The organism is Citrobacter sp. U14242 (assembly GCF_046555775.1).
Taxonomy (GTDB): domain Bacteria; phylum Pseudomonadota; class Gammaproteobacteria; order Enterobacterales; family Enterobacteriaceae; genus Citrobacter.
Genome location: NZ_JBKGLW010000003.1, coordinates 1 through 230,686 on the forward strand (window position 1 = coordinate 1; position 230,686 = coordinate 230,686).

209 protein-coding genes, 3 tRNA genes, 1 other RNA gene, 3 pseudogenes and 1 other annotated feature (1 of these 217 cut by a window edge) are annotated in these 230,686 nt (G+C 51.8%); of the genes and pseudogenes, 126 read left to right on the top strand and 90 right to left on the bottom strand.

From position 1 onward, the window contains the following. Window positions 1-9 precede the first annotated feature (9 nt). Window positions 10-84, top strand: a tRNA-Gln gene (locus ACLJXE_RS05010). 36 nt (window positions 85-120) lie between these two features. Further along, window positions 121-195: transfer RNA gene (locus ACLJXE_RS05015), tRNA-Gln, on the top strand. Window positions 196-314: 119 nt separating this feature from the next. Here ACLJXE_RS05015 and ubiF read toward each other — a convergent pair. Further along, window positions 315-1,490, bottom strand: coding sequence for a 3-demethoxyubiquinol 3-hydroxylase (gene ubiF, locus ACLJXE_RS05020; protein ID WP_410750259.1), 1,176 nt, complete (start codon window positions 1,488-1,490; stop codon window positions 315-317). A 145-nt stretch (window positions 1,491-1,635) separates the two neighbouring features. Between ubiF and miaB the strand changes: the two genes are divergently transcribed. The 18 genes from miaB to ACLJXE_RS05110 all read left to right on the top strand — a co-directional run bounded on the left by miaB (window position 1,636) and on the right by ACLJXE_RS05110 (window position 20,014). Further along, complete coding sequence (gene miaB / locus ACLJXE_RS05025; protein ID WP_410750260.1) at window positions 1,636-3,066, top strand: tRNA (N6-isopentenyl adenosine(37)-C2)-methylthiotransferase MiaB; 1,431 nt, start codon at window positions 1,636-1,638, stop codon at window positions 3,064-3,066. Window positions 3,067-3,239: 173 nt separating this feature from the next. Next, window positions 3,240-4,286: a PhoH family protein gene (locus ACLJXE_RS05030; protein WP_019076268.1), complete on the top strand. Its 1,047-nt coding sequence runs from the start codon at window positions 3,240-3,242 to the stop codon at window positions 4,284-4,286. Further along, the gene (gene ybeY / locus ACLJXE_RS05035) at window positions 4,283-4,750 is read left to right on the top strand and encodes an rRNA maturation RNase YbeY (RefSeq protein WP_137384499.1); all 468 of its coding nucleotides are present in this window, start codon (window positions 4,283-4,285) and stop codon (window positions 4,748-4,750) included. Before ACLJXE_RS05030 ends, ybeY begins: the two co-directional genes overlap by 4 nt. Window positions 4,751-4,848: 98 nt before the next feature. Continuing rightward, window positions 4,849-5,727, top strand: coding sequence for a CNNM family magnesium/cobalt transport protein CorC (gene corC / locus ACLJXE_RS05040; RefSeq protein ID WP_038638785.1), 879 nt, complete (start codon window positions 4,849-4,851; stop codon window positions 5,725-5,727). A gap of 24 nt (window positions 5,728-5,751) precedes the next feature. Beyond that, window positions 5,752-7,290: an apolipoprotein N-acyltransferase gene (gene lnt, locus ACLJXE_RS05045; RefSeq protein WP_410750261.1), complete on the top strand. Its 1,539-nt coding sequence runs from the start codon at window positions 5,752-5,754 to the stop codon at window positions 7,288-7,290. Between the two features lie 369 nt (window positions 7,291-7,659). Continuing rightward, the gene (gene gltI, locus ACLJXE_RS05050) at window positions 7,660-8,568 is read left to right on the top strand and encodes a glutamate/aspartate ABC transporter substrate-binding protein GltI (RefSeq protein ID WP_286628359.1); all 909 of its coding nucleotides are present in this window, start codon (window positions 7,660-7,662) and stop codon (window positions 8,566-8,568) included. Window positions 8,569-8,730: 162 nt separating this feature from the next. Next, the gene (gene gltJ / locus ACLJXE_RS05055; RefSeq protein WP_410750262.1) at window positions 8,731-9,471 is read left to right on the top strand and encodes a glutamate/aspartate ABC transporter permease GltJ; all 741 of its coding nucleotides are present in this window, start codon (window positions 8,731-8,733) and stop codon (window positions 9,469-9,471) included. Next, on the top strand, window positions 9,471-10,145 hold the full coding sequence (gltK, locus tag ACLJXE_RS05060; protein ID WP_213132011.1) for a glutamate/aspartate ABC transporter permease GltK: 675 nt from the start codon (window positions 9,471-9,473) through the stop codon (window positions 10,143-10,145). Before gltJ ends, gltK begins: the two co-directional genes overlap by 1 nt. Further along, window positions 10,145-10,870: a glutamate/aspartate ABC transporter ATP-binding protein GltL gene (gene gltL, locus ACLJXE_RS05065; protein ID WP_286628361.1), complete on the top strand. Its 726-nt coding sequence runs from the start codon at window positions 10,145-10,147 to the stop codon at window positions 10,868-10,870. Before gltK ends, gltL begins: the two co-directional genes overlap by 1 nt. Before the next feature lie 190 nt (window positions 10,871-11,060). Beyond that, on the top strand, window positions 11,061-11,606 hold the full coding sequence (locus ACLJXE_RS05070) for a hypothetical protein (protein ID WP_410750263.1): 546 nt from the start codon (window positions 11,061-11,063) through the stop codon (window positions 11,604-11,606). A gap of 345 nt (window positions 11,607-11,951) precedes the next feature. After that, window positions 11,952-12,506, top strand: coding sequence for a hypothetical protein (locus ACLJXE_RS05075; RefSeq protein ID WP_410750264.1), 555 nt, complete (start codon window positions 11,952-11,954; stop codon window positions 12,504-12,506). Between the two features lie 345 nt (window positions 12,507-12,851). After that, window positions 12,852-13,403 carry a fimbrial protein gene (locus tag ACLJXE_RS05080; RefSeq protein WP_410750265.1) on the top strand — a complete coding sequence of 184 codons (552 nt, stop codon included), beginning with the start codon at window positions 12,852-12,854 and terminating at the stop codon, window positions 13,401-13,403. Window positions 13,404-13,805: 402 nt separating this feature from the next. Continuing rightward, a complete protein-coding gene (locus ACLJXE_RS05085) occupies window positions 13,806-14,348 on the top strand; it encodes a fimbrial protein (protein ID WP_410750266.1) in 543 nt (180 codons plus the stop codon). A gap of 50 nt (window positions 14,349-14,398) precedes the next feature. Further along, window positions 14,399-15,019 (top strand): fimbrial protein, encoded by a 621-nt coding sequence (locus ACLJXE_RS05090; protein ID WP_410750267.1) that lies wholly within the window; start codon window positions 14,399-14,401, stop codon window positions 15,017-15,019. A 31-nt stretch (window positions 15,020-15,050) separates the two neighbouring features. Then, window positions 15,051-15,734, top strand: a complete 684-nt coding sequence (locus ACLJXE_RS05095; protein WP_410750268.1) for a molecular chaperone — start codon at window positions 15,051-15,053, stop codon at window positions 15,732-15,734. Between the two features lie 35 nt (window positions 15,735-15,769). Then, on the top strand, window positions 15,770-18,343 hold the full coding sequence (locus tag ACLJXE_RS05100) for a fimbria/pilus outer membrane usher protein (protein WP_410750269.1): 2,574 nt from the start codon (window positions 15,770-15,772) through the stop codon (window positions 18,341-18,343). Beyond that, window positions 18,343-19,383, top strand: coding sequence for a hypothetical protein (locus ACLJXE_RS05105; RefSeq protein ID WP_410750270.1), 1,041 nt, complete (start codon window positions 18,343-18,345; stop codon window positions 19,381-19,383). The genes ACLJXE_RS05100 and ACLJXE_RS05105 overlap by 1 nt, the downstream gene beginning before the upstream one ends. Window positions 19,384-19,399: 16 nt before the next feature. Further along, window positions 19,400-20,014 carry a fimbrial protein gene (locus ACLJXE_RS05110; protein ID WP_410750271.1) on the top strand — a complete coding sequence of 205 codons (615 nt, stop codon included), beginning with the start codon at window positions 19,400-19,402 and terminating at the stop codon, window positions 20,012-20,014. A gap of 51 nt (window positions 20,015-20,065) precedes the next feature. Here the strand turns inward: ACLJXE_RS05110 and ACLJXE_RS05115 are convergent, their stop codons facing one another. Continuing rightward, window positions 20,066-20,548 (bottom strand): zinc ribbon-containing protein, encoded by a 483-nt coding sequence (locus tag ACLJXE_RS05115; RefSeq protein ID WP_286628370.1) that lies wholly within the window; start codon window positions 20,546-20,548, stop codon window positions 20,066-20,068. 235 nt (window positions 20,549-20,783) lie between these two features. Between ACLJXE_RS05115 and leuS the strand changes: the two genes are divergently transcribed. From leuS to nadD, 4 genes are read left to right on the top strand one after another with little or no spacing between them, the layout of a single operon-like run. Beyond that, window positions 20,784-23,366: a leucine--tRNA ligase gene (leuS, locus tag ACLJXE_RS05120; protein WP_410750272.1), complete on the top strand. Its 2,583-nt coding sequence runs from the start codon at window positions 20,784-20,786 to the stop codon at window positions 23,364-23,366. Window positions 23,367-23,380: 14 nt separating this feature from the next. Further along, window positions 23,381-23,974 carry an LPS assembly lipoprotein LptE gene (gene lptE, locus ACLJXE_RS05125; protein WP_410750273.1) on the top strand — a complete coding sequence of 198 codons (594 nt, stop codon included), beginning with the start codon at window positions 23,381-23,383 and terminating at the stop codon, window positions 23,972-23,974. Continuing rightward, on the top strand, window positions 23,974-25,005 hold the full coding sequence (gene holA / locus ACLJXE_RS05130; RefSeq protein WP_410750274.1) for a DNA polymerase III subunit delta: 1,032 nt from the start codon (window positions 23,974-23,976) through the stop codon (window positions 25,003-25,005). The genes lptE and holA overlap by 1 nt, the downstream gene beginning before the upstream one ends. A gap of 1 nt (window position 25,006) precedes the next feature. Further along, entirely contained in the window at window positions 25,007-25,648 is a 642-nt protein-coding gene (nadD, locus tag ACLJXE_RS05135) for a nicotinate-nucleotide adenylyltransferase (RefSeq protein WP_410750468.1), read from the top strand. On the opposite strand, the gene cobD is transcribed toward nadD, so the two are convergent. Next, complete coding sequence (gene cobD / locus ACLJXE_RS05140; protein WP_410750275.1) at window positions 25,623-26,717, bottom strand: threonine-phosphate decarboxylase CobD; 1,095 nt, start codon at window positions 26,715-26,717, stop codon at window positions 25,623-25,625. The two genes, nadD and cobD, sit on opposite strands and share 26 nt — an antisense overlap. A 96-nt stretch (window positions 26,718-26,813) precedes the next feature. Here cobD and ACLJXE_RS05145 point away from each other — a divergent pair, with 96 nt between their 5' ends. The 10 genes from ACLJXE_RS05145 (at window position 26,814) to lipA (ending at window position 36,457) form a co-directional block, all read left to right on the top strand. Next, the gene (locus ACLJXE_RS05145; RefSeq protein WP_410750276.1) at window positions 26,814-27,425 is read left to right on the top strand and encodes an adenosylcobalamin/alpha-ribazole phosphatase; all 612 of its coding nucleotides are present in this window, start codon (window positions 26,814-26,816) and stop codon (window positions 27,423-27,425) included. Between the two features lie 255 nt (window positions 27,426-27,680). Next, window positions 27,681-27,998, top strand: a complete 318-nt coding sequence (gene rsfS, locus ACLJXE_RS05150) for a ribosome silencing factor (protein ID WP_003022728.1) — start codon at window positions 27,681-27,683, stop codon at window positions 27,996-27,998. Window positions 27,999-28,001: 3 nt separating this feature from the next. Further along, window positions 28,002-28,469, top strand: a complete 468-nt coding sequence (gene rlmH, locus ACLJXE_RS05155) for a 23S rRNA (pseudouridine(1915)-N(3))-methyltransferase RlmH (RefSeq protein ID WP_003022725.1) — start codon at window positions 28,002-28,004, stop codon at window positions 28,467-28,469. A 30-nt stretch (window positions 28,470-28,499) separates the two neighbouring features. Next, a complete protein-coding gene (gene mrdA / locus ACLJXE_RS05160; RefSeq protein ID WP_271449870.1) occupies window positions 28,500-30,401 on the top strand; it encodes a peptidoglycan DD-transpeptidase MrdA in 1,902 nt (633 codons plus the stop codon). Between the two features lie 2 nt (window positions 30,402-30,403). After that, entirely contained in the window at window positions 30,404-31,516 is a 1,113-nt protein-coding gene (gene mrdB, locus ACLJXE_RS05165; protein ID WP_003022718.1) for a peptidoglycan glycosyltransferase MrdB, read from the top strand. A gap of 10 nt (window positions 31,517-31,526) precedes the next feature. Further along, window positions 31,527-32,630 carry an endolytic peptidoglycan transglycosylase RlpA gene (rlpA, locus tag ACLJXE_RS05170; protein ID WP_271449871.1) on the top strand — a complete coding sequence of 368 codons (1,104 nt, stop codon included), beginning with the start codon at window positions 31,527-31,529 and terminating at the stop codon, window positions 32,628-32,630. A 142-nt stretch (window positions 32,631-32,772) separates the two neighbouring features. Beyond that, entirely contained in the window at window positions 32,773-33,984 is a 1,212-nt protein-coding gene (gene dacA, locus ACLJXE_RS05175) for a D-alanyl-D-alanine carboxypeptidase DacA (RefSeq protein ID WP_137384513.1), read from the top strand. A gap of 106 nt (window positions 33,985-34,090) precedes the next feature. After that, complete coding sequence (gene ybeD / locus ACLJXE_RS05180; protein WP_000850547.1) at window positions 34,091-34,354, top strand: DUF493 family protein YbeD; 264 nt, start codon at window positions 34,091-34,093, stop codon at window positions 34,352-34,354. A 289-nt stretch (window positions 34,355-34,643) separates the two neighbouring features. Continuing rightward, a complete protein-coding gene (lipB, locus tag ACLJXE_RS05185; protein WP_286628378.1) occupies window positions 34,644-35,285 on the top strand; it encodes a lipoyl(octanoyl) transferase LipB in 642 nt (213 codons plus the stop codon). Between the two features lie 206 nt (window positions 35,286-35,491). Continuing rightward, complete coding sequence (lipA, locus tag ACLJXE_RS05190; protein WP_003022702.1) at window positions 35,492-36,457, top strand: lipoyl synthase; 966 nt, start codon at window positions 35,492-35,494, stop codon at window positions 36,455-36,457. Window positions 36,458-36,554: 97 nt separating this feature from the next. Here lipA and tatE read toward each other — a convergent pair whose 3' ends face one another. Beyond that, on the bottom strand, window positions 36,555-36,758 hold the full coding sequence (gene tatE, locus ACLJXE_RS05195; RefSeq protein ID WP_048212302.1) for a twin-arginine translocase subunit TatE: 204 nt from the start codon (window positions 36,756-36,758) through the stop codon (window positions 36,555-36,557). Window positions 36,759-36,886: 128 nt separating this feature from the next. Next, the gene (locus ACLJXE_RS05200) at window positions 36,887-37,675 is read right to left on the bottom strand and encodes a deaminated glutathione amidase (RefSeq protein ID WP_410750277.1); all 789 of its coding nucleotides are present in this window, start codon (window positions 37,673-37,675) and stop codon (window positions 36,887-36,889) included. A gap of 90 nt (window positions 37,676-37,765) precedes the next feature. Here ACLJXE_RS05200 and crcB point away from each other — a divergent pair, with 90 nt between their 5' ends. Next, the gene (gene crcB, locus ACLJXE_RS05205; protein WP_043015566.1) at window positions 37,766-38,149 is read left to right on the top strand and encodes a fluoride efflux transporter CrcB; all 384 of its coding nucleotides are present in this window, start codon (window positions 37,766-37,768) and stop codon (window positions 38,147-38,149) included. 51 nt (window positions 38,150-38,200) lie between these two features. Here the strand turns inward: crcB and cspE are convergent, their stop codons facing one another. Both cspE and pagP read right to left on the bottom strand, forming a co-directional pair. Next, the gene (gene cspE, locus ACLJXE_RS05210; protein WP_000034825.1) at window positions 38,201-38,410 is read right to left on the bottom strand and encodes a transcription antiterminator/RNA stability regulator CspE; all 210 of its coding nucleotides are present in this window, start codon (window positions 38,408-38,410) and stop codon (window positions 38,201-38,203) included. Between the two features lie 189 nt (window positions 38,411-38,599). Further along, window positions 38,600-39,163 carry a lipid IV(A) palmitoyltransferase PagP gene (gene pagP / locus ACLJXE_RS05215; protein WP_369124578.1) on the bottom strand — a complete coding sequence of 188 codons (564 nt, stop codon included), beginning with the start codon at window positions 39,161-39,163 and terminating at the stop codon, window positions 38,600-38,602. A 458-nt stretch (window positions 39,164-39,621) separates the two neighbouring features. On the opposite strand from pagP, the gene dcuC reads away from it, so the two are divergent. Next, window positions 39,622-41,004: an anaerobic C4-dicarboxylate transporter DcuC gene (gene dcuC / locus ACLJXE_RS05220; RefSeq protein ID WP_137384517.1), complete on the top strand. Its 1,383-nt coding sequence runs from the start codon at window positions 39,622-39,624 to the stop codon at window positions 41,002-41,004. A 149-nt stretch (window positions 41,005-41,153) separates the two neighbouring features. On the opposite strand, the gene dpiA is transcribed toward dcuC, so the two are convergent. Both dpiA and dpiB read right to left on the bottom strand, forming a co-directional pair. Then, a complete protein-coding gene (gene dpiA / locus ACLJXE_RS05225) occupies window positions 41,154-41,834 on the bottom strand; it encodes a two-component response regulator DpiA (protein ID WP_271442590.1) in 681 nt (226 codons plus the stop codon). After that, window positions 41,803-43,464, bottom strand: a complete 1,662-nt coding sequence (dpiB, locus tag ACLJXE_RS05230) for a sensor histidine kinase DpiB (protein WP_410750278.1) — start codon at window positions 43,462-43,464, stop codon at window positions 41,803-41,805. The genes dpiA and dpiB overlap by 32 nt, the downstream gene beginning before the upstream one ends. A gap of 389 nt (window positions 43,465-43,853) precedes the next feature. Between dpiB and citC the strand changes: the two genes are divergently transcribed. From citC to rna, 8 genes are all read left to right on the top strand, one after another. Beyond that, the gene (citC, locus tag ACLJXE_RS05235) at window positions 43,854-44,930 is read left to right on the top strand and encodes a [citrate (pro-3S)-lyase] ligase (protein WP_410750279.1); all 1,077 of its coding nucleotides are present in this window, start codon (window positions 43,854-43,856) and stop codon (window positions 44,928-44,930) included. Beyond that, complete coding sequence (gene citD / locus ACLJXE_RS05240) at window positions 44,927-45,223, top strand: citrate lyase acyl carrier protein (protein ID WP_005120843.1); 297 nt, start codon at window positions 44,927-44,929, stop codon at window positions 45,221-45,223. Before citC ends, citD begins: the two co-directional genes overlap by 4 nt. Continuing rightward, the gene (locus ACLJXE_RS05245) at window positions 45,220-46,128 is read left to right on the top strand and encodes an aldolase/citrate lyase family protein (RefSeq protein WP_137384520.1); all 909 of its coding nucleotides are present in this window, start codon (window positions 45,220-45,222) and stop codon (window positions 46,126-46,128) included. The genes citD and ACLJXE_RS05245 overlap by 4 nt, the downstream gene beginning before the upstream one ends. A gap of 9 nt (window positions 46,129-46,137) precedes the next feature. Beyond that, window positions 46,138-47,670 (top strand): citrate lyase subunit alpha, encoded by a 1,533-nt coding sequence (citF, locus tag ACLJXE_RS05250; protein ID WP_410750280.1) that lies wholly within the window; start codon window positions 46,138-46,140, stop codon window positions 47,668-47,670. A gap of 3 nt (window positions 47,671-47,673) precedes the next feature. Next, on the top strand, window positions 47,674-48,228 hold the full coding sequence (gene citX / locus ACLJXE_RS05255) for a citrate lyase holo-[acyl-carrier protein] synthase (RefSeq protein ID WP_410750281.1): 555 nt from the start codon (window positions 47,674-47,676) through the stop codon (window positions 48,226-48,228). After that, complete coding sequence (citG, locus tag ACLJXE_RS05260) at window positions 48,197-49,102, top strand: triphosphoribosyl-dephospho-CoA synthase CitG (protein WP_271442587.1); 906 nt, start codon at window positions 48,197-48,199, stop codon at window positions 49,100-49,102. Before citX ends, citG begins: the two co-directional genes overlap by 32 nt. Window positions 49,103-49,127: 25 nt before the next feature. Beyond that, entirely contained in the window at window positions 49,128-50,591 is a 1,464-nt protein-coding gene (citT, locus tag ACLJXE_RS05265; protein WP_003022114.1) for a citrate/succinate antiporter CitT, read from the top strand. 123 nt (window positions 50,592-50,714) lie between these two features. Next, window positions 50,715-51,521 carry a ribonuclease I gene (gene rna / locus ACLJXE_RS05270; RefSeq protein ID WP_410750282.1) on the top strand — a complete coding sequence of 269 codons (807 nt, stop codon included), beginning with the start codon at window positions 50,715-50,717 and terminating at the stop codon, window positions 51,519-51,521. A gap of 41 nt (window positions 51,522-51,562) precedes the next feature. On the opposite strand, the gene ACLJXE_RS05275 is transcribed toward rna, so the two are convergent. Together ACLJXE_RS05275 and ACLJXE_RS05280 are read right to left on the bottom strand one after the other, a co-directional pair. Beyond that, window positions 51,563-52,186 (bottom strand): flavin reductase family protein, encoded by a 624-nt coding sequence (locus ACLJXE_RS05275; RefSeq protein ID WP_410750283.1) that lies wholly within the window; start codon window positions 52,184-52,186, stop codon window positions 51,563-51,565. Between the two features lie 96 nt (window positions 52,187-52,282). Beyond that, entirely contained in the window at window positions 52,283-53,113 is an 831-nt protein-coding gene (locus tag ACLJXE_RS05280; protein WP_286628386.1) for an alpha/beta fold hydrolase, read from the bottom strand. 273 nt (window positions 53,114-53,386) lie between these two features. Here ACLJXE_RS05280 and rnk point away from each other — a divergent pair, with 273 nt between their 5' ends. Together rnk and uspG are read left to right on the top strand one after the other, a co-directional pair. Then, window positions 53,387-53,797, top strand: a complete 411-nt coding sequence (gene rnk / locus ACLJXE_RS05285; RefSeq protein ID WP_005120853.1) for a nucleoside diphosphate kinase regulator — start codon at window positions 53,387-53,389, stop codon at window positions 53,795-53,797. Between the two features lie 195 nt (window positions 53,798-53,992). Continuing rightward, complete coding sequence (gene uspG / locus ACLJXE_RS05290; RefSeq protein WP_005120854.1) at window positions 53,993-54,421, top strand: universal stress protein UspG; 429 nt, start codon at window positions 53,993-53,995, stop codon at window positions 54,419-54,421. A gap of 123 nt (window positions 54,422-54,544) precedes the next feature. Here the strand turns inward: uspG and ahpF are convergent, their stop codons facing one another. Further along, window positions 54,545-56,110, bottom strand: coding sequence for an alkyl hydroperoxide reductase subunit F (gene ahpF / locus ACLJXE_RS05295; protein WP_410750284.1), 1,566 nt, complete (start codon window positions 56,108-56,110; stop codon window positions 54,545-54,547). Between the two features lie 240 nt (window positions 56,111-56,350). Then, window positions 56,351-56,914, bottom strand: coding sequence for an alkyl hydroperoxide reductase subunit C (gene ahpC / locus ACLJXE_RS05300; RefSeq protein WP_002894394.1), 564 nt, complete (start codon window positions 56,912-56,914; stop codon window positions 56,351-56,353). Between the two features lie 374 nt (window positions 56,915-57,288). Here ahpC and dsbG point away from each other — a divergent pair, with 374 nt between their 5' ends. The 4 genes from dsbG (at window position 57,289) to ACLJXE_RS05320 (ending at window position 61,134) form a co-directional block, all read left to right on the top strand. Then, on the top strand, window positions 57,289-58,035 hold the full coding sequence (gene dsbG, locus ACLJXE_RS05305) for a thiol:disulfide interchange protein DsbG (protein ID WP_410750285.1): 747 nt from the start codon (window positions 57,289-57,291) through the stop codon (window positions 58,033-58,035). 203 nt (window positions 58,036-58,238) lie between these two features. Further along, window positions 58,239-59,141 (top strand): DNA-binding transcriptional repressor CitR, encoded by a 903-nt coding sequence (citR, locus tag ACLJXE_RS05310; RefSeq protein WP_410750286.1) that lies wholly within the window; start codon window positions 58,239-58,241, stop codon window positions 59,139-59,141. A gap of 167 nt (window positions 59,142-59,308) precedes the next feature. Beyond that, window positions 59,309-60,532, top strand: coding sequence for a phosphoadenosine phosphosulfate reductase (locus ACLJXE_RS05315; protein WP_410750287.1), 1,224 nt, complete (start codon window positions 59,309-59,311; stop codon window positions 60,530-60,532). After that, a complete protein-coding gene (locus ACLJXE_RS05320; RefSeq protein ID WP_410750288.1) occupies window positions 60,517-61,134 on the top strand; it encodes an IbrB-like domain-containing protein in 618 nt (205 codons plus the stop codon). Before ACLJXE_RS05315 ends, ACLJXE_RS05320 begins: the two co-directional genes overlap by 16 nt. 13 nt (window positions 61,135-61,147) lie before the next feature. Here ACLJXE_RS05320 and ACLJXE_RS05325 read toward each other — a convergent pair whose 3' ends face one another. Beyond that, entirely contained in the window at window positions 61,148-62,308 is a 1,161-nt protein-coding gene (locus tag ACLJXE_RS05325; protein WP_410750289.1) for a pyridoxal phosphate-dependent aminotransferase, read from the bottom strand. 132 nt (window positions 62,309-62,440) lie between these two features. Between ACLJXE_RS05325 and ACLJXE_RS05330 the strand changes: the two genes are divergently transcribed. Then, window positions 62,441-63,529, top strand: a complete 1,089-nt coding sequence (locus tag ACLJXE_RS05330; protein WP_410750290.1) for an oxidoreductase — start codon at window positions 62,441-62,443, stop codon at window positions 63,527-63,529. 191 nt (window positions 63,530-63,720) lie between these two features. Here ACLJXE_RS05330 and ACLJXE_RS05335 read toward each other — a convergent pair whose 3' ends face one another. The 7 genes from ACLJXE_RS05335 to entC form a co-directional block, all read right to left on the bottom strand. Further along, the gene (locus tag ACLJXE_RS05335; protein WP_410750291.1) at window positions 63,721-63,918 is read right to left on the bottom strand and encodes a YbdD/YjiX family protein; all 198 of its coding nucleotides are present in this window, start codon (window positions 63,916-63,918) and stop codon (window positions 63,721-63,723) included. 63 nt (window positions 63,919-63,981) lie between these two features. Next, the gene (cstA, locus tag ACLJXE_RS05340; protein ID WP_286628395.1) at window positions 63,982-66,087 is read right to left on the bottom strand and encodes a pyruvate/proton symporter CstA; all 2,106 of its coding nucleotides are present in this window, start codon (window positions 66,085-66,087) and stop codon (window positions 63,982-63,984) included. Between the two features lie 184 nt (window positions 66,088-66,271). Then, window positions 66,272-66,685, bottom strand: a complete 414-nt coding sequence (gene entH, locus ACLJXE_RS05345; protein ID WP_137384535.1) for a proofreading thioesterase EntH — start codon at window positions 66,683-66,685, stop codon at window positions 66,272-66,274. Between the two features lie 2 nt (window positions 66,686-66,687). Continuing rightward, a complete protein-coding gene (gene entA / locus ACLJXE_RS05350) occupies window positions 66,688-67,443 on the bottom strand; it encodes a 2,3-dihydro-2,3-dihydroxybenzoate dehydrogenase EntA (RefSeq protein ID WP_410750292.1) in 756 nt (251 codons plus the stop codon). Beyond that, on the bottom strand, window positions 67,440-68,300 hold the full coding sequence (locus ACLJXE_RS05355; RefSeq protein ID WP_271455034.1) for an isochorismatase: 861 nt from the start codon (window positions 68,298-68,300) through the stop codon (window positions 67,440-67,442). Before ACLJXE_RS05355 ends, entA begins: the two co-directional genes overlap by 4 nt. A gap of 13 nt (window positions 68,301-68,313) precedes the next feature. Then, the gene (entE, locus tag ACLJXE_RS05360) at window positions 68,314-69,924 is read right to left on the bottom strand and encodes a (2,3-dihydroxybenzoyl)adenylate synthase EntE (RefSeq protein WP_410750293.1); all 1,611 of its coding nucleotides are present in this window, start codon (window positions 69,922-69,924) and stop codon (window positions 68,314-68,316) included. Between the two features lie 54 nt (window positions 69,925-69,978). Beyond that, window positions 69,979-71,154, bottom strand: coding sequence for an isochorismate synthase EntC (entC, locus tag ACLJXE_RS05365; RefSeq protein ID WP_410750294.1), 1,176 nt, complete (start codon window positions 71,152-71,154; stop codon window positions 69,979-69,981). Window positions 71,155-71,342: 188 nt separating this feature from the next. Here entC and fepB point away from each other — a divergent pair, with 188 nt between their 5' ends. Next, window positions 71,343-72,299 carry a Fe2+-enterobactin ABC transporter substrate-binding protein gene (gene fepB / locus ACLJXE_RS05370; protein ID WP_286628400.1) on the top strand — a complete coding sequence of 319 codons (957 nt, stop codon included), beginning with the start codon at window positions 71,343-71,345 and terminating at the stop codon, window positions 72,297-72,299. A gap of 61 nt (window positions 72,300-72,360) precedes the next feature. Here the strand turns inward: fepB and entS are convergent, their stop codons facing one another. Beyond that, the gene (gene entS, locus ACLJXE_RS05375; RefSeq protein WP_410750295.1) at window positions 72,361-73,596 is read right to left on the bottom strand and encodes an enterobactin transporter EntS; all 1,236 of its coding nucleotides are present in this window, start codon (window positions 73,594-73,596) and stop codon (window positions 72,361-72,363) included. A gap of 109 nt (window positions 73,597-73,705) precedes the next feature. On the opposite strand from entS, the gene fepD reads away from it, so the two are divergent. From fepD to fepC, 3 genes are read left to right on the top strand one after another with little or no spacing between them, the layout of a single operon-like run. Further along, entirely contained in the window at window positions 73,706-74,713 is a 1,008-nt protein-coding gene (fepD, locus tag ACLJXE_RS05380) for a Fe(3+)-siderophore ABC transporter permease (RefSeq protein WP_040232594.1), read from the top strand. Next, on the top strand, window positions 74,710-75,702 hold the full coding sequence (gene fepG / locus ACLJXE_RS05385; protein ID WP_410750296.1) for an iron-enterobactin ABC transporter permease: 993 nt from the start codon (window positions 74,710-74,712) through the stop codon (window positions 75,700-75,702). Before fepD ends, fepG begins: the two co-directional genes overlap by 4 nt. Next, window positions 75,699-76,502 (top strand): iron-enterobactin ABC transporter ATP-binding protein, encoded by an 804-nt coding sequence (fepC, locus tag ACLJXE_RS05390; RefSeq protein ID WP_410750297.1) that lies wholly within the window; start codon window positions 75,699-75,701, stop codon window positions 76,500-76,502. Before fepG ends, fepC begins: the two co-directional genes overlap by 4 nt. Window positions 76,503-76,535: 33 nt before the next feature. Here fepC and entF read toward each other — a convergent pair whose 3' ends face one another. The 3 genes from entF to fes are packed head-to-tail and all read right to left on the bottom strand — an operon-like array spanning window position 76,536 to window position 81,889. After that, on the bottom strand, window positions 76,536-80,426 hold the full coding sequence (gene entF / locus ACLJXE_RS05395; protein WP_410750298.1) for an enterobactin non-ribosomal peptide synthetase EntF: 3,891 nt from the start codon (window positions 80,424-80,426) through the stop codon (window positions 76,536-76,538). After that, window positions 80,423-80,641: an MbtH family protein gene (locus ACLJXE_RS05400; protein ID WP_286628406.1), complete on the bottom strand. Its 219-nt coding sequence runs from the start codon at window positions 80,639-80,641 to the stop codon at window positions 80,423-80,425. The genes entF and ACLJXE_RS05400 overlap by 4 nt, the downstream gene beginning before the upstream one ends. Window positions 80,642-80,671: 30 nt before the next feature. Next, entirely contained in the window at window positions 80,672-81,889 is a 1,218-nt protein-coding gene (gene fes / locus ACLJXE_RS05405) for an enterochelin esterase (protein ID WP_410750299.1), read from the bottom strand. A 251-nt stretch (window positions 81,890-82,140) separates the two neighbouring features. Here fes and ACLJXE_RS05410 point away from each other — a divergent pair, with 251 nt between their 5' ends. Together ACLJXE_RS05410 and entD are read left to right on the top strand one after the other, a co-directional pair. Beyond that, window positions 82,141-84,432, top strand: a complete 2,292-nt coding sequence (locus ACLJXE_RS05410) for a TonB-dependent siderophore receptor (protein WP_061067488.1) — start codon at window positions 82,141-82,143, stop codon at window positions 84,430-84,432. Window positions 84,433-84,482: 50 nt separating this feature from the next. Then, a complete protein-coding gene (gene entD / locus ACLJXE_RS05415; protein WP_410750300.1) occupies window positions 84,483-85,106 on the top strand; it encodes an enterobactin synthase subunit EntD in 624 nt (207 codons plus the stop codon). Between the two features lie 3 nt (window positions 85,107-85,109). Here the strand turns inward: entD and ACLJXE_RS05420 are convergent, their stop codons facing one another. Together ACLJXE_RS05420 and ACLJXE_RS05425 are read right to left on the bottom strand one after the other, a co-directional pair. Continuing rightward, on the bottom strand, window positions 85,110-86,045 hold the full coding sequence (locus ACLJXE_RS05420) for a transketolase family protein (protein WP_410750301.1): 936 nt from the start codon (window positions 86,043-86,045) through the stop codon (window positions 85,110-85,112). After that, window positions 86,038-86,868, bottom strand: coding sequence for a transketolase (locus ACLJXE_RS05425; RefSeq protein WP_286628410.1), 831 nt, complete (start codon window positions 86,866-86,868; stop codon window positions 86,038-86,040). The genes ACLJXE_RS05420 and ACLJXE_RS05425 overlap by 8 nt, the downstream gene beginning before the upstream one ends. Before the next feature lie 361 nt (window positions 86,869-87,229). On the opposite strand from ACLJXE_RS05425, the gene ACLJXE_RS05430 reads away from it, so the two are divergent. From ACLJXE_RS05430 to ACLJXE_RS05465, 8 genes are all read left to right on the top strand, one after another. Beyond that, window positions 87,230-88,180: a sugar-binding transcriptional regulator gene (locus ACLJXE_RS05430; protein ID WP_286628411.1), complete on the top strand. Its 951-nt coding sequence runs from the start codon at window positions 87,230-87,232 to the stop codon at window positions 88,178-88,180. A 342-nt stretch (window positions 88,181-88,522) separates the two neighbouring features. Next, window positions 88,523-90,043: an FGGY family carbohydrate kinase gene (locus tag ACLJXE_RS05435; RefSeq protein ID WP_410750302.1), complete on the top strand. Its 1,521-nt coding sequence runs from the start codon at window positions 88,523-88,525 to the stop codon at window positions 90,041-90,043. Between the two features lie 128 nt (window positions 90,044-90,171). Continuing rightward, complete coding sequence (locus tag ACLJXE_RS05440) at window positions 90,172-91,107, top strand: D-ribose ABC transporter substrate-binding protein (protein WP_286628413.1); 936 nt, start codon at window positions 90,172-90,174, stop codon at window positions 91,105-91,107. 43 nt (window positions 91,108-91,150) lie between these two features. After that, complete coding sequence (locus tag ACLJXE_RS05445; protein ID WP_410750303.1) at window positions 91,151-91,771, top strand: DUF2291 family protein; 621 nt, start codon at window positions 91,151-91,153, stop codon at window positions 91,769-91,771. A 1-nt stretch (window position 91,772) separates the two neighbouring features. Further along, window positions 91,773-93,317, top strand: coding sequence for a sugar ABC transporter ATP-binding protein (locus ACLJXE_RS05450; RefSeq protein ID WP_410750304.1), 1,545 nt, complete (start codon window positions 91,773-91,775; stop codon window positions 93,315-93,317). A 17-nt stretch (window positions 93,318-93,334) separates the two neighbouring features. Beyond that, complete coding sequence (locus tag ACLJXE_RS05455; RefSeq protein WP_286628416.1) at window positions 93,335-94,402, top strand: ABC transporter permease; 1,068 nt, start codon at window positions 93,335-93,337, stop codon at window positions 94,400-94,402. 53 nt (window positions 94,403-94,455) lie between these two features. Next, window positions 94,456-95,253, top strand: coding sequence for an SDR family oxidoreductase (locus tag ACLJXE_RS05460; protein ID WP_410750305.1), 798 nt, complete (start codon window positions 94,456-94,458; stop codon window positions 95,251-95,253). Between the two features lie 35 nt (window positions 95,254-95,288). Continuing rightward, entirely contained in the window at window positions 95,289-96,074 is a 786-nt protein-coding gene (locus tag ACLJXE_RS05465; RefSeq protein ID WP_410750306.1) for an SDR family oxidoreductase, read from the top strand. A 41-nt stretch (window positions 96,075-96,115) separates the two neighbouring features. On the opposite strand, the gene ACLJXE_RS05470 is transcribed toward ACLJXE_RS05465, so the two are convergent. Continuing rightward, window positions 96,116-96,820 (bottom strand): GNAT family N-acetyltransferase, encoded by a 705-nt coding sequence (locus ACLJXE_RS05470; protein ID WP_410750307.1) that lies wholly within the window; start codon window positions 96,818-96,820, stop codon window positions 96,116-96,118. A gap of 144 nt (window positions 96,821-96,964) precedes the next feature. Here ACLJXE_RS05470 and ACLJXE_RS05475 point away from each other — a divergent pair, with 144 nt between their 5' ends. Both ACLJXE_RS05475 and ACLJXE_RS05480 read left to right on the top strand, forming a co-directional pair. After that, a complete protein-coding gene (locus ACLJXE_RS05475) occupies window positions 96,965-98,083 on the top strand; it encodes a YbdK family carboxylate-amine ligase (protein WP_410750308.1) in 1,119 nt (372 codons plus the stop codon). Between the two features lie 66 nt (window positions 98,084-98,149). Further along, window positions 98,150-98,398 (top strand): DUF1158 family protein, encoded by a 249-nt coding sequence (locus tag ACLJXE_RS05480; protein ID WP_061067481.1) that lies wholly within the window; start codon window positions 98,150-98,152, stop codon window positions 98,396-98,398. A gap of 22 nt (window positions 98,399-98,420) precedes the next feature. Here the strand turns inward: ACLJXE_RS05480 and ACLJXE_RS05485 are convergent, their stop codons facing one another. Then, complete coding sequence (locus ACLJXE_RS05485) at window positions 98,421-98,762, bottom strand: RamA family antibiotic efflux transcriptional regulator (protein ID WP_286628691.1); 342 nt, start codon at window positions 98,760-98,762, stop codon at window positions 98,421-98,423. A gap of 17 nt (window positions 98,763-98,779) precedes the next feature. Continuing rightward, a complete protein-coding gene (locus ACLJXE_RS05490; RefSeq protein ID WP_410750309.1) occupies window positions 98,780-99,892 on the bottom strand; it encodes an MBL fold metallo-hydrolase in 1,113 nt (370 codons plus the stop codon). Between the two features lie 189 nt (window positions 99,893-100,081). Between ACLJXE_RS05490 and ACLJXE_RS05495 the strand changes: the two genes are divergently transcribed. From ACLJXE_RS05495 to ACLJXE_RS05510, 4 genes are all read left to right on the top strand, one after another. Next, window positions 100,082-100,663, top strand: coding sequence for a TetR/AcrR family transcriptional regulator (locus ACLJXE_RS05495; protein WP_286628423.1), 582 nt, complete (start codon window positions 100,082-100,084; stop codon window positions 100,661-100,663). Then, a complete protein-coding gene (locus ACLJXE_RS05500; RefSeq protein ID WP_410750310.1) occupies window positions 100,663-101,031 on the top strand; it encodes an MmcQ/YjbR family DNA-binding protein in 369 nt (122 codons plus the stop codon). The genes ACLJXE_RS05495 and ACLJXE_RS05500 overlap by 1 nt, the downstream gene beginning before the upstream one ends. A gap of 119 nt (window positions 101,032-101,150) precedes the next feature. Next, entirely contained in the window at window positions 101,151-101,804 is a 654-nt protein-coding gene (nfsB, locus tag ACLJXE_RS05505; protein ID WP_410750311.1) for an oxygen-insensitive NAD(P)H nitroreductase, read from the top strand. Between the two features lie 64 nt (window positions 101,805-101,868). Beyond that, complete coding sequence (locus tag ACLJXE_RS05510; RefSeq protein WP_286628426.1) at window positions 101,869-103,113, top strand: mechanosensitive ion channel family protein; 1,245 nt, start codon at window positions 101,869-101,871, stop codon at window positions 103,111-103,113. A 54-nt stretch (window positions 103,114-103,167) separates the two neighbouring features. Here ACLJXE_RS05510 and pheP read toward each other — a convergent pair whose 3' ends face one another. The 3 genes and pseudogenes from pheP to ACLJXE_RS05525 all read right to left on the bottom strand — a co-directional run bounded on the left by pheP (window position 103,168) and on the right by ACLJXE_RS05525 (window position 105,993). Then, the gene (gene pheP, locus ACLJXE_RS05515) at window positions 103,168-104,562 is read right to left on the bottom strand and encodes a phenylalanine transporter (protein WP_410750312.1); all 1,395 of its coding nucleotides are present in this window, start codon (window positions 104,560-104,562) and stop codon (window positions 103,168-103,170) included. Between the two features lie 125 nt (window positions 104,563-104,687). Further along, window positions 104,688-104,801, bottom strand: a pseudogene (locus ACLJXE_RS05520) (hypothetical protein); the annotation flags it as partial. A gap of 109 nt (window positions 104,802-104,910) precedes the next feature. Continuing rightward, a complete protein-coding gene (locus ACLJXE_RS05525; protein WP_410750313.1) occupies window positions 104,911-105,993 on the bottom strand; it encodes a YncE family protein in 1,083 nt (360 codons plus the stop codon). Between the two features lie 300 nt (window positions 105,994-106,293). On the opposite strand from ACLJXE_RS05525, the gene ACLJXE_RS05530 reads away from it, so the two are divergent. From ACLJXE_RS05530 to ACLJXE_RS05540, 3 genes are all read left to right on the top strand, one after another. Further along, window positions 106,294-107,469 carry a DnaJ family molecular chaperone gene (locus ACLJXE_RS05530; protein ID WP_286628429.1) on the top strand — a complete coding sequence of 392 codons (1,176 nt, stop codon included), beginning with the start codon at window positions 106,294-106,296 and terminating at the stop codon, window positions 107,467-107,469. A 736-nt stretch (window positions 107,470-108,205) separates the two neighbouring features. Next, complete coding sequence (locus tag ACLJXE_RS05535) at window positions 108,206-108,784, top strand: LuxR C-terminal-related transcriptional regulator (RefSeq protein WP_410750314.1); 579 nt, start codon at window positions 108,206-108,208, stop codon at window positions 108,782-108,784. A gap of 195 nt (window positions 108,785-108,979) precedes the next feature. After that, complete coding sequence (locus tag ACLJXE_RS05540) at window positions 108,980-118,318, top strand: autotransporter outer membrane beta-barrel domain-containing protein (RefSeq protein ID WP_410750315.1); 9,339 nt, start codon at window positions 108,980-108,982, stop codon at window positions 118,316-118,318. 195 nt (window positions 118,319-118,513) lie between these two features. Here ACLJXE_RS05540 and ACLJXE_RS05545 read toward each other — a convergent pair whose 3' ends face one another. From ACLJXE_RS05545 to ACLJXE_RS05585, 9 genes and pseudogenes are all read right to left on the bottom strand, one after another. Further along, window positions 118,514-119,281: a putative bifunctional diguanylate cyclase/phosphodiesterase gene (locus ACLJXE_RS05545; protein ID WP_410750316.1), complete on the bottom strand. Its 768-nt coding sequence runs from the start codon at window positions 119,279-119,281 to the stop codon at window positions 118,514-118,516. 101 nt (window positions 119,282-119,382) lie between these two features. After that, window positions 119,383-119,964, bottom strand: a complete 582-nt coding sequence (locus tag ACLJXE_RS05550; protein WP_410750317.1) for a LuxR C-terminal-related transcriptional regulator — start codon at window positions 119,962-119,964, stop codon at window positions 119,383-119,385. A gap of 21 nt (window positions 119,965-119,985) precedes the next feature. Next, window positions 119,986-120,681: a flagellar brake protein gene (locus ACLJXE_RS05555; RefSeq protein ID WP_410750318.1), complete on the bottom strand. Its 696-nt coding sequence runs from the start codon at window positions 120,679-120,681 to the stop codon at window positions 119,986-119,988. A 585-nt stretch (window positions 120,682-121,266) separates the two neighbouring features. Then, window positions 121,267-121,496, bottom strand: a pseudogene (locus ACLJXE_RS05560) (DUF417 family protein); the annotation flags it as partial. Between the two features lie 86 nt (window positions 121,497-121,582). Beyond that, window positions 121,583-121,675: pseudogene (locus ACLJXE_RS05565) on the bottom strand (hypothetical protein); the annotation flags it as partial. Window positions 121,676-121,686: 11 nt separating this feature from the next. Beyond that, the gene (locus ACLJXE_RS05570) at window positions 121,687-124,830 is read right to left on the bottom strand and encodes a CusA/CzcA family heavy metal efflux RND transporter (RefSeq protein ID WP_410750319.1); all 3,144 of its coding nucleotides are present in this window, start codon (window positions 124,828-124,830) and stop codon (window positions 121,687-121,689) included. A gap of 11 nt (window positions 124,831-124,841) precedes the next feature. Next, window positions 124,842-126,134, bottom strand: a complete 1,293-nt coding sequence (locus ACLJXE_RS05575; protein WP_410750320.1) for an efflux RND transporter periplasmic adaptor subunit — start codon at window positions 126,132-126,134, stop codon at window positions 124,842-124,844. Window positions 126,135-126,211: 77 nt separating this feature from the next. Continuing rightward, on the bottom strand, window positions 126,212-126,559 hold the full coding sequence (cusF, locus tag ACLJXE_RS05580) for a cation efflux system protein CusF (protein ID WP_410750321.1): 348 nt from the start codon (window positions 126,557-126,559) through the stop codon (window positions 126,212-126,214). 32 nt (window positions 126,560-126,591) lie between these two features. Then, window positions 126,592-127,974, bottom strand: a complete 1,383-nt coding sequence (locus ACLJXE_RS05585; RefSeq protein WP_410750322.1) for an efflux transporter outer membrane subunit — start codon at window positions 127,972-127,974, stop codon at window positions 126,592-126,594. Window positions 127,975-128,156: 182 nt separating this feature from the next. Here ACLJXE_RS05585 and cusR point away from each other — a divergent pair, with 182 nt between their 5' ends. The 4 genes from cusR (at window position 128,157) to ACLJXE_RS05605 (ending at window position 131,522) form a co-directional block, all read left to right on the top strand. Next, the gene (gene cusR / locus ACLJXE_RS05590) at window positions 128,157-128,840 is read left to right on the top strand and encodes a copper response regulator transcription factor CusR (protein WP_040232623.1); all 684 of its coding nucleotides are present in this window, start codon (window positions 128,157-128,159) and stop codon (window positions 128,838-128,840) included. Beyond that, window positions 128,830-130,281 (top strand): Cu(+)/Ag(+) sensor histidine kinase, encoded by a 1,452-nt coding sequence (locus ACLJXE_RS05595; RefSeq protein WP_286628439.1) that lies wholly within the window; start codon window positions 128,830-128,832, stop codon window positions 130,279-130,281. The genes cusR and ACLJXE_RS05595 overlap by 11 nt, the downstream gene beginning before the upstream one ends. A 144-nt stretch (window positions 130,282-130,425) precedes the next feature. Then, a complete protein-coding gene (locus ACLJXE_RS05600; RefSeq protein ID WP_410750469.1) occupies window positions 130,426-130,635 on the top strand; it encodes a hypothetical protein in 210 nt (69 codons plus the stop codon). Window positions 130,636-130,718: 83 nt separating this feature from the next. Then, window positions 130,719-131,522, top strand: coding sequence for an MBL fold metallo-hydrolase (locus ACLJXE_RS05605; RefSeq protein WP_410750323.1), 804 nt, complete (start codon window positions 130,719-130,721; stop codon window positions 131,520-131,522). Between the two features lie 65 nt (window positions 131,523-131,587). On the opposite strand, the gene ACLJXE_RS05610 is transcribed toward ACLJXE_RS05605, so the two are convergent. Together ACLJXE_RS05610 and ACLJXE_RS05615 are read right to left on the bottom strand one after the other, a co-directional pair. Continuing rightward, window positions 131,588-134,032, bottom strand: a complete 2,445-nt coding sequence (locus tag ACLJXE_RS05610) for a trimethylamine-N-oxide reductase 2 (protein ID WP_286628441.1) — start codon at window positions 134,030-134,032, stop codon at window positions 131,588-131,590. A gap of 20 nt (window positions 134,033-134,052) precedes the next feature. After that, window positions 134,053-135,147: a NapC/NirT family cytochrome c gene (locus ACLJXE_RS05615; RefSeq protein ID WP_410750324.1), complete on the bottom strand. Its 1,095-nt coding sequence runs from the start codon at window positions 135,145-135,147 to the stop codon at window positions 134,053-134,055. Between the two features lie 529 nt (window positions 135,148-135,676). Here ACLJXE_RS05615 and uspF point away from each other — a divergent pair. Next, complete coding sequence (uspF, locus tag ACLJXE_RS05620) at window positions 135,677-136,105, top strand: universal stress protein UspF (RefSeq protein ID WP_061067464.1); 429 nt, start codon at window positions 135,677-135,679, stop codon at window positions 136,103-136,105. 148 nt (window positions 136,106-136,253) lie between these two features. Here uspF and ACLJXE_RS05625 read toward each other — a convergent pair. Then, a tRNA-Arg gene (locus tag ACLJXE_RS05625) sits at window positions 136,254-136,330 on the bottom strand. Between the two features lie 254 nt (window positions 136,331-136,584). On the opposite strand from ACLJXE_RS05625, the gene fimW reads away from it, so the two are divergent. The 4 genes from fimW to fimZ all read left to right on the top strand — a co-directional run bounded on the left by fimW (window position 136,585) and on the right by fimZ (window position 140,042). Beyond that, window positions 136,585-137,178: a fimbria biosynthesis transcriptional regulator FimW gene (gene fimW / locus ACLJXE_RS05630; protein ID WP_410750325.1), complete on the top strand. Its 594-nt coding sequence runs from the start codon at window positions 136,585-136,587 to the stop codon at window positions 137,176-137,178. Window positions 137,179-137,186: 8 nt separating this feature from the next. Continuing rightward, complete coding sequence (locus ACLJXE_RS05635; RefSeq protein WP_410750326.1) at window positions 137,187-138,074, top strand: EAL domain-containing protein; 888 nt, start codon at window positions 137,187-137,189, stop codon at window positions 138,072-138,074. A 23-nt stretch (window positions 138,075-138,097) separates the two neighbouring features. After that, entirely contained in the window at window positions 138,098-138,820 is a 723-nt protein-coding gene (locus ACLJXE_RS05640; RefSeq protein WP_410750470.1) for a fimbriae Y protein, read from the top strand. Window positions 138,821-139,409: 589 nt separating this feature from the next. After that, window positions 139,410-140,042 carry a fimbria biosynthesis transcriptional regulator FimZ gene (gene fimZ / locus ACLJXE_RS05645; RefSeq protein WP_271441957.1) on the top strand — a complete coding sequence of 211 codons (633 nt, stop codon included), beginning with the start codon at window positions 139,410-139,412 and terminating at the stop codon, window positions 140,040-140,042. A gap of 50 nt (window positions 140,043-140,092) precedes the next feature. On the opposite strand, the gene sfmF is transcribed toward fimZ, so the two are convergent. The 6 genes from sfmF to fimA form a co-directional block, all read right to left on the bottom strand. After that, window positions 140,093-140,611: a fimbria assembly protein gene (sfmF, locus tag ACLJXE_RS05650; RefSeq protein WP_286628446.1), complete on the bottom strand. Its 519-nt coding sequence runs from the start codon at window positions 140,609-140,611 to the stop codon at window positions 140,093-140,095. 10 nt (window positions 140,612-140,621) lie between these two features. Beyond that, the gene (gene fimH, locus ACLJXE_RS05655) at window positions 140,622-141,629 is read right to left on the bottom strand and encodes a type 1 fimbria D-mannose specific adhesin FimH (protein ID WP_410750471.1); all 1,008 of its coding nucleotides are present in this window, start codon (window positions 141,627-141,629) and stop codon (window positions 140,622-140,624) included. A 4-nt stretch (window positions 141,630-141,633) separates the two neighbouring features. After that, entirely contained in the window at window positions 141,634-144,255 is a 2,622-nt protein-coding gene (locus tag ACLJXE_RS05660; RefSeq protein ID WP_410750327.1) for a fimbrial biogenesis usher protein, read from the bottom strand. Between the two features lie 7 nt (window positions 144,256-144,262). After that, window positions 144,263-144,955 (bottom strand): type 1 fimbria chaperone FimC, encoded by a 693-nt coding sequence (gene fimC, locus ACLJXE_RS05665; protein WP_286628448.1) that lies wholly within the window; start codon window positions 144,953-144,955, stop codon window positions 144,263-144,265. Between the two features lie 41 nt (window positions 144,956-144,996). Next, complete coding sequence (gene fimI, locus ACLJXE_RS05670; protein WP_410750328.1) at window positions 144,997-145,530, bottom strand: type 1 fimbrial protein subunit FimI; 534 nt, start codon at window positions 145,528-145,530, stop codon at window positions 144,997-144,999. A gap of 77 nt (window positions 145,531-145,607) precedes the next feature. Further along, the gene (gene fimA, locus ACLJXE_RS05675) at window positions 145,608-146,162 is read right to left on the bottom strand and encodes a type 1 fimbrial major subunit FimA (protein WP_286628450.1); all 555 of its coding nucleotides are present in this window, start codon (window positions 146,160-146,162) and stop codon (window positions 145,608-145,610) included. Window positions 146,163-146,735: 573 nt separating this feature from the next. Here fimA and folD point away from each other — a divergent pair. The 3 genes from folD (at window position 146,736) to ACLJXE_RS05690 (ending at window position 148,465) form a co-directional block, all read left to right on the top strand. Next, a complete protein-coding gene (gene folD / locus ACLJXE_RS05680) occupies window positions 146,736-147,602 on the top strand; it encodes a bifunctional methylenetetrahydrofolate dehydrogenase/methenyltetrahydrofolate cyclohydrolase FolD (RefSeq protein WP_003021887.1) in 867 nt (288 codons plus the stop codon). Window position 147,603: 1 nt separating this feature from the next. Next, window positions 147,604-147,816 (top strand): ribosome-associated protein YbcJ, encoded by a 213-nt coding sequence (gene ybcJ, locus ACLJXE_RS05685; RefSeq protein WP_410750329.1) that lies wholly within the window; start codon window positions 147,604-147,606, stop codon window positions 147,814-147,816. 124 nt (window positions 147,817-147,940) lie between these two features. Next, window positions 147,941-148,465 carry a metal-dependent hydrolase gene (locus ACLJXE_RS05690; RefSeq protein ID WP_410750330.1) on the top strand — a complete coding sequence of 175 codons (525 nt, stop codon included), beginning with the start codon at window positions 147,941-147,943 and terminating at the stop codon, window positions 148,463-148,465. Between the two features lie 43 nt (window positions 148,466-148,508). Here the strand turns inward: ACLJXE_RS05690 and cysS are convergent, their stop codons facing one another. After that, entirely contained in the window at window positions 148,509-149,894 is a 1,386-nt protein-coding gene (cysS, locus tag ACLJXE_RS05695; RefSeq protein ID WP_286628452.1) for a cysteine--tRNA ligase, read from the bottom strand. Window positions 149,895-150,067: 173 nt separating this feature from the next. Between cysS and ppiB the strand changes: the two genes are divergently transcribed. From ppiB to mnmH, 5 genes are all read left to right on the top strand, one after another. Continuing rightward, window positions 150,068-150,562, top strand: a complete 495-nt coding sequence (gene ppiB, locus ACLJXE_RS05700; protein WP_003021875.1) for a peptidylprolyl isomerase B — start codon at window positions 150,068-150,070, stop codon at window positions 150,560-150,562. Window positions 150,563-150,564: 2 nt separating this feature from the next. Continuing rightward, complete coding sequence (gene lpxH, locus ACLJXE_RS05705) at window positions 150,565-151,287, top strand: UDP-2,3-diacylglucosamine diphosphatase (RefSeq protein WP_286628453.1); 723 nt, start codon at window positions 150,565-150,567, stop codon at window positions 151,285-151,287. A 239-nt stretch (window positions 151,288-151,526) separates the two neighbouring features. Further along, window positions 151,527-152,036, top strand: coding sequence for a 5-(carboxyamino)imidazole ribonucleotide mutase (gene purE / locus ACLJXE_RS05710; RefSeq protein WP_286628454.1), 510 nt, complete (start codon window positions 151,527-151,529; stop codon window positions 152,034-152,036). Beyond that, window positions 152,033-153,100 (top strand): 5-(carboxyamino)imidazole ribonucleotide synthase, encoded by a 1,068-nt coding sequence (gene purK, locus ACLJXE_RS05715; protein WP_410750331.1) that lies wholly within the window; start codon window positions 152,033-152,035, stop codon window positions 153,098-153,100. The genes purE and purK overlap by 4 nt, the downstream gene beginning before the upstream one ends. A gap of 96 nt (window positions 153,101-153,196) precedes the next feature. Beyond that, window positions 153,197-154,282: a tRNA 2-selenouridine(34) synthase MnmH gene (mnmH, locus tag ACLJXE_RS05720; protein ID WP_410750332.1), complete on the top strand. Its 1,086-nt coding sequence runs from the start codon at window positions 153,197-153,199 to the stop codon at window positions 154,280-154,282. Here mnmH and ACLJXE_RS05725 read toward each other — a convergent pair. From ACLJXE_RS05725 to ybbA, 6 genes are all read right to left on the bottom strand, one after another. Continuing rightward, a complete protein-coding gene (locus tag ACLJXE_RS05725; protein WP_005125237.1) occupies window positions 154,279-154,938 on the bottom strand; it encodes a methionine ABC transporter permease in 660 nt (219 codons plus the stop codon). The genes mnmH and ACLJXE_RS05725 overlap by 4 nt on opposite strands. Next, a complete protein-coding gene (gene sfbB, locus ACLJXE_RS05730) occupies window positions 154,931-155,947 on the bottom strand; it encodes a virulence-associated ABC transporter ATP-binding protein SfbB (protein ID WP_286628457.1) in 1,017 nt (338 codons plus the stop codon). Before sfbB ends, ACLJXE_RS05725 begins: the two co-directional genes overlap by 8 nt. 62 nt (window positions 155,948-156,009) lie before the next feature. Continuing rightward, window positions 156,010-156,840: a MetQ/NlpA family ABC transporter substrate-binding protein gene (locus tag ACLJXE_RS05735; protein ID WP_271454002.1), complete on the bottom strand. Its 831-nt coding sequence runs from the start codon at window positions 156,838-156,840 to the stop codon at window positions 156,010-156,012. A 246-nt stretch (window positions 156,841-157,086) separates the two neighbouring features. Further along, complete coding sequence (locus ACLJXE_RS05740) at window positions 157,087-158,220, bottom strand: porin (protein WP_137384586.1); 1,134 nt, start codon at window positions 158,218-158,220, stop codon at window positions 157,087-157,089. A 187-nt stretch (window positions 158,221-158,407) separates the two neighbouring features. Beyond that, window positions 158,408-160,822: a putative ABC transporter permease subunit YbbP gene (ybbP, locus tag ACLJXE_RS05745; RefSeq protein WP_410750333.1), complete on the bottom strand. Its 2,415-nt coding sequence runs from the start codon at window positions 160,820-160,822 to the stop codon at window positions 158,408-158,410. Next, on the bottom strand, window positions 160,819-161,505 hold the full coding sequence (gene ybbA, locus ACLJXE_RS05750; protein WP_271441944.1) for a putative ABC transporter ATP-binding protein YbbA: 687 nt from the start codon (window positions 161,503-161,505) through the stop codon (window positions 160,819-160,821). The genes ybbP and ybbA overlap by 4 nt, the downstream gene beginning before the upstream one ends. Between ybbA and tesA the strand changes: the two genes are divergently transcribed. The 3 genes from tesA to ACLJXE_RS05765 are packed head-to-tail and all read left to right on the top strand — an operon-like array spanning window position 161,473 to window position 163,812. Further along, on the top strand, window positions 161,473-162,099 hold the full coding sequence (gene tesA / locus ACLJXE_RS05755; RefSeq protein WP_286628460.1) for a multifunctional acyl-CoA thioesterase I/protease I/lysophospholipase L1: 627 nt from the start codon (window positions 161,473-161,475) through the stop codon (window positions 162,097-162,099). The genes ybbA and tesA overlap by 33 nt on opposite strands. 28 nt (window positions 162,100-162,127) lie before the next feature. Next, the gene (locus tag ACLJXE_RS05760; RefSeq protein WP_286628461.1) at window positions 162,128-162,898 is read left to right on the top strand and encodes an SDR family oxidoreductase; all 771 of its coding nucleotides are present in this window, start codon (window positions 162,128-162,130) and stop codon (window positions 162,896-162,898) included. 59 nt (window positions 162,899-162,957) lie between these two features. After that, on the top strand, window positions 162,958-163,812 hold the full coding sequence (locus tag ACLJXE_RS05765) for a co-chaperone YbbN (RefSeq protein WP_286628462.1): 855 nt from the start codon (window positions 162,958-162,960) through the stop codon (window positions 163,810-163,812). Between the two features lie 93 nt (window positions 163,813-163,905). Here the strand turns inward: ACLJXE_RS05765 and fetB are convergent, their stop codons facing one another. Together fetB and fetA are read right to left on the bottom strand one after the other, a co-directional pair. Next, the gene (gene fetB, locus ACLJXE_RS05770; protein WP_271441940.1) at window positions 163,906-164,685 is read right to left on the bottom strand and encodes an iron efflux ABC transporter permease subunit FetB; all 780 of its coding nucleotides are present in this window, start codon (window positions 164,683-164,685) and stop codon (window positions 163,906-163,908) included. Further along, a complete protein-coding gene (gene fetA / locus ACLJXE_RS05775) occupies window positions 164,678-165,349 on the bottom strand; it encodes an iron efflux ABC transporter ATP-binding subunit FetA (RefSeq protein WP_410750334.1) in 672 nt (223 codons plus the stop codon). Before fetA ends, fetB begins: the two co-directional genes overlap by 8 nt. 134 nt (window positions 165,350-165,483) lie before the next feature. On the opposite strand from fetA, the gene ACLJXE_RS05780 reads away from it, so the two are divergent. The 4 genes from ACLJXE_RS05780 to ACLJXE_RS05795 are packed head-to-tail and all read left to right on the top strand — an operon-like array spanning window position 165,484 to window position 169,707. Further along, the gene (locus ACLJXE_RS05780) at window positions 165,484-166,401 is read left to right on the top strand and encodes an SPFH domain-containing protein (RefSeq protein WP_005125227.1); all 918 of its coding nucleotides are present in this window, start codon (window positions 165,484-165,486) and stop codon (window positions 166,399-166,401) included. Continuing rightward, entirely contained in the window at window positions 166,398-166,856 is a 459-nt protein-coding gene (locus tag ACLJXE_RS05785; protein ID WP_286628464.1) for an NfeD family protein, read from the top strand. The genes ACLJXE_RS05780 and ACLJXE_RS05785 overlap by 4 nt, the downstream gene beginning before the upstream one ends. A 20-nt stretch (window positions 166,857-166,876) precedes the next feature. After that, on the top strand, window positions 166,877-169,021 hold the full coding sequence (locus ACLJXE_RS05790) for a hypothetical protein (RefSeq protein WP_410750335.1): 2,145 nt from the start codon (window positions 166,877-166,879) through the stop codon (window positions 169,019-169,021). Further along, window positions 168,991-169,707: a DUF3142 domain-containing protein gene (locus ACLJXE_RS05795; protein WP_410750336.1), complete on the top strand. Its 717-nt coding sequence runs from the start codon at window positions 168,991-168,993 to the stop codon at window positions 169,705-169,707. Before ACLJXE_RS05790 ends, ACLJXE_RS05795 begins: the two co-directional genes overlap by 31 nt. Here the strand turns inward: ACLJXE_RS05795 and cueR are convergent. Then, window positions 169,704-170,114 (bottom strand): Cu(I)-responsive transcriptional regulator, encoded by a 411-nt coding sequence (gene cueR, locus ACLJXE_RS05800; protein WP_003021822.1) that lies wholly within the window; start codon window positions 170,112-170,114, stop codon window positions 169,704-169,706. The genes ACLJXE_RS05795 and cueR overlap by 4 nt on opposite strands. Before the next feature lie 290 nt (window positions 170,115-170,404). Here cueR and ACLJXE_RS05805 point away from each other — a divergent pair, with 290 nt between their 5' ends. The 10 genes from ACLJXE_RS05805 (at window position 170,405) to ybaK (ending at window position 181,899) form a co-directional block, all read left to right on the top strand. Continuing rightward, a complete protein-coding gene (locus tag ACLJXE_RS05805; protein WP_410750337.1) occupies window positions 170,405-172,552 on the top strand; it encodes a TonB-dependent receptor plug domain-containing protein in 2,148 nt (715 codons plus the stop codon). A 2-nt stretch (window positions 172,553-172,554) separates the two neighbouring features. Further along, a complete protein-coding gene (locus ACLJXE_RS05810) occupies window positions 172,555-173,379 on the top strand; it encodes a hemin ABC transporter substrate-binding protein (protein WP_410750338.1) in 825 nt (274 codons plus the stop codon). A gap of 18 nt (window positions 173,380-173,397) precedes the next feature. Beyond that, window positions 173,398-174,735, top strand: a complete 1,338-nt coding sequence (hutW, locus tag ACLJXE_RS05815) for a heme anaerobic degradation radical SAM methyltransferase ChuW/HutW (protein WP_410750339.1) — start codon at window positions 173,398-173,400, stop codon at window positions 174,733-174,735. 12 nt (window positions 174,736-174,747) lie between these two features. Continuing rightward, window positions 174,748-175,242, top strand: coding sequence for a heme utilization cystosolic carrier protein HutX (gene hutX, locus ACLJXE_RS05820; RefSeq protein ID WP_410750340.1), 495 nt, complete (start codon window positions 174,748-174,750; stop codon window positions 175,240-175,242). Then, complete coding sequence (chuY, locus tag ACLJXE_RS05825) at window positions 175,242-175,865, top strand: anaerobilin reductase (protein ID WP_410750341.1); 624 nt, start codon at window positions 175,242-175,244, stop codon at window positions 175,863-175,865. Before hutX ends, chuY begins: the two co-directional genes overlap by 1 nt. 51 nt (window positions 175,866-175,916) lie before the next feature. Beyond that, window positions 175,917-176,909, top strand: coding sequence for a FecCD family ABC transporter permease (locus tag ACLJXE_RS05830; RefSeq protein ID WP_410750342.1), 993 nt, complete (start codon window positions 175,917-175,919; stop codon window positions 176,907-176,909). Next, a complete protein-coding gene (locus ACLJXE_RS05835; RefSeq protein WP_286628473.1) occupies window positions 176,906-177,676 on the top strand; it encodes a heme ABC transporter ATP-binding protein in 771 nt (256 codons plus the stop codon). The genes ACLJXE_RS05830 and ACLJXE_RS05835 overlap by 4 nt, the downstream gene beginning before the upstream one ends. 145 nt (window positions 177,677-177,821) lie before the next feature. Beyond that, a complete protein-coding gene (gene copA, locus ACLJXE_RS05840; RefSeq protein WP_410750343.1) occupies window positions 177,822-180,323 on the top strand; it encodes a copper-exporting P-type ATPase CopA in 2,502 nt (833 codons plus the stop codon). 100 nt (window positions 180,324-180,423) lie between these two features. Next, window positions 180,424-181,218 (top strand): TraB/GumN family protein, encoded by a 795-nt coding sequence (locus ACLJXE_RS05845; protein WP_410750344.1) that lies wholly within the window; start codon window positions 180,424-180,426, stop codon window positions 181,216-181,218. A gap of 201 nt (window positions 181,219-181,419) precedes the next feature. Continuing rightward, window positions 181,420-181,899, top strand: a complete 480-nt coding sequence (gene ybaK / locus ACLJXE_RS05850; protein WP_137384598.1) for a Cys-tRNA(Pro)/Cys-tRNA(Cys) deacylase YbaK — start codon at window positions 181,420-181,422, stop codon at window positions 181,897-181,899. A gap of 52 nt (window positions 181,900-181,951) precedes the next feature. Here the strand turns inward: ybaK and ushA are convergent, their stop codons facing one another. Continuing rightward, entirely contained in the window at window positions 181,952-183,604 is a 1,653-nt protein-coding gene (gene ushA / locus ACLJXE_RS05855; protein WP_410750345.1) for a bifunctional UDP-sugar hydrolase/5'-nucleotidase UshA, read from the bottom strand. A 173-nt stretch (window positions 183,605-183,777) separates the two neighbouring features. Between ushA and fsr the strand changes: the two genes are divergently transcribed. Together fsr and ybaL are read left to right on the top strand one after the other, a co-directional pair. Further along, window positions 183,778-184,998 carry a fosmidomycin MFS transporter gene (gene fsr / locus ACLJXE_RS05860; RefSeq protein WP_121584311.1) on the top strand — a complete coding sequence of 407 codons (1,221 nt, stop codon included), beginning with the start codon at window positions 183,778-183,780 and terminating at the stop codon, window positions 184,996-184,998. A gap of 225 nt (window positions 184,999-185,223) precedes the next feature. After that, complete coding sequence (ybaL, locus tag ACLJXE_RS05865; RefSeq protein WP_286628477.1) at window positions 185,224-186,903, top strand: YbaL family putative K(+) efflux transporter; 1,680 nt, start codon at window positions 185,224-185,226, stop codon at window positions 186,901-186,903. 97 nt (window positions 186,904-187,000) lie between these two features. Here the strand turns inward: ybaL and gsk are convergent, their stop codons facing one another. Continuing rightward, the gene (gene gsk, locus ACLJXE_RS05870) at window positions 187,001-188,305 is read right to left on the bottom strand and encodes an inosine/guanosine kinase (protein WP_286628478.1); all 1,305 of its coding nucleotides are present in this window, start codon (window positions 188,303-188,305) and stop codon (window positions 187,001-187,003) included. 153 nt (window positions 188,306-188,458) lie between these two features. On the opposite strand from gsk, the gene aes reads away from it, so the two are divergent. Further along, entirely contained in the window at window positions 188,459-189,418 is a 960-nt protein-coding gene (gene aes, locus ACLJXE_RS05875) for an acetyl esterase (protein WP_410750346.1), read from the top strand. On the opposite strand, the gene hemH is transcribed toward aes, so the two are convergent. The 8 genes from hemH to ACLJXE_RS05915 all read right to left on the bottom strand — a co-directional run bounded on the left by hemH (window position 189,415) and on the right by ACLJXE_RS05915 (window position 197,748). Next, window positions 189,415-190,377 (bottom strand): ferrochelatase, encoded by a 963-nt coding sequence (gene hemH, locus ACLJXE_RS05880; protein ID WP_286628480.1) that lies wholly within the window; start codon window positions 190,375-190,377, stop codon window positions 189,415-189,417. The genes aes and hemH overlap by 4 nt on opposite strands. Before the next feature lie 179 nt (window positions 190,378-190,556). Then, entirely contained in the window at window positions 190,557-191,201 is a 645-nt protein-coding gene (gene adk, locus ACLJXE_RS05885) for an adenylate kinase (protein WP_003021773.1), read from the bottom strand. Window positions 191,202-191,430: 229 nt separating this feature from the next. Continuing rightward, the gene (gene htpG / locus ACLJXE_RS05890; protein ID WP_410750347.1) at window positions 191,431-193,305 is read right to left on the bottom strand and encodes a molecular chaperone HtpG; all 1,875 of its coding nucleotides are present in this window, start codon (window positions 193,303-193,305) and stop codon (window positions 191,431-191,433) included. 110 nt (window positions 193,306-193,415) lie between these two features. Then, on the bottom strand, window positions 193,416-194,021 hold the full coding sequence (gene recR / locus ACLJXE_RS05895; protein ID WP_079938353.1) for a recombination mediator RecR: 606 nt from the start codon (window positions 194,019-194,021) through the stop codon (window positions 193,416-193,418). Then, the gene (locus tag ACLJXE_RS05900; protein ID WP_410750348.1) at window positions 194,021-194,350 is read right to left on the bottom strand and encodes a YbaB/EbfC family nucleoid-associated protein; all 330 of its coding nucleotides are present in this window, start codon (window positions 194,348-194,350) and stop codon (window positions 194,021-194,023) included. The genes recR and ACLJXE_RS05900 overlap by 1 nt, the downstream gene beginning before the upstream one ends. Window positions 194,351-194,407: 57 nt before the next feature. Then, window positions 194,408-196,333, bottom strand: coding sequence for a DNA polymerase III subunit gamma/tau (dnaX, locus tag ACLJXE_RS05905; protein ID WP_410750349.1), 1,926 nt, complete (start codon window positions 196,331-196,333; stop codon window positions 194,408-194,410). Further along, window positions 195,011-195,075: a sequence feature (DnaX frameshifting element), on the bottom strand. It overlaps the preceding gene by 65 nt. Before the next feature lie 210 nt (window positions 196,334-196,543). Next, entirely contained in the window at window positions 196,544-197,095 is a 552-nt protein-coding gene (apt, locus tag ACLJXE_RS05910; protein WP_006685676.1) for an adenine phosphoribosyltransferase, read from the bottom strand. 284 nt (window positions 197,096-197,379) lie between these two features. Continuing rightward, complete coding sequence (locus tag ACLJXE_RS05915; RefSeq protein WP_410750350.1) at window positions 197,380-197,748, bottom strand: DUF454 family protein; 369 nt, start codon at window positions 197,746-197,748, stop codon at window positions 197,380-197,382. A gap of 69 nt (window positions 197,749-197,817) precedes the next feature. Here ACLJXE_RS05915 and priC point away from each other — a divergent pair, with 69 nt between their 5' ends. Beyond that, window positions 197,818-198,345 carry a primosomal replication protein N'' gene (gene priC, locus ACLJXE_RS05920; protein WP_410750351.1) on the top strand — a complete coding sequence of 176 codons (528 nt, stop codon included), beginning with the start codon at window positions 197,818-197,820 and terminating at the stop codon, window positions 198,343-198,345. A 14-nt stretch (window positions 198,346-198,359) separates the two neighbouring features. After that, window positions 198,360-198,521, top strand: a complete 162-nt coding sequence (gene rsmS, locus ACLJXE_RS05925; RefSeq protein ID WP_286628485.1) for a pleiotropic regulatory protein RsmS — start codon at window positions 198,360-198,362, stop codon at window positions 198,519-198,521. A gap of 82 nt (window positions 198,522-198,603) precedes the next feature. On the opposite strand, the gene mscK is transcribed toward rsmS, so the two are convergent. Beyond that, the gene (gene mscK / locus ACLJXE_RS05930) at window positions 198,604-201,969 is read right to left on the bottom strand and encodes a mechanosensitive channel MscK (protein ID WP_410750352.1); all 3,366 of its coding nucleotides are present in this window, start codon (window positions 201,967-201,969) and stop codon (window positions 198,604-198,606) included. A 127-nt stretch (window positions 201,970-202,096) separates the two neighbouring features. Next, window positions 202,097-202,747 (bottom strand): multidrug efflux transporter transcriptional repressor AcrR, encoded by a 651-nt coding sequence (acrR, locus tag ACLJXE_RS05935; RefSeq protein WP_048212409.1) that lies wholly within the window; start codon window positions 202,745-202,747, stop codon window positions 202,097-202,099. Window positions 202,748-202,888: 141 nt separating this feature from the next. Here acrR and acrA point away from each other — a divergent pair, with 141 nt between their 5' ends. The 6 genes from acrA (at window position 202,889) to ACLJXE_RS05965 (ending at window position 209,689) form a co-directional block, all read left to right on the top strand. Beyond that, on the top strand, window positions 202,889-204,082 hold the full coding sequence (gene acrA, locus ACLJXE_RS05940; protein WP_286628487.1) for a multidrug efflux RND transporter periplasmic adaptor subunit AcrA: 1,194 nt from the start codon (window positions 202,889-202,891) through the stop codon (window positions 204,080-204,082). A gap of 22 nt (window positions 204,083-204,104) precedes the next feature. Further along, window positions 204,105-207,254, top strand: coding sequence for an efflux RND transporter permease AcrB (acrB, locus tag ACLJXE_RS05945; protein ID WP_286628489.1), 3,150 nt, complete (start codon window positions 204,105-204,107; stop codon window positions 207,252-207,254). Window positions 207,255-207,741: 487 nt separating this feature from the next. Then, a complete protein-coding gene (tomB, locus tag ACLJXE_RS05950; RefSeq protein WP_003021733.1) occupies window positions 207,742-208,116 on the top strand; it encodes an Hha toxicity modulator TomB in 375 nt (124 codons plus the stop codon). Between the two features lie 27 nt (window positions 208,117-208,143). Continuing rightward, window positions 208,144-208,362: an HHA domain-containing protein gene (locus ACLJXE_RS05955; protein WP_002892050.1), complete on the top strand. Its 219-nt coding sequence runs from the start codon at window positions 208,144-208,146 to the stop codon at window positions 208,360-208,362. A gap of 188 nt (window positions 208,363-208,550) precedes the next feature. Continuing rightward, window positions 208,551-209,102 (top strand): maltose O-acetyltransferase, encoded by a 552-nt coding sequence (maa, locus tag ACLJXE_RS05960; protein WP_410750353.1) that lies wholly within the window; start codon window positions 208,551-208,553, stop codon window positions 209,100-209,102. 116 nt (window positions 209,103-209,218) lie between these two features. Next, complete coding sequence (locus ACLJXE_RS05965; RefSeq protein ID WP_410750354.1) at window positions 209,219-209,689, top strand: YlaC family protein; 471 nt, start codon at window positions 209,219-209,221, stop codon at window positions 209,687-209,689. Window positions 209,690-209,768: 79 nt separating this feature from the next. On the opposite strand, the gene ykgO is transcribed toward ACLJXE_RS05965, so the two are convergent. Next, entirely contained in the window at window positions 209,769-209,909 is a 141-nt protein-coding gene (ykgO, locus tag ACLJXE_RS05970; protein ID WP_005125190.1) for a type B 50S ribosomal protein L36, read from the bottom strand. 1 nt (window position 209,910) lies between these two features. Beyond that, window positions 209,911-210,171, bottom strand: coding sequence for a type B 50S ribosomal protein L31 (locus tag ACLJXE_RS05975; protein WP_005125189.1), 261 nt, complete (start codon window positions 210,169-210,171; stop codon window positions 209,911-209,913). Window positions 210,172-210,359: 188 nt separating this feature from the next. Between ACLJXE_RS05975 and ACLJXE_RS05980 the strand changes: the two genes are divergently transcribed. Beyond that, window positions 210,360-211,913, top strand: a complete 1,554-nt coding sequence (locus ACLJXE_RS05980) for an EAL domain-containing protein (RefSeq protein WP_410750355.1) — start codon at window positions 210,360-210,362, stop codon at window positions 211,911-211,913. A gap of 54 nt (window positions 211,914-211,967) precedes the next feature. Here ACLJXE_RS05980 and ACLJXE_RS05985 read toward each other — a convergent pair whose 3' ends face one another. Together ACLJXE_RS05985 and ACLJXE_RS05990 are read right to left on the bottom strand one after the other, a co-directional pair. Further along, a complete protein-coding gene (locus ACLJXE_RS05985) occupies window positions 211,968-212,321 on the bottom strand; it encodes a DUF1428 domain-containing protein (protein WP_115259217.1) in 354 nt (117 codons plus the stop codon). A gap of 82 nt (window positions 212,322-212,403) precedes the next feature. Further along, window positions 212,404-213,015, bottom strand: a complete 612-nt coding sequence (locus ACLJXE_RS05990) for a YczE/YyaS/YitT family protein (protein ID WP_410750356.1) — start codon at window positions 213,013-213,015, stop codon at window positions 212,404-212,406. An 86-nt stretch (window positions 213,016-213,101) separates the two neighbouring features. Between ACLJXE_RS05990 and ACLJXE_RS05995 the strand changes: the two genes are divergently transcribed. Continuing rightward, entirely contained in the window at window positions 213,102-214,529 is a 1,428-nt protein-coding gene (locus ACLJXE_RS05995) for a PLP-dependent aminotransferase family protein (protein WP_410750357.1), read from the top strand. Between the two features lie 46 nt (window positions 214,530-214,575). Here ACLJXE_RS05995 and ACLJXE_RS06000 read toward each other — a convergent pair whose 3' ends face one another. From ACLJXE_RS06000 to ffs, 3 genes are all read right to left on the bottom strand, one after another. Beyond that, window positions 214,576-214,794, bottom strand: coding sequence for a hypothetical protein (locus ACLJXE_RS06000; protein ID WP_410750358.1), 219 nt, complete (start codon window positions 214,792-214,794; stop codon window positions 214,576-214,578). Next, window positions 214,791-215,042, bottom strand: a complete 252-nt coding sequence (locus tag ACLJXE_RS06005) for a hypothetical protein (protein ID WP_005125182.1) — start codon at window positions 215,040-215,042, stop codon at window positions 214,791-214,793. The genes ACLJXE_RS06000 and ACLJXE_RS06005 overlap by 4 nt, the downstream gene beginning before the upstream one ends. Before the next feature lie 196 nt (window positions 215,043-215,238). Then, window positions 215,239-215,335: signal recognition particle sRNA small type (ffs, locus tag ACLJXE_RS06010), an RNA gene on the bottom strand. A gap of 162 nt (window positions 215,336-215,497) precedes the next feature. On the opposite strand from ffs, the gene ACLJXE_RS06015 reads away from it, so the two are divergent. Further along, window positions 215,498-215,809 carry an MGMT family protein gene (locus tag ACLJXE_RS06015; protein ID WP_137384616.1) on the top strand — a complete coding sequence of 104 codons (312 nt, stop codon included), beginning with the start codon at window positions 215,498-215,500 and terminating at the stop codon, window positions 215,807-215,809. A 31-nt stretch (window positions 215,810-215,840) separates the two neighbouring features. Here the strand turns inward: ACLJXE_RS06015 and ACLJXE_RS06020 are convergent, their stop codons facing one another. Next, entirely contained in the window at window positions 215,841-216,410 is a 570-nt protein-coding gene (locus ACLJXE_RS06020) for a YbaY family lipoprotein (protein ID WP_137384617.1), read from the bottom strand. Window positions 216,411-216,622: 212 nt separating this feature from the next. Between ACLJXE_RS06020 and tesB the strand changes: the two genes are divergently transcribed. Next, on the top strand, window positions 216,623-217,483 hold the full coding sequence (gene tesB, locus ACLJXE_RS06025) for an acyl-CoA thioesterase II (RefSeq protein ID WP_271441608.1): 861 nt from the start codon (window positions 216,623-216,625) through the stop codon (window positions 217,481-217,483). 73 nt (window positions 217,484-217,556) lie between these two features. Here the strand turns inward: tesB and amtB are convergent, their stop codons facing one another. The 5 genes from amtB to decR form a co-directional block, all read right to left on the bottom strand. Next, the gene (gene amtB / locus ACLJXE_RS06030; protein ID WP_286628495.1) at window positions 217,557-218,843 is read right to left on the bottom strand and encodes an ammonium transporter AmtB; all 1,287 of its coding nucleotides are present in this window, start codon (window positions 218,841-218,843) and stop codon (window positions 217,557-217,559) included. A gap of 31 nt (window positions 218,844-218,874) precedes the next feature. Continuing rightward, entirely contained in the window at window positions 218,875-219,213 is a 339-nt protein-coding gene (gene glnK / locus ACLJXE_RS06035) for a P-II family nitrogen regulator (RefSeq protein WP_003021657.1), read from the bottom strand. A 256-nt stretch (window positions 219,214-219,469) separates the two neighbouring features. Further along, window positions 219,470-221,248 carry a SmdB family multidrug efflux ABC transporter permease/ATP-binding protein gene (locus tag ACLJXE_RS06040; protein ID WP_410750359.1) on the bottom strand — a complete coding sequence of 593 codons (1,779 nt, stop codon included), beginning with the start codon at window positions 221,246-221,248 and terminating at the stop codon, window positions 219,470-219,472. After that, complete coding sequence (locus ACLJXE_RS06045) at window positions 221,241-223,013, bottom strand: SmdA family multidrug ABC transporter permease/ATP-binding protein (protein WP_410750360.1); 1,773 nt, start codon at window positions 223,011-223,013, stop codon at window positions 221,241-221,243. Before ACLJXE_RS06045 ends, ACLJXE_RS06040 begins: the two co-directional genes overlap by 8 nt. Before the next feature lie 44 nt (window positions 223,014-223,057). Continuing rightward, entirely contained in the window at window positions 223,058-223,516 is a 459-nt protein-coding gene (gene decR, locus ACLJXE_RS06050) for a DNA-binding transcriptional regulator DecR (protein ID WP_005125175.1), read from the bottom strand. Window positions 223,517-223,628: 112 nt separating this feature from the next. Between decR and ACLJXE_RS06055 the strand changes: the two genes are divergently transcribed. Next, a complete protein-coding gene (locus ACLJXE_RS06055) occupies window positions 223,629-224,684 on the top strand; it encodes a PLP-dependent cysteine synthase family protein (RefSeq protein ID WP_410750361.1) in 1,056 nt (351 codons plus the stop codon). 50 nt (window positions 224,685-224,734) lie between these two features. Here ACLJXE_RS06055 and cof read toward each other — a convergent pair whose 3' ends face one another. Further along, window positions 224,735-225,553, bottom strand: coding sequence for an HMP-PP phosphatase (cof, locus tag ACLJXE_RS06060; RefSeq protein WP_286628499.1), 819 nt, complete (start codon window positions 225,551-225,553; stop codon window positions 224,735-224,737). 144 nt (window positions 225,554-225,697) lie between these two features. Here cof and ACLJXE_RS06065 point away from each other — a divergent pair, with 144 nt between their 5' ends. After that, window positions 225,698-227,398: an SgrR family transcriptional regulator gene (locus ACLJXE_RS06065; protein WP_410750362.1), complete on the top strand. Its 1,701-nt coding sequence runs from the start codon at window positions 225,698-225,700 to the stop codon at window positions 227,396-227,398. Between the two features lie 64 nt (window positions 227,399-227,462). After that, entirely contained in the window at window positions 227,463-228,158 is a 696-nt protein-coding gene (gene queC, locus ACLJXE_RS06070; protein ID WP_410750363.1) for a 7-cyano-7-deazaguanine synthase QueC, read from the top strand. Between the two features lie 111 nt (window positions 228,159-228,269). Here queC and fadM read toward each other — a convergent pair whose 3' ends face one another. The 3 genes from fadM to ppiD all read right to left on the bottom strand — a co-directional run. Continuing rightward, window positions 228,270-228,668 (bottom strand): long-chain acyl-CoA thioesterase FadM, encoded by a 399-nt coding sequence (gene fadM, locus ACLJXE_RS06075; protein ID WP_271441616.1) that lies wholly within the window; start codon window positions 228,666-228,668, stop codon window positions 228,270-228,272. Between the two features lie 106 nt (window positions 228,669-228,774). Further along, a complete protein-coding gene (locus ACLJXE_RS06080) occupies window positions 228,775-229,149 on the bottom strand; it encodes a helix-hairpin-helix domain-containing protein (RefSeq protein ID WP_410750364.1) in 375 nt (124 codons plus the stop codon). Window positions 229,150-229,296: 147 nt separating this feature from the next. Further along, window positions 229,297-230,686: the 3' portion of a peptidylprolyl isomerase gene (gene ppiD / locus ACLJXE_RS06085; RefSeq protein ID WP_410750365.1), read on the bottom strand. The gene runs 485 nt beyond the window's last position; 1,390 of the gene's 1,875 nt are visible here — the last part of the coding sequence; its start codon lies off the right edge, out of view; it ends in the stop codon at window positions 229,297-229,299.

Genomic DNA, 230,686 nt, shown 5'->3' on the forward strand with positions numbered 1-230,686 from the left:
AAAAATTGTTGGGGTATCGCCAAGCGGTAAGGCTCTGGTTTCTGATACCAGCATTCCGAGGTTCGAATCCTCGTACCCCAGCCATATTAAAGAAGTCATCCACGTTGTGGGTGCACCCGTTGGGGTATCGCCAAGCGGTAAGGCTCTGGTTTCTGATACCAGCATTCCGAGGTTCGAATCCTCGTACCCCAGCCATATTAAAAAAGCTCGCTTCGGCGAGCTTTTTGCTTTTCTAACACGGGTGACGACAAGCCTTACCCGGCCTACAAGTCATGTAGGCCAGATAAACGTGGCGACATCAGGCACCACTCGAGCTACAACCCTAGCGCATACTTCAATGCCTGGCGTTTCAGCACGCCTGCGCGTTCTGCAGCCATGAGTCCCAGATTACGTATGATGCGCAACGGTTGCAGGTTATTACTGAACCCGGCGTAGAACAAATCCATGCCACTCTGCATGATGAAATTATCGGTCATGCGGCGATTCTGATAGCGTTTCAGTACTGGCTGGCTAGCCCAGGACTCACCGTAGCTGCGGGCATTCACCAGCACGTCGATCAGTGCATCGACATCGCGAAATCCCAGATTTACGCCCTGCCCCGCCAATGGATGAATGGTATGTGCGGCATCACCGACCAGCGCCAGCCCCGGCTGGACATACTGCAACGCATGACGACGTGTAAGTGGAAATGCGCCGGCAGCCACAGGCAACACGTTACCCAGTCGCGATGGGAAATGTTTGCCTATCTCTGTCTGGAGTTGCGCCATGCTTAAGCTTTGTAACTGACGGATACGCGCCGGGGTGTCGTACCACACCAGCGAGGCCCAGTCGTCGAACAACGGTAAAAACGCACGCGGACCGTCAGGGGTAAACTGCTGCCAGGTGCTGTCTCCGGGTGCGTTTTCACACTGGACAGTTATCAGCATACAAGATTGCGCGTACTGCCAGGCATGAAGGCCAATCCCGGCCATTTTGCGTACCTGAGAGTTGGCACCATCAGCACCGATCACCAGCTTCGCGTTGATTTTTTCACCCTCTGCCAGCTCAAGTTCATGCCGGTCATTATGTCGATGTAAAGAAATCAGCGATGTGGGCACGCGCAACGTAACTTTAGGGTGAGCTTCCAGCGCCTGCCAGAGCGCTTGTTGCAGGACGGTATTCTCCACCATGTAACCCAGCAACGGCAGCTTAAGCTCTGCAGCATCAAACACCACATGGGCATTTTCCCATTCCCACGTCTCCAGCCGACGATAAGGATGGCTGCGCATCCCCTGCACCGTATCCCAGACGCCCAGCCCTTTAAGCAGCGATACCGAGGCGGAACTGATGGCCGAAATTCTGACATCCGGCTGTCCGTCAGCCACAAACGGCGCGGGCACAGCATGCTCGATAACCGTTACCGTAAATCCGTGCTGCGCCAGTCCCAGCGCCAGCGCGCCGCCGACCATCCCCCCGCCGACAATGGCAATTTCCGTTGGTTGATTTGTCATGGTCAATCATCCTGTTACCTGTATTGTGTAAGTTTACAGGATTTTTTACCCCTTGAGGCTGACATCCGTCATACTGGTCACAACCGCGCCAAAGCAGTACACTATGCGCCCTGCATTTCAGCCACAATTTCGCAAGAGCAAGTCGATGACCAAAAAACTCCATATTAAAACCTGGGGCTGTCAGATGAACGAATACGATTCATCGAAGATGGCCGATCTGCTGGATGCCACTCACGGGTATCAACTGACCGACGTGGCGGAAGAAGCGGATGTGCTGCTGCTGAATACCTGCTCAATCCGCGAGAAGGCTCAGGAAAAAGTCTTCCATCAATTAGGTCGCTGGAAGCTGTTAAAAGAGAAAAATCCCGATCTCATCATTGGTGTTGGTGGCTGCGTGGCTTCTCAGGAAGGCGACCATATTCGCCAACGCGCACACTACGTCGATATTATTTTCGGGCCGCAAACGCTGCATCGTCTGCCGGAAATGATCAACAAAGTGCGTGGTAGCAATACCCGTAGCCCGGTGGTAGATATCAGCTTCCCGGAGATCGAAAAGTTCGATCGTCTGCCGGAACCGCGTGCCGAAGGTCCAAGCGCGTTTGTGTCCATCATGGAAGGCTGCAATAAATATTGTACTTACTGCGTGGTGCCATACACCCGTGGTGAAGAAGTCAGCCGCCCGGCGGATGATATCCTGTTTGAAATCGCCCAGCTTGCGGCGCAAGGCGTACGTGAAGTGAACCTGCTGGGGCAGAACGTAAACGCCTGGCGTGGTGAAAACTACGATGGCACGATCGGTTCGTTCGCCGATCTACTCCGTCTGGTCGCTGCAATCGACGGCATTGACCGTATCCGATTTACCACCAGTCACCCGATCGAGTTCACCGATGATATCGTTGAGGTCTACCGTGATACGCCAGAACTGGTGAGCTTCCTGCACCTGCCGGTACAGAGCGGTTCGGATCGTGTGCTGAACCTGATGGGTCGTACCCATACCGCGCTGGAATACAAAGCGATCATCCGTAAACTGCGCGCAGCACGTCCGGATATCCAGATTAGCTCCGACTTCATCGTCGGCTTCCCCGGTGAAACCACCCAGGACTTCGAGCAGACCATGAAGCTGATCGCTGATGTCAATTTCGACATGAGTTACAGCTTTATCTTCTCTGCGCGCCCAGGCACTCCAGCAGCCGATATGGTTGACGATGTGCCGGAAGAAGAGAAAAAACAGCGTCTGTACATCCTGCAGGAGCGCATCAACCAGCAGGCGATGGCCTGGAGTCGCCGCATGCTTGGCACGACTCAGCGTATTCTGGTAGAAGGTACATCGCGTAAGAGCATCATGGAGCTGTCAGGCCGTACCGAAAATAACCGCGTGGTGAACTTTGAAGGCACCCCGGAAATGATCGGCAAGTTCGTCGACGTTGAAATTACTGACGTCTGGACCAACTCCCTGCGCGGTAACGTCGTGCGTACCGAAGACGAAATGGGATTGCGTATCGCAGAAAGCCCGGAATCCGTTATTGCTCGTACCCGTAAAGAAAACGATCTTGGCGTCGGTATTTACCAGCCTTAATCCTCAAAGCCCCCAGTCACAGAGATAACGATGTGGCTGGGGTGAGCCTTGTATTTCTCCTCAACGCCCCCATCTTTATCGCAATGCTTGCGCCTTTTCCCCGTGGCGTGAATAATTTCCTTATATGCCGGTCAATGTTCAACGTCCGGCGAGACATGCATAAGAGGAACAGTTTGAACATAGACACTCGCGAAATCACCCTTGAACCCGCAGACAATGCCCGCCTGTTGAGCCTTTGCGGGCCATTTGATGACAACATCAAACAACTGGAGCGTCGTCTCGGCATCGAAATTAACCGCCGCGATAACCACTTCAAACTGACCGGTCGTCCAATTTGTGTCACCGCTGCGGCAGATATTTTACGCAGCCTGTATGTCGATACGGCCCCAATGCGCGGCCAGACACAGGACATCGAGCCAGAACAAATTCACCTTGCGATCAAAGAAGCGCGTGTGCTTGAACAGAGCGCAGACAGCGTGCCAGAGTTCGGCAAAGCGGTGAATATCAAAACTAAGCGTGGCGTCATTAAACCGCGTACGCCGAACCAGGCGCAGTATATCGCTAATATTCTTGACCACGACATCACCTTCGGCGTTGGCCCGGCGGGTACCGGTAAAACGTACCTTGCGGTTGCGGCTGCGGTCGATGCGCTAGAGCGTCAGGAGATCCGCCGTATTCTGTTAACCCGCCCAGCGGTTGAAGCCGGTGAAAAACTGGGTTTTCTGCCAGGCGATCTGAGCCAGAAAGTCGATCCGTATTTGCGTCCACTGTATGACGCATTGTTCGAAATGCTGGGTTTTGAAAAGGTCGAGAAGCTGATTGAGCGCAACGTCATCGAGGTCGCACCGTTGGCCTATATGCGCGGCCGTACGTTAAACGATGCGTTCATCATTCTTGATGAGAGTCAGAACACCACCATCGAGCAGATGAAAATGTTCCTGACCCGTATCGGCTTTAACTCCAAAGCAGTCATTACCGGGGACATCACTCAGATTGACCTGCCGCGCAGCACCAAGTCTGGCCTGCGTCATGCCATTGAAGTGCTGGCCGAAGTCGATGAGATTAGCTTTAATTTCTTCCATAGCGAAGACGTGGTACGCCACCCCGTTGTTGCTCGTATCGTGACGGCATATGAAGCCTGGGAAGAAGCAGAACAAAAACGCAAAGCCGAGCTGGCGGCAGAACGCAAGCGCGAAGCTCAGGAGCAGGAACAAAAATGAGTCAGGTTATTCTCGATTTACAGCTGGCATGCGAAAACGAATCCGGCTTACCACCAGAAAGTCAGTTTCAGACATGGCTGGATGCGGTGATCCCGCAGTTTCAGGAAGAATCAGAAGTGACCATTCGTCTGGTCGATGACGCTGAAAGCCACGAACTGAACCTGACCTATCGCGGGAAAGACAAGTCAACCAACGTGCTCTCTTTCCCGTTTGAAGCGCCTCCTGGCATTGAAATGCCGCTGTTGGGCGATCTGGTCATCTGCCGTCAGGTGGTTGAGAAAGAAGCTCAAGAGCAAGGCAAACCGCTTGAAGCCCACTGGGCGCATATGGTGGTACACGGTAGCCTGCATTTATTGGGCTATGACCATATCGAAGATGACGAAGCGGAAGAGATGGAATCCCTGGAAACAGAGATTATGCTTGCTCTGGGCTATGAGGATCCGTACATTGCCGAGAAAGAGTAAGCTGCCGGGCTGACGCCCGGCGGTTGTTGTTGCCGTCTGACGCAGAAACTATGCTCGACGCGCTTTATATTAACTAACATGAGAACCCATACGACGCCATGAGCGACGACAATTCACACAGTAGTGACACGTTAACCAGCAAAAAGGGATTTTTCTCCCTGTTACTGAGCCAACTTTTCCACGGTGAACCGAAAAACCGCGACGAACTGTTGGAGCTGATCCGTGATTCCGGGCAGAACGACCTTATCGATGAAGATACGCGCGATATGCTCGAAGGGGTGATGGACATTGCGGACCAGCGCGTTCGCGACATCATGATCCCCCGCTCTCAGATGATTACCCTGAAACGCAACCAGACTCTGGATGAATGCCTTGATGTCATTATCGAGTCTGCCCACTCGCGTTTTCCGGTGATCAGCGAAGACAAAGATCACATTGAAGGGATTCTGATGGCCAAGGATCTGCTGCCATTTATGCGCAGCGATGCCGAAGCATTCAGCATGGAGAAAGTGTTACGCCAGGCGGTTGTTGTCCCTGAGAGCAAGCGTGTTGATCGCATGCTGAAAGAGTTCCGCTCCCAGCGTTACCATATGGCAATCGTCATCGACGAATTCGGCGGAGTGTCTGGTCTGGTGACCATCGAAGACATTCTTGAGCTGATCGTCGGTGAAATTGAAGATGAGTACGACGAAGAAGACGATATCGATTTCCGTCAGCTCAGCCGTCACACCTGGACTATTCGCGCGCTGGCACCGATTGAAGACTTCAACGAAGCCTTCGGGACCCACTTTAGCGACGAAGAAGTTGATACCATTGGCGGGCTGGTTATGCAGGCCTTTGGTCATTTACCTGCTCGCGGTGAGACCATCGACATTGATGGTTACCAGTTCAAAGTGGCTATGGCTGACAGCCGTCGTATTATTCAGGTTCATGTCAGAATTCCGGACGACTCACCCCAGCCTAAACTGGACGAATAAACCCGAAACTGGATCATAGACTACATGGCATTAGCCCCATTAATTGAACGCCAGCGCATTCGCCTGCTGCTGGCGTTATTATTCGGTGCCTGCGGGACGCTGGCGTTCTCTCCGTATGACATCTGGCCCGCCGCGATTATTTCGCTGATGGGTCTGCAGGCCCTCACCCTCAACCGCCGCCCGCTCCAGTCTGCTGCTATTGGCTATTTCTGGGGAATGGGTCTTTTTGGCTCCGGTATCAACTGGGTCTATGTCAGCATTGCACAGTTTGGCGGTATGCCTGGCCCGGTTAACGTGTTTCTTGTGGTACTGCTTGCCGCCTACCTGTCACTTTACACCGGTCTGTTTGCTGGCATTTTGTCGCGTCTGTGGCCGAAAACCAGCTGGATTCGGGTAGCGATTGCCGCGCCGGTTATCTGGCAGATAACTGAATTCCTGCGCGGCTGGGTCCTGACCGGCTTCCCATGGTTGCAGTTTGGCTACAGCCAGATTGATGGCCCGCTGAAAGGGCTTGCACCGGTCATGGGCGTAGAGGCCATCAACTTCCTGTTGATGATAGTCAGCGGCCTGCTGGTGCTGGCGTTAGTCAGCCGTAACTGGCGTCCGCTGGTCGTAGCCGTGATACTTTTCGCACTGCCCTTCCCGCTGCGCTATATCCAGTGGTATACGCTGGAGCCTGAAAAAACCACGCAGGTATCGATGGTGCAAGGCGACATTCCACAGTCACTGAAGTGGGATGAGGGCCAGCTGCTTAACACGCTGAAGATTTACCTTGATGCTACCGAGCAAGAGATGGGTAAATCGCAGCTGATTATCTGGCCGGAGTCTGCAATTCCGGATCTGGAAATTAATCAGCAGCGTTTCCTGAGCATGATGGATGACCTGCTGAAATCCAAAAACAGCACGCTGATCACCGGCATTGTCGATGCTCGCCTCAACAAGCAGAACCGTTACGATACCTACAACACCATCATTACGCTGGGTAAAGACAGTCCGTACCGTTATGACTCGACCAATCGCTATAACAAAAATCACCTCGTCCCATTTGGTGAGTTTGTTCCGCTGGAATCGATTCTGCGCCCGTTAGCACCATTCTTTGATCTGCCGATGTCATCATTCAGCCGTGGGCCATATGTTCAGCCACAGCTCCATGCGCATGGTTTCAAACTGACAGCGGCAATCTGCTACGAAATTATTCTTGGCGAACAGGTACGTGATAACTTCCGCCCGGATACTGACTATCTGCTGACCATCTCTAACGATGCCTGGTTCGGTAAGTCGATCGGTCCGTGGCAGCATTTCCAGATGGCGCGTATGCGTTCTCTGGAGCTGGCACGCCCGCTGCTGCGTAGCACCAATAACGGTATTACCGCGGTGATTGGCCCGCAGGGTGAAATTCAGGCGATGATCCCGCAGTTTACCCGCCAGGTACTGACCACCAGCGTTACGCCAACCACGGGCTTAACCCCTTATGCGCGAACCGGTAACTGGCCACTGTGGTTGCTTACCGCACTGTTTGGTTTCGCTGCCGTCGTGATGGGCCTGCGCCAGCGTCGTCAATAACCTCTGATCTCATCATATTGCCGGATGTTGGCGCTCATGCGCCTTCTCCGGCCAACACATTGTCCCCATCTCCCATTCTGGCACGTCTATTGCTTTGTTATACAAGGCAAACACTGTTTTGGCTGAATGTGCAACCTGGTCGCACCAAAGTTGAGCGAAGGTAGCACCTGAAAAGTGCAACAAGATATTTTTGCCCCCAAATGGTGCGGCGCACTTCGCAAAAATAAACAATAACACAGCAAATTCTTTACATTCATCCAAACTAAATGTTAACAAACATATACAAGACTGCACGTTTAAGTAGCAAACAATAACAACATCACAATGGGTATCACTGCGTCACCGGCGCAGACGATAAAGGAGTTGGATATGCAATTACGTAAGCTCGCCACAGCCATGCTGGTTATGGGAATGTCCGCTGGTCTGGCGCACGCAGAAGACGCAGCACCAGCGGCAGGCAGCACGCTGGATAAGATCGCTAAAAATGGCGTAATCGTCGTCGGACACCGTGAATCCTCGGTACCGTTTTCTTACTACGATAATCAGCAAAAAGTGGTCGGCTATTCACAGGATTATTCCAACGCAATTGTTGAAGCTGTGAAGAAAAAGCTGAACAAGCCTGACCTGCAGGTGAAACTGATCCCGATTACCTCCCAGAACCGTATCCCGCTGCTGCAAAACGGTACCTTCGACTTTGAGTGTGGTTCCACCACCAACAACGTTGAGCGCCAGAAGCAAGCGGCTTTCTCTGACACTATTTTCGTTGTCGGCACCCGCCTTCTGGCGAAAAAAGGTGGCGATATCAAAGATTTCCCTGATCTGAAAGGGAAAGCGGTCGTCGTCACTTCCGGTACCACCTCAGAAGTGCTGCTGCACAAACTGAATGAAGAACAAAAAATGGATATGCGCATCATCAGCGCGAAAGACCACGGTGACTCTTTCCGTACTCTTGAAAGTGGTCGCGCCGTTGCTTTTATGATGGATGACGCACTGCTGGCCGGCGAGCGCGCGAAAGCGAAGAAACCGGACAACTGGGAGATCGTTGGCAAGCCGCAATCTCAGGAAGCTTACGGTTGTATGCTGCGTAAAGACGATGCTGAATTCAAAAAGCTGATGGATGACACCATTGCCCAGGCTCAGACTTCAGGCGAGGCGGAAAAATGGTTTGATAAATGGTTTAAAAACCCAATTCCACCGAAGAACCTGAACATGAATTTCGAACTGTCAGACGAAATGAAGGCTCTGTTCAAGTCACCGAATGATAAAGCGCTTAACTAACTAAAATAAATGGGGCGAGTTCACCTTGCCCTCTCGATTGTTACTTGGCACGGACAGACTATAAGCCTGATGGTCGTTCCCCATCAGGCCTGAAAACCGCTAAACGCTGAATAACAATCTTCGAGGGTAGCGCTGCTACCCTTTTTTTTCTGGAGTAGATTTATGTCTATAGACTGGAACTGGGGTATTTTTTTACAACAGGCCCCGTTCGGCAACACCACCTATCTTGGCTGGCTCTGGAGCGGTTTCCAGGTCACTGTCGCATTATCCATCACCGCCTGGATTATCGCTTTCCTGGTGGGTTCGTTATTCGGCATCTTACGTACCGTTCCGAACCGTTTCCTTTCCGGAATGGGTACGCTGTATGTCGAGCTTTTTCGTAACGTACCGCTGATCGTTCAATTTTTTACCTGGTACCTGGTCGTACCTGAGCTACTGCCGGAAAACATTGGCATGTGGTTTAAGTCAGAGCTGGACCCTAACATCCAGTTCTTCCTTTCATCCATGATTTGTCTGGGGCTGTTTACCGCCGCCCGCGTCTGTGAGCAGGTGCGTGCCGCAATTCAGTCACTGCCTCGCGGACAGAAAAACGCCGCACTGGCGATGGGGCTAACGCTGCCACAGGCCTACCGCTATGTTTTGCTGCCAAACGCCTACCGCGTGATTGTGCCGCCAATGACCTCAGAGATGATGAACCTGGTCAAAAACTCCGCCATCGCTTCGACTATCGGTCTGGTTGATATGGCGGCGCAGGCAGGCAAACTGCTGGATTACTCTGCCCACGCATGGGAATCGTTTACCGCCATTACCCTGGCCTACGTACTGATTAACGCCTTTATTATGCTGGTGATGAATCTTGTCGAACGTAAAATCCGCCTGCCTGGCAACATAGGAGGCAAATAATGTACGAATTTGACTGGAGTTCAATTGTCCCTTCCCTGCCATATCTGCTGGATGGGCTGCTTATCACGCTGAAAATCACCGTTACGGCTGTCATCATCGGCATCGTCTGGGGAACCCTCCTCGCGGTCATGCGTCTGTCCAGCTTCGCGCCAATTGCCTGGTTTGCGAAAATATACGTTAACGTATTCCGCTCCATTCCGCTGGTGATGGTACTGCTATGGTTTTACCTGATTGTGCCAGGCTTCCTGCAAAACGTATTAGGCCTGTCGCCGAAAACCGATATTCGCCTGATCTCAGCAATGGTCGCGTTTTCGATGTTCGAAGCTGCCTACTACTCGGAGATTATCCGTGCAGGGATCCAGAGTATTTCCCGTGGGCAGTCCAGCGCGGCACTGGCACTGGGGATGACCCACTGGCAATCGATGAAGCTCATCATATTGCCACAGGCATTTCGCGCCATGGTGCCGTTGCTGCTCACCCAGGGCATTGTCCTGTTCCAGGATACCTCGCTGGTTTACGTATTGAGTCTGGCAGACTTCTTCCGCACCGCCTCCACCATTGGCGAGCGTGACGGCACACAGGTCGAGATGATCCTGTTTGCTGGCGCCGTCTATTTTGTATTCAGTCTGAGCGCATCGTTGTTGGTCAGCTATTTGAAGAAAAGGACAGTTTAATGATTACCCTGAAAAATGTTTCGAAATGGTATGGTCACTTTCAGGTGCTGACCGACTGCTCCACAGAAGTGAAAAAAGGTGAAGTGGTGGTGGTCTGCGGCCCGTCAGGTTCCGGTAAATCAACGCTGATTAAAACGGTAAACGGTCTGGAACCTGTACAGCAGGGTGTGATCACCGTGGATGGCACCGTTGTAAATGACAAAAAAACCGATCTGGCAAAACTACGTTCCCGTGTCGGTATGGTGTTCCAGCACTTTGAACTGTTCCCGCATCTGTCGATCATCGAAAACCTGACGCTGGCCCAGGTAAAAGTGCTCAAACGCGATAAAGCACCTGCGCGTGCAAAAGCGCAAAAGCTGCTTGAACGCGTCGGTCTGGCGGCGCATGCCGAGAAGTTTCCGGCACAACTCTCAGGTGGTCAGCAACAACGTGTCGCTATCGCCCGGGCACTGTGTATGGATCCTATCGCCATGCTGTTTGACGAGCCGACGTCCGCACTGGACCCCGAAATGATCAACGAAGTACTGGACGTTATGGTTGAGCTGGCCAATGAAGGGATGACCATGATGGTGGTAACTCACGAAATGGGCTTTGCGCGGAAAGTAGCGAACCGGGTGATCTTTATGGATGAAGGGAAAATTGTTGAAGACTCGGAAAAAGAGGCCTTCTTCGCGAATCCGAAATCGGACCGCGCCAAAGACTTCCTTGCCAAAATACTGCATTAATCTTCCCGGCGCGCGCATCAGAGTGCGCGCCATATTCCTTTCCCCCACACACTCTCTAAATATTTATATTCAATATTTTTTTAAATGCTATTCTGACACGGCTGTGAAAATGAATTATTGGTTATATCAATATACTTTCAGTATTGAATACTTTGCATAAATAATTCGTTTTTATTACATGGAGTATTTTATGAAAAAGGTATTTTTAGCCGCAGCAGTAATGGCCGCTCTGGTATCCGGGAGCGCGCTGGCCAGCGATACATTGACCATTGACGGCGAGATGATTGAAAGCGGTTGTATCGTCGGCAACAATGGCAATGCAGATATTAACCTGGATAAAATCACTGTTGACCAACTGAAGACGGCGGCAATCGGTGATAAACTCGCCGAGGAAGCATCGTCGTTTAATATCCACGACTGTCCGGCATATGATATTTTAATCTCGTTCAGCGCTGACGTACCGCCCGGTTTTCCTCAGGCCATCGTGAACGACCTTCAGCCTTCTGGCGACGTTGTTGCGCATTATATGTTTAATAATGATCGTATGAGCGTTGTTGGCGCTGGTGCCTATCTCGGTGATTATTATGAAGATGCGAGAGCGCAAGCACAAACACCTGAAGGTTATGACTTTCCGGTATGGGTGGGCTACAAAAAAATCGCCGAGGTTCAGCCAGGTGTCTCCCCTGCGGGCCTGACGCATTCCTCAGTAACTGTGGATATCACCTATATGCAATGATGGTTGCTTTGACCTTCGCGTCTTAAGATATCCCCCTGCGGGGGATATTTCTGCCTGTCCATGATTATCGGACCCTCAGCGTTAAATAACACATCGAAACATTTAAAAACCAATAAATTAACTCTGGCTTAAGAATACTCACCGCAATAGAATATTAATTAATATAATATTATCCAACGTATTAACCTTACAGGCGCATCATTAATAAATTTATGATGTCATATCCAATAACGATCGTTCATGTTAGTATATTGCCACACTGGAAGTAGGTTATTAGCTATGTCAATAAATGATCATTATTGAATACTTTGCACAGATAATTCATTTATTAAACATGGAATTTATATGAAAAAGGTATTTTTAGCTGCGGCCGTAATGGCCACTCTGGTATCCGGGCGCGCGCTGGCCAGCGATACATTGACCATTGACGGCGAGATGATTGAAAGCGGTTGTATCGTTGGCAACAATGGCAATGCAGATATTAACCTGGATAAAATCACCGTTGATCAACTGAAGGCGGCGGCAATCGGTGGTAATCTCGCCGAGAAAGCATCGTCGTTTAATATCCACGACTGCCCGGCATATGATATTGCACTCTCGTTCAGCGCTGACGTACCGCCTGGTTTCCCTCAGGCCATCGTGAACGACCTTCAGCCTTCTGGCGACGTTGTCGCGCATTATATGCGGGATGATTACTATGGGGATCATATGACCATTGTTGGCCGTCTTCGCTTTTTCGGTGATTATTATGACGATGCGAGAGCGCAAATGCAAACGCCTGAAGGTTATGACTATCCGGTATCGGTCGGCTACAAAAAAATCGCCGAGGTTCAGCCAGGTGTCTCCCCTGCGGGCCTGACGCATTCCTCAGTAACTGTGAATATAACCTATATGCAATAATGATTGCTTTGGCCTTCGCGTCTTAAAATATCCCCCTTGCGGGGATATTTCTTCCTGACCATGATTATCGGACCATCAGCATTAAATAACACATCAAAACATTTAAAAACCAATAACTTAACCCTGGCCTTAAGAATACTCACCGCATTAAAATTTGATTAATAGAATATCACCTAACGTATTAACCTTACAGGCACATCATTAATAAATTTATGATGTCATATCCAATAACGATCGTTCATGTTAGTATATTACCACACTGGAAATAGGTTATTAGTTATATCAATAAATGATCATTATTGAATACTTTGCACAGATAATTTATTTATTAAACATGGAGTTTATATGAAAAAGGTATTTTTAGCTGCAGCAGTCATGTCTGCTCTGGCATCCACCAGTGTATTCGCCGATACCATTACCATTAACGGTGAAATGATTGAAGAAGGCTGTATTATTGGTGATAACGGTGGTTCCGAGATTACCCTTGACAAAATCACGGCCAAACAGGTGAAAGACGTTGCTGTTGGCGGAGAACTGTTAAACCAGGCGGATAGTTTCAAAATAAGCAACTGCCCGAACTACGATGTACGTATTGAATTCAGCGCCCAAACTCCGACGGGCTATCCGGATGCGATTGTCAACACGGACACTCCATCCGGGGAGTTTGTCGCCCATTACCTGAGAGATGGTCGTACGGTAGATCACAAATCGCTGACTAACTTAGCCAGCAAGCGCGTGTACCTGGCTAACGACGAAGCCATTGCCGCGCAAACCGTTACGGGCTTCCAGTTTCCGGTGTTAACGGGTTATACCAAGATTAAGGAAGTCGGTACCGGAGAATCACCGGTAGGTACCACAACCTCCACGGTTAACCTCAGCATCACTTACGTTCAGTAACGCTCATCCCTATGAGTACCATACCGTCGGGCGACGCTCCTGTTCCAGGAGAGCCGCCGGGCGGTTTATAATGCCTCTGAACACGTATTCCTAAATTTATTCCTAAAAACCTTGAAATACTAAAAAAAATAATCACACCGCCCCAAATATCATAATAATTTATTTATAACCAGGTTATTTACACGCATCAGGATGACTCAAAAGAAGGTTATTTCATCAACAATGAGTATATAATCATTTTTTTTGCTTCAAAAAGCAAATCCATTGATAAATGAAATATATTATTTACCCACCATACAGAGTATTATCTTTCGCGCAAAGTTTCATATATTGATCGTAGATATTATCAATCATATTTTCAGTGCGTTATTTAATTAATATTTTATATAAATGGAGTTTTACATGAAAAAGGTATTTTTAGCCGCTGCAGTTATGGCCGCTCTGGCATCCGGCAGCGTAATGGCCGACACGATCACCATTAACGGTGAAGTGATTGAAAACGGTTGTACTGTTGGTGATAACGGCAATGCGGATATCACGCTGAATAAAATCACCGTACAGCAGGCAAAAGCGGCAACTATTGGCGCACATCTGGGTGATATGGCAAGTAGCTTTAAACTGAGTAGCTGCCCGGCTTACGACATCAATATCCAGTTTGTTGCTGATACCGTCGCCACTGACGCTAATGCCATCGTCAACACCGAAGCGCCGTCTAATACTGTTATTGCCCACCACCTGTATAACGAAGCGAATACCGAATCGCTGAACGGTACCACGCAGACTATCGCTAACGGTACGCCGGAAGCCGATAGCGCGCAGAGTGCTAACGGTTATTACTTCCCGATTAACGTCGGCTATACCAAAATTGCTGAAGTTGACGATCAGTCCTCCCCGGCCGGTATCACCAAATCTGTCGTCACGATGAATATCACCTACGCACAGTAATGCCCATAGTACGTTTATTTCGCGTAGCCAACATCCTCTCTTAGGGGAGGATGTTGTTATGGCAGATGGAGCCGATTGTTGATATGGGGAGAATAAACGAACAGATGAAAACGCGAGACACGATAATTGCGACGCTTATTCCCCTGGTGCTGATATGTGCATCACCACTCCGTGCAGATACCGCAAAAGGAGTGGGAGCTAAACTGACGATCGCTGCGTCATTAGTTGCCCCTTCCTGTAAGGTCACCATTGAAGGCGGAGCTGAGATAAACCTTGCTACCACCACCGTTACGGACGTCAAGAAAGCGGGCATCGGCGCAATTGTGCCCTCTGCTACGAAAACCACTAACGTCACGTTTGATCAGTGCAACGACGCCCAATATACCCTGCGTTTTACTGGCGCCCAGGTCAGCGATTTCCCTAACGCGCTGGCGAATGAACGCCAGGACGGCGCCAAAGGGGTAGGACACTACCTGAAGTATATCGACGCCAGCAACGCTTTTTATCCCAACAACACTTTTCTTGGCAATGACGACTCGTCGGCAGAAAAACATATGGATATGACGTCGACGTTTACCTTTCAGCTTGAGGCGGGCTATATGCGGCTGGCAGACGCGGTCACCACCGGCAAAACCAGCAGCACAGTCACGCTTGACGTCATGCAAAACTAACTCAAGACACACATATTTTATAAGGATGTGAATGATGAATGGAATTCAGAAAAATATTGCCGGTTTATTGCTCAGCTTGTTCACGATCTCCGGCGCATCGGCCAGCGTATCGCTCGCGGGCACGCGGGTGATCTACGACGGCGCAAAAAAAGAGGCATCGGTTCAACTCGAGAACCCCGATAAAACCCCCTATTTGGTGCAGTCCTGGATCAACACAGCAGATAATGATAAAAGCAAAAAATCGCCGTTCGTCATTACCCCGCCTTTATTTCGTCTCGACCCCCAGCAAAAAAACGTGCTGCGTATCATTCTTACCGGTCCACTACCGGAAGATAAAGAATCATTGTTCTGGCTGAATGTGAAAGGGATCCCCGGCGGCCCAACTGGCGATAACAGTATCCAGATTGCCGTCAACACCATCGTAAAACTCATTTACCGCCCAAAGTCACTGGGTAAATCCATTCCAACCGATCATAAAGACCAGCTTAGCTGGCGGCTTTCCGGCAGCCAGATTCAGGTTTCGAATGCCTCCCCTTATTACATCAATTTTGGCCGTATCGCCGTCGCGGGGAAAAAACTGGAAAAAGTGAGCTACGTTGCCCCCGGCGGTGTAGCACATTTCGACCTGCCCAAAGGCGTCACTGGCGGCGACGTCGCTTTCGCCATTATTAATGACCAGGGTGGCGTCAGCCAAGAGTTTCATTCACACATTTGACTGATAACTGGCTAATAGCAATAGGGATAATGCTAATGAACATGACGACAGAAATGACGCCCTTTTGCCCGATCCGTCTGGTATCCAGAATAATGCTAGTCTACGGGTTATCTGCTTCTGTCGCGCTGGCAGTCGAACAGCAAAAGTCAGCAAAATCGTCAACTGCCCCCTATTTTAACCCTGCTTTTTTTAAGCACTCCGGCGCTGGTAACAGCGAGGCGCCTGTCGATTTGTCCTTATTCGAAAAAGGCGGGCAGGCGCCAGGGTCTTACCGAGTTGATGTTATCGTCAACAACCGTCGGGTTGAGACCCAGGACATCAACTTCGTTCTTGATGATAGCAATCAGTTAGTGCCGTGCCTGAGCCTCGCCCAGTTAAAGAAATATGGTGTGAATACCACCGCCTACCCGGCGCTGATGGCAAAAGACAGTAATTGTGCCAATGTTGCGGTCATTGACCAGCTCAGTACAGTCTTTGACTTCAATAAACAGCAGTTGAAAATCAGCATTCCTCAGGCAGCGCTGGCCAACGACGTGCGCGGGTATATTCCGCCAGAAGACTGGGACGAAGGGATCAACGCCGCAATACTCAACTACGATTTTACCGGCGATGAAACCCGTCAGCGTCACGGCGGCGGCACTTCCGACACGCAGTATGCCAACCTGCGTCCAGGCATCAACATCGGCGCCTGGCGCATCCGCAACTACTCCACGTGGAACCGCAGCGACGATGGTGAAAGCAGCTGGGATACGGCCTACACCTATGCTCAGCGCGATATTCCGGCCTGGGGCAGTCAGCTCACGCTGGGAGAAAACACATCCAACGCCGATATTTTCGACGGTGTGCCCTTTACCGGCGTACAGCTGGAAACCGACGACAGCATGCGCCCGGATTCGCTGCGCGGCTATGCGCCTGTCGTTGAAGGCGTTGCGCGCACCAACGCGCAGATTATCATTCGCCAGAATAACTACGTGATTTATCAAAACTATGTCTCTGCGGGTGCCTTTTCGATCAAGGATCTCTACTCAACCGGCAGCTCAGGCGATCTCTATGTCACGGTAAAGGAACAAGATGGCTCAGAGCAGCATTTTATTGTGCCCTACTCTTCACTCACCAACCTGCAACGTCAGGGTACGATCGATTACGCCATCACCGCCGGGCGCTATCGCCCGGATAATTCCAGCGTTGACGAATCGCCATTCACCCAGGCCTCTGCCAGCTACGGTTTACCCTGGAACTTAACCGTCTACGGCGGCGGACAATTCGCCAGTCACTATCAGTCGCTGGCGATTGGTCTGGGGAAAAACATGGGGAACTGGGGGGGCTTGTCTGCCGATGTCACCCAGTCATGGGCCACGCCGGAAGAACGTATTAATGGGTACAAAAAATTACGTGGGCAGTCCTGGCGCCTGCGTTACAGTAAATCCATTCTCGAAACCGGCACCACCTTCTCCATGGCCAGTTATCGCTACAACAGCGATGGCTACTTTGACATGGCCGACATTCTCAATACCTACGGCAATGCCGATAATCTGCCCGACCGCCAGCGTAACCGCTGGGAATTAAGCCTGAGCCAACCGTTAGGCCCGGATTTCGGTTCAATTTCCGGTTCGCTGATACGGGAAGACTACTGGAACACCAACCAGCAGATGGATTCCTGGCGCGTGAGCTGGAACAACCACTGGCGCGCCATCAGCTATAGCCTGAGCTACAGCTACAACAAAAACACCCAGTCTTATGACAACAGTGAACGCTATGACAAGGACGAAGTGTTTTCGTTAAGCGTTTCCGTGCCGCTGGACAAACTGCTGCCACGCGCCTGGCTCTCTTATAACCTCAACGCAACCCAGGGCGGCGACACCGTTCACTCCGCGACGCTAAACGGTTATGCGCTGGAAGGCGATGCGCTTAACTGGAGCGTCCAGCAGAGCTATACCCAGAGCGACGAGAATGACAACAGCTATAACGGCAGCCTGCGCGCCACCTATAACGGCACCTACGGCACGCTGCAGGGTGGCTACAGTTACGATGACGATTCCAAACGCACCGACTATGGTCTGTCCGGCGCGCTGATTGCTCACCGTAATGGCATCACGCTGGCCCAGGAGCTGGGTGAAACCAATGCGCTAATCAAAATACCGAACGCTTCCGGCGTGCGGGTCATTAATCGGGATGGCGTCAGTACCGACTTCCGCGGCTACACCATCGTCAATAACCTGACGCCATACCGCCAAAATGATGTCAATCTGGATACAGAAACCCTGCCCGCCGATGTTGATCTGCAGAACACCAACCGCATGCTGGTGCCCACACGCGGCGCGCTGGTCCGCGCAGAATATGGCGCCAGCGTCGGGGAAAGAGCGCTGATCACCCTGCGCCGCCCCGACGGCAGCGTGGTGCCATTTGGCGCCATGGTGACGCCAGAAGGCGGAACCGACGGGCAGAGCGGTATCGTGGCGAGCGACGGTGAGGTGTACCTCGGTGGCCTGACAGACAACACCACGCTGGTCGCCCTGTGGGGAAATAATCAGACCTGCCGCTTCGTCTATCACAGTGCAGAAACCACACCAGAGACTGGCGTGAATATGGTTCAGGGAGAATGTCAATAATGATAAGGAAGCTTTTTTTGCTGCTGACTGGCGTACTGGCCGTGTCCTGGTCTATGACCGGGCTGGCCAGTTGTACAGTGGATGAGATAATAGGTGGTGATTCGAGTTTTAATGGCAATGTAACACTCAGACAGCGTACAGCAGGCAATCCGTTAGTCACCGACAGTAGTGGCAGCGCAATCATCGTCGGATGTGACAATAAAGGCGGGTGGTTTGAATTAAACGTCACAGGGGTGTTGGATCCAGCACCGATTGGTGATGGCGTGATAAAAACCAGCGTTGACTATGTGGGTGTAGCCATCACTGCCGATGTGCTCAATGAAGACACCAACGGCATGACCAAGACGGTATTGACCAATGGGAGTTTTATCACCCGACGTTGGGTTATTCCGGAAATTGACAGTAACGTTCCGCAGACCCGAAAATTCCAGGTGGTAAGCAACCGTATATATGATTTCTGGGCTATCGGCCCGGAAGATCCCAAATCCGGCTTATTTGGTGCTGCAAAGATGGTGACCTTAACCGTCAGCGGGTATAACGACGTCCCCAGCACATCAGACGTCTACGGTTTTGGCAGCAATGCTGCTGCCATAGCAAGCTGCTCAATAGACAGCTCCGCGCTGTATTTTGCTATGCCGGACACCAAAACCAGCGATTTCAGCCAGATCGGGATCCTCGAAGCGTCAAAACAGAGCGGAACAACTTCAGGCGGTATCGACTGTGATCGCGATCTCAATGTGCAATTCACCCTTAGCGCAACGGATACCGTTCCAGGGCTGCCCAACGTTCTCGCGCCTGAAGCGGGTGGCGCCGAGGGGGTAGGAGCAATCTTCAAATATTCTTTTCGGGCTGCCACTGTCGGGGAAATCAGCGAAACGCGAGATCTCACGCTCGGCGAGCCTTTTAATCTGTTTGATGGCCCGGTAGGGCAAGTCAGGAGAACCTATTTTTATCTTGACGCCTACTACTATCGTTTTGGCGATCAGGTGAGTGCGGGCCATTTTCGCTCGACCGCCGTGTTGAACATTGAAATTCAATAGCGTGTGAGGGAATACCATGTTGATATCTTTAGTGAAGCGCTATGGAATGGTGGGAATGCTCCTGATGGGGGGTTTTGGCCTGTCATGGCCCGAACAGGCCGAAAGCGCTAATGTGTTTCAGGGAAGGAGTACCAACATCAACGTCACCGTTGAGGGCAACATCCTTGCGGACTGTACCCTGTACACTCAATTTCCGGAAGCCACCATCAATATGGGAACCGTGCAAATGGTTCCTGACGGTGCCGATTTTCCGGTAAAGGGAATGACATCGCCCAGTATCATTTTCAGCGGTGACTGCCTCAAGACCAGCGGCGCTTATATCAGCGTTGATGGCGACGCCACCAGCGATGCTGACAGCAGCATCTTCCTGAATAACCTTTCAGGTGAGGGCGCAGCCGTGGGCGTGGGTGCCTATGTATCTATGTACACCACATACAGTAAAGGCACCAACGGCACGTTTGAGCACATTAAATCCGGCGAAAAATACCCGCTACAGTCGGCAGCAGATATCGGTGCAGACGACACGTTATCCCTCGCGTTTAACGCCCAACTGGTGTACCTGCAAAACGCAGCGGCCGCTAAGCCCGGAAACTATCAGTCAGTAATTACACTTAACCTGATATTGCCCTGATTCATTTCTCCGCCAATACGGCCCGGCTCACCGGGCCGCTTTCCGGCTGTATCACGGCTCAAACGGTCGACGCTGGAACTGATCGTGACCGCATTTCGGGCACAGCGGCAGCACATCCGGTGTGTAAACGGCTAAATGGAAGTGACACTTCTCGCACACCAGATTGCCCAGTCCCACCACTTCACCACTGTGGTAAACACCATGGTGACTGAGATCCTGAAACACTTCTCGCCATTCGAGCTGGGTTTTATCAGTAATATCGGCCAGTTCCTGCCAGATACTCTCTTTAATCACCCGCATAAAGACGCTGTCAGTCTCCTCGTCGAGACTCTCTTCATAACTGAGTGCAAACTCTTCGAGGTCGCGTCTGACGGCCCTTGTGAGTTCTTCCACCTCGGTTCGCGTTAACTCCCCGGTCTGCAAAACTCGCTGACGCGCCTGGTCCACCAGCGCATCGATATCGCGCTCACCATTGCGCAGACGTTCGCTAAGTGACGTCACCAGTTCACGGTAATATTGAGCAACCTTGTTCATCGCTTCGCCTCCTGGGTCGTTAACTGTCTATAATAATAGACGTTATTTACGCTACGCTTTGCAAGACTGTCCACAGAGTATGTAAATTCGTGCAATATTTATCCTTGCGGGAATTCAACGCTGAATGCGCGAAAGGCTGTTTTGACGCGGGCGTTTGGGCTATGCTATGCGGATCTGAAACACCACATCTAGAGCTACGTTTGTAGCTGTATTGAAAACAGGACCACTGGCTGCCATGCAAGAGCAATACCGCCCGGAAGAGATAGAATCCAAAGTACAGCTTCACTGGGATGAGAAGCGCACATTTGAAGTGACCGAAGACGAGAGCAAAGAGAAGTATTACTGCCTGTCTATGCTTCCCTATCCTTCTGGTCGACTACACATGGGCCACGTACGTAACTACACCATCGGTGACGTGATCGCCCGTTACCAGCGTATGTTGGGCAAGAACGTACTGCAGCCCATTGGCTGGGATGCGTTCGGTCTGCCGGCGGAAGGCGCTGCGGTTAAAAACAACACCGCTCCAGCACCGTGGACGTACGACAACATCGCTTACATGAAAAACCAGCTCAAAATGCTGGGCTTTGGTTACGACTGGAGTCGCGAGCTGGCAACCTGCACCCCGGAATATTACCGTTGGGAGCAAAAGTTCTTCACCGAACTGTACAAAAAAGGTCTGGTATACAAGAAAACCTCTGCGGTGAACTGGTGCCCTAACGACCAGACCGTACTGGCGAACGAACAGGTTATCGACGGCTGCTGCTGGCGCTGCGACACCAAAGTTGAGCGTAAAGAGATCCCTCAGTGGTTCATCAAAATCACCGCTTACGCTGACGAACTGCTGCGTGATCTGGATAATCTGGATCACTGGCCTGACACCGTGAAAACGATGCAGCGTAACTGGATTGGCCGCTCTGAAGGTGTAGAAATCACCTTCGACGTGAACGGTTACGACAACACGCTGACTGTTTACACCACTCGCCCGGACACCTTTATGGGTGCAACCTATCTGGCCGTTGCCGCAGGTCACCCGCTGGCGCAGAAAGCCGCTGCGAACAACCCAGAATTGGCTGCCTTCATTGACGAATGCCGCAACACCAAGGTTGCTGAAGCTGAAATGGCGACCATGGAGAAGAAAGGTGTCGACACTGGCTTTAAAGCCGTTCACCCGCTGACCGGCGAAGAGATCCCGGTTTGGGCGGCAAACTTCGTCCTGATGGAATATGGCACAGGTGCGGTAATGGCCGTTCCGGGCCACGATCAACGCGACTACGAGTTTGCAACTAAATATGGTCTGAGCATTAAGCCAGTTATTCTGGCCGCTGACGGCTCAGAGCCGGACCTGTCTGAGCAGGCACTGACTGAAAAAGGCGTCCTGTTTAACTCCGGCGAGTTTGACGGTCTGTCTTTCGAAGATGCTTTCAACGCCATTGCCGACAAGCTGGTCGAAAAAGGTGTCGGTGAGCGTAAAGTGAACTACCGTCTGCGCGACTGGGGCGTTTCCCGCCAGCGTTACTGGGGTGCGCCAATCCCGATGGTCACGCTGGAAGATGGCACAGTACTGCCAACACCAGAAGATCAACTGCCGGTGATTCTGCCAGAAGATGTCGTCATGGATGGCATCACCAGCCCAATTAAAGCCGATCCTGAGTGGGCAAAAACCACCGTTAACGGCATGCCGGCACTGCGCGAGACCGACACCTTCGATACCTTCATGGAGTCCTCCTGGTACTACGCGCGCTATACCTGCCCGCAGTACAACGAAGGCATGCTGGATCCGGAAGCGGCAAACTACTGGCTGCCGGTTGATATCTACATTGGCGGTATTGAACACGCTATCATGCACCTGCTCTACTTCCGCTTCTTCCACAAACTGATGCGCGACGCGGGCATGGTGAACTCTGACGAACCGGCTAAACAGCTGCTGTGCCAGGGCATGGTGCTGGCAGATGCCTTCTACTACGTTGGCGCAAACGGCGAGCGTAACTGGGTTTCTCCGGTTGATGCGATCGTTGAACGTGACGAGAAAGGTCGTATCGTGAAGGCGCAGGATGCTGAAGGTCATGAACTGGTGTATACCGGCATGAGCAAAATGTCCAAGTCGAAAAATAACGGTATCGACCCGCAGGTAATGGTTGAACGTTACGGCGCGGACACCGTGCGTCTGTTCATGATGTTCGCTTCTCCAGCTGACATGACGCTCGAATGGCAGGAATCTGGCGTAGAAGGGGCAAACCGCTTCCTGAAACGTGTCTGGAAACTGGTTTACGAGCACACCACTAAAGGTGATGTGGCTGCACTGAACGTTGATGCATTGAGCGAAGACCAAAAAACGCTGCGTCGTGACGTGCACAAAACCATCGCTAAAGTGACTGATGATATCGGGCGCCGTCAGACCTTTAACACCGCGATTGCGGCAATTATGGAACTGATGAACAAGCTGGCAAAAGCACCGCAGGAAGACGAACAGGACAGAGCTCTGATGCAGGAAGCGCTGTTGGCCGTTGTGCGTATGCTTAACCCGTTCACCCCACACGTTTGCTTCACTTTGTGGCAAGCGCTGAAAGGCGAAGGCGATATCGACAATGCACCGTGGCCTGTTGCTGACGAAAGCGCAATGGTCGAAGACTCTACGCTGGTAGTGGTTCAGGTCAACGGCAAAGTCCGTGGTAAAATTACCGTCCCGGTAAACGCCACTGAAGAGCAGGTTCGTGAACGTGCTGGCCAGGAGCATCTGGTGGCAAAATATCTTGATGGCGTTACCGTACGTAAAGTGATTTATGTACCGGGTAAACTCCTCAATCTGGTCGTTGGCTAAGCGCGGGAGGAAGCGTGCGACATCTGACAACATTGTTGTTATCCCTGGTGGTGCTTGTCACCGCCGGGTGTGGCTGGCATCTGCGTAGTACTACGCAGGTTCCCTCCACGATGAAAACCATGATTCTGGTCACGGGTGATCCGAACGGCCCGTTAAGCCGTGCGGTACGTAATCAGCTGCGTTTGAATGGCGTTACACTGCTGGAAGACAGCTCAACGCGCAAAGACGTTCCGTCCTTACGCCTTGGTGCAGTCAGCATTTCGCAGGATACCGCGTCCGTGTTCCAGAACGGTCAAACCGCTGAATACCAGATGGTGATGTCTGTTAATGCCTCAGTCCTGATCCCGGGCCATGATATTTACCCGATCAGCGCTAAAGTCTATCGTTCATTCTTCGACAACCCGCAAGCGGCACTGGCGAAGGATAACGAGCAGGAGATAATCGTTAAAGAGATGTACGACAAGGCGGCCGAGCAGTTGATTCGTAAACTGCCAAGCGTACATATTGCTGATGTTCAGTCATCCAGTGATGACGTTGAGCCTGCAGTGAAAACAGCAGCACCAGCGACCTCCTCTCCGGCACGTGTTTCCACCACGCTGGGTAACTGATGCTCAAGTTGTACCCTGAACAACTCCGCGCACAGCTCAATGAAGGGCTGCGCGCGGCGTATTTATTACTGGGCAATGACCCCCTGTTGTTGCAGGAGAGCCAGGACATTGTCCGTATGGCGGCCGCCGCGCAAGGGTTCGAAGAACACCATACGTTCACCCTCGATACCAGCACCGACTGGGGCGCAATCTTTTCCCTTTGCCAGGCGATGAGCCTGTTTGCCAACCGTCAAACGTTACTCCTGCAGTTGCCAGAAAATGGCCCTAATGCCGCCATTAACGAACAACTTGCCTCGCTCGTCACGCTGCTACATGACGATCTACTGCTTATTGTTCGTGGTAACAAGCTGACCAAAGCACAGGAAAACGCCGCATGGTATTCCGGACTGGCCAATAACGCGGTGCTGGTCAGTTGCCAGACACCTGAACAGGCACAGCTTCCGCGTTGGGTAGCCGCAAGGGCGAAACATCATAATCTGCAACTGGATGACGCCGCCAACCAGCTCTTATGCTATTGCTACGAAGGCAATCTGTTAGCGTTAGCGCAGGCACTGGAGCGGCTGTCACTACTTTGGCCTGACGGTAAATTAACGCTGCCTCGTGTGGAGCAAGCCGTTAACGATGCCGCGCACTTTACGCCCTTCCACTGGGTGGATGCGCTGCTGATGGGCAAAAGCAAGCGCGCGCTGCATATTCTGCAACAGCTTCGTCTTGAAGGCAGTGAACCCGTTATTTTATTACGTACTCTGCAGCGGGAATTATTACTGCTGGTGAATCTGAAACGGCAGTCGGCCCATACCCCATTACGGGCATTGTTTGACAAACATCGGGTATGGCAAAATCGCCGTGGCATGATGGGGGAAGCGTTAAACCGACTAACTCCCACGCAGTTACGTCAGGCAGTCACGCTGTTAACACGTACGGAAATTACGCTTAAACAAGACTATGGTCAGTCAGTGTGGGCGGAGCTTGAGGGACTTTCCCTGTTGCTTTGCCATAAATCACTGGCAGATGTTTTTATTGATGGTTGATATGAAATCATTGCAGGCTCTGTTCGGTGGCACCTTTGATCCGGTGCATTATGGTCATCTGAAACCCGTTGAAATTCTGGCTAATCTGATTGGCCTGTCTCGGGTCATTGTCATGCCCAATAACGTACCACCGCATCGTGCGCAACCGGAAGCCTCCAGCGCACAGCGTAAACATATGCTTGAACTGGCCATTGCCGACAAACCGTTGTTTTCACTGGATGAGCGTGAGCTAAAACGCGATACCGCCTCGTACACCGCACAAACGCTGCAAGAGTGGCGCGTGGAACAAGGCCCGGATGCACCGCTGGCATTCATTATTGGTCAGGATTCACTGCTGACCTTTCCTTCCTGGCATGATTACGACACGATTCTGGATAACACCCATCTTATCGTGTGTCGACGACCGGGCTATCCCCTTGAGATGGAACAGGAACGGCACCAGCAGTGGCTGGAAAATCATCTGACCCATACGGCAGATGATCTGCATAACCTGCCAGCAGGCAAGATTTACCTTGCCGAAACGCCCTGGTTCAATATCTCCGCCACGCTTATCCGCGAACGACTGGAAAAAGGCGAGCCGTGCGACGACTTACTGCCACGCGCCGTGCTCGACTATATCAACCAGCAGGGTTTGTACCGCTAAGCGTGTTGTTTAATGCCGCCAGCAGGCGATCATTTTCCTCCTGACTGCGAACAGCAACCCGGTAATAGCGCACATCCAACCCAGGGTAATTGGCACAACTACGGATCAAAACATGTTGTTCCAGTAATGATTTTTGCAAATCGATACCCGGTCGATCACAGCGTAACAGCCGATAGTTAGCCCGACCGGGATAGACTGTCAGGCCGGGCAGTATTTGCAATTGTTGATCAAATCGCCGTCCCTCCTGCGCTAGCCACTTCCACGTTGCCTGCTGATAGGCGCTATCGCTGAGGATCATCTCTCCCGCCAGCGCGGCAAATGCGTTAATTGACCACGGCATTTGTCGGCTGCGCATTCGCGCTACGGCCTGTTCGTCGCTATTGACCAGATAACCCAGTCGCAATCCCGGTATCGCATAGAACTTGGTTAGCGAGCGAAGAACCCAAATGTGCGGATTCTCTTGTAGCAGCGGAATAAAACCTTCTTCCCCGGCAATAAAATCGATAAAGGCTTCATCGAGAATCAAGGTAATCCCCAATTCAGCGCAGCGCGTTGCTATCGCAGCAAGCAGACGATCATCGGGCAATAGCCCTGTAGGGTTGTTGGGCGTACAGAGAAAAAGGCAGTCCAGTTGTGGCGTTAACACATCAAGGATCGTGGCGCTGAGCTGCCAGCCATCCTCCTCGCGCAGCGCAAATTCATGGATTGCACATTCTCCCCATTCCAGCGCCCGGCGGTATTCAGCAAATCCAGGGACGACAATCATCGCATGACGCGGCTTGAGCCCATTAACCAGGGTGAAAATAGATTCTGTTTCGCCATTCCCCGCGAGGATCCACGAAACAGGTACCTGATGATGCTGTGCCAGCGCCGCATGCAACTGGGTGTAGTCAACATCCGGGTAGCGTTCAGCTCTGTCCAGATTGTCGATAAGCGCGCATTTTAAGTTTTCGGGCATACCCAGAGGGTTAATATTCGCGCTAAAATCCAGCAATTGCTCAGGCGGGATGCCCAACAATGCGGCGGCTTCCTGGGTATTACCGCCGTGCGCGCTCTTCAATAAAGACATCGTGCCGCTCCAGTTAAAAAAAGGTATTTTATTGAAAAATCTCTGCGCAATCAGGGCCAACATCATGTTTTGTGCGAATAGCCTCACGAGGAAAAAATGAGACTCTGGTTAGTACGTCACGGAGAAACCGAAGCCAATGTCGCCGGGTTATACAGCGGGCATGCTCCTACATCGCTAACAGAACGGGGGATTGCTCAGGCGCAATCACTGAGTGGACTGTTACGCAATGTCCCTTTCGACAACGTTCTGTGCAGCGAACTCGAACGAGCCCGCCATACAACCCAACTGATTCTGGCGGAACGCGAGGTTCCTGTGCGTGTTATGCCTGAACTTAATGAGATGTTCTTTGGCGACTGGGAAATGCGCCATCATCGCGATTTGGCGCGTGAAGACGCTGAAAATTATGCCGTATGGTGTAACGACTGGCAGAATGCAACCCCAACCAACGGCGAAGGATTCCAGGCATTTTCACAACGTGTTGAACGTTTCATTGCCCAACTTGCTGATTATAAAAATGTGCAGAACCTGCTGGTGGTCAGCCACCAGGGCGTACTCAGCGTGCTGATCGCCCGACTGCTGTCAATGCCGGCAGCATCAATGTGGCATTTCCGCGTTGAGCAGGGATGCTGGAGCGCGATTGATTTCTGTGACGATTTTGCGGTTCTGAAAGTTCTCAATAGTCGCGCCGAGTGGCACGAGGGTGAGTGAATGCACTGTTTTTTCTGCCGAAGGGCCTCTCTCCCATTGACACCCTATGACAGGCTGCTATTCTCCGCAACCTGACTTTTCCCGCCTTTCAGAGCTTTGCAGAAATTGTTTTACAAAAATGGCGATGCATTCTGTTGCGTGGGGTGGGATGATAGCGCACTTCAAAAGCGCTTTCGGAGACATTTGTCCCGATATCGCCTCTGGTTCAGGTATACTAACAGACGTTTTTAACTCTTTTTCACCCAGGGGGAACACTTGCAGGGTAAAGCACTCCAGGATTTTGTAATCGACAAAATTGATGACCTGAAAGGTCAAGACATCATCGCCTTAGATGTTCAGGGTAAATCCAGTATCACTGATTGCATGATTATCTGCACCGGCACGTCCAGCCGCCATGTCATGTCTATCGCCGATCACGTTGTTCAGGAATCTCGCACCGCCGGTCTGCTGCCGCTTGGCGTAGAAGGCGAAAACGTCGCTGACTGGATCGTTGTCGATCTTGGCGACGTGATTGTCCACGTTATGCAGGAAGAGAGCCGTCGCCTGTATGAACTGGAAAAACTCTGGAGTTAATGCGTGAAGCTGCAACTTGTCGCCGTGGGTACGAAGATGCCTGACTGGGTGCAAACCGGTTTTACGGAGTACCTGCGCCGGTTTCCAAAAGACATGCCCTTTGAGCTGATCGAAATCCCGGCAGGAAAACGTGGCAAGAACGCGGACATTAAGCGCATTCTCGACAAAGAGGGTGAACAGATGCTGGCCGCCGCAGGCAAAAACCGCATCGTCACCCTTGATATCCCAGGGAAACCCTGGGACACGCCACAGCTGGCGACCGAACTGGAACGCTGGAAACTGGATGGTCGTGACGTCAGTCTGTTGATTGGCGGACCCGAAGGGCTGTCCCCCGCCTGTAAAGCGGCAGCGGAGCAAAGCTGGTCACTCTCTGCGTTAACCCTTCCCCACCCTCTTGTTCGGGTGTTGGTCGCAGAGAGTCTGTACAGGGCGTGGAGCATTACCACCAACCATCCTTATCACCGTGAGTGATCATTGATTCTTGAGTAGATTAAGCAGCGGATGAAACTACAGAATTCTTTTCGCGACTATACGGCTGAGTCCGCGCTGTTTGTGCGCCGGGCACTGGTCGCTTTTTTGGGGATTTTGCTGCTCACTGGCGTGCTAATCGCCAATCTTTATAATCTGCAAATCGTTCGTTTTACTGACTATCAGACCCGTTCGAACGAGAACCGCATCAAACTGGTGCCTATCGCCCCCAGCCGCGGCATCATTTATGACCGCAACGGAATTCCTCTCGCCCTTAACCGCACTATTTATCAGATAGAAATGATGCCGGAGAAGGTCGACAATATTCAGGATACCCTCGACGCGCTACGCAACGTCGTGGATCTGACCGATGACGATATTGCAGCCTTTAAAAAAGAGCGAGCCCGCTCGCACCGCTTCACCTCGATCCCAGTAAAAACCAACCTGACTGAAGTTCAGGTCGCACGCTTTGCCGTGAATCAGTATCGTTTCCCCGGCGTCGAGGTCAAAGGCTATAAACGCCGCTATTATCCGTACGGTTCTGCACTGACCCACGTGATTGGTTATGTATCGAAGATCAACGATAAAGACGTTGAACGTCTGGATAAAGACGGCAAGCTGGCCAACTACGCAGCCACACATGACATCGGCAAGCTGGGTATCGAGCGCTATTACGAAGACGTACTTCATGGTCAAACAGGTTATGAAGAGGTTGAAGTCAATAACCGTGGCCGCGTAATTCGACAGCTCAAAGAAGTCGCCCCGCAGGCCGGGCACGATATCTATCTGACGCTTGATTTAAAACTCCAGCAATACATTGAAACGCTACTGGCGGGTAGCCGTGCCGCCGTCGTGGTCACAGACCCGCGTACTGGCGGTGTCCTGGCACTGGTATCTATGCCCAGCTACGATCCGAACCTGTTCGTGGACGGCATCTCCAGCAAAGATTATTCCGGGTTACTCAATGACCCCAATACCCCTCTGGTTAACCGTGCCACGCAAGGTGTTTACCCTCCGGCGTCCACGGTTAAACCTTATGTTGCGGTCTCTGCGTTAAGCGCAGGTGTTATTACCCGCAATACCGGGCTATTCGATCCGGGTTGGTGGCAATTACCCGGTTCAGAGAAACGTTACCGTGACTGGAAAAAATGGGGACACGGTCATCTGAACATCACCCGTTCTCTGGAAGAGTCCGCTGATACGTTTTTCTATCAAATCGCCTATGATATGGGGATTGACCGTCTTTCTGAGTGGATGAGCAAGTTTGGCTACGGTCATTATACGGGCATCGATCTCGCTGAAGAGCGCGCGGGTAACATGCCAACCCGCGAGTGGAAGCAAAAACGGTTTAAAAAGCCCTGGTACCAGGGTGATACAATCCCTGTCGGTATCGGTCAGGGCTACTGGACAGCAACACCTATCCAGATGAGTAAGGCGCTGATGATCCTCATCAACGACGGCATGGTGAAAGTCCCACATCTGCTAATGAGTACAGCGGAAAACGGCAAGCAAGTGCCGTGGATACAGCCGCATGAGCCTCCTGTCGGTGACATTCATTCTGGCTACTGGGAAATCGCCAAAGACGGTATGTACGGTGTAGCGAATCGCCCTAATGGGACTGCGCACAAGTATTTTGCTGGCGCCCCCTACAAAATTGCGGCGAAATCCGGTACCGCGCAGGTATTTGGCCTGAAAGCCAATGAAACCTATAACGCACATAAGATCGCCGAACGTTTACGCGACCACAAACTGATGACTGCATTCGCGCCCTATGACAAACCCGAGGTCGCTGTCGCGATGATCCTCGAAAACGGTGGGGCCGGTCCGGCGGTAGGTACACTCATGCGCCAGATCCTTGACCACATTATGTTGGGCGACAATAACACCAATCTGCCTGCTGAAAACCCGGCGGTTGCAGCAGGTGAGGACCAATAATCGTGACGGATAATCCGAACAAAAAGACATTCTGGGACAAAATTCATATCGATCCCACAATGTTACTTATCTTGCTGGCTCTGCTGGTATACAGCTCGCTGGTCATCTGGAGCGCCAGCGGCCAGGATATTGGCATGATGGAACGTAAGGTAGGCCAGATCGCTATGGGGCTGGTCATCATGGTGGTGATGGCGCAAATTCCCCCCAGAGTCTATGAAGGTTGGGCACCGTACCTCTATATCTTCTGTATCATCCTGTTGGTTGCTGTCGATGCCTTCGGCGCCATTTCAAAAGGCGCACAACGTTGGTTGGATTTGGGAATCGTGCGTTTTCAGCCCTCGGAAATTGCCAAGATAGCCGTGCCGCTGATGGTGGCGCGCTTTATCAACCGCGATGTCTGCCCACCTTCGCTGAAGAATACGGCTATTGCGCTGGTGCTTATTTTTATGCCCACACTGCTGGTTGCCGCGCAGCCTGACCTTGGAACCTCAATCCTGGTTGCTCTTTCCGGCCTGTTTGTCTTGTTTCTCTCCGGCCTGAGCTGGCGCTTAATCGGCGTTGCTGTGGTTCTGGTGGCCGCATTTATTCCAATACTGTGGTTCTTCCTGATGCATGATTACCAGCGACAACGCGTGATGATGCTTCTCGACCCGGAAACCGATCCGCTGGGCGCGGGCTATCACATTATTCAGTCTAAAATTGCTATTGGTTCAGGTGGGCTACGCGGCAAAGGCTGGTTGCATGGTACGCAGTCGCAGTTGGAGTTTTTGCCCGAACGTCATACTGACTTTATCTTTGCAGTACTGGCGGAAGAGCTGGGTCTGGTTGGGATTTTAATCCTGCTTGCCCTGTACATTTTGCTGATAATGCGCGGATTGTGGATTGCCGCCCACGCGCAAACAACCTTTGGTCGCGTCATGGCCGGTGGTTTAATGTTGATATTATTCGTTTATGTCTTCGTAAATATTGGTATGGTGAGCGGTATTCTGCCTGTAGTTGGGGTTCCACTCCCACTGGTCAGTTACGGAGGCTCTGCACTGATCGTGCTGATGGCCGGGTTCGGGATTGTCATGTCGATCCACACCCATAGAAAAATGTTGTCGAAAAGCGTGTAAGGGGTACGCAATGCGTAAGCAGTGGATTGGAATCTGCATCGCAGCAGGAATGCTCGCGGCGTGTTCAAGTGATGATGGTCAGCAGCAGGCTGCCGTCGCGCCGCAGCCTGCGGTGTGTAATGGTCCGATTGTTGAAATCAGCGGGGCCGATCCGCGTTTTGAACCCCTGAACCCAACGGCGAATCAGGACTATCAGCGTGACGGTAAGAGCTACAAGATAGTCCAGGATCCCTCCCGCTTTAGCCAGGCTGGACTGGCCGCCATTTACGATGCGGAGCCAGGAAGTAATTTAACTGCCTCAGGTGAAGCGTTCGACCCGATGCAGCTGACCGCTGCGCACCCGACACTCCCCATTCCAAGCTATGCCAGAATTACTAACCTGGCAAACGGTCGAATGATCGTCGTACGCATTAACGATCGCGGCCCATATGGCAACGATCGCGTCGTTTCGCTGTCGCGAGCAGCCGCCGATCGTCTGAACACATCTAACAACACGAAAGTGCGTATCGATCCTATCATTGTCGCACAGGATGGCTCTCTGTCCGGCCCAGGTATGGCCTGTACGACAGTGGCCAAACAAACCTATGCCCTGCCCTCTCGCCCTGATTTAAGCGGTGGCGGCAGCATGCCTGCTACACCGGATGCGGGTCAGCCACAAGGTGATATCCGCCCGATCAGCAATTCCACGCTGAAAAGCGATGACCCTACCGGAGCACCAGTAAACAGCGGTGGTTTCCTCGGCGCACCGACCACGCTCGCTTCCGGCGTGCTTGAAGGTAGCGAACCGACGCCTGCGCCACAACCGGCCGCCCCTGTTACTGCACCAGCCACAACACCGACTGTCGCAGCAGCACCAGCCGCTGCCGTTGCCACTCCGGCAGCCGCAGCCAACGGTCGTTACGTCGTTCAGGTTGGTGCGGTCAGCGAACAGGCTCGCGCGCAGCAGTATCAAAAGCGTTTAAGCCAGCAGTTTGGCGTTCCGGGCCGGGTTGTGCAAAACGGTGCTGTTTGGCGTATTCAGATGGGGCCATTCGCCAGCAAAGCTGAAGCCTCCACACTGCAACAGCGTCTTCAATCCGAGGCGCAATTACAGTCCTTCATCACCGGCGTGTAATAACGTAAATCCGGCATCTGAGTTGTCAATTTCTGTAAACGACATTAACAAAGTCACGCGGAAAGTCAGATGCCTGTGAGTTATGCATTTGCTATAGTAGGGCACTTTTTTTAATTTCACCACGGACGTCGTAGTTCAGACCATGAAGACCACTTTTTCCGCTCGTTTCGTGCAGCGCATGGCGCTCACCGCGGCTCTCTGCGCAGCCTCTCTTTCTGCTGCCCATGCAGATGACCTGAATATTAAAACCATGATCCCGGGTGTTCCGCAGATCGATGCGGAGTCGTATATCCTGATTGACTACAATTCAGGCAAAGTTCTGGCAGAACAGAATGCGGACTCTCGCCGCGATCCCGCCAGCCTGACCAAAATGATGACCAGCTACGTCATCGGACAGGCAATGAAAGCCGGGAAATTCAAAGAAACCGATTTGGTCACCGTCGGCAACGACGCCTGGGCTACGGGCAACCCTGTCTTTAAAGGTTCGTCCCTGATGTTCCTCAAGCCGGGTATGCAGGTGCCAGTATCGCAGCTAATCCGTGGTATCAACCTGCAATCCGGTAACGATGCTTGCGTGGCAATGGCAGACTTTTCTGCCGGAAGTCAGGATGCTTTCGTCGGCCTGATGAACAGCTATGTTAATGCGCTGGGGCTGAAAAACACCCACTTCCAGACCGTACATGGCCTGGATGCGGAAGGCCAGTACAGCTCAGCCCGCGATATGGCGCTGATTGGTCAGGCTCTGATCCGCGATGTACCTAACGAATACTCTATCTATAAAGAAAAAGAGTTCACCTTTAACGGCATCCGCCAGCTCAACCGTAACGGTCTGCTGTGGGATAACAGCCTGAATGTTGACGGTATCAAAACCGGCCATACTGACAAAGCGGGTTATAACCTTGTTGCCTCCGCGACGGAAGGTCAGATGCGTCTGATCTCCGCCGTGATGGGGGGGCGCACCTATAAAGGTCGTGAAACCGAAAGTAAAAAGCTGCTGACCTGGGGCTTCCGTTTCTTTGAAACCGTAAACCCGTTGAAAGTCGGCAAAGAGTTTGCCTCAGAGCCCGCCTGGTTTGGTAATACCGATCGTGCGTCATTAGGTGTCGATAAAGATGTCTACCTGACTATTCCACGCGGCCGCATGAAAGATCTGAAAGCCAGCTATGTTCTGAACACCACGGAACTGCATGCTCCGCTGCAGAAAAACCAGGTTGTCGGCACCATCAACTTCCAGCTTGATGGCAAAACCATTGAGCAGCGTCCACTGGTGGTTCTGCAGGAAATCCCGGAAGGCAACTTCTTTGGTAAAATCATTGATTACATTAAATTAATGTTCCATCACTGGTTTGGCTAAAAATTGAACACTTGAAAGTGTGATTTACGTCCCCATATACTAAGTATCCAGATAACTCCCACGCTCTGTGGGAGTTATTATTTTTTGATGTAACGCCGGAGCTGACATGAAAACCAAACTTAACGAACTGCTTGAATTCCCTACTCCATTTACTTACAAAGTAATGGGGCAGGCGTTGCCTGAGCTGGTTGATCAGGTGGTTGAAGTGGTACAGCGCCATGCGCCAGGTGATTACTCCCCAACGGTAAAACCGAGCAGCAAAGGCAATTACCACTCGGTCTCAATCACTATTAATGCGACACACATTGAGCAGGTTGAAACGCTGTACGAAGAATTAGGTAATATCGATATCGTACGTATGGTGCTGTAAAAACCTGTCGGTTACCCGCTGCATTCTCGCTCGGGTAACCCCTCTCCCGCTGTGATATACTTTTCCCCTATTTTACATTCTCTACTGTATGGATTTCGAGCAGCAACAAGGCGGCGACGCAGCGAATCTCCAGGAGCTTACAGAAGCAAGTGACCGGAGTGAGTGAGGCAAACTGGCGCAGCCAGTCTGAACAGCGCTTACGCTGATCCCGAAGGGGTGAGGCCAAAGGCCGAGTAAAGCCAACGCTGTTGCAGCTTGAAAGACGACGAGTATCTACGGAGATGCCGTTTTGTATCAGGATAAAATTCTTGTCCGCCAGCTCGGTCTTCAGCCCTACGAGCCAGTCTCTCTGGCCATGCACGAATTCACCGATACCCGCGATGAAAACAGTCATGATGAAATCTGGCTGGTAGAGCATTACCCTGTCTTTACCCAGGGTCAGGCAGGTAAAGCAGAGCACGTACTGATGCCCGGTGATATTCCCGTTATCCAGAGCGATCGGGGCGGTCAGGTGACATACCACGGACCGGGTCAGCAGGTTATGTATGTTCTGTTGAACCTCAAACGCCGCAAACTGGGCGTACGTGAACTGGTAACACTGCTGGAACAAACCGTGGTGAATACGCTTGCGGAGATAGGTATTGAGGCCCATCCGCGCGCTGATGCGCCGGGAGTATATGTCGGCGAAAAGAAAATCTGCTCATTAGGGCTACGTATCCGTAGAGGCTGCTCGTTTCACGGCTTAGCGCTCAACGTAGATATGGATCTATCTCCCTTCCTGCGCATCAACCCCTGTGGCTATGCCGGAATGGAAATGGCAAAAGTCTCGCAGTGGGACAGTACGGCAACAACCGAGAGCGTTCGCCCTCGTCTGCTGGCTAACATTTTAGCGCTGTTGGGCAATCCCCCCCACGCGTACATTGAAGACTGAAAAACAGGTTATAGTTTGCCGCAGCATATGTTGTGGCAAATGGCACAAAACAACAACTATTTTACATTTTGCCAGCCTGTCAGGCTGCTTTCTGGCCCGTTTCAATGATATACTGCGTACCACTAATTCAAAAATAGTTGATAAATGCAACATTCCCTTGAATTGAAACGCTTTCCTTCGTAATTCGCAACTGGAACACGCAAGCTATGAGTAAACCCATTGTGATGGAACGCGGTGTTAAATACCGCGATGCCGATAAGATGGCTCTTATCCCGGTAAAAAATGTAGCAACAGAGCGCGAAGCCCTGCTGCGTAAACCGGAATGGATGAAAATAAAACTGCCAGCGGACTCCACTCGCATCCAGGGTATCAAAGCAGCGATGCGCAAAAATGGCCTGCACTCTGTCTGCGAAGAAGCGTCCTGCCCTAACCTGGCAGAATGTTTCAACCACGGGACCGCGACCTTTATGATCCTCGGCGCAATCTGTACCCGCCGCTGCCCATTCTGTGACGTTGCCCATGGTCGCCCGGTTGCCCCTGATGCTAACGAACCGTTAAAGCTGGCTCAGACGATTGCGGACATGGCGCTGCGCTATGTCGTCATCACCTCCGTTGACCGCGACGATCTCCGCGACGGTGGCGCTCAGCATTTCGCGGATTGTATCACCGCAATCCGCGAGAAAAGCCCGTCGATTAAAATCGAAACGCTGGTACCTGACTTCCGTGGCCGTATGGATCGTGCGCTGGATATCCTCACAGCCACCCCACCAGACGTGTTTAACCATAACCTCGAGAACGTTCCGCGTATTTACCGCAACGTACGCCCTGGGGCTGATTACAACTGGTCACTGAAGCTTCTGGAACGTTTCAAGGAAGCGCACCCTGAGATCCCAACCAAATCCGGTCTGATGGTGGGTCTGGGTGAAACCAATGCTGAAATCATTGAGGTTATGCGCGATCTGCGCAGTCACGGCGTGACAATGCTGACGCTGGGCCAGTATTTACAACCCAGTCGTCACCATCTGCCGGTTCAGCGCTACGTAAGCCCGGACGAGTTTGATGAGATGAAGGCTGAAGCCATGGCCATGGGCTTTACCCATGCAGCCTGTGGCCCATTTGTTCGTTCTTCTTACCATGCGGACATGCAGGCGAAAGGGCTGGAAGTGAAGTGATCGTGTAATACTCACTTACATTTCAGCAATAAAAAAACCGGCAATTGCCGGTTTTTTTTCATGCAGAGTATGCAGTATGAGCATCGTGCTCCTGACATTACTCTTTATGGGAAAGCTTCTCTGTCTGAACGCTACCGTCAGCATCTTTCTTAGCATCGGCATTATCATCGTTCATCGCTTTCTTGAAGCCTTTAATTGCCGTTCCCAGGTCTCCACCCAGTGTACGTAACTTCTTGGTACCAAACAGCAGAACGACCAGTGCGGCAACCACCAGCAGTTTGGTAATACTAATCTCACCCATAGATACCTTCTTAACTTAAACCAGGCTGCATAAAGCGCCATATTAACCTGAGAATATTAACGGCCTTTCGACGCGCGCACACAATAGCAATCTGTAACAAGGTGAATCAAGCCTTGTTTAAAAAAACGTCATAATAATTGCGGTGGCGCAAAGCGGCGGTTACGTAACACCGGAAGTTGCGCCCTGACCTGCCTCACCCGCTCAGCAGAAACCTCCGTCATTATCAGCGCGGGCGTTTCCGCCGCAGCGGCAATCGTCACACCAAACGGATCGATAACCCGGCTTTGACCGATATTCTTGTTACCACACTCCCCTGCTGCAACCACATAACAGGTTGCATCAAGGGCCCTTGCCGCCAGCAGCGTTGTCCAATGATGCTCTTTCAGCGAACCACGAACCCAGGCAGCCGGTAAGACCAGAATTTCAGCCCCCTGTAACGCGAGCGCCAATGCCAGCTCAGGAAAGCGCAGGTCATAGCAGGTCATTAACCCTATCTTTAATCCGTCTACGTCCAGCAATGGCGCTACAGCCTCACCTGCATCGACATTCCGCGACTCCTGAATCGAAAAGGCATCATAGAGATGTAATTTTGCGTAGTGAGCAACAACCCGGCCTCCCCGTAGCGCAACCAGCATGTTCAACGCCCGGCCAGGCACAGAGGGAACATGAATCGTCAGAATCGTCGTCATCTCGTTTTGCGCGCTCTCTTGCTGTAGCCGCGTCAAAAAACCGCCCTCCAGTAGCTGAGCCGACTTCACCGATAGGTCGGGGTCGAGATCGTCACGGGCCAACAGCGCTTCCGGCAAGACCAACAGAGAGGCTCCTTCTCCTGCGGCCTGAGACATCAACTGGACACACGTTTCCGCATTTTTTTCCCACGAGGGACCCACGGCAAATTGCCCTGCTGCAACAAACATATTCCCTCCAGAAAAATTGGTTAAGCTCGCCAACAGCGATTATTCGGCGTTACACTCACGCTATATACAATCAAATAGCAGGATTACGCAGTGTTACAACTCCTTTTAGCAGTTTTTATCGGTGGCGGTACAGGAAGCGTAGCAAGATGGATGTTAAGCATGCGGTTCAATCCGCTACATCAGGCCATCCCATTCGGTACGCTGGCAGCAAATCTGATTGGCGCGTTTATCATTGGCATGGGGCTGGCGTGGTTTAACCGCATGACAAACATTGATCCCATGTGGAAAGTGCTCATTACCACCGGTTTCTGCGGGGGATTGACGACGTTTTCAACCTTCTCGGCAGAAGTGGTATTTTTGCTGCAGGAAGGACGCTTTGGTTGGGCAATGGTGAATGTGCTGGTTAACCTGTTGGGGTCATTTGCGATGACGGCTCTGGCATTCTGGCTGGTTTCTGCCTCTCCTGCACACTAAACGAAAAAAAACCCGCAATTAAGCGGGTTTTGAATTCTTGCTGTCGTATGCTTACAGAGCGATTACGTTTGCAGCAGAAGGGCCTTTGGCACCGTTAGTGATTTCGAACTCTACGCGCTGACCTTCAGCCAGAGTTTTAAAACCATTGGTCTGGATTGCAGAGAAGTGTACGAACACGTCTTTGCTGCCATCTTCCGGAGTAATGAAACCGAATCCTTTGGACTCATTAAACCACTTAACGTTACCTTTAATCTTAGACATCAAAATTACCTTTACATGAAAAATAGACACAAATGCTGTGTCGGGTATCAGTACAACAATTGTGGTGCACTTTGTCCAGTCGAACTTTGTCAAAAAGTGATAAATGTCGCGTTATTTTTCAGACAAACAACGTATCCATCTGTTTTTAAACAAGTTTACAATAATCCACCTGACAATACAGGTAGTCTGTCAAAACTGGAAACGCATCCAGGCAAAGTAGACATTTCCGTTGTTATACGTACCCGGAATGTAGGTCATCTGGAACGTTGCCGGGCCATAGCCTATCGATGCCAACGGCAGGATCAATGGCACGGGAATATAGTTCCAGTTATCGCGCGCGGTGAAACCAGCTGTATAGCCCAGTCCAAGACGGAAATTATCATCGGCCAGCGGTCGCCAGGTTTTTTCCCAGCCATAGCCGCCAATCGGCTCCCATTTATTGAAGGAGTCCTTGAAGGCCATAATATAAAGCCCGTGCCAATTACCTTTATCATCCCAACGGGACTGACCAAATCCTGCCCCCCAGGGACGTTCGTTGTACCGATCGGTTTTCTCTTTATCGTAGGCAAAACGCGCATGCCAGGTAATGGCCGGCACATACAGATCATAATGTTCGGGCTGCTGCCAGGTTTCACTGACATTATCTTTAAAAGTATCAAACCACCCTTTATCCTCAGCAAACACCTGGGGAATAAAGGCTAACTGAATAAAAAGAAATGAAAAAATGAGAAAATAACGTTTAGCGACAATCACGACTTAATTACCATCCTGGGAGTTAGTATTAATTGTAGCAAACAAAACCTTAATGTTAGCTTAACAAAGATGCGCAAATAAAAAATCAGAATATTCTCCACATATAATCTCCGGATTATTATCATTATATTTATTATGGCTTTTACATATGACACGCATTCTTATTTCTATTAATCTGCTTCCTTTACGCAAAAACACCAAATTAAATTACAATAAATTAACATTAATGCATCATTACAAAGCAAAATAACACATAAAACCAGAGTGTTTCACAGTTTTTGATTGCAGTACTCCCTTTTCATCCGCTATGTTGAAAAAACGCCTGCGCCATCGGTTGAATCCGTATTTTTATTGATTTTAATCAGCAAGGGGCCGGTGTTTATTAGGCACATTCTCACACCACTTTATGCTTTTTTTAGTTTTTTTACTTTCCGGGCGTCAATATGACAGGGGAAACAATGTTGACATTTATAGAACTCCTTATTGGAGTCGTTGTTATTGTGGGTGTAGCTCGCTACATCATTAAAGGTTATTCCGCGACCGGCGTATTGTTTGTCGGGGGCCTGGTTTTATTGATTATCAGCGCCCTGATGGGACATAAAGTTCTGCCCGGCAGTGCCGAAAGCACCGGCTATACTGCGACAGATATTGTTGAATATATTAAAATTTTGCTGATGAGCCGCGGCGGCGACCTTGGCATGATGATTATGATGCTGTGTGGTTTTGCCGCCTACATGACGCATATCGGCGCAAACGATATGGTCGTTAAGCTGGCCTCCAAACCCCTGCAATATATCAACTCGCCTTACATGCTAATGATTGCCGCCTATTTTGTTGCCTGCCTGATGTCACTGGCCGTCTCTTCGGCAACCGGACTGGGCGTACTGTTGATGGCGACACTCTTTCCGGTCATGGTTAACGTTGGGATCAGTCGTGGTGCAGCGGCGGCTATTTGCGCCTCCCCTGCCGCAATCATTCTTTCCCCCACTTCCGGGGATGTCGTGCTGGCTGCAAAAGCAGCGGAAATGCCACTGATCGACTTCGCGTTTAAAACCACGCTGCCGATTTCCATTGCTGCCATTATTGGTATGGCGATTGCCCATTACTTCTGGCAGCGCTATCTGGATAAAAAAGAGAACATCTCTCACGAAATGTTAGATGTGGCAGAAATCACCACCACAGCCCCCTCGTTTTACGCCATTCTGCCGTTTACCCCGATCGTCGGTGTACTGATTTTTGATGGTAAATGGGGTCCGCAACTGCACATCATCACGATTCTGGTGCTGTGCATGCTTATTGCCGCAGTGCTGGAGTTCATCCGCGGATTCAACACCCAGAAGGTTTTCTCAGGTCTGGAAGTCGCCTACCGTGGAATGGCAGATGCCTTTGCTAACGTCGTCATGCTATTAGTTGCAGCCGGTGTATTTGCGCAGGGTCTGAGCACCATTGGCTTTATTCAGAGCCTGATCTCTATCGCCACCTCATTTGGTTCCGCGAGTATTATTCTGATGCTGGTCCTGGTGATTCTGACCATGCTGGCCGCAATGACCACAGGCTCCGGTAACGCGCCTTTCTACGCCTTCGTTGAGATGATCCCAAAACTGGCGCACTCTTCCGGTATCAACCCTGCCTACCTTTCGATCCCAATGCTGCAGGCGTCAAACCTCGGACGCACAATCTCCCCGGTATCCGGTGTGGTTGTGGCTGTCGCGGGGATGGCGAAGATTTCACCGTTTGAAGTCGTAAAACGGACTTCTGTTCCGGTGATGGTCGGACTGCTGATTGTGATTATCGCCACTGAGGTGATGGTACCAGCGACCTCCGCCCTGATTGGCGGTTGACGATAGCTTTCATTATCTGACCGTGATACACAAAACCATTTAAGCTGCATCGAGGCGGCAAATGAAGACATCCCCAGGAGCATAGATAACTATGTAACTGGGGTTTCTTCGCGCAGCCAACAAGGAGGCAGCTTAAAAGATGACGTGTATTAGCCGCCGTGGTAAATACGTTGCGGTCTACCTACCTTCCCGTGAATAATCTCCGCAATGATCAAATGGCGGCTGGCACAGTACTCGAGGTAACGTCTGGATGTTGTACGGCTGATGGTAAGCGCCTGGGCGATCGTTTCCGCAGTATGATGCACCGTCGGGTCAGCAAACAACTTCAGTACCGCATTCAGCGTTAGCGCGTCGATCCCTGTCGGCAAATCCCCTTTCGGCTCACCGCGCGCATAGGCATTAAACATTTCATCAATCTGTTTTTGGCTGGCACTGTCATTACCTGCCAGCATTCTTCTGCGTTGCTGATACCGGGTAAGCGTCTGCCCCAGTCGCTCGTAGGCTATGGGTTTAACCAGATAATCAAACGCTCCGCTGCGTACGGCTTCTGAGACCGTATCCATATCACTGGCCGCCGTGGTAAACACCACGCCGCCAGGGTAGCGTGCCTGAGTCAGCTCGTGTAACAGAGTTATGCCCTTGCCATCCGGCAAGTAGTTATCCAGAAGAATCAGACCTGGCTTGAAGCGCTCAATCATCATCCTTGCTTGCTCAAGATTACCCGCCAGCCATATCTGGCTGAAACCGGGTATATGGCGGATATATTCAGCATGCATTTCCGCCAGTAGCGTTTCATCCTCAACGATCAACAGCGTTAATGGTTCCGTCATTGTTTTTTTTCACTTTCGGAAGAAATAAAGAAAATAAGGTACCGCAGGGATCATTATCTTCGAGCGTAATAACCCCATTACAGCGCCTCACATAACTTGCAATCAGATACAAACCGATGCCATGTTCGCCTGGTTCATCGGTACGAGTGCTCACACCCTGTTCAAAAATTTTTTCGCGCAATGCTTCCGGTACGCCACAACCTTGATCGGCGACTTCGATGATCACCTCATCGCCCTCATCGCTCAGATAGAGTTCAACGACCTTGTTACCCTGCTGGGTACGCAAACTGGCTTCAAAAGCATTATCAAGCAGATTACCAACAATTGCTGCAAACTCTGTGCTATCCAATCCCTCAGGAAGTTTATGCAGTTGACTGCCAGGTACAATGGTCATTGTGAGGCCCAGTTCCCGCGCACGCTGTACCTTGCCAAACAGCAGGCCCGCAACCTGGCGATCGGCGAAAGCACCGCGCAGGCTATCAATGAGTTGCTGCTGTGCCTGCGACTCTCCCTGAACCATAGCCAGCACCCGGTCATACTCTTTCATTTGTAGCAGACCATTGATGGTGGACATCCAGTTCAGGTGTTCATGACGTAGCGTTCTCAGACTTTCTACATACTGTTTGATTTGTGTTAGCTGGGCATTCAGGGTCGCAATTTCATCTTTGCTACGAAAGCTGATGATAGCCCCGAGCAGTTCATCGCCTGAGCGGATAGCCTCGCGGTTGGCAATAACACTCAACCCATTAAAGTTAACCATCGCATCCTGACGCTTTTCCGCAATCTGCTGGGTAAAAAAGTCTGCAGGCTGAACAACGTCTGCAATCGGCTTGCCCAACCACTTACGTCCAGGCGACGAAAGCCCCAGCATTTTTCTCGCACTGCGGTTTATCGCCGTAATACACCCTTCAGGGTCAACAGCAATTAAGCCTTCGTACACTGAGCTAAACAGCGCCTCCTGCTGACGTACTACCCGCGCGATTTGTTTGGGTTCCATACCCAACATCTGGCGTCGAATATGGGCGGCAAAAAACCAGGAAAGTAACATAAGCACCAGTAACAATAGAATGAACACCCCTGCCATCGGAAGTAAGAAATCCGAGCGCCAGCTGTCGATTTTACTGATCAGGTAGCCAATTGAGACAACACCGATGATTTTACCATCATCATCAAAGATAGGGGTTTTGGCGCGCATCGCCATCCCGATAGACCCTTTACCGGTAATAAAGTAGCTTTCCCCTTTCTCCAGTGCTCCGGGTTTGGTGAACTGCATGGGGTAGCCAATTTTATCCGGATTAGGGTGATAAAGACGGATCGAGTGGGTATCACCGATAACCACATAGTCAAAGTCAGTCCCGCTCTGCAACTTATCCGCTATCGTTGCCAGACGCTTGTAATCACGGTGCTTCACAGCAGTAATAATGCTGTCGTTCGAGGCGATAATTTTCGCCTGATTCATTGCCATATCACGGACATGCGTTGCCAGATAATCTTCAAAGCTGGCGGTAAAGTATTGTGCTAATGCCGCGATGATAAAAACAGAAACGACCAGAATGAGTAGAAAGATACGCAACGGAAACGCCAGGCTGCGAAAAAAAGGAAACCGTGTTTTATTTTTCTTTTCCGACATGTTTTTTCCTCACCGACGTTAACCGAAACTTATTTTTCGTTGTATTTGTAATAAAAATGTTTTATTTACAAGTCACGGCCTAAAATAGGATCGTTACAGATTCCCCACTTTAAATCAATTAAACAAATAAAAACCACACGCTATTTCCGGGTTAAATTAATTAAAAAACTTAAAACCATAAAACACATAAAAACCATCTAACTTATTGTGAAATAAATCAAAATTTACCTCCAAAATACTCCTTACGATGTATGCAGCAGGGAAAAAAAGAAATACTCCGTAATAAAAAAACATTCCCTTCAATTGCAAACAAAACGTTATCAGGTTGCTAAACAGAGCAACAAAAACAGAAACCCAGTAACAAATATACCATCGGGGCTCTATTTACTATGTTCGGTAATAATATATTCACGCAAGTTAAACGCTCAGAAAATAAAAAGATGGCGGTTATCGCTCAATTTCTGAAAGAGAACGATTTGAGCGTTGATACCACCGTCGAAGTATTTATCACCGTCACCCGTAACGACCGCCTGATCGCTTGTGGCGGTATCGCCGGCAATATCATTAAATGCGTCGCGATCTGTGAATCCGTTCGCGGTGAAGGCTTAGCGCTGACGCTGGCGACTGAGTTAATCAACCTCGCGTACGAGCGGCATTGCACCCATCTCTTCATCTATACCAAAACCGAGTATGAGTCACTGTTTAAGCAGTGCGGTTTTTCGACGCTGACCAGCGTGCCCGGCATTATGGTGTTGATGGAAAACAGCACCACTCGCCTTAAACGTTACGCTGAATCACTGACAAAACAGCGCCGTGAAGGGAAAAAAATTGGCTGTATCGTGATGAACGCCAACCCCTTCACCAACGGGCACCGTTTTCTGATCCAACAAGCCGCCGCACAGTGCGACTGGCTGCATGTGTTTTTGGTGAAAGAAGATACCTCGCGTTTCCCATATGAAGACCGACTGGACCTGGTACTCAAAGGGACAAAAGATATTCCACGTTTAACCGTACACCGCGGTTCGGAATACATCATCTCTCGCGCCACGTTCCCGTGCTACTTCATTAAAGAGCAGAGCGTTATTAACCACTGCTATACCGAAATAGACCTGAAAATTTTCCGTCAGTACCTGGCACCGGCACTCGGCGTTACACACCGTTTCGTCGGTACTGAGCCGTATTGCACCGTCACCTCCCAGTACAACAACGATATGCGCTACTGGCTGGAGACCCCAACACTTCCCGCCCCGCCGATTGAACTGGTGGAAATTGAGCGGCTGTGTTTCCAGGAGATGCCGATTTCCGCCTCCTGGGTGCGCAAGCTGCTGGTTAAAAAAGATCTCACGGCTATCGCATCCCTGGTTCCCGAAGCCACGCTGCACTACTTGCAAAACATGGTTGAGCGAACCTCATCGGCTGCGACAGTCCGCCAAAATACCCCCGCATTAGCAACAGGTGAAAAATGAAAATAAACCAGGCAGCCGTCGCAGGCACTCTCGAGTCCGGTGATGTGATGATCCGCATCGCCCCGCTCGATACGCAGGATATTGACCTGCAGGTTAACAGTAGCGTCGAAAAGCAGTTCGGTGATGCCATCAGGGCCACCATTCTGGACGTTCTGTCCCGCTATAACGTCCGCGGCGTGCAATTAAATGTTGATGATAAAGGCGCACTGGACTGCATTTTACGTGCGCGACTGGAAGCATTACTGGCCCGCGCCAGCGGCATTCCGGCACTGCCATGGGAGGATTGCCAATGATTTCCGATTCTTTACAACAACGTAAATCCCGCACACGTCGCAGCATGTTGTTCGTACCAGGCGCTAACGCCGCAATGGTCAGCAACTCATTCATCTACCCGGCAGATGCGCTGATGTTCGACCTGGAAGACTCCGTCGCACTGCGTGAGAAAGACACTGCGCGCCGCATGGTATATCACGCGCTGCAGCATCCGCTGTATCACGATGTTGAAACTATCGTGCGCGTTAACGCCCTCGACTCCGAATGGGGCATCAATGACCTCGAAGCCGTCGTACGCGGTGGCGCTGACATCGTGCGTTTACCCAAAACGGATACCGCCCAGGATGTCACCGATATCGAAAGCGAAATCCTGCGTATTGAAAACGCCTGTGGTCGTGAACCCGGCAGCACCGGTCTGTTAGCCGCTATCGAATCACCATTAGGTATTACCCGCGCGGTAGAAATTGCCCACGCTTCCGAGCGTCTGATCGGTATTGCCCTCGGCGCAGAAGACTACGTACGTAACCTGCGTACCGAACGCTCCCCGGAAGGTACCGAACTGCTGTTTGCACGTTGCTCAATTCTGCAGGCTGCGCGTTCCGCCGGCATTCAGGCGTTCGATACCGTCTATTCCGATGCCAATAACGAAGCGGGTTTCCTGCACGAAGCAGCACACATCAAGCAACTGGGTTTTGATGGTAAGTCGCTCATCAACCCGCGTCAGATTGAACTCCTGCACAACCTGTATGCCCCGACACGCAAAGAGCTGGCTCACGCACGTCTGGTGGTAGAAGCCGCTGAAGCCGCCGCCCGTGAAGGCCGTGGCGTCGTTTCCCTGAACGGCAAGATGGTCGACAGCCCGGTTATCGAGCGCGCCCTTCTGGTTATCTCCCGTGCAGAACTTTCCGGCATTCGCGAAGAATAAGGCAAAAAAATGACGCAGAAAATCGAACAGTCTCAACGACAGGATCGCGTGGCGACCTGGAGCCGTCATGCAGAAAGCGAGCTTTCCGCTTATCAGAGCACTGCAAAAGTTGAATTACAGGCGCAAAAACCGCGTAACAAAAAGCTGTGCGCTAACCTGGAAGAGGCCATTCGCCGTTCAGGCTTACAGGATGGCATGACCATCTCCTTCCACCACGCTTTCCGGGGTGGTGATCTGACGATCAACCTGGTGATGGATACCATCGCGGCAATGGGCTTTAAAAACCTGACGCTGGCTTCCAGTTCCCTGAGCGACTGCCATGCTCCGCTGGTTGAACACATTCGTCAGGGTGTCGTCACCCGTATTTATACTTCTGGTCTGCGTGGCCCGCTGGCAGAAGAGATCTCCCGCGGTCTGCTGGCCGAACCTGTTCAGGTCCACTCTCACGGTGGTCGTGTACACCTGGTACAAAGCGGCGAGCTCAACATTGATGTCGCCTTCCTCGGCGTGCCGTCCTGCGATCCGTTTGGTAACGCCAACGGTTACACAGGTAAAGCCTGCTGTGGCTCACTGGGCTACGCTCGTGTCGATGCTGAAAACGCAAAACAGGTTGTCCTGCTGACCGAACAACTGCTGACCTACCCGCATAACCCAGCCAGCATTACCCAGGATCAGGTGGATCTGATTGTACAAATCGACCAGGTCGGTGATGCTGACAAAATTGGTGCTGATGCGACCCGCATGACCACCAACCCACGTGAACTGCTGATCGCCCGCAGCGCAGCAGACGTTATTGCTAACTCCGGCTACTTCAAAGAAGGTTTTTCATTGCAGACAGGAACCGGCGGCGCGTCTCTGGCCGTTACCCGTTTCCTGGAAGACAAAATGCGCAGCCGCGACATCCGTGCTGACTTTGCGCTGGGCGGCATCACTGCCACCATCGTTGACCTGCATGAGAAAGGCTTAATCCGCAAACTGCTGGATGTGCAGAGCTTCGACCGTAATGCGGCAGAATCTCTGGCACGCAACCCAAATCACATTGAAATCAGTGCTAACCAGTATGCCAACTGGGGCTCAAAAGGCGCCTCTGTCGATCGTCTGGATGTCGTGGTACTGAGCGCGCTTGAAGTGGATACCAACTTCAACGTTAACGTACTGACCGGTTCTGACGGCGTACTGCGCGGCGCATCCGGTGGCCACTGTGATACAGCGGTTGCCGCAGCGCTTTCCATCATCGTCGCACCGCTGGTTCGTGGGCGCATCCCGACGCTGGTTGATAACGTCCTGACCTGCGTAACCCCGGGTTCCAGCGTTGATATCCTGGTCACTGACCACGGTATCGCCGTCAACCCTGCACGCCCTGAGCTGGCAGAACGTCTGCAAGAAGCTGGCATGAAAGTGGTGTCCATTGAATGGTTGCGCGAACGTGCGCAGCAACTTACCGGCCAGCCACGCGCAATCGAATTCACCGACCGCGTCATTGCCGTCGTACGTTACCGCGATGGTTCAGTGATTGACGTTGTGCATCAGGTGAAGGAATAAGCCATGCACCTGCTCCCTGAACACGCCACCAGCCACGCGGTTTCCATTCCCGAGCTGCTCGCCAGCCGTGATGAGAGACAAGCGAGGCAAAATGCCTGGCTCACGCGTCATCACGCGCCACTGGTCTCTTTTACCGTGGTAGCGCCAGGCCCGATCAAAGACAGCGAATTAACCCGTCGCATCTTTAATCACGGTGTGACCGCTTTGCGTGCGCTGGCGAAACAATCATCCTGGATTGTCAGGGAGCAAACTGCGCTGGTCTCCGCCAGCGGTCCGGAAGGTCTGTTGTCCATCGAGGCGCCAGCCCACGACCTCAAGCTCGCCACTATCGAGCTTGAGCATTCACATCCGCTGGGACGGTTATGGGACATCGATGTCCTGACCCCTGAAGGAGAAATCCTGTCCCGCCGTCATTTCGCGCTTCCTGCCCGCCGCTGTCTGTTGTGCGAGCAAAGCGCTGCCGAATGTGCGCGGGGTAAAACCCACGCGCTTTCCGACTTACTCATTCAAATGGAGGCACTGCTGCATGATGCCGATTCCCGCAACATCGACGAATAACGCAGTCCTTCCACTGGATCTGCCCGACGCCTACGCCACGCTTGCCTGGCGCGCCATGCTGACTGAAGTCAACTTATCGCCCAAACCGGGTCTGGTGGATCGCATTAATAACGGCGCACATAAAGATATGGCGCTGGAAGATTTTCATCGCAGCGCAGAGGCTATCCAGGCCTGGCTGCCACGTTTTATCGAATACGGCGCATTCAGCGCGCAGTTGTCCCCCGAAGATGTACTGAAAGGACTGCGTCCGCTGGGTATGGCCTGCGAAGCCGATATGTTTCGCGCCACCGCTGGGGTGAACACCCATAAAGGCAGCATCTTTTCTCTGGGACTGCTGTGTGCCGCCATTGGCCGCCTGCACCAGCTCCAACTGACTGTTACCGCTGAAACCATTTGCTCTACGGCAGCAACCTTTTGCCGTGGCCTGACCGAGCGCGAACTGCGCCAGAACAATCAACAACTCACGGCTGGCCAACGTCTTTATCAGCAACTGGGATTAACCGGCGCACGGGGCGAGGCCGAGGCGGGATACCCGCTCGTCATTCAGCATGCCCTGCCGCACTACCGCGCACTGCTGACTCAGGGCCGCGACCCTGAACTGGCATTACTCGACACATTATTGCTGCTGATGTCTATCAATGGCGACACCAACGTGGCTTCACGTGGCGGCGCCGAGGGTCTGCGGTGGATACAACAGCAGGCCACCACATTATTGCAGCAAGGGGGAATTCGTACCCCTGCCGATCTCCATTACCTACGCCAGTTCGACCAACAGTGCATCGAACGCAACCTCAGTCCTGGAGGCTGCGCCGATCTGCTGATCGTCACCTGGTTCTTAGCTCAGATTTCGCAAGTTCATCATTATCACAATTAAAGATCCTTTCCGGAGAATCACACACATGTCTTTAGCAAAAGATAAAATTTGGAAGTTACTGGCCCCATTGGTCGTGATGGGTGTCATGTTTCTAATCCCCGTCCCTGATGGAATGCCTCCACAGGCCTGGCACTACTTTGCCGTGTTTGTGGCAATGATCGTCGGTATGATCCTCGAGCCAATCCCGGCAACAGCGATCAGCTTTATCGCCGTCACGATCTGCGTTATTGGCAGCAACTACCTGCTGTTTGATGCTTCCGAACTGGCTGATCCGGCGTTTAAAGCGGGTAAGCAAGCGCTGAAATGGGGTCTGGCAGGCTTCTCCAGCACCACCGTATGGTTGGTGTTCGGTGCATTTATTTTCGCACTGGGTTATGAAGTCACCGGTCTGGGTCGTCGTATCGCACTGTTCCTGGTGAAATTCATGGGTAAACGTACCCTGACGCTGGGCTATGCGATTGTTATTATCGACATCCTGCTGGCACCGTTTACACCGTCCAACACCGCGCGTACCGGTGGTACAGTGTTCCCGGTTATCAAAAACCTGCCGCCGCTGTTCAAATCCTTCCCTAACGATCCTTCCGCACGCCGTATCGGCGGATATCTGATGTGGATGATGGTTATCAGTACCAGCCTGAGCTCCTCTATGTTCGTTACCGGCGCTGCGCCAAACGTACTGGGTCTGGAATTCGTTAACAAAATCGCTGGAATTCAAATCAGCTGGTTGCAGTGGTTCCTCAGCTTCCTGCCAGTCGGTATTATTTTGCTGATCGTTGCGCCGTGGCTTTCTTACGTGCTGTACAAACCGGAAGTCACCCACAGTGCTGAAGTTGCAGCATGGGCCGGCGATGAACTGAAAGGCATGGGTAAACTGACCCGTAAAGAGATAACGCTGATCGGTCTGGTACTGCTCAGCCTGGGCCTGTGGGTATTTGGCGGCAAGCTGATTGACGCTACCGCAGTGGGTCTGCTGGCGGTCTCCCTGATGCTGGCTCTGCATGTTGTCCCGTGGAAAGACATTACTCGCTATAACAGCGCATGGAACACCCTGGTCAACCTTGCCACTCTGGTGGTAATGGCCAACGGTTTAACCCGCTCTGGTTTCATCGACTGGTTTGCCAACACCATGAGCACGCATCTGGAAGGTTTCTCGCCTAACGCGACAGTAATCGTTCTGGTACTGGTGTTCTACTTTGCTCACTACCTGTTTGCCAGCCTTTCTGCACACACCGCCACCATGCTGCCGGTTATTCTGGCGGTAGGTAAAGGTATCCCGGGCGTTCCAATGGAACATCTGTGTATCCTGCTGGTACTGTCCATCGGTATCATGGGCTGTCTGACTCCGTATGCAACTGGCCCTGGTGTTATCATCTATGGCTGTGGTTATGTGAAATCCAAAGACTATTGGCGTTTGGGTGCTATCTTCGGTGTCATCTACATCTCAATGCTGCTGCTGGTCGGCTGGCCAATTCTGGCAATGTGGAGCTAATCCGCGCGCTTTACACATAGTCAAAACGCATAGCTAAAATGATGCCAGTCAGCTAAACCTGACTGGCATTTTTTATGATTAAATAGATGATATTCAGAATTTATATAAGTGTCCGAATTCATCATGACATCAACATGGCGTTCTTTTTCTTTACTGGCAGCGCTTCTGCTGCCGATTTCAGTAGCCGGGGCCTCCCAACTTGAGGCCAAACAGTACGGCGATTTTGACAGCTACGTGCTGGCCCTTTCCTGGCAAACCGGTTTTTGTCAGAGTCAGCATGAGCGTAATCGTCAGGAGCCTGACGAATGCCGTTTGCAAAAGGAGACCGACAATAAAGCAGATTTTCTGACGGTTCATGGCCTGTGGCCCAGCCTGCCAAACTCAATTGCCGCACGCGGTGTAGATAATCGTCGTTGGATGCGTTTTGGCTGCGCAACACGCCCCATCCCCAACCTGCCTGAAGCTCGCGCCAGCCGTAAATGCGCCGCACCGGAAACCGGTCTGTCACTGGAAAGTGCGGCGAAGTTGAGCGCCGTCATGCCCGGTGCTGGCGGAACATCTTGTCTGGAACGTTATGAATATGCCAAACATGGTGCCTGTTTTGGTTTTGATCCCGATGCGTACTTCGACACCATGGTGCGGTTGAACAATGAGATTAAGAGTAGCGAGACGGGCAAGTTTCTGGCGGATAACTACGGTAAAACGGTTAGCCGTAGCGCATTTGACGCCGCATTCGCTAAAAACTGGGGCAAAGAGAATATCAAAGCAGTGAAGCTAAGTTGTCACGGCAACCCCGCTTATCTGACGGAGATTCAGTTTTCATTGAAAGCCGATGCCATCAACCAGCCTTTATCATCCCGTTCATTCCTGCCGCAGCCCCATCCGGGTAACTGCGGTAAACAGTTTATTATCGACAAAACGGGATACTAAACAGGGAGACCGACGCGCAAACCCGGCGTCGGTCTGACGGCTTAACGTTTTGGACGAGCATCCGGACGCACCAGATCAAAGCGATGTGATTCATCAATTGAATAATACGCACCTGGCCCACCGGCACGCAGTACCGGGTTCGCTTTCGCCGTCTGGTAGATGCCCTCTTCCAGCAGCGATTCATCAATGTGGATACCGACCACTTCACCCAATATCAGCCAGGTGTCAACAAGCGTGCCATCTGCGGTCGTCAATTGCAGGCTCTGAGATAAACGACACTCAAAATTGACGGGACTTTGTGCCACACGCGGCACATTAACTAACCGACTCTCTGCTTTGCAAAGCCCTGCGGCAAAGAACTCATCCTCGCCGTGAGGCAGACTGGCCGACGTTTCGTTCATCGCACTGGCCAACTCAAGGGTGGTCAGGTTCCAGACAAACTCACCTGTTTCGATAATGTTCTGCACGCTGTCTTTCCAGCCGCTGCTGGCAAAACCGATAATCGGCGGATGATAGTTAAAGCAGTTAAAAAAACTGTACGGTGCCAGATTATGCCGACCGTTGCTGTCACTTGACGCAATCCACCCAATAGGGCGCGGCCCAATAATGGCATTGAGCGGATCATGTGGCAGGCCGTGTCCCTGCGACGGTTGATAGAAATACATCGTTTTCTCTGGTGAAGTTAGCCTCTGCTAAGCATAAATTATGCTTCGCTCATCCCCCTGACGGAAGAGGATCAGCGTAGAACAATCCACGAACGATTACGACTGAATAAAGCCGAGTAGATCGGCGTTGATCTGATGTTTATGGGTGGTGCAAATACCGTGAGATCCTCCGGCATACACCTTCAACTGTGCATCTGGTAGGATTTCTGCCGCAACCTTACCGCAGGTTTCAAACGGGACAATCTGATCGTCATCACCATGAATCACCAGCGTCGGGATGGTCATTTTTTTGAGATCTTCACGCAAGTCTGTTTCCGAGAAAGCATGTATACAGTCGTACAGTGCTTTAATTGATCCCTGTAAGCCCTGCTCGACAAAACTTTCGCGGACAGCCTTCGATTCCTTTGTACCCGGTCGATTGTAGCCATAGAATGCGGCCGTCAACTCATAGAAAAAGGCGGCACGATCGTTCACAACGCCTTCACGAATGCTATCGAACACCTCCCTCGGTACACCATTCGGGTTAAAGTCGGTTTTAATCATGATGGGTGTTACCGCACCAATGAGTACCGCTTTTGCTACCCTCTGCGTCCCATGGCGGCCAATATAACGAGCAACTTCGCCACCGCCGGTAGAGTGCCCGACATGCACAGCATCTTTGAGATTGAGATACGCGGTAAGTTCGGCCAGATCGTCAGCATACTGATCCATATTATTGCCATCCCAGGGCTGGGCCGAACGCCCATGCCCCCGTCGGTCATGGGCTATCACACGAAATCCTTTCGACCCGAGAAACAGCATCTGATCTTCAAACGCATCTGCAGTCAGCGGCCAACCATGGCTGAACACAATGGGCTGGCCGCTTCCCCAGTCTTTGAAATGCAAATAGCTGCCATCTTTTAAGGTAAGTTTGTCGTACTGGCTCATGAGATCTCCTGTCGAGGAACACTGAGTTGTCGTGGCGCGCCCGCAGCGAACGCTTAAAAAGCATAATGCAAATTTGAGAACGATCACGTTTTTTACCTCCCCCTTCATCTGCGGCAATCTTGATGATTTGCCTGAATGTGAACTAAATCACTTCAAACCAGGGGTAAGTCTCAGTATCATCATAAAAGCTAAACCCTTGCCGCCTGACGGTGAGGGTTTTCTTTTGGGATTATTTACCTGCGCATCCGCAGTATCGACGACATGGAGTAATAAATGTCCAGACCAACTATTATCATTAACGACCTCGATGCGGAACGCATTGACCGCCTGTTGGAGCAACCTGCGTTTGCTGGTTTACCGATAGCGGACGCATTAAACGCTGAACTGGATCGCGCCCAAATGTGTTCCCCGGAAACCATGCCGCACGACGTGGTGACCATGAACAGCCGCGTGAAATTCCGCAATCTGAGCGATGGCGAAGTGCGTGTACGTACCCTGGTATATCCGGCCAATATGACTGACAGCAGTACACAGCTTTCGGTCATGGCGCCAGTCGGTGCAGCGCTTCTTGGTCTGCGCGTTGGCGATACGATCCATTGGGAATTACCGGGCGGTACATCGACCCACCTCGAAGTCATCGAGCTTGAGTACCAGCCTGAAGCTGCAGGCGACTACCTGCGCTAACTCTGTCTTATCAAAGCGACTCGCTTTATCTTACAGGGGATGCATCCGCATCCTCTTTCCGCTTCCCCCCTGCTTTCTTTCATTTGCTGCACTTCCTTTTCTCCTGTTCGCAAAACATAAATCTGTGTCGTGACTGACAGAATCATTTTTAATACTATGCTGTTATGTGTTCATGTGATGACAAGGAGAATGTTTATGTACAACACAATCATAATGCCTGTTGATGTATTCGAAATGGAACTGAGCGACAAGGCTGTTCGCCATGCAGAATTTCTGGCACAAGATAAAGGGGTGATCCATCTGCTGCATGTGCTCCCGGGTTCTGCCAGTCTGAGTCTGCACCGTTTTGCCGCTGACGTTCGTCGTTTTGAAGAGCATCTGCAACACGAAGCGGAAACCCGTCTGCAAACGATGGTCGGTCACTTCAGTATCGATCCTTCCCGTATTAAGCAGCACGTTCGCTTTGGTAGCGTGCGTGATGTGGTCAACGAGTTGGGTGAAGAGTTGAATGCAGATGTAGTGGTCATCGGTTCACGCAACCCATCAATCAGCACCCATTTGCTCGGCTCTAACGCCTCCAGCGTTGTCCGCCACGCCACCTTGCCGGTGCTGGTTGTTCGCTAATAAAAAAGAGGCTACCTTCCGGTAGCCTCTTCATTCTACAAACCGATGAAACCCCATTTGTAGGCCCGATATGCTTGTGCTATCGGGCATTTCGCTTCTTTTGCAGGTGAGTCTTACTTCTTTTTATGCTGTCGTCGTGCGAATCAAATAATCAAATGAACTCAGTGAAGCTTTCGCGCCCTCGCCAGTAGCGATGATGATCTGCTTGTACGGTACGGTTGTACAATCCCCCGCAGCAAAAACACCCTTCACGCTTGTTTCACACTTAGCATCGATAATGATTTCACCCATGCGGTTACGCTCAACGGCGCCTTCCAGCCAGTTCGTATTCGGCAACAGACCAATCTGCACAAAGATCCCCGCCAGTTCCACATTGTGGATATCACCGCTGACGCGATCGCGATATTCCAGACCGGTGACTTTACTGCCGTCGCCTTTCACTTCTGTGGTTTGTGCATTCAAAATGATATCGACGTTTTTCAGACTGCGGACTTTATTCTGCAGAACCTGATCGGCCTTCATTTCCGGGGCAAATTCCAGCAACGTCACGTGTTCAACGATACCGGCCAGATCGATAGCCGCTTCAACACCGGAGTTACCACCACCAATCACCGCGACACGCTTACCTTTAAACAGCGGGCCATCACAGTGCGGACAGTAGGTTACGCCCTTGGTGCGATATTGATCTTCACCCGGAACATTCATGTTGCGCCATTTTGCGCCGGTAGCAATGATGATGCTACGTGCTTTCAACACCGCGCCGGAAGCCGTTTCAATCTGATGCAAACCACCTTCCTGTGCTGCCGGAACCAGCTTGCTCGCACTCTGGCTATCAATCACATCAACATCGTAATCATCAACGTGTGCTTTCAGCGCGCCAGCCAGCTTCTGGCCTTCGGTTTTCGGTACAGAGATGTAGTTTTCGATATCAACGGTATCAAGAACCTGACCGCCAAAGCGTTCGCCCATCAAACCGGTGCGAATACCTTTACGTGCGGAGTACACCGCCGCGGCCGCCCCGGCAGGACCCGAACCGACGATCAGCACATCGTAAGCATCACGCTGATTCAATTCTTCCGCTGCGCGTTTTTCTGCGCCAGTATCCACTTTGGCTACGATTTCAGTCAGCGTCATACGCCCCTGGCCGAACTCTTTACCGTTCATGAATACCGCCGGAACACCCATCACGTTACGGTCGGTAATTTCGTTCTGGAATGTACCGCCATCAATCGCCGTATGCTTGATACGCGGGTTCAGCACGGACATCAGGTTCAGCGCCTGCACCACGTCCGGACAGTTGTGGCAGGACAATGAATAATAGGTTTCGAACTCAAAATCGCCGTCGAGGTCGCGGATCAGCTCCAGCAGTGACTGTGCCTCTTTCGACGGATGACCACCTGTCCACAACAGCGCCAGAACCAGAGAGGTAAACTCATGGCCCAATGGAGAGCCGGCAAAACGTGGCCCCTGGTGAGAACCCGGATTGGTGATCAGGAACGATGGCTTACGTACGGCCAGAGTATTGTCTTCTTTAAAGGTGACTTTTTCTGACAGTTCAGCAATTTCAGTCAGCAGTTCCTTAATTTCTGCCGATTTAGCGCTGTCATCCAGCGTAGCAATCAGCTCAACAGGTTTGGTCAGTTTCTCAAGATAAGCCTTGAGTTGGGTTTTCATATTTGTGTCGAGCATTATTCTTCCCTCTCTGAAAACATCATCATGCAAGCCGAATTCGTTCAGGCAGTCTGAATACGTTTGCATCATGGTGTTGGAATAAAACGGGCGCGACGCACCCGCTTAAGGATTAATTCGCAAGAATTTCGTGTTACAGGCAGGCGGCAAGCTTATGAATCCCCGGGAGCTTACATAAGTAAGTGACCGGGGTGATTAAGCGTAGCCAACGCGCCTGTAGCGCGAAAGGCGTAGCGAATTTTAGATTTTACCAACCAGGTCCAGAGACGGAGCCAGAGTCGCTTCGCCTTCTTTCCATTTAGCCGGGCAAACTTCGCCTGGGTGGGAAGCGACATACTGTGCAGCTTTAATTTTGCGCAGCAGGTCAGACGCATCACGGCCGATACCTTCAGCGGTAACTTCGATTGCCTGGATGATACCTTGCGGGTCAACAACGAATGTTGCACGGTCAGCCAGACCTTCATCTTCACGCATGTTGTCGAAGTTACGGGTCAGGGCGCCAGTCGGGTCGCCGATCATCGCATATTTGATTTTCGCGATGGTTTCAGAGCTGCTGTGCCATGCTTTATGAGTAAAGTGAGTGTCGGTAGAAACAGAGTAAACGTCCACACCCAGTTTCTGCAGTTCTTCGTAGTGGTCAGCAACGTCCCCCAGTTCGGTCGGGCATACGAAAGTAAAATCGGCCGGGTAGAAGAAGAAGACACTCCAGCGACCTTCGGTATCTTTCTCGGTGACTTCGATGAACTCACCGTTTTTGAACGCCTGGTTTTTGAAAGGTTTAATTTTGGTATTAATCAAAGACATTTGTACTTCCTCCGTGTTTTCGTTGAGGGATAAGTTAACGAAAATCATTGATAAGGGCTAATGCGTTTCCTTTATCAAATCAATAAGCGTTAACTAACAACCAACTCAACCGCATTTTGTAAACCCTGTTCTAAACGTAAAAAAGGCTCCCTTTGCAGGGAGCCTCATTACCCGAGTTACCCGCAAGTAACTTCAGTGCCAGCAGAACTGGCTATGTGTTGCGCTCTACATTACCTTAACCAAGGTCGTAACAGCGATTGGGATTACATCACCCAACTACAGAAAGGGCAATCGACAGACTGTCGATCTTACCTATGGCTGTGATAGGTTTTGCAATTTAACTCCCTTTCCTTCTGATTTTATAAGGAAAATCAATGTTTAAACGTACATTACTCTTAGCCCTGCTCCCTGCTGTCGTCCACGCTGAAGAGCTTCCTGCCCCTGTTAAAGCGATTGAGAAACAGGGCATTACAATTTTGAAACCGTTCGACGCCCCTGGAGGCATGAAAGGGTACCTGGGCAAATACCAGGACATGGGGGTCACTATTTATGTCACGCCTGATGGAAAACATGCGATCTCCGGCTACATGTATAACGAGAAAGGTGAAAACCTGAGCAATACGCTGATAGAAAAAGAAATCTATGCACCTGCCGGGCGCGAGATGTGGCAAAGAATGGAAAAAGCGTCGTGGATTCTGGACGGCAAAAAAGACGCGCCGGTTATTGTGTATGTGTTTGCCGATCCCTTCTGCCCGTATTGCAAACAATTCTGGCAACAAGCACGTCCGTGGGTTGAGTCCGGCAAAGTTCAATTACGCACGCTGTTGGTCGGCGTGATCAAGCCCGAAAGTCCGGCAACCGCTGCGGCCATTCTGGCAAGCAAGGACCCCGCTAAAACCTGGCATGACTATGAAGCCTCCGACGGCAAAATGGCGCTGACACTGCCAGCAACCCCGTCTGCCGGGCAAATGAAGACGCTGAATATCAATCAAAAGTTGATGGATGATTTGGGAGCCAATGTGACGCCTGCTATCTATTACATGAGCAAAGACAATACGTTACAGCAGGAAGTAGGGTTACCCGATAAGGATAAATTAAATATTATCATGGGTAATAAATAAAGGTAATAAAACGAGTGGTTGTTATCGTTCTCATTTCAATCACTCATCATTATTTATTTTTCTCGTAAAAAGAACGCTGGCCGTGCTACTTTAGTTTTAGTTAATTATTCATTAAGCACACAAACATAAATTTTTAGAATGATTAACGTTTAAAATATTAGTAAATCGAATTTTCAAAACCCAACCATTACACTAAGGTATGTATGGCAAACCTCTATGATCTCAAGAAATTTGATCTCAACCTGCTGGTCATTTTTGAATGTATTTATCAACATTTAAGCATCAGTAAAGCAGCTGAAACACTGTTCATTACGCCATCCGCCGTCAGCCAGTCACTACAGAGGTTACGCACTCAGTTTAATGACCCCCTGTTTATTCGTTCCGGCAAGGGAATTACTCCGACTGTGACAGGGATAAATCTTCATCACCATCTCGAAAACAATCTCAATAGTCTGGAGCAAACAATCAGCATAATGAACAGCTCTAACCTGAAAAAGAAATTTATCATTTACAGCCCACAAATTATAATTGCAACACGTGTGATGGACCTTATTCATCATCTCAGAGATGATTCCAATATCGAAATAGAGCACCATGACATATTAATGTCAGCACAAACTGCCGAAGACTTACTGGCATATCGTAAAGCTGATTTGATTATTACACTGTCGCCAATTAATAACCGGTCAGTGATATGCACACCTTTCAAATCCAGTGACAGCGTCCTGGTTTGCAGTAGCGCGCACCCCAGAATCAATGAATCCAGCTCTGTTGAACAAATACTGGAAGAGCAGTTCACTTATTTTCTCTCTGAAGATCCAGGCATTAAAGCATTCCAGTCAAAAGCGAACGCTTTCCTGACTAATCGTCGCATTGGGTTCTGTAGCAACTCGTTGGTTTCTATTGCCAATATTATTGCCAACACGGATATTATTGGTCTGATACCCGTAGAGGTTTATCACTTTTACTCTCCCACCCTTAAGCTTAAAAAAATAAATATTGATGTTAATCTCCCATCAATACAGCTCTTCTTAATGTATAACCGGGCATCTCTCAGCAATAATGGATTCGCTGAATTTATCAAAAAAATCACACATAATAATTAATGAATGGATAACATGGTACGTCATTAAATACATTAATTTTTAGCATGTAAAACAAAAAATAATAATGCAAATGAATATATATTAATACTAAACCTGCTGTAAGCTGGCGTATTTAATGACAACCATTTATTATGGCTTTAAATAATAAACTTCAATATGGATTTGAGATGTCTGTTTATAAAATCCCTCTGAATCAAAATGTTCTGGAAGCCGCACAGGAACGAATCACCTGGGCGCTTGAGACACTATCTCGAGTGTGCGTCTCCTTCTCAGGCGGTAAAGATTCAGGACTGATGTTACATCTGACAGCCATGCTGGCTCGTCAGTTACATAAGAAAATTAACGTACTATTCATCGATTGGGAGGCTCAGTTTTCTTGTACCATCGATTATGTGCAAGCATTACGTGAACAATATTCTGATGTCATTGAGCAATTTTACTGGGTGGCCGTCCCGCTAACCACGCAAAATTCCCTTTCGCAATATCAACCAGAATGGCAGTGCTGGGAACCGAATACACAGTGGGTTCGCCAACCACCAGAGGATGCGATTACCGATCCCAGTTTCTTTCATTTCTATCAACCTGGAATGACCTTCGAACAATTCGTCCGCGAGTTCGCTGACTGGTTTTCAGAAAAACGCCCCGCCGCGATGCTGGTCGGGATCCGCGCCGACGAGTCATATAACCGTTTTGTCGCTATTGCCAACTCGCATAAGCAACGCTTTTCTGATGATAAACCGTGGACTACCGCAGCCCCCGGCGGACACACCTGGTATATTTATCCAATATACGACTGGAAAACAGCCGATATCTGGACATGGTTTGCTAAAACAAAAATGCTATGCAACCCCTTGTATAACCTGATGTACCAGGCCGGAGTTCCAACACGATATATGCGCATTTGCGAACCCTTTGGCCCGGAACAACGCCAGGGGCTGTGGCTGTATCATGTTATTGAGCCACAGCGATGGGCAGCCATGTGCGCCCGGGTTAGCGGTGTTAAAAGCGGCGGGATTTACGCCGGTCATGACAACCATTTTTATGGTCATCGGAAAATATTAAAACCGGAACATTTGAGCTGGCAAGATTACGCCATGCTGCTATTAAACAGCATGCCGGAACAGACCGCAGAGCACTACCGCAACAAAATTGCCGTCTATATACAGTGGTACAAGAAAAAGGGGATCGATGAGATTCCTCAAACACAAGAAAGCGATATTGGTTCTAAAGACATTCCCTCATGGCGACGGATCTGCAAAGTCCTGCTGAACAATGACTACTGGTGTCGGGCACTCTCATTCAGCCCAACAAAATCCAAAAGCTACCAACGCTATAACGAACGTATGAAAACCAAACGCCAGGAATGGGGGATCTTATGCAACAGCGACTAACTCAGGAACTCACCGGTTTTCTTTCTGGTCTTTCAGAAGAGGAACGAATTGAAGCGATCAATGAATTCAGGATGGCAATCCATAGTGTCAGTCCTTTTCGTGAAGAACCGGTAGATTGTGTTTTATGGGTCAAAAACGAGCATCTCTCACCGAATGATTACAACCCTAATAACGTCGCACCTCCCGAGAAAAAACTGTTGCTGAAGTCCATCGAAGCGGATGGATTCACACAGCCTATTGTTGTGGTCCACTCATCAGAAGAAGAGTATGAAATCATTGATGGTTTTCATCGACATGAATTAGGCAAAAGTAAATCCTCGCTAAAATCGCGGCTCAAAGGTTATCTGCCGATCACCTGTTTACAACGCGAACGCCACGAACGCATAGCGGCAACCATCCGTCATAACCGTGCCCGCGGGCGTCATCAAATCCATGCCATGTCTGAAATCGTCCGCGAACTGTCACAATTAGGCTGGAGCGATGAAAAAATAGGTCAAGATCTCGGGATGGATAGCGACGAAGTCTTACGTCTGAAGCAAATCAACGGTCTGCAAGAATTGTTTGCCGACCGCCAATTCTCCAGAGCCTGGACGGTGAAGTAGCGAAATCACGTCACTACAGCGCAACCAGGCATTCTGCTGCTGCCAACAGCGTCGATTCTTGCTTAGCAAAACACAGGCGAATCAGCTTATGTGGGAAAGGATCGGCGCAGAAAACGGACAGTGGGATTGCCGCTACGCCGACCTCTTTAGTCAGCCATTGGCAAAATTCCACATCATTGAGATCTGAAACAGCACTGTAATCTATCAGCAAAAAGTATGTCCCTTCGCAGGGCAGTATTTCCAGCCGACTGTCACGCAACGCATTCACCAGCACATCACGTTTTTTCTGATAAAACGCGGGCAGCTCACGGTAGTGCGTCGGATCTTCCCGCAGCATATCCGCCAGCGCCAGTTGTGCCGGCGTGTTGACCGAGAAGGTTAAATACTGATGGACCTTACGTAACTCCGCGCTGATAGCCGCTGGCGCAACACAGTACCCCACTTTCCAGCCCGTCATATGATAGGTTTTGCCAAATGACGAAACGGCAACTGCACGCTCCCTTAGTTGCGGATGCGCCAGCACGCTGGCATGCCCATGCGTGGCAAAACAGATATGCTCGTAGACTTCATCGCTAACGACAAAGATTTCTCGTGTTTTAATGGCTTGCCACAGCGCTTCAAAGTCCGCTTTCTGCCAGACGGTAGCGGAGGGATTATGCGGCGTGTTGAGGATCACCAGTCGGGTACGATCGCTCAGCAACACGGTAAATTCCTGCCAGTCCACGCGAAAAGACGGCGGCTGCAGCGCAATACGTTTCACGATACCGCCAGATAGCGCCACCGCTGGGGCATAGCTGTCATAGCTCGGATCGAAACAAATCACTTCATCACCTGGACGCACTAAGGCTGTGATAGCCGCATACAGCGCTTCTGTCGCCCCCGCCGTCACCGTAACGTCACTGTCAGCGTCCGGTTTGTAGCCGTATAACTCGGCGGTTTTGTCGGCGATGGCTTCCCGCAGCGACTGCACGCCCGTCATGGGCGCATATTGGTTCGCGCCTTGCGCCACATGATACGCCAGCCGCTCTTGCAGATACTGTGGGCCATCAAAATCAGGAAACCCTTGCGACAGGTTAATCGCCTGATGCTGCTGCGCCAGGGCGCTCATTTGCGAGAATATAGTGGTGCCTAAATGGGGGAGTTTGCTTTGCACAATCAGCGAGTTATTACTCATTATTGTTATCCTGACGTGTGATGTTGTGGTTGAAGCCACTATAACACGATGCTAGTATTTGGCAATCAAGACGTTTAGACGTCTATATAAAAATAACCTGCGTGGACAGGACCGTCAAAAGGACAACACAACATGAGTCATAGAGAAATTCGCGTCGTCACCGGCCCGGCCAACTATTTTTCCCACACCGGCAGCCTGTCCAGACTGCATGATTTTTTCACCACCGACCAACTGTCGCGCGCCGTCTGGGTGTATGGCGAGCGCGCCATCGCCGCCGCTCGTCCTTATCTGCCTGATGCGTTTAATCTTGCCGGGGCGACGCATCTGCTGTTTACCGGTCATTGCAGCGAAACTGACGTTCGCCAACTGGCCAACGATGCCGGAGAAAACCGCAGCATGGTGATTGGCGTGGGCGGCGGCGCATTGCTCGACACCGCCAAAGTGCTGGCGCGCCGCCTTGGTTTGCCATTTGTGGCGATCCCAACCATTGCCGCCACCTGTGCAGCCTGGACGCCGCTCTCCGTGTGGTACAACGATGAAGGTCAGGCACTGCATTTCGAAATTTTTGATGATGCCAATTTTTTGGTGTTGGTAGAGCCGGAGATCGTGCTTAATGCGCCAGACGCGTATTTGCTGGCCGGTATTGGGGACACGCTGGCGAAATGGTACGAAGCGGTTGTGCTCGCCCCACAGCCTGAAACGTTGCCGCTGACCGTACGTCTGGGCATCAACGGCGCGCTGGCGATCCGCGATGTGCTGCTCAGCAGCAGCGAACAGGCGCTGGCCGATAAAAAACAGGGGAAACTCACTCAGGCGTTTTGCGACGTGGTGGATGCGATTATTGCCGGAGGCGGCATGGTTGGCGGTCTGGGCGAGCGTTACACCCGCGTGGCGGCGGCACACTCGGTGCATAACGGCCTGACGGTACTTCCGCAAACGGATAAATTTTTACACGGCACCAAAGTGGCGTACGGCATCCTGGTGCAAAGCGCGCTGTTGGGGCAAGATGATGTGCTGGCTCAACTCACGTCGGCTTACCAGCGTTTCAATCTCCCCACCCGGCTGGCCCAGTTAGACGTGGATATTAATAACCGTGCAGAGATCGATAAGGTGATTGCGCACACCCTGCGCCCGGTGGAGTCCATTCATGCGTTGCCGGTGAAGCTAACACCGGAAACACTGCGTGCGGCATTTGAGAAGGTAGAGACGTTTACGGTGTGATTCGGGCGTGGGTTGCCTGATGGCGGCGTCGCCTTATCATGCCTACGAGGACTCATTACAATGGCAAATGCTCACAATAATTCGAGTTGCAGGAAGGCGGCAACGCAGCGAATCCCCGGGAGCTTACATCAATAAGTGACCGGGGTGAGCGAGGAGAGCCAACACACCTGCGGCTTGAATTATAAAGAGCATTAACAGCACTTCGCGCCGCCTTTGCCCCCATAGCGCGCATCCTGGCGCTCGCGGAAAAATTCTTCATAAGTCATCGGCGCCTGGTCCGGGTGTGTAACACGCATATGCTCAACATAGTTGTCATAATCCGGCACACCAATCATCAGTCGGGCGGTTTGCCCTAAATACTTCCCAGCTTTTGAGAGTGTTTCAAACATAGTGATTCCCTGTCGTACAAACGCCCTCCCCATTAAGGAGAGGGCTTTTTCGTTAAGAGAATATTAGTGCGCGCCTTTCGCCTGCGCCACAATCTCTTCAACATTCTCGGGCATCGGTTCGTACGGTGTTTCTTTCGACGTTGGTTTGTCCTCTTTCAACGCTGCCAGCGCAGTTTTAATGGAGAACAGACCCAGTACCACCACGACCACCATGAAGAAGATGGTCAAGCCAGCATCAAGACGGTTGTTAAATACCAGTTGCGTCAGTTGCGACTGAGTGTACTGCGCCGGAATGTTACCGCTGTCGATCATCGCCTGGAACTTATTAGCGATAGCCAGGAAGCCGATTTTCGCATCCGGGCTAAACGCTTTCTGCCAGCCCGCAGTCAGCGTACAAATCAGCAGCCAGGCCGTTGGCACCAGCGCTACCCATGCGTAGCGCTGACGTTTCATCTTGAACAATACGACCGCACACAGCATCAATGCCATACCGGCCAGCATCTGGTTGGCGATACCGAACAGCGGCCACAGGGTGTTAATACCGCCTAACGGATCCACCACGCCCTGGTGCAGGAAGTAACCCCAGGCCAGTACGCACAACGCGGTTGCCAGCAGGTTCGCCGGTAGCGAGTCGGTCCGTTTCAGCCCCGGTGAGACAACACCCAGCAGATCCTGCAGCATAAAGCGCGCGGCACGGGTGCCCGCATCAACCGCCGTCAGGATGAACAGGGCTTCAAACAGAATGGCGAAGTGATACCAGAACGCCACATCCATCATGCCGCCCAGCGCACCGTGCAGAATGTAAGCCATCCCAACGGCCAGCGTCGGCGCTCCGCCTGCGCGGGAAATAATGGATTGTTCACCCACTTCATTGGCAATTTGGTGCAAGGTGTCCGGGGTAATCGCAAAGCCCCAACTGCTAACGACCTGCGCCGCAGAAGCGACCACATCCACCGTACCCGCAGGGGCCAGCACCGCCATCGGGCTGTTCATCGCAAAATAGACGCCCGGATCGATGATACATGCGGAGACCAGCGCCATAATGGCGACAAAGGACTCCATCAGCATCCCGCCGTAGCCAATAAAACAGGCCTGCCCTTCATTCGCCAACATCTTCGGTGTGGTGCCGGAAGAGATCAGCGCGTGGAAGCCAGATACTGCACCACAGGCAATGGTAATAAACAGGAATGGGAACAGGTTACCCGTCCATACCGGACCGGTACCGTCAACGAATTTGGTCAACGCAGGCATCGTCAGCGTTGGACGCATGATCAGAATACCCACCGCCAGACCAACAATGGTACCAATCTTCAGGAAGGTCGAGAGGTAATCTCGCGGTGCCAGCAGCAGCCATACCGGCAACACAGCAGCCACGAAACCGTAGCCCACCAGCATCCACGTCAACTGTACACCGGTAAAGTCAAAATACGGTGCCCAGGTCGGGCTTTCCGCAACCCAGCCGCCGGAAATAATGGCAAAAACCAGGAATACCAGACCGATGACTGACACTTCGCCAATACGCCCCGGACGCAGATAGCGCAGGTAAACCCCCATAAAGATCGCCAGCGGGATGGTGAATGCGACGGTGTAGGTTCCCCACGGGCTGTGCGTCAGTGCTTTCACGACGATCATTGCCAACACGGCAAGGATAATCACCATGATCATAAAACAGGCCACCAGCGCAATCACACCGGCGGTAGGGCCCATCTCTTCTTTCACCAGTTCGCCAAGGGAACGGCCATCGCGACGGGTAGAAACAAACAGCACCATAAAATCCTGCACCGCGCCAGCCAGTACCACCCCGGCAAGCAACCAGATCATCCCTGGCAGATAGCCCATTTGCGCCGCCAGTACCGGCCCCACTAATGGGCCAGCCCCGGCAATTGCCGCGAAATGATGGCCAAACAGTACTTTTTTATCGGTAGGAACGTAATCGAGCCCGTCGTTATGGCGCACGGCTGGCGTCATACGCGTCGGGTCAAGCGCCAGCACATTTTTCGCGATGTACAGGCCATAGAAACGGTAAGCGATAAGGTAGACACAAACCGACGCGACGACTATCCACAACGCGTTGATCTGCTCACCACGGTTTAACGCAATATAGCCGAGGGCAAATGCTCCCATTACGGAGAGCAATGTCCAGACGAGGTACTTCCCTGATTTGTTCATAGTTGTTATCCGTTGTCTGATCCAGAGAGATGTTACATTTTGTTTCTATAACATCTTTTCTGGATTTAACAACCTGACAACCATGCAAACCCGAAGTATCACTGAGTATTTACATTGCATTGTTAACTAGATCACTTCATTTACCTGTTAACCCTGCAATTTCATTTTACTTTGCCGGGTGGCTTCACCCCATCACCGCCGTACCTAAACGGCAGGTGCAGCAACGCCGCCCCTGCTCATCAAAGATGACTATCTCCCAGCTTTGATTCTGTCGCCCGAGATGTAACGGCTGGCACACGCCGCGCACTTTCCCCTGCGATACCGCGCGGTGATGTGTGGCGTTCAACTCGGTTCCCACCACGCACTGCCCGTCGCGAGTCATCAGGTAACCCGCCATTGAACCCAACGTTTCTGCCAGCGCCGCTGACGCCCCACCGTGCAGCAGACCAAACGGCTGATGCGTGCGGCTATCTACCGGCATTTCGGCTTCCAGCACATCGTCTCCCAGTCGGGTATAGACAATGTCTAAATGCGCCACCAGCGTGTTCTGGCTGGTGGCATTCAGTTCATCAAGCGTTAAATGTCGTTTCCAGATCACCGTCATGCTCCCAGTGTCGAACCGCCATCGACCACAATGTCCTGCAACGTAATATGGCTGGCCAGATCGGAGGCAAGGAATAAGATGGTGTTGGCAATTTCCTGTGGACGCGCGATTTTCCCCAACGGTATACCCAGCTTATACTGCTCGCCAAACCCACGAATACGCTGCTGTTCCGCGTCATCACTCACCCACAGCGTACGCTGCATGTCAGTGTCGGTCGATCCCGGAGAAACCACATTACAGCGTACTCCGCTACCCGCCAGCTCCAGCCCGACAGTCAGTGCAAGACTTTTCAGTGCGGCTTTTGATGCCCCATATGCACTCATACCGATTCGCGGCGTGTGCGCAGCATCGGATGCGACAGTGACAATCGCCCCGCCCTGCTGACGCCGAAACTGCGCCATGGTCTGCTGAAACAAGTTGAACGCCCCGCCAACGTTGACGGCAAACGTCTGCTGCCACTCCTCAGCACTTAACGCATCGGTAGCCCCCATGCGCAGGATCCCGGCTGCATTGACGAGTACGTCTAACCTCTCGCTCTGCGACAATACGCGTTGGCATACCTCAGCCACCTGCCCGCCGTCCGCCACGTTCAGCACTTCGGTGGTAAACGGATACACCTGTTGAGTAAAATCGCGATCGAATCCGGTGACCTTCGCCCCGGCATTAACAAACGCCAGTGCCGTGGTGTAACCAATCCCTTTTCCCGCCCCAGTAACCCAGACAGTTTTACCGGTGAAATCAAAACCGGTCATGACTTCACCTCACGGGAGAGCAGTTTCCACCAGGCGTCAATCGTCGGGTTCTTCGCCAGCATCACGAAATCAATATCGCCATGCACTTTCCGCCAACGGGCCGCCAGCGCCATCATACGTACTGAGTCCAGACCGTAATCGATCAAGTTTTCGTCATCCATTGGCTCTTCAGACTCATCGAGCAGCGGCAGAATCACGCCGCGCAGCGCATCTTTACTGTCCGGCACAGGCGTCGGCAGTAACTCCTGCGTCATCACCACGCGACCGGAACGCCCCGCCACGTATTTCAGCGACATCAGGTGTTCATCACGACTAAAATCGGCCAACGCATCAGCGACCATAAACGGCTTAATATCACGCATGAAGGCATCAGTCGCGGTGGTCATGCAGCCAATATGCGCATACACGCCGGTGATGATCAGCTGGTTACGTCCAGTGTCTCTTAGCATCTGCTCCAGCGGTGAACGATGAAACGCGCTGTAACGCCATTTAACCAGAATGGTATCCGCTTCGTCCGGTGCCAGTGCATCGACGATTTTTTGCTGTTCAGGCGAGCGCGTCAGGCCGGGTCCCCACATGTCGTTTAACAAAGCACGGTCTTCATCGCTTTGTTCTTTCGGCTGTGCAGTGTAATAGACCGGAATATTATGTGCTTTACAGTACTGACGCAGCGCGGCAATGTTAGCTACTACCTGTTCCATCATTGGGCAGTTCTCGCCCCAAAAGCCGATAAAATAGTCCTGCATGTCGTGGATTAGCAGCGCGGCGCGTTCTGGTTCAAATGCCCAGTCAACTTTATTTGCCGGAACATCAAGCGCCGTTGGCAGCGCATAAGCCTGCAGTTTAGGAATTGCCATTTCTTATTCTCCTTCAGGCCGGTGAACGTGATGCCAGCCACTGACGTAATTGTTTTTTATCCACTTTGCCGACCGGGGTCAGCGGCAATGACTCAACGCACTCGACACGGTCCGGCAATTTGAATTCCGCCACGCCCTGTTCGCGCAGAAAACGACGGACCTGTACTGCACGCAGCGGCTCTTTCACCACCAGGCAGGCGCAACTTTTCTCGCCCATCAGCTCATCGTCCATACTGACCAATGCGGCATGGATCACCATTGGGTGCCGCAACAACAGGTTTTCAATCTCTTCTGCTGCGATCTTCTCTCCGCCACGGTTGATCTGATCTTTCTCACGTCCCTGCACCGTGATGTAACCCTCCCGATCGATGGCGATCAGATCGCCAGAGCAATAGAATCCGTTAGCATCAAACGCGCTGGCGTTATGCTCAGGGCTATTGAAGTAACCCCGGAAGGTGTACGGACCACGCGTCATCAGGCGTCCGGTCTCGCCCTGTGGTAAAGGATTCCCGTCTGCATCTGCCACCCAGACCTCATCGTCAGGGCACATCGGACGCCCCTGGGTATTGATAATGCGCTCCGGGCTGTCATCCAGACGGGTATAGTTCACCAGCCCTTCCGCCATCCCGAAGACCTGCTGCAACTGGCAGCCAATCTCTGCCGGAATGCGAGCGGCAAGCGTCGCGGAAAGCCGCGCCCCACCGACCTGCAACAGTTTCAGCGACGCCAACTGCGCATTGCTGCCCCACTCCGCAATCGCCTGCAGCCACAGGCTCACCGCAGGCGGTACCAACGCCGTAACGTTTACCTGATGCTGTTCAATCAACGGAAAGCACAACGTCGCGCTCGGGTCTGCCGCCAGCACCACCGTTCCACCTGCGAGGAAAACGCCCAGCGCGCCAGGCGAACTCATGGCGTAGTTGTGCGCTGCCGGGATCGCGCACAAATAGCGGGTCTCACCGGTGAAATGGCAAATCTCGTTACTACGGCGCACGCTGTAGTAGTAATCATTGTGGGTGCGTGGAATCAGCTTTGGCGTCCCGGTCGTGCCGCCGGAAAGCTGGAAGTAAGCCACTTCATCAGCCGGTGATGGTGTAGCGATAAACGCCGTTGCAGGTTGGCGTATTGCCGTTTGCAGATTGTGTTCGCCATCATCATTGAGCAACTGAACCACGCGCACTGAATTGTGTTCGGCAACAAAGGTATTCAGAAAGTCGTCGCCACTAAATAACGCATGCTGGCGATCGGCAATCACTAACACCGGTTTGATCTGCGTTGCGTAGGCGTTGAGTTCGTTACGCTGATGGCTAAACAGTGCCAATACGGGGGCCACACCCAGTTTGAGCAGTGCAAAGAAAGTGATATACAGTTCAGCTACGTTGCCTAATTGCACCAGTGCGGTCTCGCCGGGTTTGATCCCCTGGCGACGCAGGCTACAGGCAAGATTATCCGTCGCCTGGTTTAACTGGCGGTAGCTAAGATGGCGTTCCCCGGCAATCACCGCCGTATGGTCGCTATTGGCATGGCGGGTCAGAATGTCGGTCAGCGGCAAATCCTGCCAGTAGCCTTTTTCGCGGTAGCGGCGGGCAAACTCTTCCGGCCAACGGGTGAAAGGGATACTCATTATTGCTCCTTAGAGCCTGTCGATAAGGCCTGAATAGCCTGGTAGACCAGGCTCTTAATGCAGTCCAAAAACATTCAACATGGTGGAAAGCTTGGCACCTGTTTCACGCCACTCCGCAATCGGTGACGAGGCTGGCACAATGCCGGCTCCGGCAAAGAAACGCACCTGATTGCGCAGCAGTTTCGCACAGCGAATCGTCACCACCCATTCGCCGTTGCCCTGCGAATCACACCAGCCCACAATGCCGCCAAACAGTTCGCGATCGAACGGCTCCAGTTCGGCAATCAGTTTCTGAGCAACCTGATGCGGGAAGCCACTTAGCGCCGGTGTTGGATGCAGCAGACAAGCCAGCGTCAGTGCGTTTTCCTGGGCATTGGCTTTACCTTCAAACGGGGTACCGAGATGCCAGAGCGTCGGCGTAGTAACCAGCTGCGGAGACGACGGAAGTTGCAGCTCACTGCTGCGATCGCGCAATACCGCTTTCATCGCCTGGGTTACCAGCTCGTGTTCATGGCGATCCTTCTCGGAAGCTAACAGACGGATCCCAGCCTCTCTGTCCAGAACATCGTCCGGTTGGCGACGCGCAGATCCCGCCAGCGGCAGCGAACTGAAATGGTCGCCTTCTTTGCGTAACAGCAATTCCGGGCTGGCGCCGATCAGTACACCGCCATCTTCGATGGGTACATGAAAGTTGTAGCTTGCCGGGTTTTGTGCGATCAGCCGCTCCAGCAGTGCACCACTGTCGATATTGGCGTCGGCGGTCACATCAATCAGGCGTGACAGCACCACTTTGTCGACTTCCGGGGTTGCCGTCAGCGCCGCAGCTCTGGCGACCATATCTTCGAAAAAATCCTGCTCAGGAATCGATTTACGCTCAACCACATTCAGCGACTGATGGGCAGTAAAGTAACGCGCTGATTGCTGCTTTGCCGTGCGTGAGAAGCGTTGCCATGATTCAGGAATAAATAGCGATGAGGGCTGGCGGGTATCAAAGGGTATGGCCCCTACCATAATGGGGTTTGTGATGCCCTGCGATTTGGCCTGCGCAAACAGCGCGTGCATTTTCTGTTGGAAGGGGCTGTCTGGTGAATCACCATCAATTGCCGGTTCCGCATAGCGGGCAAAGCATCCTGACGTCGTAAAACTACGATACGGCGACATAAAGAAAAAACTGTCGGGAGCGAGAGTTGCCATAGTCTGCGTTTTTTCCTCGGCCAGTGACGTGTCCATATCATCCTCCATAAAATGATAAAGGCTTTAATAATGATTATCATTTATATTTTCGGTCGCTAACCTAAAAGCAAAGCGTCGGTATGTCAACTCTTGTGGTAACACAATGTGCGACTTAGGCTTGCATCCCTGACGCGTAACAATGAAAATGAGAAGCATTAACTACATTGATAACAGGAAGCTTATTTGTGAGATTTTCCGCGTTTTACCGCACTGCGCTGTTACTGGTTGGACTCGTTATTTCAGGAATTTCTTTAAGCCATGCCGCCGACTGGCCGCGTCAGGTTACTGACAGCCGCGGCACGCACACGCTGGAACATAAACCACTGCGCATTGTCTCCACCAGCGTGACCCTCACCGGTTCTCTGCTGGCGATCGATGCCCCGGTCATCGCCAGCGGTGCCACTACGCCGAACAATCGCATCGGCGATGCGCAGGGCTTTTTACGCCAGTGGAGCGACGTCGCCAAAGAACGCAAACTGAGCCGTTTGTATATTGGCGAGCCGAGCGCCGAAGCCGTTGCCGCACAAATGCCGGACCTGATTCTGGTCAGCGCCACCGGGGGCGATTCCGCGCTTGCGCTGTACGATCAACTGTCCACCATAGCCCCTACGCTTATCATTAATTACGACGATAAAAGCTGGCAGTCACTGCTGACACAATTAGGTGAAATCACCGGACAGGAGCAACAGGCAGCGGCGCGTATTGCTGAGTTTGATAAGCAACTGCTCGCGGTAAAGCAACGTATCACCCTGCCGCCTCAGCCGGTCAGCGCGCTGGTGTATACTGCCGCCGCGCACAGCGCCAACCTGTGGACGCCGGAGTCCGCGCAAGGCAAGCTGATGGAACAGCTCGGTTTCACGCTGGCACCGCTACCTGCCGGACTACATACCAGCCAGAGCCAGGGTAAACGTCACGATATTATCCAGCTTGGTGGTGAGAATCTGGCGGCCGGTCTGAACGGTGAAGCGCTGTTCCTGTTTGCAGGCGACAGCAAAGATGCCGATGCGATTTACGCTAATCCACTGCTGGCGCATCTGCCTGCCGTACAAAACAAACGCGTTTATGCGCTGGGCACGGAAACCTTCCGTCTGGATTACTACAGCGCTACACTACTGCTGCAACGTCTGTCAGCGCTCTTTTAATGGCTTTCGCCGGATACGGCTAATGCCTAATCCGGCTTACATACCGTAGAGCACAACGCTATCAGGCATTCACAGGTATCTGTCGGAAACGACGAAGCTCGCTCAGCAACAGCAGCAGCAACAGACCGACAATCACCAACCCAAACCCACTGACGCTTGCCGAGGCCGCAGGCGTCATCATCACCCCCAGCCCCCCTAACAGCGCCGCGCCAATCGCATCACCGGTTACGTTCTGCGCGGTCCACAAACCGTTAATTCGCCCGAGCATCGCTTCCGGCGTCTGCGTCTGTAACAGGGTGTATTGCAACAAAGAACTGACCGCGCTCAGCCAGCCGAACAGCGCCAGACACATAACGCCCAGCTCCCAGACCGGCATCAAGCCGAACAGACCGATAGCCAGGAAAGAGGCCACGGTTGATGCCAGCATAATCAGACCTGGACGCACGCTGTGTGCCAGTTGCCCGCTGGTTAAAGCTCCCACCGCCGCGCCAAGAGGAATGGCCGCATACAGCAGGCCAATTTGCGCACTCGACATCTGCCAGTTAATTGCCAGTGCCGGATACAGCACGCGCACAGCGCTCGCCATGGTCAACAGGCCGCCAAGCAGTGCAATACCGCCAATCAGCGGGCTGGCGAACAGAAAACGGAACGCCGCCACCAGTGATGTCAACGGATTCTCGCGCGGCTGCGGCGGAGGCGGCAACGCGGGAAGGCTCAGCAATGGGAGCAAGGTAATGAATGTACCCGCCGCAGCCAGGCCGTAGTTCCAGGCCACGCCCCCGGTCGCCAGCAGCACCCCACCAAGCATTGGCGAAATCACCGAACCCAGACGCACCGTCAGCATGGTAATCGCCCCGGCCTGCATCAGATTTTCACGCCCGACCAGCGCAGGTGTCGCTGCCAGCAGCGCGGTAACACCCAGCGAGGCAAAAAAGCCATCCCATAAGCCAAGAACATAGATAGCCAGCAACGACGGTTCGGGCAGCAGCGCGTTCAGGCACAGGCCAATAAAACCGATACCACAGGTTCCGCGGGCCAGCAGGATCACCTTTTTGCGCTCATAGCGATCGGCCAGTACACCGCCAACCATCAGACCAATAAACATGGCGCTCCCGGTCAGCGTAACCGACAAACCCACCTGCCAGGTCGACTGGGTCATCATCTGGATCTGTACCGGGACCGCAACCCCCAATAGTCCCAGAGAGACAATGGAAATAAAACGGGCGAGGAAAACAGCGCGAAATGCAGGATGGGTCTTTAACAGGCTGAGATTAAGCAGCCAGGATTGTCGATTCATTACAGAGCCTTACCAGGTACTTTTTCATTATCCATTCAATGGCTGCACATGCTAACATATCCAAATAAGATCGATAACGATAATTACTATCATTATCAGGGAAGTTGATATGTCATGCTCTGTTTCCGCGACACGCGCCTTCGCCGTGCCCGGACTGTTGTTACTACTTGTTCTCACTACGGCATTAAGTCTGGTTATTGGCGCAAAGTCGCTGCCCGCCTCCGTGGTATTTGATGCACTCACCGGCAGTTGTCAAAGCGCCGATTGCACCATCGTGCTGGACGCGCGACTTCCACGTACGCTGGCAGGGCTCCTCGCAGGGGGGGCGCTGGGCCTGGCGGGCGCGCTGATGCAAACGCTCACCCGTAACCCGCTGGCCGATCCAGGTATTCTTGGCGTCAATTCCGGCGCCAGCTTCGCGATTGTTTTAGGTGCATCGCTGTTTGGCTTTTCCTCCCCGCAAGAACAACTGCTAATGGCTTTTTCCGGGGCTCTCGCAGCCTCACTGATTGTGGCCTTTACCGGTAGTCAGGGCGGTGGGCAGCTCAGCCCGGTACGCCTGACATTGGCCGGTGTTGCGCTGGGTGCTGTTCTGGAAGGATTATCCACCGGCATCGCCCTGCTCAACCCGGATGTCTACGACCAGTTGCGTTTCTGGCAAGCCGGTTCACTGGATATCCGCAGCCTGCAGACGCTGAAAGTCGTGCTGATCCCGGTCCTGATTGCCGGTGCTGTCGCGCTGTTTCTTAGCCGTGCTCTGAATAGCCTCAGTCTGGGAAGCGATACCGCCACTGCGCTGGGCAGCAAAGTGGCGCGTACCCAGTTTATCGGCCTGTTGGTGATTACCGTACTGTGCGGAAGTGCGACCGCCATCGTCGGCCCTATCGCCTTTATCGGCCTGATGATGCCGCATATGGCACGCTGGCTGGTGGGCGCAGATCATCGCTGGTCGCTGCCCGTCACTCTGCTGGCCACCCCTTCTCTGCTGCTGATTGCCGATATCATCGGTCGTCTGATTGTGCCCGGCGAGCTGCGCGTCTCTGTAGTCAGCGCGTTTATTGGTGCGCCGGTTCTCATCTTCCTGGTACGCCGCAAACAGCGCGGAGGTGGCGCATGATGCATCTCTCCCGTCGCCTGATTATCAGTTGTCTGCTACTGGTCGTCGGTTGCCTGGCCGTTGGATTGTGGAGCCTGCGCAGCGGTGCAGTTATGCTCGAGACCCAGCAAATTATAGCCGCCCTGCTCGGCGATGCACCGCGTAACATTACGCTGGTGGTGACCGAGTGGCGTTTACCACGCGTTTTGATGGCGCTGCTGATTGGCGCGGCGCTGGGCGTTAGCGGCGCGATATTCCAGTCATTGATGCGCAACCCGCTGGGTAGCCCGGACGTGATGGGTTTCAATACCGGTGCCTGGAGCGGCGTACTGGTGGCAATGGTGCTGTTTGGTCAGCATCTTACCGCCATCGCGCTGGCGGCCATGCTCGGCGGGATCCTGACTTCACTGGTGGTCTGGGCGCTGGCCTGGCGCAACGGCATCGACACCTTCCGACTGATCATCATCGGGATCGGCATTCGCGCGATGCTGGTGGCCTTCAACACCTGGCTGCTGCTGAAGGCGTCTTTAGAAACCGCACTGACCGCCGGGCTGTGGAACGCCGGATCGCTCAACGGTCTGACCTGGGCAAAGACCTGGCCTTCTGCGCCGCTGATTATCGTGATGCTGGGGTGCGCCGCGCTGTTGGTACGCCGCCTGCGTTTACTGGAAATGGGTGATGACAGCGCCTGTGCGCTCGGTGTCAGCGTTGAACGCTCGCGCCTGATGATGATGCTGGTCGCGGTGATTCTGACCGCCGCAGCCACTGCGCTGGCTGGCCCTATCTCGTTTATTGCCCTGGTTGCCCCACACATCGCGCGTCGGCTTAGCGGCACGGCACGTTGGGGATTAACGCAGTCGGCGCTGTGCGGCGCCCTGTTACTGCTGATGGCCGATTTATGCGCTCAGCAGCTATTTATGCCTTATCAGCTTCCGGTTGGCGTTGTCACCGTAAGCCTCGGCGGTATTTACCTTATCGTCTTGTTAATTCAGGAGTCCCGCAAAAAATGACCGAATCTGTAGCCCGTTTGCGTGGCGACCAGTTAACGCTGGGTTATGGCAAATTTACCGTGGCGGAAAACCTTAATGTCTCGATCCCCGATGGTCACTTCACTGCCATTATTGGACCCAACGGTTGTGGCAAGTCCACACTGCTGCGGACATTGAGTCGTCTGATGACACCCGCGCACGGCAAAGTCTGGCTTGATGGTGAACATATTCAACACTACCCCAGTAAAGAGGTCGCACGCAGAATTGGTCTGCTGGCGCAAAATGCCACTACGCCGGGCGATATTACCGTGCAGGAGTTGGTTGCTCGTGGGCGTTATCCACATCAACCTTTATTTACCCGCTGGCGTAAAGAAGATGAGGATGCAGTCGTGCACGCCATGAACGCCACCGGGATCACCCACCTGGCGATGCAAAGCGTGGATACCCTTTCCGGTGGTCAACGCCAACGCGCGTGGATAGCGATGGTGCTGGCACAAGAAACATCGATTATGCTGCTCGACGAACCGACCACCTGGCTGGATATCAGCCATCAAATTGATCTGCTGGAGCTGCTGAGTGAGCTAAACCGGGAGAAAGGTTACACGCTGGCCGCCGTTCTGCACGACCTGAATCAGGCATGTCGCTATGCCACCCATCTGATTGCACTTCGTGATGGAAAGATCGTTGCCGAGGGTGCGCCGAAAGAGATTGTCACGGCAGAGCTCATTGAAAAAATCTATGGGTTGCGATGTATGATTATCGACGATCCGGTTGCCGGAACGCCGTTAGTGGTCCCGCTGGGACGTACAGCAAACAGATAAATCGCGCCACCTCCGCAGAGGTGGCGAGTCCATTTATTGGATATCTTTGAACAAGTCGCGCATGACTGGCCCAATCTTCTCGAACGCCATTGGCGTAATGATATCAACGTGCGCGCAGTCCTGGCGATAAACATCCAGACTGGAAATCCACGGCGACCAACTGCGTTCCGGGCTGACTCCCGGCGGTAACGTGCGTTCAGCAACAAACAGCGTCGCGTGTCCCGCAAAAGGTACGCTATGTGCCGTACTCAGCAGTCGAACCGCATCGGCGTAGTTACCTTCGATGGCGCTAAACAAGGCGTCGGACGCATTACCCTGCTGAGCAGTCAGAAACGCTTCACGCTCACGATCAATCTCCGCCAACACTTCCGGGTCGAGCCCATTGGCCTCTTTTTCCGACCAATTTTGCGTTTCCGGCGGCCAGGTATCCAGCAGGCCGAGAAACGCGACCGTTTCTCCGCGCGCGTGTAATCGGGCAGCAATGCCCTGCGCCAGCGTACCGCCCAATGAGTACCCTATCAGATAATAAGGTCCATGAGGTTGCTGACGAAGTAACGTTGCCAGGTGCTGTTCGCACACCGCATCCAGGTTTTCTGCTGTCTGCATCGGGCCATCCGGTCGCGGTGACTGGATACCCATAATCGACCACTGTGGAGGAAGGTAGCGTGACAACACGCTAAACTGCCAGGCGAAACCCGATGCCGGATGGAAGCAGAACAGCACAGGACCATCGCTTTCGCGCAGCGGCAGCAGTGTTTCAAATCCCAGCCGTTGCGACTGCTCGTCATCATTGTTATCCAGCAATGCGCTGAGCTGTTCGACAGTCGAGGCCACCATAATCTGCCCAGGCGTGACCTGGCGCGCAAAAATGCGGCTCAATTGTGCCGCCAGCTTCATCGCCAGCAGAGAATGCCCGCCAAGCGCAAAGAAATCCGCTTCAACATCATTGACCTCACAACCCAGCAAGGTCGCGAACGCCTGCGCAATCGTGGTTTCAGTCCCTACTCGCGGTGCCCGCCCTTCCTGGCGTGACGTCAGTTGTGGCATCGGTAACGCTTTACGATCCAGCTTCCCGTTGGCGCTGAGCGGTAGCTCCGCCAGTTGCAGCAGCACGGCCGGTACCATATGTGCAGGCAGGGTTGCGCGCAGATTCTCGCGCAATGCCGCAATATCCAGCGGTAAACCCGATTGTGACACCAGATAACCCACTAACTGGCGAGCATCGCCGCCTGTCGCTGCCGCCTGATTGAATACGCAGGCATGGGCAACAGCATGCTCAACATCTGGCAACTGCTGCATCACCCGATCAATCTCGCCCAGTTCAATACGCTGCCCGCGGATTTTTAGCTGGTCATCACTGCGCCCAAGATATTCCACCGCACCATTTTCCAGCCAGCGTGCCACGTCTCCGGTACGGTACATCCGTTCGCCAGGGTTAAATGGATCGGCAATAAAACGACTCGCCGTCAGATCGGGTCGGCCGAGATATCCCTGCGCCAGTTGGATCCCCGTCAGGTACAGGTCACCGGCGACACCAATGGGCACTGGACGCATCATGGCATCGAGGATCCGCAAACCGGTATTCCAGACCGGATAGCCGATGGGTACGCTGTTGCCCGTCACGGCAGCGAGTTCCTCACCCCAGGCTGGATACCAGCTTACATCTACCGCCGCCTCGGTTGGCCCATACAAATTATGCAGCGGCGCGTGGGTCAGTTGCTCCCATTCGCGGCACAACTCTGCCGGCAGCGCTTCACCGCTACAAAACACCTGTTTCAACGTGGAGCAGCTTTCCTGCGCCGTTTCTGGTGTCAGTGAGGTCACAAACGCCGCCAGCATCGACGGTACAAAGTGCGTTGTCGTCACCCCAAACGTCGCGAAGAACTGTTGCATCGCCAGTGGGTCACGATGTGCCTCTGGTTCAGCCATTACCAATTTTGCCCCGGCAATAAACGGCCAGAAAAACTCCCAGACCGAAACATCAAAACTGCATGGCGTTTTTTGCGCCACCACATCGTCGGCGGTCAGCGGATAGTGATTCTGCATCCACAGCAGGCGGTTAACGATGGCGGTTTGCCCTACCATCACCCCTTTTGGTCTGCCCGTCGATCCTGAGGTGAAGATGATATAGGCCGTATGATTTGGTCGTGATAATGCTAATGGTGTGTCATCCTGCTCTGGTAGCGGCGCGGTGTAGCACAGGCTTTCCAGTCCAGGGATATCGCTAAAACGAGCCAATTGTTCATCAGTGGTGATAAGCAAAGTAGGTTTAGCGTCTTCCAGCATCATCCGCAGGCGATCGTCCGGATATCCGGTATCCAGCGGTAACCAGGCAGCCCCTGCTTCGACGATACCGTGCAGCGCCAGCGTCAGGAAAACGGAGCGCGGTAATGCGACCGCCACGCTGTCCCCCGGGCGCACACCGCGTTCGAGCAGCAGTTTTGCCAGTGCCACCACCTGCTGACGCATTTCGCGATAGCTAAACTGATAGCGGGCATCGGCCAGCGCCGGCGCATCCGGTGTTTTGCTGGCTTGCCCAGCCACCAGTGCACTTAATGTGGTGGAAGGGATCGTCATTGCCGTATTGTTAATTGTCGCCAGTTGTTCATGCTCAGACGCCAGCAGCATCTCCGCATCCCCGCAGCGTAGCGTCGGATTTGCGGCAAATTGTGCAATAAGCGCCGTTAAACGCGAAGCATGCTGTGCCAACGTAGCGGCGCCATATCGCTGCTTATTCGCCAGAATTTCAATGCTCAACCCGCCATTTTCATCCGGGAACAGCGCCAGCTCCAGATCGTTAACCGGCCCCGTTGCCAGCGTATGCGTTTGTGCCTGCACGCCGGGAATATTCAACTGATAGTCAAAGATCTTCACGTTCAGCACCGGGCCAAACAACGGTTCAGCCCCGGCTGCACGCCCGCTGTCACGGACAATTTGTTCGGCATCATAGCGCTGGTGTCGGCGCATTTTCTTCATCTGGCCAGCCAGCCGTTGAGCAAGCGCAGGGAGACTTTCTGCTGCATCAAGTCTCACAGCAAAGGGCAGGACATTTAACACCGGTCCGGTAGCGGTAAGCGCCGCTGATCCCATGCGGCGCATAAAGATAAACCCGGCGGCATAGTCCATTCGGCTACATAAACGACCGAGCCATAATGCTACCAGCGCCAGTGCCAGATCCGCACGCTGAACATCTGGCATACGTGACGCAAGCTGGCGAAATGACCCTTCAGGCGCGGTTAACTTCATACGAATAATATCCGCGCTGGCTGAGCGACCCGGCAGCGGTTTGTTCGACAATGAAGCCGGCGGCGGCAGTTGTTGGCGTTGTTCAGCCCAGAATGCGCTATCACGTTGCCAGGCATCGCTTTGACGATACTGTTGATACTCTTCCACGACCTCGGCAAACGGCGTAAATGGCGAGGCTGGCGTGGATTCATCGCGCAGCCACGCTGTGTAAATTGCAGCAATCTGGCGGGTAATCGCCGGGAAACTAAAGCCATCAACCAGTAAGTGATGATAGCGCTGATACCAGTACCAGCGTTTATCTCCCACCTGAATGAGCAGATGGAAGACCAGCGGCTTACCGCCGTCAACGCGAAGATCCTGTTGCAGATCCGCCCGCATCAACGCGCGTGCCGCCTCGTGCGGACTGGATTCATCACGCAAATCGAGTATGTCAGGTTCAGCAAAGGTGAGCGTAGGATCAACCCATTGCCAGATTTCACCGTTATCCTCAGTGAACTGCATCCGCAGGGTATCCGCATGTTCCAGACCGGCCACGACCGCCTTTGCCAGCAGTGGTGCATTCAGTTCACCGGTTAATTCGACATAGTGTGCAACGCTCCACGCCGAGGGCAATGTGGAGAGCTTTTCTGCCATCCAGATCCCTGGCTGGGCCGCAACTAAGGGTAAGCGCTGGGTCATTGCGCCTCCTGTACATCGACATAGTTCGCTGGCATCAGCGTGGTCCAGTTCGCATCCAGCCATTGCTGGCAGAGTTCCTGCGACTGCGGTTCGCACACAACCGTCCAGCCAGCAGGAAGTGAACACTGCTGAGGCCAGAGGCTGAATTGACGTTGTGGGTTTTGCAGAATGTAAAACTGTCCCTGCGGGTTATCGAAGGGGTTACTGAATTCCATACTCAACTCCTGTCGTGGAACATCGTCCGGTTAAAGCGTGTCAGTGAGCGGTTGCCAGAGCGTCATCAGCCCTTGCATTAAGCCGCCGCGCCAGCAAAGCGCATCATGTCCACCCTCAACCTGACGCCAGAAAATAGACTGTGGTGCAGAGGGAAATTGGGCGAATAGCGCCTGATTAGCACGAAAAATAATCGGCTCGCGGGTCCCGGCCTCCAGCACAATACGTAGACCCTGAACGCCTACCGTTCCGGCCTTCAGTTGTTCAATAATCACGCCATCCTGATGACCACCGCGATGCGGCCACCAATAAGATCCGGACTGACTAAGTACGCAGCCAAAACGATCTGGCCAGTTCAGTCCAGCATACAGCGAAGCCAAACCGCCAAAACTTTGCCCGGCAACTACCGTGCGCTGCGGGTCGTCGCTGAATGGCGTCGTGGTCTTCACCAACGGCAATAATTCCTGCTGAACGGCCAGCCAAAAATCAGGGTTACACGGCAACTCATGGCTGCGATGCGGCGTGTCAATGGCATCAATCAGGAGATATACCGCGGGTGGAAGCTGGCCACGATGAGTGAGTGAGGTGAGTGCAGGCCAGACCGGCATACTGTCTGCCCAAAATTGTCCGTCCAGCAGAATAGCCAGGGGACGTTCTTCCGGGTTGGCTTCACCGGTGGTGAAAATCCACACCCGGCGCGTATTACCCAACCGGTCGCTGTGCCATTGCAGGCATACTGCGGGCGAATCAGGATTTTCAGGGCGATCCCATCCCGGCTGTACGGGAGCATCTGGCATCTCCAGTGCGGACACCGCATGCCCCCGCCCCCCTTTCCAGCTTTGAGTATTGAGAGGATCCGCAATAGCCTGTGGCAGCAGTTGCCGCCAGCCTTCGCGTAGCACAGTACGATCGGGCGTTTCACCCGGTGCCAGTGAGGCAAAAATATCGTTTCGATCGGAGGGGATAAAACAGTAACTGCCGCGCCAGTTAGCGCTCAGGGAAATGCTCCAGCACCAAACATTCGTTCCATCAATACGTCGCATCGACTGGGGTACGGCATTTTGATGATGATCGGTAACGCCCGTGATGTAAACCCACACCCGGCGAATGGCTGACTCTTTTTCGGTGCCCTGTGGGTCACGCCACCAGAACGTTACGCGGTAATCTCCGTTGTCTTCACGCTCCCATTCCGGGCCATTTTTAGACTGCCACCACGCCTCGCTTCCCATCATTAACGCCGTCACCGTCATAACCCCATGTTTATTGTGAAATTTTATATATTTGCGTGAAATATATTGATAATATTATTGATAACTATTTGCATTTGCAATAGCGTATTGACGCGCTGTGGGAAGCGCGCACAGTTTTTCACCACTTATAAACCGACCTGGCGCTGCGTACTTTTTCTGGAACGGAGGGTTTACGCAGATGCGGGCGACATCAGGCCTGGTGCCCAAAACGGCACACGGGTACTCGTGGCTAAAAGAAAGCAGGACATACAATGAACAACAAGATTCATTCACTGGCCTTATTGGTCAATTTAGGGATTTACGGGGTAGCACTGCCCGCAATGGCAGAAGATAAAACCGATAGCGCCGCCGTCTCTCATGAAGACACCATCGTCGTCACCGCCGCTCAGCAGAACCTGCAGGCGCCAGGCGTTTCAACCATCACCGCAGATGAAATCCGTAAGAACCCTCCGGCTCGCGACGTCTCGGAAATCATCCGTACCATGCCAGGTGTGAACCTGACCGGTAACTCAACCAGTGGTCAGCGCGGTAACAACCGGCAGATTGATATTCGCGGTATGGGCCCAGAAAATACCCTGATTTTGATCGACGGCAAGCCGGTCACCAGCCGCAACTCTGTGCGCCAGGGGTGGCGTGGTGAGCGTGATACCCGCGGTGATACCGCCTGGGTACCACCAGAAATGATTGAACGCATTGAAGTCCTGCGCGGCCCAGCAGCAGCACGCTACGGCAACGGCGCGGCAGGTGGTGTGGTGAATATCATCACCAAAAAAGGCAGCAGTGAATGGCACGGTTCATGGGATACCTATTTCAACGCGCCGGAGCACAAAGACGAAGGTTCAACCAAACGCACCAACTTTAGCCTGAATGGTCCAATGGGCGGAGATTTCAGCTTCCGTCTGTACGGTAACCTCGATAAAACCCAGGCCGATGCCTGGGATATCAACCAGGGCCATCAGTCAGAACGTACAGGTACGTATTCCAATACCTTACCGGCCGGTCGCGAAGGGGTGATCAACAAAGACATCAACGGTATTGTGCGTTGGGATTTCGCCCCACTGCAGTCACTGGAACTGGAAGCGGGTTATAGCCGCCAGGGCAACCTGTACGCGGGTGACACGCAAAATACCAACACTAACCAGTTGGTGAAAGATAACTACGGTAAAGAAACTAACCGTCTGTACCGTCAGAACTACTCGCTGACCTGGAACGGCGGCTGGGATAATGGTGTCACCACCAGCAACTGGGTGCAGTACGAACACACGCGTAACTCTCGCACGCCGGAAGGTCTGGCCGGTGGAACCGAGGGGATCTTCGACCCGACGGCTTCCCAAAAATATGTCGATGCCGACCTGAATGACGTCATGCTGCACAGTGAGATCAGCATTCCGTTGGATCTGCTGGTCAATCAAAACCTGACGCTGGGTACTGAATGGAACCAGCAGCGCATGAAGGACATGCTGTCTAACTCGCAGACCTTTATGGGCGGTAATATTCCAGGCTACAGTAGCACCGATCGCAGCCCATATTCGAAAGCCGAGATCTTCTCCCTGTTTGCCGAAAACAATATGGAGCTGACCGACAGCACCATGCTGACGCCGGGCCTGCGTTTCGATCACCACAGCATTGTAGGCGACAACTGGAGCCCGTCATTAAACCTGTCTCAAGGTTTGGGCGACGACTTTACGCTGAAAATGGGCATCGCACGCGCCTATAAAGCACCAAGCTTGTACCAACTCAACCCAAATTACATTCTGTACAGTAAAGGCCAGGGCTGCTATGCCACCGGTTCTGCCAGCGGTATTGGCTGCTACATGATGGGTAACGATGACCTGAAAGCTGAAACCAGCATCAACAAAGAGATTGGCCTTGAGTTCAAACGCGACGGCTGGCTGGCTGGCGTCACCTGGTTCCGCAACGATTACCGTAACAAGATTGAAGCGGGTACGGTACCGTTTGACAGAACCTCTATCAGCAAGAAAAACGCAACAACGGGCAAGACCACAACAACCTACACCGATATCTATCAGTGGGAAAACATTCCTAAAGCGGTGGTAGAAGGCCTGGAAGGAACGTTGAACGTACCGGTTAGCGAGACCGTTACCTGGACCAACAACATCACCTACATGTTGCAAAGCAAGAATAAAGAGACTGGCGAGCGTCTGTCGATTATTCCTGAGTACACGCTGAACTCCACATTGAGCTGGCAGGCTCGTGAAGATCTGTCACTGCAATCCACCTTTACCTGGTACGGCAAGCAGCAACCGAAGAAATACGATTATCAGGGTAAACCGGTGACCGGCAGCTCGGCACAAGAAGTGAGTCCGTACAGCATCGTCGGCCTGAGCGCGACCTGGGATGTGACCAAAAACGTCAGTCTGACCGGCGGTGTGGATAACGTCTTTGACAAACGTCTGTGGCGTGAAGGTAATGCGCAAACCACTGGCGATATCGTGACCGGAAATTATATGGCGGGCGCTGGCGCGTACACCTATAACGAACCGGGTCGTACGTGGTTCATGAGCGTGAATACACACTTCTGATAGCGTTGTTCCCTCTCCTCATGGTGGGGAGAGGGAAACGATACAAAATCATGCGTACAATACACACATCAATCCCTTTCGCAGGCTATTCGCTGCAGAGCATCGAATTTGATCCCAACAGCTTTCACGAACACGATCTGCTCTGGCTCCCTCACCATGCCCAGCTAACCGCTGGCGCACGTAAACGTAAAGCAGAACACCTGGCAGGACGTATTGCCGCCGTGCATGCCCTGCGTGAATATGGCAGCAAAACGGTGCCCGGCATCGGCGAGCAGCGACGCCCCCTGTGGCCGCAAGGCCTGTTTGGCAGTATCAGTCATTGCGAAAACACGGCGCTGGCGGTTGTCTCACGCCACCCCGTCGGGCTGGACATTGAAGCCATTTTTTCGCCGCAGGTCGCTGCGGAACTGGCAAGCAGCATAGTGACAGATGAAGAAAAAGCATGGATAGCAGAGAGTGGATTGCCCTTTGAGCAGGCGCTCACACTGGCTTTTTCCGCCAAAGAGAGCGCCTTCAAAGCGACCCCAGCTTTACAGCAGGCAAACACCGGGTTTTTGCAATATCAAATTGTCAGTGTTCAGAAACAGCAACTGCTCCTGCTGACACACGCCCGGACATACCGTGTGCGGTGGCGGTTTTCAGATAGCCACGTTATGACTCTGGCCACAGAGTAGCATTCAAAGCATTTCGCGTGCCTGTGTTGCAATCGCCTGTGCGTCAAAACCGTGGTACTGACGCATCCAGCCACGATCGGCCGCCACCGCATACTCACCATCCGGGATCCCCAAACGTTTCAGCCTCGTGCCTGCCCCTGCTCCAGCCAAAACTTCAGCCACCAAACTCCCCAGTCCGCCATTAACATTATGCTCTTCAACGGTGATGACTGCTTTACAGCCATGTAATGCAGATAAAAGCGCTTTCGTATCACACGGTCGAATTGAAGGGACACTGACCACCGTCGCCTGAATACCGGAATCAGCCAACAGCGCGGCAGCATCAACGATTTCATGCACTGTCGAGCCTGTCGCCACCAGCGCAATATCTTCGCCTTCACGTAAGGTCACGATTGCACCAGGGATAAAGCGATAATTTTCATCATGACACTCCGGCAACGCCTTCCCGTCCATGCGGATATAGACCGGCCCCTGGTAGCCCAGTGCATAGTCGATAATCTGCCGACATTCACGCGGCGAAGATGGGGCAAAAATCTGAATGTTGCCGAAGCCGCGCATAATCGCGATATCATCAATCGCGTGGTGAGTACTCGCCAGCGGACCATAGCTGGCGCCCGCGTTAAGACCAAATAACTTCACATTAGTATTGTTGTAACAAACGTCGACCTTAATTTGCTCATTGGCTCGTGAGATCAGGAATGGTGCGGCATTACAAGTGACAGCCACCTTGCCGCCGAGGGCCAAACCAGCAGCCGTTCCAACCATGCTTTGCTCAGCAATACCTACATTTACCAAACGCCCCGGAAACTGCTTGATGAAGGGGGCAATTTTTGCGGTTGATGTAGAGTCCGCCACGACCGGCACCAGATCGACACCACGTTCTACTGCATCAATAAATGCCTGAACCATAACGTTTGCAAGGTGTTCTGCATTACTCATCTCTCAGTTCCTCCAGTGCCAGTTCAATTTCTTCACCTTTCGGTACGCGGTGGTGCCATTCGGGGCGCCCCTGAATAAAGGAGATACCAGCGCCTTTCGTGGTATTAGCAATAATGACATTGGGTTTACCTTCCTGCTTCAGTCCTTCCAGCGCGGCAACAACCGACGCCATATCATTCCCCAGGCATTCAGTCACCTGCATACCAAATGCCTGCCATTTTGCGGCGAGCGGATCGGTGTTCATGATTTCGCGCGTCGGCCCGGCTAACTGGAGGTTGTTTTTATCATTAATAATGACCAGGTTGTCGAGACCATAATGCGCCGCAGCCAGCGCCGCCTCCCAGTTACTGCCTTCAGCCAGTTCACCGTCACCGGTAATTAAAAAGATGCGGCGGGCGCTGTTGCTCTTCTTAGCCGCCAGTGCCAGCCCGACCGCAACAGGTAAACCATGGCCTAATGCGCCAGTATTCAGTTCAATGCCCGGGGTTTTCTGACGAACGGGGTGTCCGGGGAGATGGGAATTGGCATGTTGATACGTTTCCAGCCAATCGATGGGGAAATAACCCGCCTCTGCCAGGACGCAGTAGTAACACCCTACTGCATGCCCCTTAGACTGGATATAAACATCGCGCTCATCATCATTGATACGATCCGGAGCAACATTCAACATTCGGAAGTAGAGCGCAGTCAGCAGTTCGACCTGAGAAAGGTCTGCGCCAGTATGCCCCCCTGCTGGGCTGTTAGCATTCAGTCTAACGATGTGGCGGCGCACAGCCCGCGCTTTGCGCTCAAGTGTCTGGACATCATAGTTGTAGGGATTCATTTAATACCTCTGAATTTATTTTCAATATGGAATATTTATTCCGTCAGGGACTAAAAAAACCAGAAATCCCCAGGCGTTGCATCACAAGGCTTGCGCGCTGCGTCAAACTCAGGAACATTCTGCCTCCTTACCGCATGCAAACTGATGCCGGGTAATCTTCAGTTGATCTGAAGTCATTATGAATATATATTCATGCATGACTCTTTATTCAATTATGCGGCCCATTTTCTATTTTTGTCCATAGCTGTTTTTGAGTATTGGTTAAAGTTAGAGCTTTATCACACTTAACTGTCGTCATTTTTCGCGTATGATAAAACACTCTAAGATAATGGCTGTACGTAAATGATTTTCGGGGAAATATATGGCTAAGCAGGATGAACAACGGCTATTGGTTAAAATCGCAACCCTTTACTACCTTGAGGGACGCAAACAATCCGATATTGCTCAGCTTCTCTCGCTTTCTCAGTCGTTTATATCCAGAGCCATCACCCGCTGCCAAAAAGAAGGCGTGGTAAAAATCAGCGTCGTCCAGCCCTCAAATATCTTCCTGAATCTTGAGAAAGGCATCGAGGAACGCTACGGGCTTAAGCAGGCAATTGTGGTGGATACGGAAGAGGATGCCAGTGATTACACCATCAAGCGGGCCATCGGCTCTGCCGCCGCACACTATCTGGAAACACGCTTGCGGCCTAAAGATCTGGTCGGGGTATCTTCATGGAGTTCAACAATTCGCGCCATGGTTGATGAAGTCCACACCCAAAATCTTAAAGCAGGCGGCGTTATTCAACTACTGGGTGGTGTAGGACCTAACGGTAACGTACAGGCGACCATTCTGACACAGACACTTGCTCAACATTTGAACTGTGAAGCCTGGTTGCTTCCATCACAAAGCATCGAAGGCTCGGTCGAAGAGAAAAATCGCCTCATCGCCAGTAAAGACGTCGCTGACGTCATTTCTCGCTTCGATAATGTCGATATTGCTATTGTTGGTGTCGGTATTCTGGAACCTTCTCAGTTACTGAAAACCTCAGGTAACTACTATCACGAAGATATGCTGCAAGTCCTGGCCGATCGCGGTGCCGTTGGCGATATTTGTCTGCACTACTATGACAAAAATGGTCAACCGGTATTAACGGATGATGAAGATCCGGTTATCGGTATGGCTCTCGACAAAGTGAAAAAATGTCCGAATGTAGTGGCACTGGCAGGGGGAACGGATAAAGTTGCCGCGATTAAGGGTGCATTAAATGGCGGCTATATCGACGTACTGATCACCGACTACCCTACCGCCCGAATGCTGGTTACAGCCTGATTCTGATACCTCTTTTAGCCTTTGCATAAATGATAATTACGGCAAAGGCTTACCATAAAATCATTATATTTCAATGAACTGAAAGGATTCATCTCCAGCTAATTTTTTATTCTCCCTGCTCTTCCCCTGTCTGTGTAAGTGTGATTCTCAGCACAATTGATGATTTTTCCTGTAGCCCAACGGAAATAATCTGGCTAAGGTATTAAATAAATAATCAACATCGAATATATATTCAATAATAAAAAACACGACGTCACGGCCAGGCATGATGAAGTAATGAAACGACAGTTAAGGGTACTCTACCCTCTAAACCGGAACGCTACGTGGCTCAGGAGATAATCTATGTGTGCAGCGAAGAAAGAGTTCATTATTGCGCTGGATGAAGGTACGACCAACGCGAAGGCGGTCGTGCTTAATGCACAGGGCAACGTCGTGGCCAAGTTTTCTCAGCCGCTGGCGATTCAAACGCCACGTGAAGGTTGGGTTGAACAATCCGGCGAGATGTTGATTGACGCCTCCATTAACGTCATCGCCAAAGCGGTTAATCACGCTGGGGCAGAAAATGTGGCAGCACTGGCTATCAGTAATCAGCGAGAGACCGCGATTGGCTGGTATCGTCATACAGGTAAACCGCTGAATTCCGCTATCACCTGGCAATGTACCCGCAGCGCAGGTTACTGCGAGGCATTACGTCAGGATAATAAAGAGCCGTTGATTAAAACAACGACTGGCCTGCCGATAGCCCCACTGTTCTCAGCATCTAAAATGCGCTGGCTGCTGGAATCGGTGACTGATGGCCCACAGCTCGCGGAACAGGGACTGATCTGTCTTGGGACAATCGATAGCTGGCTGCTGTGGAACTTAACCGGCGGCGAAGCGTTCTCCTGCGACTATTCCAATGCCGCACGCACACAGTTACTCAATCTGCACACCGGGCAATGGGATGACACCATGCTGTCATTGTTCCACATTCCTCGCGCCGCATTGCCGGAAATCAAACCATCGAGCGGGTTATTTGGTCACACCCGTGGACTGAATGGGATCCCGGACGGCATTCCGGTGATGTCGATGGTCGGTGACTCGCACGCCGCGTTGTTCGGCCATGCTCTCGGCGAGATGGGATGCGTTAAGGCCACGTACGGCACAGGCTCTTCTGTAATGGCACCGGTGAAATCCGCGCAGAGTGATATTGGTGCGCTGGCGACCACTATCGCCTGGCATGACGGCGACAGCATCATTTACGGTCTTGAAGGAAATATTCCACACACCGGCGATGCGGTAGCGTGGATGGCAGAAAGCACCGGACTCAGCGAGCTGCCTGACGCCGAACTCACTCACGAGCTGAATACCCTTCCTGAATCTGTCGAATCAACGCTCGGCGTGTATTTTGTCCCTGCCCTCACCGGGCTAGGCGCGCCCTGGTGGAATGACAGCGCCCGTGGCGTTATCTGCGGACTCAGCCGGGGTGTAAAGCGGGCGCATTTAATTCGCGCCGCGCTCGAGTCGATTACTTATCAAATCGCCGACGTCGTGGTCACGATGCAACAGCATAATGACTTTAGCCTGTCAGCATTGATGGTTGATGGCGGACCGACCAGGAATGACTGGCTAATGCAATATCAGGCAGACCTATTGGGTTGTCCGGTGATGCGCAGCGATGTACCGGAGCTTTCGGCCATTGGCGCTGCATTACTGGCGCGTAAAGCACTTCACCCCGGTTCGCTCACTGATTTAAAAGCCTTTTTAACCGTACACAGCACATTTCAACCCGACATGACGCGTCATCATCGTCTGCAAAAAAGATGGCAAGAATGGCGCCATGCGGTAGACAGAACATTATGGAAACCGGCCTCGTCCGTCTGACGCCTCACCAGGGAAAATACGTGACGATTTTTTACCAACAATAAAAGGAGAACTCCGGCCCATAAAAGAATTCAGGCTTTACGTTGTTTCACCGTACCCGACAATAACAACACAGAGAGAACATTGTCATGAAATTACGTTTAACGCTGCTAACTGCTGCAACCCTGACTGCTTTGTCTTTTACTGCCCATGCCGCAGATAAAGGGACAATCATGATTATGGTTAACTCACTGGATAACCCTTATTACGCCTCTGAGGCAAAAGGCGCCAGTGAAAAAGCACAACAGTTAGGTTACAAAACCACGATTCTTTCGCACAGTGAAGATGTTAAAAAACAGAATGAATTAATCGATACCGCCATCGGAAAAAAAGTCCAGGGTATTGTATTGGATAATGCAGACTCAACCGCAAGTGTTGCGGCAATTGAAAAAGCAAAAAAAGCAGGGATTCCTGTCATATTAATCAACAGGGAAATTCCGGTTGATGATGTTGCGCTTGTACAAATCACCCATAATAACTTCCAGGCTGGTTCTGAGGTGGCCAACGTATTTGTTGAGAAGATGGGCGAAAAAGGAAAATATGCAGAATTGACCTGTAACCTGGCTGATAATAACTGCGTTACTCGCTCTAAATCCTTCCACCAGGTTATTGACCAGTTCCCGGACATGACCAGCGTCGCCAAACAGGATGCAAAAGGTACGCTTATCGACGGTAAACGTATTATGGATAGCATTCTGCAGGCACATCCGGACGTTAAAGGTGTCATCTGCGGCAACGGTCCTGTTGCGCTTGGCGCCATCGCCGCGCTCAAAGCAGCCAACCGTAACGACGTTATTGTCGTTGGCATTGATGGCAGCAACGACGAACGTGATGCGGTAAAAGCAGGAACACTTCAAGCCACGGTGATGCTTCAGGCTCAGGCGATCGCTGCACAGGGCGTCGCGGATCTGGATAACTACCTGCAAAATGGCGTAAAACCAGCTAAACAACGCGTCATGTTCCGCGGCATTCTCATCACTAAAGATAACGCAGATAAAGTCCAGGATTTCAATATCAAATCCTGATCTCGGGTTATTGCGCCTCTCACGAGGCGCAAAGGAGAATATTATGACTAAAAAAGTCTGGCTGGCGCTGGCCGTATTGACCGTCGGAGGATGTCGCATCGTCTCGCAGCAAGAGCTGGCGGATCTCAAATCTCCACCAAACCCCAATATGGCGAATATAGACCAAACGTGGCAAAGCAAAATTGTCCCACAAATTGTTGGGCAGGCTCGTCCGGTCGCTGAATTAATGGCCGCGCTGCAAACCGAGCCAGACATTGATAGCGCCTGTAAAAACCTTGGCTACCGCTCCCAGGAAGAAAATCCCTGTATCTTTTACGTGAAAGTAGAGGGGCCAATTAGCCATCTTGATACCACGTCCCGCAGTGGGAAAATGACTATCACGGATAAAAGCGGCAGCAATATTATCGTACAAATTGGCCCAACCCTGCGAGGCACGCAATTACGCGATGCTTATAAAGGCACCAGCTATGGCGACTTCAACGACCAGGTATTATTTGGTGAATATGGTCGGGCCATTAACGAACAAGCGATAAAAATGATTCAAGCGTCGCAACTAAAAACGGGTGAATCAACACAAGTCTATGGTGTTTTTTCTGCGTGGGATATTCCGCAAACGCTTCCGGATATTACACCAGCAAAAATAGAAATGATGAGGGGACAATAAAATGCAACAGCAAGATATCATCGTTCCCCATCCAGTCGAATCAGACGTTATTATCGAAACCCGCGATCTGTCACGCATCTATCCTGGGGTAGTAGCATTAGATAACGTTAATTACCGGGTATATCGTAATAAAGTAAACGTGCTGATCGGAGAAAATGGTGCCGGTAAATCCACCATGATGAAAATGCTTGCTGGCGTTGAAAGCCCATCATCCGGTCAAATCTTTCTGGACGGCAAGCCCGTTTTTCTGAATTCAACTCATCAGGCTGAAAAACAGGGCATTAGCATTATTTTCCAGGAATTGAATCTCTTCCCAAATATGAACGTCATGGACAACATCTTCATGGCTAATGAGTTCTTTCAGAAAGGGAGAATTAACGAAAAGTACCAGTATGCACTGGCTAAATCTTTACTGGAAAGGCTTGAGCTGGACGTTGATCCGTATACGCCCCTGGATGAACTCGGGATTGGCCACCAGCAACTGGTTGAGATTGCCCGTGCCCTTTCCAAAGATACGCGCGTGCTAATTATGGACGAACCAACGTCTGCCCTCAGCCAGTCTGAGGTAAAGGTGTTGTTCAATGTGATTGAACAGCTCAAGCGGCGTGGCGTTACCATCATCTACATATCTCATCGTCTTGAAGAACTGATGGAAATTGGTGACTACATCACTATCTTTCGCGATGGCCGATTTATCAGTGAAAGAACGGTCAACGATGCCAGCATTCCATGGATCATTGAACAAATGGTTGGCGATAAGAAAAAACATTTCGATTATCAGCCCGCACCAAAAAGTGACACGATCCTTACTGTTCAGGGACTCACAGCACTCCATCCCAGCGGTGGCTATAAGCTCAATGACGTAACATTTAGCTTAAGTAAAGGTGAAGTGATTGGAATCTACGGTCTGCTGGGCGCAGGACGTACAGAACTGTTCAAAGGCCTGGTTGGATTGATGCCTTGCCAGAGTGGGAATGTTCAGCTCAACGGTGAATGCATTAATAAAGCCCACTTTCAGTCCCGACTGAAAAAAGGGCTGGCGCTGGTACCAGAAGACAGACAGGGCGAAGGTGTCATTCAGATGATGTCAATTCAGTCCAACATGACGCTGTCTGACTTCAGCCTGAAAGGATTTCGCCGTGCCTGGAAATGGCTCAACCCGCATAAAGAACAGGCCAGCGTGAAGAATATGATCCAGCAGCTAGCCATCAAAGTCAGCGATCCCGAGCTGCCTATTACCTCATTGAGTGGAGGCAATCAACAAAAGGTTGTCCTCGGCAAAGCATTAATGACGCAGCCACAGGTGGTCTTCCTTGATGAACCTACTCGTGGCATCGATGTCGGTGCCAAAACTGACGTATATCACCTGATCGGCAAAATGGCTCAGCAAGGGCTGGCGGTGATGTTCTCCTCATCAGAACTGGATGAAGTGATGGCCCTGGCGGACCGAATTCTGGTGATGGCCGATGGCCGCATTACCGCAGATGTCCCTCGCCATGCGGTCACTCGCGAGAAATTGATCGCGGCTTCTACACCTCAAGATTAATCAGGCTGGAATCCATCATGAACCAGAAATATATGATTTATATGTACCTGCTGAAGGCCAGAACGTTTATCGCTCTGCTGCTGGTGATCGCATTCTTTAGCGTGATGGTACCGAATTTCCTGACCACATCTAACCTGCTGATTATGACCCAGCATGTTGCGATCACCGGACTACTGGCGATTGGTATGACGCTGGTGATCCTGACTGGCGGTATCGATCTTTCCGTCGGCGCAGTGGCAGGTATTTGCGGCATGGTTGCAGGGGCATTGCTCACTAACGGTCTGCCCATCTGGGGCGGCAATATTCTCTTTTTCAACGTGCCAGAAGTGATTCTCTGTGTCGCCATCTTCGGCATCATTGTTGGATTGGTTAACGGCGCAGTAATCACTCGCTTCGGTGTTGCCCCCTTTATCTGTACCCTCGGCATGATGTACGTCGCCAGGGGGTCAGCCTTGCTGTTTAATGACGGTAGCACCTACCCCAACCTCAACGGTATGGAAGCGCTGGGTAACACCGGTTTTGCCACGCTGGGTTCAGGCACGCTACTGGGGATTTATCTGCCTATCTGGTTGATGATCGCCTTCTTATTGCTGGGGTACTGGCTCACCACCAAAACCCCTCTCGGTCGCTATATCTACGCTATCGGGGGGAACGAATCTGCTGCGCGCCTGGCTGGCGTACCTATCGTAAAAGCGAAAATATTTGTCTATGCCTTCTCCGGGCTGTGTGCCGCTTTTGTCGGGCTGATTGTGGCTTCCCAGTTACAAACCGCACACCCGATGACCGGCAACATGTTTGAGATGGATGCCATTGGCGCGACTGTGCTGGGCGGAACCGCGCTTGCCGGGGGGCGCGGGCGCGTCTCCGGATCCATTATCGGTGCCTTCGTCATCGTCTTTCTGGCGGATGGCATGGTGATGATGGGTGTCAGCGATTTCTGGCAAATGGTGATTAAAGGCGTGGTTATTGTCACCGCCGTAGTCGTCGATCAGTTCCAGCAAAAGCTACAGAACAAGGTCATTCTGATGCGCCGCCATGAAGAAAAGCAGACGGCGACACCTTCAGCCAATACCGTATCCAGTTAAGCAGCATCATTCCGCCGGACGTGTGTTGCCCGGCTTATTCAGGAGATAAGAATATGCAACGTGATTTTCAGGGTAAGACTGTTGTCATCACCGGCGCCTGCCGGGGGATTGGCGCGGGCATCGCTGAACGTTTCGCCCGCGATGGCGCGAAACTGGTGATGGTCTCCAACGCCGAGCGCGTCCACGAAACGGCTGAACAACTGCGTCATCGTTACCAGGCCGACATTCTGTCTTTGCAGGTTGATGTTACCAATGAGGCGCAGGTGCAATCACTGTATGAACAGGCCGCCGCGCGCTTTGGCACCATTGATGTATCCATCCAGAACGCAGGTGTCATCACTATCGATTATTTCGACCGCATGCCGAAAGCGGATTTCGAAAAAGTCCTCGCCGTCAACACTACCGGAGTGTGGCTCTGCTGCCGGGAAGCCGCAAAATATATGGTTAAACAAAACCAGGGCTGCCTGATTAACACGTCCTCCGGTCAGGGACGCCAGGGGTTTATCTACACTCCGCATTATGCCGCCAGCAAGATGGGCGTGATCGGTATCACTCAAAGTCTGGCACATGAACTGGCTCCGTGGAATATCACCGTCAATGCCTTCTGCCCGGGCATTATTGAGAGTGAAATGTGGGATTACAACGACCGAGTATGGGGCGAAATCCTCAGCACGAAGGAAAAACGCTATGGCAAAGGTGAACTGATGGCGGAATGGGTTGAAGGCATTCCCATGAAACGTGCGGGTAAACCTGAGGATGTCGCCGGACTGGTCGCTTTCCTGGCCTCTGACGATGCACGTTATCTCACCGGACAGACCATCAATATCGATGGCGGCCTGATTATGTCGTAACGCCCGTAAGGGTATTTGCAGGGAGAGTTATCACTATGATCGCAAAAGATTTTGCTCAACAACTGTTTAACCTTGAAGGGCGCGTCGCTTTCGTGACCGGCGCGGGCAGCGGCATCGGTCAGACTATCGCGTATGCCCTCGCCAGTGCGGGTGCTCGCGTAGTTTGCTTTGACTTGCGCGAAGACGGCGGACTAAAAGAAACCGTCAATAATATCGAAGCCATTGGCGGGCAGGCTGCTCTCTATTCGGGCGATGTCCGGCAGCTTAATGACCTGCGCGCTGCAGTTGCGCTGGCAAAAGAGCGCTTCGGACACCTGAATATCGCGGTAAACGCCGCCGGTATTGCTAACGCCAATCCTGCGCTGGAAATGGAAAGCGAGCAGTGGCAACGCGTAATTGACATCAATCTCACTGGCGTATGGAACTCCTGTAAAGCGGAGGCAGAACTGATGATTGAATCCGGCGGCGGTTCGATCATCAACATCGCGTCCATGTCCGGAATCATTGTCAACCGGGGACTGGAACAGGCTCACTACAACAGTTCTAAAGCTGGCGTGATACATCTTTCGAAAAGCCTGGCGATGGAGTGGATTGGGAAAGGTATTCGCGTGAACTCAATCAGCCCTGGCTATACCGCCACGCCGATGAATACCCGTCCGGAGATGGTTCATCAGACGCGTGAATTTGAAAGTCAGACACCCATTCAGCGAATGGCCAGGGTGGAAGAAATGGCAGGTCCGGCGTTATTTCTTGCCAGCGATGCAGCCTCATTTTGTACCGGCGTCGACCTGGTGGTAGATGGTGGATTTATCTGCTGGTAACAGAAATTCGCCCGCAGACATCACAAACTGCGGGCGTTAACTTAAATTGCTCTGCACGCCGCCAGTGACCGATGCTGCCGCCCCTGCGCATCAAAATTTTCCGGGGCCAGCCAGCGCTGCAAAACAACGTCACACTGTGGCCACTCATCGTCAATCATTGATAGCCAGTCGCTATCGCGGTTGCGACCCTTACGCACCATCTTCTGGCGAAAACGCCCTTCATGAATAAACCCTAAACGCTCCGCCGCACGGCGGGATGCGACGTTAAGAGAATCGCATTTCCACTCCACGCGGCGATAGCCCAGCGCAAATGCCTGACGCAGCAGCAGCCAGACGGTTTCGGTGCCCAATACCGTATTCTTCATGCGTGGCGACCAGGTCACATGGCCTATCTCGACCGAGCCATTTACAAGGTCGATCGCCATAAATGAGACTAACCCCACGGCGCGCCCGGATTGTAAATCAATCACCGCATAGGGAACCAAAGAGGCATCCGTTGATTTGTCCGTGACCCAACGCGCGGCCTCCTCTACGCACGCAGGACGCGTGCTGGCAAGCCAGGTCCAGTCACGTTCATCAGGTGCCTGCGCGTAGGCGTCAAACAAATCGGCAGCATGGTGGTCAGCATTCAGGGGCTCCAGACAGCAATATTGACCAATAAGCACACTCCGTGGCAGCGCGGTTGCGCCATTCCAGTCTGGCAGGGCATCACCCACCGTCTGCCCATACCGATTTATCTCTGGCACTGTTCAACCCCTGTTATGCAAACAAAAACCAAGTTATAGCACCCGCCATTTCGCCTTCAAAGTACCGGTCAGGAATTTTTAACGCAGAACCGAAAATCACCACCCCTTCTATACTGATTAAAAATCAACGCTCAGGGGAACACGATGTCACTTCCCGATTTTCATATCTCTGACCCCTTCACGTTAGGTATTGAACTGGAAATGCAGGTAATCAATCCTCCGGGCTACGATCTGAGTCAGGACGCGTCCAGGTTGATTGACGCCGTGAAGTCAGAACTCACTGTCGGCGAGGTGAAGCACGATATCACCGAAAGTATGCTGGAAATGGCGACCGGGGTGTGTCGCGATATTGACCAGGCTGCCGCACAGTTTTCCACCATGCAGCACCTTGTTCTGCGCGCCGCCACAGCGCATCACCTCGAAATCTGCGGCGGTGGTACGCACCCGTTTCAAACATGGCAGCGTCAGGAAGTGTGTGATGACGAACGCTATCGGCGGAACCTGGAGAACTTCGGCTACCTTATTCAGCAGGCAACGGTTTTCGGTCAGCATGTTCATATCGGTTGCGCCAACGGTGACGACGCCATTTACCTGCTGCATGGCCTGTCGCGCTTTGTTCCGCATTTTATTGCGCTCTCTGCCGCCTCACCTTATATGCAGGAAGCCGACACGCGATTTGCCTGCGCGCGGCTGAACATTTTCTCCGGATTTCCCGATAATGGCCCGATGCCGTGGGTGAGCAACTGGCAGGAATTTGAGGGCTTATTTCGCCGACTGGCATGGACCAGCATCGTTGACAGTATTAAGGATTTGCACTGGGATATCCGCCCCAGCCCACACTTTGGTACGGTAGAAGTGCGGGTGATGGATACCCCGCTGACCCTTGAGCATGCACTCAACATAGCCGGGCTTATTCAGGCTACCGCCCACTGGTTACTCACCGAACGGCCATTCAGGCATCAGGAAAATGATTATCTGTTGTACAAATTCAACCGTTTTCAGGCCTGTCGTTTTGGTATGGAAGGAATACTCACCGACGTGAATACCGGGGATCACCATCGCCTGGCGGATAACACGCTACGCTTACTGGACACTGTCGCAGCGTCGGCGGAAAAAGTGGGGGCTGCCAGTGCCATAAACACCTTACATCAGCAGGTGAAAAAGGGTCACAATGAGGTCCGGCACATGCGTGATTTTGTGGCAAACGGTGGTTCGCTGAGTGGGCTGGTGAAAAAACATTGTGAGATCTGGGCGGGGCATTAAGCGCGACGTTTGCGTTAACCAACGATATCCCGGACAATGGCTTTTTAACTCAAGTTTAACAATGCCATGAAACACCCGCTTGAATCACTGATGACCGCAGCCGGGATACTGCTGTTGGCTCTGCTTTCCTGCCTGCTGCTGCCCGCCCCTTCGCTTGGCCTGGCGTTGGCGCAAAAGTTAGTCACAACCTTTCATTTAATGGATCTTAATCAGTTTTATACGTTGTTGTTTTGTCTGTGGTTCTTGCTTCTCGGGGTGATTGAGTATTTTGTGCTGCGTTTCATCTGGCGGCGTTGGTTCTCGCTGGCAGAATAGACCCGCGAGAACCCGTATACCGTTAATGTGTGCGGCTGTGATTTTCTTTACGATACGCCCCTGGTGGCTGGCTAAACGTACGGGTAAAAATACGCGTGAAAGTCTGCTGCGAATCGAAACCATACTTCAGGCAGATATCGTAAACTTTTTGGTCGGTATCGCGCAGATCGCGTGCCGCTAATAATAGCTTACGTTCACGGATATAACGCCCGAGGCTCTCACCTTTGTACTGCTGAAAAAGGCGTTGCAGATGCCATTTTGAATACCCCGCATGGCGTGCAATATCATCAATGCGCAAGGGTTGATTCAAATTATCATCAATCCATTCAACAATCGTATCAATTACCTGAGCAGAAATCGTCATCATGCTCTCCCCTCTGTTCATTGCGTTGCCAGCTGCCACCAGGCCGTAAACTGTTGGTCCGGTTTGGACAGTGCGACCGGCTCACCCAGCATCGGCGTCAGCAATCGGTAATGTTGGCGGCGGCTGGCGAGTGCCAGTCTTTTGTATGGATCATCCCAGGTGTGTTTCGCCAGAACGAAGCGACCCGCATGTCCGGGTAATACCGCTTTCGCGCGCAGATCGGCCGCGGCCTGGGCGGTCTCTTCTGGCATCATATGAATGAACTTCCAGTCATGGTCATACTGGCCATTTTCCATGATGGCCACATCGACCGTGCCGAACTGTTCGCCAATCGCTTTAAAATGCGGTCCGTAACCGGAGTCTCCGCTGTAGTAAACATTCTGTTCCGGCGTTTCAAACATGAAACTTGCCCACAGCGTTTGGTTACGTTTAATCCCCCGGCCAGAAAAATGGCGGGCAGGCAGTACATGGACGATCAGTGAATCTGTCACTTTGACGGATTGATTCCAGTCGCGTTCCTCAATGATCTCGCTGTTCATTCCCCAGTAACGCAGGTGTGAACCTACGCCAAGCGGTGTAATCACGCGCTTAATCTTCGGCATCAGAGCCTTGATCGTGGCGAGATCCAGATGGTCGTAGTGATCATGCGAGATAATAAGAAGATCGATTTCCGGCATCGTCTGCGCGGTCCACGGATACTCACCGGCAAAGGCTTTATTCAGGAATGAAAACGGTGCGGCATAATGGCTAAACACCGGATCAATAAGAATACGCTGGCCCGCCAACTGCAAATACCACGAGGAATGCCCCAGCCAGACAAGGGTATCCTGCTGTGGCGATAAACTGGCGAGATCGGTCGCAACCAATGGTAACGGCTGCGCGGGCCGCGCGTTTTCTCGCTTCGCGACCAGAAACTCCCACCAGGCCGCCAACATACCTTTGTTGCCGGTATAGCCCGGAGTCGGGACCTGATTATGAAACTGTCCATCACGATAGTGTGGCGACTGTTCAACCTGACTCAGTTGTGCTCCTTGCGGCACCTGACCAAATCCGGCATTGAATACAAACGGTAAACTTGCTGCAGCGGCAATGAGCATAATAACAACCACACAAACTGTGAGACGCTTCATATCCTGACCTTAAACGCGCCCCTTTCCGCTGGATTGCGCGACTGACTCTTGATTATGAGTGAGTAAGCACTCATTATAGAAATCGAAAGTTCGTCGTCAAGATGATTTTCAATCTTTGACATTCGCCGTTGCGGTGCGGTAAAGGCCGTGATTCAATCATGTTTTTTACAGACTTAAGGGTAAAGTGTAGTGGCTCGTCCGAAGAGTGAAGACAAAAAACAGGCATTACTGGAAGCTGCAACCGCAGCATTTGCACAATCAGGTATTGCGGCCTCTACCGCCGTTATAGCCCGGAATGCAGGTGTCGCAGAGGGAACATTGTTTCGCTATTTCGCGACAAAAGATGACCTGATCAACGAGCTTTATCTCCATTTAAAGCACGATATGTGCCAGTCAATGATGGCCAATCTGGACCGTTCAGTGACCGATGCCAAAACCATGACTCACTACATCTGGAACAGCTACATCAGTTGGGGTCTGAACCATACTTGTGGACATCGCACTATCCGTCAGCTTGCCGTCAGCGAGAAAATCAGCAAAGAAACCGAACAGCAGGCTGACGATATGTTCCCGGAACTGCGCGATTTATGTCATCGTTCCGTTCGCCCTGAATTTATGTCTGACGAATATCGTGCCTTCGGTGATGGGCTTTTTCTTTCACTTGCCGAGACAACCATGGAATTCGCCGCCCGCGATCCTGCCCGCGCGAATGATTACATTTCGATGGGGTTTGAGGCCATGTGGCGCGCACTCACCCGCGAGGAAAAATAATGGACGGCCAAACGCTACATGCTTGTGCTAAACGTATTGCACTCGAACTCCCTTTTACCGAGCAATGCTGGCCGTTCGGCCCGGAATACGATGTCTTCAAAGTCGGCGGTAAGATTTTTATGATTGTTTCAGAGCAACGCGGCCGTCCGTTGGTTAATTTGAAGTCAGACCCACAAAAATCACTGCTGAATCAGCAGATTTACCGCAGTATCGAACCGGGCTATCACATGAATAAAAAGCACTGGATATCCGTCTACCCCGGCGATGATATTAACGAGTCATTACTGACTGACCTGGTGAACGACTCATGGCATCGGGTGGTAGACGGCCTGCCGAAGCGGGATCAAAAACGTCTGCGTCCTGGCTGATTTATCGTTAGCGTCGATAAGTGTTTTTGCATTTTTCGGTCTTATCATTTTCCCGCTAACCCTGTACCCTGCTGAAACAAAACGCACCCGCAGGGTACGAAAAACCACCAGGAGTAGTTATGGATATTGTTTCTGTCGCCTTAAAACGTTACTCCACTAAGGCATTCGATCCGAATAAAAAACTGAGCGCTGAGCAAGCAGAAAAATTAAAAACACTGCTGCAGTTTAGTCCGTCCAGTACCAACTCTCAGCCGTGGCACTTTATCGTTGCCAGCACTGACGAAGGAAAAGCGCGGGTGGCTAAATCCGCAGCCGGCAGCTTTGTGTTCAACGAACGTAAAATGCTGGATGCTTCCCACGTCGTCGTGTTCTGCGCCAAAACGGCGATGGATGATGCGTGGCTGGAGCGCGTGGTGGATCAGGAAGAGATTGATGGTCGTTTCGCAACGCCAGAAGCCAAAGCCGCCAACCACAAAGGTCGTACGTTCTTTGCCGATATGCACCGCAAAGAGCTCAAAGATGACGCTCACTGGATGGCGAAACAGGTGTATCTGAACGTGGGTAACTTCCTGTTAGGTGTTGCGGCGATGGGCCTGGATGCCGTACCGATTGAAGGCTTTGATGCCGCAGTTCTCGACGCCGAGTTTGGTCTGAAAGAAAAAGGTTACACCAGCGTTGTTGTGGTCCCGGTGGGCCATCACAGCGTAGAAGACTTCAACGCTGCCCTGCCAAAATCACGTCTGCCGCAAGAAACGACGCTGACAGAAGTCTGATCCCCACATTTGCATAAGCTCCACACAGCGGTCATCATAGACCGCTGTTTATTAAGGAGACATTATGCAGGAATTGATATCTCAGGTAGAAGACCTCGGCATTGAAATGAATCACACCACCTCGCTGGTGATGATTTTTGGCATTATTTTTATCACCGCCATTATTGTTCACGTTATTTTGCACTGGGTGGTATTACGCGCATTTGAAAAGCGCGCCAACGCCAGCTCCCGCCTGTGGCTACAAATCATCACGCAGAACAAGTTATTTCACCGACTGGCATTCACGCTGCAAGGTATCATTGTCAATATACAGGCCGCGCTCTGGCTACAAAAAGGCAGTGAAGCCGCAGAAATATTAGTCACCTGCGCGCAGCTGTGGATCATGATGTACGCCCTGCTGTCAGTATTTTCTCTGCTCGACGTTATTCTCAATCTGTCGCAAAAACTCCCCGCCGCATCGCAGTTGCCGCTGAAAGGCATATTTCAGGGCATCAAGTTAATCGGCGCGATTATCGTCGGCATTCTGATGATTTCCCTGCTGATTGGTCAGTCACCGGCCATCCTGATAAGCGGTCTGGGTGCGATGGCCGCCGTCTTAATGCTGGTATTTAAAGATCCGATCCTCGGACTGGTCGCCGGTATTCAGCTTTCAGCCAACGATATGCTCAAGCTGGGCGACTGGCTGGAAATGCCGAAATATGGTGCCGATGGCGCAGTTATTGATATCGGCTTAACCACGGTAAAAGTCCGCAACTGGGATAACACCATCACCACTATCCCCACCTGGTCGCTGGTATCAGACTCGTTTAAAAACTGGAGCGGGATGTCCGCTTCCGGTGGTCGACGCATTAAACGTAGCATCAGCATCGATGCGACCAGCATTCATTTTCTCGATGAAGATGAACGCCAGCGATTGCATAAAGCGCACCTGCTGAAACCCTATTTAACCACGCGTCACCAGGAAATCAGCGAGTGGAACCAGCAATTAGATGCGCCGGAGTCCGTATTGAACCATCGCCAGATGACCAATATCGGCACCTTCCGTGCTTATCTGAACGAATATTTACGCCACCATCCGCGCATTCGCAAAGATATGACATTAATGGTGCGCCAGCTTGCACCAGATGACCACGGTTTACCGATTGAAATTTATGCGTTTACCAATACGGTGGTGTGGCTGGAATATGAAAGTATTCAGGCTGATATCTTCGACCATATTTTTGCCGTCGTCGAAGAGTTTGGTTTACGCATTCATCAATCCCCTACCGGAAATGACATTCGCGCACTGGCAGGCGTTTTTCAGCGTTAATCGGTAGCATGAAGAAAGGTCCGATCTCATCACCAGGATGAGATCGGTTAGATATTAGCGGGACTTGCGACGCAGCAGTTTGAATGCCACGAACAGGAACAGGATCCACACGGGCAGCAGGATAGCGGACAGGCGCATATCATCCATGGTGCACATCAGCACCAGAATCATGCCGAGGAAGGCGATGCACAAGTAGTTACCCGCCGGATACAGCAACGCTTTAAACTGAGTATCACGCCCCTTACGACGCATTGCTGCCCGGAAACGCAGGTGCGCCAGACAGATCATAATCCAGTTCAATAGCAGCGTCGCAACCACCAGCGCCATCAACAGACCGAAGGCTTTTTGCGGCAACACATAGTTGATCAGCACCACCAGCGACGTGATCGCGCCGGAGAGAATCAATGAGTTCACCGGTACGCCACGACGGCTGACACGGGTTAAGAACTTCGGCGCATTTCCCTGTACCGACAGGCCAAACAGCATGCGGCTGTTCGAGTAAACACCGCTGTTATAGACCGACAGCGAAGCCACCAAAATGACAAAGTTCAGCGCAGATGCCACCACGTTACTATCAAGATTGTGGAAAATCATTACGAACGGGCTACTGTTCGATTTGACTTCCACCCACGGATACAGCGCTAACAGCACCACCAGTGAACCGATGTAGAACAGCAAAATACGATACACCACCTGGTTTACCGCTTTCGGGATGCTTTTTTGTGGGTCCTGCGCTTCGGCAGCGGTAATCCCGATCAGCTCCAGACCACCAAACGAGAACATAATCACCGCCAACGACAGGATCAGTCCGTTCCAGCCAGTCGCAAAAAAGCCGTTATAACGCCAGAGGTTATCGATGCTTGCATGTTCGCCACCGTTGCCGGAAAACAGCATCCAGATACCAAAGCCAATCATGCCGATAATCGCCAGGACTTTGATCAGCGCAAACCAAAATTCCGTTTCGCCATACAGACGCACGTTGACCAGGTTGACCGCATTGATAATCACGAAGAAAGCCGCGGCCCAAATCCAGGTTGGGACATCAGGCAGCCAGTACTGCATATAAATTCCGGCTGCGGTGAGTTCTGCCATACCAACCAGCACAAACATCACCCAATAGTTCCAGCCAGACAAGAAACCCGCGAACGGCCCCCAGTATTTATAGGCAAAGTGGGCAAACGATCCCGAAACGGGTTCTTCAACCACCATTTCGCCCAACTGACGCATAATCAGAAACGCGATGATTCCGGCAACACCGTAACCGAGTAATACAGCAGGTCCCGCCATCTGAATAGCCGGGCCGATTCCCAGAAACAAGCCTGTACCAATTGCGCCGCCCAGCGCAATTAACTGAATATGGCGGTTTTGCAACCCCCGCTGAAGCGTCGGTTCATTCGTCGACGCGGCATCAGACACGCTGGTGTCAGATGCAGTTGACGCGTTTTTCACGCCCTACCCCTGTGTGGTTTTTATTGAAGGGGCTTCTTTTAACATTTCAACCTGGTTGTCGCAAGGCGCAATCGTTTGGATACGCCGGGCATCCTTGCCCAACGCACCGAGGCCCAGGAAAAAAATCAGAAGTCGTAACTGGCAGAAACCTTCAGCGTGCGTGGCTCGCCCTGGAACAGATAAGTCCCGGTATCATCAATACCTGACCAGTAATTCTCGTTGGTGACGTTATCGTAGCCTTGTACCGCCTGCACGCTCGCATCATTGGCGACAACATCGGCTACGGTCTTAGCTTGCTGATCAAAGTCTGACGACGTTGCCGGAGAGCGCTCCGGCAACGTGTTGTTATTATTTATTCAGGTCGATACGCACCACGTTATCTGGCGCGGAGGTGGAGTGGTCTTTATTGAATTTCTGTTTCACTGTGACAAACAGGGTTTGGCTATCAGCAGAGAGTAACAGGCTGTTGGGATTGGGGAGGAGATCCCAGCGTTTCTTCACGCTGTAATCCGTTGCATTCAGGCTAAGCAATTTTCCGGAATCACGCTGGGTAATATAGATTTCATTACGCTTCGCATTGAATTTCACCGCCAGCGAATCCCCGATATCCAGTTGTTTAAGCAGCTTGCCCGTATGAATATCTAACACCAATGTCGTTTTCGCTTTGGAATTGTCGGTGACAAACAGACGACCTGTTTGCGGGTCTTCCGCCATATTCAGCAGCAATGCGGGTTTATCGCCCAGCGGCTGCCAGCGTTTTTCAACGCGCTGAGTACGCGGGTTGATAACCAGAATTTCACCACCGCCATTTGCCGCATAAATACGCTGTGTCATTTCTGAGTAATGCAGCCCGGTCATCCATTTACCCGTGTTTTTAATCCGGGTTTTTAGTTTCAGCGTTTCGGCATCAACAACCCAGATCACCGCTGGTTCGGCAACGGCGCCGATATAGAGCAGACCGTTATGCAACAGTACCTGCCGCGCGCCGTACGGGAAACCTTGCGGGTTACGTTCCGGGAACAGCACACGATTCTTCACTTTGCCGTCTGCGGTATTCAGCGCGCTTACCCCTCCATCCAGGGAGTTGGTGACATACACTGTTTTACCGTCTGGCGAGAGAGCCATACCAAAGTTTTTCAGATCGGTGTGGCTCAGACCGATGGTCTTCAGCGTTTGCGGATCCAGCTTGTAAACGACCCCACCCTGTACATCTTTGAACCCTTCCGCACTGGCAACGTACAGCGCATCACCCGCTGGGCTCAGCGCCATTTCATACAGGCCGTCAGCCAGTGCGCGCTGCTGAATATCCGTTGCTGCCGGTGCGATTGTTTTTTCCTGCGCCACCGGGTTACTGGCTGGCGTGGCGTTAGCTGTGCAGCCGCTTAATGCAACGGCAGTCAGCAATGCCAGAGCGGATGTTGTTTTTTTCATTGTCGGGATCCTTACCAGAGTTCACGCAGATTGTTAATGACAAAAGATAATGAGAACTATACGCATTATCTTTATCAGATCAAGAATAATTAACCGGTGAATAAAAAAGATGAAACGAGGGTTTAAAGATGCGAAGAAGTGCGCGGTAGTACCGCTTTTTCATAATTACAGTGAATTATTCTGGACGAAAAGGCATCGCAGGCCACAGAATGCACTTTACTGTTTTTCCAACATTTTCAAACGGGTGAAGCTGTCGTGGTTCAGTCACTCTTTTTTGAACCACGCCAGGCAACGACTGTCATGAATAAGATCATTAAACGACTTGAGATCGTCAAAAGCGCTATCGAACTGGAAGATGAAGAGATTATTTTCCAGCAGTTGGCGCATCTGAAAAATGAACCTTTGCCAGTCATTCCCGGCGCCATCGTGCAGGCGATTGAAGAACGGCGTTTCGGCGATGCCCTGCGTGAAATTACACACTGGCTACAATCCCAGCGCGCAGTATCAACGTGGCAGGACCCCGGCATTGCCGCCAGTAAGCTCGAACTGAAAGCGCTTGAAACCCAACTGCGTGATCTGATTGATAAGCGCAACACGCGTATTCAAATCCTCGATGATTTCAATGACCTGTACCATCTTCGCCTCGGACCGTTGATGAGCCGGATTCTCGAACTGCGTAAGCAGTTGGCTGCCAGTGCGCAACGGAGGCAGGAAGCAGAACGAAAACGTCGGGAAAAAGATTATCAGTCCTGCCAGCACTATATTTCACAGGCCGTTGATCAACTGGCGAAACTCAAGCAGCACTGGGTAAATCTGAGTTCGGACTCCCGCGAATCCGTGGAAACTCGCCAGCGCATTCAGCAACAGACTGAGCTTATCACCGCCCTGCTGGCGGAAATTCGTGAACTTGAAAACGACTTTTCTCGCCAGGACGACAGCGCAACCCGTCAGGCACAGGAGGAAGCCAGCCATGAATATGATGAATATCAGGAGCAACAGCAGGATGCTCAGCACCGTTACACCCGCGACCAGCGGCTTTCAACGGATGAACGTAATGAATTAAAACGCCTGTGGCGTCAGGCCAGTCGTCTTTGCCACCCGGACGTGGTAGCGGATGACCTGAAAGAGAAAGCCCATCAGATGATGGTGCAGCTTAATCAGGCACGACAAAATGCCGATCTGGCCGCGGTCAGAGCCTTGCTGACCCAGTTACAAACCGGACTCGAACCGATGATGGCAAGTGACCGGCTAAACGATCTGCAGCATTTACGTAGCAAGATTCAGCAGCTCAGGGAGCAAATTAATGCACTGCTCAAAGAGATTCGCGATCTGGAAGCGGAAAACGCCTGGCGTCTTGCCACTTCAGTAACAGACAAAGAGGCCTACTTCTCCGATCAGCAACGGGCACTGACAGAAATCCGCAATACGCTGGAAATGCAAGTACAACAAGTGGAGCAAGAGCTATTGGCTGGCTGAGAAAATGAGCGAACAAAAAGCAGACAAAAAGCGGCTGCAAGACTGATTTTTAGATTAAGCACGAAAAGCTTATTTTAGATTAAACACCTTAAAAACCACAAACATATAGAATATAAATCTAAATTATTTTCATTTACAGCCCATTAATTCAAATTAAACAATATTTTCTTCTCAAGAACATTGACCTCCTTCCCTGCCCGGCCTTTGAGTAAGAATTCTCCTGGTTATTTCCTTCTCTGTTAAGAAAATCATATATCTGTTTGAAATTAATAATAATTAACAATATCCCCCTTCTAAACCTATAGGAATCCCCTGTCATTATCGAATCGATGGACACTAAACCTCGCCGATCAATAAGCGAAATCTATCAATGATCTTCACAGAGGTGATATAAACGATTTATCTTAAATTTTAACAAAGTGTAATATCCACTTTAAGAATAGTTAATGATTTAAATAAAGACAGATAATATCTGTTGATATCCGAATAAATAAGGATGCGTTCAAAGCAAAGAGCAAAATATACCCATCATACTTCAAGTTACATATGCGTTGGCTGCGTTAGTTCACCTCAGCCACATAGTATCTGTACGCCTGGGAATTTATCTCCCGGACTTCCTGTAACTGGAATTATTTAGGGCATACGAGCATTAATTAACATTTCATGCATCGCGAGAAACTCTTTTTTAACTAAAAAAAGAGGCGACTGCTTGCACCAAAATTTCAAGGAGATCGGTATGTCTAAAGCTATTTTTTTGGGTGACTCAATTTACCCCTGGCTAGGCATGCGAGAAATCCTCCGTGGCTCATCATTATATATTGATATCGCGTACCACTCCTCCCAGACGCTTTCTGCCGTCCAAACGCTATCTCATGAAACGGATTGCATCATTATTAACCCTGACAAATCAGATTTTTTAAAATATGCCAGGATTATCCGCAACATGGCTTTAAGACCATCTACAACGGTCATCGTTTTAGCCGATGAAACCACTTTTTCTATTTTTCAAACTGTTTGCGGAATGGCCCTGCAGTTCCTGGATCAGGACACCAGCCTTGATCAGCTATTGCAAACAATCACTTGTATCACAAAAAACAAAAAGCCACGCAATATCAAAGAACTGCAAACAAAAATAACGGCCAATGAATTCAACGTGATGATGATGTTAGCCCGGGGGTGGTCACTGACACAAATCGCCGGAGTATCGCAAAAAAGTGAAAAAACAATCGGGGCGTACAAAAGCAATATTGCCAGAAAACTGGGTAAAAGTAATACCCGGCTCAAGTACACCATTTCTCACTATAGCCAGCCGTAACTGACTTATTTAAGGATAGTAATCACGGTTAATTATTAACAGGTTTTCTTTCGGCTCGTTTTTTATTCCGCATAGCCCGGAAGGGATCTCTATTTTCGAAAATCGACATACCGGGTAGCACATCCGCGTGCCAACCATAGCCAACAACTCAACGTATTAACACATACATAACAGGAATGTAAACGAGGGTTATATATGAATAAGGTTTACAGCATTATTTGGAACGCGGCACTCGGCATATGGGTTGTCGTCTCTGAATTAACCAGAGGTAAGAAAAAAAGCAGTTCACGTAAAACTGTTGCTGTATTAACAGCAACAGCATTAATCAGCGCATCACCACTCGTGGCGGCAGACGACATCGGCGATCATGATATTTCTGTCGATTATAATAATATTGTCATTCAGCCTGGTACAAATGACGACGTTCACAATGATGGCTTCCTCTACCAGAACGCCACTAACGGTGCGGTGTTAAACGTCACTGGCGCATTACCGAAGATAGATCAAGGTCAAACCGGTATTATTGAGTCGGCGACTATTGAGCAGTTGCTGCAACAACAAAAAATCACCCTCACGGCGACCATTGGGGGCGTTACCACCCCGATTACAACCGTTGAAGAACTGGCAAAGTATTATTACAACCAGCCAAAGACGACGCCTGCGCAAGATGACAAAATCACCGTCATTGACCCTGCAATACAAGCCCCGGCAGATATGCAGGTCTACAACACCGATGAACTGGTTCGCTATCTGACCAAAACCCCGTTAGATGGCATAACGTTAAACACCTATGACGCTACCCTGTCTAAAATCTATAACAACTTTGGCATTGCGCAGGCCAGCAACGGTTCAACGGCCAATCTGAACATTGGCAACGATCAGAAGAATGCCCGCGATGCTGAAAATACCATCAAGCTTCTTGCCAAAAACAGCTCTTTGCTTGAAGCCAGCGGCACAGGTAGCCAGGTTAACTGGATTTCCGATAACTACATCTCCTTTGGCGCCGCACCCGTCGTCCCGAACGAAACCTTTAATGGTTCTCAGACAATGGACCAGTTCGGCAAAGTGTTGACTATCGATACCTACGGATACGATAGCGACGGTAATGCGGTGAAAACCGGCACCCAGGAATTCGACATCACCAATACCCAGGAACTCGGTGACTTTAACGACTGGTTGCTGGGTGAAAACGATGCCGCAGTCCTGAATACTCAGGGGCAAAAGGTAAGCCAGCTGCAACTGATGCTGGATGCCAATCGCGCTACCATGTCACTCAAGGACGTCGAAGACTGGTATGCGAAACTGATTAGCAGCGTTCTGCAATCTGATACGGTAACCGGCTCGGTTGACTGGAAATACCAGGTCTGGAAGGATGGCCAAAACCATACCAATAACGCCACGATCGGTAATACCGAGCTGCACGCCGTTTACGCGCATGGCGCGGGCGCAACCGGCACCGTGACAAAAGACTCTGTACTGGCGGTAGACGGCAGCATTAATGGCGTGATGAAAGGCACGGATGGCGCCGTCATTACGAACCAGGGTTCTCTCAACGCACTGCGTACCTCCACAGGACACAGTCTGGCGATTGGTATGCTGGCGGAAAACGCCACGGCCACCAACACCGGTACCATCAACTCCGGCTTATTCATCGATAAAGATGGGCGACAGGCTCTGAATAGCTATGGTGCTATCGGTATGCAGGGCAAAGCGGACAGTATCATTACCAACGATGGCATCATTAACCAGGCTATCACAACGGGTAACTATGGCACCGCCTCCGCCGCCAACCCATGGGATACCGACACCACGGTAACAAAGCCAATTACGCTGGCCATCGGGATGCAGTTATCGGGGGATTCTGTCGGGGTTAACAACAAAACGATCAATGTGGTGGACGGTAACGCCGACGGAGCCTCGTTCGGGAAAGGTACAGCCTACGGTGTTGAAGTGGCCGATAATGCAACCTTCAAGAACAGCGCGGACGCCACGATTTATCTCGGCCGTGATGGTTCCAACCTCGCCCAGGATGTTGAATTAACTGGCGGCTCCAACCTCAGCGCCGGTATCCATGCGCGCGGTACAGGGACTGTGACTAACGCAGGGAATATTACCCTGGGTACCGGTGTACGTAACGCAGCAGGCATACTGGTTGCTGGCGCGACCGGGGATGTCATCAACTCCGGTGTTATCTCGGTCAACGGTAAATCATCCGGGCTGCAAAATTACGGGATGTCGGTGCATAACAGCGGTGCAAATGCCGGTCAGACTATCCGTAATGACGGCCAGATTGATGTTAACGGCAAGAATAATATCGGTATTCATGTTCGTGCAGACAGTACAGATGCCAAAGTCACCACCAGCCAGTCCGGTCAAATTACGGTGGATGGTGAAGGCGGAACCAACGAACGTAACTATGCCATTTGGGTCGAAGGCTCCGCCGGCAAGCAGGCAGTTGCGGATATCTCTTCCGGGATTACGCTGAATGGTACCGGGGATATTGGGGTACACGTTCGCGGCAGTGCAACCGCGAATATCAATAACGACAGCAGCCCTGTGTTTAACAGCACCGACCAGATAGGTTATTTCTTATACGGTGCCAATGCCGTTGCCAATATTGGTAAGACGGAGATGAATGATAATGGCCAGGCCAATACCACTATCTTCCGTATTGCTGAGGGCGCTAAATTTGCCGGTAACAGCAACGATCCGATAACCGGCACGGCTTCTGATCTTAAACTGACACTCAGCGGTAATAACTCTGTAGGTGTGCTGGGTACCGGGAATAACACCGTCGTTCAAACCGGTGAAGCGACCTTCAACGTCGGGGGTAAAGGCGCATCTGCCATTGTGATTGAAGGCGGCGCAAGCGGTAATATCAGCGATAAAACCACCATCCATTTGACCGGTGAAGAGACCACCGCCGGGATTGTTGACGGCCAGGCGCATAATTTAAACGGCTCCACCCAGGGTAATCCTGTCGAAACGACCCTAATCTCTGACGCCAGCATTACCTCTGATGCCAACGGGAAAAAGGTTATCGCTTACGTGGCGAAAAATCTGGGGAATATTATTCTCGATGCAAAATCGCTTATAGCTCTCGACAGTGTCAACAGCATCGGTGTCGATGTGCAACAAGGCGGACGTTTAACCAATAATTCATCCAGCGATTTGCATGTCAGCAACGGTATTGGCGTACGCGCTTCGGGTGCCAATGCACAGATCAAAAGGCTGGGGAAAATCAAGGTTGACGATGGTACAGCAGGCGTTCTGCTGACAAACGGCGCCGAACTGGACATTACTGCCTCAGCCGGTGATTCCATCATCACCAATGGCACCGCCGACGGTATTCGCCTGGATAAGGATGCCGGTTCACTGACGGCCAGAGGCGTTAGCATCAGCGCGTTGGGTACGGGTGCGGGGATCCAGAACGACGCCAACAGTAGCGACATTACACTCAACGATGTGACCATCAATGCCAACGATGGCTCTGGTATCCGTACCAGCGTTGCGCTGAATGTAAAAGATGGCGCAAACAATACGTTGAATGTGACAGGCAACGGAACCGGTTTTGCTTTTGAACAACGCGACGGAAGCGCCGTGACGGGCGATCTGAATATTGGTACCGGCTATACCGTGCTCGTACATAACGCGGCGGGTAATGCCACGGGGAGTGGGATTCGTGCCAATACTGACGGTAATGTCACGACCAGCGCCGATATTACCGTGCAGGACAGCACCGGTGATTCAGCCATTATCGCGAAAAATGTTAACTCGCTGACTAACAATGGGAAAATCATCTCTGGCAGCATCAATGGGCCGGTGATTGATGCCAGCGGTGCGAACAGTAAAACCATTACCAATACTGGAACTATCCGTGCCGCCAGCGATACCGCCGTGGCCATTCAGTCCGGTGACGGTAATGACACCATCAATATCAACGGCATCGAAACGGTCGGCGTCATCAACACGGGTGCCGGCAACGATACCGTGAACTGGTCGAAGGGTACCTTTGCAGGCGAAATGAATTTCGCGGGAACCGGCGGAAACAATAAAGCCAATATTGGTAACGTAGATCTGAGCAATACGCGCCATATCATCACCGCAGCAGGCGCAGGTAACGCCCTCACCTTCACGAACACGCATGGCACGGGTGCCAAAATCGGCAGCCTGAGTAGCGATAACCTCAGCACTGGCACCAATATCGGCGCAGGCTGGGATTCACTCACGCTTTCAGGCTCCCAGGCCGATATGCGCATCGTTGATCGCCTGACGCTGACAAGCAAAACCATCGCCGTCAACAACGGTGCAACACTGCGTACTGGCGACCACGGTGAGTCCAGCAGCAATGCCGCCACCATTGGCGATTACAACATCACCACTAACAATGCAGCCAGCAAAGTCATCTTTGATACAACGGGCGACAATAACCAGGCTCAAATCTATAACGGCACCATCAGCGGCAGCGGGAAATTTGAACGTGCGGCGGGCGGCACCACAGTATTTACCGCCAACAACACCTATACCGGATCCACTACCATTGATCAAAGCGGCACGCTGCAGCTAGGTTCGGGCGGAGATACCGGTGAAGTCAGCGCGGTGTCGAATATTATCGATAACGGCATACTCACCATTAATCGCGCCAATAACGTACTGCTCAACGGCATTATTTCCGGTATTGGCGCGTTACAACAAATCGGCGGCGGGACCACGCGTCTGGGCGGGAACAATACCTATACAGGTGACACTACCGTCACGAGCGGCGCGCTGTTGGTCAATGGGAACCAGAGTGCTGCTACGGGTATCACCACCGTCAGCAATGCTGCCACACTGGGTGGTAATGGCATTATCGGCGGCAACGTATTGATGAACGATGCCACAACGATTAGCGCTGGTGACGGCGGTGCGGGTACGTTATCCATTAACGGTAATCTGCAGCTTGGCAACAAAACGACTTCCGCCTTCGAGCTGGGCCAGGCCTATACACCGGGTGGTAAGCTTAATGACCTGATCAACGTCAAAGGCGATCTGCAACTGGACGGGACTCTGGATGTCACCACGTCATCGGGCGGGAGTTTCGGTCCCGGTGTGTACCGTATTTATAACTACGGCGGCACGCTGAATAACCAGGGGCTGGATCTGGGCACAATCCCGGACAGCCAGGATAAGAGCAACGTCTTTGTCCAGACCTCCATCGATAAGCAGGTTAACCTGGTCAACGCCAATGGCGTCACTCTGCAATTCTGGGACGGTGCGACCGTGAGCCAGAGCCACGGCGCAACGGGTATTGAAGGTGACAGCAATATTGATGGCGGCGATGGTAAATGGATGGCGATTGGCAGCCAGGGCGATAACAACTGGACGACGGCAACCGGCGACGGCAATGCGCCGTGGGCACAGAAATCGTTCGCCGTCTTTACTGGCAACGCCGGTACTGTGACCGTCGATAATGCGGTGGGTGAAGTCAACTTCTCCGGGGCGCAGTTTGACGCCGATGGCTATGTCGTTAAAGGTGACGCACTCAACGCCTATGCCACCACAGAAAATGCGACGCACGCAGGTCAAACGCCAGGTACCGGTGAACTGCTGCTGCGCGTAGGGGCCGGTGGTGCGGGTCAAAACTATACCGCCACCATCGAATCCATCATCCGTGAGGCCAGCACCAGCGATAAGCTGACACTGGTGAAAACCGACCTCGGTCGTCTGATCCTGAGCGGTGATAATGAGTATCGTGGCGGTACCCGTATCGATGGCGGTACGCTGCAAATCTCTTCGGACACAAACCTCGGACAAAGCGGAACGGGTCTGGAGATTAACAACGCCTCAACCTTGCAACTGGGTGCAGATTTAAGTACCAATCGCACCATCACGCTGGGCGCAAATACCGATGCGGAAGTGTTCGACTTGAACTCACACCACTTCACCCCAACCGGCGATATCACCGGTGACGGCAAACTGAAAATCACCAGCAGCTCCAGCGATGCGGGCAGTACGCTGACGCTCGACAGAGCGAACAGCTACAAAGGAGAAACCGAGGTTGCCGGTACGGGTAATGCTAACAATGTGACCGTCAACGTCAGCAAAACCGGCGCCTTTGGTAGCAATACGAGCAGCACCGTTACCGTTAATAAAGGTGCGACAGTTAACGTCAGCGGCACAGACACCAGCCTGCAATCGCTCACCATGAACATTGCCGACAGCCTGTTAACGCTGGCTGACAACGTGACTGCCGCAAGTGCCAAACTGAATCTGACCGGCAAAGCGAAAGCGATATTAACGCAGGATTCCACCGCCGGTGACGCAACGGTTAACGTCGGGGAAGACAGTACGCTGGCGCTGGAAGACAACGCCAGCGGCGGCAGTGCCGATGTTACCAACAGCGGATTGATGACCTTTGCTGACCTGGCAATGGCTGAAAACGCCGTTGTCAAAAACCAGGCTGGCGGTATGGTCGACATCAGCGCGGTGAACAGCGCAACCTCCATCGGTTCGCTGTCCGGCGCAGGTAACGTTGAGCTGGGTAATAAATCCCTGTCTCTGGGTAACCTGAACTTTGATGACACCATCAGCGGTGTGATCAGTGGCAATGATGGCAATCTGGTGAAAATCGGTACCGGCACGTTGACCCTGGAAGGCGACAACACCTATACCGGCACCACCAATGTCGACGAAGGTGTGCTACTGGTTAACGGTAATCAGTCCGCCGCTACCGGTCAGGTCACAGTGAAATCCGGGGCGACGCTCGGGGGTAACGGTATTATCGGCGGCGCGGTTGATGTTCTGGACGACGGTCATATTACCGCCGGTGCTGCCATCAACAGCGTGGGCAAACTGACCACCGGTTCTCTGACGCTCAGCGATAACGCACAACTGGATTATCAGTTCGGTCAGGCTTATACCCCAGGCGGAGCCTTCAACGACCTGATTGATGTGAATGGCGACCTGACGCTCGACGGTAAGCTCAACATTGAGACGTCACCAGGCGGTAGCTTCGACGTGGGTGTTTATCGCGTCATCAACTACACCGGCACATTGACCAACAATGTGATGGATATTGCTAACGCGCCGGAAGCCGCAGACAGCCTGTACGTACAAACCTCGGTTAAAAACCAGGTTAACCTGGTCAACCATGCCGGGCTGACGCTGCGCTTCTGGGACGGCACCGGCGGTGAAAATGGCGAGCTGAAAAATAACGGCGTCATCAACGGCGGTGATGGTATCTGGCAATCCAGCCAGGGGAACGACAACTGGACGACGGATGAGTCTACGCCAGAAGGCGCGCTGAATGCACCGTTTACCGATGCCGCATTTGCCGTCTTCCAGGGGGAAGCCGGTAATGTGACCGTCGATAACAGCAAAGGCGACGTCATCATCAGCGGCGCGCAGTTCGCTACCGATGGTTATCGCGTGGGCGGTGAAGCCATCACCACCGATACAGCCAATACGCTGATTCGCGTCGGCGATGGCACAGTAGACGGCATCAACTATACCGCCACTATCGACAGCGTGATCCGCGGCACTGGCGGTTTAAATAAAGGCGACCTCGGGACGCTGATTCTCACTGGCGATAACACCTACAGCGGTGGGACCACGATTACGTCAGGTACGTTACAAGTGGCAGGTGATACCAACCTCGGGGCAGCAGAGACCGGGATCACCTTCAACGGTGGTACGCTGAAATATGGCGACGCGTTTGATACCGCGCGTCAGGTTACGCTGGAATCCGGCGGCGGGACATTCGACACGAACGGCTATGATGTCTCCCTGCTGACGGAAGTCGAAGGTAACGGTCAATTGACTAAAACCGGCAAAGGCGTACTGACGCTGACGCTGGATAATACCTACACCGGCGGTACGACGATTAACCAGGGCGTATTACAACTGGGCAACGGCGGCAATATCGGCAGCGTGCAGGGAGATATTGTTGATAACGGTATTCTCAATATCGATCGTGCCGATACGCTGGAATTAACCAGTAATATCAGCGGTGAAGGTCAACTGTATCAGACGGGTAGCGGCACCACCGTTCTGCAAGGTTCCAATACCTACAGCGGCGCAACATTAGTTGCCAACGGTGTCCTCGAGGCCGGTAATACCGATACGCTGAGCTCAGCATCACATCACTATGTTGCGACAAACACGACGCTGAATACACAGGGTTACGACCAGACGGTAGCAGGACTCAACAACGGTGGTGATGTGTCGCTCATCGGCCAGCAACCTGGCACAACCTTAACCGTCAAAGGGGATTACACCGGCGAAAAAGGCACCATCAACATGGCGGCTATCCAGAATGGTAGTGGCGCAGGTATTGCCGACCGCCTGATTATTGATGGCGGTAAAGCCAGCGGCAGTACGCTGCTGAATGTTGACGGTTCAGGTCTGGGTGCCCCGACGGTCGGCGACGGGATTGAAGTGGTTACGGCGCTCAACGGCGCAACCACCACGGCGCAAACCACGCGGGATGCTTTCCATCTTGCCTCTGAACGCATGGCTGCAGGTGCTTTTGAGTATCAGTTGCAGGCAGGGAACGCGCAAGGTCAGGGTGAAAACTGGTACCTGAGGAGTGAATACCGTCCGGAAACCATGCTGTACTCCGGTCTCGCCAGCGTGGTTCGCCAGGGCGACATCAGTCTGTTAGGCAACATGCACCAACGTATGGGTGATGAGGTTAAACCGGGTCTTGATGAAGACAACCGCGCATGGGCCAGAATGATTGGTTATTCCGGTAAAACCAAACTGGATGATGCAGTCGGTACACAAACCAGCTCCCATACCATGGGTATTCAGGTCGGCGTCGATATGTACGCCAATGAAAGCTGGAAAGCCGGTATGTATACCAGCATTCTGGATATCGACAGCAATGTGAAAGGTACGAAGACTGGCAGCGACGGCAAAGGCGGTAATATCGACGACAACGCGTTTTATGTTGGCGGTTATGCCACCTGGTTCTCGGGTGACGGTATGTATGTCGATAACGTGCTGCAATACGGGAACCATAAATCCCGTCTGTCGGCATCGGGTAACAACGGCTCTTACACCGTCAAAGGCAATACGCTGACGGCCTCAACTGAAGTGGGTAAAGCATTCCGTTTAGGTGCCAGCGCCTGGAGCCTGGAACCGCAGGCCCAGCTGATCTATCAATACAGCGATTTCGATAACAGCACGCTGGATGGTGTAACCCAAACGAGAGTAAATATGGACACCGCCGATTCATTTACCGCGCGTCTGGGCGTGCGTCTGGTCGCGGACTACGACACCAACCATGGCAAATTCCAGCCATACGGCAGGGTCAACGTCTGGCAGGGTCTGGGCTCTAAAGATAAAACGCACTTCAGCAATGCGGTCGCCACTACCACGCTGGAATCGTCACAACAGTACTCCAGCACCGAGGTTGCGGCGGGTCTGTCGTGGTCTATCGACCGTAATCTGCAGGTCTACGGTGAATTGGGTACGCAATTCAGCAACGGCAGCAATAAGTCGCAGGTTGAAGCGCCGGTTAATGCGTCCATTGGCTTTAAGAAATCGTTTTAAGCAGGCATAAACTCGCAAGCCCCCTGTTCACAGGGGGCTTTTTTTTGTCGGTCCAGAATACAGCACAGCCTGATACGCTGCACTTATCACGCCTACGGATTTGCGTTCGTTCTTGCAGGCCGGATAAGGCACAGGTGCCGCTACCCGACAACGTGAAAGGATCCAGACTAAGGGGAACAACAAAGAGGGATGAGATTAACGGTTATAGTGCGCGATGAGTGAAGGAATCTCTTCTGCCGACACCGGGGGAGAAATGAAGAAGCCTTGAATTTTGTCACAGCCGATCTGCGTCAGGCGATCCAGTTGAGACTGGGTTTCGACCCCTTCGGCCAGGACTTCAATGCCAAAATTGTGCGCTAAAGAAATGATGCCCTCAATAATCCTTGTCGATTTAGTGTCGGGCTCTATTTCAGTGACAAATTCTTTATCAATTTTTAAGGTATCAAAAGGGTATTTCAACAGATAATTAAGATTAGCGTGCCCGGTGCCAAAATCATCGAGCGCTAATTTGACCCCTATAGCCTTCAGTTCCGTCATATTTTTCGCCGCTATTTGACTGTCACACAGCGGCGATGTTTCCGTTACTTCAATCTGGCATCGATGAACGGGAAGGCCGGAAGCGGCCAGGTTTTGTCTGACTCGTTGAGGTAAAAGAGGATCGCAGAATTCAAGCGCAGAAATATTTACTGATAATACAAGAGGTTCAGGCCAGGTACTCGCAACATTCCACGGCGGACTGGCAACCATATCTTCAATTGAAAATATATTGCCACTGTCTTCCAGTAACGTAATAAACACATCAGGAGAGATCATACCCATCTGGGGGCTGTTCCACCGCATTAATGCTTCAAACCCGCTAATACACTCGGTATGTAAATTAAAAATAGGCTGATAAACCATATAAAGCTGACTGGTATTCAATGCCTTTTCAAGCGCGGTGAGCACCTCATCGGAATTAAACATTCCCCCTCTCCCTCTACAAATCCTATAAATTAAAAACCAGTCAAAATCACTCCCGAGTTGTACCTGCTGTTAATGCATTACATCAGAAAAGAATAGCCAGGTTAGGGTAAAAAAGACATGCTATGGGTAAATCTGACAATCAGTTTATTCAGATCAGACGTATTGGTCAGTCCCAGCTTGGCGACAACCCTCATCTTATGCGCCTGAATAGTCTTATAGTTCAGACTAACCAACTCAGAGATTTCCCTGGCAGAATAACCACTTACCAATAGATTGAGGATTTGTTGTTCTCTTTCCGTCAATCTTTTCTGCGAACGATACAGCCGGGGATTCCATTTCCCGGCGGACAACGTAGCCAACTGAGCAAAATCACGCAATGAGGATTTCTCAGTCAATACTATAGTTTTTTCAACGTATAATAATTCAATACATAATTTCGCCACCAAACTATCAGCTACGATGACGACGACGCTATTATAAAACTTGAACCGGTTTTTATTCAAAAACTGCACAATGGCGGAACACGGCTGTTCATTGTTAATGATATTAAAAACCATTGTCTGATGCTGGCATAATGACGACTGCTGCAACATATCCTCAAACTGGAATGTTTTTATCGGCACATGTTTGCTTGTCAGGTAGGCAAACATACCGTTGCCCACAAAATTATCACTGCCACACATCAACATCCTGTTCACCGCTCCTTATAAGCTTCTAATTTTATTACTCATTAAAAATTTAATAATGGTTTTCTCAACTTCAGCCTCTTCACGACGATTCTTAAAATCGAACTCACAAGAAACCTGATGACAGGAATACAATTGATTATCCTCATCAAATTCGTTGATCGCGACGACATCAATGACTTTTAAATCAAGCTGAAAACTGCCGAACGTATCAAAATCCAGAGCAGCATTTTTAATCACTGCATCCTTGTAAAGAAAACGGGCATTAACATCTTTAGCGATTAACGCACAGCCACCCTGAGAGATGTTTTTAATCTTAAGTGAGTAGTTCTCTCCGTTTTTGTAACGACCAAAACAGAAAAAATCGAACCCCTTCAGAAAAGAAAACCGCTGATTCTGTCGCTGTTGGGCAAAGAAAATCATATCCGGGATGAGGTAGGATAATCCTGCCTCAGCACCTGTTGATGAGGTTGCTTCAAATCTGGCGCTAAATTTTATAATCCCGCTGTCACTGTGCAGGATAAAGTATTGGATCTTTTCAGGAATGATGTCTTCATGACCGGTGACCACAAAGCGTTCAAAATCGATCCTTTCTAACTGCGTGATGGCGCTGGTGTTTTCACATAAAACTTCCAGCTTCGTCTTCTTATGCAGTTCTTCACGAAGGATAGCGATGATCTCAAACTTGTTGTCCTTTGCTAATCCAAAGTTCATTCTAAAACCCTTATTTCCATATTTAAGATATGTCTCGGCCCCGGTCTGATGACAGACAAAAACGCGAGATCAGCATCCACCCTGGCGCCTAAATACCATAGTGGATTCCATGTCGAACAGTTGATTAAAACTTAAGTTTTTAACTATCTTTCGTCATTTATTGATACGTAAAAACATTTAATCAGAATTAATTTTAGCTTAAGCCATGCCTAAAACCATGCAAACCTACGTAATTACTATAACAAAAGCGAATAACAAGACCTTTCAAAATGCGATTTTGAGATAATAAATAGCAATAATCGCACAGAAATAAAATAGAAAAAATGCTTTAAAACTAAGAGATTGACAATACAGAGCGTGGACGGGTGTTTGCTGAACCTATAGGCAAGATATTCAGCGGGTGGGCATTAGCCAACTGATATCAATACAATGACGTCTCATTTCACAGTGAAGACTGTATCATTCAGGTATATCAATCATAATTTAACTTAAGTGATAAAAAAGGCCAGCATCATGCTGATCCCGGTAAATACCGAATTAAATTAGAGTGGCAAACTATCTTACAGAGGGCACAGCGTTAAAAATTCAATACCGTTGTTTAACGATTGCTCGGGCAGAATCAGCAATTATCATCACTGCCCAGCCAACATTAACGTGTCTTTTAGCACCAGACGTCCCGCCCCCGATAAATACGGAAAACCGTGGTGTGAATCACCCAATGGCATAACCCATGCTTCCGGTGTGGTAATTAAAAACGACAAGGTGACAAGCGGCGTTGCAAATGCCAGCACTCCCCCCATCAATCCTAACCCAGAATAGCTGTTCGATAGTATTGTGCTGTATAACAATATGATAAAAAAAGCCCCACACAGGTGGGGCAAAGATGCAGACTCTATATTTATTATTGAACGAGAGAAAAAAGATCGTTTAATGACTCACTCATACCTGGATGGGTAAATATTTGGTCACGCAACACGGTATATTGAAGGTGAGCGCTATCAGGGGTTATTTCTGGGTGCGATGCCTGTGTAGCCACATCAGTTTATACGCTGCCGGAATGATGAACAGTGACAGCAAAGGTGCCGTGATCATGCCGCCAATCATCGGTGCAGCGATACGGCTCATGACTTCAGACCCCGCTCCCGTTCCCCATAGAATCGGCAGCAGACCCGCAATGATGACCGCTACAGTCATTGCTTTAGGACGCACACGCAGTACCGCTCCGTGGTACAACGCCTCATCCAGTTTATCCACGGTAAAGGTGTGCGGATTTTCCAGCGCAGGCTCTGCTTCAATTGCGTGGCGCAGGTACATCAGCATCACCACACCAAATTCAGCAGCCACGCCTGCCAGTGCGATGAATCCGGTTCCGGTCGCGACCGACATATGGAATCCCATCCAGTAAAGAAACCAAATTCCGCCTACCAGCGCAAAGGGCACACTGGTAATAATCAACAGTGCTTCGCCAAAACGACGGAATGCCAGATACAGCAGCACGAAGATAATCATCAATGTCATCGGCACCATCAGTTTGAGCTTATGACTGGCGCGCTCGAGCAGCTCAAACTGTCCCGAGAATGCCACGCTGGTCCCCGGTTTGAGCTGGACGTTTTCAGCAATCGCTTTTTTCAGATCGTTCACCACCGACACCATGTCGCGATCGCGGGCATCAATGTAGATCCAACTGGTTGGCCGCGCGTTCTCAGTTTTCAACATCGACGGCCCAGAAACCACCTGTACATCCGCCACATCCGCTAGCGTGATTTGCTGTTTCATTGGCGTCAGTATCGGCAGATTCCGTAGCGTTTCCGGGCTATCGCGATAGCTTTGTGGATAACGCAGATTGATCGGATAGCGGGCAATCCCTTCAACCGTTTCACTTACCATGGCGCCGCCTACCGCTGAGGTGATAAACAGCTGCACATCACCGACGGTCATCCCATAACGGGCGGCCTTTTCACGATGAATATCTACGCTAAGATAACGCCCGCCGACCAGACGTTCAGCCAATGCGGACGCCACGCCAGGCACCGTTCTTGCAACTTCTTCGATTTGTTCTGCCGCAGCATCAATATCCGATAACACGGTACCCGATACCTTAATGCCGATAGGACTTTTAATCCCCGTAGAGAGCATATCGATACGGTTACGAATTGGCGGTACCCACAGGTTCGCCAGCCCCGGTAAACGAACGGTTTTGTCCAGTTCCTCAATGATTTTGTCCATCGTCATCCCCGGACGCCACTGATCCTGCGGTTTCAACTGGATGGTGGTTTCCACCATTTCTAACGGTGCGGAGTCGGTGGCGGTTTCAGCTTTACCGGTTTTACCAAACACGCGCGCCACTTCAGGAACCGTCATGATGAGCTTATCGGTTTTTTGCAGCATATCTGCCGCCTGTGCTGCGGAAATTCCTGGCAAGGTTGAAGGCATATACAACAGATCGCCTTCGTTAATCTGCGGTAAGAATTCACCCCCAACCTTATTCAGCGGAAAGATGACGGTCAGGATCGATAGCACCGCCACCAGCAGGGTCGTTTTCGGCCAGTGCAGCACTTTCAACAATAACGGATGGTAAATACGAATCAGGAAACGGTTGAGCGGGTTGCTGCTTTCCGCCGGGATCTTGCCACGGATCCAAAATCCCATCAGGATCGGGATCACCGCAATGGCCAGAAACGCAGCACCTGCCATAGCGTAGGTTTTGGTAAACGCCAGCGGACCAAACAACCGCCCTTCCTGCCCTTCAAGCGTGAAGATAGGGATAAACGATAGCGTGATAATCAGTAAGCTAATGAACAGCGCCGGGCCGACTTCCACCGAGGCGTTGGTGATGACTTTCCAGCGCGTGTCGTTATCCAGCTTTTCACCCGGATGCTGATGCCCCCACTCTTCCAGCCGCTTATGCGCGTTCTCAATCATAACGATTGCGGCATCAACCATCGCGCCAACCGCGATGGCTATCCCCCCAAGCGACATAATGTTGGCGTTCAGTCCCTGGAAATGCATCACAATAAACGCGATACACAGTCCCAGCGGCAGAGAAATAATCGCCACCAGCGCCGAGCGGATATGCCACAGGAAAAGCGCGCACACCAGCGCCACAACGATAAATTCTTCCAGCAGCTTGTAGCTCAGGTTATCAATCGCGCGATCGATCAGTTGACTGCGATCGTATGTTGTAACTATTTCAACGCCTTCTGGCAGACTGCCCTTCAGCGTTTCAAGTTTAGCCTTAACCGCGGAAATCACCTCGCGCGCATTTTTACCGGAACGCAGGATCACTACACCGCCTGCCACTTCGCCTTCGCCATTCAGCTCGGCGATCCCGCGGCGCATTTCCGGCCCAATTTGTACGCGGGCAACATCACGCAGATAGACCGGTACGCCATCAGCGCCGGTTTTCAGCACGATACTATTGAAGTCATCAAGGGACTGCAGATACCCACTGGCGCGGACCATATATTCCGCTTCGGCCATTTCGACAGATGAACCACCGGCTTCCTGGTTTGAGGCATCCAGCGCCGATTTCACCTCACCCAGGCTGATGCCATATTGCGTCAGCTTCATCGGATCGATGACAACCTGATACTCTTTGACCACACCGCCCACCGAAGCCACTTCCGCCACGTTGGGGATCGTTTTCAGTTCATATTTTAAAAACCAGTCCTGCAGTGAGCGCAGTTCGGCCAGATCGTGTTTGCCGCTGCGATCTACCAGCGCATATTCAAAGATCCAGCCGACACCGGTGGCATCCGGCCCCATTTCCGCGCTGACGCCTGCGGGTAATTTCCCCTGCACCTGGTTGAGATATTCCAGAACCCGGGAGCGCGCCCAATAAGGATCGGTACCGTCTTCAAAAATGACATACACGTAAGAGTCGCCAAATTGCGAGAAACCACGCACCGTTTTCGCTCCCGGCACCGACAGCATGGTGGTGGTCAGCGGATAGGTCACCTGATTTTCAACAATTTGCGGTGCTTGCCCCGGATAACTGGTTTTGATGATCACCTGCACATCAGAGAGATCGGGCAGCGCATCAACCGGCGTATTCACGATGGTCCAGGTGCCCCAGATGCTGAGAAACAGCGCCCCCATCATCACCAGGAAACGGTTTGCCACCGAGCGGCGAATAATCCATTCAATCATTTATCATATCCTCAGTGTGAATGGGTCGCCTGGGCTGGCATCGCGGGGACAGCGTGTGTCCCGTTTGTCTGGGCGCGCATACGATCCAGCGCGCCAGAAATATTCGCTTCGGAATCGATCAGAAACAGACCGCTGGACACCACGTTTTCACCTTCGCTCAGACCAGAGCGGATGGCCGTTAACCCCTGAGACTCATGGAATACGGCAACCTGCTTAGGTACAAATCGTCCTTCATTATCGACGGTGATAACCCGCTGTTCGGTACCGGTATCAATCAGCGCTTTAGACGGGATCAGCAGCATCGGTTCGCTTTGCGTTTTTAGTTGCAGATAGGCATTCATTCCCGGCTTAAGGGCCTCATCCGGGTTATCAACCTGTAGGCGAAGCTGGAGCGTGCGCGTCGTGGCATCCACACTCGGCAAAATACTCCATTTGCTAATGGTGAAGGGTTTACCCGGCCAGGCAGGTACGGTAATGGTGAATTGTGAGGCGTCTTTAATCAGCCAGGCGATAGATTCCGGGACCGATGCGCTGACCCATACCGGATCCATCCCCTGAATTTTTGCGACCACATTATCTTTTGAGATGTTCATACCAGTTCGTAAATCAAACGCGGTAATCACCCCATCAATAGGGGCCTTCAGGGTAAAGCGGGTCTGAATTTTCCGCGTCGCTTTCAAGCGTTGAATGTCCGCCTCCGGCATTCCAGCCAGGCGTAATCTCTCCAGAATGCCTTCAACCTGCGTCGCGCTGCCGCCCGTTTCCCGCAGCAGTAAATATTCACTTTGTGCTTCTACCCAGTCAGGGATTGTCAGATCGATAAGCGGCGAGCCCTGCTTAATTTTGTCGCCCACGGTCAGCGGATAGACCTTCTCGATAAAACCTGCCGAACGCGCCTGAACAATGACAAATTGATATTCGTTATAACTGACGTTCGCCGGAAAAGTTTGTGCATATTGCAATGGCCCACGGCGCACGGGTTCGGTTTTTAGCCCCAGATTCTGGGTCTGTGTTGGGTCAATACGCACGCCCGGTGCGGATGTACTCGCCGTCTCTTCATCGGCATATTTCGGGATCAGATCCATATCCATAAACGGTGATTTACCCGGTTTATCAAACCGCGTGTTGGGATACATGGGGTCGTACCAGAATAAAACTTTACGCTCTTCTTTTTTTTGAGCAGCGCCGGTATCGGCCGATACTTTTGCGGAAGAATAATAGGTATACACACCGACAGAAATAATTCCGCCGACAATCATGCTGCCAAGAATAAGCGCGGTATTTTTAATATTTAAAGACGCCATAGTGATTTCCATTGCGCGATAGTCTCGCCCGTGTTCAGGAAAACCCGGGCAAGAATAAAAGAGACCAGCGAGATCCGTTATTTACTGATATGAATATCGCGTAAGACAGAGAGATTTCCCTGCTGAACAAACGTAAATGCAACTTTATTACCAGGCTGAATATCGTCGGCCTTGGTATCAGGTACCAGCGTGAAACGCATCGTCATTGCCGGCCAGTTCACTGCGGGAATAGGCTCATGTTTAATCGTGACTTTTTTGCTATCCATATCAATAGCTTCAATCACACCTGTCGCACTAATCACTTGCTCCTGCTGGGCCGCAGGCGCCATATTCATCATCTCGCCATGCTGATGTTCATTGGCCTGAGCGTTAAACATGACTACAGATAACAAAGTAAACAAAGCGGCTTTAGCGGTAGTTTTCATGCAATATACTCCTGAGAATTTAAGATTAAAGATCATTCAACCCAGCCACCGCCTAAGGCAGCAAACAGCTTAATTTCATTAACCTGTTGGGCATAGTTAAGGTCGAGCAACGATTGCTGTGTAGTGAATAAAGAACGCTCGGCGTCCAATACTTCGATATAACTAACAGCACCATTTTGATAGAGTGCACGAGCGCGTTGCAGCGTGATTTGTAATGAGTCCAGATAACGCTGTTGACCGGTAATTTGATCGGCAAGGCTTTGACGCAACACCAGCGCATCCGCAACTTCTTTAAATGCGTTCTGAATTTTCTGCTCGTAATTCACCACCGATTGCTGCTGGCGGATTTCTGCTAAATCGAGATTTGACTGATTACGTCCAGCGTTAAAGATCGGAATGTCTATTTTCGGGACAAAATTCCACATGCCGCTGGCCGCATTAAAGAGACTGGAAAGATCGCCACTGCTGCTGGATACAGAGCTGGTCAGCGTAATCGATGGGAAAAACGCCGCTCGCGCAGCGCCAATATTGGCGTTCGCCGCCAGCAATCCATGTTCGGCTTCCATAATATCCGGACGCTGCAATAATATTTGCGATGGGAGTGCGGGGGGCAGTGTCACGGGTTTTATATCACCGCGACTGCGCACACGGTCGTTCGGTAATTTCCCGTACGTCCCCAACAATAATTGCAGTGCGTTGTTCGCCTGCGCCAGTTCACCTTGACGTTTAGCAATATCGCTGCGTGTGCTTTCAATCACGCCGCGAGCCTGTTCCAGTGCCAGCACGTTCGTACTGCCGGTCATCAACTGTTTCTCGACAAACGCATAAGAGCGCTGGTAGTTTTGCAACGTTTCTTCGGCAATTTGCAGTTGCGCGTAAGCCAGACGCTGATTGAAATAGCTTTGCGCCACGTTAGAAATTAATGAAATATGCACTATTCGACGCGCTTCTTCACTGGCGAAAAAATTCTGCCGATCGGCTTCACTCATATTTTTCAGTCGTCCAAAGAAATCCAGATCGAAACTGAGATTCAGTCCCGCTTCAAATTCCCGGTTGGTGCTGCTATCACCTTTTAATTTCCCACTATAGGTACCGCTGGAACCGGCGTTAAGCTGCGGGTAACGATCGGCATCCGTCACACCATATTGCGCTTTCGCTTCCTGAACCTTCAGTACCGCCATGCGTAAATCACGGTTATTGACCAGCGCCTCACCAATCAACGCCTTCACCTGGGAGTCAACAAAAAAGGTACGCCAGCCCGTATCCTGATATCCCATCGGGGCTGAAACCAGCGTGTTCTGACTTAAGGAGAATTGCTGCGGAACCGGCAATGCAGGACGCTGATAGTCCGGAGCCAACGAGCAGCCAGCCAGAACAAAAATAGCGCTGAGGGTAAGAAGCTTACATTTGTACATAGTTCTTCTCGTCCAGACCGGACTGATAACCATAAAAGATGTGTGAATTTATACCTGAATGACTCTGTTTAACCGGTGACAGGAAAATGACAAAACTGTCATTTTCCCAATAACCGATTGCTATCCGATCCGCCTTCTCTAGAATTGAAAATCCGCACAGCCAGTGCGTGATGGAGAATGTCATGAAGATTTTGATTGTCGAAGATGAAAAAAAAACCGGCGAATACCTGACGAAAGGCCTGACGGAAGCGGGTTTTGTTGTGGATTTGGCGGACAACGGTCTGAACGGATACCACCTGGCGATGACCGGTGATTATGACCTGCTCATTCTCGACATCATGCTGCCCGATGTAAACGGCTGGGATATCGTGCGAATGCTGCGCACCGCCAACAAAGGCATGCCCATTCTGCTTCTCACCGCACTGGGTACCATTGAGCATCGGGTTAAAGGTCTGGAGCTGGGGGCTGATGATTATTTGGTTAAACCGTTTGCCTTTGCAGAATTGCTGGCGCGGGTCAGAACGCTGCTGCGACGCGGAGCCGCGGTCATTGTCGAAAGTCAGTTTCAGGTCGCGGATTTAATGGTCGATCTGGTCAGCAGAAAAGTCACCCGCAACGGAACACGCATCACCCTGACCAGTAAAGAGTTTACGCTGCTTGAATTTTTCCTGCGTCATCAGGGAGAAGTATTGCCGCGTTCACTGATTGCCTCTCAGGTCTGGGATATGAATTTTGACAGCGACACCAATGCGATTGACGTCGCCGTGAAGCGTCTGCGGGCCAAAATCGATAATGACTTTGAGCCGAAACTGATTCAGACCGTGCGTGGTGTAGGGTACATGCTTGAGGTGCCGGATGGCCACTAAACGATTACAGCGCCCTTTTTCGCTGGCAACACGGTTAACCTTTTTTATCAGCCTGGCGACTATCGCCTCATTTTTCGCTTTCGCATGGATAATGATCCACTCGGTGAAAGTCCATTTCGCAGAGCAGGATATCAATGATTTAAAAGAGATCAGCGCGACGCTGGAGCGTATTATTAACCACCCGAACGAACCGGAATCGCGTCGGCTGGAAACACTAAAAAACGTAGTTTCGGGTTATTCTAACGTCATTATTTCTCTGGAAGATGCCAATCAGAGGGCCATTTTCCATTCACCTGATGCGCCAGACCTTCGTCAGTTTATCGCCACGGCAACGCCGGATAAAAATGCCCATACCCGTAATGTCTTTTTAATTTCCGGCCCAACACTGCAAACATCAGAACATGCACACGGTAAAAATGCGTCCTCCAACTGGCGAATGATTCGTTTACCCATTGGGCAGTTGCCAGACGGGAAACCGGCATATACGTTGTTTATGGCATTATCGATCGATTTTCATCTGCACTACATTAACGATTTGAAAAACAAGCTGATCATGACAGCATCGTTAATTAGCATGATGATTGTTTTTATCGTGCTGTTCGCCGTCTATAAAGGCCATGAACCGATCCGTAATGTCAGTCGGCGTATCCAAAATATCACCTCTAAAGATCTCGATGTTCGCCTGGACCCGCAGGCCGTGCCTATTGAGCTTGAGCAACTGGTCGAGTCGTTTAATCACATGATCGAACGAATCGAAGATGTGTTTAAACGTCAGTCCAATTTTTCTGCAGATATTGCTCACGAGATCCGCACACCCATCACCAACCTGGTGACGCAAACAGAAATTGCCCTCAGTCATCCCCGCAGCACGAAAGAGCTGGAAGATGTGCTCTACTCTAATCTCGAAGAGTTTGGGCGCATGTCGAAGATGGTGAGTGATATGTTGTTTCTGGCACAGGCAGACAATAACCAGCTGATCCCGGAAAAAACAGCGCTGAATCTTGCGGATGAAGTCAGTAAAGTGTTCGACTTTTTCGAAGCCTGGGCGGAAGAACGCGAAGTCAGCCTGCGCTTTGAAGGTCGGGCATGCTGGGTTTCTGGCGACCCGTTAATGTTACGCCGGGCAATGAGCAACCTGCTCTCTAACGCGATGCGCTATACGCCAAAAGGCGAGTCTGTCACCGTGCGAGTGAAAGAGGCTGATGATCTCGTGCATATTATTGTGGAAAATCCCGGTACGCCAATAGCCGCGGAACATCTGCCACGACTCTTTGACCGGTTTTATCGCGTCGATCCCTCACGACAGCGTAAAGGCGAAGGTAGCGGTATTGGCCTGGCGATAGTGAAATCGATTGTGATTGCCCACCAGGGCAAGGTCTCCGTAACATCCGACGCGCGCGCTACCCGCTTTATTCTGACATTACCCAAGTATGCCGCTTAATTATTATTGATGGCGCTAATGCGCCATCAATTAAACCTCATATTAATATTATTATTCTCTGACATAACCGTCATAATCCTGTCACGTCGCTGACTGTCCTCGCTCTTTATAATCTCTTCCGTAAACCCATACAGGAGAAATATGATGAATAAGATGTCCTCTTTTTTCGCTATCGCATTTTTTATCTCTGCTGGCGTTAATGCAGCAGAAACATCACCCCATGCACAGTCATTTTCACAAATGAGTGAACATGAAAAAGCAGTGGTAGTACATCAGTCGATGAATAATGGTCATTCCTATGCCCATGAACAGCAGGCGGAAAAACACCGCGCACAGGCAAACTGTGCGCGGTAACAGATAACGCTAAAGAGCGCTGCGATCACAGCGCTCACAAAAGCCCTGAGCTACAGTATGTCCTTTTAATACTGGAGTCAGATGTGGCTTTAACCCTCACGGTATTGCTTGAAAACCGGCGCGCTGCGAGTGCAGATAAATCATTACGGGCAAAGCCTGGACTGAGTCTGTTAGTTCAGGATAAAACCACCACCATATTGTTTGATACCGGGCCGGATGACAGCTTCATACTTAACGCCGCGCAAATGGGGGTTGATTTATCGCAGCTTGACGCCGTGGTGCTTTCGCATGGCCATTACGATCATTGTGGCGGCGTGCCGTGGCTTGCGGATAACAGTCGTGTCATTTGCCATCCTCAAATCGCCTGTGAGCGTTACGCCTCAATAACTCTTGCGGGAACGCCGCGAAAAATAAAAAAACTCTCCCGCGATAACGACTACTCTCGACTCATTATGGAATACACCCGTAAACCGTTGGTTATTAGCGATCGATTTTTATGGTCCGGGGAAATTAGCGTTCCCACTCCGCAGGCCTATGGCGTTATTAGTGAGGAAACACCTCAACCGGATTACATCAGCGATGAAGGTGTCTTGATTTATAAATCTGAGCGCGGATTAGTCATTATTACCGGCTGCGGACATCGGGGAATTGAGAATATCGTACGCCATTGCCAGAATATCACCGGTGTTAACAAAATTTACGCCCTCATCGGTGGGTTCCATTTGCGCGCAGCTTCCCCCGCTAAACTATGGCGGACGCGAAAATTTATTAAGCAACAGCAACCGGAAAAGCTGCTCGGCTGCCATTGCACCGGTTCATGGGGACGCTTGTGGCTACCGGGAACTGCCGCCCCGGCAACGGGAGATATAATTGTTCTGGAAGAGTAACGACAGTAAAAGTTGCTAAAACAGAAAAAAACGGGAGCCTTTCGGTTCCCGTTTATCAGTCACCATTACATAGTGACGATTTCAGGCTCATCAAAAACAGTGAGTTTTGGCGCTTCACCGGTGAATTTTTCTGCATATACCAGACTGGTATTCCCCGCACAGCCATTCGCCAGCCTTGACGTCGGGATATCCGCCGTCAGCACGTTCGCGCCACCATTTTTGCAGATGCCGTTTTCAATATCCGGCCATGCACCTTCATGGATACAGATGATTCCCGGTTTGATACCGTCACTGACGTGCGCGCCAACAAGCACCTGTCCACGCGCATTCCATACGCGAACCAGATCGCCCTCGGCAATACCTCTGGCTTTCGCATCATCCGGGTGAATTGTTACCGGCTCCCGATTAGCAATCGCGTACTCTTTGCGCAATGACGCGTAGTTCAACTGACTGTGCAGACGATGTGCCGGGTGCGCCGTCAGTAGCTGCAGCTGATCCTTATCCGCCGTTCCTTTCCACTCATCCGGTTCAATCCACGACGCATGCGGCGGGCAGTCTTTGTACTGATAGCCTTCAATCGTTTTCGAGTAGATTTCAATCTTGCCACTCGGCGTTCCGAGCGCATTCATCACCGGATCGCTGCGGAATTCCGCGTAGCGCACATATTTGTTGTTCTTTTCATTCTCACGCATTTCAATCAGTTTGTTCTGCTGCCAGAACGCATTGAACTGAGGCATGGCGACGCGCTGGGCACGGGCGGCTTTTTGCGCAACATCATAGAACTGCTTCAGCCACGCCATTTCATCTTTGCCTTCGGTGTAGACCGCTTTCCCGCCCGGCTTGAGCATCTCAGACAGATCGGCAAATACATCAAAGTCGCTACGTGCTTCAAACTGCGGCGCGATAACCTGCTTCATCGGCACCAGATGCTGGTTACTGTAGTCACCGGTCATGGTCAGATCGTTGCGTTCGAACGACGTGGTGATCGGCAGAACAATATCGGCGTGTTTGGCCGCTGCGGTCCAGTAGCACTCAGAGATGACAACCAGTTCAGGCTTCTGCCAGGCTTTGATTAAGCGGTTGGTATCCTGATGATGGGTAAAGTTAGCGCCGCCCGCCCACCAGATCATTTTGATATCCGGGAAAGTTTGCTCTTTACCGTTATGCTGATATTTGCCGCCAGGGTTTTCCAGTGCTTCAACAATTCGCGCTACCGGCAGGCTGGTCACTGCATCGGAAACCGCCCAGTCGTTGCCCGCTGATGACCCACCTTCAATTTTGGCGGAGATTGCTGGCAATACCCCACCGGTGCGCGTTGGGTTACCGCCGTTAGAATAGTGATACGAGAACCCGAAGCCGCCGCCTTCGGTACCAATTTGCCCCAGCATCGCCGCCAGCGTCACCAGCATCCAGTGTTTTTGCTCACCGTATTGCTGGCGCTGAATCCCCCAACCCGCCATGAGCATCGTTTTATTACTGGAGAAAATTTCCGCCAACTTCTCCAGTTGCTCAGCAGGCACGCCGCACACGCCGGAAGCCCACTCGGCGGTTTTCTCTATTTTGTCGCTCTTGCCGAGCAAATACTCTTCAAACTGCGGGTATCCGGTGGTGTATTTTTCCAGGAAAGCTTTATCGTGGAGATTTTTCTTCACCAGCGTATGGGCGATCCCCAGCATCATCGCCACATCGGTCCCCATATGTGGCGCAATCCAGGTGGCATTATCACCAAAGAATTCGATGGTTTCCGAACGCATCGGATCGATGGCAATGACGCTTTTGCCTGATTTCTTCAGCAGATTAAAGTATTCGATCCCCTGTTCATCCGTGCTGCTCCAGGCAATCTTGAGAGTATTGAGCGGGTTCATCCCCCACAACACCACAACCTGACTGTGCTCAAGCACCATCGGCCAGGTGGTTTGCTGCTCATAGACCTCAACCGATCCCACAACGTAAGGCATGATCACCTGCGCGGCACCGGTTGAATAATCTCCGGTATGACCAGCGTAGCCACCCGCCATGCTCATATAGCGTTGCAGTAAGGTTTGCGCTTTATGCAGAACGCCGCTGGAGCGCCAGCCATATGAACCGGCAAATATCGAAGCCGGGCCATAGCTGCTACGGATCCGGCTATGCTGCTCATGAATGAGCTTCAGCGCCTGCTCCCAGCTAACCCGCACAAAGGGATCGTTTCCACGTTTTCCATCCGCTTTACCCGGGTTTTCAAGATAGCTTTTGCGCACCATCGGATATTTTACGCGGATATTGGTGTGGACCTGATCCGGTGCGGTTTGTTGTAGCGAGTTCGGTACCGTTTTAGGCAACGCGCCTTTTGAGGAAACCACTTTGCCGTCTTTTACTTCCACGTATACCGCGCCCCAACGCGCTGCCGTCAGGATCGCCCCGCCATTTTGACCTTCGGCCCAGGCCGGCATTGGGATCACCGAAGAAATCGCCATTGTCCCGGTTGCCGCGCCTGCCGTCTTGATAAAGTCACGTCTTGTGAGTTTCATGATTTCTCCTGATTAATCTCTTATTTATTCATGTCTTTCGCGTTGTACTGGAAGTAACGGCTCAGGATATCCAGTTCGTTTTCACTGATATTGGTTCGAGCGCCCATCCCTTTCGCCACTGAAGGCCAGGCGTTGAGCGTGAAATGATTCGCCGGAATTGGCGCATGGCAGCCCGCGCAGTACACATTGTCGAGTTTGCGCGCGTAATCCCACATAGGCTCACGGCTGGCGAGGGCCGAACCGCTCCATTCGCCCTGCAACACGACATCTCGCCACGCATTGCCGTAATCATCTTTTTTCCAGTCGGAGAGAATCTTCAGCGACTGCTGACCTTTTTCACTCAGGCTGGCAAGAATCAAACGCTGTCCTGCCGCGTAGTAAATGACCTGTTCACTTCCCTGCATCTGGCTACCACGAATCTCGACCAGACGCGTGTTGTCCGTTGTTTTCAGAACCTGCATTTGTGTTGCCGGGTAAACGGTTCCCAGATCGCCCAACGCGGTGTTGCTTACGGCATAAATCTCAGTTGCCGAGGCCGGTGTAGAGGCTGACTGCGCTTCAAGCCCTTTGAGCGCGCTGTCATCCATTTTGATTTCAGGTGGGAAGTGGGCGACCCCTTTGTGGCAATCAATACAGGTTTGCTTTTCTGCAATGCCCATTTTGTGCATTTTCTGGGCATCCGCGCTTTGTGCGGTAAGGTCCATCGCGTCCATGCTGTGACAGCTTCGACAGGTCGCAGAATCACTTGCCTTAAGCTGGGCCCAGACGGTTTGCGCCATCTCCAGACGGTGTTCTTCAAATTTTTCCGGGGTATCAATCTTTTTGGTTATGAACTGATGGTAAACATCTTTTGAGGCCCGCAGCTTAGCCACCAGGTAGTCCAGGCCCCCTTGCGGGATATGACAGTCCGCGCACTCTGCGCGAATACCTTTCTGGTTCTGGAAGTGAACCGAACCGGTATATTCCTCATAGGGTGCCTGCATCGTATGGCAAGACAAACAGAATTCCGTGCTCGAGGTTTTATGCAATGTCCATTGCCCGGCCAACACAATAATGGCACCCAGAACAATGCACAGCAGCATCGTCCAGAGGATGGTTTTATTTATTTTTCTCATTTTTTATTCCCGCAAGACAAATACCCTTTTATAGGTAGACAATAATTATCCGAAAGCGGCTGTTTATTGATATTCATCAACTGAAGAGAGAAATGAGAATCAGCATGCGGGTAAGTTTGAAGGGACTCGCATATTTAATGAGAACGAAATGAAAATAACAAATTTAGTTTAAAATCAGAATGTTAATCGGAAACCAAGGTTTATTAATCTACTGGCAATAGAAATATCAGAATAAAAGATGGGTAAGTTGCATAGCGGCGCTAAAATTAATCCCTTAGCAACACCGTTATATAATTAAATATACAATGAAAAGAGATAAAAAACGACTTCTTTTCTATTTCACGATCGCGAGTGTTAAAGAAAATATCTTTCTTGCAGTTTTGCTCAGGCATACATTCCCGCCAGCACTTGCGGCACATACCTTTCATTGAAACACATTTATGCACGTAACCTTGATCTGGTCACTTATTATACAGAAACAACTTTCGCTACACTCAGGGTAGAGGTCAACAAACAGGAGGTAGTGAATATGTATCGCTCAATTCTGGTGCCCATTGATATCTCTGAAGCCGATTTAACCCGCCATGTTATTCCGCAGGTTGAAGCGCATGCAAAAACCGCTAAGGTCCATTTTTTAGCGGTCATTCCTACCGTTCCGTTCTACGCATCACTCGGGCTTGCCTACTCCAACGAGTTCCCGGACAGAAGTGGTATACAGGCGAAAGCCACCGAAAAGCTCGACGACATTGTTAAGCAATTCAATATCCCCGCTGGCAGAACTCAGACCCATGTGGTTTATGGCCCACCGAAAGATCAGATCCTTAAACTGGCAGATGCCGTGGACGCCGAATTGATCGTCATTGCATCCCATAAGCCAGGTTTCAGCACCTATCTGTTGGGGTCAACCGCCGCAGCTGTAGTACGTCATGCCAAATGCCCCGTGCTTGTTGTGCGGTGATATTGGTTAGAAAAACAGGAAAACGGGAGCGATCAGGCTCCCGTTTTTATATCCCCAAAACGCTGCAGAAAAAGTTAAATTCAGAGCTGCTGATGTAGACGTTATGCCTGCAGGAATAAGACCGTGCCGAGAGGATATTTTATCGAAATGGTACGCCCTGTAGGATTCGAACCTACGACCTACGGCTTAGAAGGCCGTTGCTCTATCCAACTGAGCTAAGGGCGCATAGAGAAGTGATGACTTCATGCAGATGAAACGCGTGAATTATACGGTCAGCGCCTGCTGAGTCAATGCCTTTTGTTCCGGTTGCTGACGAAGTGTACGAATGTTGTTTTTTCTGGTCGTTCATGGGGTTCCAGGAAATCACCTGGTAACAACTCAGCCGGCATAATGCGGGATTTAAGGTTACAAGTATTTAGAAAATTAATGATTTTGCTTAACATCCCCCAACCACTTCCCTGCAGTTCAGGACCTCGTCAATGTTAAGTATCGCTATCAAGGAAGAAAATAGTCATTTCGAACATGGGCTGAAAATCATCATCTCCCGCCTGGCAAATCAGTGGCGTCAGAACATCTGCTTTTTACCAACCGAAGATATCGATTGTGCAGACATCGCCTTTATTTCGCTGGATGACGATTGGCTCAGTGCAGGATGTTATCAGGTTCCCGTCCACACCAGACGCCAACATCGGGTTATCATCTGCAACGGAGGCGATAAAGATAAGCTGATGTTTCGCCCCTGCCTGTATATGCTGCCGCTGATCTATCGGGAAGATAATGTGGAAGCGATAACCCAAAAATTGATCCTGATTCTGCAAAAACGCGCGCTCCGCCACAGTGTGCCTGCAACCGTCTGCCATTTCTGTACCACTCGCAACTTTTCGGTAGAGGAACGCCAGTTCTTAATGCTACTTGCCAGCGGTAACACGCTCGCTGAAACAGCACATCGTCTCTCCATCAGCGATATACAGGCCAGAGCAACTCGCCGCCGCATTATGAAAAAGCTGGATGTGAAAAATGATCAGCAATTTTTAAGGTATATCAGGGCACACCTGAGTTTTCTGCAACAGTAGAGTGGGTCTTGCTGTCGGGCATTTTATTGAGAAATGTCTCATCATCAATTAAGTATTGGCACCTACTGTACCTAACCGCATGCTGCCAGAATACCCTATGTATATTATTTCCGGGGAAACAAATAGACGCACTCGGTAATATTTGCGCTGACGCCAGGGGGGATATCGTGGCACCGAGCCTGTTATTATGGAATGATAAATCTGAGCGCTCTGTCTTTACCGCCAAAAACAGCGATGCAGACCCCCTGCAATTCGCACTTAAATTCGAGCCCATTGTCGATTTGTCTACCGCGTTGAGATACGGTTGTGAGGTCCTCACACATCTTCCCGCGAATATAAACAGTGAAAAATATTTTCACCAACTGTCGGTTCAGCACCGACTGCATCTGTTTTATCAGCAAATTGACAAAATTAAGTGCTATCCACAGGGTCTGCGTTACTCATTGAATTTACCGATGCAAGCCTTCCTGAGTTGGCCGTTATTCCATTCTTTGATTACGCCCTCTCCGTCCAGCTTGATTATCGAAATACAAGATCCAAATACGTTTTATTCTTTAAGTACACCTCAGCGGGCGATCGTCTATGGCGTAATTCAACATCTTGAAAACCATGGTATTCCAATATGGCTGGATGACGTCAATGAGCAACTGCTGGGCGCATTCAGCGCAGCCAACTGGCATTTGTCAGGGGTAAAGTTGGATAAAAATACGTTCTGGACACTGAGTCATGTGCCGGAAAAACTCCGCCAGGTTATTCAGATGGGGCGCGCAATCGCCGGCCTGGTGGTAGTTGAAGGAATCGAAACGCAGAAACAGCAGGAAATTGCCCTGCTCGCTGGCGCAAATTTGGGTCAGGGATATTTGTGGCCAGCAATTTATCCAGAGCAGGCGCAATAGATACGGACAGGGAAAAAGGAAGGATGCGCAGTGTAAAACGCCGGGAACGGCATCGCCGTTTACGAAACGCCCACTGTACCTGGCAATATGATCACTGTGCACCGCAAGAATTTGACAGAATTGAGTATCTGGCTCAAAAACTTGATTACACATTACCGGATGACACGATATCTCAAGCAATCATCACAACAGACAACTATCTCGGCTACACGCTAAATCGCTATTTATTTTCTGGTACACACACGGCCATCTTCCAGACGATTGAATCGGCCCTACCACTGTTGAAGGCGTCTGAAGTTAGTCAGTTAGTGGTTGATATGGATGGTGCCTCAAGCTCATATTTCGATGTTCTGGAATATCTTCGCCGACTCATTAAAGAGCAGAGTAATATTCAAATTTTCATATTACTTCCCCGTCGCCACGAAGCGCTCAGGCACTTTATTGCGATGGCTGGGCCATTTGATATCCTGCCGCGCCGCCAGCGCCTCCCGGAGATGCGCCATGCTTTATTATCTATGGCGCAGGATCATATTCACTCAGGGTACATAAATCAGGCTGACTGGGCGATGATCTCATTACTCTTGCAAGGTAAATCATTAAAGAAGATTGCTCTCCTGCAGGCCCAACCCTATCACCGCATTATCTATCGCCTGAACCAACTGATCACACGGCTGGGGTTACCACATCGCCAACATTTTTTGCATCTGATACATCTCCTGAGCGTTACCTCTCCCCATTTAATTTAACACCCTAAGCCTCTGTGATATAAGAATTTATAGGAAATTACTTATTTTCAACTGAGAAAACGAATGTAATTTTTACAAACATTTAATATTTACAACTATTCCTGGTATTATATGTCGCACGGGTATCCTGCTTTAGCCGACAGATTCAGTACATTTCGACAAAAAAGAATTGCATCGCCGCCTTAACAAAACCTAAACAATTAGCCCATTGTGTCGTTTTTACTATTTAAAAAATTTTTTCAATCTGCCATAATTCAAACAGCAGGAGATTAATATCAATAGTCATTACCATACCCTGGTCTTTCAGGATATCCTAACAGACATTATGAACTTACGTGCTGTAAGCCTTTTCCGAAAGTGCAGAGCAGGTATAATCCTCACTGTTTTCTGATTAATTGTAAGTTTTCCCTGGTGTGAAATGGATATTCCACAAACTCATTGTTCTGACGTAGAACAACCGAATAAACAAGGATGATATAATATTTATTCGGTTCTTCTTCCAGAGCAATCCTTGGCTATTTGACAATATTATAACGCCTGATGTTTTATCAAAATCGCAAGATACACAAACAGTTTGAGGCATACAACAATGAAACCAGCATCCGTTATCATTATGGACGAACACCCTATTGTCAGAATGTCGATAGAAGTACTGCTCGAAAAGAATAGTAATATTCAGGTTGTTCTGGAAACCGACGACAGCCGCACGGCAATAGATCATCTGCGGACCTATCCAGTCGATTTGGTCATTCTGGATATTGAGCTACCTGGCTCCGATGGGTTTACATTACTCAAGAGAATAAAATCTCTGCAGGAAAAAACTCGGGTGTTGTTTCTATCCTCAAAGTCCGAATCATTTTATGCCGGACGGGCGATCCGTGCCGGAGCCAATGGTTTCGTCAGTAAACGAAAGGATCTCAATGATATCTATAACGCGGTAAAAATGATTTTATCAGGATATTCATTTTTCCCATCAGACACGCTTAATTTTATTAATAATATTAATATACGTAAAGGCATGCTGAATGACATGCCATTATCGAATCGCGAGGTTACGGTTTTACGTTATCTGGCGAATGGGTTATCTAATAAAGAAATTGCTGAGCAACTTTTATTGAGTAATAAAACAATCAGTGCTCACAAAGCTAACATCTATTCCAAGCTCGGACTACATACCATTGTTGAGCTAATCGATTATGCAAAGATGCATGAATTAATGTGATCGCACTCCCGGCGAGGTGTCGTTCGGGAGTGAATTATCAGCGCATGATGTCAATTGTAGTTAATCATAAACGTAGCATCTGCTTTCGCGATCCCCGGTTGAACGCCATCTGCCAGCGCAATATAGTTGGCAAAAAAAGTCAGCATAGCATTGCCATTTTCATCAATGTTCACTGTCTGGCTGGCTTGTTCAAGCGGTAATCGCGTACGGTCACTATCGTGCAATTCAATCGCGACCTTTTGTGCCATCACGGCATCGTCCAGCGCCAACAACGTGGTACCCGCTGCCGGCGTACCGGAAAAGGTTATCGAGGCCGACCCCGGCGGGCAGCCTTCAAGTTTTAACGTAAAAGGAACCGGTTGGGTCGTATCCCCGGTGGTCTTTAATTGTTTTGTTGGCCAGGTGCCTAATTCAACCAACTTATTGTTATCACTGGCAATAACCGCACAGGTGAAGTCCACGATATTACCGTGTAGTTCGATATTAATCTCACCCAGCGAGGTATCCGCCTGGCATAGCGAACTGGCTGACACTGCGGATATCAATACGAAAAGCGCACGACGTCTCATTGTTCTCTGCTTATTCATAATCAACTCGCAGATAGCCACGGGCGGTGAAGGGCCCTTCTGCTGGTTTATTGCCCGTCACGCTGACTGGCCATGCTCTGATGCCAACCCGTGCGGCAGCGTTATCATCCAACTGAAAGGGAATGGTGCTGGACAGATTATTCGGGGTCAGCGGTTTACCGCTGCTGTCGGCCACGATAAAACCTAAATCGGGGTTGTCCGATATCATCATTTGCCCGGACGCTTTTTCGGCCTCGACCCGCATGGTCAGGTAAGCTTGTGCGGCAACGTTAGTGCACTTTATGGCGACCGTTTTCGTTTGCGTATTGATACCTTCTGGCCGGTTACCGGCCCCCGCCTTGCTGAACAACGAGGCGCCAATATCGCCAAAATCAAACTCCACAATTTGCCCGGCATTCACCTCGCAGTTTTGTGGGACTTCCACCTTGCCGCTGTAGCTTATGGTGTAAACCGGCGTACTCAGCGCATCTCCCGTGCTGGTTGTGACGTAGACACTGAACATCGTCTGTCGCGGGATCGGTACCATGTTGATAAATGAGCGAATCACTTTTAATTTAAATACCAGCTTAGAATCCATCACGCCAAAAGGCTGCTGTTTGGAAACGTTTGGGTGATTCCCCATGCGGATATAATTGCGAGGGGGATAAAACAACCCGGCGTAGCTGTCGGTAATACTCATGGCCCCCAACAGGTAATCATTGAGTTTCAAATACTGAAAGCTATTTTCCGTACTTTGCACAGTGAGATCTGTCACATAACTTCGGTAGGTGTAATTCACCGTCGTCCCTGCCGGGCAGGTTGCATTCACCCCAACCCAGCCTGACTTTTCAGGCAATGTCACTACCTGGCCCGGTTGGTTATTGCTGCTGTTAAAAACATTCGACAGATCGTAATAAACGTCCGTTGGCGTTCCGTTCGAATTATGGCAGACCGTCGCCCATGACGTATTAGCTATAAGCAGTAAAGCGCTTCCCAGTAGCAGACCGGTTTGTCGTTTCATCATATTATCCCTGTCGTGCCGACGGTCGTTGGCACGTCACGTTGGTGAGCGTTACAGCCTGTTTCAGGCTCTCTTCAGGCAAGGTGTAGTGCGCTTCACAGCGTGCATTTGCGCTTTCACCCCATTGGATCAGCAAGTTGCCTTTGAGCGGCAGACCACTCAGATAAATTTGTCCATCTTCCCCCACCATGCTGGTGACACCGCTCGTGGTTTCGCGTACCACCGACCCAAATGGCACTGGTTTTCCATCCCGGTTAACCGTAATAAGCGCACGCACGCCAATGCGTGTATCAAACGCCGCACGTACCAGTGCCCCCTGCGTTGGCACGACGCTGCTAACGTTATTTTCCACATCAGTGTTGTTATTCATTGAATTGGTATCCAGCGCGACGCGGTTGTAGCGATAAACGGTGGCATACGGCATGACCGCGTAGCCACGCCAGTCGGTCTGCACGCCGGTCTGGTTTTCTATCCGCACTCCCTGGGCCCCAGGTGCTTTTATCAGTACGTTGGTATCGCCCAGTGGTTGGCTGAGCGTAATGCCGTCCGCATGTCCGATGACACCCCCGGAGAGTTGCCAGTTATAGTCATGCTGGTCACGGTCATAGTTGTAACCCACGCCCAGCGTGCCATAGGCCGCCTGCCAGTTCGCGTTGGCGCTCCCGCTGTACCCGTTGGAGCTGCTGTGACCCTGATTTACGCTGTAGCTGAGATTACGCCCATCTAACAGCGTGCCGCCAATACCGCTTTGCCAGCTGTTTTGTCCATTGCTGTTACGGTTCGCATTGAAAGTGGCATAGGTGCGATCGAGTGCGTTATCACGTGAGTAGCGCCGCCCGGTCAGCAGACTGAACGGAACGGACACATTGAAGGCCAGGATGCGGTCGGTATCGGAGATCCCGACCGATTCATTCCATGACCAGGAGAGTGAATAGCTAATCCCCTGCCAACCGCTGGCATACCCCAACTGGTACCAGGTATTGGTATCTGAGGTATTCCAGTACGTTTGCTGGCTACCCGAGACATACAGTGAACCGTAATCGCCAAGGTTCTGCGAAATGTTGATCTGAAAACGGCCCTTTTTGCTGTAACTCAGATTGTGATAGCTCTTCACCTGTGGAACATCGTGGCGATTCCCTTCGCTGTCATATTCGTACTCGTAACTTTCCATACTGCGATACGCCACATCATCGAGGGTATAAAACCCGCGCGTCGAATAGCGGTACCCCAACAACTGGAAGTTAGTACCGAAGTTGTTCAATGATTTTGCATACAGAAAACGCAGCGATTGCCCCTGATGCGTACTGTCATCCGCCAGTTGGCTACGGGCATGCGTTACATCGACAGAGACGGCTCCCCAGTCCCCCAGGTTGCGGCCGGTGCCTAACACCAGTGCGGTGTAGCGTGAAGCTAACTGCGTGCCGCCATACGCGGTATACCCTTCGGGCAGCCCGGCGATTAACGTTCCCTGGAAAAAGAATGGCGAAGACTGCTGGCTATTACCGCTACGAAAATCCCCAGCGACAACGTCATATTTGAAACGCCCTTCACGCTGTAGCAGAGGTACCGTGGAATACGGCACCGTATAGCGCTGTTGGCTGCCGTCCTTCTCATCAACCGTTACGTCCAGGTCACCACTCGACGAGGTGGGGTTGAGATCGGTTATCGAAAAAGCGCCTGGCGAAACATAGCTTTGATAAATCACGTAGCCATTCTGGCGAATAGTCAGTTTCGCTGCGGTACGCGCAATCCCACGGACGGTTGGCGCGTAGCCCTGTAAACTGTCGGGATACATGCTGTCGGACGAGTAGAGACGCGCACCACGAAAACCGATGCTGTCAAAAACGTCGTTGCCAGTGTTACTGTCACCCATCACCAGCTCACCCTTCAGCGGAATAATCGCGCGCTGAAGCCATGTGCCAATATTTTTCCAGCTTTGCGAATGGTAGCCGTCACCTTTCGAGTAGTTCCATGCACCGTTATTCCTCAGCCGCCATGGGCCATAGTTCAGGCCGCTTAACATGCTTAAGAAATAGCTGTCGGTATCGCTGCCGCGACTGCCGGTAAAGCTGTAGTTAACCAGCGCCGCCGGAATACCCTCATCCCACTCCTCTGGTGGAATATAACCACGCGCGCTGTTCAACATTGAAGCTTGCGGCAGGCTGACATTTAAGCGCAGCGTAGAAAAATCGAAGGCAATTTCGCTACCAGGAATCGTCTCTGGCAAATTAATACAGGTAGTGTTCGCATCCTGACTGAGTGCCGGAAACGCAGTGATATTGACGCCAAGGCGTTTAACCCAGTCGAGATCAAAGCACGGCATCAGCCCGCCGGATTTTTCTCCGGCTTTCCCCGCGCTGGTGGCGAAACGAATATCCTGGGTGGCCACAAACTCATCATTGCGCCAGATATCCACACGATAAACACCTTCAGGCTGGTGATTCCCTTTTTCGAAACGAGACAAATCCGCCACGGTAGCGGTATCCGCAGATAAAAACGCCGGATTGAAATAGCTTTCACCATGGCTAAAGGAGGGAAAGAGCGCGGCCAGCGTGGACAACGCCACCCCCGCCAGCGGTGGCGTAACCCCCGGTAACAGGCCAGGAAAATACGTTGTCTTATTCATCGTTTTCTCAACGCACGCTAACCGTTTTAGCGGTGGTTACTGCGCCATAATCGTTCACCGTCTGGAACGTCACGTTTCCCTGAACGCCAGTCGGCAACAGGACCTGCGTGTCATTTTTCGGCGCAACCATGACGTTATCAATCTTCGTATTTCCGACATTGAGATTGACCAGCGTGACGTAATACGCTGACGGGTTGGTGATTTTCAGGTGGTTGCCGGTCCGGGAAAACTGCAGCATGCCTGGCGCATCTTCGGCGATTTGTGGCAGATTATTTGGGCGGACAAAGAGTTTGATGCGGGACAAAATCGCCAGTTGCAGAACGTTTTTCCCCTCAAGGCTGTTTTTATTGACCGACGGAATCGCCTTCACATTCATCCAGAACAGCGATTCACGGTCTTTGGGCAGCGGCTCGCCCGCGTAGATAATACGCAGCGTGTTTTCGCTTTTAGGTTCACTGACAAACAGCGGTGGAGTGACCACAAACGATTTATCTTTGATGCCTGCGCTGTTCTCGATCCATGAATTAATCAGGAAACGTTCTTTGGTATCACTATTACTAATGGCGAGGGACGTTTGTTTGGCCTCGGCAGGATAAATAACACGAGTTGCACCTAATGCAATTCCTCCAGATGCCTGCACACTGGTGGCAGAAAATAAGGCCAGTAAAATGATAAAGCCTGATTTTAGATAATTAAACATAGCTACAAATACCTTTGGCGTGATTATCGTCAGGAAATAAATCAGGGATACACCAACGTAAACCACACATCTGAACGAAGCGTTCCCGGCGTTATATATTCCGAGACAGCCCGATAGCGAGCAGTGAAATGAAACGTCATCTCTTGCGTTAAAATCGGGGCATAATGAAGCGGCAGCGCATTCGGAATTATTTGTCGTTGCCGCTCATCAAATAACGCCAAACCAATCCCCGAAGCCGCAGACGCCTCGCCGCTGGCAAGAAAAACCTGTGGATCTTCGGCTGGCGTCACGCCCGCAAAGGCAATCCCCACGTGGTCATAAACATCAGCACTACACGACGTCAGGCGCAACGAAAACGGTACGCTGGTAGAGGCAAAGCTTCCCGTCCCGGAAAACGCGTTAGTGCGATACTGCCCCATCTGCACCCGTAAACTCTGGCTGTCCGTGGCAACCGTACAGGCGCCATTAACAAGCTGCCCACGTAAATGAAGACGGCCACTTTCCAGTATCACTGTGTGTGCAAACGCCGGCATTACGCAGACTATTCCCGCCAGCGCTACGCCTTTCCCTATCATCTGCCACATCCTTCATCATCCCCGGATAGTGCCTCATCCATTGAGGCGGTAGTCTTCCTTGCGCAAATCAGAACGGCTTATTCGTATTTCATGATGAAGGTGGCATCGGCGTTTGCCTGGCCTGGTGTGGCGCCAGCGGTAGTCGCTTTATAACGCGCGGAGAAACGCAGGGTGTTGGTCCCTTCTACCAGAGCCTGGGCAGTAGAGAAGGTTGCACCATCTGGTTTCAGTGCGGTGGACGTGTTGTCCAGGATTTCGATCCCTACACCGCCCGCTGTGGTGGTGTTATTCCCTGAAGAAACAGCCAGCAGGGCCGAGTTAGTGGCATCCGCCTGACCAGAGAAAGCAACAGCAGCAGTCGCAGCAACTTTCGGGTCACAGTCGTTCAGCACGATGGAGAACGGAATCTGCGCCGTGGTATCACCGACAGCGGTGAAGCTGGCAGTACGATATTGGCCTAATGTGACAACCTGGTCGGCTGACTGAGTGCTCACTGCACAGGCTGCATTAACCAGTTCACCTTCAAAGTGAACCGTACCGCCGCTCACGCTTACCGGATCTGCCGCCACCGCTGCGCCCGCCATTAACATCATGCTGGCAAAAACAGAAGAGGTCATTAATTTACGTTTCATGGATTTCCCTTGAATTACACACATCCGGCTCCAGCATCCTGCGGGATCCGTTTGAATCATTATCGACATTAAATGTCAGGCAAATTATCTCTGCGTCCTGTAAAGATATATATCGAGAGAGAATTAGCGAAACGTGTACCCCCACTCTCCTGAGCATTTGATTCACTAATTAATCTTCACGAATATGACAATTCGTCACAGGGATAAATTAAACATTTCAATTAATGAAAAATACCTGTAATTCCTTTTAATGATCCTGGCTTATTCTTATTGGACTCTAAGAAAATTCCGGGTAGAAATGAGGCAAAAACAGCCATAACAAGACGTAACAGTCTGGTTTCTGAGATATTACCCATGAAAATACCAGGGTGATGAGTTGTTTCATTTAGGTTAAGTTTCATTAGCATGCTCATGAATCACGCGCCAACTTCCAACGCCTGTTGCCGCTCTCACTGGCTACGCGAAACACTCACCGCACGTAAAAACGCAAACGAAAACTGACAGCACGCCCCGCTTCTGACAAAATAGTCACATCCCCTTCGACTTAACGTAACAGACGGAATCCTCTCTCTGATGGCAGCAAAGATTATTGACGGTAAAACGATTGCGCAGCAGGTGCGCTCTGAGGTTGCTCAAAAAGTTCAGGCGCGTTTAGCGGCTGGATTACGCGCCCCAGGACTGGCTGTTGTGCTGGTAGGTAGCAACCCGGCTTCGCAGATTTACGTGGCAAGTAAACGCAAAGCCTGCGACGAAGTGGGGTTTGTCTCCCGCTCCTATGACCTGCCTGAAACCACCAGCGAGGCGGAGCTTCTTGAGCTGATCGATACGCTCAATGCAGATACCACCATCGATGGTATCCTGGTACAACTGCCGTTGCCGGCGGGTATTGACAACGTCAAAGTTCTGGAGCGTATCGCACCGGACAAAGACGTTGACGGTTTCCATCCGTATAACGTCGGTCGTTTGTGCCAACGCGCACCGCGCCTGCGCCCATGTACCCCACGCGGTATCGTGACCCTGCTTGAACGCTACAACATCGACACTTATGGTCTGAACGCCGTGGTGATTGGCGCCTCCAATATTGTCGGTCGCCCAATGAGCATGGAGTTGCTGCTGGCGGGTTGCACCACCACGGTCACCCACCGATTCACGAAGGATCTGCGTCGACACGTCGAACACGCCGACTTACTGATTGTTGCCGTTGGCAAACCGGGTTTTATTCCGGGTGAGTGGATCAAAGAAGGTGCAATTGTGATTGATGTCGGCATCAACCGTCTGGAGAATGGTAAGGTTGTTGGCGATGTGGTCTTTGAGGATGCTGCCGCACGTGCGTCGTATATTACGCCTGTGCCAGGTGGCGTTGGCCCAATGACTGTCGCCACGCTTATCGAAAACACGCTGCAGGCGTGTGTTGAATATCATGATGTAAAGGACGTTTAAGATGGCCACATTTTCACTGGGTAAACACCCTCACGTTGAACTCTGCGATTTGCTGAAGCTGGAAGGCTGGAGCGAAAGCGGCGCCCAGGCAAAAATTGCTATTGGCGAAGGGTTGGTGAAGGTCAATGGTGTTGTAGAAACGCGTAAGCGCTGCAAAATCGTTGCCGGACAGACCGTCAGCTTTGAAGGTCACAGCATTAACGTCGTCGCGTGATCCCAGGTGCCGGATGACGGTTTGTACCTTATCCGGCCCGTTCCCCGCATTTTCAGATAATTAACTTCACCATCACTTCACACCAGACTGTTAGCATGTTGTTTTCTCATTCGAAGCGACCATCATGCCAACCATCGTTACCCATGCAGCCGTACCGCTTTGCTTAGGATTGGGTCTGGGACTCAAAGCCATTCCACCACGCTTGTTGTTTGCCGGGGTTGTGCTGGCAATGCTGCCAGACGCCGACGTTCTGTCGTTTAAGTTCGGCGTCGCCTACGGCAACGTGTTTGGTCACCGTGGATTTACCCACTCGCTATTGTTCGCCTTCGTGGTGCCGCTACTGTGCGTAATGATTGGCCGACGATGGTTTAAAGCTGGTCTGATTCGCTACTGGCTATTCCTGACGGTTTCACTGCTGTCACACAGTTTGCTTGATTCAGTGACAACCGGAGGGAAAGGCGTTGGCTGGCTGTGGCCGTGGTCAGATGAACGCTTCTTTGCACCGTGGCAGGTGATTAAGGTCGCGCCGTTTGCGCTGTCGCGCTACGCCACGCCGTACGGGCATCAGGTGATTATTTCGGAATTGATGTGGGTATGGCTACCAGGAGCCGTCATGATGGGTGTGCTGTGGTGGTATAGAAAGCACTAATTTGCCGAATGGCGACGCATTACGCCATCCGGCAATATGAGACTTACTTACGACGCCAGGTGGTTCCTTGTGGACCATCTTCCAGCACAATACCCATTTCGTTCAGGCGGTCACGTGCAGCATCCGCCGCTGCCCAGTCTTTCGCTTTACGGGCATCTAAACGCTGTTGAATCAACGCTTCGATTTCAGCCACTTCACCGTCATCCGCCTGCGCACCGCTTTGCAGGAATGTTTCTGGCTCCTGTTCCAGCAGACCCAGTACGCCGGACAGCTTACGCAGATGCGAAGCCATAGCGTTAGCCGCGGCCATATCTTCGCCCTTCAGACGGTTAACTTCACGCGCCATGTCAAACAGCACGGAGTAGGCCTCCGGCGTATTAAAGTCATCGTCCATTGCTTCAATGAAACGCGCCTCAAAGGCTTCGCCACCGGCTGGCGCCACGGACTTGTCGGTGCCGCGCAGCGCGGTATACAAGCGCTCCAGCGCTGAGCGAGCCTGTTTCAGGTTCTCTTCGCTGTAGTTCAGTTGGCTACGATAATGACCAGACATCAGGAAATAGCGAATGGTTTCGGCATCATAATATTTCAGCACGTCGCGAACGGTGAAGAAGTTGCCCAGTGATTTGGACATTTTCTCACGATCAACCATCACCATCCCGGAGTGCATCCAGTAATTTACGTATTCACCGTCATGCGCACAGGTGGACTGCGCAATTTCGTTTTCATGGTGCGGGAACATCAGGTCAGAGCCGCCGCCGTGAATATCGAAATGGTTACCCAGCTGTTTGCAATTCATCGCCGAACATTCAATGTGCCAGCCCGGACGGCCTGCGCCCCACGGAGATGGCCAGCTCGGCTCACCCTCTTTGGACATTTTCCACAGCACGAAGTCCATCGGGTTACGCTTCACATCAACCACATCAACACGCGCACCCGCCTGCAGCTGATCCAGGTCCTGACGTGACAACTGACCGTAATTCGGGTCGGTCGGTACGTCGAACATGACATCGCCGTTATCGGCAACGTAAGCGTGACCTTTGGCAATCAGCTGTTCGGTGATTTCAATAATCTCAGGGATATGATGCGTAGCACGCGGTTCAAGATCCGGACGCAGAATATTCAGCGCATCGAAATCGTTGTGCATTTCCGCAATCATGCGATCAACCAGCGCCACAAAGCTCTCGCCATTTTCATTAGCGCGCTTAATGATTTTGTCGTCGATATCGGTAATGTTGCGCACATACTTCAGCTTGTAGCCGAGGAAGCGCAGATAACGGGCAACAACGTCGAAAGAAACAAAGGTACGCCCGTGTCCAATATGACAGAGATCGTAAACGGTGATGCCACACACGTACATGCCGACTTCCCCGGCATGAATGGGTTTGAATTCCTCTTTTTGGCGCGTCAGTGTATTAAAGATTTTTAACATCGAAGATTCCGTGTAGACGTGTGTGGATAACAAAGCCCTATAATACCTATAAATTGGCCCCGAAGCAGCACACTTTGCAAGGTGATCGAACCTTGCGGTTATGCTATAACAAGCCCCTATCATGTGACCCTGACCAGGGTCGAAGCACCACTCTATCGGAACAGGATGCAAAAATGGTTACTTTCCACACTAATCACGGCGATATCGTAATCAAAACGTTTGATGATAAAGCGCCTGAAACAGTTAAAAACTTCCTGGACTACTGCCGCGAAGGTTTTTACAACAACACCATTTTCCACCGTGTTATTAACGGTTTCATGATCCAGGGCGGCGGTTTTGAGCCGGGCATGAAGCAAAAAGCCACGAAAGAAGCTATCAAAAACGAAGCCAACAACGGTCTGAAAAACACCCGTGGAACGCTGGCAATGGCGCGTACTCAGGCTCCGCACTCCGCGACGGCTCAGTTCTTCATCAACGTTGCTGATAACGACTTCCTGAACTTCTCCGGCGAAAGCATGCAGGGCTGGGGCTACTGTGTATTCGCTGAAGTTGTTGAAGGTATGGATGTCGTTGATAAAATCAAAGGCGTTTCCACCGGTCGCAGCGGTATGCATCAGGATGTACCAAAAGAAGACGTTATCATCGAAAACGTGACCGTCAGCGAGTAATCGTGACGACACTGTTTATTGCAGATCTCCATCTCTGCACGGAAGAACCGGCGATCACCGCCGGTTTTCTGCGTTTTTTAGCCGGCGATGCACGAAAGGCCGATGCGCTGTACATTCTTGGCGATCTGTTTGAAGCCTGGATAGGCGATGACGATCCCAATCCCCTACATCGTGAAATGGCCGCAGCGATAAAAGCGCTGACAGATTCCGGTGTTCCCTGCTTTTTCATTCATGGCAATCGTGATTTTCTGATCGGCAAGCGTTTTGCCCGTGAGAGCGGCATGACCCTGTTACCTCAGGAAAAAGTGCTCAACCTGTATGGTCGCAACGTACTGATCATGCATGGCGACACATTGTGCACCGACGATACAGGCTATCAGGCATTTCGCGCTAAGGTTCATCAGCCCTGGCTACAAAAACTGTTTCTCTCCCTGCCATTATTCATTCGCCAACGTATTGCCGCGAAGATGCGCGCCAACAGCAAAGCCGCCAACAGCAGCAAGTCGCTGGAGATCATGGATGTGAATCCACAGGCCGTCATTACCGAAATGGAGAAACATCAGGTCCAGTGGTTAATTCACGGTCATACCCATCGCCCGGCAGTCCACGAACTCACGGCCAATGCACAACCCGCTTTTCGCGTGGTGTTAGGTGCCTGGCACACCGAAGGTTCGATGATTAAAGTCACACCTGACGACGTTGAACTGATCGCTTTTCCATTTTAATTCTGCAGATACCCAGTTCCTCTTTACACAAAACTATTCGAGTTGCATCGAGGCGGCAAATCTGTGAGTCCCCCGGAGCTTACAAAAGTAAGTGCTGGGGTGAGCAGATACAGCCAACAAAGAGGCAGCCTGAAGAGTGAAGTGTAAAGCAACGCAATCGTTTTCCTTGTTTTTAAAACGTGCTATTCTCTCTCGCCTCTAAAGCAGTGTGAAGCACACCCACAGGAGTTTTTAGACGCATGTCTTCCCGCAATAATCCGGCGCGTGTCGCCATCGTGATGGGGTCCAAAAGCGACTGGGCTACCATGCAGTTCGCCGCCGAAATCTTCGAAATGCTGGACGTTCCACACCATGTTGAAGTCGTCTCAGCCCACCGTACTCCTGACAAACTGTTCAGTTTCGCCGAAAGTGCTGAAGAAAACGGTTATCAGGTCATTATTGCGGGAGCTGGCGGTGCAGCGCATCTGCCGGGCATGATTGCAGCGAAAACGCTGGTCCCCGTGTTAGGCGTTCCGGTACAAAGCGCAGCGTTGAGCGGTGTAGATAGCCTGTACTCGATCGTGCAAATGCCACGCGGCATCCCTGTGGGTACGCTGGCGATTGGTAAAGCAGGTGCGGCCAATGCGGCCCTGCTGGCAGCACAAATTCTGGCAACACACGACATAGCATTACATCAGCGTCTGAGCGACTGGCGCAAAGCACAAACCGATGAGGTACTGGAGAACCCGGACCCGCGAGGTGCGGCATGAAGCAGGTCTGCGTACTCGGTAATGGTCAGTTAGGGCGTATGCTGCGTCAGGCCGGCGAGCCGCTGGGCATTGCGGTCTGGCCAGTTGGGCTTGATGCCGAACCCGCCGCCGTTCCCTTTCAGCAAAGCGTGATTACCGCTGAGATCGAGCGCTGGCCGGAAACCGCGTTAACCCGCGAGCTGGCGCGCCATCCGGCGTTCGTGAACCGTGATGTCTTCCCGATTATTGCCGACCGCCTGACGCAAAAGCAGCTTTTTGACAAACTCAACCTGGCAACCGCGCCGTGGCAACTGCTGGCAGAGAAAAGCGAATGGCCTGCGGTATTCGACAAGCTGGGTGAGCTGGCGATTGTCAAACGTCGTGTCGGCGGCTATGACGGTCGCGGTCAGTGGCGTTTGCGCACGAATGAAACTGAACAATTGCCGGATGATTGCTACGGCGAGTGTATCGTCGAGCAAGGCATTAACTTCTCGGGCGAAGTGTCACTGGTAGGCGCTCGTGCACACGACGGCAACACGGTTTTCTATCCGCTGACCCACAACCTGCATCAGGACGGCATTCTGCGTACCAGCGTGGTCTTCCCGCAGGCTAACGCTAAACAACAGGCGCAGGCCGAAGCGATGCTTTCCGCCATCATGCAGGAGCTGGGTTATGTCGGCGTGATGGCAATGGAATGTTTCATTACCCCGGAAGGTCTGCTGATTAACGAACTGGCGCCTCGCGTGCACAACAGCGGGCACTGGACACAAAACGGTGCCAGCATCAGCCAGTTCGAGTTGCACCTGCGAGCCATTACCCAACTACCACTACCAACACCGGTGGTGAATACACCTTCGGTGATGGTGAACCTGATTGGCAGCGACCTGAACTACGACTGGCTGAAGCTGCCGCTGGTGCATCTGCACTGGTATGACAAAGAGGTACGCGAAGGGCGTAAGGTCGGACACCTGAACCTGAGCGACAGCGATACCGCGCGCCTTAGCGCCACGCTGGAAGCGCTCATTCCCCTGCTGCCGCCGGAATACGCCAGCGGAATTATCTGGGCGCAATCAAAGCTGAAATAAGCCATTAATGCCGGGGATTTGATTTTATCCTTCCCCGGCTCCTCTTCAGGCGCGTAAAATCCCCTCCATTGCTGTTTTGTATTTTCAGGATTGAACATGAACGATGGAACGGACTATCGCGCGATTCTGCTCGCCGGTACGCCCTTAATCGATGTACGCGCGCCCGTTGAATTTCAGCAGGGTGCGATGCCGGGTGCAATCAACCTCCCCCTAATGAACGATGACGAACGCGCCGCTGTCGGGACCTGTTACAAACGTCAGGGACCGGAAGCTGCGCTGGCACTTGGGCATCAGCTTGTTAGCGGTGACGTCCGCCAGCAGCGAATGAACGCCTGGCTGGAAGCCTGTCGCCAGCATCCAGAGGGATACTTATGCTGTGCCCGCGGCGGCCAGCGCTCGCACATTGTGCAGCAATGGCTGCGTGAATCCGGCATTGACTACCCGCTGGTACGCGGCGGTTATAAGGCCCTGCGTCAGGCCGCGATACAGATAACCGAAGATTTAGTACAAAAGCCCATCGTCTTAATTGGCGGCTGTACCGGCAGCGGTAAAACGCTGTTGGTACAACAGCAGACAAACGGCGTGGATCTCGAAGGTCTGGCACATCATCGCGGTTCCTCTTTTGGCCGAACCGTTGAACCACAGCTCAGCCAGGCGAGCTTCGAAAACCTGCTGGCGGTCGAAATGCTGAAAACCGACAGCCGCCAGGATCTGCGTTTGTGGGTACTGGAAGATGAAGGCCGCATGATTGGTGCCAATCACCTGCCCGAATGTTTGCGTGATCGTATGACTCAGGCATCTATTGCGGTGGTGGAAGACCCCTTTGAGCTACGCCTGGAGCGACTGCGCGAAGAGTATTTTGTCCGTATGCACCACGATTTCACTCAGGCTTACGGGGAAACTCAGGGCTGGCAGGAGTACAGTGACTATCTGCATCACGGCCTGTTCGCCATCCGCCGCCGTCTGGGGTTACAGCGCTTTGCGGAGCTGACCGCACTGCTGGATGTCGCCCTGCAATCGCAACAAACCGACGGCAACACCGACGCGCATATGGGCTGGCTGGTGCCACTGCTTAACGAATATTACGACCCGATGTATCGCTATCAACTGGAGAAGAAAGCCGCGAAAATCGTTTTTCGCGGCACATGGCAGGATGTGAATGACTGGCTCCAGACGCATTAATGTCTGTCGCGTTTATCCGCGCGTTTCGCCAGCCAGTCGCCCAATACCTGAACGACCTGTACCAGAATAATCAGCGCCACCACGGTGACAATCATGACCTGGGTTTCGTAGCGGTAATAACCGAAGCGAATCGCCAGGTCACCTACTCCACCGCCGCCAACAATCCCGGCCATGGCCGAATACCCGATCAGACTGACCAGCGTTATCGTCAAACCACGTAGCAGACCCGCACTGGCTTCCGGTAACAGCACGGTACAAATGATGCGCATCGGACTGGCGCCAAACGCTTCCGCGGCTTCAATAATGCCTTTATCAACCTCACGTAACGCGCTGTCCACCAGTCGGGCATAAAACGCAATCGCCGCCACCGACAGCGGAACAGACGCCGCAATCGGTCCGATGGTGTTCCCGAGCAGAAACTGGGTTAACGGCAGCAACAGCACCAGCAGGATCACAAACGGTACCGAACGGATAATGTTCACCAGCACAGAACTGAGCAGATACACAAAGCGGTTCTGCCAGAATAAATGGCGGTCGGTCACGAAGATTAAAAAGCCCAGAGGCAGGCCGCCAACGATCGCCAGTACGGTTGAGATACTCAGCATCTGGAAGGTTTCATTAAACGCCAGCGTCAAATCCGGCAATAAATCATCCACGAATCACCTCCACCTGTGCGGTACGTTGACGAATATGTTCCACAGCGGCATCGACCGCCGCAGGGTTATGCGGCGCGGTCAGTTGCACGACCAAAATACCCAGCGCCCGTTCGCCGATATATTCAATTTTGCCGTGCAGAATGTTCACCGCAACGCCAAACTTTACCGCCACTTCAGACAGCACCGGCTGTTCCGCTGAGTCGCCGATAAATAAAATTTTCAGCAGTTGTCCAGGCAGATGTTGCCGCAGTCTCTCCGGGAGTGTCAGATTAAGCGTGTGCGAAACCAGTTGCTGAGTAAAAGCGTGCTGCGGGTGGGCAAAGACATCAAACACCTCACCTGACTCCACCACCTTGCCGCCGGACATGACCGCCACGCGATCGCAAATGGATTTGATCACATTCATCTCGTGAGTGATCAGCACGATCGTGATCCCCAGTTGTTGGTTGATCTGTTTGAGCAGAGCCAGAATGGTGGCCGATGTTTCCAGATCTAACGCAGAAGTCGGTTCATCGCAAAGCAGTACATCCGGGTGGTTGGCTATGGCGCGGGCAATACCCACGCGCTGTTTTTGCCCACCACTGAGCTGTACCGGAAAACGGTTTGCTTTATCCGCTAACCCGACCAGCGCCAGAATTTCCGCCACGCGCGGGGCGATTTTGCTGCGTTCCCATCCGGCAGCCTTCAGGCTGAAAGCAACGTTTTGCGCCACCGTGCGGGTGTGCATCAAATTAAAGTGCTGAAAAATCATCCCAATACGCTGACGGGCCTTACGTAAGTGCGTTCCTTCCAGCGCTGAAATTTCAACACCGTTCACCTTCACGCTTCCCTGGCTTGGGCGCGTTAAGGCGTTCAGGGTGCGCAGCAACGTACTTTTCCCCGCCCCGCTGGTCCCGACAATACCGAATATTTCACCTGCGCCGATACGCAGGCTGACCTCATCAACCGCCCGGGTTGACGGTCCACGGCCTGCGCTGAAATCCACGCAAACCTTCTCTATCTCAATCATACCGACCTCAGAAATGCGAAAAGGGCAGTCGTTGCTGCCCCGTTAAACTTTAAGCGCAGCGATTATTGGGCTGCCGTCATCCATTCCGGTTTCTGGAAGGCGCTATAGATATTTTTCGGATCGTCTATCACCGCACGATAAGCCGGAGATTTCACCGCTTCAACAATGTCTTTGGCGAACGGTTTATCTGCATCTTCACTGCGTACCGCAATGATATTTTTCAGGTTTTCATCCAGATGTTCTTGCTTGATCGCACTGGCGAGATCCAGTTTTGCCGCAACCGCAAAGTTACCGTTAACCAGTGCCCCGGTCACACCATCCAGCGTACGCGGCAACTGCGCGGCTTCCAGTGGTTTAAACACCAGCCCTTTCGGGTTACTGGCGATATCACGTTCAGAGGCTTTAGTGGGATCAATATTGTCTTTGATGGTGATAAGGTCGATAGATTGCAGGAAGCGCAAACCGCGGGCCAGGTTGGTTGGATCGTTTGACAGGGTAATGACATCCCCTTTCTTCAGCTCATCCAGGCTCTTGATTTTATGCGAGTAAAAACCCATCCCCGCCGTTGGAACAACGATGAGCTTACTCAATTTCAACCCTTTATCGGCAGTGAATTTGTCAAAATAAAGCGAGTGCTGAAACAGGTTTGCGTCAATGCTGCCGTTGGAGAGCGCCATGTTTGGCTGAACATAGTCGCTAAATTCGCGCACCACCACCTTGTAGCCTTTCTCTTTCAACGTAGGGGCAATGGCTTGTTTTACCATATCGCCGTACGGACCCGGTGCGACGCCAAACACGATGGTATGCGGGTCACTGTTCGCATGAGCAAACTGTAATCCGCAGGCCAGCAACAGTGCTCCGGTCGCGACGCGTAAACTCTGACGCAATCCCATAATCTCTCCATTTTAACGTTGTGGTGTCATGTCTCACGCCGTTCTTGCGGCGTTGTTGTTGTTAACCTGTTTAACAGGCTGATTGTTAACATGACACAGATCACAACCTGCTGTCCTTGAAATTATTTCATGATGTTGCGAGATATGTCGTTGAATATACGCAGAAGGTACTTATGTGTTTTTCAGCAAAGGAGAGTAAAAAACCGGATAACCCTCTGGTTACCCGGTTTTGGAAGGGAAATTGACTTAGAAGTCGTAACGCAGACGAACCAGGTTCATATCACCCAGGTTGTCGGTGCTGGAGGTAAAGACGTGTTCGTAATCAACACGGAAACCGTAATCCAGCTGGAAGCTGATACCCAGGCCGTTGTCGGTACGCAGGTAGTTACGACCATTCACGTATTCAATACGATCGCCCATGAAGTAAGGCTGAACAGATTTCAGCGCATACTGACCGACCGGGAAGGTGTAACCCGCGAAGTATTCCAGACCCCAGGCATCACCGGCGAAGTAGTCGTTTACAGACACTTTTTTGGTGGTCATGAAGTTCTGATACCAGCCGCCGCCCAGCGAGAAGGTCCAGTTATCCGGTTTCCAGCTCAGCGCGGTACCGACGATGTTTTGATCGTAAGTTTTGCTGGTGTTGCCACGCATCTCGGCGCGGGTGTAGTTCCACGCCGTACCCCAGGTCAGGTCATCCGTAATGTGATAATCCACACCCAGTGAACCGCCGCCTTTACGTTTGTAACGCAAACCGTTGTTCGGGTTGTAGTCATCGCTGAACAGATAAGACGCGTAAAGATCAACATCGCCTACCGTATTTTTATATTTCAGTGATTTACGTGTACGATAGGAACCATCGTAGTCGCCGTTGATCCCGTTACCTGGTGCCTGGCCGATCATGTCGTAATCCCAGATATCCGTTTTCGCGCCAACCACATCATAGTAGATGCTGTTCTGTTGACCGAAGGTCAGCGTACCCCAGGTCGCGCTCTTCAGACCGGTGTACAGCATACGGCGCGTGGTATCGTTGGCGCCGTCAGCATAGTGATTATCCCAGTTGAACATGGCCGGGAAGTTAACGCCCAGCTCGTAGTAGCTTACCCAACTGATGTCATCAAACAGATAGTAATCAGCAGCGAAACGGAAACGAGTACCGCCGTCGAAACCATTACGTTTGTAACCATTCTTACCATCATCGCCAGCCATATTCTGGAACTGCGGACGAATACTCCCGCCAACGGTGAAGTTAAGACGACTCAGCGGATTGCCCGCCTGCGGATCTTGTTTCAGGACCGTGATTTCCGCCTGAGAGGCGAAAGTCGTTAATGCCACTGCTGCGCCGATCGATACTGCCAGCGCTGTTTTTTTTATAGTCATTATTTTTACCTTGATAGATAGCCTGCCAATTATTCAGCATACAAATATTAACTTTTATTAATACTCTCGTGTTGTCGGGTTTTTATTGATTTGTGCTGTTAAATATCAAGGAGTTATCAATTTGTGCTCTATAGAAAAAAAATACGCACCGATGGCAAAATCGGTGCGTATTCATCACGGAAATGAATTAGTTACTGAACTGACGGAAAAGTGCTTTGCCTTTTAACAGGCGCGAGCCGAGCCATCCACCGCATAGGGAGAGTAGCAACGCCCCACAGAAGGGTAATACTACCCACAGTCGCCAGTCAGGTTCCCAAGGGAAATCAAAGACTTTTGTTTGCAGAACCGCCAGCGCCGTTTCCGCACCTATGGCCGCCACCAGTCCGGCGACCATCCCGAGCATAGCGAACTCGCACCACAGTGTGGTACGCAGCAGCTTCTTGCCCGCGCCCAGCGTACGCCAGACCACCAGTTCCTGATGACGCTGACGCATCCCCACCTGAACCTGCGCCAGCAGCAATAACATGCCACACGCAGTGACCAGAACCACCATCACCTCCAGCGCCCGGCTCACCTGCTCAAGTACCTGACTCACCTGTTTGAGAATAGCGCCAATATCCAGCAGGCTGATGGTCGGAAATTCCCGGTTAAGCTGCGTCAGCATGCCGTTACCGTTCTCCCAGCGAAAGCTGGTCAGCCAACTTTGCGGCTGCCCGTCCAGCGCACCGGATGGGAAGATAAAGAAAAAGTTTGGTCGCAGGCTTTCCCAGTCCACTTTGCGCAGACTGCTTACCGTGGCACTGAAATCCTGGGTGTCCCCCATAAAGGTCACACGATCGCCGAGCTTCACGTTCAGCCGCTTCGCCAGCCCCTCTTCCATCGACACTTCACCCGCTTTTGGCGGCCAGCTTCCGGCGGTAATCGGGTTATGATCCGGCCGGGTATCCTGCCAGGTCAGATTAAGCTCACGGTTCAGCGCCTCATCCTGATGACCTTCGGTTGCCTTGTCATTGATAGCCGTCAGACGCGCCCGCACTATCGGGTAGAACGACTCCGGGATCACCTGATGTTCAGCCAGGAACGCTTTCAGCGGCACCACCTGCTCGCTGGCGATGTTAATAAGGAAGTAGTTGGGGCTTTCTGGCGGCATTTGCTGCTGCCAGCGATCGAGCAGATCGCCACGCAGTACCAACAGCAGCGCCAGCAGCATAAAGGAAAGCGAAAAAGCCGATAGCTGGCTCAGCGTCGACCACGGCTGGCGTAACAGACGACTGACCGCTAAACGGAGCGGTAGCGATGTTAACGTCAGACCACGCAGTACGTTGAGCAGCATCCAGCCCAGCACGCCGCACAAGAGCGCCAGTACAACCGCGCCGGCCAGCACCGCCCACAGCAGCATGCTTCCCCCCATCAGCCCGGCCAGTAGCGCGACCACAACGATCAATACCACAGGCAAATAGAATTTCAGTGGCCAGACGTTGGCAACGACATCACGACGCAGTACCCGCAATGGCTGTGTCGCCAGCAGCAGCCGATAAGGACGTAGCCCCACCAACAGGGAAATGACAGTCATCGTGCCTAATGCCCACAGCCACGGCCACAGGCTGGCAGGCGGCAACTCGCCGGGCAGAACCGGTTTGAGCAACACCACCAGGACACGTTCAAATAACAGCCCAAACAGCCCCCCGGTCACACCAGACAGCGTCAGCACCATCAGCCACTGCCCGATAATCAGCTTGCGCAGCTGTAGCCTGCCCGCGCCGAGTGTTTTCAGAATAGCCACCAGGTCGTAACGACTACGGCAATAATGGCTCATCGCCACGGCAACGGCAGCAACCGCCAGCAGCAGCGTTAACAGTGCCGACAGCAGCAGAAACTGTTGCGAACGTTCGAGGGATTTCCCCAATGCGCCTTCATCCTGCTCCAGCCCGTACCAGCGCTGTTCCGGTTTTAGCTGCGGCAACAGCCACTGTTCATAGCCTTCTAATTGCTGCGGTGTCCCGCCAAATTTATAGCGCCAGGTCACCCGGCTTCCCGGCTGGACCGCCCCCGTTTTTTCAACATCCGCCATGTTCATCATCAGACGCGGCGCTATCTGGAACGGATTAAAGCCAGAGTCAGGTTCTTGCACCACTTCACCCGCGATGCGCAACGTGGCATCGCCGACATCAATGGCGTCTCCGATTTTTAAGTTGAGCAGCGCCATCAGACGCGGAGCCAGCAGCACCGAGCCTGGCTGCGGTTTCAGTCCTGGCGGATGGGTTTGTAGCGTGCCATACATCGGATACACGCTATCTACCGCTTTGACGTTCGCCAATTGCGGCGTGTCCTGGGCAAAGGTCATGGTGGCAAAAGTCAGTTGCTCCCCCACCCGCAGACCACGCTGTCGCGCCTCGTCAATCCAGGCTTTCGGCACATCCCGCGAGCTTTGCAGCGCCCGATCGCCCGCCATGAATTCACGACTTTGCTGGCTCAGACCTTTTTCCATTCGGTCACTGATGTTACCCAGCGCAAGGACACAGGCCACCGCCAGACTCAGTGCCAGCCAGACTATCAGTAATGAAGGCGAGCGCCATTCGCGCCAGAACCAGCGTGCTATCATGCCTCCTCCTGCAACAACCCGTTCACCAGACGTAAACGCCGATCGCAGCGCGCCGCCAGTTGTGGGTCGTGCGTCACCAGAATCAGGGTCGTGCCGTGTTCGCGGTTCAAAGAAAACAGCAGATCGGCAATTTTGTCCCCAGTCTGCCGATCCAGATTGCCCGTAGGTTCATCGGCAAACAGGACATCAGGGCGCCCATTAAACGCCCTTGCCAGTGCCACACGCTGCTGCTCACCACCGGAAAGCTGAGCTGGAAGATGGTCGAGACGTTTTCCCAGACCCAATTGTTCAAGCAGCGTTTTCGCACCATCGCGGCTTTTCCCACTGTGTTCTCCCCGCAACAGTGCAGGAAGCTCAACGTTCTCCAGTGCGTTCAGCGTTGGAATTAACATGAATGACTGGAAGACAAAGCCAACATGTCGCGCCCGTAACTGCGCCCGGGCTTCCTCGTCCATGGTATGCAGCGCCTGCCCCACCAGACTCACTTCACCGCTGGAACCATCGTCCAGCCCGGCAAGGATCGCCAGTAGCGTGGATTTCCCCGATCCTGATTCGCCAATCAGCGCAATGGTCTCGGCGCGTTTGACAACCAGTTCAACTCCGGTAAGGATGGATAGCTCGTGATCACCCTGACCGACGGATTTCTTAAGATGATGAACTTCAACAATGTTTTCCGCTGGCATTTGCCTTTCCTGTTCCTGGTTCTGTTAACTTTCCGCGCCGCCGCGGCGGACACGTTACTTATTCTGGGTGACAGCCTGAGCGCCGGATACCGTATGTCAGCCAGTGCAGCGTGGCCTGCACTGCTTAATGATAAATGGCACAGCAGAACACCGGTGGTAAATGCCAGTATTAGCGGCGATACCTCGCAGCAGGGTCTGGCCCGTCTGCCCGCATTACTGCAACAACATCAGCCGCGCTGGGTGCTGGTCGAACTGGGTGGCAATGATGGCCTGCGCGGGTTTGCACCTGCCCAAACTGAACAAACCCTGCGTACCATTTTGCAGGACGTAAAAGCGGCGAATGCCGAACCGCTGCTGATGCAAATTCGTCTGCCAGCTAACTACGGTCGCCGTTATAATGAAACCTTTAGCGCGATTTATCCCAAGCTTGCCAAAGAGTTTGATATTCCTCTGCTGCCCTTTTTTATGGAAGAGGTCTATCTGAAACCCCAATGGATGCAGGATGATGGTATCCATCCTAATCGTGACGCCCAGCCGTTTATTGCCGACTGGATGGCGAAACAATTGACCCCTTTAGTAAATCACGACTCGTAAATCAACGGAGATCCTGACAGGTAAAGTTATGCAAAAATCGGTCTTAATAACAGGATGTTCCAGTGGTATTGGCCTGGAAAGTGCGCTTGAGCTTAAACGCCAGGGTTTTCGAATTCTGGCTGGCTGCCGCAAACCTGAGGATGTCGCGCGCATGAACGGCATGGGATTCACCGGCATATTGCTGGATCTGGACTCATCAGAAAGCGTGGATCGCGCCGCCGATGAGGTGATAGCCCTGACCGATAACCGTTTGTATGGGATCTTTAACAACGCCGGATTCGGCGTTTACGGCCCGCTGCCCACCATCAGCCGCGAGCAAATGGAACAGCAGTTTTCTGCCAACTTCTTTGGCGCACATCAGCTCACCATGCGTCTGCTACCCGCCATGTTACCTCATGGCGAAGGGCGTATTGTGATGACCTCTTCAGTCATGGGATTAATTTCCACGCCAGGCCGTGGCGCGTATGCCGCCAGCAAATATGCGCTGGAAGCCTGGTCCGATGCGCTGCGGATGGAACTGCGCCATAGCGGAATTAAGGTCAGCCTGATTGAACCCGGCCCTATTCGCACTCGCTTTACTGAAAACGTCAACCAGACCCAGAGTGATAAGCCTGTCGAGAACCCCGGTATTGCTGCACGGTTTACATTGGGTCCGGAAGCCGTTGTCGCCAAAGTACGCCATGCTTTTGAGAGCGACAAACCCAAATTGCGTTATCCCGTTACGCTGGTGACCTGGGCTGTGACATTGCTCAAACGTCTGCTGCCGGGCCGCGCAATGGACAAAATTTTACACGGCTGAGTTGAAGCCTGCTCGTCAGCCCCCATGTAGAAATAAATAGACGAATAGAGAGTGACTCCATGTCCGTACAAAATATTGTCAATATTAACGAATCCAACCTGCAGCAGACCCTTGAACTGTCGATGACCACGCCGGTCCTGTTCTATTTCTGGTCTGAACGCAGCCAGCATTGCCAGCAACTGACCCCAGTGCTGGAAAGCCTGGTCGCCCAGTACAACGGTCAGTTCATTCTCGCCAAACTGGATTGCGATGCCGAGCAGATGATCGCTTCACAGTTTGGCCTGCGCGCCATCCCAACAGTGTATCTGTTCCAGAACGGTCAGCCGGTCGATGGCTTCCAGGGACCGCAGCCGGAAGAGGTGATCCGCGCACTGCTGGAGAAAGTGTTGCCGAGTGAAGAAGAGCTGAAGGCACGCCAGGCGATTGAGTTTATTGAAGCGGGTAACCACGCCGACGCCCTGCCGCTGTTGAAAGAAGCGTGGCAAATCTCCAACCAGAGCAGTGAAATTGGTCTGCTGCTGGCGGAAACGCAAATCGCACTGAATCGTTCTGAAGATGCCGAAGCGGTACTTAAAACCATCCCATTGCAGGATCAGGATACCCGTTATCAGGGGCTGGTCGCGCAAATTGAACTGCTGAAGCAGGCGGCTGATACACCAGAAATTCAGCAGTTACAGCAACAGGTTACGAATAACCCACAGGATGCAGCACTGGCAACGCAGCTGGCTATTCAATTGCACCAGGTTGGACGTAACGAAGAAGCGCTGGAACTCCTGTTCAGCCATTTGAAGAAAGATCTCGCGGCGGCGGAGGGTCAGGCACGTAAGACCTTCCAGGAGATCCTCGCTGCGCTGGGTACCGGTGATGCGCTGGCGTCAAAATATCGTCGTCAGCTGTACGCTCTGTTGTACTAATCCGTTTCTTTTGCCCGATGGCGCTATGTTTATCGGGCCGACAAACACCACTCTCGCAGGCCGGATAAGCGGTAGCCGCCATCCGGCATCACATCACGGTTTCTTTAATGGCGTCACCACCAACTGGTGGCGTGAATTATAGAACTTCCGATAGGTTAAATAGCAGGCGATAATGGTCGACAGGCTGGCGGTAGAAAGCAGCATAAACGTCACCATGATCTGGTATTTAATCGCTTTTACCGGATCGATACCGGCAAAGATCAATCCTGACATCATCCCCGGCAAACTCACTAACCCGACGGTTTTCGCGGAATCGATCGTTGGGATCAGCGATGCGCGAATACTGTCCCGAATAAGCGGCGCGGACGCGACTTTCGGAGAAGCGCCAAGGCTTAATTTTTCCTGAATTTGCTGCTGCTCGCTGCTAAAGCGCTGCCCCAGGTTGTTGTAACATAACCCGACGGCCACCATCGCATTCCCAGCGATCATGCCGGAAATCGGGATCACCTGCATCGGTGCAAACTCGATGGAGCCTGACAGAACCAAAACGGCCAGCGTGACTCCCGCCCCCGAGGTAATGGCGATAAATGAGGAGATAAAAGCCTTATCAATATATTTACTGCGTTTTTGCGCGTTATAGGCGGCGTTAAAGCAGATAAACAACACCATCACTAAGGTCAGAATGCTGTGGTTCACGCCGAAGATATATTTCAGCACATAGCCTACGATAATAAGCTGGACAACCGCCCGGCAAACGCTCCAGAGAATATCTTTTTCCAGTGCCAATTTTTCTTTGTGACTGATCAGCATCGCCACCACCACCAGCATCATCGCTAACGCCAGTGATTCATTGGTAATATTATGCTCATTCATTGCTGACTTCCTGCATTTCTCCGGCATGCGGCTGAAGGATAATGACATTATCCGCATGATTAATTTCATCTTTGTCGTGCGTCACCCACAGTACAGCAATATTCTTATCGCGCACATAGCGGTGAATTAGCTCATTCACATTCCGTTTGTTTACTTCATCCAGCGCACTGGTTATTTCATCAAGCAGCAGGATTTTAGGCAAAAACTGCAAGTTACGAATTAGCGAGACGCGCTGCTTTTCGCCACCGGATAGCTCATTGATATTTTTTTTGAGGATCGTCTCGGGGAGCTCAAAACGAGCCAGATCGGCAAGAAACACATCCGGATCCGGACGTTTATTACGGATTTGCCAGGGGAAAATGAGGTTATCGTAGACGGTGTCACCAAACAAAGCGGGCGTTTGCGCGCAATAGGAGACCTGCTGACGATACGCTTCAGGCTTGAGGGTGGTTATCTCCTTACCTTCAAAGATAATCTCACCCGCAGTCGGGCTAATTAACGACGCGACAATTTTCAACAACGTGCTTTTACCGCAACCGGACTGGCCGGTAATCAGCTTAAATTCTCCGGCATTAAGATTAAAACTGATGTTATTAAGAATTTTCGTCGTTCCTGCCTGCCAGGCGACATTCTTTAACTGAAGCAGCATTCTGCTTTCTTCCATTACCGATCCCTTTTTGACTTCTTTCATACCGACAGTCTATGCCTGTAAATTATTATAGGGGAGCCCACCTTGATTAATCGGGTATAATTTGACTAATGAAGCAGTAAAGGACAGCACAACAGGAGGTTTTATCGATGCTCATTTTTATCCCTATTCTCATTTTCGTCGCGCTGGTTATTGTCGGCGCAGGCGTGAAAATCGTCCCGCAGGGATACCAGTGGACGGTGGAGCGCTTTGGCCGTTACACCAAGACCCTGCAACCGGGGTTAAGTCTCGTGGTGCCATTTATGGACCGAATTGGTCGTAAAATCAACATGATGGAACAGGTTCTTGATATTCCATCGCAAGAGGTCATCTCCAAAGACAACGCTAACGTTGCCATTGATGCCGTTTGCTTTATTCAGGTCATCGACGCGCCAAAGGCGGCCTATGAAGTCAGTAACCTGGAGCTGGCGATCATCAACCTGACCATGACCAACATCCGTACCGTTCTCGGCTCTATGGAACTCGATGAGATGCTCTCCCAGCGCGACAACATCAATACGCGCTTGCTGCATATCGTTGATGAAGCCACCAATCCCTGGGGCATCAAAATTACCCGTATCGAGATCCGCGATGTTCGCCCACCGGCAGAGCTTATCGATGCGATGAACGCGCAGATGAAAGCAGAACGTACCAAGCGTGCCTACATTCTTGAAGCCGAGGGTATCCGTCAGGCGGAGATCGTCAAGGCCGAGGGTGAGAAACAGTCGAAAATCCTGAAAGCAGAAGGTGAACGCCAGTCCGCGTTTTTACAGGCCGAAGCACGTGAACGTTCAGCGGAAGCGGAAGCTCGTGCAACGCAGATGGTATCTGAAGCCATTGCCGCTGGGGACATTCAGGCTGTGAACTACTTTGTGGCACAGAAATACACCGAAGCGCTGCAACATATCGGTTCGTCAAATAACAGCAAAGTGGTGATGATGCCGCTGGATGCCAGCAGCCTGATGGGCTCCATCGCCGGGATCACTGAACTGATTAAGGACAGCGCCAGCGAACGGAAAAAATCATGATAGCGATGATTCTGGTTCACCCGCATATCTTCTGGCTTAGCCTCGGGGGTCTGTTACTGGCCGCCGAGATGCTGGGCGGTAACGGCTATCTGCTATGGAGCGGTGTAGCGGCGGTGATAACCGGGCTGGTTATCTGGCTCGTACCGCTCGACTGGGCGTGGCAGGGAGCAATGTTCGCCGTATTAACACTGCTGGCGGCCTGGTTGTGGTGGAAATGGCTGGCGAAGCGCGTGCAAGCGCAGAAACCGGCCGACAGTCATCTCAATCAGCGCGGACAACAGCTAGTCGGTCGTCGATTTACACTGGAAACCGGGCTGGTCAATGGTCGCGGGCATATGCGCGTCGGCGACAGCTCGTGGCCCGTCAGCGCCAATGATGACTTAAGTGCCGGAACACACGTTGAAGTGGTTGCCGTTGAAGGTATTACTCTGGTAATCAAAGCCGTATCACAATAAAACAGACAGGAAATAAGACTATGGTCAGGAAGACACCCCTCGCCTTTGCCCTTTTCACACTACTGGCAGCCGCTCCTCAGGCGTTTGCCTCATCAGATATAGAAGATTGCAAATGGAGCGATGACCACTGTCTGCTGAAAGGCACGCCAACCTTCAGCCCCGGAAACGACAGCCGTGATAACCTGCTACGACTGCTGAGTCAGGAAAAATCATTCGCCCTGCCTATACAGGCGATGCCTGAGGATATCACCCGCTCCCGAGATTTCTATTTTGCGTATCATCCGCAGTGGGATGACATCACGTCGCCCGCAGCCACCGCCCCGGAGCAAAATGCAGATGACACGCTAACCCGGCAAATGGCTGAACTGCACATCAGCGCGGATGAGGTAATCCGCAATGATGATGATCTCGAAAACCGCCATGTTTCGAATAATATGGACAGTACCAGTCAATTCTTTGCCGCACTGCTCGCCGATACCTCGTTGACGGTTGAACAACGTCAGGCCCTGGCACAAGCACGTATGGGGCTGTTGTCCGGCGCAACCCGTGAGCAGATTGATGCCTCATTGACCACTCTGCCTGAGGATTCCGGTGCCCAACGCTATAAAACGTACCTGATTGCCGCCGCCAATTTCTATGCCGGTGATTATGTGAATGCCGAACAAGCGTTTACTCAGCTAGCGAAAAGCGATCGCCCGTGGCTGGCAGAGACCGCGCAATACATGCTGATGCGTGCGGCGTTGAACAAGAGCAGCCAGAACAGCGTGGGCGAGTACGGCGATTTTGATATTGCAAAAATTAACCGCGAGGATGCGACTCAGGCTCAGACGCAGGCACAAGCCTATCTGCAACGCTACCCGCAAGGCCTGTATGCCGACTCTGCGCGCGGTATGCTGCGTCGCATCAACTGGTATTTACAGGCGTGGCCACAGCTGGCCGGGTTGTATGAACAGACGCTCCAGCAGTCGGCTGACGCACGGCAACTGCGTGAAATTGTTATCGAATACGATAATGTCTACGGTATGGCGTTCTACGAACAGTCCGTGGTGGAAGCATTCCCCGATGCGCCGCTTGTCAGCTATATCGAACTGCTGCGCGCGCTGCGTCTGGATAACAACGGTAAACCAACGCTGACGCAGGCGCAGCTCGATACCAGCAAACCAGTGTTTGAGCAGAGCCAAAAATTGCCGCTATGGCGCGATCTGCAACTGAATCTCTGGCTGGCGACCGGGAACTACGCGGAGATTATTCAGGCAGTTACGCCAGCGCAAAAACTTGCCGCTCACGATACGCTCGTCTTCAGTGAACAGGTGCTGTACGGCGAAGCGCTGATGGGCCAGAAGAATTGGAGCGCGGCGCGTGATTTCTGGCAACAGTTGCTAAAACTCAGCCGGGACAACGAACAGCAGCAGTATGTGCAGGCTAAGCTCGCCGCAACGCTGGTTTATAGCGGCGACGTGGCGGCGGTTTTTGCCCCAGAAAGCGCAGTAACCAACCTGCGTTTTCGCTCGCAGGTACTGAAAACACAGGCATCGCCTGAACTACTGCGCCAGCAGGCCGTTCATGGACCTAACAATGAAGAGCGAACCATCGCCCTGCATACGCTGCTGGTACGCGATCTTACCGAAAATCGCTTTGGCGACTGGTTGAATGACCGAAAACTGGCCAGCGCCATTACTCCACCGGTGATGGGCGACGCGTTTGATGACGTTAATCTGAGTATTTTCGACTGGAATGGCGATGCCGCTCAAGCCGGTTACACCTGTCGCAGCCTCAATGAAACGGTCACGGTATTAAGCAAAAAAGCGGATGATGCCCACGCGCTGAACTGCTTAGGCGAATTCTTCCGCACCACGCAAACCCACGTTGATTTGTGGAAAAACAGTGCCGGCAACGATGTGCTCGAATCAGCAATCTCGCGCAAGGCGCCGTTCGGCCAGTTCGACAGGCAGCGCTATTATCAACAGGTTATCGCGTCTCCAAAAGCAGAAGTCGAGGATAAAAGCTTTGCGCTGTATCGGGCCATCATGTGCTACTCCCCGTCAGGCTATAACGAATGTGGCGGTGAAGACGTGGATAAATCACAACGAAAAGACTGGTTCACGCAGTTAAAGACACAGTATCCGGGAAGTCCGTGGGCGCAAAAACTCAAATACTACTGGTAATCGCGCTGCTGGCCGGTCAGACACAGGCGGCGGATATCGTCGCTGCCCGGGAGCATCCGGCCTTCTGGCTGTGGTCCGGCGTGAAGGCCAGTGACGAGCTGAAAGACGCACAAACGGTCTATCTGCATCAGGGTGAAGTGCTGATTCGTTCGGGTAACGTGGTTTTCCAGCGTCTCGGGCTGCCGGTCAGCCGCCTGTCTTTTCCCTCAATCTGGCTGACCGTGCGCTTTACCACGCTCGACGTACCGGAGGCGATCCCGGCTCGCATCATTCGGCTGTTGCAACGCTGGCAGACCGCCGGGAATCACGTGGTCGGCCTGCAGGTTGATTTTGACGCGGCGACCCATCAGCTTGCTGATTACGCCCATTTTCTGCAGCAATTGCGTCAACAGTTGCCGCCAGAGTTTGCGCTTGGTGTGACTGGTCTGCTGGACTGGGCAAAAACCGGGGATATCGCCACGCTGAATGCGCTGGCGGTCGATGAACTGGTGGTCCAGAGCTATCAGGGCCGTCATACGGTAACGAATTATCAGGCGTATCTGCCCGCACTCAGTCGTCTGCGCATTCCGTTTAAGCTGGGGCTGGTGCAAAACGGTAGCCGGGACCCGCAGGCTGAAGCGCAGCTTGAGAAATCCCCGTGGTACCGCGGCACGGTGGTGTTTATGCTTAATCCCCCTCGCCGTTAAGCCTTCGCTTTATGGTGGCAGCAGCCGGAGAGGTTATCAATGATCGGGCATTCGGCGCTGTCATCGCCAGGGCAACTCTCCGCCAGCGCCAGCAAATGCAAGCGCATGGCCTGCAACTCGCTGATATGCCGCTCAATATCCGCTACCTTTTCTAAGGTACGCTTTTTGACATCTGCGCTGTGACGCGCCGGATCGTTAAACAGGTTCACCAGTTCGCCACACTCTTCGAGATTAAAACCAACCTGGCGTGCCTGGCGCAGCAGCGTCAGTTCATTCAGATGCTGTTGGTTGTATGTGCGATAGCCATTTTCGCTACGCAGCGGCGGCGTCACTAAGCCTTTTTCTTCATAAAAGCGTATCGCTTTGCTGGTCAAACCGGTTCTTTTCGCAACATCGCTAATATTCACATTTCCCCCGCGGATCGTGTTGGTACTGAGCCCCATTATAGCCCAGATTGTCGTAATGCTTTACCCGAGAACCCTGCACATTTCCCACCTGCACCGTGATGCACAAATCCTTTTAATTCACATTGTTATGTTCGATTCAGATCACATTTCTGTATTTAATGACCGCACGAAATTGACTCAAATCAAAAGATATATTGGTTCTACATCTTTCATCTTGAACAAAGAGAAACAATTTTATATATAAACGCGAATGATAATGATGATCATTTACATTCAATAAAGGTTCTCTTATGTTGCCACGGAATAACCAAAGGCCATTTATTCTTTCAGCCCTGACATTATGCATCTCTGGCACTGCTTTCGCAGCGACAACCCCCCCGGCACACTCTTCGACATCGCACGACGATACCGTGATCGTCACGGCTAGCCGCACCGAAAGTAGTCTCTGGGATAGCCCGGCAACCATTCAGGTTATCGATCGTCAGACGTTACAAAACTCCACCAGCGTATCTATCGCCGACGATCTGCAGGATATTCCCGGCGTCGAAGTCACTGATAACGCCCTCGCAGGGCGAAAACAAATCCGTATCCGTGGCGAAGCGTCTTCACGGGTGCTGATTTTGATCGACGGCCAGGTCGTCAGCTATCAGCGTGCCGGACAAAATTACGGAGCCGGTTTGCTGATTGACGAATCCGCGCTGGAACGCATTGAGGTGGTCAAAGGCCCCTATTCTGTCCTCTACGGTTCGCAGGCGATTGGTGGCGTCGTGAACTTTATTACCAAAAAAGGCGGTGATAAACCACTCGGCGGCAGTATCAAAGCCGTTTATAACTCCGCGACCGCTGGCTGGGAAGAATCGGCTGCAGCCTGGGGCAGTATCGGAAACTTTGACTACCGCATCAATGGCAGCTATTCCGACCAGGGGGACCGCGACACACCTGACGGAAGATTGCCCGACACCAATTTCCGTAACAACAGCCAGGGTGTGTGGCTTGGCTACAACTTCGATCGCCACAAAATTGGCCTCTCCCTCGACCGTTATAAGCTGTCCACTCAAACCTGGTTTGACGATCCGGAAGGCCAGTTCGACGACTTTAGCGTCAAAATTCCTAAGCTGGAACGCGAGAAAATCGGTCTTTTCTACGACTACGCGGCCGATGGGGATTACCTGAAGAACATCCATGTTGACGCATACACCCAGACAATAGAGCGCAAATTTGAAAACCGGGTCAAAACAACCCAGGTAATCCCCAGCCCGATGATTAAAGCGCTGACGGTAAGCAATCAGACCAATACCAACGACAAACAGTATACCCAGGGGGTAACGCTACAGAGCAACTTCTCCCTGCCTGCTAACAACGAGCTGGTGATTGGTACTCAGTACCAGCATGACAAAATAAAACAGGACACGAACGGCAGTACGCGCCAGACCGCGGCTACCGGCTTCTTCGATACGCAAACCCGCACCTTGTCATACAACGAAGCAGAGCAAAGCAACACCTCGTTATTCGCGCAAAACGACTGGCGCTTTGCCGATGACTGGACGTGGACCGTGGGCGCACGCCAGTACTGGCTGTCTTCGAAACTCAATCGCAACGATACGCAAACTATGCAAAGCAGCGGTACGAGCTGGCAATCTACCGGGGGCAATTCCGTTCACGATGATGAACTGGTGACCTCAACCAGCCTGCGTTATTCCGGTTTTGAAGATCTTGAACTCCGGGCAGCATACGCCCAGGGCTATGTTTTCCCTACGCTGACTCAGCTGTTCACACAGACGTCCGCTGGCGGCAGCGTGACCTACGGCAACCCAAATCTGAAGGCGGAACACTCGAATAACTATGAGTTAGGCGCGCGGTATAAAGGGAATATGTGGCTGATAGACGGCGCCATTTATTACTCCGAAGCTAAAGACTATATCGCCAGTCTGGCCTGTTCAGGTCAACCCGTTTGCTATGGTAACAGCACCTCTTCACGCGGCGGCTACAACTACTATGACAACATCGATCGGGCCAAAACCTGGGGTATGGAACTCACCGCAGAATACAACGGCTGGGCAGTTTCACCTTACCTGAGCGGTAATCTTATTCGTCGTCAGTACGAGGGTGACACGATTAAAACCTGGGATACCGGCGAACCTACGCTGACCGGGCGCGTGGGTCTGAAACATACCTGGTTGATGAATGTCGCTAACGTAACGTCCGATGTCTTTATTCGCGCGGCGTCCAGCGCCAAAGATAATACCGGTAGTACCGAAATTAATTACCCGGGTTGGGCCACGCTTAACCTCGCATTCAACACCGAGTTTGGTCCGCAAGACCAGTATCAGGTCAACCTCGCGCTTAACAACCTGACCGACAAGCGTTACAGAACCGCGCATGAATCTATCCCTGGCGCGGGTTTCAACGCCGCCGTTGGCTTTGCGTGGAATTTCTGACGATGAAAAAACGCCTGATTGGCTTACTGAGCCTCGCCTGCGTTTTCAGCGCCCACTCCGCCGATCGCCTGGTAGTGGCGGGCGGCTCGCTTAGCGAACTGATTTACGCCATGGGCGTCGGCAACCAGGTGGTCGGCGTTGATGAAACCACCTCGTACCCGCCCGAAACGGCCGCACTCCCGCATATCGGCTACTGGAAGCAGTTAAGCAGCGAGGGCATTTTATCGCTGCATCCGGACAGCTTTATCACCTGGCAGGATGCAGGCCCTCAAATCGTGTTGGATCAGCTGCGGGCGCAAAAAGTGAACGTCGTGACGTTGCCGCGCGTCCCGGCCACCGTTGCGCAGATGTACGCCAACATTCGGGAACTGGCTCAAACCCTGCATATTCCCGAACAAGGTGAGACGTTGATCGATCGCATACGTCAACGTCTGGATCGCGTTCAGCACAGCGTGGAGACAAAAAACGCGCCGATCAAAGCCATGTTCATTCTCTCCGCGGGCGGCAGCGCGCCGCAGGTCGCCGGCAAGGGTAGCGTTGCCGATGCCATTATGACCCTCGCAGGTGCACAAAATGTCGCCACTCACGCACAGTACAAAAGCTACAGCGCGGAATCGCTGATCGCGGCCAACCCGGAGGTCATCGTGGTGACGTCGCAAATGGTCGATGGCGATCTGAATCGTCTGAGCGCCATCGCCGGTATTACCCACACTGCAGCCTGGAAAAATCAGCGCATTGTGGCGGTAGACCAGGCATTGATTCTGGGAATGGGTCCCCGCGTCGCGGACGCTGTTGAAGCTCTGCACCAACAATTCTGGCCACAGTAAAGGGAATTTAAAAGAAGTATGAACACTCAAAGCACGCTGAATCTCACCCCACATTTTGCCCTGGAGGGAAGCCAGCCCTTTAAGGACAGGCGCGCCACGATGCCCTGGCGCGGCGCGATCCCCATCGCCAAAGAGCACCTGTCACAAACCTGGCAGGAGCTCCTCAGTCAGCCTACACCGGCACGTAAACGGCTGGTGTATTTGCACATCCCTTTTTGCGCAACCCATTGTACTTTCTGTGGGTTTTATCAAAACCGCTTTGAAGAGGATCACTGCGCCCGCTATACCAACGCGCTGTTGCGCGAAATAGAGATGGAAGCCGACAGCGCATTGCATCAGTCAGCGCCCATTCACGCAGTTTATTTTGGCGGCGGTACACCGTCTGCGCTGTCAGCACGGGATCTGGCCAGAATCATCACCGTGCTGCGTGAAAAGCTACCGCTCGCGCCGGACTGCGAAATCACCATCGAGGGACGGGTTCTCAATTTTGACGATGCCCGCATCGATGCCTGCCTTGACGCTGGCGCCAATCGCTTTTCGATCGGCATTCAGTCCTTTAACAGCCGGATCCGCAAGAAAATGGCGCGCACCTCGGACGGCCCGACCGCCATAGCCTTTATGCAGGGGCTGGTAAAACGGGATCGTGCCGCCGTGGTGTGCGATCTGCTGTTTGGTCTGCCAGGACAGGACGCCAAACTGTGGGGCGACGATCTGGCGATTGCCCGCGACATCGGCCTCGACGGCGTAGATCTTTATGCGCTGAACCTGATCCCCAATACGCCGCTTGGCAAAGCGGTTGAAACCGGGCGCACAACGGTTCCCTCCCCTGCCGAACGTCGCGATCTCTATCTTCAGGGCTGCGATTTTATGGACAGCGCAGGCTGGCGTTGCATCAGTAACAGTCACTGGGCGCGAACCACGCGGGAACGCAATCTGTACAACCTGCTGATTAAACAGGGCGCTGACTGTCTGGCATTCGGCTCCGGCGCAGGGGGGTCGGTCAATGGCTATTCCTGGATGGTCGAGCGCAATCTGACCACATGGCATGAATCCATCGCCGCCGGAAAAAAACCGCTCATGATGATGATGCGTACCGCCGAGCGCGGTTTCCAGTGGCGGCACACCCTCCAGGCCGGCATTGAAACGGCCCGCGTCCCGCTGGATGAACTGACGCCTCATGCCCAAAAACTGGCCCCGCTACTGACCCAATGGCATCACGCAGGACTGACGCGAGATGCCAGTACCTGTATACGCCTGACCAATGAAGGGCGTTTTTGGGCGAGCAATATTTTGCAGTCTCTTGATGAACTGATTCAGACACTTAACGCGCCGCGTATTGCGGTAGAGCAACCATAACAGGAGTGAAGTATGAGCCATGTCTCTTTACAGGATTTTTTGAAAACTGAGCCGGACGGTACGCTGGAAGCTATCGCGGCCCGGTACAACACCACGCTGCTGGAGGTGGTGAAAAGTCTCCCCTCCCCGACGCTGGTTTCCGGCGATCAATTTGATACCGTCTGGGAAACCGTCAGCGAATGGGGCAAAGTCACTACCCTGGTCCATACTGCTGATGTCATTCTGGAATTTACCGGTGAATTACCTTCCGGATTCCACCGCCACGGTTACTTCAACCTGCGCGGCAAAAAAGGCATGACCGGTCATATCAAGGCAGAGAACTGCACGCATATTGCCCTGATTGAACGCAAATTTATGGGCATGGACACCGCGTCCATTCTCTTCTTTAACCAGGCGGGTAGCGCTATGTTCAAAATTTTCCTCGGGCGGGATGAGCATCGCCAGCTACTGGCCGACCAGGTCAGTGCCTTTCACGCGCTGTCTTCATCCTTAAAGGAACATGCCTGATGGCTCCATGGCTCATTTTTGGTGCAGGTGGTAGCGGCGTCGGCGCAAAAACGCTGGCACTCGCACTGGCGGAACAACGCCCGGTGATTGCCGTCGTTCGCAACGCGCAGGTCGCTGCCGGGTTACAGGAAAAAGGTGTGCAGGTCTTCATTGGCGACGCCTGCGACAGCCAGGTCACCGCCTGTGCCTGTCGCGCTGCTGGTCAACATGCGACGGTGATTTCCTCCATGGGCGGTGCCCACGATTATCTGGCGCACAGAACCGTCATTGATGAAGCAGAAAAAGCGGAGATCAAACGCATGATTCTGGTGACGTCGCTGGGCTGTGGCGACAGTTGGCTCTTTTTATCCCCACGCGCCAGGGCCGCATTTGGTCAGGCGGTACGGGAAAAATCGTTGGCTGAAAGCTGGCTACAAACCAGTCAACTGGACTACGCCATTCTCCGCCCCGGCGGTTTGCTGAACGGTGCAGCCACAGGCCTGGCGCAACGGATACAGGCCCAGGAGTGTCATGGTTTTGTGATGCGTGCAGATGTTGCAAAGCACATTCACGAACTGGCTACAGCCCCGTCACTCAATAACCAGATTTACAGTTTGGTTGAGCCAGGACTCAAACCCGCGTAAACCCCTCGCGGCGCGGGAACGTCGCGCCGCAAAGACGTTATGGAGCGTTGCGTGCTTAAGGACTCGCTTTCTTCCGTCAGCATTCTGACGGGTCTTTCTCTCTTGCTGGTCGCTCTGATGCTCTTCGGTGCCAGCCAGGGCGCGCTGAACATTAGCTTCAGCGCGCTGTTCAACGACGAATACCGTGACATCTGGTTGAACATCCGCTTGCCCCGCGTGTTGCTGGCCGTTCTGGTAGGCGCGGCGCTGGCGACGGCAGGGGTCATCATGCAGGGGCTTTTTCGCAATCCGATGGCCGATCCTGGCCTGCTTGGCGTCAGCAGCGGCTCCGCGCTGATGGTTGGCATCGCGATAGTTATCCCCTTTTCGTTTCCCGTCGTTCTGGTGCTGTATGAACAGATGATTTTTGCCGTCGCGGGCAGCATGGTGGTCTGCACGATTATTTTCCTGATAAGCCAGCGTCATAGCCACGGCGGAATGATGCAACTGTTGTTAGCCGGTATCGCTATCAATGCTCTGTGCGGTTCGGCTATTGGCGTGCTGAGCTATGTGGGCGACGAGCAGCAGCTACGTCAACTTACGCTGTGGATGATGGGCAATCTCGGCCAGGCCCAGTGGCCAACACTTCTGGTTGCCAGCACGTTTGTTCTGCCTGCCATTGCTGTCACCGTCTGTATGGCGGGAACGCTTAATTTGCTGCAACTGGGGGATGAAGAAGCGCATTACCTCGGCGTGAACGTCAAACGTAAGCGCCAGCAATTACTGTTGCTTAGTTCGCTACTGGTTGGCGCTGCCGTTTCCGTCAGCGGCGTAATTGGCTTTATTGGCCTGGTGATCCCGCATCTGATCAGAATGACTACCGGCGCCGATCATCGCTGGTTGATTCCCTGCTCTACGCTGGCGGGCGCCTGTTTACTCCTGATTGCCGATACGCTGGCCCGTACGCTGGTGCAGCCTGCCGAAATGCCCGTTGGCCTGTTAACCAGCCTGATCGGCGGACCGTATTTTCTGTGGTTAATACTGCGTAGCCGGAGGATGTCATGATCGTCGCAGAAAATCTGGTCTACCACATTCAGGGGAGACGACTGACCGACGATGTTTCCCTGACGCTACCCCAAGGAGAGATCATCGCGATCCTTGGCCCGAATGGCGCCGGGAAATCGACGCTGCTACGCCAGCTTACGGGTTATCTGCAACCTCACAGTGGGCGCTGTAGCTTATTCGGCAAGCCGTTGGATGAATGGTCGATTACCGAGCTGGCAAAAACCCGTGCGGTGATGCGCCAGAATAGTCATATGGCCTTCCCGTTTAGCGTTCAGGAGGTCATTCGCATGGGCAGGCATCCGTATCGCACGCGCAATACGGGCGATGAAACGGCGCATATCATGACGTTGTGTGATTGCCAGGCGCTGGCCGCGCGCGATTATCGGCATCTGTCGGGAGGAGAACAACAGCGGGTACAGCTGGCGCGTCTGCTGGTTCAGCTTTGGGAGCCCGAACCTGTGCCAAAATGGTTGTTTCTCGATGAACCCACCTCCGCCCTGGATATTCACCACCAGCAGCACCTTTTTCGTCTGCTGCGTCGACTGGTGCGTGAACGGCAGTTTAGCGTCTGCTGCGTTCTGCACGATCTCAACCTCGCGGCGCGTTATGCCGACCGCGTGGTATTGATGGAACGCGGCAGGATCGTTGATAACGGGTATCCGCAGGATGTCCTGAAGCAACGGTCGCTGAACGCGCTGTACGGTGCCGATCTCACGGTTATAAATGAACCGGAGCATCGAACGCCGCTTATCGTCCTCAATCAGTAAATCACCGGGAACGGCCTGTCGCTGCGTTCCCGTTTCTCTCCTTTTTCTGTTTTTTCATCTTTTTTAATAACACCCTTGACCTTCCCCTTGCTGGAAGGTTTAACCTTTATCACAGTCAGTTAATCCTGCAATCAAGGAGTTGGTTATGTCTCAAACAATCGATCTAACCCTGGACGGTTTGTCCTGTGGTCACTGCGTAAAACGCGTCAAAGAAAGCCTCGAACAACGTCCGGATGTTGAGCAAGCGGATGTCACCGTGACAGAGGCGCATGTTACCGGGAGCGCCAGCGCAGAAGCGCTGATTGAAACCATCAAACAAGCCGGTTACGGGGCGGAGTTAAGCCACCCAAAGGCTAAACCGCTGACGGAGTCATCAATCCCGTCGGAAGCACTGGCAGCGGTCCCTTCCGAGCTTCCGGCAGCTACGGCTGATGATGACAGCCAACAGTTGCTGTTAAACGGCATGAGCTGCGCCAGTTGTGTGACCCGTGTACAAAATGCATTGCAAAGCGTACCGGGTGTCACCCAGGCACGGGTAAACCTGGCGGAACGCACTGCGCTGGTAATGGGCAGTGCCTCCGCCGCAGATTTAGTCCAGGCGGTGGAAAAAGCCGGCTATGGTGCAGAAGCGATCGAAGACGACGCTAAGCGCCGCGAACGCCAGCAGGAAACCGCCGTGGCAACCATGAAGCGTTTTCGCTGGCAGGCGGCCGTCGCGCTGCTGCTGGGTATTCCGGTGATGGTATGGGGCATGATTGGCGATAACATGATGGTGAGCGATGACAACCGCAGCCTGTGGCTGGTCATTGGTCTGGCAACACTCGCCATCATGGTCTTCGCAGGCGGTCACTTCTACCGCAGTGCCTGGAAAAGCCTGATGAATGGCACCGCAACCATGGATACGCTGGTCGCGCTGGGCACGGGCGTCGCCTGGCTCTATTCCATGAGCGTCAACCTCTGGCCGCAATGGTTCCCGATGGAAGCACGGCATCTCTATTATGAAGCCAGCGCCATGATTATCGGTCTGATTAACCTTGGCCATATGCTGGAAGCCCGCGCCCGCCAACGCTCTTCCAAAGCGCTGGAAAAACTGCTCGATTTAACACCGCCAACCGCACGTGTCGTAACCGATGACGGTGAAAAAAGCGTACCACTGGCCGATGTACAGGCAGGTATGTTACTGCGCCTGACCACCGGCGACCGCGTGCCGGTAGATGGCGAAATCACCCTGGGCGAAGCCTGGCTGGATGAAGCGATGCTGACCGGCGAACCGATCCCGCAACAAAAAGGGGAAGGTGATAGCGTCCACGCCGGTACTGTGGTTCAGGATGGCAGCGTGCTGTTCCGCGCCAGCGCCGTCGGCAGCCACACGACGTTATCGCGTATTATTCGCATGGTGCGTCAGGCGCAAAGCAGTAAGCCCGAGATTGGTAAGCTGGCCGACCGGATTTCCTCGGTATTCGTTCCGGTGGTGGTAGTGATTGCGCTGGTGAGTGCAGCAATTTGGTACTTCTTTGGCCCGGCGCCACAAATTGTTTATACGCTGGTGATTGCCACCACCGTACTGATTATTGCCTGTCCTTGTGCGCTGGGTCTGGCAACGCCGATGTCGATTATTTCCGGGGTTGGTCGTGCCGCTGAGTTTGGTGTGCTGGTACGTGATGCCGATGCGCTGCAGCGCGCCAGCACGCTTGATACCGTCGTCTTTGACAAGACTGGTACGCTGACCGAGGGTAAACCGCAGGTTGTCGCCATCAAAACGTTTGGCAATACCGATGAAGCGCTGGCTGTTCGCCTGGCTGCGGCCCTTGAACAGGGCTCCAGCCATCCGCTGGCCCGCGCGATCCTCGACAAAGCGGGCGATGTTACGCTGTCGCAGGTCAATGGTTTCCGTACGCTGCGTGGTTTAGGCGTCAGCGGCGAAGCGGAAGGTCATACGCTGCTGCTGGGCAACCAGGCGCTGCTCAATGAGCAGCAGGTCGATACCACAGAAATGGAGGCTGAAATCACCGCTCAGGCTTCCCAGGGCTCAACTCCGGTGCTGTTGGCCATTGACGGGCAAGCGGCAGCCTTGTTAGCGGTACGTGATCCACTGCGTAGCGACAGCGTGGCAGCGCTCCAGCGCCTGCACCGCGCCGGGTATCGTCTGGTGATGCTCACCGGTGATAACCCAACTACAGCCAATGCTATTGCCAAAGAAGCAGGTATTGATGAGGTGATAGCCGGCGTTCTGCCGGACGGTAAGGCCGAGGCGATTAAGCGTTTGCAGAGCCAGGGGCGTCAGGTCGCCATGGTCGGTGACGGCATTAACGATGCGCCTGCGCTGGCTCAGGCCGATGTAGGGATCGCCATGGGGGGCGGCAGCGATGTGGCAATTGAAACCGCTGCGATCACGCTGATGCGTCATAGCCTGATGGGCGTTGCAGATGCGCTCTCTATCTCGCGAGCAACGCTGCGTAATATGAAGCAGAACCTGCTCGGCGCATTTATCTACAACAGCATCGGTATCCCCGTCGCCGCCGGGATTCTGTGGCCGTTCACTGGAACCTTGCTGAACCCGGTCGTTGCCGGAGCGGCGATGGCACTTTCTTCTATTACTGTGGTGAGCAACGCTAACCGACTGCTGCGCTTCAAACCAAAAGAGTAACCCTTTGCCGGATGGCGCTATCAACTGCGCCATCCGGCAATTCACACATTGCGACTTTTCCAGCCACGCGCTAGCATGGCTTTACACTTAGGGAGGTCGTATGGATTTGTTATACCGGGTAAAAGCATTATGGTCTGCACTGCGCGGTAACCATTATACCTGGCCGGCCATCGATATCTCTTTGCCTGGCAACCGCCATTTTCATCTGATTGGCAGTATTCATATGGGTAGCCGGGGTATGGCCCCTCTGCCTGCCAGGTTACTGAAAAAACTCAGCCGCGCTGACGCACTGATTGTCGAAGCCGATGTCTCCGGTGACGATGCGCCGTTTGCCAATCTTCCGGTTTTTGCTGCTCTGGAAGAACGTATCAGCGAAGCGCAGTTGCGCAATCTGCAAAAAGTTTCTGGCGATCTTGGTATTTCCCCTTCCCTGTTTTCGACTCAACCCCTGTGGCAAATAGCCATGATCTTACAAGCCACGCAGGCGCAACAGCTGGGATTACGGGCGGAATATGGCATTGACTACCAACTGCTCAAAGCGGCTAAACAGACGCAAAAGCCCATTATTGAACTGGAAGGTGCCTCCAGCCAAATCGACCTGTTATGCCAGTTGCCTGATAACGGTTTGGCTTTGCTCGACGATACCCTGACGCACTGGCACACCAACGCCAGGTTGCTGCAACAAATGATGGGGTGGTGGCTTGAATCACCACCACAAAATGGCGAACTCACATTACCCAACACATTCAGCCAGTCGTTATATGACGTACTCATGCACCAGCGTAATGAGGCCTGGCGGGACAAACTCAGGGCAATGCCTGCGGGCCACTATGTGGTCGCTGTCGGCGCACTGCATCTGTATGGAGAGGGAAACTTACCGGAGATGTTGCGATAAAAAAATGGCCAATATTTCTATTGGCCCGTCAAAGAGGAATTTCATCATTATTATTATGCCGACGCTTAAAGCATCGGTGTAGGTCGATTGTCGCTCAAAGTCGTCATCCTGCCAATACTATTGCGCAAGATGGTACTATTTTTTAGACAGACATCAGGCGTATGCTTGTGTCGTATTTTGTCTGAGCCAGGAAAAATTGCTATGACACCCGCCGTTAAGCTACTCGAAAAAAACAAAATTTCTTTTCAGATCCACACCTACGATCACGATCCGTCTGAGACCAACTTTGGCGACGAAGTGGTCCGTAAATTAGGGCTGAATGCGGATCAGGTCTACAAAACACTGCTGGTTGCCGTGAATGGCGATATGAAACATCTGGCGGTTGCCGTCACTCCGGTAGCCGGACAGCTGGATCTTAAAAAGGTCGCGAAGGCGCTGGGCGCTAAAAAGGTCGATATGGCTGACCCAATGGTTGCGCAACGTACAACGGGATATCTGGTCGGCGGTATTAGCCCGCTTGGGCAGAAAAAACGTTTGCCAACGCTGATTGATGCCCCCGCCCAGACATTCGACACGATTTATGTTTCCGGTGGTAAACGCGGGCTGGATATTGAGCTGGCGGCGAACGATCTGGCGAAAATTCTGGATGCGAAATTCGCCGATATCGCCCGCCGGGATTAAGTACCCGTAGGCCGGATAAGGTGCTTGCACCGCCATCCGGCACTCCGCCCTGTTATTGCCAGATAACCTCACCCTTCGGCTCATACACACTGGCATCCAGCGGTGAGTTTTTCTGCACGTACTCTTTCAGCACTTCCGCATCAATAAACCCGGTATTCACATAGCCGGGTTTGTTATCAATACGCGGATAGCCATCACCGCCGGTGGCGTTGAAGCTCAGCGTTGCCATGCGATAGGTTTTAGCCGGATCAACAGCTTCACCCTTGATTTTCAAATCGTTAAGCTTGCCGTCTTTCGCCACAAAGCTGACGTTAGCAAACTGTGGGTACGCCCCCGAGTCTGGCTTCATCTGAGCCACGGCAGTCAGATAGTCAATAACCTCCTTCCCGCTCATATCGGCATACACTACGATGTTGCCGAACGGTTGTACCTTCAGCACGCTCTTATAGGTGATATCGCCGCCTTCGATGGAGTCACGGATACCGCCGCCGCTCATCACGCCAAAATCAGCGCTGGTTCGCGCCATTTGCGCAGCCAGCAGCAGACGTCCCATATTGGTCTGCACAAAACGGACTTTACTGCGATCCCCTTCCAGACGCGCATTGACACTGCCAATTTTGACATCCAACTGCGCTTTGCCTTTATTCTGGAATGGTGTCAGTAACGACAGCATTTGCTGGTTTTCAGCAATTTCTGGGGTGTAAAGTACGCGCTCACTTTTACCGTTATTCCAGGTCACTTTTTTCTTCAGGTTTACCGGAATGAGTTGGTAGTTGACCATTTTCATTTCGCCATTGCGGAATTCAAAGTCCGCCCGGCCAACGTATTTACCCCACTCATGCGCCTGCACAATCCAGATACCGTTTTGCTTATCTGGCGCACATGGCGTACCCGGTACGTAATCAACCTGCTTTTTGTTTTCCGATGCCATGCACACCGGATCCTGTGAGTGACCACCCACAATCATCGCCAGCGCCCCGGTGGGCAGGCTACGCGCCATTTCCACATCGCCCGGTGCGTTCGAGCCGTGATTGCCGTTGTCATAATGCCCCATATGCGTGGTAGCGATGATGATGTCTGGCTTTTCATTCATATTGAGTTCCTGGATAACCAGCTTTGCTTCTTCCGCAGGTTTGCGAAACTCAATATCGGTGAAGAACTCCGGGTTGCCAATTTTCGCCGTATCATCGGTTGTTAAACCAAGAACCGCGATTTTTAAATCCTGGCGCTTAAAGATAGTCCACGGCTTAAACAAGCGTTCGCCAGTGCTTTTCTGATAGATATTGGCGGAGAGAAAAGGAAACTTCGCCCACTTTTCCTGCTGGCGCAATACGGTGAGCGGATTATCAAATTCGTGGTTACCCACCGCCATCGCATCATAACCAATCAGATTCATTCCACGAAAATCAGGTTCTGCATCCTGAAGATCGGATTCTGGTACGCCGGTATTAATATCACCGCCGGAAAGTAGCAGTACGCTTCCCCCTTCTTCAGCGACCTCTTTACGAATACCGTCCACCAGCGTTTTTTGTGCGGAAAGCCCGTATTCGCCGTATTCACTGCGCCAGAAGTGACCGTGGTGATCGTTGGTATGCAGAATGGTTATCTTGTAGGTTTTATCTTTTTCGTACGCCTGAGCAGGCTGACCTGCCAGCGCAAATGCGGCCAATAACGCCAGCGCCACACCCCGTGTTAAAAATTTCATGAACTCTCCCTGAGCCAATATCAACGACTGAAATTACAATGATATGAAATAATAGTCGAAAATGTTTTCAGAAATGAGACTTCCTTCAAACACCTTCCGCAGGTATGTTAGGCAAGTAATAATAACAAATTAGATTACCCTCATAATCGCAACCCAAACAGAAGTGACTTTCTATGGCAATAAGTGAACCAACCCAGCCAGTGGCTGGCGCGTCAGCGTCGGTTGCTAAAGCACGCACCTCATTTGGCATTTTAGGGGCGATCAGTCTCTCTCATCTGCTAAACGATATGATCCAATCACTGATTCTGGCGATTTATCCGCTTTTACAGTCAGAATTTTCACTGACGTTTATGCAGATCGGGATGATTACGCTAACCTTCCAGCTCGCCTCCTCGCTGCTGCAACCGGTTGTCGGCTACTGGACGGACAAATACCCGATGCCATGGTCGCTACCTATTGGAATGTGCTTCACGCTGAGTGGGCTTGTGCTACTGGCGATGGCAGGCAGTTTCCATATGGTTTTGCTCGCCGCAGCGCTGGTCGGTACCGGGTCTTCAGTGTTCCACCCGGAATCCTCTCGCGTGGCACGTATGGCCTCCGGTGGCCGTCATGGGTTGGCGCAATCTATTTTCCAGGTCGGTGGTAACTTCGGTAGTTCTCTGGGGCCACTACTGGCCGCTGTCATCATCGCGCCATATGGTAAGGGTAATGTGGCCTGGTTCGTGCTGGCGGCCCTGCTGGCGATTGTTGTACTGGCACAGATTAGCCGTTGGTACGCCGCACAACATCGGATGAGTAAAGGAAAACCGAAGGTCGCCATCGTCAATCCGCTACCACGAAATAAAGTGGTACTGGCGGTGGGTATTCTGCTGGTGCTGATTTTCTCCAAATACTTCTATATGGCGAGCATCAGTAGCTATTACACCTTTTATCTGATGCAAAAATTCGGATTATCGGTACAAAATGCCCAGTTCCACCTGTTTGCCTTCCTGTTTGCCGTTGCGGCCGGGACGGTAATTGGAGGGCCATTAGGCGATAAGATTGGCAGAAAATATGTTATTTGGGGCTCTATCCTCGGCGTAGCGCCGTTTACCCTCATTTTGCCCTATGCAACCCTTGAATGGACTGGGATTTTAACCGTGATCATTGGTTTTATCCTCGCATCGGCCTTTTCTGCCATTCTGGTCTATGCACAGGAGCTACTTCCGGGGCGTATCGGCATGGTTTCCGGGCTATTTTTCGGTTTTGCCTTCGGCATGGGCGGCTTGGGTGCCGCGGTGTTAGGGCTGATTGCCGACCATACCAGTATCGATTTGGTCTATAAAATATGTGCTTTCCTGCCTCTCCTTGGGATACTGACCATATTCTTACCTGATAACCGACATAAAGCCTGATTTTCTGACGGCCAAAAGTAAACTTTGGCCGTCATCACTTACAGTGAGCATCAGCCTTTGCCTCATACATCTCCTCGTAGTTTTCCGATCCGTGCTTTTTTACGCTTAAAATCCTATTTTCATCAAAATTCAATAATTATTCATAAACATAAACATTAAAATTGTCATAAACTATTACTCGGAATTTGGGTTTTCAGGATCAACACAGCAACCAAAGGAGACGGAATGCATCACGCCACCCCGCTTATCACCACCATTGTCGGCGGCCTTGTGCTCGCTTTTATATTAGGCATGATTGCCAATAAACTGCGTATTTCTCCTCTGGTGGGATATCTGTTAGCGGGCGTTCTGGCCGGTCCATTTACACCTGGTTTTGTTGCTGATACCAAGCTCGCGCCTGAACTGGCTGAACTTGGTGTAATCCTGTTGATGTTCGGCGTCGGGCTGCACTTTTCCCTGAAGGATTTGATGGCGGTAAAGTCTATTGCCATTCCCGGCGCGATTGCCCAGATAGCGGTAGCAACACTGCTGGGCATGGCGCTTTCTGCCGTATTAGGCTGGTCGCTGATGGTCGGTATCGTGTTTGGTCTGTGTCTTTCAACCGCCAGTACCGTGGTGCTACTGCGTGCGCTTGAAGAACGGCAACTCATTGACAGCCAGCGCGGGCAAATCGCCATTGGCTGGCTGATTGTCGAAGACCTGATGATGGTGCTGACGCTGGTTCTCCTGCCTGCTGTCGCCGGAATGCTGGAAAAAGAAGATGTCGGCTTTACTTCGCTGGCCGTGGATATGGGCATCACTATCGGTAAGGTCGTGGCGTTTATCGCCATTATGATGCTGGTTGGTCGTCGCCTGGTGCCATGGATTATGGCCCGCAGCGCCGCAACCGGTTCCCGCGAACTGTTTACCCTGTCGGTGCTGGCGTTGGCGCTGGGTATCGCCTTTGGCGCGGTGGAGCTGTTCGATGTTTCCTTTGCACTGGGCGCGTTCTTTGCCGGTATGGTGCTGAACGAGTCAGAATTGAGCCACCGCGCAGCGCACGATACCCTACCGCTACGCGATGCTTTCGCCGTACTGTTCTTTGTTTCTGTCGGTATGCTGTTTGATCCGTTAGTCCTGATCCAGCAGCCTCTGGCCGTGCTGGGTACACTGGCAATTATTATCTTCGGTAAATCCGTCGCTGCCTACTTCCTGGTACGCCTGTTTGGTCACTCTCAGCGTACAGCGCTCACCATTGCTACCAGCCTGGCGCAGATTGGTGAATTTGCCTTTATCCTGGCGGGCCTTGGTATGGCACTGAACCTGTTACCACAAGCCGGACAAAACCTGGTGCTGGCAGGTGCGATTCTCTCCATTATGCTCAACCCGGTGCTGTTTGCGGTATTAGAAAAATATCTCGCCAAAACCGAAACACTTGAAGAGCAGACTCTGGAAGAGGCTATCGAAGAAGAGAAACAGATCCCGGTTGATATTTGTAATCATGCCCTGCTGGTCGGTTTTGGTCGTGTCGGCAGCCTGTTAGGTGAAAAACTGATGGCGGCGGGTATCCCGCTGGTCGTTATTGAAACATCGCGTACCCGCGTGGATGAACTGCGTGAACGTGGGATCCGTGCCGTGCTGGGCAATGCGGCCAACGAAGAGATCATGAATCTGGCGCATCTGGACTGCGCGCGCTGGCTGCTGCTGACCATCCCCAATGGTTATGAAGCAGGAGAGATTGTCGCTTCCGCACGTGAGAAATGCCCTTCGATTGAGATTATCGCCCGCGCGCATTATGACGATGAGGTTGAGTACATCACTGAGCGTGGTGCCAATCAGGTGGTGATGGGTGAACGTGAAATCGCACGCACTATGCTGGAACTGATTGAAACACCGCCAGCAGGTGACGTTGCCACTGCCAGCTAGTTTTGCGTTGCCGGATGGCGTTATCGCTGCTTATCCGGCATCTATTTTGCCATGTTCTGCGTAGACCCGATAAGCGATAGCGCTATCGGGCAGTAACTCAACGATCCCAGTACGACTCTTCGAGACTGTCTTCACGCTCCGGCAAACCACGCGTCAGACGCGGTGAATGCTGATTCAGCACCTGATAACTCACGCGGTTAGCATATTTACACACCTGGGCTAAAGATGAATAAGTCAGCCAGGTATATTTGTGCTTGCTGGAGTTAGGTACATTGCCACGGTGATAGCTGTTCGCTGTAATATCATGCAGCAATGCAGCCAATGCACCGTCGCCCGCGCCGTTAGTGTTCATGATTTTTTCCGGCCCGCCCATATATGGCGCGATATGTGAATAAACACGCAGCGGATTCGTACAATCTTTATGGCGCATTGCGCGGCTGAATTCGTACTGGTTGAATTCAGCGATAGCGCCTGGCAGCAGCGGATGCTGAGTTTTGCGTTTCGCCTCGTCTTCAGTAAAGCCGGCCATATACAGCCCCACCGGCCCGGCAGTACACAAGACTAAATCCACCCAATCCAGTGCTTTATCTGACGCCAGCAGCGGATCGTTTTCACCGGTCAGCGCTTCAGCTTCTTCTTCATTCATCGCCAGAATAGAGACATTCTCTTTCAGAAATTCCTGCCACCACTGCGGGTTATCCGCAATAACGAATTTGGTCCCCAGTGTCAGTACCACCGGAACGTTGTGCTTTTTGGCAAATTCAATCGCCTTCATGGTCGCTTCCGGCATCGGTTCGCCCGGCTTACAGCGTACCAGATAGGAGGTCAGAACCAGTGCGGAAGCCCCGGCAATCACCGATTCAGGGATGCTATCCGCGCGCAACTGGTTCATGTGACCGGGGCTGATGGCAAATGTGCGCTCGCCGGATTCACCAATCAGCGTAAAGCAACGGCCAATCGGGCCATCTACACCCTGTAGATAGTTCAAATCGGTGCGGCTGGAGGTGTTGCATAAATAGCGATACGCGTAGCTACCAATCTCGATATTGCTGCACATCACACCCAACAGTACCGAGCGGTCATCTGCCAGCACGGAGTAGTTATGCATGGTGTTACCGATGGTGCCACCTGCAAACTGATGGGTGATCAGGTTTTCGCGTACCAGCTCCTGGTAGAGAGCTTCCGCAACATCATCTTCAATCACCAGCGAGTGCCCGGCGCTTAATCCATAACGTTTTACAAAATCATCATCCACTTTGGCTTCAATATCCACCAGCGTTTGGTCGATACCGACTACCCAGGCCGCGCTGGTCTCATTTTCAGGCTGAATTTGTTGCAGCAACGGATCGCGCGCGCTGACGGGGAAATAGTGTTTGGATTTACGTTTACCGGGAAATTTCATGGTCGACTATATGGGTGGTTAACTGAGCGATGCATGGTAGCACATTACCGGATATGCATGCGATGCGGCGCTAAGTTTCAATATCGGACGGCGGGATCGCAGTTTATCCGGTCTCAGTTTCTACAATAAATCATCGTCCACAAGGAGCGTTTTATGAAGCCGGATAACAAGATCCCCGTACTCGACAGAATTTCAGATGAAATGAAGGTCGTGGTGAATTTTCATCGCGATGACCTGCCACCATGGCCCGCTGCCGATGATATCGTGGCTCAACGAAAGTACTACATACATGAACGGCAATTCTGGAATGCTAATGCACCGCAAATGAGCACTCAGGAGTGCGCAGTTTCCACCCACTATGGCTCTGTTAACACACGTATTTACTCACCGCAGCCTCACAGCCAGGCCACGCTATATTATTTACACGGCGGCGGCTTTATTCTCGGTAATCTGGATACGCACGATCGCATTATGCGTCTACTGGCGCACTACACGCAGTGCACTGTTATTGGCATCGACTACTCACTGTCGCCAGAAGCGCGCTTCCCGCAAGCCATCGAAGAGATTGTCGCCGTCTGCCAATATTTCCATCACCACGCCGACGATTATTCTCTCAATGTGAAACATATTGGTTTTGCCGGCGATTCCGCAGGCGCCATGCTGGCACTCGCCAGTGCGTTGTGGTTGCGTGATAAACAGGTCCCCTGCGGCAAGGTCATTGCCGTACTGTTATGGTACGGGCTGTATGGTCTGCAGGATTCGCTTAGCCGCCGACTGATGGGCGGAGCATGGGATGGCTTAGGGCGTGAGGATCTGCAGATGTACGAAAACGCCTATCTGCGTAGCGCCGACGATCGTGAGTCGCCGTATTATTGCCTGTTTAATAACGATCTTACGCACGACGTGCCACCCTGCTTTATCGCCAGCGCCGAGTTCGATCCGTTGATTGATGACAGCCGGTTACTTTTCCAGACGCTGCATGCGCATCAGCAGACCTGTCAGTATCAAATGTACCCCGGCATGCTGCACGCCTTCCTGCATTATTCGCGGATGATGAAAACCGCCGATGAGGCTCTGCAGGATGGCGCGCGTTTCTTTAAGCAACAGCTTTAGCGGTAGGCTTCGGTCAGTTTAACCATCATTTCGATATGCTCCGGCGCGGCATTCAGCGCCGGAATATACGCATATTTCTTACCCCCCGCCTCAAGGAAAATTTCCCGGTTTTGCACCGCAATCTCTTCCAGTGTTTCAAGACAATCTGCGGCAAAGCCTGGGCACATCACCTGGATATGTCCGGTCCCTTTCTCCGCCAGCATTTTTAACGTTTCGTCAGTATATGGCGTCAGCCACGGCTCACGGCCAAAGCGAGACTGGAAGGTCATCATTACTTTCTCCGGGGCTAAGCCAAGCGCAGAGACCAGTTCCCGGGTGGTATCACGGCAGCGCTGCGGATAATCGTCGCCTTCATCAGCATAGCGTTGTGGAATACCGTGATAAGAAAGCAGCAGTAAATCGGGTTCACCGTGCTGTGCAAACGAATCGCGGGCACTTTTGGCCAGCGCATCAATATAGCTGTTGTCGTCCGCGTAATCACGGATAAAGGAAACCCCAGGAATACCGCGCTTACGCGCCAGGATACGTGCCAGTTCGTCCCATACGGCGGCTACCGTCGAACAGGAGTATTGCGGGTACAGCGTTAACACCACAATGTGGTCAACGCCGCTGGCCAGCAATTCATCAACCGCACTTTCCAGCGAAGGTGAACCGTAACTCATTCCCAGTGCGACGGGCGTATCGGGTAAACGCTCCGCCAGTGCCTGCTGCTGTGCCCGACTGTAAACCATCAGTGGAGAACCGTCCTCCATCCAGATTGACTGGTACAGCTTTGCCACTCGCGGCGCACGCAACGGCAGGATCACACCACGCAGCAACGGCCACCACAGTAGACGGGACGTATCAACTACGCGGGTGTCGCTCAAAAACTGGCGCAGGTAACGTTTAACAGCTTCAGGGGTTGGGGCATCGGGAGTGCCGAGATTAGCCAGCAGGATACCGGTTTTCGTCTGACGCATTACCGCCTCTTATCGATTCAAATTGTTGATAATTGTAGCGGAAAAGCGGGGAAGAAGAACTAATTGCTGTGAGAGGTAAAGTAAGAATTTGCCTGATAGTGCTGCGCTTATCAGCCCTATAAAAAATCGTAGGCCGGATAAGGTGTGTACACCGCTATCCGGCATTAACCGCGAAAAAATTAACCGAGGATTTTTTCCAGCGCTGCGCGAACGTCAGCCACGGCCTGAGTGCCGTCAACTTTCGCGTATTTGGTGTTACCCGCCTGCGCTTCTTTAGAGTAGTAGCCGATCAGCGGAGCCGTCATCTGATGGTATTCCACCAGGCGCTTACGTACGGTCTCTTCCTGATCGTCTTTACGGGTGGTCAGCTCTTCGCCGGTCACGTCGTCTTTACCTTCCACCTTAGGCGGATTGAATTTGATGTGGTAAACGCGGCCAGAAGCAGCGTGTACGCGACGACCAACGATACGATCAACGATCAGTTCGTCCGGAACGTCAAACTCCAGAACGTAGTCCACATTGATGCCCGCTTCTTTCATGGCATCAGCCTGCGGGATAGTACGCGGGAAGCCGTCCAGCAGGAAACCATTACGGCAGTCTTCCTGAGCAATACGCTCTTTTACCAGCGCGATCACCAGCTCATCAGTCACCAGCTTACCGGCGTCCATGATGTCTTTCGCTTGTTTGCCCAGCTCGGAGCCAGATTTCACGGCGGCACGCAGCATATCACCGGTGGAGATTTGCGGAATACCATATTTCTCCATGATGAACTGAGCCTGAGTTCCTTTACCCGCGCCCGGAGCGCCAAGCAGAATGATACGCATTACGAAAATCCCCTTAAAGGTTGTCGATATTTTTTAAAAAGCGCTAAACGATACCACCATCACGCAATTGGCTCAAGAAAGACGCCTGACGCTGAAACGGTTAACGGAGGAAAATTAAGAAAAGAGAAGATAAAAAATTGCCCGATAGCGCTACGCTTATCGGGCTTACAGACGAAACCTGCTCCTGTGCCGGATAAGACGCACAGCGTCACTATCCGGCATATCGAACTCAGGAAACCAGCAGTTGGTTCATGCGACGGATGAACTGGTTAGGGTCTTCCAGCGTACCGCGCTCAGCAAACAACGCCTGATCCAGCAGCAGTTCGACCCACTCTTTAAACTGAGCTTCGTCCTGAGTATCCGCCGTGCGTTTTACCAACACGTGGTCCGGGTTCAGTTCAAAGATGTATTTCACTTCCGGTACAGCCTGGCCCGCAGCGGCAAACAGCTTCGCCATCTGGGTGCTCATTTCGTCTGCGTCAGTGGTGACAATCGCTGGCGTATCGGTCAGACGGTGCGTCAGACGCACCTCTTTCACACGATCGCCCAGCAGGGTTTTCACGCGCTCAACAAACGGCGTCAGCGCTTTTTCCGCCTCTTTTGCCGATTCGTCAACTTCATCCGCCAGCTTGTCGATGGACTCGTCAGCTTTGGCTACGGACTGGAACGGTTTGCCATCGAACTCGGTCAGATAGTTCATCATCCACTCATCGATGCGGTCAGAAAGCAGCAGGACTTCGATGCCTTTCTTACGCAGCAGCTCCAGGTGTGGGCTGCTCTTCGCCGCCGCATAGCTGTCTGCAGTAATGTAGTAGATCTTCTCCTGACCTTCTTTCATCCGCGACACGTAGTCTTCCAGCGACACAGTCTGCGCAGAAGAGTCGGTGTGCGTGGAGGCAAAGCGCATCAGCTTAGCGATGGTTTCCTGGTTCGCGTGGTCTTCCGCCGGACCTTCTTTCAGTACCAGGCCGAACTGTTTCCAGAAGGTCTGGTATTTTTCTGCATCGTCTTTCGCCAGTTTTTCCAGCATCTGCAACACGCGTTTAGTCAGCGCGCTGCGCAGATTACGGGTGACAGTGCTGTCCTGCAGGATCTCACGGGACACGTTCAGCGGCAGATCGTTGGAATCTATCAGACCGCGCACAAAGCGCAGATAGTTCGGCATGAACTGCTCGGCGTCATCCATGATGAACACGCGCTGGACATACAGTTTCAGACCGTGCTTGTGATCGCGGTTCCACATATCCCACGGGGCCTGTGACGGGATGTACAGCAGGCTGGTGTATTCCTGCTTACCTTCCACACGGTTGTGGCTCCAGGTCAGCGGATCGGTGAAGTCGTGCGCGATATGCTTGTAGAATTCGTTGTATTCGTCGTCTTTGATTTCTGACTTGTTACGCGTCCACAGCGCCTGTGCCTTGTTGATTTTCTCCCAGGAAACAACGGTTTCACCGTCTTTTTCTTCCTGTTTTTCAATCTCTACCGGCAGCGCGATATGATCGGAATATTTGCTGATGATGGAACGCACGCGCCAGTCATCCAGGAACTCGTCTTCCCCTTCACGCAGGTGCAGAGTGATTTCGGTACCGCGGTCTTCTTTGGTAATGTCGGCAACAGTGTATTCACCTTCGCCCGCAGATTCCCAGAACACACCGTTTTCAGGCTTATCACCCGCAGCACGGGTACGCACAGTAACTTTATCCGCCACAATAAACGCGGAGTAGAAGCCAACCCCGAACTGGCCGATCAACTGGCTGTCTTTTGCCTGATCGGAGCCCATGGATTCGAGGAAAGATTTCGTACCAGATTTCGCGATGGTTCCCAGATGATCGATAACGTCATCACGATTCATCCCCACGCCGTTATCAGCAATGGTCAACGTACGCTTATCTTTATCGAAGGAAACACGCACACGCAGCTCACCATCACCTTCATACAGGTCCGGATTAGACAGGGCGCGGAAACGCAGCTTGTCTGCCGCATCCGAGGCGTTAGAGATAAGCTCACGCAGGAAGATTTCTTTATTGGAATACAGAGAATGGATCATCAGGTGCAGAAGCTGTTTTACTTCTGACTGAAAACCACGAGTTTCTTGTCCTTTCATGTAGATCTACCTCAACAATGCCATTTTTAATGGTAAAAACACGTTGAGGGTGAAATGGGGACAAGCGGGTAGGATTTCAAGCGGAAGCCGCCGTCGCGGCCTCCGTTTGTTCAGAATTTAATCTTGTGTCGTCCTGCCAGAGAGTGCGACAGTGTCGTACCGTCGACCATTTCCAGCTCGCCGCCTACCGGTACGCCATGGGCGATACGGCTGGCTTCAACGCCATATTGCATACAAAGCTCAGCAATATAGTTGGCGGTTGCCTCTCCTTCAACCGTGGGATTGGTCGCCAGGATCAGTTCGTTGATGTGTTCAGACGCCAGTCGCTGCTCCAGACGATCGAGCCCGATATCATCAGGCCCGATGCCATCCAGCGGCGACAGGTGTCCCATCAGCACAAAGTAACGTCCGGAAAACTGCCCTGTTTGTTCAATGGCATAGATGTCCGCAGGACTCTCCACCACACAAATCTGACCATTTTCCTGGCGACGCGGGTTTGAACAGATGTTGCAGACGTCTTGCTCCGTAAAGGTGCGGCAATCGGCACAGTGGCCGATTTCCGACATCGCTTTCGTTAACGCCTGCGCCAGACGCATCCCGCCGCTGCGATCGCGCTGCAGGAGCGTGAACGCCATGCGCTGCGCCGACTTCGGGCCAACGCCCGGCAGACAGCGCAATGCTTCCATAAGCTGAGTTAACAGCGGGCTGGTTTGCATCAGAACGGCATCTTAAAGCCAGGTGGCAGCTGCATACCGGAGGAAACGGAGGCCATTTTCTCTTTCTGCGTTTCTTCAATGCGACGTGCCGCATCGTTGAATGCTGCAGCAACCAGATCTTCCAGCATCTCTTTGTCGTCTTCCAGCAGGCTTGGATCGATCTCCACGCGACGGCAGTTATGCGCGCCGTTGATGGTCACTTTCACCAGACCTGCGCCAGATTCACCGGTGACTTCCAGCCTGGCGACTTCTTCCTGCATCTGCTGCATTTTTTCTTGCATCTGCTGGGCCTGTTTCATCAGGTTACCCAGACCGCCTTTACCAAACATAGGCTTCTCTCTCAATCACGTTAAGGGATGACGACCGTCAAACCATTAGGCTGACGATCAAATGGGGCGAATACTCTCTTCGTCCAGGTCCGCGTCGAAAAAACGACGCAGCGTCTGAATGTTATTATCCGCAATAATCGACTCACGCGCCTGCGCGAGTTTCTCTTCGTAAATGGCCTGACGCCACTCCAGCGGCGTGCGCACCGCTGGATTATCATCTTCAACGATGGTCAATTCAACCGTTGACCCCGTTAAGGTACTCAATGCTTCGGCCAGTTTTTGCTGCGCGCCGCTGGAATTAAGATGGCGCTGCGTTGAACGCAGATGCAGGCAAACCACATTGCCATTTTCTTCTTTCCAGGCGTTCAGCGCTACCTGCTCCACCAGTTTGGGCAACGAAAGCTGACTCACCTGCGCAGCCCAGGGGTCGCGCTCAATAGCTTCAGCCGCAAGCTTTGCAGCCAGCTCTGGCGTTTTTTCGTGCTCCAGCGCTTTTTTCAGCGCTTTCGGCGTGGCGACCTCTTCTTTGACTTCTGCAACTGGATTGGTTGCTTTCCAGCGGTAGGCTTCTTTTTTCGTCGGCGTTTGTTCCAGTGCGGAGACAGCCGGACGCGCCTGAACACGTTCAGACACCGAAGCCAGTCTTTCCAGCGCAGCATTATTCACCGGCCGCGCGCGGGAAGCGGCTGCCGGTTCACTCTTTTTTGGTTTGGTTGCTCCCTGAGCGCGCTGCAACTGACTACGTGCCGCCAGCACCTGGCTGGTGGCGTCAGATAACGGCACATCATGATGCACCGGTGCAGACTGTTGTGGTGGGACCGGCGTTGGGGTCATCACCGCGGTGGGTGCGACCGGGGCAAACGACTGTCGCGGGACTTCAGGCTCCGGAAGCGGCAGGCGCGGATGAAAAGCCAGCGCACGCAACAGCGTCATTTCTACCCCCATACGTCGGTCTGGCGCATACGGTAATTCTTTGCGCCCAATTAACAACGTCTGGTAGTAAAGCTGCACATCGGTCGGAGGTACGGTCCGCGCCAGCTCGCGTAAACGCTGCTCAATTGCAGCCATATCACTGCCAAGCGCGGCGGGTGAAAGCTGTACCATCGCAATACGATGCAGCAAGGCCGACATCTCAACCAACAACGCTTCCCATTCAATACCGCGCGCGGCGGCGTCGTGCAGCAGCGTCATGACGCGCTCACCATCCGCAGAAACAACCGCCTCAACGAGCGACAGCGCCTGATCGTCATCCAGCGTACCGAGCATGGTGCTCACCGCCTGGGTAGAGACCTGTCCATCGCCGCTGGCAATCGCCTGATCGGTCAGACTTAGCGCATCACGCAGGCTGCCATCCGCTGCACGGGCCAGCAACTGCAGCGCACGAGGCTCATGAGCGATGTGCTCTTCATTGAGGATATGCTCAAGCTGATGACGAATCTGCTCAACATCCAACGCCTTGAGGTGGAATTGCAGACAACGTGACAGGATAGTAACCGGCAGTTTTTGCGGATCGGTGGTCGCCAGCAGGAATTTGACGTGCGCCGGCGGCTCTTCGAGCGTTTTCAGTAACGCGTTAAAACTGTGACGCGACAGCATGTGCACTTCGTCGATCAGATAGACCTTAAAGCGACCGCGCGCTGGCGCATACTGGACGTTATCCAGCAGATCGCGGGTGTCTTCGACTTTGGTGCGCGACGCAGCATCGATCTCAATCAGATCGACAAAACGCCCCTGCTCGATTTCGCGGCAGTTATCACACACACCACAAGGCGTAGCCGTGATGCCGGTTTCACAGTTCAGTCCCTTCGCCAACAAACGGGCGATCGAGGTTTTTCCGACGCCACGGGTGCCAGAAAAAAGATATGCATGATGAATACGCCCTAACGACAAGCCGTTCGCCAGTGCCGTCAGCACATGTTCCTGGCCGACGACGTCAGCAAAGGTTTGTGGGCGCCATTTTCGGGCTAAGACCTGATAACTCATTGGCAGGCTCTGAAAGGCTGGAGGGTGGATTCACAAGAGGGTAATGCTAACACAACCTCGCACCGACGGCGAGGTTGACACGTTATATTCGGGCGTTATCGTTGCAGCCAGTTTGGTTTCGGGCAGCGCGCAGAAACCGGAGCGTACACGTAGTACGTGAGGATTTTGAGCACTGACCGGAGCCAGAATGGCAAAAAAGAGAGTCCGAACTTAGTGGCCCGGGAATGGGACCAGGCTGTAACAGGTCAGCCCCTGTTTTTCCAGACGTTGTTCGCCGCCCAGATCGAACAGATTAATGATAAAAGCGGCATCGGTCACTTCGCCGCCCAGACGACGGATCAGCTTCACGGTCGCTTCAATCGTGCCACCGGTTGCCAGCAGGTCGTCAACGACCAGAACTTTATCGCCTGGTTTGATGGCATCAACGTGGATTTCCAGCTGATCGGTGCCGTATTCCAGCTCGTAGCTCTCAGCAATGACTTCACGCGGAAGCTTACGCGGTTTACGCACGGGAACAAACCCGACGCCCAGGCCCAACGCGACCGGTGCGCCAAACAGGAAGCCACGCGCTTCGGTACCGACCACTTTGGTAATACCGGCATTTTTGTAACGCTCAACCAGCAATTCGATGCTGAGCGCGTACGCTTTCGGGTCTTCCAGCAAACTGGTGACATCACGGAAAAGAATGCCCGGTTTCGGGTAGTCGTGGATGCTTTTGATGCTATTTTTGAGAAACTCAAGCTGCTGTGCAGTCGCGGTCATAAGTTTGTGCCTGATTAATACAGTATTACTTCACGGCGCACTATACACTTTATCCTTCAAGCGGCCTTTTGATTGGCTACCTTCATTCATCCCAGTCACTTACTGATGTAAGCTCCGGGGATTCATTCAGTGCCGTCTCGACGCGACTTGAATGATTTTGTGTCTATATAAGAGTCAAAGTTACACTTGCTTAACCTTTGACCACCTGCGCCTGTGCTCGAAAACGGTCGAATTTACTGGCTGTGAGAGACAATTGCAACAGCGATTATTGTGCTTCAGTGCTTTTATTGCTTTTCATCAACCACCGGGATTCGCCACATAAAAATCAGCAAACAGGTGAGAATCACCAGCAGCAGCACGCGAACCCACAACATATTAACGAACCACAGCGAAACGCTAAATGTCAGCACGATCAACAAAATAGCGCGAGGTTTTGCTCCCGGCGGCATCGCGCGGTGTTTTTGCCAATGGCGCAAATAACCACCGAACCACGAACGATAAAGCAGCCAGGCGTGAAAGCGAGGCGATGAACGAGCAAAACACCAGGCGGCCAGCAGGATAAATGGCGTGGTAGGCAACAGTGGCAATACAACGCCCAACGTGCCTAACACTACCGCTATCCAGCCAATGATGATTAGAATAATGCGTTGCATAATATGAGTACTTAACACAGAGAATCGCTACTTTAGCATAACAGTTCTCATTTTCATCGGAGTGTTGTCGTGAAAACCGTCATGCTACTACAGAAGCTCGAAAGTCAACTCAACAGCCTGCGCCAGCAATGTGCGCCCCAGGCTCATCACGCAACGCTCAGCGCCCGTTTCGATCGTCATCTTTTTCGTACTCGCAGCACGCTGTTGCAGGCTTGTCTGGATGAAGCTGGCGATAATCTTGCCGCCCTGCGGCGTGCCGTTGAGCAACAACAATTACCGCAAATTGCCTGGCTTGCGGAACATCTCGCCTCACAGTTAGAAGCGATTTCACGCGAATCCGCCACCTGGTCACTGAGGGAGTGGGACAGCGCCTCGCCGGGTCTTGCCCGCTGGCAGCGCAAACGCGTTCAGCATCAGGAATTTGAGCGGCGTCTGGTTGAGATGACTCGTGAACGTAAAGAGCGATTAGCTCAGGCCTCGGGGTTAGAGGAGCAGCAAAAGTTGCACCGAGAAGTCGAGGCGTTCGAAGCACGGCTGGCACGCTGCCGTCATGCGCTGGCAAGGATTGAAAACGTGCTGGCGCGTTTAACCCGCTAATCACCGGAGAATGTATGTCTCTTGAAAACGCCCCGGACGACGTCAAATTGGCCGTCGATTTAATTGTTTTGCTTGAAGAGAATCAGGTGGAACCTGAAACCGTACTGAAAGCTCTGGAGATTGTGAAGCGGGATTACGAGAAGAAACAGCTCTCTTTATCAAAAAAAGAGCGGTAGCTGAAATGGCCTTTCGGTGGTGCATTATCCGGCCTACGAATGAATCGAAGCTCACAGGCCGGATAAGACGTTTAGCTCACCCTCAACCAACGGCTGGCGTCGGATCGTCACCTTTGATGATGTCACGCTTAACCTCCGTCACTGTGTCACCTTTGGCATTATGCAGGTGCACTTCGAGTTGGTTAAAGGCGATATCAATATTGTTTTCACGGCATAAACGATCAACCGCGCGGTTCAGTTCATCGACCGTGTGGCTGCGATCCCGCAGTTCACGAACGTATAAACGCAGTTCATGATCCAACGTGCTGGCACCGAAAGCAGTAAAGAACACTGCCGGCTCCGGATCGTGCATCACTTTCGGATGTTCCGTTGCCGCCTGCAGCAGTACTTTCTTCACTTTATCCAGATCTGAACCATAAGCCACACCAATACGAATAACCAATCGTGTGGTGGTATCAGACAGTGACCAGTTGATCAGACGCTCCGTCACAAAAGCCTTATTCGGGATAATGACCTCTTTGCGATCGAAGTCGGTAATCGTTGTTGCACGAATACGGATCTTGCTGACCGTACCAGAGAACGTACCAATGGTAACCGTATCGCCAATACGTACCGGACGTTCAAACAGAATAATCAGACCCGAGACAAAGTTACCGAAGATTTCCTGTAAGCCAAAACCCAGACCAACCGACAGGGCCGCTGCCAGCCACTGGAGTTTGTCCCACGATACGCCGAGCGATCCGAAGACTGTCATTGCCCCGATAGCGATAATCGCGTAATTGAGGATCGTGGTGATGGCATACGATGCGCCCTGGCGCATTTTCAGGCGTGAAAGCACCAGCACTTCGAGCAAACCAGGTAAGTTGCGGATCAGTGCCCACGCCACCATCGAGGCAATAATGGCAAACAACAAACTGCCCATGGTGACATCTTTCACCACTGCAGCTCCCGCTTCAGTACCGTTGTAATGCCAAAGCGTAATGCTGTCGAGATAACTAAACACGGTGATCAGATCGGACCAGATTGCCCAGAACAGAACACCAAACAGAGCCACCATCAACAGCATCGTAATACGCAGCGTTTGCTGGTTTACCTGTTCCAGCGCTATGGTCGGTTCTTCCTGCGGTTCTGCGCCTTCGGCCCCTTCTTTCACCAGATTCTGGCGACGCGCCAACGCACGACGCCAGGCGATGCGGCGTGCCGCCACGCTCAACCCACGCAGCACCGTCTGGTAAAGCAGGTTCCAGACAATAACCAGATAAACCGTTTCAATCCAACGACCGGACAGGCGCAGCGTGGTATAGAAATAACCAGTCGCCGTCAGCACCATCAACGCAAGCGGGATAATAGACAACACGGTAATAGTGACCAGACGCAGACCATGCGACTCTTTGTCACGCCAGCTTTCACGGCACATTGGCCACACCAGGAAGGCAATCAGCAGCAGGTTAAGGAAAATAACGACTTGCCCTAACACATCATCCATCAGATTAAGCGGCGACAGTTCAGCAATAACCGACCAGAAGTTAAGCGGCAACAGCGCAAGGCTAATACGCACAATCTGGCGACGCCAGTGGCTGGTCTGCTTCGCTGGCATGCCAAAATGACGTATCGCCACGCCATCTTTTTCCAGTACCTTCCAGCACAGACCGAACACCAGCCAGAAAACGGTCATCTTCTTACTGAATGCCCACAGCAGATCGCTGACGTTTAATTGCATCGTCAGCAGAATTAAGCCTACAGCGAGAATAATCAGACATGCGGGTAAGGCTCTGATCAAATCAATCAGTATCGCTTTTGGCGTGTTGAGTTGGCTGTCATTACGCAAATTCCCCACCGCCGCGGCGAGTTTTGCCTGATACTCTTTCAGCCATTTAAGACGCCAGCGGATGAGCCCGGCAATAAGCAGCAACGGCAGACCGGCCAGGAACGCAATGAATACCGCCGGCCAGGCTTTTTCCCAGTTCACGGTAATTTTCATCGACTTAAACTGGTCTTTGAGCGTTTGCGGGAACGCCTTGATCCAGTCCCAGTCCATCGGGCGGTTACTGTTTACCCAGAAGATTTGCTGCGTGAGGATCCCTTTCAGGTTTTTCGATACGCTCATTAACTGCTGTTGATTAATTTGCAGGTTAATGGCCATCATCAATTGGTTACCCAACTGCTTATTCAACTGGTCCAACAGTTCACGACGCATATCCACAACCTGCAGCAGGGCATCATGGACTTCGCCATTCACTTCATTGCTGTGCCCTTCTTCTAGCCTGGCGACAAACGCATCATTCTGGAATAGTGCATCACGCTGCTGGTTAACCTCGAACTGCTCCAGACGCAAGTCGGCGATCCGGTTGGTCATGTCGGCAAGTTCATCCGCCGACGGCAGCGTTTGTTGTTGCTGGTACAGAATGCGTGACAACAGCAGGCTGCCTTTCAGCACGGCGATTTGTTCTTTAATATTGCGTTCAGATTGCAGCGCACGATCAAGCCAGTTTTTGACTTTAATGTTTTGCTGCATCAGCGTGTTGCCGTTTTCGGTGGCAGATATCAGACGCTGACTGAGCTGATGGTTAATATCAAGTTCTTGTTTAACCAGCGGGTTGGTCTGGATACGCGCCGCTTCGTCTGGTGTTACCGCTTCCTGAGCCGTCTTTTCGGTTAGCGTCAGACGTTTGCTGTTCACCGCTTCCTGCAGCAACTGAAGCTGATGTTCAAGACGATTCGTATTCGCCGTTACATAATCACGCTGTTTCTGCAAGGTATCCTGCAAAACCGTGTTGCCTTCCAGACTCTTACGCTGTTGATCGATCTGCGCGCTCAGCAACGCTTGCTGCGCCTGCAGCAACACCTGTTGGCTGGGGCGTAATGCCGCCTCACCCACATTAGTTCCATCCAGGCGATTGCGAATTTGCTGCATTTGCTGTGATGCGGTGTACATCGCATTTTGCACGCGCTCTGGCTGCGTTTGCAGCGAAACCAACTGACTGTTGTATGCTGCAAGGTCGTTTTGCGCGCTTTGCAGATCGTCCAGCACCTGTGCGACACGAGATTCAAGCTGGCGCAGGGAGAGCGTACTCAGCGTTTTCCGCGTTTCATCGTCATTATCGACATCGCTGAGTGAATTCAACGCATCCGTTGCCTGGCGCATTTTCTCCGGCGCCTGAGCCACTTTCTGGCGAAGCTGTACGGTCTCATCTTTCACGCGATCTATTTTATCCAGCGTGGCGATAGTATCGATGAGATCCTGCTGAACCAGTTTGTCCTGCGCGGAAAGATCTTTTTGTTTATTCAGCGCATCCAACTGGCTCTGAATATCCACTTTTGTCGGCAGTTCACCATTCTGTTGCGCTCGCGCAAATGCTGATGACTGGCTGGACAGCAATAGAATGAAGAAAAGAATGCTTATAGCAATAAGATGCTGTGAACGTTTATAGAGCTGCAACATAGTCATGAGAATGAACGTTTCTGAACCGGGAAAGTGACCGAAAATAGTCAAGCGGCAAGAATATCACGGCTGTGACGGACAGAATAGCAGGAGGGAAACCCTCCAGGAGAATTCCTGGCGCAGAAATGGTAAGTTAGCGTGTCTCCCCTGTCTGCAGGCGCAAGGTTGGACAAAGCAGGCACATCTCCAGCAACACCGCCACGTAGTGGCGAGCCTCATTCTTCAGATCAAAAGATTCGGGGGCAAATAACCAGTTCTCCATGATCCCGGAAATATAGCTACGCATTAACACCGCTACACGACGGGTGTTCAGGTTTTCCGGCAGCATGTTGACATCCATACAGTGGCGTAACGTTTTTTCTATACGGTCATAGTTTTCCAGGCACAGACTACGTTCGACTAACTGAACTGATGCTATTTCCCCGACAAATTCGCATTTGTGGAATATAATCTCCATCAATAAACGTCGGCGTTCTTCTGTCACGGTAGTTTCAAGAACGTAAATTAAAATTTCTCTTAATACTGATAGTGGATCGTCGGGGAATTTTGCCTGATACTCAGTTTCTAACTCATCAATGTTAGGTTTTGCCAGCTCCCAGATTTCACTGAATAAATCCGACTTGTTTTTGAAATGCCAATAGATAGCACCGCGAGTTACACCAGCGGCTTTTGCGATCTCCGCAAGCGAGGTGGATGAGACCCCTTGTTGCGAAAACAAACGCAGAGCGACATCGAGAATGTGCTGTCGTGTTTCCTGTGCTTGTTGTTTGGTTTTTCGTGCCATAGGTCAGTGAATTTACAGGCGTTAGATTTACATACATTTGTGAATGTATGTACCATAGCACGACGATAATATAAACGCAGCAATGGGTTTATGGGCTTTCAGCCATTGATCAATTTGAAATCGGACACTCGAGGTTTACATATGAACAAAAACAGAGGGTTAACGCCTCTGGCAGTCGTTCTGATGCTCTCAGGCAGCTTAGCGCTAACAGGATGTGACGACAAACAGGCCCAACAAGGGGGCCAGCAGATGCCAGAGGTTGGAGTTGTGACACTCAAAACTGAACCTCTACAGATCACCACTGAACTCCCGGGTCGCACCAGTGCTTACCGCATTGCAGAAGTTCGCCCTCAGGTTAGCGGCATCATCCTGAAGCGTAATTTCACAGAAGGCGGCGACATTGAAGCGGGTGTGTCTCTCTATCAGATTGATCCTGCTACTTACCAGGCCGCTTATGAAAGCGCAAAAGGCGATCTGGCCAAGGCACAAGCCGCAGCAAATATCGCTCAGCTGACGGTTAAACGTTATCAGAAACTGTTAGGTACGAAGTACATCAGTCAACAGGACTATGATAGCGCACAGGCAGATGCACAGCAGGCGAACGCTGCTGTTGTCGCTGCGAAAGCCGCGGTAGAAACTGCGCGCATCAATCTGGCTTATACCAAAGTGACATCGCCGATCAGCGGTCGCATTGGTAAATCATCCGTTACGGAAGGCGCTCTGGTGCAAAACGGTCAGGCGACCGCACTGGCGACCGTTCAGCAGTTGGATCCCATCTATGTGGACGTAACGCAGTCAAGTAACGACTTCCTGCGCCTGAAACAAGAGTTGGCCAATGGCACGCTGAAACAAGAGAACGGTAAAGCGAAAGTCGAACTGGTCACCAGCGACGGTATTAAATTCCCGCAGTCCGGTACGCTGGAATTTTCTGATGTGACGGTAGATCAAACCACCGGATCGATTACGTTACGCGCAATCTTCCCGAACCCGGATCACACCTTACTGCCGGGTATGTTCGTCCGTGCCCGTCTGGAAGAAGGGGTTAACCCAACGGCAATACTGGTTCCGCAGCAAGGCGTGACCCGTACACCACGCGGTGAAGCCAGTGCGTTGGTTATCGGTGCTGATGACAAAGTTGAAACGCGTCAAATTGTCGCCGCACAAGCGATTGGCGACAAATGGTTAGTCACTGATGGACTTAAGCCGGGCGACCGCGTGATTGTCACAGGGCTGCAAAAAGTACGTCCTGGCGCGCAGGTAAAAGCGCAGGAAATCACCGCGGATAACAACCAGCAAGGCGCAAGCGGTAGCCAGTCTGAGCAGTCCAAGTCTTAACTTAAACAGGAGCCGTTAAGACATGCCTAATTTCTTTATCGATCGCCCCATATTTGCGTGGGTGATCGCCATTATCATCATGTTGGCAGGGGGGCTCGCGATCCTCAAATTGCCGGTGGCGCAATATCCGACTATTGCACCGCCAGCAGTGACGATCTCCGCGACCTACCCTGGCGCTGATGCCAAAACAGTACAGGATACTGTTACGCAGGTTATCGAACAGAATATGAACGGTATCGATAACCTGATGTACATGTCCTCTAACAGTGACTCAACCGGTACGGTTCAGATCACCCTGACATTCCAGTCAGGTACTGATGCTGACATTGCGCAGGTTCAGGTGCAGAACAAACTGCAGCTGGCGATGCCGCTGCTGCCGCAGGAAGTACAACAACAGGGCGTGAGCGTCGAGAAATCGTCCAGTAGCTTCCTGATGGTTGTCGGCGTCATCAACACCAACGGCACCATGACGCAGGAGGATATTTCCGACTACGTGGGCGCCAACATGAAGGATGCGATCAGCCGTACTTCAGGTGTGGGCGATGTGCAGCTGTTCGGTTCCCAGTACGCGATGCGTATCTGGATGGATCCGAATAAACTGAACAACTTCCAACTCACGCCAGTTGATGTGATCAGCGCCATTAAAGCGCAGAACGCCCAGGTTGCAGCCGGTCAGTTAGGCGGTACGCCGCCGGTGAAAGGCCAGCAACTTAACGCGTCGATCATCGCGCAAACCCGTCTGACCTCCGCAGATGAGTTCAGCAAAATTCTGCTGAAAGTGAATCAGGATGGCTCTCAGGTACGTCTGCGTGACGTCGCGAAAGTCGAACTGGGCGGCGAGAACTACGACATCATTGCGAAGTTCAACGGCAAGCCTGCGTCTGGTCTGGGTATCAAACTGGCTACCGGTGCGAACGCCCTGGATACCGCAGCGGCCATCCGCGAAGAACTGAAGAAGATGGAGCCGTTCTTCCCGTCAGGCCTGAAAATTGTTTATCCGTATGACACAACACCGTTCGTGAAAATCTCTATTCACGAAGTAGTGAAGACGCTGGCGGAAGCAATCATCCTCGTGTTCCTGGTTATGTATCTGTTCCTGCAGAACTTCCGCGCGACGTTGATTCCGACCATCGCCGTCCCGGTCGTCTTGTTGGGTACTTTTGCTGTGCTGGCGATTTTCGGCTTCTCGATAAACACGCTAACGATGTTCGGGATGGTGCTCGCCATCGGCCTGTTGGTGGATGACGCCATCGTGGTGGTCGAGAACGTTGAACGTGTCATGGCTGAAGAAGGGCTACCACCGAAAGAAGCAACGCGTAAATCAATGGGCCAGATTCAGGGCGCATTGGTGGGTATCGCGATGGTATTGTCCGCGGTATTTATCCCAATGGCCTTCTTCGGGGGTTCTACCGGTGCGATTTACCGTCAGTTCTCCATCACCATTGTTTCCGCAATGGCGTTGTCTGTACTGGTGGCGTTGATTCTGACCCCTGCCCTGTGTGCAACAATGCTTAAACCGATTGCTAAGGGCGATCACGGAGAAGGCAAAAAAGGCTTCTTCGGCTGGTTTAACCGCATGTTCGATAAGAGCACGCACCATTACACCGACAGTGTGGGCGGTATTCTGCGCAGCACCGGTCGTTATCTGGCGCTGTATCTGATCATCGTCGTGGGTATGGCCTATCTGTTCGTTCGTCTGCCAAGCTCCTTCCTGCCTGATGAAGACCAGGGGGTATTCCTTTCTATGGCTCAGCTACCCGCGGGTGCAACGCAAGAGCGTACCCAGAAGGTGCTGGACGAAATGACGGATTACTACCTGACCAAAGAAAAAGCGAACGTTGAATCGGTGTTTGCGGTTAACGGCTTCGGCTTTGCTGGTCGTGGTCAGAACACCGGTATCGCCTTCGTCTCTCTGAAAGACTGGAGTGAACGTCCAGGTGAAGAGAACAAGGTAGAAGCGATTACTCAGCGTGCGATGGGGGCGTTCTCGCAGATTAAAGACGCCATGGTATTCGCCTTTAACCTGCCAGCAATCGTAGAACTGGGCACCGCGACTGGTTTCGACTTCCAGTTGATTGACCAGGCCGGTCTGGGCCATGAAAAATTGACTCAGGCGCGTAACCAACTGTTTGGTGAAGTCGCGAAACATCCTGATCTGTTAGTGGGCGTACGTCCTAACGGTCTGGAAGATACTCCGCAATTCAAGATCGATATCGATCAGGAAAAAGCGCAGGCTCTGGGTGTTTCCATTAGTGACATTAATACAACGCTGGGCGCTGCTTGGGGCGGAAGCTACGTGAACGACTTCATCGACCGTGGTCGTGTGAAGAAAGTTTACGTCATGTCTGAAGCCAAATACCGTATGTTGCCGGAAGATATTGGAAACTGGTATGTCCGCGGTAGCGATGGACAAATGGTGCCGTTCTCGGCTTTCTCTTCCTCACGTTGGGAATATGGTTCACCGCGTCTGGAACGCTATAACGGTCTGCCGTCCATGGAAATCTTAGGCCAGGCCGCACCGGGTAAAAGTACCGGTGAAGCGATGGCAATGATGGAGCAACTGGCCAGCAAACTGCCATCCGGTATCGGCTATGACTGGACAGGTATGTCCTACCAGGAACGACTGTCCGGTAATCAGGCACCTGCCCTGTATGCGATTTCACTGATCGTCGTCTTCCTGTGTCTGGCGGCATTGTACGAGAGCTGGTCAATTCCATTCTCCGTTATGCTGGTCGTTCCGCTGGGGGTTATCGGTGCGCTGCTGGCGGCAACGTTCCGTGGTTTGACCAACGACGTTTACTTCCAGGTGGGCCTGCTCACAACCATTGGGTTGTCGGCGAAGAACGCGATATTGATCGTCGAATTCGCCAAAGACTTGATGGATAAAGAAGGTAAAGGTCTGGTAGAAGCGACTCTGGATGCAGTTCGCATGCGTTTACGTCCGATTCTGATGACATCATTAGCCTTTATCCTCGGCGTAATGCCACTGGTTATCAGCTCCGGTGCAGGTAGTGGCGCGCAGAACGCCGTCGGTACTGGCGTAATGGGCGGGATGGTCACGGCAACCGTATTGGCTATCTTCTTTGTTCCGGTGTTCTTTGTGGTGGTCCGCCGCCGCTTTAGCCGCAAGAACGAAGATGTTGAACATAGCCACTCAGTTGAGCATCATTGATACATTCCTAAAGATAAGGCCGCGCAAGCGGCCTTTTTTCTGGAAAAAAATCATAAAAATCGCTTATTGCGATTTCGTTTATTTTCTCTTGTTTAAATAAGCGATATAATCCCTGTGAGCTTAAAGGCTATTCTTAAAAAGCGTCACGAATCCTTATTTACTTAAATAAATATTAAGACTATTCCTAGTTTTCGTTCACAGAGCCGGTTGTCGCCTTTCGTTGCTAAACCTAAACAAGATAACTTGATGATTGGCCGAGAATAAAGAAGTTGTTCCATTTCGAATACCGGCATTTATCTGTTAAAATGTAAAATGGGACTGCATCATAATTTTACATAATTGTAATTTTTCGTGATATGACGATGAAATCTTTTTTAGAGTAGATTATAGTTAAATCATCAGGAGTCGCGGGCAAGTTCCAGGTCGTTTGTTGTATCCATCCCGAAAGGTGTTCGGTTAGTCTAAACCACTAAGAAGGGGATGCGTTATGGATGAATACTCACCGAAAAGACATGATATCGCGCAGCTTAAATTTCTCTGCGAAACTCTGTATCATGACTGTCTTGCAAACCTTGAACAAAGCAACCATGGTTGGGTAAATGACCCTACCTCTGCAACCAGCTTGCAGCTCAATGAACTGATAGAGCATATTGCAACCTTCGCACTTAATTATAAAATTAAGTACAATGAGGACAATAAGCTGATCGCACAGATTGATGAATACCTGGATGACACTTTTATGTTGTTCAGCAGTTATGGTATTAATACGCAGGATCTGCAGAAATGGCGGAAGTCAGGTAATCGACTGTTTCGCTGTTTTGTCAATGCCACCAGGGCTAATCCTGTCAGTTTGTCTTGTTAAAAATTATTACAATCATAGGTAAGAGTTATGTCCGATAAACCATTAACTAAAACAGATTATTTGATGCGCCTACGACGTTGTCAAACAATTGACACGCTTGAGCGTGTTATTGAGAAAAATAAATATGAATTGTCTGACAATGAACTGGCTGTATTTTACTCAGCCGCCGATCATCGTCTTGCTGAATTGACAATGAATAAGCTCTACGACAAGATCCCAACATCTGTTTGGAAATTTATTCGTTAATTGCTCATGAGGTTAAGTCAGGTATCGCGAAACATTTGTTTGTCTGACTGACCATTTCCCGTACCAACAACCATTATTTAATTCAAATCACGTGATTGCGATCACAGCGAGAAAACGGGAACGTTCCCCTTCCCTGCATTGCGTTTTAAGGTACTGTGACGGCCTATCAGCAAACAGGAAAGTTCGTAATGAGTGAAGATAAGCAAAAGATGATCGCCGGCGAATTGTATCGCCCGGCAGATGAAACATTGCGCAACGACCGTCTCCGTGCACGCCAACTCATCCACCGATACAATGCCACCGCACCCGATGCGCAGAGTGAACGTCAGGCTATCTTGCACGATCTATTGGGTCAAAGCGAAGGCGCTTACATTGAGCCCTCTTTTCGTTGCGACTACGGCTATAACATTTATCTCGGCAAAGCATTTTACGCCAACTTCGACTGCGTCATGCTTGATGTCTGCCCAATCCACATCGGTGATAACTGTATGCTGGCACCGGGAGTCCATATCTATACGGCAACCCATCCATTGGACGCTAACGAACGCAACAGCGGAGTTGAACTAGGGAAACCTGTAACCATCGGGAATAATGTCTGGATCGGGGGGCGCGCAGTAATAAATCCGGGTGTAACACTGGGCGACAACGTGGTTGTGGCGTCAGGCACAGTGGTGACTAAAAGCGTTCCGGCAAACACCGTCGTCGGAGGCAATCCGGCACGGATCATCAAAACACTGTGATCTGATATGTAACTGTTATGCTAAATTGTGGTTAATCTGTTACTTTTCTCAGACGGTATCCCCTTTTAAAATGGGCAGATCCCTCCTGACTATTGCAGACTTCACGAAGGCAAGAGATGACAGAAATACAACGCCTGCTTACCGAAACCATCGACGACTTAAATATTCGCGAAAAGCGCGACAACAAACCGCGCTTTAGCATCAGCTTTATTCGTAAACATCCAGGGCTATTTATCGGCATGTATGTTGCGTTTTTTGCCACGCTGGCGGTAATGCTGCAATCACAAACACTGGTCGATTCGGTATGGCTGTTGGTTGTACTGTTCGTCTTACTCAACGCCTTTTTCTTTTTTGATGTTGCGCCGCGTTACCGCTTTGAAGACATTGACGTACTGGATTTCAGAGTCTGCTATAACGGTGAATGGTACAATACGCGCTTTGTGCCGCCCTCGCTCATCGACACTATCCTGCACTCTCCCCAAGTCGACAGTGAGCATAAGGCCCAATTGCAAAAAATGATAACGCGGAAAGGTGAACTGTCATTTTATGATGTCTTCACATTAACCCGCGCACAGGCCAGTCAGTGATCAAACTTTGTCGCAAACAAAAAAAGTGCGTCCCCCCGGGGGGGAACGCACTTCAGTCCCTGTAATGCTGGCAAAGTGACTATCGTCTTTTTTTACGGCCCTGTACCGCTTTAAACCGCGGATTCGTTTTGCAGATGACGTACAAACGCCCTTTGCGTTTGACTATCTGGCAGTCAGGGTGCCGCTGTTTCGCACTGCGAAGTGAATTGAGTACCTGCATCTTAACCTCGCTTAGTGCCAATGAAGTGGCCGAAACGTTTCTGGAAACGCGCCGCGCTGCCTTCGTTATCGAAGGTTTTTTGTTTACCGGTGTAGTACGGATGTGACTTAGACGAGATATCAAGCGTTACGTACGGGTACATTTGGCCCTCGAACTCAATCTCTCGTTCGGTTTTGATAGTCGAACCGACCTTAAAGTATTCATTGGCACTGGTATCGTGAAATACCACAGGGCGATAAAAAGGGTGGATATCCGGTTTCATGGCAACCTCAATTTGTTACGTTATAACATAACCAACAAAATACACCACTCCCGTACAGATCTCAACCTGATTTATGCTATGGGTAATTTATCGGAGTGATAAGTGCCCCTAAATATATGATGCCAATCGAATTGCTTTTTTAGCTTTCGGATATACTTTCTCTACGCTGTGTTAATAAGGATATCACTGTGACAACACGACATCTGATTGGCCTGGTGACGGGAATACTGGTTCTGTCTATCCTCATACCGGTGTGTTTAAGCCTATGGCTGGCACATCGTCAGGTCGAAACGAAATTTATAGATGAACTTGATTCATTCTCTACCCGGGTCGCTTTGCGTACGGAACGCGTTGGCGAACAGGCCAAAAAAGCGCTACAAAAAATAGAAGCCTTCCAGGGTGTGCCCTGCTCAGAGGAACATTTGCTGGAAATGCGCCGGTTGTCCTACAGCTACCGTTATATTCAGGAAGTGATGTACCTCAAAAACAATGTTCCACAATGTTCCTCCCTTGAAAAAAGGAGCCTGGCTGCTGCGTTTCCACCACCAATGAAAATTACGCTTGATGGCTATCGTGCCTGGTTAACTTCGCAAAATGACCTCGGGATAAAGCGTTTTATGGCAGCGCTCGGCAGCGAACATTATGTTGTGATGATCGATCCGGGATCGTTCATTGATGTTATCCCATTTGGTTCATGGCCTATCGAAGTCGCCATTGTGGGTACAGTAAGCAACGTCGTGGTGGCCAGTAGTGCCGATCTCCCTTTAGACGTGCTGCACCATCTGCAAAAAGACCGTTCTATCAGCCATTTTCAAAAAGATGGCAGTATTTATAATTCTCGCCCGTTCCCCGAACTGGGTATCACGATCGTAAGCTGGGCGTCGACATTACCTTTGCAAAAATCCTGGCACCGACAGGCGCTTATCTGGCTCCCGGCAGGGCTCATTATTGGCCTGCTCACCGCCCTCTTTATTCTGCGTATTTTGCGCCGCTTGCAGTCTCCCCATCACCAATTGCAAGACGCTATTCAGAACCGGGATATCAAGGTCCATTACCAGCCCATTATTTCGCTCAAAACGGGAAAGGTTGTGGGTGCAGAAGCACTGGCTCGTTGGCGACAAGCTGACGGTAGCTATCTCTCACCAGATATTTTTATCCCCCTGGCCGAAGAGACCGGCCTGACAGAACCACTCACACGTTTGATTATTGAAAACGTCTTCGAAGATCTAGGTAAATGGCTGCATCAACAGCCTCAACAGCATATATCACTCAACCTTGAGTCGGCCGATTTGAAGTCCGAAACACTTCCGGCACTGTTAAACCGCATGGTTAAGCACTGGCAACTAAGACCAGCACAAATTGCCCTGGAACTGACTGAGCGAGAATTTGCCGACCCGAAAAACAGTGCACCGTTTATCGCCAAATACCGTCAGGCTGGCCACTCTATTTATATTGATGATTTTGGTACAGGTTATTCCAGCCTGAGTTATTTGCAGGATCTGGATGTAGACATCCTGAAGATAGACAAATCGTTTGTTGATGCGCTGGAATACAATAATGTCACGCCACATATTATCGAGATAGCCAAAACGCTGAAGCTGGAAATGGTGGCAGAAGGTATCGAGACCGAGAACCAGGAAAGCTGGCTACGTCAACATGGCGTACAGTATGGTCAAGGCTGGCTGTACAGCAAAGCACTGCCAAAGACAGAATTTATTCTGTGGGCGGAGCAACGGATCTAACATGGCACTGGCGTGTATTGAGATGGCTGGCGGCACGCCGCACAGCCAGTCACGTCAGTCATCCATAATGGGCGAGAATCCACCGTAGATCATTCGCTTACCATCAAATGGCATAGACTCACCAAACTCCTTCATACGGGGATCGGACATCATCTTCTGGTTCGCCGCATCGCGGACTTCTTTGGAAGGGTATTCAATCCAGCTGAAGACCACTTCTTCATGATCCTGCGCTTTTACCGCCATACGAAAATCGGTCAACTTACCGTCGGGAACATCATCAGCCCAACACTCCACAACGCGCAGTGCACCGAATTCCTTGAAAAGCGGCGCAGCCTTTGCCGCCATCGCGATATATGCCTCCTTGTTTTCGGCGGGAACGGCAACAACAAAACCATCAACATACTTCATCAGATAAACCTCCGAAGTGTACTGCGCGGCAAGCCGATTCCGGCCGCGTCAGTCGAGGTTAAGTTTAGTCGTCAGCAGGCGATTACGCCGTAGGCTCATTCCGAACACGAATACGTGACTGCGGCTGATGACGAAACCACGGCAGGCAAATCTGAATTAACGGTCCAATAGCTAACGCATACAGTACCGTTCCAACACCCACGGTTCCGCCAAGAAGCCAACCGCTCAGCAAAACCGACACCTCAATTGCGGTCCGGATAGTCCGAACAGACCAACCAGTACGCGCATGAATGCCGGTCATCAAGCCGTCACGTGGGCCCGCACCAAAACCGGCTCCGATATACAGGCTGGTCGCCAGTGCATTCAAGATAACCGCCGCAACCAGCAGTCCACTGCGCGTCAGTAGCGATTCAAATCCCGGGATCACCGCCAGCGCGGCATCTGCCGCCAAACCAATCATAATGACATTGCTGAGAGTGCCAAATCCAGGACGCTGGCGCAGTGGTATCCATGCCAGCAGAACCAGTCCCCCCACGGCGATGATCACCAGGCCGATATTCATCGATAATAGATTTGCCACGCCCAGATGAAATACGTTCCACGGGTCAGCCCCTAAATCTGCACGTACAAACATCGCCGTCGAAACACCGTACAGCGCCAGTCCGACATACAGCTGAAGTAAACGACACAGCATAATTTTCTCCTCACCTCTCAGATAGCTTTCATCTTCACCGCAATTGGCACTATGATTAATGTCCAGTTTTCAGAAAGTGGACTGCTATGTCATCTCGCCGTTATGGAAGTCAGTCCCTGCAGCGCCTGCTCGGGCACTGGCAGGAGACCCCCTCACGTACCCCTATCTGGCGACAGTTGGCTGAAGCACTGCGCCTGCTGATCCTGGATGGCCGACTGGCACTGGATACCCGCTTACCCGGCGAACGCGAACTGGCCGCCGTGCTTGAAGTCAGTCGCACGACGATTGCCAGCGCAATGGCGCAACTGCGGGAAGAAGGGTATCTGGAAAGCCGTCATGGAAGTGGTTCACGCGTGATTCTGCCGGAACATATCCGTCATGTACCGACGCGAACCCGCACCAGCACCGCGCTGGATTTGTCCACAGCGGCCCTCAGCGCCGGGCCAGAAATTCATCAGGCGTACCAGCAAGCCCTGCTCGCGATGCCACCGCATTTGCTAAGTTCAGGGTATTTGCCCCAGGGGTTACCAACGCTGCGCGAATCTATCGCCCGACATTATTGCGAACGCGGATTACCCACACAGCCGGATGAAATAATGGTGGTGAATGGCGCAGTCAGCGGCCTGGCGCTGATCCTGCGTTTGCTCACGGGTCCCGGCGATCGTGTGTTGGTCGATCATCCTACCTATCCGCTCGCCATTGCAGCCATTCAAGGTGCATCCTGCCGCCCCGTGGGCGTGTCACTGCCTGAACACGGTTGGGATACATCAGGCCTTGTCGCCACTATTGCGCAAACCGCGCCGAGAATGGCCTACCTGATGCCAGATTTTCACAATCCTACCGGACGTTGTATGGATGCGTCGACGCGCCAGGTTATCGCCGATATCTCCGCCAGAACCCGCACGACACTGGTGGTGGACGAAACCATGGTCAATCTGTGGTATGACGCCCCACCACCACCGCCTCTGGCGGCATTCCATGATGACGCGCCCATCATCATGCTGGGATCTGCGGGGAAAAGTTTTTGGGGAGGTCTGCGTCTGGGATGGATTCGGGCCTCGTCGCGTACCATTGCCGCGCTGGTACAGACTCGCGACACATTTGATTTAGGATCACCAGTACTTGAACAGCTTGCCACGGGTTGGTTGCTGGACAATGCAGCCGATTTTCTTCCCGACAGACGGCAATTGCTCACCACCCGGCGCGATCTGTGCCATGACCTGATGAAGACACATTTCCCGGAATGGCTATTTACTCAACCGCAAGGTGGACTCTCTTTCTGGGTTGAATTACCCGATACGCTGGCGACATTGTTTGCCGCACGCGCTGAAAGTGCAGGTATTCAATTGGGTACCGGGACGCGCTTCGGCCTGGATGGCGCATTCGATCGCTTCTTACGCATGCCCTTCGCACTGCCCGATGACACAATGCGCACGGTCTTCCGGACGTTGCAACCCATTTGGGACAACCTGCGTTTACAGGCCAATCACGGGAAAATACGCAAAATAATATGAACGACGAGCCACAAGGCTCGTCATGCGCTACTTAAACCATCAATAACTACAGTTGGCGGGGAACCGGAAAACCTTTCAGGGAAATCACAAAATTCTCGCCGTCTTTCTTAATTTTCGCCCCGGCATCGCACCAGTCGGAAGCAATACGGAAAAATTCATCGCTACCGACATTCCAGCTCAGACGAACATGTTTCACATAACCGGAACGTAGCAATTCACAGGCTTCGCCATAATTACAGGCGGTTGAGAGCGATTGTTGTTTCATTTTTTCTTCTTCAGTAATCTGCGCAGTGCTTTGATTTCTTTAGGAGTCAGTGCTTCAACCACGGATTCTTCCGTATGCTGGCTATCAATATCTTCAGCGGAGACTCCCGCCTCTTCAATGGCGGAAAACGCGATAAGCAGCAATTTTTCCGTCGAGATACTTAGGTTCTCATTATTCACTTCAGCGTAATGACGCAGCTTTTCTTTTAGCGCCTCATCAATTTTGACATTCAATACTGCGGTCGACATCGTAAAAAGTCCTTGTGGTCAGCCAAAGTCCACCGGGCGCAAGACTCATATCTCTACGCGATGGCGACGGCAAAAGCATCAAATAACATCCCCGAAACACATTGACAGCATTTGATGACAATAAAATGACAATACGATGACAAAGAAAAGAAGATGAGAAAAACTGAGATTGCCGGACGGCAGAATTGGGTGGGGGCCCTGCCAGCTACATCCCGGCACACACGTCATCTGCCCTGGCTGCTTCCTTCCGGACCTGACCTGGTGAACAGAGTAGCGTTGCGGGAGAACCAACAGAGCCCCCATTGAGAACGTTGTTAACCAACGCGCAGGCGCATTATCACTGCTGCCCCCTGTAATTGCAACCCATCCCGCATCAGATGCTGTTTTCTTGTGCAATGAAGCTTCACTACCTCGTCATTCGGGATTATGCTGGAGGATTAGCGCAGGAATAAACGATGGATATACAAGACTCTTTCCCTCAACGCGTCTGGCAAATCGTTGCCTCAATCCCCGAAGGATTCGTCACCACCTATGGCGATGTCGCCAGGCTTGCTGGCTCACCGCGCGCTGCGCGTCAGGTGGGCGGTGTACTCAAGCGACTGCCTGAAGGTAGCACCCTGCCCTGGTATCGCGTGGTTAATCGTCACGGAATGATTTCACTGACAGGTCCTGACCTGCAACGACAACGCCAGGCATTGCTGGCGGAAGGTATTGTGGTTTCGGGGAGTGGGCAAATCGATTTACAGCGCTATCGCTGGGTGTACTAACCCTCTCCGGACGGAGAGGGGTAGTATGCCCTTAGTACTGTGTCGGGGCAGGAACTGCGGAAGACGGATTCACCTGCGTGGGTGACGTTGACGGTACCGTTGTCGCGGCACCACCGCTCGCCTGTACTGGAACGGCCGTCTGCTGGACCGGGACCAGGGTCAGGTCGGCTTTAGTCCCCCCCTGATTGATCACCGTCTGGACGGTATCAGTAATAAAGACCAGTTTATCATTCACTGTAATCGCCGCACTCAGCAGAATACGTGCGTTCGGCTGAATATCTGCCGGATTAAACGGGAGCACGAAACTGAATGGTGCTTGTTTTCCCTCGGTACGCACAACTTTTTGCGACAGCACTTTTGACGGTGCATCGGCAAGCGACGCATCTGACAGTGTGACGGTCAGCACGGCATCCGGCGGTAAGGCAACTTTCTGGCGGATCCATACCGTACCAGATACATTCGGCTGTTGAATTTTAGACTGTGTGTCAGCAATTGACGTATTAGGACTTGGCGCAGGTGTTTGAATATCTGCACTTTTACCAGCACAGGCCGCCAGAGCGACCGCAACCGCTAAACCACTTACCATGTGCACGAGTTTCATTAAATTCTCCTTATCATCTATGCACCAACGAGAACTTTCCTCGCCAGAAGAGTGGTTAACAAAAGCATAACATGACTAAGTGTGGCACAAATTAGCAATTTCTGCTTGCAATAGGCCTGTAATTCAGACAATTGCACCCATCGGACCACTTTTAAAATTGCGTTATACTCTGCCTACCTCGCTGCGAGATCGCTATTACCTGGAGAGCACGTATGAGTCTGGCACTGAAAAATTTGCTGACATTGTTAAATCTGGAAAAAATTGAAGAAGGACTCTTTCGGGGCCAAAGTGAAGACTTAGGGTTACGTCAGGTTTTTGGTGGACAAGTTGTCGGTCAGGCGTTGTACGCCGCGAAAGAGACCGTGCCGGAAGAACGTCTGGTGCATTCCTTCCACAGCTACTTTTTACGGCCAGGCGATAGCCAAAAGCCCATCATCTATGATGTAGAAGTGCTGCGCGATGGTAACAGCTTCAGCGCCCGCCGCGTTGCCGCGATCCAGAATGGGAAACCCATTTTTTATATGACCGCCTCTTTCCAGGCACCAGAAGACGGGTTTGAGCATCAAAAAGAGATGCCGGATGCGCCTGGCCCTGAAGAGCTTAAATCAGAAACTGAGATCGCCCGTTCAGTAGCTCACCTGCTGCCACCGCTGTTGAAAGAAAAATTTATCAACGACCGCCCACTGGAAGTACGTCCGGTGGAATTTCATAATCCGTTAAAAGGTCACGTTGCCAACCCGACTCGCCAGGTGTGGATACGCGCTAACGGCACGCTGCAGGACGATCTTCGTGTACATCAGTATCTGCTTGGTTACGCCTCCGATCTGAACTTCCTGCCTGTTGCTTTACAACCATATGGCATTGGTTTTCTGGAAAAAGGGATTCAGATAGCCACGATCGACCATTCGATGTGGTTCCATCGTCCTTTTAATATCAATGAGTGGTTGTTGTACAACGTAGAAAGTACATCTGCCTCTGGTGCCAGGGGGTTTGTACGCGGGGAGTTTTATACTCAGGATGGCGTGCTGGTCGCCTCTACCGTGCAGGAAGGGGTAATGCGTAATCGTAATTGATTTCTTTTCCGGCCTACAGGATAAATTGTCGTAGGCCGGAAAAGCATTTAGCACCATCCGAGAAATTGAAACATCAGGCGTTGTAGGCGTTTTCGCCGTGGCTGTTCACATCCAGCCCTTCACGCTCCTGCTCTTCCGGTACGCGCAGACCTACCGTCATGTCCGCCAACTTATAGCCGATAAATGCCACGACACCGGACCAGACAATGGTGATCGCCACACTTTCCAGTTGGACCAGAAGCTGATGCCCCATGGTAACGCCTTCGGCAAATCCTACCCCCCCTAAAGAGCTGGCGGCAAATACGCCAGTCAGGATACATCCGACAATGCCACAGACACCGTGAACACCGAAGACATCACACGGGTCATCAACACGCAGAAAGCGCTTCAGCATCGTCACGCCCCACAGCCCCGCCAAACCAGCAACCACGCCGATGATCAACGCACCACCAACACCGATGTAACCACAGGCAGGCGTCACACCAACCAGACCCGCAATGGCACCGGAACAGGCTCCCAGCAATGATGGTTTGCCACGCAGCGCCCATTCACCGAAGATCCAGCCAAGAATAGCGGCCGCGGTTGCAACAACGGTATTCACGAAGGCCAGCGCGGCAATTTCATTCGCCATACCCGCGGAACCAGCGTTAAAGCCAAACCAGCCGATATAGAGAATAGCCGTGCCGGTAAAAACCATTGGCAGGTTATGTGGCTTAAACGCTTCTTTGCCAAAACCGACCCGTTTACCAATCAGATAAGCCCCAACCAGACCGGCAATCGCGGCGTTGATATGTACTACCGTGCCGCCAGCAAAATCCAGCGCACCATGAGTAGCCAGCAAACCACCGCCCCAGACCATGTGTGCAATAGGAATGTAAGACAGCGTCAGCCACACCACCACAAAAATCAGCACCGCCGAGAACCGTATACGCTCCGCCAGCGCACCAACGATAAGCCCAACAGTGATACAGGCGAAAGACCCCTGAAAAGCAACGTGAATATACTGATAGATACTCCCCGTCACCGCCGTCAGTGCAATATTCTTCAACATGACCCAGTTGAAGTTACCAAAAAAATTATTTCCTTCGCCGAAAGTCAGTGAGTAGCCATAAACGACCCACAAAATACAGACCAGAGCGAATGTCACCGTAACCTGGGTCAGCATTGACAGCACGTTCTTACCGCGAATTAAACCGCCGTAGAACAACGCAATGCCAGGGATGGTCATAAACAGCACCAGCGCAGTGCAAATCATCATAAAAGCGTTATCGGCTTTATCCGCGACCGCCGGTGCCGCCATCACCAGTCCCGGCAGCAGCGCCAGTGATGCAATACCCGTTTTCATCGTTGCTATCTTCATTTTTTGGTTTCCTATCACTGTGTGCCAGACGTTACAGTGCGGCTTCGTCGGCTTCGCCGGTACGAATACGAATCACGCGTTGTAGCTCGGCGACGAAAATTTTGCCGTCGCCAATTTTTCCGGTGTAGGCGGCCTTACTGATGACATCAATTACGCCATCCAGTTGGTCATCAGCAATTGCCACATCAATCTTCACTTTGGGTAAGAAGTTGACGCTGTATTCCGCTCCCCGGTACAACTCGGCATGACCTTTTTGTCGGCCAAACCCTTTCACTTCGGTGACGGTCAGCCCCTGAATACCAATAGACGACAATGCTTCACGGACGTCTTCCAGTTTGAACGGTTTGATTACCACGGTAACCAGCTTCATAGATCCCCTCCAGTCAGAATTCAGTAGTGGCTGCAGATACACATGCTGAACATTGCAAGGGGTGTGCCAGGAATGAAAAACGCGGGATGATTCAGCCGCGCGGGGTACGGCCAGGATAGAAAAAGAAAAAACGCACTAAAACGGTGCATAGTGCGTTACATTTTTGCACCAGATTGTTGAATGCAGGATGGCGGCGAAAACGCGTCATCAGGCCGACAAAACCACACTGGCTGTAGGCCTGATAAACGCAGCGCCATCAGGCGATTGCCGAATCTTCGTTTACGCTAGCCGCCAGCTCTTCGCCCGCCAACTGCAGTTGATACATTTGCCAGTAGCGGCCCTGTGCGGCAAGCAGTTGCTGGTGCGTGCCGCGCTCAACGGCCTGCCCCCGGTGCAGTACCAGAATGGTGTCGGCATCGACAATGGTGGATAACCGATGCGCAATCACCACCAGCGTGGTGTGCTCACGCACCGCTGCCAACGCCTGCTGAATAGCCTGTTCAGTACCGGAGTCAATGCTGGCCGTCGCTTCGTCCAGAATCAGCACCTGCGGCGTTTCGACCAGCACGCGCGCCAGCGCCAGCAGCTGTTTCTGCCCGACTGATAAATTATTGCCCTGCTCGCCCAGTCGGGTATGAATACCGTCACTCAGCCCGCGCGCCAGTTCTGCCAGTTGCACCGTCTCCAGCGCCTGCCATACCCGCTCTTCAGAAATATCGCGACCCAGCGTGACGTTTGCCAGGAAGGTATCCGCCATCACCACCGGATCCTGCTGCACCATCGCAACGCCCTGGCGTAACACACTGTGGCTCAACGAAGACAGCGGTCGTCCGTCCAGACGAATATCACCCTGCGTCAACGGGTAGTACCCCATCAGCAGGCTGGCGAGCGTACTCTTGCCGCTACCGGTGTGCCCAACCAACGCAACAAAACGACGAGAAGGTACGGACAAACTGATGTTTTGCAGCACCAGATTGTCGTCACGATAGGCAAAAGAGACGTTATCAACCTCAATGTCCCCACTTTTCAGGGGTTGGATATCCTCACCATAACGCTGGCGTGGGCCATCCATCAGTTCAAATACACGTTCACCCGCGACCACCGCCTGTTGCAGCATTGATTGCTGGGTCGTCAGCTCGATCAACGGCTCGTTCAAACGCCCCAGATAGCTGATAAACGCATACAGCACCCCAACCTCAATGGACGTGCCGGATGTAAAGCTAAACAGCATTAGCAAACCGCAGAGGATCAGGGCAGAAAACAAGCTGAGCAACGGGCGCAACAAAAAGCCATCCAGGCGCAGCGTTTGCATGCGCGCCATATAGTGCGAACGGCTGGCTTCGCCCATTCGCTCACCAAAACGCGCCTGCTGGCGGAACTGCTGGATCACGCTCATGCCGTTAATCACTTCGTTAAAGCCATCGTTGATATCCGCCAGATAGGCGCGAACGCGACGCACAATGGGGGTGCTATAGCGCTGATAAATCACCATCACCACCAGTACAGCCGGGAATATGACCATCGCAACCAGCGCCATTCGCCATTCAAGGCTGAACATCGCTACCAGCATGGCACCAATTAAGGCGGCGCTGCGCAGTACCGTCGCGACTACCGTCACGTACAGGTCGCGGATCACTTCGGTATCATTGGTCACCCGGGAGATAAGCTGCCCGACAGGCTGAGTATCAAAAGCACTGAGCGGCTGACGCAGCGCGGCATCCATCACATCGGTACGTAGCTGCTGCACCACACCAACGGCCGCCTGGTTAAAGAGTAATGATTGCGCGTAATGCAGGCCCGCCGCCAACAGTTGCAGACCGACATATGCCGCCACCAGCCCAGCCACCATCGCCAGCGGCAAATTGTTTTTCGCCACCATGTTGTCGATAAAATAGCTGATGAGCAGCGGACCACTAACTTCCGCCGCTGCTGCTACCCACAGCATGACAACAGCGATAGAGAGCTGTTTTCGCCACGGCGAGCCGTACGCCAGCAACCTTTTCAGGGTCGGCCATAATTGTCCAAAACTACGCATTAGCCGCCTCCTCGTCGATTTCCGGCGCATCAGACAATGCCGCTTCCAGTTGCTGATAACGGTACATATCACGATACCAGCCAGGTTGTTGCACCAGCGCATCATGTTTGCCACGCTGAGCAATATGTCCGTGCTGCATCACGATAATTTCATTGGCTTCTGTCAGCGCAGATAAACGGTGAGCGCTGATTATCACGGTTCTGCCTTCTCCCCACTGGCGCAGGTTATGCAGAATTTGATGTTCAGTACGACCATCCACCGCCGATAACGCATCGTCAAGAATCAGGATTTCAGCATTCAGCAGCAGCGCACGAGCGATAGAAATACGCTGTTTTTGTCCACCGGACAGCATCACGCCGCGTTCACCCACTTCAGTGTCATACCCCTGAGGAAGACGTAAAATATCCTCATGCACGCTGGCCAGACGTGCAACATGTTCAATTTCATCCTGCGTGGCCTGCGGGCGTCCAAGCGCTATGTTGTTGGCGACCGTATCCGAGAACAAGAAAGGTGTCTGGCTGACCACTGCCAGGCGGCTACGCCAGCTATCAAGCTGCAAGCGCGTTAACGGAATACCATGAAAACGCACATCCCCTTGAGTGATATCGAAATGGCGCTGGAGCAGCGATAGTACGGTACTTTTCCCTGCCCCAGTTGGACCACAAATACCCAGCATCTGCCCTGGCTTAAGCTGGAAATTCACATTCTCCAGCACCGAATGAGCCGTTTGCGGGTAGCGAAATTCGCGAATGGCCACCGCTAACTCACCACGTCCTTCTGGTACGGGTTCTTTGCCATCATCCACCACGGGGGCTTCAGACAGCATCGCGCGAATACGGCTATATGCGGCGCTGCCGCGCTCAACAATGTTAAACATCCATGCCAGTGCCAGCATCGGCCAGATCATCAGACCGAGATACATCATAAAGCTGGTTAACTGACCAAGGGTCAGAGAACCATGAACCACCATCCAACTTCCTCCGGCGATTGCCAGCAGGTTAGCCATACCAATGGCGATATAAATCGTGGGGTCAAAACGGGCGTCAATGCGGGCGACCCGCAAGTTTTTCTTGCCGGTATCTTTAGCATCTGCGGCAAATAGCGCCGACTGTCGGTCTTCCAGACCAAAAGCCTTAATCATACGGATACTGGTAAGACTTTCCTGAGTACGATCGTTAAGACTGGAGAACGCTGCTTGCGCAACCTTAAAGCGGTTATGGAGTCGATCGCCATAACGTTTGATCATTATCGCCATCACCGGCATTGGGAGTAGCGCGATCAATGTCAGCTCCCAGCTGATTTGCGTAGACATCACGATCAACACCGCGCACCCCATGACCAGTGAGTCCACCAGCGTCAATACCCCTTCGCCAGCCGCAAACACCACCCGATCAACATCGTTAGTTGCACGCGCCATCAGATCGCCTGTGCGATGACGCAGATAAAATTCGGGATGCTGGCGGCTCAACTGGCGGTAATAATCTTCGCGTAGTTCAACTGCCAGTTGGTAGGATGCGCCAAACAACAGTACGCGCCAGACATAGCGCAGCAAATAGACCACCACCGCAATCAGAGCAATCGTGCCGACCCACATCAGCAGCCGCTCGGTTGTGAAGCGCTGTGTCGTCACGCCGTCCACGATGATACCGACCACTTTTGGCGGGATAAGCTGAAGAATAGCGATGATGATAAGCAAGGCCACAGCCCCGAGGTAGCGACGCCACTCCCGGCGGAAGTACCAGCTTAATTGAGCAAATAATCGCACGCGTTATATCCTGACAAGATTTCCGGCAATGACCACCGGCAGAGTTATTCAATAGGTAGAGCAGTCGTGTATTTAATCTGTTCCATCGCAAAACTGGAGGTCACATCAGACAGGCCCGGTACGCTATTCACCAGACGCTTATAGAAATCATCATAACGTTTCATATCAGCAACCTGCACCCGCATCAGGTAATCGTACTCCCCAGCCATTCGCCAGAAACCCAGTACCTCTGGCATCCCGGTCACTTCGGTGACAAAGCGGCAGTACCACTCGCTGCTATGATGCTGGGTTTTAATCAGCACAAACGCGGTTAAGCCCAACCCCAGTTTTTCTGGATCCAGCAGGGCAACCTTGCCCAGCAGAATGCCGTCATCCTCAAGCCGCTTGAGGCGTTTCCAGCAGGGGGTGGTAGTCAGATTAACGGCATCGGCTAACGCCTGCAAAGAAAGGGTGCAGTCTTGTTGTAGTAGGCCAAGCAGCTTACGGTCAATTTTGTCTAACATACCCACTCCACAGAGAAGAATTTTCTCCTTACATTCTATTTTAAAGGCTAAATGGCAACAATTTTTTCCGTGCTTTTCGCTATTCTGGGCACAAAATGACAAATGGATATTAATGATGAATAACTCCTGGGTTAAAAACGCCATCAATGAAATCAATGCGGATTACCAGCGTTCTGCCGATACGCATCTCATTCGCCTGTCGCTTCCGGCGTTTCCAGGTATTCAGCTCTATTTGAAAGATGAGAGCACGCATCCAACCGGTAGCCTGAAACATCGCCTGGCACGTTCACTGTTTCTCTACGGACTGTGTAATGGCTGGATTAAAGAAGGCACCACGATTATCGAATCGTCATCGGGTTCAACGGCGGTCTCTGAGGCCTATTTCGCCCGTCTGCTTGGACTGCCATTTATTGCCGTTATGCCTTCCTGTACGGCAAAACGCAAAATTGAACAGATTGAATTCTATGGCGGTCGCTGCCACTTCGTGGAAAGCGCCTGTGAAATCTATGCAGCTTCTGAACAGCTGGCACGTGAACTGAACGGGCATTATATGGACCAGTTCACTTACGCTGAACGCGCTACTGACTGGCGTGGTAACAACAATATTGCCGACAGTATCTTCCGCCAGATGCAGTGTGAGCCAAACCCCGTACCTCGCCATATCGTGATGAGCGCAGGAACCGGTGGTACATCAGCAACCATAGGCCGTTATATTCGCTGTCAGGGTTACGACACACACCTGATGGTCGTTGACCCGGAAAACTCGGTCTTTCTGCCTTACTGGCAGGATCGCGATGCGTCGTTACGCAGTCCGGTCGGCAGCAAAATTGAAGGCATTGGCCGCCCACGCGTAGAGCCTTCTTTCATTCCTGATGTGGTTGATGAAATGTTGCGCGTTCCGGATGCCGCAAGCGTTGCCACCGCGCACTGGCTGGAGACGCAGCTAGGTCGTAAAGTGGGTGCCTCAACCGGTACCAACATGTGGGGAGCATTACAACTTGCCGCTCGGATGCGCGACGCCGGAGAAACAGGGTCGCTGGTTACGTTGCTGTGTGACAGTGGCGAACGTTATCTGGAAACCTATTACAACCCGCAATGGGTCGAGTCACACATCGGTGATTTAACGCCATCGAAAGCAGAACTTGCCCAGTTGCTGAATACACACTGAGCAGACAAAAAAAAGCCAGACGCGAAGCCTGGCTTGCTGGAAGGGATCTCTCATTCGGGGGAATAAGGTAGATGCGGATTGTCCAGCCAATGCGTCAAAAAGTGAGATACAGCCTGATTGCGGCAATGCCCAATCACCGATAAATGAGGCAGCGCAGCAATAAGCTGCGGCATCGCGTTCCCCATAATCAGACCACGCCCAACGCGGCCCAACATTTCACGATCGTTCATGGCATCGCCAAACGCCATGCAGTCAGCCATGGAATAACCCAAGTGCTCGCTTAGCACTGCCAGTGCGGAGCCTTTATTGCAGCCCAGCGGCAGCACTTCAAGACAATCGATAGCGGAAAAACAGAGATTCGCCTGCTCGCCCAGCGCGTCATTCAACTGAATACGCAGGCGGACCAAATCGTCATGATCGCCACAGAAGCAGATTTTCGTGACCTGATGAGCAGGAATACGCTTCACATCCACTATCTGGTAACGAAATCCGCTGTACACATGCGCTTGCAACAGTGACGGAATCTCTTGCCCGGTGAACCAGCCGTTGTCATTAAAAACATGCATGCTGGCCTGCGTTTCCCACCGCTGGTGCAATACGATATCGGCAACCGAGGGAGCCAGATCCTGACGATGCAATACATCGCCTTCCAGCGAGTGAATACGCGTCCCGTTACCGGTGATTAAAAAGGCGTCCAGCGAGATCGAGCCTAAAATATGACGCATCTCCAGCACATGGCGGCCGGTGGCAAATGTCAGCGTGATATCTCGTTCACGCAGGCGTGCCAGCGTCGAAAGGGTTTCATCACCTAAGTGGTGATTTGGCATCAAAAGGGTGCCATCCATATCAAATGCAGCCAGACGAGCCATTTCTTTCTCCACACTGTGACGCGGTTAACTTGTGATTCAGTATCCCCTGAGATATACGGAAGTAATAGTGAATAGATAAAGAAAATTGTTCCGGTTTTTTTCTACGTAAAACCGCTAGTGGGCATCTTGAAGGATGATGTATCAATGCGTTTGCTTAATCGCCTGAATCAGTACCAACGTCTGTGGCAACCTTCAAACGGAGAGCCGCAGTCAGTCACCGTCGGAGAACTGGCTGAACGCTGCTTTTGCAGCGAGCGCCATGTACGTACTCTGCTCAGGCAAGCGCAGGATGCCGGTTGGTTGGTATGGCAAGCGCAGTCCGGACGCGGGAAACGCGGAGCATTACGTTTTTTGGTAACTCCGGACTCTTTGCGCAACACGATGATGGAGCAGGCACTGCAAAAGGGTGAACAGCTCAGCGTACTGGAACTGGCTCAACTGGCCCCCGGGGAATTAAGAACCCTGCTGCAGCCGTTTATGGGCGGACAATGGCAAAATGATACGCCCACCCTGCGTATCCCCTATTATCGCCAGCTCGAACCTTTGCATCCTGGATTCCTACCCGGTCGTGCAGAGCAGCACCTTGCCGGACAGGTATTCTCTGGCCTGACACGTTTTGACAGCCACACTCAACGACCCTGCGGCGATTTAGCTCACCACTGGAATATCTCTGCCGACGGTCTGCGCTGGGATTTCTATATTCGCTCAACGCTGCACTGGCATAACGGTGACGTTGTCAACAGTGCTCAGTTACACCAACGGCTGTTGATGTTGCTTGAACTGCCCGCGCTGGCCAGATTGTTTATCAGCGTTAAACACATAGAGGTGACGCACCCTCAATGTCTGACTTTTATTTTGCATCGTCCTGACTTTTGGCTGGCACACCGCCTGGCAAGTTACAGCAGTCATCTCGCGCACCCAGAACAACCCTTTGTCGGGACTGGCCCGTTCCGGCTGACGCTGTTTACACCCGAATGGGTTCGCATCGAGAGCCACGATAGTTACCATCTTGGCCATCCGCTGCTGAAAGCGATTGAATACTGGATAACCCCGCAACTCTTTTCCCAGGATCTGGGCACCAGCTGCCGCCACCCGGTGCAAATTGCGATTGGTAAACCCGAAGAGCTCGCCATGCTGAGCCAGGTCAGCAGCGGGATCAGTCTGGGCTTTTGCTATTTAACGCTGAAGAAAAGTTCACGCCTGAACACGCTCCAGGCTCGCAGGCTGATCAATATTATTCACCGTTCTTCGCTGCTACAGACGCTGGAGGTAGATGAAAACCTCATTACCCCCAGCAATGCCCTGCTGCCAGGATGGACGATCCCACAATGGGATGAGCTGGACGAGGTGGCGTTGCCGGAAAAACTGACACTGGCCTACCACTTACCTGTCGAACTGCATACGATGGCGGAACAGCTTCGCCAGGCACTGGCAAAACTGGGTTGTAAATTAACGCTTATTTTTCATAATGCTAAAAACTGGGATGGCGATCATCCTTTAGCTCAGGCCGATCTGATGATGGGAGACAGGCTGATTGGCGAAGCCCCCGAGTATACCCTCGAACAGTGGTTACGTTGCGATCAGCTATGGTCACATGTTCTGAATGCGCCCGCATATACTCATCTGCAGACCACGCTGGATGCTTTGCAAATTCAGGCCGATGAGGACGATCGTCATGCGGCTTTACAGCAGGTTTTCGCAACGTTAATGCATGACGCCACGCTTACTCCGCTGTTTAATTATCACTATCGAATTAGCGCTCCGCCGGGCGTAAATGGCGTGCGTTTGAATCCGCGCGGCTGGTTTGAGTTCACCGAGGCCTGGTTACCGCCCCCTTCAGCGTGAAGAAGCTGGTCGACACCACACCCAGACGCTACCATAGGGTTTTGTTCTTTTTTCAGGAAATGCCATGAAACGTGCCGTTGTTGTATTTAGTGGAGGTCAGGACTCCACGACCTGTCTGGTGCAAGCGCTACATCAGTATGATGAAGTGCACTGCGTGACCTTTGATTATGGTCAGCGCCATCGCGCTGAAATTGACGTCGCACGTGATCTGGCCTTAAAACTCGGCGCCCGTGCACACAAAGTTCTCGACGTGACGCTGCTCAGCGAACTGGCTGTCAGCAGCCTGACCCGCGATAATATCCCGGTACCCGATTATGAACCGGACGCGAACGGTATCCCGAATACTTTTGTGCCTGGACGTAACATTCTGTTCTTAACGCTGGCTGCAATTTACGCTTACCAGGTACAGGCAGAGGCGGTAATTACCGGCGTTTGCGAGACAGATTTTTCTGGTTATCCGGACTGTCGTGACGAGTTTGTCAAAGCCCTGAACCATGCCATCAGTCTGGGAATGGCAAAAGATATCCGTTTCGAAACCCCGTTGATGTGGATTGATAAAGCCGAAACCTGGGCGCTGGCCGACTACTGGGGTAAGCTGGATCTGGTGCGTGAAGAGACGCTGACCTGTTATAACGGGATCAAGGGTAACGGTTGCGGCCATTGTGCTGCCTGTAATCTGCGTGCCAACGGTCTGAACCATTATCTGGCGGATAAGCCAGCAGTGATGGCAGCTATGAAGCAGAAAACCGGGTTAAAGTAATGTGTTGAGTGATGCCGGATGGCGCTTTGCTTATCCGGCCTACAGACACTCGCAGCAACTCATGCAGGCCGGATAAGACGCTTGAGCGTCGCCATCCGGCAGTCACAGTCACTACTTCACCATTTGTTCCAGTTTCTCGCGTAACTCCCCTTCCAACGGCAGCGCTTTCTGCGTTTTCAAATCAATACAGACGAAAGTAATCAACGCATCAGCAACGACCTGCCCTTCCGGCTCCAGTGTGATGGTCTGGTTTAATACGCCGCTTTTGCCATTTAGCTGTTGTACCTGGCTGGTTATGGTCAGCAAATCACTCAGCACGGCAGGACGGCGATAGTTGATATTGATGTTAACAACCACAAACGCGATGTGATGTGCAGTCATCCATTGAAAACTGTCACTGTTTTCCAGCCCATCCCAACGGGCTTCTTCCAGAAACTCAAGATAGCGGGCATTGTTAACGTGCTGATAGACATCAAGATGAAAACCACGGACTTTGATTTGTGTTTGCATAGCACAGGAACCTTAGTTTGTTTTTATAGGAATACACTTCAGGGTAGAAAGGCCATAACTGGTATGACCTCTACATTCTGGCAAACTTTTAGCACTCTGCAAGTTATTAAAGTGTTAAAACTGCCAAATTACGCTCTACCAGCGAACTGCCCATTCCCGGTACCTGCTTTAAGTCATCGACGGTTTTAAATGGCCCGTACTCCTCCCGATAACTGACTATCGCCTGCGCCTTCTTCAGTCCGACACCGTTCATCACTCGCGCTAAATCCTCCGCTGAAGCGGTATTGATGCTTACCCTGGTACCTTCATCATCACTCGACTTTGTCGGTGCCGTCGCGTTGCTTTGTGCTGCGCCAAAGCTGTCTGCTTTGGTCTGGACCACCTGGTTTTTGCCGACCTGGTCCGCAGCCAGTGCGCTTTGGCTCATACCTGCACAGGTTAAAGAAAAGGTGATAAGCAAAGCTTTAATTCCATGTTTCATACTGTTTTGCTCCTTGTTGGTTAACAGTGGAGCCACGATAGCGGGGGGATAAACGGCAGACAAATGGCAATTTTCAGAAATGGAAAAGGCCGCGAAAGCGGCCTTTGGTATATACAACTTTTTGCAATTTTTTGCGAGAAGCCTCGGTTATTGCTGCTGTTCCAGCGCGTCACCAACTTTAATTTTTGCCGCTTTACGCAGGTTGCTCATCAGTGCTTCGAAGACAATCTGAGCGTTGTTCTGAGTAATCCCCTGAACCATCGCTTTTTTCTGTGCTTCTGGCATTGAGCCGGCTTTTACTTCGTCCAGCGCCAACAGTACAACGTTACCCTGCATATCGTTCGCCACACCGTAGCTCGGCTTGTCTTTCGCAGGCAGACTCAGGCCAAATGCCGCCTGACTCAGCGGATCCTGGCCCGTACGGCTCAGCGTTTTCGCTTCGCCAAAGCTCAGACCCGCCGCTTTCAGCGCTTCGCCGCCTTTACCAGCTTTCAGATCGGCCAGCAGTTTATCAGCATCCAGTTTCGCCTGCTGCTCAGCTTTATTGTGCTTAACGAGCGCGGTAACCTGTTCTTTCACTTCCGCTAACGGCTTAACGGCTTCTGCTTTGTGTTCGCTAATACGCAGCACAAACGCACGATCGCCATCCACGGTGATGATGTCAGAGTTACTGCCCGGCGTACCGTTCTCGCCTATCAGACCACCATTGAAAATGATGTCAGCAACAGGTTTGAAATTCAGTTCTTCCGGCAGACTGTCACGGCTAAACCAGCCCGTCTCAACCGCTTTCATCCCTGCAGCCTGCTCCGCACCCGCCAGAGATTCGTTATCATTGCTGGCAGCATCACTCACTTTCTGCTGCAACGCATAATAGGCATCCAGCGCTTTTTCCTGCTTAACTTTCGCTGCAATGTCGTCACGGGCTTCACTCAGCGGTTTAACCTGCGCAGGTTGCACATCATCAAGGCGCGCAACGAGGAAACCAACAGAAGACTTAATCACGCCTGACAGTTGGCCTTTTTCTTTCAGACCGGCATTTTTCAGTTCATCTGGGGTGGTGGAGTCTTCCAGCCAACCCATATCACCGCCGTTACGAGCAGAGATGATATCGGCAGATTTTTCTTTCGCCAGGGTCGCAAAATCACCACCTTTGTTCAGCGCATCAAGCACCGCTTTTGCTTCATCTTCTGTTTTGGTCTGGATGATGCTGTAGCGGTTACGCTGCGGCTGAGTGAACTGATCCTGATGCTGGTCATAATAAGACTGAATATCAGCATCGCTGGCGGTTTCCTGCATTGCTGCAGCATCCAGCTTGATATAGCTCACACGGAACTGTTCCGGCGTCATAAAGCGGTTTTTATTCTGCTCGTAGTAACTGGCCACTTCTTCGTCGGTAACCGACTGCTTCGCAGCAAGAGCATTAACATCAATCGTCGCTTCACGTACGATACGTTGCTGTGCAACCAGTGCAGCCAGTTCGTCCGTTTCCCCCTTCAGCATGAAGTCGGTTCCGGCAACGCCGTTGATCAACTGTTGC

Coding starts and splice junctions, on each gene's coding strand:
- glnK (WP_003021657.1), bottom strand. CDS start 219,213: ATGAAGCTGGTTACCGTGGTAATCAAACCGTTCAAACTGGAAGACGTC.
- ybbA (WP_271441944.1), bottom strand. CDS start 161,505: ATGCCAGCGGAAAACATTGTTGAAGTTCATCATCTTAAGAAATCCGTC.
- ACLJXE_RS05915 (WP_410750350.1), bottom strand. CDS start 197,748: ATGCAACGCATTATTCTAATCATCATTGGCTGGATAGCGGTAGTGTTA.
- lnt (WP_410750261.1), top strand. CDS start 5,752: ATGGCATTAGCCCCATTAATTGAACGCCAGCGCATTCGCCTGCTGCTG.
- ACLJXE_RS06000 (WP_410750358.1), bottom strand. CDS start 214,794: ATGAAACAACAATCGCTCTCAACCGCCTGTAATTATGGCGAAGCCTGT.
- ubiF (WP_410750259.1), bottom strand. CDS start 1,490: ATGACAAATCAACCAACGGAAATTGCCATTGTCGGCGGGGGGATGGTC.
- ACLJXE_RS05245 (WP_137384520.1), top strand. CDS start 45,220: ATGATTTCCGATTCTTTACAACAACGTAAATCCCGCACACGTCGCAGC.
- citT (WP_003022114.1), top strand. CDS start 49,128: ATGTCTTTAGCAAAAGATAAAATTTGGAAGTTACTGGCCCCATTGGTC.
- cusF (WP_410750321.1), bottom strand. CDS start 126,559: ATGAAAACTACCGCTAAAGCCGCTTTGTTTACTTTGTTATCTGTAGTC.
- uspF (WP_061067464.1), top strand. CDS start 135,677: ATGTATCGCTCAATTCTGGTGCCCATTGATATCTCTGAAGCCGATTTA.
- fimA (WP_286628450.1), bottom strand. CDS start 146,162: ATGAAACGTAAATTAATGACCTCTTCTGTTTTTGCCAGCATGATGTTA.
- ACLJXE_RS05100 (WP_410750269.1), top strand. CDS start 15,770: ATGAACATGACGACAGAAATGACGCCCTTTTGCCCGATCCGTCTGGTA.
- ppiB (WP_003021875.1), top strand. CDS start 150,068: ATGGTTACTTTCCACACTAATCACGGCGATATCGTAATCAAAACGTTT.
- ACLJXE_RS05545 (WP_410750316.1), bottom strand. CDS start 119,281: ATGTTTAATTCCGATGAGGTGCTCACCGCGCTTGAAAAGGCATTGAAT.
- decR (WP_005125175.1), bottom strand. CDS start 223,516: ATGTTAGACAAAATTGACCGTAAGCTGCTTGGCCTACTACAACAAGAC.
- entS (WP_410750295.1), bottom strand. CDS start 73,596: ATGAATCGACAATCCTGGCTGCTTAATCTCAGCCTGTTAAAGACCCAT.
- entF (WP_410750298.1), bottom strand. CDS start 80,426: ATGACCCAGCGCTTACCCTTAGTTGCGGCCCAGCCAGGGATCTGGATG.
- citG (WP_271442587.1), top strand. CDS start 48,197: ATGATGCCGATTCCCGCAACATCGACGAATAACGCAGTCCTTCCACTG.
- fimC (WP_286628448.1), bottom strand. CDS start 144,955: ATGTTTAATTATCTAAAATCAGGCTTTATCATTTTACTGGCCTTATTT.
- nfsB (WP_410750311.1), top strand. CDS start 101,151: ATGGATATTGTTTCTGTCGCCTTAAAACGTTACTCCACTAAGGCATTC.
- ACLJXE_RS05400 (WP_286628406.1), bottom strand. CDS start 80,641: ATGGAATTCAGTAACCCCTTCGATAACCCGCAGGGACAGTTTTACATT.
- mnmH (WP_410750332.1), top strand. CDS start 153,197: ATGAACGATGGAACGGACTATCGCGCGATTCTGCTCGCCGGTACGCCC.
- fetB (WP_271441940.1), bottom strand. CDS start 164,685: ATGAATGAGCATAATATTACCAATGAATCACTGGCGTTAGCGATGATG.
- ACLJXE_RS05985 (WP_115259217.1), bottom strand. CDS start 212,321: ATGAAGTATGTTGATGGTTTTGTTGTTGCCGTTCCCGCCGAAAACAAG.
- ACLJXE_RS05445 (WP_410750303.1), top strand. CDS start 91,151: ATGACTAAAAAAGTCTGGCTGGCGCTGGCCGTATTGACCGTCGGAGGA.
- ACLJXE_RS05320 (WP_410750288.1), top strand. CDS start 60,517: ATGCAACAGCGACTAACTCAGGAACTCACCGGTTTTCTTTCTGGTCTT.
- ACLJXE_RS05690 (WP_410750330.1), top strand. CDS start 147,941: ATGCCAACCATCGTTACCCATGCAGCCGTACCGCTTTGCTTAGGATTG.
- ACLJXE_RS05355 (WP_271455034.1), bottom strand. CDS start 68,300: ATGGCAATTCCTAAACTGCAGGCTTATGCGCTGCCAACGGCGCTTGAT.
- ybcJ (WP_410750329.1), top strand. CDS start 147,604: ATGGCCACATTTTCACTGGGTAAACACCCTCACGTTGAACTCTGCGAT.
- ACLJXE_RS05335 (WP_410750291.1), bottom strand. CDS start 63,918: ATGTTTGAAACACTCTCAAAAGCTGGGAAGTATTTAGGGCAAACCGCC.
- citR (WP_410750286.1), top strand. CDS start 58,239: ATGGCAAACCTCTATGATCTCAAGAAATTTGATCTCAACCTGCTGGTC.
- rna (WP_410750282.1), top strand. CDS start 50,715: ATGACATCAACATGGCGTTCTTTTTCTTTACTGGCAGCGCTTCTGCTG.
- purE (WP_286628454.1), top strand. CDS start 151,527: ATGTCTTCCCGCAATAATCCGGCGCGTGTCGCCATCGTGATGGGGTCC.
- ACLJXE_RS05315 (WP_410750287.1), top strand. CDS start 59,309: ATGTCTGTTTATAAAATCCCTCTGAATCAAAATGTTCTGGAAGCCGCA.
- ACLJXE_RS05500 (WP_410750310.1), top strand. CDS start 100,663: ATGGACGGCCAAACGCTACATGCTTGTGCTAAACGTATTGCACTCGAA.
- sfmF (WP_286628446.1), bottom strand. CDS start 140,611: ATGAGACGTCGTGCGCTTTTCGTATTGATATCCGCAGTGTCAGCCAGT.
- ACLJXE_RS05075 (WP_410750264.1), top strand. CDS start 11,952: ATGAAAAAGGTATTTTTAGCTGCGGCCGTAATGGCCACTCTGGTATCC.
- ahpF (WP_410750284.1), bottom strand. CDS start 56,110: ATGCTCGACACAAATATGAAAACCCAACTCAAGGCTTATCTTGAGAAA.
- ACLJXE_RS05735 (WP_271454002.1), bottom strand. CDS start 156,840: ATGGGATTGCGTCAGAGTTTACGCGTCGCGACCGGAGCACTGTTGCTG.
- tomB (WP_003021733.1), top strand. CDS start 207,742: ATGGATGAATACTCACCGAAAAGACATGATATCGCGCAGCTTAAATTT.
- ACLJXE_RS05990 (WP_410750356.1), bottom strand. CDS start 213,015: ATGCTGTGTCGTTTACTTCAGCTGTATGTCGGACTGGCGCTGTACGGT.
- ACLJXE_RS05420 (WP_410750301.1), bottom strand. CDS start 86,045: ATGAGTAATGCAGAACACCTTGCAAACGTTATGGTTCAGGCATTTATT.
- acrR (WP_048212409.1), bottom strand. CDS start 202,747: ATGGCACGAAAAACCAAACAACAAGCACAGGAAACACGACAGCACATT.
- queC (WP_410750363.1), top strand. CDS start 227,463: ATGAAACGTGCCGTTGTTGTATTTAGTGGAGGTCAGGACTCCACGACC.
- ACLJXE_RS05525 (WP_410750313.1), bottom strand. CDS start 105,993: ATGAAAAAAACAACATCCGCTCTGGCATTGCTGACTGCCGTTGCATTA.
- ACLJXE_RS05740 (WP_137384586.1), bottom strand. CDS start 158,220: ATGACTATAAAAAAAACAGCGCTGGCAGTATCGATCGGCGCAGCAGTG.
- ACLJXE_RS05275 (WP_410750283.1), bottom strand. CDS start 52,186: ATGTATTTCTATCAACCGTCGCAGGGACACGGCCTGCCACATGATCCG.
- cusR (WP_040232623.1), top strand. CDS start 128,157: ATGAAGATTTTGATTGTCGAAGATGAAAAAAAAACCGGCGAATACCTG.
- ACLJXE_RS05600 (WP_410750469.1), top strand. CDS start 130,426: ATGAATAAGATGTCCTCTTTTTTCGCTATCGCATTTTTTATCTCTGCT.
- ACLJXE_RS05455 (WP_286628416.1), top strand. CDS start 93,335: ATGAACCAGAAATATATGATTTATATGTACCTGCTGAAGGCCAGAACG.
- acrB (WP_286628489.1), top strand. CDS start 204,105: ATGCCTAATTTCTTTATCGATCGCCCCATATTTGCGTGGGTGATCGCC.
- ACLJXE_RS06055 (WP_410750361.1), top strand. CDS start 223,629: ATGATGAATAACTCCTGGGTTAAAAACGCCATCAATGAAATCAATGCG.
- ACLJXE_RS05095 (WP_410750268.1), top strand. CDS start 15,051: ATGATGAATGGAATTCAGAAAAATATTGCCGGTTTATTGCTCAGCTTG.
- nadD (WP_410750468.1), top strand. CDS start 25,007: ATGAAATCATTGCAGGCTCTGTTCGGTGGCACCTTTGATCCGGTGCAT.
- ACLJXE_RS05465 (WP_410750306.1), top strand. CDS start 95,289: ATGATCGCAAAAGATTTTGCTCAACAACTGTTTAACCTTGAAGGGCGC.
- ACLJXE_RS05575 (WP_410750320.1), bottom strand. CDS start 126,134: ATGGCGTCTTTAAATATTAAAAATACCGCGCTTATTCTTGGCAGCATG.
- fimH (WP_410750471.1), bottom strand. CDS start 141,629: ATGAAACGACAAACCGGTCTGCTACTGGGAAGCGCTTTACTGCTTATA.
- cstA (WP_286628395.1), bottom strand. CDS start 66,087: ATGAACAAATCAGGGAAGTACCTCGTCTGGACATTGCTCTCCGTAATG.
- ACLJXE_RS05595 (WP_286628439.1), top strand. CDS start 128,830: ATGGCCACTAAACGATTACAGCGCCCTTTTTCGCTGGCAACACGGTTA.
- maa (WP_410750353.1), top strand. CDS start 208,551: ATGAGTGAAGATAAGCAAAAGATGATCGCCGGCGAATTGTATCGCCCG.
- ACLJXE_RS05615 (WP_410750324.1), bottom strand. CDS start 135,147: ATGAGAAAAATAAATAAAACCATCCTCTGGACGATGCTGCTGTGCATT.
- ACLJXE_RS05760 (WP_286628461.1), top strand. CDS start 162,128: ATGCAAAAATCGGTCTTAATAACAGGATGTTCCAGTGGTATTGGCCTG.
- ACLJXE_RS05280 (WP_286628386.1), bottom strand. CDS start 53,113: ATGAGCCAGTACGACAAACTTACCTTAAAAGATGGCAGCTATTTGCAT.
- miaB (WP_410750260.1), top strand. CDS start 1,636: ATGACCAAAAAACTCCATATTAAAACCTGGGGCTGTCAGATGAACGAA.
- ACLJXE_RS06080 (WP_410750364.1), bottom strand. CDS start 229,149: ATGAAACATGGAATTAAAGCTTTGCTTATCACCTTTTCTTTAACCTGT.
- lipA (WP_003022702.1), top strand. CDS start 35,492: ATGAGTAAACCCATTGTGATGGAACGCGGTGTTAAATACCGCGATGCC.
- mscK (WP_410750352.1), bottom strand. CDS start 201,969: ATGACTATGTTGCAGCTCTATAAACGTTCACAGCATCTTATTGCTATA.
- ACLJXE_RS05485 (WP_286628691.1), bottom strand. CDS start 98,762: ATGACGATTTCTGCTCAGGTAATTGATACGATTGTTGAATGGATTGAT.
- uspG (WP_005120854.1), top strand. CDS start 53,993: ATGTACAACACAATCATAATGCCTGTTGATGTATTCGAAATGGAACTG.
- hutW (WP_410750339.1), top strand. CDS start 173,398: ATGAACACTCAAAGCACGCTGAATCTCACCCCACATTTTGCCCTGGAG.
- cspE (WP_000034825.1), bottom strand. CDS start 38,410: ATGTCTAAGATTAAAGGTAACGTTAAGTGGTTTAATGAGTCCAAAGGA.
- sfbB (WP_286628457.1), bottom strand. CDS start 155,947: ATGATTGAGATAGAGAAGGTTTGCGTGGATTTCAGCGCAGGCCGTGGA.
- dsbG (WP_410750285.1), top strand. CDS start 57,289: ATGTTTAAACGTACATTACTCTTAGCCCTGCTCCCTGCTGTCGTCCAC.
- entD (WP_410750300.1), top strand. CDS start 84,483: ATGCGTACAATACACACATCAATCCCTTTCGCAGGCTATTCGCTGCAG.
- ACLJXE_RS05330 (WP_410750290.1), top strand. CDS start 62,441: ATGAGTCATAGAGAAATTCGCGTCGTCACCGGCCCGGCCAACTATTTT.
- ACLJXE_RS05510 (WP_286628426.1), top strand. CDS start 101,869: ATGCAGGAATTGATATCTCAGGTAGAAGACCTCGGCATTGAAATGAAT.
- fes (WP_410750299.1), bottom strand. CDS start 81,889: ATGACGGTGACGGCGTTAATGATGGGAAGCGAGGCGTGGTGGCAGTCT.
- ykgO (WP_005125190.1), bottom strand. CDS start 209,909: ATGCAGGTACTCAATTCACTTCGCAGTGCGAAACAGCGGCACCCTGAC.
- ACLJXE_RS05460 (WP_410750305.1), top strand. CDS start 94,456: ATGCAACGTGATTTTCAGGGTAAGACTGTTGTCATCACCGGCGCCTGC.
- ACLJXE_RS05805 (WP_410750337.1), top strand. CDS start 170,405: ATGTTGCCACGGAATAACCAAAGGCCATTTATTCTTTCAGCCCTGACA.
- entC (WP_410750294.1), bottom strand. CDS start 71,154: ATGGACACGTCACTGGCCGAGGAAAAAACGCAGACTATGGCAACTCTC.
- tesA (WP_286628460.1), top strand. CDS start 161,473: ATGATGAACTTCAACAATGTTTTCCGCTGGCATTTGCCTTTCCTGTTC.
- hemH (WP_286628480.1), bottom strand. CDS start 190,377: ATGCGTCAGACGAAAACCGGTATCCTGCTGGCTAATCTCGGCACTCCC.
- citX (WP_410750281.1), top strand. CDS start 47,674: ATGCACCTGCTCCCTGAACACGCCACCAGCCACGCGGTTTCCATTCCC.
- cof (WP_286628499.1), bottom strand. CDS start 225,553: ATGGCTCGTCTGGCTGCATTTGATATGGATGGCACCCTTTTGATGCCA.
- citD (WP_005120843.1), top strand. CDS start 44,927: ATGAAAATAAACCAGGCAGCCGTCGCAGGCACTCTCGAGTCCGGTGAT.
- citC (WP_410750279.1), top strand. CDS start 43,854: ATGTTCGGTAATAATATATTCACGCAAGTTAAACGCTCAGAAAATAAA.
- ACLJXE_RS05090 (WP_410750267.1), top strand. CDS start 14,399: ATGTTGTTATGGCAGATGGAGCCGATTGTTGATATGGGGAGAATAAAC.
- ACLJXE_RS05640 (WP_410750470.1), top strand. CDS start 138,098: ATGCGCAGTGTAAAACGCCGGGAACGGCATCGCCGTTTACGAAACGCC.
- ACLJXE_RS05325 (WP_410750289.1), bottom strand. CDS start 62,308: ATGAGTAATAACTCGCTGATTGTGCAAAGCAAACTCCCCCATTTAGGC.
- htpG (WP_410750347.1), bottom strand. CDS start 193,305: ATGAAAGGACAAGAAACTCGTGGTTTTCAGTCAGAAGTAAAACAGCTT.
- ahpC (WP_002894394.1), bottom strand. CDS start 56,914: ATGTCTTTGATTAATACCAAAATTAAACCTTTCAAAAACCAGGCGTTC.
- ACLJXE_RS05765 (WP_286628462.1), top strand. CDS start 162,958: ATGTCCGTACAAAATATTGTCAATATTAACGAATCCAACCTGCAGCAG.
- fepC (WP_410750297.1), top strand. CDS start 75,699: ATGACCGAATCTGTAGCCCGTTTGCGTGGCGACCAGTTAACGCTGGGT.
- rsmS (WP_286628485.1), top strand. CDS start 198,360: ATGTCTCTTGAAAACGCCCCGGACGACGTCAAATTGGCCGTCGATTTA.
- ACLJXE_RS05780 (WP_005125227.1), top strand. CDS start 165,484: ATGCTCATTTTTATCCCTATTCTCATTTTCGTCGCGCTGGTTATTGTC.
- ybeD (WP_000850547.1), top strand. CDS start 34,091: ATGAAAACCAAACTTAACGAACTGCTTGAATTCCCTACTCCATTTACT.
- leuS (WP_410750272.1), top strand. CDS start 20,784: ATGCAAGAGCAATACCGCCCGGAAGAGATAGAATCCAAAGTACAGCTT.
- ACLJXE_RS05435 (WP_410750302.1), top strand. CDS start 88,523: ATGTGTGCAGCGAAGAAAGAGTTCATTATTGCGCTGGATGAAGGTACG.
- ACLJXE_RS05425 (WP_286628410.1), bottom strand. CDS start 86,868: ATGAATCCCTACAACTATGATGTCCAGACACTTGAGCGCAAAGCGCGG.
- corC (WP_038638785.1), top strand. CDS start 4,849: ATGAGCGACGACAATTCACACAGTAGTGACACGTTAACCAGCAAAAAG.
- aes (WP_410750346.1), top strand. CDS start 188,459: ATGAAGCCGGATAACAAGATCCCCGTACTCGACAGAATTTCAGATGAA.
- purK (WP_410750331.1), top strand. CDS start 152,033: ATGAAGCAGGTCTGCGTACTCGGTAATGGTCAGTTAGGGCGTATGCTG.
- dpiA (WP_271442590.1), bottom strand. CDS start 41,834: ATGACGGAACCATTAACGCTGTTGATCGTTGAGGATGAAACGCTACTG.
- ACLJXE_RS05785 (WP_286628464.1), top strand. CDS start 166,398: ATGATAGCGATGATTCTGGTTCACCCGCATATCTTCTGGCTTAGCCTC.
- tatE (WP_048212302.1), bottom strand. CDS start 36,758: ATGGGTGAGATTAGTATTACCAAACTGCTGGTGGTTGCCGCACTGGTC.
- ACLJXE_RS05965 (WP_410750354.1), top strand. CDS start 209,219: ATGACAGAAATACAACGCCTGCTTACCGAAACCATCGACGACTTAAAT.
- ACLJXE_RS05610 (WP_286628441.1), bottom strand. CDS start 134,032: ATGAAACTCACAAGACGTGACTTTATCAAGACGGCAGGCGCGGCAACC.
- holA (WP_410750274.1), top strand. CDS start 23,974: ATGCTCAAGTTGTACCCTGAACAACTCCGCGCACAGCTCAATGAAGGG.
- ACLJXE_RS05535 (WP_410750314.1), top strand. CDS start 108,206: ATGTCTAAAGCTATTTTTTTGGGTGACTCAATTTACCCCTGGCTAGGC.
- ACLJXE_RS05585 (WP_410750322.1), bottom strand. CDS start 127,974: ATGTACAAATGTAAGCTTCTTACCCTCAGCGCTATTTTTGTTCTGGCT.
- ACLJXE_RS05540 (WP_410750315.1), top strand. CDS start 108,980: ATGAATAAGGTTTACAGCATTATTTGGAACGCGGCACTCGGCATATGG.
- dpiB (WP_410750278.1), bottom strand. CDS start 43,464: ATGTCGGAAAAGAAAAATAAAACACGGTTTCCTTTTTTTCGCAGCCTG.
- fadM (WP_271441616.1), bottom strand. CDS start 228,668: ATGCAAACACAAATCAAAGTCCGTGGTTTTCATCTTGATGTCTATCAG.
- ACLJXE_RS05810 (WP_410750338.1), top strand. CDS start 172,555: ATGAAAAAACGCCTGATTGGCTTACTGAGCCTCGCCTGCGTTTTCAGC.
- entE (WP_410750293.1), bottom strand. CDS start 69,924: ATGAGTATCCCTTTCACCCGTTGGCCGGAAGAGTTTGCCCGCCGCTAC.
- ACLJXE_RS06040 (WP_410750359.1), bottom strand. CDS start 221,248: ATGCGTAGTTTTGGACAATTATGGCCGACCCTGAAAAGGTTGCTGGCG.
- rlpA (WP_271449871.1), top strand. CDS start 31,527: ATGCGTAAGCAGTGGATTGGAATCTGCATCGCAGCAGGAATGCTCGCG.
- ybaL (WP_286628477.1), top strand. CDS start 185,224: ATGCATCACGCCACCCCGCTTATCACCACCATTGTCGGCGGCCTTGTG.
- fimI (WP_410750328.1), bottom strand. CDS start 145,530: ATGATAGGGAAAGGCGTAGCGCTGGCGGGAATAGTCTGCGTAATGCCG.
- ACLJXE_RS06020 (WP_137384617.1), bottom strand. CDS start 216,410: ATGAAACTCGTGCACATGGTAAGTGGTTTAGCGGTTGCGGTCGCTCTG.
- cysS (WP_286628452.1), bottom strand. CDS start 149,894: ATGTTAAAAATCTTTAATACACTGACGCGCCAAAAAGAGGAATTCAAA.
- ACLJXE_RS05450 (WP_410750304.1), top strand. CDS start 91,773: ATGCAACAGCAAGATATCATCGTTCCCCATCCAGTCGAATCAGACGTT.
- ACLJXE_RS05555 (WP_410750318.1), bottom strand. CDS start 120,681: ATGAACTTTGGATTAGCAAAGGACAACAAGTTTGAGATCATCGCTATC.
- ACLJXE_RS05660 (WP_410750327.1), bottom strand. CDS start 144,255: ATGAATAAGACAACGTATTTTCCTGGCCTGTTACCGGGGGTTACGCCA.
- ACLJXE_RS05440 (WP_286628413.1), top strand. CDS start 90,172: ATGAAATTACGTTTAACGCTGCTAACTGCTGCAACCCTGACTGCTTTG.
- gltL (WP_286628361.1), top strand. CDS start 10,145: ATGATTACCCTGAAAAATGTTTCGAAATGGTATGGTCACTTTCAGGTG.
- rnk (WP_005120853.1), top strand. CDS start 53,387: ATGTCCAGACCAACTATTATCATTAACGACCTCGATGCGGAACGCATT.
- dnaX (WP_410750349.1), bottom strand. CDS start 196,333: ATGAGTTATCAGGTCTTAGCCCGAAAATGGCGCCCACAAACCTTTGCT.
- ybeY (WP_137384499.1), top strand. CDS start 4,283: ATGAGTCAGGTTATTCTCGATTTACAGCTGGCATGCGAAAACGAATCC.
- ybaK (WP_137384598.1), top strand. CDS start 181,420: ATGACACCCGCCGTTAAGCTACTCGAAAAAAACAAAATTTCTTTTCAG.
- ybbP (WP_410750333.1), bottom strand. CDS start 160,822: ATGATAGCACGCTGGTTCTGGCGCGAATGGCGCTCGCCTTCATTACTG.
- ACLJXE_RS05845 (WP_410750344.1), top strand. CDS start 180,424: ATGGATTTGTTATACCGGGTAAAAGCATTATGGTCTGCACTGCGCGGT.
- entA (WP_410750292.1), bottom strand. CDS start 67,443: ATGACCGGTTTTGATTTCACCGGTAAAACTGTCTGGGTTACTGGGGCG.
- gsk (WP_286628478.1), bottom strand. CDS start 188,305: ATGAAATTTCCCGGTAAACGTAAATCCAAACACTATTTCCCCGTCAGC.
- ACLJXE_RS06065 (WP_410750362.1), top strand. CDS start 225,698: ATGCGTTTGCTTAATCGCCTGAATCAGTACCAACGTCTGTGGCAACCT.
- folD (WP_003021887.1), top strand. CDS start 146,736: ATGGCAGCAAAGATTATTGACGGTAAAACGATTGCGCAGCAGGTGCGC.
- gltI (WP_286628359.1), top strand. CDS start 7,660: ATGCAATTACGTAAGCTCGCCACAGCCATGCTGGTTATGGGAATGTCC.
- citF (WP_410750280.1), top strand. CDS start 46,138: ATGACGCAGAAAATCGAACAGTCTCAACGACAGGATCGCGTGGCGACC.
- ACLJXE_RS05550 (WP_410750317.1), bottom strand. CDS start 119,964: ATGTGTGGCAGTGATAATTTTGTGGGCAACGGTATGTTTGCCTACCTG.
- ACLJXE_RS05475 (WP_410750308.1), top strand. CDS start 96,965: ATGTCACTTCCCGATTTTCATATCTCTGACCCCTTCACGTTAGGTATT.
- ACLJXE_RS05975 (WP_005125189.1), bottom strand. CDS start 210,171: ATGAAACCGGATATCCACCCTTTTTATCGCCCTGTGGTATTTCACGAT.
- ACLJXE_RS05200 (WP_410750277.1), bottom strand. CDS start 37,675: ATGTTTGTTGCAGCAGGGCAATTTGCCGTGGGTCCCTCGTGGGAAAAA.
- ACLJXE_RS05080 (WP_410750265.1), top strand. CDS start 12,852: ATGAAAAAGGTATTTTTAGCTGCAGCAGTCATGTCTGCTCTGGCATCC.
- gltJ (WP_410750262.1), top strand. CDS start 8,731: ATGTCTATAGACTGGAACTGGGGTATTTTTTTACAACAGGCCCCGTTC.
- cobD (WP_410750275.1), bottom strand. CDS start 26,717: ATGTCTTTATTGAAGAGCGCGCACGGCGGTAATACCCAGGAAGCCGCC.
- ushA (WP_410750345.1), bottom strand. CDS start 183,604: ATGAAATTTTTAACACGGGGTGTGGCGCTGGCGTTATTGGCCGCATTT.
- fepG (WP_410750296.1), top strand. CDS start 74,710: ATGATGCATCTCTCCCGTCGCCTGATTATCAGTTGTCTGCTACTGGTC.
- ACLJXE_RS05070 (WP_410750263.1), top strand. CDS start 11,061: ATGAAAAAGGTATTTTTAGCCGCAGCAGTAATGGCCGCTCTGGTATCC.
- dacA (WP_137384513.1), top strand. CDS start 32,773: ATGAAGACCACTTTTTCCGCTCGTTTCGTGCAGCGCATGGCGCTCACC.
- ACLJXE_RS06005 (WP_005125182.1), bottom strand. CDS start 215,042: ATGTCGACCGCAGTATTGAATGTCAAAATTGATGAGGCGCTAAAAGAA.
- chuY (WP_410750341.1), top strand. CDS start 175,242: ATGGCTCCATGGCTCATTTTTGGTGCAGGTGGTAGCGGCGTCGGCGCA.
- acrA (WP_286628487.1), top strand. CDS start 202,889: ATGAACAAAAACAGAGGGTTAACGCCTCTGGCAGTCGTTCTGATGCTC.
- ACLJXE_RS05995 (WP_410750357.1), top strand. CDS start 213,102: ATGTCATCTCGCCGTTATGGAAGTCAGTCCCTGCAGCGCCTGCTCGGG.
- ACLJXE_RS05115 (WP_286628370.1), bottom strand. CDS start 20,548: ATGAACAAGGTTGCTCAATATTACCGTGAACTGGTGACGTCACTTAGC.
- ACLJXE_RS05105 (WP_410750270.1), top strand. CDS start 18,343: ATGATAAGGAAGCTTTTTTTGCTGCTGACTGGCGTACTGGCCGTGTCC.
- ACLJXE_RS05430 (WP_286628411.1), top strand. CDS start 87,230: ATGGCTAAGCAGGATGAACAACGGCTATTGGTTAAAATCGCAACCCTT.
- tesB (WP_271441608.1), top strand. CDS start 216,623: ATGAGTCTGGCACTGAAAAATTTGCTGACATTGTTAAATCTGGAAAAA.
- ACLJXE_RS05530 (WP_286628429.1), top strand. CDS start 106,294: ATGAATAAGATCATTAAACGACTTGAGATCGTCAAAAGCGCTATCGAA.
- ACLJXE_RS05900 (WP_410750348.1), bottom strand. CDS start 194,350: ATGTTTGGTAAAGGCGGTCTGGGTAACCTGATGAAACAGGCCCAGCAG.
- ACLJXE_RS05955 (WP_002892050.1), top strand. CDS start 208,144: ATGTCCGATAAACCATTAACTAAAACAGATTATTTGATGCGCCTACGA.
- ACLJXE_RS05835 (WP_286628473.1), top strand. CDS start 176,906: ATGATCGTCGCAGAAAATCTGGTCTACCACATTCAGGGGAGACGACTG.
- amtB (WP_286628495.1), bottom strand. CDS start 218,843: ATGAAGATAGCAACGATGAAAACGGGTATTGCATCACTGGCGCTGCTG.
- recR (WP_079938353.1), bottom strand. CDS start 194,021: ATGCAAACCAGCCCGCTGTTAACTCAGCTTATGGAAGCATTGCGCTGT.
- ACLJXE_RS05480 (WP_061067481.1), top strand. CDS start 98,150: ATGAAACACCCGCTTGAATCACTGATGACCGCAGCCGGGATACTGCTG.
- hutX (WP_410750340.1), top strand. CDS start 174,748: ATGAGCCATGTCTCTTTACAGGATTTTTTGAAAACTGAGCCGGACGGT.
- fimW (WP_410750325.1), top strand. CDS start 136,585: ATGTTAAGTATCGCTATCAAGGAAGAAAATAGTCATTTCGAACATGGG.
- ACLJXE_RS05490 (WP_410750309.1), bottom strand. CDS start 99,892: ATGAAGCGTCTCACAGTTTGTGTGGTTGTTATTATGCTCATTGCCGCT.
- gltK (WP_213132011.1), top strand. CDS start 9,471: ATGTACGAATTTGACTGGAGTTCAATTGTCCCTTCCCTGCCATATCTG.
- ACLJXE_RS05145 (WP_410750276.1), top strand. CDS start 26,814: ATGAGACTCTGGTTAGTACGTCACGGAGAAACCGAAGCCAATGTCGCC.
- ACLJXE_RS05790 (WP_410750335.1), top strand. CDS start 166,877: ATGGTCAGGAAGACACCCCTCGCCTTTGCCCTTTTCACACTACTGGCA.
- fsr (WP_121584311.1), top strand. CDS start 183,778: ATGGCAATAAGTGAACCAACCCAGCCAGTGGCTGGCGCGTCAGCGTCG.
- fimZ (WP_271441957.1), top strand. CDS start 139,410: ATGAAACCAGCATCCGTTATCATTATGGACGAACACCCTATTGTCAGA.
- ACLJXE_RS05570 (WP_410750319.1), bottom strand. CDS start 124,830: ATGATTGAATGGATTATTCGCCGCTCGGTGGCAAACCGTTTCCTGGTG.
- ACLJXE_RS05410 (WP_061067488.1), top strand. CDS start 82,141: ATGAACAACAAGATTCATTCACTGGCCTTATTGGTCAATTTAGGGATT.
- ACLJXE_RS05110 (WP_410750271.1), top strand. CDS start 19,400: ATGTTGATATCTTTAGTGAAGCGCTATGGAATGGTGGGAATGCTCCTG.
- fepD (WP_040232594.1), top strand. CDS start 73,706: ATGTCATGCTCTGTTTCCGCGACACGCGCCTTCGCCGTGCCCGGACTG.
- ACLJXE_RS05085 (WP_410750266.1), top strand. CDS start 13,806: ATGAAAAAGGTATTTTTAGCCGCTGCAGTTATGGCCGCTCTGGCATCC.
- copA (WP_410750343.1), top strand. CDS start 177,822: ATGTCTCAAACAATCGATCTAACCCTGGACGGTTTGTCCTGTGGTCAC.
- adk (WP_003021773.1), bottom strand. CDS start 191,201: ATGCGTATCATTCTGCTTGGCGCTCCGGGCGCGGGTAAAGGAACTCAG.
- fetA (WP_410750334.1), bottom strand. CDS start 165,349: ATGGAAGAAAGCAGAATGCTGCTTCAGTTAAAGAATGTCGCCTGGCAG.
- mrdA (WP_271449870.1), top strand. CDS start 28,500: ATGAAACTACAGAATTCTTTTCGCGACTATACGGCTGAGTCCGCGCTG.
- ACLJXE_RS06015 (WP_137384616.1), top strand. CDS start 215,498: ATGGATATACAAGACTCTTTCCCTCAACGCGTCTGGCAAATCGTTGCC.
- apt (WP_006685676.1), bottom strand. CDS start 197,095: ATGACCGCGACTGCACAGCAGCTTGAGTTTCTCAAAAATAGCATCAAA.
- dcuC (WP_137384517.1), top strand. CDS start 39,622: ATGTTGACATTTATAGAACTCCTTATTGGAGTCGTTGTTATTGTGGGT.